Source organism: Curtobacterium sp. MCLR17_032, assembly GCF_003234795.2.
In the GTDB taxonomy this organism is placed as follows: Bacteria; Actinomycetota; Actinomycetes; order Actinomycetales; family Microbacteriaceae; genus Curtobacterium.
Map to the genome: position 1 here is coordinate 2,742,179 of NZ_CP126268.1, position 225,699 is coordinate 2,967,877.

Sequence of the window (225,699 nt, forward strand, 5' to 3'; positions counted from 1 at the left end):
CCGACCGGCCGACCGACGGGCCCGCCGGACAGCCGTCACCGACCAGCACAGGGACCACCGCGGACACCACCACCGGCCCCCGCCGCGGCGTCCGCATCGGCCCCGTCGGTCTCGCCTGGCGTCCCCGCGTCCTCACCACCTCGGTCGTCGCGGTCGTCGCCGCCCTGCTGCTCGTCGTCCTCGGCGTCGCGATCGGCTCGACGTTCATCGCCCCGGGCACCGTCGTCCGTGCCCTGCTCGGCCTGGAGTCCGGGCCGGACCAGTTCATCGTGACGACCCTGCGCCTGCCCCGTGTCCTGACCGGCGCGCTGGTCGGCGTGACGCTCGCGGTCGCCGGCGCCCTGACCCAGACCTTCACCCGCAACCCGCTCGGCACGCCGGACATCATCGGCGTGACCTCCGGCGCGAGCGTCGGCGCGGTGGCGGCGGTCGTCCTCGGCGGCGGTGGCTCCTCGGTGAGCGCGCTGGTCCTCGGCGGCGGCATCCCGGTCGCCGCGACGATCGGCGCCCTGGTCGCGGCGACGATCGTCTACGGGCTCGGTTGGCGCGGCGGCGTGCAGAGCCACCGCCTGATCCTGGTCGGCATCGGGGTCAGCGCGACCCTCGACGCCGTCACGAGCTACCTGCTCGTCCGCGCGAAGATCACCCAGGCGACCGCCGCGTCGCAGTGGCTCGTCGGCAGCCTGTCGAGCACCTCATGGACGACGGTGTGGCCGCTGCTCGTCATCGCCGCCGTCGGCGTGCCGCTCGCCCTCGCCACCTCGGGCGCGCTCGGCATCGGTCAGCTCGGCGACGAGGTCGCCACCGGCGTCGGCCTGGGTGTCCAGCGGCACCGGCTGCTCGTGATCGGCCTGGCGGTCGTCCTGACCGCCGCCGCGGTCGCCGCCGCCGGCCCGGTCGGCTTCGTCGCGTTCGTGGTGCCGCAGATCGCACTGCGGATCGCGGGGACGAACCGGCCACCGCTGCTGCTGTCGGCAGCGCTCGGCGCGGTGCTGGTCCTCGGCGCGGACCTGCTCGCCCGCTCGGTCTTCCCCTGGCAGGTGCCGGTCGGCATCGTCACCACCGTGATCGGCGCCCCGTACCTGATCTGGCTCCTCATCCGTCACCGCAAGGAGATGTCCCGATGACCACGACGACCCACCCGGTCCCGACCGAGACGCCGGCCGCCGCCCGCGAGCACACCGTGCCCGTCCTGGAGGCCCGTGGCCTGTCCGTCGGGTACGACCGGACCCCGGTCATCCGCGACCTCGACCTGACGATCGAGCACGGCACCGTGACGACGTTCCTCGGCGCGAACGGCTGCGGCAAGTCGACGCTCCTCAAGGCGCTCGGCCGGGTGCTCAAGCCGCAGGCCGGCGAGGTGCTGCTGGACGGCAGGCCGATCCGGAAGGAACCGAACCGGGCGGTCGCGCGGCAGCTCGCGATCCTGCCGCAGTCGCCGCTCGCCCCGGCCGGCACGAGCGTGCTCGACCTGGTGATGCGCGGCCGGAACCCGCACCAGTCCTGGGCCCGCCCGTGGACGGCGGAGGACGCGGCCGTCGCCGAGGACGCCATCGCGGCGACCGGCCTGACCGAGGTCGCCCACCGTGACGTCGCGAGCCTGTCCGGTGGGCAGCGTCAGCGCGCCTGGATCGCCCTGGTCCTGGCGCAGCGGGCGGACACGCTCCTGCTCGACGAACCGACGACCTACCTGGACCTGGCGCACCAGCTCGACGTCCTCCGGCTCGTCCGGCGGATCAACCGCGAGCAGGGCTCGACCGTCGTGATGGTGCTGCACGACCTGACCCTGGCCGCGCGGTACTCGGACCGACTCGTGGTGCTGCACGACGGTGGGGTGGTGGCCGACGGGACGCCCGCCCAGGTCCTCACCCCGGCCGTCCTCGCGCAGGCGTTCGGTCTGCACGCCCGTGTCGTGCCGGACCCGGTGACCGGGGCGCCCATGGTGGTCCCGGAGGCCGACGAGCACGACCTCTGACGCGCCTCCCGACCTGGGATCCGCCACGGAACTGGTGCATCCAATCGGGTTAGGTTAGGCTCACCTAACGTGAACACTCTCCGCCGCGGCACGGTCCGTGCCGCCCTCCTGACCGCCGTCACCGCGACGGCCCTCATCCTGACCGGCTGCTCGAGCACCGGCGGATCCGACGACGCCGGTGACGGCACGAGCGCGTCCTCCCGCGCGTGGTCGTACGAGGACGCCACCGGAGCGACCGTCAAGGTCGACCACACCCCGAAGCGCGTCGTGGTCCTCAACGACATCGCGATCTCGTTCATCGAGTACGGCCTGCGCCCGGTCGGCACCTTCGGGCAGCTGACCATGGCGAAGGACCAGCGCTTCACGGATCTCGACAAGGACGGCATCACGCAGCTCGGCAACGGCTACGGCGACATCGACCTCGAGAAGCTCGCGGCACTGAAGCCCGACCTCGTCGTCACCTCCGTCTACCCGACGGACGCCAAGGGGACGCTCGACGCCACCCAGCCGGCCTACGGCTTCAAGGACAAGGAACAGCAGCAGCAGGTCGCGGCCATCGCACCGATCGCCCAGGTCAAGTGGGGCGGCGAGGGCGAGGACGTCATCGAGCACATCGCCGACCTCGCCGAGTCCCTCGGGGCGAAGGAGAACCGGGTCGAGGCCGCCGAGAAGGACTTCGACACCGCCAAGGACGCGCTGCAGAAGGCCGTGAAGGGCAAGGACCTGTCCATCGTCTCGATGTACGCGGACGGCGACGGCGCCTACGTCACCCGCCCGTCCGACGAGCCGACGCTGCAGATGTACACCGACTTCGGCGTCGACTTCGTCGTCCCGAAGCCCAAGGGCTGGTACTGGGGCATCTACAGCTGGGAGAACGCGGGCCAGATCACCGGTGACGTGATCCTGCTCTCGCAGCAGGGGTACCAGGTCGCGGACCTCGAGAAGCAGCCGACGTTCGCCGACAACGCCGCCCTCGAGGCCGGCCAGGTCCACAGCTGGACCTTCCCCGCCCTCGACTACGCCTCGCAGGCCGACTACATGACGAAGCTCGCGGGCTGGATCGACGAGAGCAAGCCGGTCTCCTGACACGACCGCCAGACCGGCGGAACGGCACGGCCGGCGCAACGGCACGACGGCACGACGGCACGACGGACGGGAGGCTCCCCACCAGCTGGTGGGGAGCCTCCCGTTCCGTCGTCTGCCTGCGCCGGTCAGCCCGGCAGGGCGGCCACGGTCACCTTCGTCGCCGCCGCGACGAGCGCGTCGACCGGCTTCGCGTCCGCCCGCGACCGACTGGTCATCACGACGAGGACGATCGGCGCCCGGCCCGGCGGCGTGACGATCCCGACGTCGTTCCGCACCCCGTAGGAGCCGGTGCCGGTCTTGTCGGCGACCGACCAGCCCGTCGGGACACCGGCGCGGATGGTCGCCGCACCCTTGGTGGTGCCGGCCATCGTCTCGACGAGCATCTTCCGGTCCTCCGGCCGCAGCGCGTCGCCGAGCAGGACGGTCCGCAGGTCCGCCGCGAACTGGGCCGGTGTGGTCGTGTCGCGCTCGTCACCCGGGGTGGCCTCGTTGAGGTCCGGTTCGACCCGGACGACCTGGGTGACCTGGTCACCGATCCCCCGGAGCCACTGCTGCACGACCGACGGACCGCCGACCCGTGCGACGAGCAGGTTCGCCGCCGTGTTGTCGCTCGACCGCAGCATCGCGTCGAGCAGCGCCCGGACGGTCATGCCCGAGCCGACGTGCTGCGACGTCACCGGGGCGTACGACAGCAGGTCGCGCTGCTCGATCGGCACGACGGCGTCGAGGTCGCCCGACCGGGCGTCGTCCAGGACGGTCGCGGCGATGAACACCTTCGCAGCGGACGCGAACGCGAACCGCTCCCCGGCCCGGTGTGTGACGGTCGCCCCGCTGCCGGTGTCGATCGCGACGAGGCCCAGGCGGGCGTCGTCGCGGCGCTCGAGCGCGTCGAGCGCGCGGGTGGTGGCGGCGCTCGTCGTGCTCGCCGGGGTCGGTGCCGCAGGGGTCGGCGCGCCCGCGTCCCGGCCCGTCCCCGCGCTGGGTGCGCTGCTCGGGAGCCCGACCGGCGCGGTCACCGACTGGCAGCCGGACAGCGCGATGGTGGCCGCGACGAGGAGCACGGTCGCGATGATCACCCTCGTCCGGTCCGGCATCGTCACACGATAGTGCGGCGATCCTGCCTGTCCCCGAGTGCGCCTGCGGGCTCCCCCAGGTCCGCTCCCGCTGGCCGGGGGACGAACCTGGGGATCATCTCCAGGAAGGTGCACCGAGTGCATCGATGCACTTAGTGTCTTCTGCGTGACCCTCTCACCCGACCGCCGTGCTGCCCTCAAGGCACGGCACCGGGCAGCGATCCTGCAGGCCGCCCGCGACCTGATCGACGAGCGCGGCGGCGAGTTCAGCGTCGACGAGCTCGCCGCCCGCGCCGACGTCGCCCGACGCACGGTCTTCAACCACTTCGCGTCGCTCGACGAGATCCGCCTGTCGGTGTGCGAAGAGGTGCTGTCGGTGATCATCGACCAGTTCCTCGCCGAGATCGCGAACACCCCGGTCGGCGACGGCAGCCGCGCCGCGATGTTCGACGAGCTCGAGTCCGCCGCCCGTGGCACCGACCTGCCCGGCGCCATCGTCCAGCTGTACGGCATCCTCGGCGAGCCCGAAGACGACGACCCGAAGGCAGCCGCCCTCACGCAGACCGCGTTCGCCCGCGTGACCGGGCGTCTCCGCAGCGAGGTCGCCCGTCGGCACCACGCAGCTGATGCCCTGGACACCGCTCTGCTGGTGGACTCGCTGATGAGCGGCATCGTCGTCATCGCCGACCACTGGATCTCGACCACCGGCCCTCGCCTGGACGACGAGGCCCGGGACGACTGGGACGCCCTGCTCGGACGGCTCGTGCACAGCGTCCGCAGCGGGTACCTGCCCGAACACTGACCACTCGACGTCCTCCCAGGGGTCCACCGGCGCACCCCGTTCGACAGCACCACCCACGACGAAAGGAACGGAGCCCAGCATGGCCGGCCTCCTCTACCGCCTCGGTCGCTTCGCGGCCCGCCGACACTGGACGGTGATCATCGCCTGGATCGTCCTCATGGCGATCGCCGGTGTCACCTTCAGCCTGTTCGCGGGCACCATCTCGTCCTCGATCACGATCCCCGGCACGAAGACCAGCCAGGTGCAGGACGAGCTGGCCGACAAGTTCCCGAGCGCGAACGGCGGCAACGGCACGCTGGTCTTCCAGACGACCGACGGCAAGGCCTTCTCGGACAGCCAGAAGGACGGGGTGAAGTCGTTCCTGACCGACCTCGAGGACCTGCCCGGCGTCAAGGGCACCACCGACGGCTTCGCCACCCAGCAGCAGCTCGACGACCAGCGGCAGAAGATCGTCGACGGCCGCAAGGCGATCTCCGACGGCCGGAAGAAGCTCGAGGACGGGCAGAAGGAACTCGACGCGCAGAAGACCCAGCTCGAGTCCGGCCAGCAGCAGATCACGGACGCCCAGGCGCAGCTCGACGCTCAGAAGGCCCAGGCACAGGCGCAGGCCCAGGCCGCCGGGGCCGCCGCGGCCGCCAGCGCCGCCGCACAGGCCCAGGCGCAGGCCGGCCAGCAGCAGCTCGCCCAGGCGCAGGCACAGATCGACGCCCAGAAGCAGCAGCTGACCGCGGGTGAGCAGAAGATCGCCGACGCGCAGAAGACGATCGACGCGAACACGGAGAAGCTCGCGGACAACGAGAAGGACCTCGAGCAGGGCTCCGACCTGCTCGACCTGTCGAAGGACATCCGCTTCGTGTCCTCGAACGACTCCGCCGCCATCGGCACGGTGCAGTTCACGAAGTCGACCTACGAGGTCCCGCAGACCACGAAGCAGGAGATCTCCGACCGTGCCGACGCGGCGAAGATCAGCGGCGTCGACGTCTTCGTGTCGAACGACATCGCCCAGGGCGTGCCGTCGATCCTCGGACCGGGCGAGATCATCGGCGTCATCATCGCCGCCCTCGTGCTGTTCCTCATGCTCCGCACGGTGATCGGTGCCGCGATCCCGCTGCTCAGCGCCGTGCTCGGTGTCGGCGTCGCGACCCTCGCCTCACTGTCCTTCTCCGGCCTGGTCGAGTTCATCTCGGTCACGCCCGTGCTCGGGGTGATGCTCGGGTTGGCGGTCGGCATCGACTACTCGCTGTTCATCCTCAACCGCCACCGGACCCAGCTGAAGCAGGGCATGGGCGTGCACGAGTCGATCGGGCTCGCGAACGGCACCTCCGGCAACGCGGTGGTCTTCGCGGGCACGACGGTCATCGTCGCGCTGCTCGCGCTGAACATCACCGGCATCCCGTTCCTCGGCCTGATGGGCACGGTCGGTGCGGTCGCGGTCCTGTTCGCGATCCTCATCGCCACGTCCTTCACCCCGGCCCTGCTGTCGCTGCTCGGCCTGCGGATCCTCCGGAAGAAGGAGCGCCAGCAGATCGGGAACACCGGCTCGGTGCAGGTGCCGAACAAGCCGATGTCGACCTGGCGTGCCGTGATCACCCTCGTCGCGGGCGTCGCCGTCCTCGGCACGATCGCACTCCCCGCCACGCAGATGCGCCTGGGCCTGCCCTCCGGCTCGTCCGAAGCGGTCGAGTCCAGCCAGTACAAGGCGTACAAGACGCTCGAGAAGGAGTTCGGTGCCGGCCAGAACGGCCCGCTGCTCGTCGTCGCGACGTTGCCGAAGGCCGTCAGCAAGGACGACGTCACCGGCACCGAGGTCACGATCGGTCAGGCGCTGTCGAAGAACGACGACGTCGACGCCGTCCTGCCGATCGGTGCATCGAAGGACCGCTCGATCATCGCGTTCCAAGTGAAGCCGAACGGCGGCCCGGACAGCGTCTCCACCGAGACGCTCGTCAAGGACCTCCGCTCGCAGAGCGTCTCGACCGACGACGGCAAGGTGGAGCTCGGCGTCGCCGGCAACGCCAGCGCCAACATCGACGTCTCCGAGAAGCTCGCGAACGTCCTGCCGCTCTACCTGGCGGTCGTGGTCGGTCTGTCGCTGATCATCCTGATCATCGTGTTCCGGTCGTTCCTGGTGCCGATCACGGCGACGGCTGGCTTCATCCTGTCGGTGCTCGCGTCCTTCGGTGGTCTGACCGCGATCTACCAGTTCGGCTGGCTCGGCAGCGTGTTCGGCGTGCACGACCCGGCACCGATCCTGAGCTTCCTGCCGATCATCGAGATCGGGATCCTGTTCGGGCTCGCGATGGACTACCAGCTCTTCCTGGTCTCCGGCATGCGCGAGGCGTACGCCCACGGCGCCAGCGCGAAGGTCGCGGTCCAGCGTGGTCTGCACGCCGGTCGCGCGGTGGTCACGGCAGCCGCGATCATCATGATCTCGGTGTTCGCCGGGTTCATCTTCTCGGACTCGTCGACCATCAAGCCGATCGGGTTCGGGCTGGCGTTCGGCGTCCTGCTCGACGCGTTCGTGGTCCGCATGCTGCTGATCCCGGCCGTGATGCACCTGCTCGGCAAGAGCGCCTGGTGGATCCCGAAGTGGCTCGACCGGATCCTGCCGGACGTCGACGTCGAGGGCGCCAAGCTCGAGCGCATGCAGCCGGCGACGCAGCACGCGTCCTCCGGTGCAGTGGGCGAGGGCAACGGCGACGGCAACGCGCACCACGGCTCGCACGCCGCTCCGGCGGAGCCGGACGCGCCGACCCACGACTCGGGTCACTCGCCCTCGCACCGCGCGTAGGCACCAGCGTCACCGACAGGAGGCCCGGTGCCGGTCCACGAGACCGGCACCGGGCCTCCCGTCCGTCATCCACCCCGCGCCACCCCGGCGGAACACCGCTGCTTCGTGCACGAAGGGTACGGTGGGCACATGCTCCACACCGAGACCGACCCGCTCTCCCTCGACCGGCAGCTCTGCTTCGCCCTCGCCGCCACGAGTCGGAGTGTGGTCGGGCTCTACCGCGAGCACCTGGAGCCGATGGGCCTGACGCACCCGCAGTACCTCGTGATGCTCGCGCTCTGGGAGCGCGATCCCCGCTCGGTGCGCGAGATCGCGGGCGAACTCCGCCTGGAGTCGGCGACGCTCAGTCCGCTGCTCAAGCGACTCGAAGCGTCCGGCTACGTCCGCCGCGGCCGCAGCACCGAGGACGAACGACAGCTCGCGGTGTCCCTGACGACAGCCGGTCGGGCCCTCCGCGACCGCGCCGAGGCCGTCCCCGTCGCGGTCGCGGCCCAGCTCGGGTGGCCGGTGGCCCGACTCGAGGCGCTGAAGGACGAGTTGACGGCACTCCTCGAGGTCGTCGACCACGCCTGACCCGCGCAACGCACCAGACAGCGCGTACACTAACGATCAGGGCACGAATGGAAGGGTGACCATGGGACGCTTCGCGCAGTGGTACGAGCGCTGGAACACCACGCTGATCAACAAGATGGGGCCGTCCCAGATCGGTGCCGGTCACCCCGAGGGCCTCGACGACCGCACGGTCGACCGCGGCTGCCCGATCTGCCACCAGCCACTGTCGCTGCACACCGTGATCCGCCCCGAGGGCCAGGTCCGCTCCTCCACCCTGGTGTGCCCGCGACCCTGAGCGCGAGAACCGGACAGCGTGACCGAGTTGGAATAGGCAACATGGTGTCGGCGTTCCCGCTCGGCGTGAAGCTCTACGAACCCACCGCCCTCGGCGCACTCCGACTCAGCAACCGCATCGTCATGGCCCCGCTCACGCGCACCCGCGCCGGTGAGCAAGGGATCCCGAACGACCTGCTCGTCGAGCACTACGCGCAGCGCGCGAGCCTCGGCATGATCATCACCGAGGGCACCTGGCCCGTGCAGGAGGGCCGCTCCTACCCCGGCCAGCCCGGCATCGAGACCGACGAGCAGATCGCCGGCTGGCGCCGCGTCGCCGACGCCGTCCACGAGCGCGGCGGCACGATCGTCATGCAGCTCATGCACGGTGGCCGCGTCTCGCACCCCGACATCTCGCAGACCCCGCGCATCGTCGGCCCGAGCGCCGTCGCCGCCCCGGGTCAGACGCACCTGGCCGACGGCTCGAAGGCCGACATGCCGGTCCCCCACGAGCTGACCACCGACGAGGTCGCCGAGGCCGTCCAGGGCTTCGTCCAGGCCGCCCGCAACGCGATCGCCGCCGGCATCGACGGTGTCGAGGTGCACGGCGCCAACGGCTACCTGGTGCACGAGTTCATGTCGAGCCACTCGAACACCCGCACGGACCAGTACGGCGGCTCGGCCGAGAACCGTGCCCGCTTCGCCGTCGAGGTCGTCACGGCCGTCGCCGAGGCCGTCGGCGCGGACCGCACCGGCATCCGCCTGTCGCCGGAGCACGGCATCCAGGGCGTCATCGAGGACGACGCCGCCGACGTGCGCGCCGTCTACTCCGCGATCGCCGAGGGCCTGGCGCCGCTCGACCTCGCCTTCATCGACGTCCTGCACGCCGAGCCGGCCGGTGACCTCGTGCAGCACATCCGCCGCACCGCGGGCGCCCCGTTCGTCGTCAACTCGGGCTTCAGCGCGATGACCACGCGCGACGAGGCGATCGCCGTCATCGACGATGACGTCGCCGACGCCATCGCCGTCGGTCGTCCCGCGATCGCGAACCCGGACCTCGCCGAGCGCTGGGAGCAGGACGCGGAGCTCAACGAGCCCCGTCCCGAGCTCTTCTACGGCGCGACCGCCGAGGGCTACACCGACTACCCGACCCTCGCCGAGGTGCGCACGTCGGTCGCGTAGTCCGCACCACCTGACGGGAGGGCCGGCCCCGGCCCCGGCCCCGGCGCAAGCCGGACCCGCACAACAGGAACCCGCTCGAACCATGGTCTCCCGTGGTTCGAGCGGGTTTCTGTTGTGCGCAGCCGATCGGCGCCAGCCGTCCGGCGCGCGGCGCGCGGCGCGCGGCGCGCGGCGCTGGTGCGACAGGGCGTCGAGCAGCAGGGCCGCCATCGCGACGGGAGGCCCGGTGCCAGCTGGCACCGGGCCTCCCGTCGTGTCCGGGTCAGGTCGCACCCGGCTCAGGCCGCACCCGACCGTGCCCGACACGACGGGGCCCGACCCGACAGGGGCCGGTCCTGGTCGGCGCCGTCCCAGAGGTCGCCGCACTCGACCGGCTGCGCCCCCGCCGACCGGAGCCAGGGACCGGCACCCCGGTCTGCGTCCACCACCGTTCCGGGATCGAGCGCAGCCCGGAGCGATGCCCGGAGCGATGCGCCGAGCGCGCGCCAGTGGTCGCGCCCGAGGAGCACCGGGTGTCCGGGTCGGCCGTCGTGGACCGCCCGGCGGAGTGACCCGCGGTCGGGCGCCGTCCGTCCGCCGTCGTCGAGCACCCGCCGGACCGCCGCGTGGGGCAGCCCGGGCAGGTCCACGAGCGTGACGAGCGCCGCGGTGACGTCCGGGTCCTCCGCTGCCGCCGTCAGGCCGGTCAGCAGCGAGGCGGACGGCCCGCGTTCCCAGTCGTCCGCGACCACACTGCGGACCGCCGGCCGGTCGGGGACCAGGGCACGGGCCTCCCGGCTGGCGGCACCGAGGACGACGACGACCGCGTCGCACCCGCCGTCGAGCAGCGCGGTGGCCGCCAGGTCGACCCAGGGTCGGCCGTCAGGTCGACGGACCAGTGCCTTCGGGCGGCCCATCCGGGTGCCGGCGCCGGCCGCGAGGACGACGCCGACCACCCGGCCGGGCCCCGCGTCGACGGCCGTCATGTCGGACCGTCAGACGAACCCGGGCACCGCGAGCCAGGCGGCGGGGGCCTCCTCGACGCCGTCCCGGACCACCGTGCCCGAGATGAGCCCGTAGGGGCGGTCCGCGGCGAAGAAGACCTCGCCCGGGTTGTCGAGCCCGAACGGTGCCAGGTCGACCAGGAAGTGGTGCTTGTTCGGCATCGAGAAGCGCACCTCGGCGATCTCGGGGAACGCCTCGATCGCGGTGCGCCCCATCGCGAACAGGGTCTGCTGCAGCGCGAGCGAGTGCAGGTCCGCGAAGGTCTCGAGCATCCGGGCGAGGACCCCGGCGTGGACCACGTCGAAGTCGATGCCGGCGGCGACCGCGTCGGGCAGGTACCGCCAGCGGGCCGTCACCGAGGTCGCCAGGATCCGGTCGTCGGTCTCGGCGAGCGTCGTGTAGCCGTCGCGGGGGAAGCCGTGGAACTCGCTGCCGGTCGACTTCAGCACGGTCAGGTCGGTGACGCCCGCGATCACGTGCACGTCGTCGCCGTCGACCTGCACGACCGCGGTGCGGGTGCCGGCTCCGGCGCGGACGAAGGCGTGGTCGTGCTCGCGGCCGGCGACCGTGATGCGCTCCCAGGTGTGCTGCTCGGCCGACAGGGTCGCGCCGTCGTACCAGTCGAACGCGGTGGTGAAGTGGCGGCCCAGGCGGAGCAGGAACTCCTCCGGGCTGTGCACGCCGTGCTCGCGAGCGAAGGCGTAGACGGTGTTCTTCTGCGAGTCCGTCGCCAGGACCTTCGCGTTGTCGCCGTCGGTGTACGAGTCGGCGAGCGCCGTGCCCCGCAGCTGGGTCGTGACGGTGAGGTCCTCGATCTCGTGGCGGTCGGTGTCGCGGGTGACCCGGACCAGGCGGACCTCGGCCTTGCCGTACTGGTTGGCGCCGAGGTGGACGGTCGAGGGCACGCCCGTGGCGCTGGCGGTGTCGGCGTCGCGGGCGGTGCTGGTGTCGGTCAAGGGGGTCAGCTCCCTCGGTAGGTGGAGTAGGCGAACGGACTGAGCAGGAGAGGGACGTGCAGGTGCGGCGCGGGCTCGTCCGGTGTCGGCCCGTCCGGCTGCTCGGACACGGTGATCGTCACGGTCACCCGCGGGTGGAACGTCCCGGTGTCGAGCGCCGCCCAGTACGCGCCGGTGGCGAAGGACAGGGTCCACTCCCCCGGCGCGAGCCGGTCCGGTCCGAAGCTGCTGATCCGGCCGTCGGCGTCGGTGCGACCGGAGGCGACGAGCACCCCGTCGGCGTCGGTCAGCGAGACGGCGACCCCGGCGGCGGGCCACCCCTTCGTGGTGTCGAGCACGTGGGTGCTGAGGTGGCTCACCGGACGCTCCGCTCGAGTCGGAGGAGGGCGATCTCCCGCAGCTGGTCGGCGACCTCGACGCGCTCGGTGGCGTCGTCGTTCGCCATCCGTCGGCGGAGCTCGGCGAGCACCTGGTCGGCGCTGCGGCCGGCGGCGCGGACGAGGAACACCCGGTCGAAGCGGGCCTCGTAGGCGGCGTTGCCGGCCCGGAGTGCGGCCGCGGTGTCGACGTCGGCATCGGCGGATGCGGCCTGTTCCAGCCGGGAGGCTGCTGCCGCGGCTCCGTCACCCACCGGCCGGTCCCCGATCCGCGGGTGCTCGGCGAGCGCGGCGTCGACCTCGTCGTCGGTCCAGGTCCGGGCGAGCCGGTCGGCTGCGGCGGCGAGGGCGTCCGCCGATCCGTACGGGCGGCCGGCGAGGACGGCGTCGGCCCACCGCGGTACGGCGGCCCAGGACGCGACGAGTGCCCGGGCAGCGTCGTCGTCGAGCCGGTCGAACGCGAGGGCGCTGCCGGTGGTCGGGGACGCCTGCGTGCCGGCGTCGGACGGTGGAACGGTCATGTCCCGGAGGATGGCACCCCCGTGTTTCGGGGAGAGGTCGAGCAGGTCACGGGTCCGCTGCACCGCCCGACCACGGCTGTTCCTTCCCCGAAACGACGCTGAAACACCGGTTCCCTAGCGTGGCCGACATGGCATGGAACCGGGGCATGATCGCGCACGGCCGACGAGTCGGTGCGCTCGTCGACCCCTGCCGCCCTGCCCTGATCGGACCCGTCCATGGACCTCGTCTCCGTCCGCACCGTGCGGACACCGTCGCACCGCGACGACCTCGCCTTCGCACCCGGTGACCGCCCGCTCGGTGGCGGCACCTGGCTCTTCTCGGAGGAGCAACCCGGCCTGACCGGGCTCGTCGACCTGACGACCCTCGGGTGGCCCGACGTCGAGCGGACGCCGGGCACGCTGACGATCGCGGCGACGTGCACGATCGCCGCGCTGCTCCGGGTGCACCCGGACCCCGACTGGGCCGCCTGGCCGCTGGTGGACCGGTGCGCGAACGCACTGCTCGCCTCGTTCAAGGTGTGGAACGCGGCGACCGTCGGCGGGAACGTGGCGGTCGGGCTGCCGGCCGGGGCGATGACGGCGCTGCTCGTCACACTCGACGCGACCGCGGTGGTGTGGACGCCGGACGGCGGGGAGCGCCGCGTGCCCGTCGAGCAGCTCGTGCTCGGCGTGCAGACGCTGGACCTCCGGCACGGTGAGGTGATCCGGGCGTTCGACCTGCCGGAGGAAGCGCTGCGCGCGACGACCGGGTTCCGCCGGGTGTCGCTCAGCCCGCACGGCCGGTCGGGCTCGCTCGTCACCGCACGGTGGTCGGCGGCGGGCTTCGTGCTCGTCGTCACGGCGGCGACCCCGCGGCCGGTGGTGTTCCGGTGGTCGTCGGTGCCGTCGGCCGACGAGGTGGACGCCGCCCTCGACGCCGTCCTGGGCTCGGACGAGGACTGGTACGACGACCCGCACGGATCACCCCGGTGGCGACGTGCGGTGAGCAGCGTGTTCGCCCACGAGCTCCGCGACGAAGCCGCCGAGGCAGCGGGCGCACCGGGAACGACCGCAGCGACGGCGGGCACTCGATGAGGCTCGAGGTGGACGGCACCCCGCTCGAGGTCTCGCCGCAGCCCGGTCAGGTCCTCCGCACGCTGCTGCGCGAGCACGGCGTGACCTCGGTGAAGAAGGGCTGCGACGCCGGTGACTGCGGTGCCTGCACGGTCCTCGTCGACCAGGTGCCGGTGCACTCCTGCATCACGCCCGCCCACCGGCTCGAGGGCCGCACGGTCACCACGGCCGCCGGTCTCGGCACCCCGGAGGACCCGCACCCCGTCCAGCGTGCGTTCGCCGAGGCACCCGGGTTCCAGTGCGGCTTCTGCACGGCGGGCTTCGTCGTCACCGCCTCGACGCTGACCGAGGACGACCTGGCCGACCGGCACCGGAAGCTCAAGGGCAACCTCTGCCGCTGCACCGGGTACCGGGCGATCGAGGACGCACTCGACGGCGTCGCGAACACGACCTGTGCGGCACCGGGCGCGGCGATCGGCACCTCGGTCACGGCCCCCGCGGCCCGACGCATCGTCACCGGCCGCGAGGAGTACACGCTGGACGTCCCGAGCGACGGGCTCCGGCGCACCGAGGCGCTCCTGCACCTCGCCGTCCTCGGCAGCCCGCACCCGCACGCCCGCATCACCGCGATCGACACCACCGAAGCCGCGGCCCTACCCGGCGTCCGCGCCGTGCTGACCCACCACGACGACCCCGGCGTGCTGTTCTCCACCGGCCGCCACGAGTCACGGCTGGACGACCCCGACGACACCCGCGTGCTCGACCCGGTGCTGCGGTTCCGCGGCCAGCGCGTCGCCGCGGTCGTCGCCGACAGCGTCCGGATCGCCGAGCAGGCGTGCGCCCTGGTCCGGGTCGAGTACGAGGTCCTCGACAGCGTCCACGACCCGGATGCGGCACGTCGGCCGGGTGCCCCGCTCCTGCACGGTGACAAGACGACGGCCGAGCACCGGATCGCCGAGCCGGCGCGGAACGTCGTGGCGAGCCTCCACGGCGGTACCGGCGACGTCGAGGCCGCACTGTCCGCGTCGGCCGCGACCGTCGACGGGGTCTGGACCACCGGCCGCGTCTCGCACGCGGCCCTCGAGACACACGCCACCCGCGGGTGGGTGGACCCGGACGGGAGGCTCGTGCTCCGGACCGCCACGCAGGTCCCGTTCCTGGTGCGGGACGAGATCGCCCGCGTCTTCGCGCTCGACCCGGCCCGGGTGCGCGTCGTCGCGAAGCGGGTGGGCGGCGGGTTCGGCGGCAAGCAGGAGCTGCTCACCGAGGACCTCGTCACCCTGGCGGTGCTGCGGACCGGCCGTACCGTGCAGTTCGAGTTCAGCCGCCGGGACGAGTTCACGGTCGCACCCACCCGGCACCCGATGCGTGTCCGGGTCCGGCTCGGTGCCGATGTCGACGGCACGCTCACGGCGCTGCACGTCGACCAGACGATGGACACCGGGGCGTACGGCAACCACGGCATCGGCGTCATGTTCCACTCGGTCAGCGAGTCCGTCGCGGTGTACCGGTGCCCGGTCAAGCGCGTCGACGCCGAGTCGGTGTACACGAACAACCTGCCGTCGGGGGCGTTCCGCGGCTACGGACTCGGGCAGGTGGTGTTCGCGATCGAGTCGGCGATGGACGACCTGGCCCGCGAGCTCGGCCTCGACCCGGTCGAGTTCCGCCGGCGGAACGTCGTGGTGCCGGGTGACCCGCTCGTCGTCACGGACCCGCACGAGCAGAGCGACCTGCAGTGGGAGGGCAGCTACGGGCTCGACCAGTGCCTGGACCTCGTCGAGGACGCCCTGGCCGGACCGCTGCCCGAGGTACCGCGGATGGACGGGCCGGTGCTCGACGGTCCAGGGCTCGACGGTCCGGGGCTGGACCGTTCTGCCCACTGGGCGTTCGGCACCGGTGTCGCCCTCGCGGCCATCGCCACCATGCCGCCTCGGGGCCACCACGCCCACACCTCGGTCGAACTGCTGCCCGGCGGGCGGTACCGGATCGGCGTCGGCACGGCGGAGTTCGGGAACGGCACCACCACCGTGCACACGCAGCTCGTCGCCACCGCACTCGGCACCACACCCGACCGGGTCGACGTGCACCAGTCCGACACCGACGCCGCGCGCCACGACACCGGGGCCTTCGGGTCCGCCGGGGTCGTCGTCGCCGGCCGTGCCCTGTACGCGGCAGCGCAGGCGCTCCGCGACGACCTGACCGCCCGGGCCCTGGCACTCGTCGCAGCCCGCACGCCGCGGACCGCCTCCGGCGTGCTCGGTCCGGCGGTCACCGTCGAGCCCGAGGGCGTCCGCGTCGGTGACGAACTCGTCGGGCACGCGGAACTGCTCGCCGAGGGGCCGCTCGTCGCCCACGCCAGCCACGACGGCACCCCTCGGTCCCTCGCCTTCACGGTGCACGGAGCCCGGGTCGCGGTGCACCGACCGACCGGCGAGGTCCGCATCCTGCAGAGTGTGCAGGCCGTCGACGCCGGCACCGTCCTCAACCCGGAACAGCTCCGCGGCCAGGTCGAGGGCGGCGCGGCCCAGGCGATCGGCTCGACGCTCTACGAGGAGGTCGTGCTCGACGCCACCGGCCGGGTCACCACCGATGCCTTCCGCTCCTACCGGGTGCCGAAGATCTCCGACGTGCCGCGGACCCAGGTGCTGTTCGCCGAGACCTCCGACCCACTCGGCCCCCTCGGTGCGAAGTCGATGAGCGAGGCGCCCTACAACCCCGTCGCCCCGGCCGTCGCGAACGCCGTCCGGGACGCGATCGGCATCCGGCCGTACCGCCTGCCGATGACCCGCGACCGGGTGTGGGCGCTGCTGGCGGACGCGACCGACGCCGGGGGTGCCTGATGTTCGAACTGGCACCGCGCCTCCTGGCCGTGCTCGACGGCGGCGAGCCGATCGTCGTCGCGACCGCCGTCGACGTGCAGGGCAGCGCGCCGAGCGGCACCGGCACCTCGATGGCCGTGCTGCCCGGCGGTGAGGTCGTCGGGACGATCTCCGGCGGATGCGTCGAGGGGGCGCTCTACGACAGCGCCGAACAGGTCCTGGCGACCGGCGTCCCGGTCCTGGAACGGTTCGGGTTCGAGGACCCCTCCGACCCCCTGGCCGACTGGGCACCGGGCCTCCGCTGCGGAGGCCGGGTCGAGGTCCTCGTCCACCGTGTCCTGCCGACCGACACCGTCGTGGTCGACGCACTCCGCGCCGCCGCTGTCGGGACGCCGACGTCGCTCGGCCTGTCGCTCGACGCGGCTTCGCTCGGCACGGTCGTGACGGCGTTCGACGGCTGCCGGACCCGCGTCTTCACCGAGTACGCCGGCGGACGGGCGCGGTGCATCGTGGTCGGCGCGGTCGAGTTCGCCGTCGACGTGACGAACACCGCGGCGATGCTCGGCTACGCGGTGACCGTCGTCGACCCGCGGCCGGTGTTCCTCACCGCCCAGCGGTTCCCGGCGGCGCAGGAGCGGATCGTCGGGTGGCCGCCGCGGGTCCTGGCCGACACCGCGATCGGACCGGACACCGTCGTCATCGTTTTCACCCACGACGACCGATTCGACGCCGAGGTGCTCGACCTGGCGCTCCGCCGTGGTGCCGGGTACGTCGGGGCGATGGGGTCACGGGCGACGCACGAGCGACGGCTGTCGGTGCTGCGGGACCTCGGCACGCCGGACGCCGGGCGGCTGCGGTCCCCGATCGGCCTCGACATCGGCGCTGAGACCCCGGCCGAGATGGCGCTGTCGATCATGGCGGAGGTGGTGGCGGTCCGGCGAGGTGCTTCGGGCGGCGCGCTCGTCGGCGGCAGCGGGCCGGTGCACCGACGGTCGGTCGAGGACGCCGTGTCCCGGTGAGTCAGTGGGCAGACGCCACGAGCCGCCGGAAGAGCGGGTACCAGTGCCGCTCGGCCAGCACCGACCCTGCACTGCCTGCGATCCACTCGCCCGGGACGACGGGTACAGCGTCGGTCGTCCAGACGGCGAACACCGCGACCGGGGTCGGCCACTCGTACTCCGGTGTCGGCACCGTGACCGTGTTACGGACGGCTCCGACGTACCGGAGTGGCACGGGACCACCGACCACCTGACGGGCGAGACCGGCGATCGCGACCGCGCCGTCGTGGTCCTCCGCACCGACGCGCGCCGTCGGCAGGTCGAGCTTGCCCGACCCGTCGCGGCGCGTGCAGAAGACGCGGTCCTCGTCGGTCAGCAGCAGGCGGACCAGCCCGGTCGGACGGAGCACAGGGCCGCCGAGGACGACGTCTGCGACACCGCCCGGCGGCAGCCACGGGGCGTCGACGGTCGACGCGATGACCTCCGGGGCGTCGTCCTGCACCGGACGAGGGTACCCAGCGGACGGGTATCTCGCGACCACAGCACGCGACGGGACCTCAGCCGACGGGGGTGAGCCGCGCCTCCCGGCCGTGGTCCGGTACCGGAGCGCCCGCGCCGGACACCGGCAGGGTGAGCACGAACGCCGCGCCGTCCAGGACGATCGGGTCGGCCGCGACCAGCTCGCCGCCGGACGCCCGGGCGATCCCGCGCGCGATCGGCAGGCCGAGGCCGGCGCCGCCGCTCCGGTCCTCGCGTCCGTCGTTCAGGCGGACGAGTCGGTCGAAGACCCGCTCGCGGTCGGCAGTCGGGATGCCGACGCCGTCGTCCTCGAGTCGGACCACCGCGGTGTCCGCACCGTCGGCAGCCAGGAGCGTGAGGAGCAGGTGACCGTCTCCGCCGGTCGCCCGGGCGGCGTTGTCGGCGAGGTTGCCGAGCACCTGGGCGATCCGGTCCGCGTCGAGCAGCGCCGGCACCGGATGGTCCGGCACCCGGACGTCGAGGTGCACGGACGGCAGCCGCAGGACCAGCCGCTCCGCCTCGGCCATCAGGAACGCGGCCAGGTCCACCGGGCGGCGGTCGAGGTCGATCCCACGGTCCAACCGCGCCATCGTGAGCATGTCGTCGACGAGCCGGGAGGCGCGCCCCGCCTGCCGCACGACGTGCACCGCGAGCTGCTCCTGCTGCTCCCCCTGCACGCCCGCGCGGATCAGCGTCTCCGCGGCCGCCCGGACACCGGCGACCGGGGTGCGGAGTTCGTGAGCGGCATCGGACAGGAACGCCCGGAGGCGCAGCTCGGCCTGGACAGCCTGGTCCTCCGCCCCCTCGACCGCGTCGAGCATGGTGTCGAGCGCGGTCGCGACCCGGCCGATCTCGGTGTCGTCCCGGTGCGGTCGGAGGCGCCGGCCACGGTCACCGCCGGCGATCGACATCGCGGTCGACGTCACGACGTCGAGCGGTCGGAGCGCCCGTCGGACGACGAGGGTGACACCGACGACGGCGACGACGAGGAACCCGGCGGAGGCAGCGCCCATCACCCAGCCGAGCGTCGCCAGAGTGGACTGGACGTCGCGCGTGCCGGTCGTCAGCGTCAGGACCGTGCCGTCGTCGAGCCGTGACCTGAGGGTCAGGACGCCGTCGTCCTCGGAGGTCGTCGAGGACACCACGGACGCGCCGTCCGCGCTGCCGGTCGTGGTGCGGCCGGCGCCGGTGCCCGTGCCGGTGTTCCCGGCAGCGGCGCCCGGGCCTGATCCCGGCGCGGGCAGGTCCCCCGGGTCGGGCGGTCCGGTGCGGAGCTGCTCGGGCGACGGGCCGGCCTGCACCTCGGCACCGTCGGGCTGCACGATGCGCACTGACAGGCCCTGCATCGAAAGACGGTCGGCGAGGTCGTCGGCATCGACGGTCCCGACGAGGGCCGCCGCCGCCGACGCCCGGTCGCGCAGCCGGTCGACGGTCTGGGCGCGGAGCTGATCGCCGAGCAGGACCTGCACCGCGATGCACAGCCCGCCGAGCAGGACGGCCAGGAGGAGCACGATCGCCACGACGGTCCGCAGGCGGAGGGACGTGGTGCGGAGCGCGGGCGGCGCGGCTGTCGCGGGCGGTTGCGTGGTGTCGCCGACCACGACGCGTCGGCGGTTCACGCGGCGACCCGCTCAGCGCTCATCCGGTAGCCCAGCCCGCGGATCGTGTGGATGAGGCGCGGGCCGTTCGCCTCCATCTTCCGCCGCAGTGCGCTGAGGTGCACCTCGACGATGTTGGGGTCGATGTCGTCGTACCCCCACACCTGCGTCAGGATCTGCGCCTTCGACAGGGTTCGGCCACGGCCCTCGGCCAGGAAGCAGAGCAATCGGAACTCGGTCGCGGTCAGGTCGAGCAGCGCACCACCACGGCGGGCGGTCGCACCGTCCGGATCGACGACGAGATCGCCGATCTCGACCACGGACGGGATCCGCCCGCGCCGCCGCAGGACCGCGGTGACCCGGGCCACGAGCTCCGCCATCGCGAACGGCTTCACCACGTAGTCGTCGGCCCCTTCGGCGAACCCCCGCAGCCGGTCGTCGAGCTCGTCGCGCGCGGTCATCATCACCACGGCCGCGTCCGACACCGACCGCACCCGGGCAGCCAGCACGATGCCGCTCGCCCCGGGCAGCATCCAGTCGAGCACCACCAGGTCGGGGCGGCCCGAGGCCAGGTCGTCGACCAGGGTGTCGCCGTCACCGGCGGTGCGCACGGCGAACCCCTCGGCTCGGAGGCTCGAGGCGACGGCGGTGCGGATGGACTCATCGTCGTCGATGACGAGGACGCGGGCGGGGAGGGTCACGCCGGGAACCGTAGGCGTCCACTGCGAGCAAGGAGCATGGAACGACCTGGGCAACGCCTGTGCTTCAGTTCTGCTTCAGACACGACTTCCAGCGTGGTCCACAGCGAGCCGGACGGGTTCGTCACGACCACGAGGAGCACCCCGATGCACCAGAGCAACCAGCACAACGACCACGACGACCGCAACCAGAACGACCAGCCCACGGAGCAGTACCCGGTGGACCACTTCGCCGCAGCGCCCACCACGGCCCCCGCAGCTGACCGCGCCGCCGGCCGACGACGCTTCGCCCGCCGCGCGGGCATCGGTGCCGCGGTCGCCGCCACCCTCGTCCTCGGCGGGGTCGGCGTCACCGCGGCGATGGCTGCCGGTCCGGGTGACGGTGGGAACAACAGCGTCACCGCGCCGACGGGGGCGCCGAGCGGAGCACCGTCCGGGGCACCCACCGGTGCGCCGACGGGAGCGCCGAGCGGTGCACCCGCAGGTCCGGGCGCAGCCGGTGGTGCCGCCGGCGGCCCGGCAGGTGGTCCCGCCGGTGGTCCGGCAGCCGGGCCGGGAGCCGGCCCCGGAGCCGGTCCGGCCGGCGGAGCCGCCACGTGCGGTCCCGACGGAGCAGCACCGAAGGCCGACGGCAAGGCGCCCACACCGCCGAAGGCCGACGGCAATGCGCCGACTCCCCCGGCGACGGACGGCTCGGCGCCGACCCCACCCACCCCGGGTGACGCGCCCACCGGTGCCCCGACCGACGCACCGACGTCCGGTTCCTGACGTGACCCGGCCGGGAGGCGCGGTGCGGGTCCGACCCGCACCGCGCCTCCCGGCCGCTCAGGACGCCTCGCGGTCGTGGATCGTCTCCCTGACGACGGATTCCGTCATCGAAGCGGCAAGCGGAGCAGGAGCGAATCGCCGTGCACAGCGTCCCGTTCCCGCTCGCCGGTGGAGACGAACCCGAGTTCGTCGAGCACGTTGAGCGATACCGTCATCCACTCGCGAACCGTCGCGGCCAAGTGATCGTGGCCGACCACCACGGCGCGACCGACGATCACTCGTGATGCTTCGGTCGCGAACCCTTGACCCCAGAACTGTTGCAGGAGCTCGAAAGCCAGCTCGGGTTCGCAGGTGTCCCGCTTCCGCCTGCCCAGGAGCCGATCAACTGTTCGGAGCCAGAGCCGGGAGCTAACGACGCTGACGGTGCAGGCCTCGGAGCGCGACCTTGAGCCAGCGTCGGCAGACGTAGATCACGCCGAGGAGGCCGACAGCGGCGGGGATGAAGATCGGCCAGGCAGTCGTGAAACCGAGCACGAGGGCCAGGGCCTCGAATCCGATCAAGGACGCTGCTCCGACGTACAGCGTCGCCGCAGCATCGTTGAGTCGCCACCACAGTGCTGCCGCTCGAGCTCGGACCGCTCCGATGCGAGGCGACTTCTCCTGAGGCGAGGGCACCCCGTCAGGATCGCAGCCTGGTGAGCTCAGGGCCAGCCCTCTCCCGATCGAGTGGGCTGTCTGCCTGTCTGCTTTGTCTGCATGTCTCGCCGCAACGGTGGCGATCGAGCGCGTCGGTCTTCCGGTGTCAATCGTCCCGAACGTCAGGGGCCCTGCCAGTACGGGACACATGCACCAGCAGAGCAGGCACGGCCGCCAGCACCGCGCCGATCACCCACAGCAGCGGCGACGGTGACAAGCCGCCGTCGGGGGAATCGCTCGGTCCGGCTCGCATGAAGAGGACGGCGTCGACGACGAGTACCGCGGGGACCACGAGAAGCGCCGTGGTTCCGAGCCAAGCGAACTTCCGCGCACCCGTACCGAGGACCGCGCACACAGCGAGGGCGCCTCCGGTCACCACCGTGACCATCACGAGCACCACCAAGCCCGGCAAGCCCGTCAGCAGAACGGCGACGGCACCGCCGTGGGTGAACTGGGCGGCGACGGCGCCGACTGCAGCTGCCAGCAGCACATGCGGCCACGGTCCCGCCCCGGTGCGTCCGCTTCCGTCGGTGTCCCCACGAGTCACGGCCTGATCCTCGCATGGACAGGCAAGGCCAGTTCGATCGCGAGTGGATCGCCGCCGGAGCCGTCCGAGGACCGATGACCGATGACCGATGACCTCAGCCGAGGACACCGGTGTGCTCGAGGACGACCTGCACTCCGATGAGGATGAGCACCACACCGCCGGCGATCTCGGCCGGCTTTCCGAAGCGGGCGCCGACCCGGCGGCCGACGGCGACGCCGACGAAGCTCAGGACCGCGGTCGTGATGCCGATGAGCAGGACCGCCCACCCGATCGACACCGGCAGGAACGCCAGCGTGACGCCGACCGCGAGGGCGTCGATGCTCGTCGCGATGGCCAGCACCAGCAGCTCACGGATGCGCAGCCGGTCGGTGTCCTCGTCGGTGTCCTCGTGCCCGCGGAACGCCTCCCACAGCATCTTGCCGCCCACGAGCGCGAGCAGCCCGAACGCCACCCAGTGGTCGTAGGCGGCGATCGACCGGGCGAACGTCGTGCCGAGCAGCCAGCCGAGCAACGGCATCAGCGCCTGGAACAGACCGAAGACAATCGAGATCACCACGGCCTGCCGGACGTTGAACCGCTTCATGTGCAGGCCCTTGCCGAGCGCGACGGCGAAGGCGTCGGCGGAGACGCCGAGCGCGATGAGGAAGAGGGCCCAGAACGACATGGGGTGGCGCCTTTCGAGATGACAGCGGAGACACCGTCGTCTCGGAACTCGTCGATCCTGCCATGTCGCGAACGTCGTCCGGAGCGAAAAAGGCCTGATCAGAGGGATTCGGGACGACGAATTCGAGCGTTCGACGGCCCGCCCCGAGAACCCGGTGTGTCACAGAACGGTAACGAGGACAAACCGACCCAAACCGGTTCGCGACCGGCCCCGAATCACTGTCACAAGCCGGGAAACACCCGCAAGCGCTCACCAGCAGCTCACCGCTGGTTCTCCACCCCCACCGCCGGGGTGTGTTCGGCGCGCTGTCACCAACCGCGCCGAGCGCGTTCAAGCAAAGGAATGAAGACATGCGCAAGTCCCTGAAGAACACGATCACCCTCGCCACCGCCGGCGCGATCGTCCTGGGCGGTGCCGGCTTCGGCATCACCGCCGCCAACGCCTCCACCCCGACCGTGCACACCGTCTCCTCCAGCTCCGCGTCGAAGATCCCCGCACCGGTCGCCTCGGTCCCCGAGGTCCTCGGCGGCAACACCTCCGTCGCCCTCGACAAGGGCTTCACCGACGCCCTCACCTCGCTGAAGCTGACCCCGGGTGTCTCCGGCAACGCCAAGCTCGCCGACGGCGCCGTGTCGTTCCCGATCACCTCCGGCTCGGTCACCTACTGGAGCCCGGACGGCAAGTACCGCCCCTACGTGCAGGGCCTGCTGAACCACGACGACTCCGGCCTGACCCTCAAGGCCGGCGACACCACCGTCACGCTCGAGAACTTCGTCGTGAACCCGGGCTCCTCGAAGCTCTCCGGTGACGTCCTCGTCAACGGCAAGGTCGCCGTCGCCAACGCCTACCTCTTCTCCCTCCACGGCGGGACGCTGAAGCCGCTCCAGCTCGAGGGCGACAACGCGATCCTCACCGGCACCACCGTCCACATCTCCGACGACGCCGCGAAGCTGCTCAACAGCACCTTCAAGACCGACGCCGTCAAGGGCGGCCTGCTCGTCGGCACCGCCACCATCACCGCCCAGATCAAGTAACACCCGGCGCGTCACCGAACGCACCAGCAACACCACGAGAACGCCGCCCCGGCACACACCGGAGCGGCGTTCTTGCGTCCCCGCCGCCATGCCGGGAGGCGCTGGCCGGCACCACGACACCGCTACACTCCGCAACGGGGCGCGACCGCGTGCTCCGGGGAAGGTGGGGACGTGTTCCAGGACACTCTCGGCGGCGGGCACATCGCCGTCCTGCTCGTGATCGTGCTGCTCGAGGTCGGCGCACTGGTGGTGCTCTGGCGTGACCGGACCCGCTCGCAGCTGGCGAAGGTCGTCTGGACCGTGGTCGTCATCGCGCTGCCGGTCCTCGGCGCGCTGGGCTTCCTGCTCAACTGGGCGCTCGGACGTCTCGCCGACCGGCTGAACCGGGCGCGCTGACCGGCGCGTCCTGACCCGGGCGCGCCGACCGCCGTTCAGGGACGGTAGTCGGGCCGCTGTTCGTAGAGCTTCCGCTGTCCGTCCAGGTCGTGCGTGTGCGCTCCGGACATCGCGCCGATCGTCTTCGCCACCGACTCGATCGCGAAGAGCAACCCGCGAACCACGTTCCCCAGGATCCGCATGACGGTCCTCCCTCGTTCTGCGAACCGTACCCCGGCGACCGAGCCCGCGTCGAGACACGCCCGTCAGTGGTCGACGCCCTCCCGATCCCGAGACACCGCGGAACCCGGCGGCGTCTCAGCACAAGGGCGGCGTCTCACGGAGACGGGGGCGTCTCGGCACAAGGACGGCGTCTCGCGGAGCCAGCCGCGTCTCACGGACGCGCGCGCCCCCGCGCCAGCCGCTCCCGCAGCCGGGCCGCCAGCTCGCCCTCATCAGCCGTGACGAGCCTCCCGTCCCGCACCACCGCGCGCCCACCGACGACGACGTGCTTCGGCCGCCGCCCCGGCGACGCCCAGAGCAGTCCGGCGACCGGGTCCGCGACTCCGGCGTCCGCGACACCGGACACGTCCCAGACGCAGAGGTCGCCCGCCGAACCGGCCCCGAGGTGACCGAGTTCCGGCCGCCCGAGCCCGATCGCGGACCCCTCGGTCGCCATGCCGAGCACCTGACGTGCCGGTAGCTGCGGTCCGACCAACGCAGAGACCTGCATCGCGAGCCGCGCGTCGGCGAGCAGGTGTCCGGCGTCGTTGCTGCCGCCCCCGCTGGTGCCGAGGCCGACCGGCACGCCCGCGGCGGCGAGCCGGGCGACGGGCGCGATCCCCCAGCCCATCGGCACGTCGCAGCCCGGTGCGTGGGTTGCGGTGACCCCGGCGGCAGCGAGGCGCCCGATCTCGTCGTCGGTGACGTCGCAGAGGTGCGCGACGGTCACGTCCGGTGCGAGCCAGCCCCACTCCTCGAGCAGGTCGAGCGGCCGACGCCCGTACCGCTCCAGCGCGATGGCGGTGTCGACCTGCTCGTTCGCCTGGGTCCGCCGACGGAGGCCGTGCTCCGCGGCGACATCGCCGAGCGCCCGGAACGTCGCCTCACCGTCGGAGTGCACACCCGCGGGCCCGACGGCGATCTGCAGCCGGCCGTCCGGGTCGGTGCCGCCGACCGCCTCTTCGTGCAGCAGTGCCCGGACGATCGCGTCGGCCGACGCCGCCGCCCGCGACGGGTCGTCGCGCGCGCTCCCCCGGACGAAGACGAGCCGGCCGCCGAGCCCGCGGACAGCGTCGACGGTCGCCGCGGCGAGCGCGACGGTCTCGTCGGGGTTCGCCCCGGTCGGCCAGTTCAGGTGGTGGTCGGAGATGGTCGTGACGCCGGACAGGAGGCCCTCCGCGGCTCCGACCGCCGCCGACGCCCCGTACAGCTCGGGGTCGTGACTCGCTGCTCCGTACGCCTGCGCCATCGTGGGGAGCCAGTCCGCCATCGGCACCCCGCGCGTGCCGGGGAGCGTGCGGAACGCGGTCTGCAGCAGGTGGTGGTGGGCGTTGACGAGTCCGGCGGTGACGACACAGCCCGAGGCGTCGAGGGTGGACGCGACACTGCTGCCGTCGTCGACGACCACGTCGCCGTCGCGTTCGGTGCGGGGGTCGACGAGGACGCGGAGGGCACCGGTGACGGTCAGCATGGGGAGTTTGTAGCAGGGCGCTGTTTCGGGCGCGTGACGCCGGACGTTCCGGGAGGGACGCCCCGCGTTCGCGGGAAACCGGCCGGGAACACCCGCGAAACACGGGGTCCCTAGGGTCCCGGACATGACCCAGACCCTGATCCGCGGCGGGTGGGTACTGACCGCCGCCCCCGACGCCTCCACCACCCCGTCCGCGATCCGGGACGGCGCGGTGCTGCTCGACGGCGACCGGGTCGCCGCGGTCGGGTCGTTCGCCGAGCTGTCGGCAGCGAACCCGGACGCGACGGTCCGCGGTGGGGCGAACGACATCGTCACCCCGGGCTTCGTGAACACGCACGGGCACTTCAGCGAGGGCCTCATCACGGGCATCGGCTCGCAGTACACGCTGTGGGAGTGGCTGAACGCCCTGATCTCGCACGTCAACCCGGTGATGACGCGGGACAAGGCGTACGCGGGCACGATGCTGCAGGGCATCCAGATGCTCCGGAGCGGGGTGACGACGGCGAACGACATGTTCTGCTCGGACCCGATCGCCGACGAGCCGGCGACGCCGGGTGTCGTCCAGGCGCTCGAGGAGCTCGGGCTCCGCGGCGTCGTGTCGTTCGGCTCCGGGGACGTCGACCGCGGATTCGGTCCGGCGCCGATCCTGGAGGAGTTCGACGCCCTGCGCGAGGCCGCCGACGCCAGCCGGTACAGCACGTTCCGGGTCGGGATGTCCTCGATCGGCCGGTACTCGGACGCCGCGTGGCAGGAGCACATCGACTACGCGGTCGACGGCGGCCACGGCATCCACGTGCACGTGCACGAGGTCCGCGAAGAGGTCACTGCCGCACGCCAGCGCACCGGCAGGACCGTCGTCGGGCACGCCGAGGCGACGGGCATGTTCCGCGTGCCGGTGATCGCCGCGCACAGCGTCTGGATGGACCGTCAGGACCGCGAGACCTACGCGGCGAACAGTGTCGGCGTCGCGCACAACCCGGTGGCGAACGGCATCCTGGCGAGCGGCATCGCACCGGTCGCGGAGCTGCGGGCCCTCGGGATCCCGGTCGGCATCGGGGTGGACGGCCCGGCGTCGAACGACTCGCAGGACTTCCTGCAGGCGATGAAGACCGCGGCGATCCTGGCCCGCATCCGCGACCTGCAGGCGACCGCGATGAGCGCCCGGGAGGCGTTCGAGATGGGTACGATCGGCGGCGCCCGAGCACTGCGGATGGAGGCGGAGATCGGATCGCTGGAGCCCGGCAAGCGCGCCGATCTGGTGGTGTTCGACGGTGAGAGCCCGACGCTCGCGAACGTCCACGACCCGTTCCAGGCGGTCGTGTTCGTGGCCGGCAGCCGCGAGGTGAAGGACGTCTGGGTCGACGGCGAGCTGAGCCTGGCCGACTTCGAGGTCACCCGCGTCGACGTCCGGGAGGCGGTGGCTCGCGCCCGTCCGTTGGCTCGCCAGCTCGTCGAGCAGGCTGGGCTCGAGCGCCTGTCGGCGCTGACCGGCGGGCCGCTCGACGACACCGAACGGCCGTAGGCCCGGCGACGCCAGGTCAGAGCTCGAGCACCAACCGGGGGCAGCCGGCCGCCGCGCGGGAGACGCAGACCATCATGGTGCGGTCGTCGGCCTGCTCGGCGGGGCTGAGCACGGTGTCCCGGTGGTCGACCGCGCCCTCGAGGACGGGGGTCTCGCACGTGCCGCAGGTGCCCTCGCGGCAGGACGACAGGACGAAGGCCCCGGCGTCCTCCGCGACCTCGAGCAGGGACCGGTCGGCAGGGACCGTGACGGTCGTGCCGGTCAGGGTGAGCTCGACCTCGAAGGACTCCCCCGGGGCGTCCACGTCGGCGGCCGGTTCGAAGCGCTCGACGCGGACGCTGCCGGCCGGCCAGTGCGCGGCGGCGGCTTCGACGGCGTCCATGAGACCCCGCGGACCGCAGCAGTAGACGACGGCGTCCCGCGGTTCGGCGAGCAGCCCGACCACGTTCAACCGGGGCGCCTGGTCGGCCGCGGCGAGGACGACCCGGTCGGGGTGCGCGGCCAGGAGCTCGTCGGCGAACGCCATCCGGTCGCGGGAGCGCCCGGCGTAGTGCAGCTCCCACGGCGTCCCGGCCTGCTCGGCGGCGGCGATCATCGCGCGGATCGGGGTGATCCCGATGCCGCCGGCGACGAAGACAGCGGGCCGGTCGGGGTCGAAGCCGAAGTGGTTGCGCGGGCCGCCGACCAGGACCTCGTCGCCGATCCGCAGGGTGTCATGCACGGCGACGGACCCGCCCCGACCACCGGCTTCGCGGAGGACCGCCACCCGCCAGTGCCCGTCCGGGGTGGTGGTGACGAGCGAGTACTGGCGTTCGGTGCCGGGCACGACCTCGAGGTCCACGTGGGCGCCGGGCTCCCAGTCAGGCAGGGCACCACCGTCGACGGGGGCGAGGTCGAGCGTGACGACGTCCTCGGCCACCCGCTGCCGGTCGGCGATGCGCATCCGGTGCCGGGCCTCCGCACCGTTCGTTGTGCCAGCGCGGTTCGTGAACCCGATGCCGTTCGAGATGCCGGGCCCGCTCATGATGCCGCTCCGGCCCGCGGGGTCTCCTTGACGACGATCATGTGGAACGCGCTGCCGTCGGCACTGCACCAGCGGTGCCCGGTGCCACCGCGGTAGTACGCCGAGTCGCCGGGCCCGAGCCGGACGACGTCCTGGCCGCGGAGGTCGAGCAGGACGTCCCCGGCGAGCACGGTGAGGAACTCGTCCTCGCGGTGCTCGAAGTACTCCCCCGGTTCGGTGTTGTCGCCCTTCCACTCGAGCGGCTCGAAGGCGTGCGGGCCGGCGTGCACGAGCAGCCGGGCCTCGCCGCTGGAGAACGGCCCGCGGGCACCCTCGCCGGAACGGAGCACCTCGGGGCGCCGGTCGTCGGGCTCGTCGCGGACCGGGGCCCCGGCGGCGAGGAGGGCGACCTGCGTGGTGTCGAGCGCGGCGGCGATCTTCTCGAGCGAGACCATGCTCGCCCGCGAGTGTCCGCGCTCCACCTGGCTGAGGAACGGGTGCGACAGCCCGGTCCGTTCGGCGAGCTGCACGAGCGTCAGACGCGACGAACGGCGCAGCGCCCGGATGTGCTCGCCGACGAGACGGGCCTGCTCGTCGACGACCCGGTCGGCGACGGGCAGGTCGCGCTCGGGCAGGAGTTCGGTGTGCATCGCGCTCCGATCGTGGTCCGGACGGGCCGGGCGTTCCGTGTGGTCCATCTCGTCACAGCCGGCAACCGGAGCGAAACGGGTGGGAAACACGGCCCACCTAGCATCGTGGATGTTGATGCGATCAACATTCTCACACACGATCGAGAGGGCCCCATGGACTCGTCGCTGCCCCGCCCGATCACCCTCCTGCGGTCCGCGCTCCTGGCCGACGGCCGTCTGGTCGACGTCGCGGTCACCGGCGACACCGTCACCGAGGTCGCCCCCGCCGGCACACTCCGGGCACCGTCCGCGAGCACCCTCGAGCTCGACGGCCGCCTGCTCCTCGCCGCCCCGGCCGAACCCCACGCCCACCTCGACAAGGCCCTCAGCGCCGACCGGATCGACCCGCCGCTCGGCGACCTCGGCTCGGCCATCGCCGCCTGGGCCGCGTACGCCACGACGATGTCCGTCGACGAGATCGCCGACCGCGCCCGGACCGCGGCCCTCGCCCTGCTGTCCGCCGGCACCACCGCGGTCCGCACCCACGTCGACATCCTCAGCCACGGCGGGACCGGCACCGTCGCCGAGGCCGTCCGCGGCGCCCAGGCCCTCGTGCAGGTCCGGGACGAGCTGGCCCACCTGATGGACATCGAACTCGTCGCCCTCGCCGGCCCCCTCGCTCCCGACGAGCACGTCGAGGCGGTCCTGGACCTCGGCGTGGACCTGGTCGGCGGCGCCCCGCACCTCGCCGAGGACCCCCTGGCCGACGTCGACCGGCTGCTCGCGATCGCCCGGCGCCGCGGCCTCGGGGTCGACCTGCACGCCGACGAGAGCCTGGACGGACCGGTCACCCTCGACCACTACGCCCGGGCCGTCCGGGACTGGCCGCGCGACCGTCAGTACTCCGCCGGGCACTGCGTCCGCCTCGGCACGATGGACGCGGACCGCCTGGCCCAGGTGGTGGCCGACGTCGTCGCGGCGGACATCGGCGTCATCACCCTGCCGATCACGAACCTGTACCTGCAGGGCTGGCAGCACCCGGTGTCGACCCCGCGGGGCCTCACCGCGATCCAGGCACTCCTCGACGCCGGCGTCCGGGTGGCGGCCGGCGCCGACAACGTCCGCGACCCGTTCAACCCCGTCGGCCGGAGCGACGCCCTCGAGACCGCGTCGCTGCTCGTGACCGCGGGGCACCTGACGCCGGACCAGGCGTACGCGATGGTGAGCGACACCGCCCGGAGCGTGATGGGCCTCCCGGCCGCCGGTCCCGTCGTCGGGGCGCGCGCCGACCTGCTCGCGATCGCCGCGACCAGCGTCACCGACGCCGTGGCGAACGCCCCCGCCGACCGCATCGTCCTGTCCCGCGGGCGACTCGTCGCCCGCACCGAGATGCACCGCACCGTCGCCGCCCCGGCCCGAGACGCACCGGCTCGCCCCTGCGCCCGGGTCACTGTGCCCGAGCCCGCAACCGTCCCCGTTCCCTGACCGCGCACGACCATGCACGAGAACACGAGGTAGCCGTGACCACCACCGCACCAGCCCCCGTCACCGCGACGGACACGCTGCTCGACTTCCGGAACGTCGAGATGACGTTCCCGAACGGCACCATCGCCCTGCAGGGCGTCGACCTGACCGTGGACCGCGGCCAGTTCGTCTCGGTCGTCGGACCGTCCGGCTGCGGCAAGTCGACGCTGCTCCGGATCGCCTCCGGGCTCGAGACCGCGTCCGACGGCACCGCCGGGGTCGCCGCCGACCGGATCGGCTACGTCTTCCAGGACGCCACGCTCCTGCCGTGGCGGAGCGTGCAGGGGAACGTCGAACTGCTCGCCGAACTCGGGCACGTGCCCAAGGCCGAACGGGCCGCGAAGGCGAAGCACGCGATCGACCTGGTCGGTCTGAACGGCTTCGAGGCGAACCTGCCGAAGCAGCTGTCCGGCGGCATGCGGATGCGCGTCTCGCTCGCCCGGTCGCTGACCCTCGACCCGGAGCTGTTCCTGTTCGACGAGCCGTTCGGCGCCCTGGACGAGATCACCCGCGAACGCCTCAACGACGAACTGCTGCGGCTGTTCGTGGAGCAGCAGTTCGCCGGCCTGTTCATCACCCACTCGGTGTCTGAGGCCGTCTACCTGTCCACCGAGGTCATCGTCATGTCGGGCCGACCGGGCAGCATCGTCGGCCGGTTCGACGTGCCCTTCCCGATGCCACGCGACCCGGACATCCGCTTCACCCCCGAGTTCGCCGAACTGGTCGGCGAGGTCTCGCACGCACTCCGGGAAGGACACCGCTGATGGTCACGCTGCAGGAGGTCGCCGAGGCCCGTACCGCGCGCACCGCCGCCCGCCGGTCCTCGACCCGCACCCGCCGCTCGGTCACCTGGTGGCAGCCCGTCGTCGTCCTCGCCGTGCTCGTCGCCGTCTGGTACGCCGCCGCGTACTACTACGACCACGTCCGGAGCCTGGCGTTCCTCGTGCCGTACCCGCACCTGGTGCTCACGGCGATCGTCGCCCCGACCGGGATGAACGGCGCCCCCTCGACCTTCGGCCACGATCTGTGGACGGCACTCGGACGGACCACCGTCGTGTCGCTGACCGGGCTGGCGTTCGCGATCGTCATCGGGGTCCTCTGGGCGATGGCGATGGCGCAGGCGAAGTGGCTCGAGAACTCGCTCTACCCCTACGCGGTGGTGCTGCAGTGCGTGCCGATCCTGGCGCTCGTGCCGCTGATCGGTGCCCTGTTCGGCTACGAGTTCACCAGCCGGGTCATCGTCACGGTGATGATCGCCCTGTTCCCGATGGTGTCGAACACGCTGTTCGGGCTGCAGTCCGCCGACCGGGCGCAGCACGAGCTCTTCCGGCTGCAGCGCTCCAGCCGCCTCGCCCGACTGGTGAAGCTGCAGGTCCCCGCGGCGCTGCCGTCGATCTTCGTCGGCCTGCGGACCTCGGCCGGTCTGTCGGTGATCGGCGCGATCGTCGGCGACCAGTTCTTCCAGCGTGGCAACCCGGGCCTGGGCGTCCTCATCCAGGTCACCGCGTCCCGACTGATGGGACCCGAGCTCTACGCGACCATCATCATCGCCTCGCTCTACGGCGTCGTGGTGTTCCTGGTCTTCGGCCTGCTCGGCCGCCTGGCCGTCGGCCGCTGGCACGACTTCGGCTGACGCCGGCACCGCGGCCAGACGCCGGCGCCCGGTCGCCGCGGAACGCACCGCGACCCCGCTCCTCCCTTCCCACAGCACCCACCCCCAGCACCACGAGACCCGCACCACGAACGGAGCCTCCATGCGCACCACCACCCGAATCGGCGCTGTCACCGCCGCCCTCACCGTCACCGCGATCGCCCTCACCGGCTGCGCGAGCGGCTCGGCGAGCGGCAGCAGCACCACGGCCGCCAGCGCCGCCACGGCGACCGGCCCGAAGGTCGACCTGTCCGGCACCTGCCCCGCGACCGTGGTCGTCCAGACCGACTGGAACCCGGAGGGCGAGCACGGCCACCTGTACCAGATGCTCGGCCCGAACCCGACGATCGACGCCTCCGGCAAGACCGTCACCGGCGACCTGTACGCGAACGGCAAGCCGACCGGGGTGAAGCTCGAGATCCGTGCCGGCGGCCCGGCCATCGGCTACTCGAAGGTCAGCTCGCAGATGTACCAGGACAAGTCGATCACCCTCGGCTACGTCTCCACCGACGAGGCCGTGCAGTTCTCCGGCAAGCTGCCCACCACCGCGGTGTTCGCCGAGAACGACCAGTCCCCGTTCGTGATCATGTACGACCCGTCGAAGTACAAGGACGTCGACAGCATCAAGGACCTCGGCAAGGAGCTCGAGAAGAAGAAGGGCGTCGTCCGGTACTTCAACGGCGCCTCGTACATGTCGTACCTGGAGTCGGCGGGCATCCTGCCGAAGAGCATCCTCGACGGCAGCTACGACGGCACCCCGGCGAAGTTCGTCTCCGCGGGCGGCAAGGACGCGCAGCAGGGCTTCGCCACCGCCGAGCCGTACATCTACCAGAACCAGGTCGCCGCCTGGGGCAAGAAGGTCGCGTACAAGCTCGTCTCGAGCACCGGCTGGAACCCGTACCCCGAGACGATGTCGGTCCGCACCGGTGAACTGTCCAAGCTGTCGCCGTGCCTGAAGCAGCTCGTGCCCGTGATGCAGCAGGCGGACGTCGACTACCTGAAGTCCCCCGGCGCCACCAACGACCTGATCACGCAGCTCGTGCAGCAGTACAACAACGGCTGGACGTACGACTCGAAGGTCGGCGCGTTCGCCGCGAAGCAGATGAAGTCGCTCGGCATCGCGACCGACGGCGACAACGGCTACGTCGGGGACCTCGACGAGAAGCGCGTCACCGACTTCATCGAGAAGGCCACCCCGGTCTTCGCCGGCGACGGCGGGGACGTGAAGTCCGGGCTGCAGGCCGCCGACCTGTACACGAACGAGTTCCTGGACAAGAAGGTCTCGCTCGGCTTCTGAGCGCGCCGGTCGGCCCGGCCGACCACCCACCGGACGGGAGGCGCGGTGCACGACCGCCCCTGGGCCCACACCGCCGGTTCCGGCGGGTCGCGCCAGCGACCCGCCGGCCGTGCCGGTGGGGAGCCTCCCGTCCGCCGTCTCCCCACCTCCCACGCAGCAGGAGCCCGCATGACCACCGTCACCCCCACCGCCGTGCCCACCACCCCGGTCCCGCCCGCCGCACTCGAGGCCCTCCGCGCCGAACTCGTCGACCTGCTCGGCGAGCGCGGGGTCAGCACGGACCAGCGCACCCGCGAGCGCGCCTCGGTCGACGAGGCCACGATGAGCCCGATCCTCAGCGAACAGCTGCCGCTCGGACTTGCCGACCTCGTCGCCTCCCCCGCGTCCGCCGACGAGATCGCGGCGACCCTGCACGCGGCCGTCCGACACGGCGTCCCCGTCACCACCCGCGGCAAGGGCACCGGCAACTACGGCCAGGGCATCCCGCTGCACGGCGGGCTGGTCCTCGACACCTCCCGGGCCCGCGCGGTCGTCGAGGTCGGCGACGGCTGGATCACCGCCGAGTCCGGCACCTCGATGGTCGCCCTCGAGCAGGCGGCAGCAGCAGCCGGCCAGCAGCTCTGGATGTACCCGTCCACCGCGCAGTCGACGATCGGCGGGTTCCTGTCCGGCGGCTCCGGCGGCACCGGGTCGATCGCGCACGGGTCGAACTGGCAGGGCTTCGTGACCGCGCTCGACATCGCGCTGCCCGGCGAGCCCGGCCTGCACCACGTCGAGGGCGACGCCGCCCAGCCCTTCGTGCACACCTACGGCACCGCCGGCGTCATCGCCCGCGCGACCGTCCGGCTCGAACCGCTACAGGACTGGCGAGCCGTGTACGCGTCGTTCCCGAGCTTCGAGCAGGCCCTCGCGGCCGTCCGCACCCTGCGCGGCCTGGACCCGGTGCCGCGCCTGGTCAGCGCCGACCGGGCGGAGGTCGCCGCCACCCTGCCGACCGATGCCGCCATCGTCGCGGGCCGGGCGAGCCTCCGCGGCATCATCGACGCCGTCACGCTCGACGAGGCCCGCGACCTGATCGGCCTGGCCGGCGGCACGGTCGAGGACGTCCGCGAGGGGCTGCAGCAGACCACGAAGGTGTCGATGCTGTCCTACAACCACCCGATCTGGTGGCTGAAGCGGAACACCCCCGACACCGAGTACTTCCACGTCGAGGTCGGCGGCGAGGCGCTGATCGACCGGATCGCCGAGGTCGAGGCCGTCTACCCGGGCGGGATGCTGCACATCGAGGCGGCACACGTCGGCCCGATCGGCATGCTCACCGCGCCCTACACCGGGGCGGAGGACGTCTACGCCGGCTACCCCGCGCTCCGCGACCTGGGCGTCCGGGTGCACAGCCCGCACCAGTACTACGTCGACCACGGGGTAGAGGAACTGCTCGCCCTGAAGCAGCAGACCGACCCGGACGGGCTGCTCAACCCGGGGCACGTCATCGACCCGGCGTTGGTGCAGTCCGGCGGGTCCACGGCGTCCGCGCAGCCCGCCGTCCCCGGGTTCGGCAAGTGAGCGCGGGCACGACCGGCGCGCGGACCGGCACCCGCAAGCTCGCCGAGCTCTCCGGCCCGGCCGTCGCCGCAGGGTTCACCGCCGACACGATCGTCGTCCAGCCCACCGGCGCGATCGAACACCACGGCCCGCACCTGCCGCTGCTGACCGACTTCCTGCTCGCCGACCACATCGGCGGCGCCGCGGTCGAGCAGGCCGCAGCCGAGGGGCTCGACGTCTGGCAACTGCCCACCCTGGCGTTCACCAAGTCCGACGAGCACAGCTGGGCACCCGGCACCGTGTGGCTCGACGCCGACACGATGTTCGACACCGTGGTGCAGATCGGCCGGGCCGTCGCCCTGACCGGTGCCGGCACGCTCGTGTTCGCGAACGGGCACGGCGGCAACGTGGCGCTGCTGCAGGTCGCGCTGCGCGAGATCCGGAAGCAGACCGGGCTGAAGACGTTCCTCATGCCGACCCTGGCCCGCGTACCCGGTCCGGACGGCGAAGACGCCGACGAACGCGGCTTCGGCATCCACGGAGGGGCCGCCGAGACGTCGATGATCCTGCACCTGCGGCCGGACCTGGTCGACATGCGCCTCGCGGAGCGGTGGGTGCCGGACCACCTGGCGGAGTTCGAGAAGATCGCCTTCAACGGCGGACCGGTGTCCTTCGGCTGGTTGTCCAACGACTTCGGGCCGGCCGGCGTCGTCGGGGACGCGAGTCGCGCCTCCCGCTCGTACGGGGCCGCGCTGTGGCAGCACTCGCTCGCCGAGGCGGTGGCCTCCCTGCACGAGGTCGCCCGGTTCGACCCCGCCGGACCGCGGTGACGGGCGCGGGTTCGGGCGCGGTGTCGGGCCCATCCGACCCGCTCGCGCTGGCCGCCTCGTGGCTGCTGGCGACCTGGTCGGGCGTCACCCCGACGATGACGCTCGCCACCATCGGCCTCGACGGCTACCCGTCGACCCGGACCGTCCTGCTGTCCGCGTTCGACGGGCAGCGGCTGCACTTCCACACCGACACCCGCAGCCGGAAGGCAGCCGAACTGGCGGCCGTGCCCCGGGCCTCCGTCACGATCCACTGGCCGGACGCGGCCCGGCAGCTGACCGTCACCGGGGACGTCGCCCCGGTCACCGACCAGGAGGCCCGGATCGCCTACGACGCGCGCTCCCGCTACCTGCAGGTGCTCGCCTGGATCAACGACACCGACCTGGCGGTCGCGCCCGAGGCGGACCGGCGGGTCCGGTGGGCGGCGTTCGAGCGGGAGCACGGTGACGCTCCGCTGTCGCCACCGCCGACCTGGGGCGGGTTCGCCCTGACGCCGCTGCGGATGCTGTTCTGGAGTGGGGCGGCGGACGGGCCGAGCAACCGGCTGGCGTACGAGCGGGACGCCGGCGTGGGCTGGCGGAGCGAGGTGTGGCCAGGCTGAACCCGGGACCGGACCGCCGTGGCCTCGGGTCGCTCGGCCCCGGGCCGCTCGGCCTCGCGTGAGTGCCGCGTCAGTGACGCGTGAGCGGCGCGGGACACGATGATGTCCTCGACCGCAGGAGGAACCATGTCCAGTCTCACCACCCTCAGCCTCGGCGGCGCGCAGGGGCTCCGATGAACGTCCTGCTCGTCGTCCAACTCGTGCTCGTGGGCCTGCTCGCCGGTGAGGAGTTCGTCGTGCGATGGGGTGTCCAACCCGCGATGGCGACGCTGCCCGACGAGGTCCATCTCCGCACGCGGATCGCGTTGGTGAAGTCCCTCAAGGTCGTCGTCCCGATCCTGATGGTGCCGGCCGTCCTGGCGTCCGTCGCCGTCCTCGTGCTGAGCGGAGCCGACGACGGCCTCGGTTGGCGGATCGCCGCGATGGTGGCCCTGGTGGTGTTCGTCCTGGCGTCGTTCCTCGGCACCGTGCCGATCAACATCCGCGTGAACGACTGGGATCCGGAACACCCGCCGGCCGACTGGAAGCGCGTCGTGCTGCGGTGGGAACGCATCGACGTCCTGCGATCCACAGCTGCCGGCGTCGCGTTCGTGCTCTTCGTCGTCGCGCTCGTGCAGCTGGTGGGCTGAAGCGAAGCACGTCCGCGGTCCGGGTCGACGGCCGACCGACGTGGCCCGTCGTCGCGTGGGACATCGGGGTGGAACGACGAAAGCCCCGGAGATGATCTCCGGGGCTTCCGCCATGCTGTGCGCTCGAAGGGACTCGAACCCCCAACCTTCTGATCCGTAGTCAGATGCTCTATCCATTGAGCTACGAGCGCAGTGGCCCTTGCGAGCCGTGGAAGACTCTACAACAGCTCCCCGCGCAGCGCCAATCGAGCGCCCCAGCGTGCCGTGCTCGGCGTGTCGTCGAGCACGGCACGCGGTGCTCAGGCGACCGTCGGCTCCTGGTCGAACACCTCGGCGAGGAACACCTGCAGCGCCTGCCACGAGCGACGGTCGGCTCGCTCCTGGTACTGCGCGCCGTGGTCCGGTGCGTCGGTGCCCGGGACGGCGAAGGCGTGCATGGCGTCCGCGTAGGTGACGACCTGCCAGTCGACGTGCGACACCCCACGCATCTCGTCCTGCCACGCGTGCACGGCCTCGTCCGGCACGACCGGGTCGGCGCCGCCGGTGAGGACCAGGAGCTTCGCGCGGATCTGGTCCGCGTCCGAGGGGTCGTGCGCGATGAGGCCACCGTGGAACGAGACCGCTCCGACCAGGTCGGCACCGGTGCGGGCGAGCTCGAGCGCACCCGAGCCGCCGAAGCAGTAGCCCATCACGACGACCTTCGACGCGTCGACGTCGGGGTCGGCGAGCAGGCGGTCGAGTCCGGCGCGCAGGCGGGTGCGGAAGAGGGCGTTGTCGCCGTAGAAGCGACCGGCCACCTCGGCTGCGGTGTCGTCACCCGGGCGGATGCCAGCACCGTAGACGTCGGCGCCGAAGGCCACGTAGCCCAGGCGCGCGAGCATCGTCACGCGTGCCTCGACGTGCTCGTTCACCCCGTGCCAGTCGTGGATGACGAGGACGGCGGGGCGCGGACCGGCGACGGCTGCGTCCTTCGCCAGGACCCCTTCGAGGTCGGTGCCCTCGGAGTCGTAGTGGACGGTCTCGACACGGATGTCGGCACCGGCGGGTTCGGGAACGGTCTGCAGGACGTCGTCTGTGGTGGTCACATCTCCGAACGCTACGCCTGCGCCGCTACGGGACACCGCGACGAGGCGGTGTCACGAGACACCGCGACGAGACACCGCGACGAGGCAGCGTCACGAGTCGACGTTGTCCCAGTCCTCCGGCCCACCCGACCCGGCCGCGTACTCGTCGAGCGGGGCCTCGCCGGAACGCCAGAGCTGCAGGAACGGCTCGACGACCTTCCACCCCTGCACGGCGCTGTCGCCACGGACGGACAGGGTCGCGTCGCCCTCGAGCACCCCGGCGAGCACCTCACCGTAGGCACTGAGCCGGCCGGGGTTGAACGTCACCTCGAGCGCCGTGTGGTCGATCGTGTACGGGTCGCCCGGGCCGTTGACGTTGAGCTCGAGCTGCATCTCGTCCGGTGCGATCCAGATGCACAGACGGTCCGGCTTGTGCGCCCCGGTCAGGCCGTCGGGCACGTGCGGCGAGTCCTTGAACGTGATGAGGATCTCGCGGCGCTGCTTGCCGAGCGCCTTGCCGGAGCGCAGGGTGAACGGCACGCCGGCCCAGCGCCAGTTGGCGACCTCGAGCTTCAGCTGCGCCAGGGTCTCGGTGCCGAGCGACGGGTCCACCCCGTCCTCGTCGACGTACGACGGCATCGAGCGGTCCCCCACCGTGCCGGCCGTGTAGCGGGCGCGCTTGCCCGCCGTCAGCGGGTCCCCGCCCCACGGGCGGACGGCACGGAGGACGAGCTCCTTCTGGGTCCGCAGGTCCTCGGCGTCGATCGACGCGGGCGCCTCCATGGCGACGACCGCCATCACCTGCAGCAGGTGGCTCTGGATCATGTCGACCAGGGCGCCGGCCTTGTCGTAGTAGCGGGCACGTCCCTCCAGTCCGAGGGTCTCGTCGTAGACGATGTCGACGCGCTCGACGTGCTGGGAGGACAGCAGGGGTTCGATGATGCGGTTCGCGAAGCGCAGGCCGAGCAGGTTGAGCACCGTGGAGCGTCCGAGGAAGTGGTCGACGCGGTGGATGCGCGACTCCGGCAGGAACGAGTGCAGCAGGTCGTTGAGGTGCTCAGCGCTCGCGGCGTCGGTGCCGAACGGCTTCTCGAGGGCCAGGCGCGTGTGCGCGGGGAGGTCCGTCTTCGCCAGCTGCTCGCAGCTCTTCTCGGTCACCGCGGGCGGCAGGGCGAAGTAGATGGCCGGGTCGAAGTGGCAGTCGCCGAGCAACGTCTTCAGGTCGTCCGGGGACGTGACGTCGGCCTTGCGGTACGACGATCCGTCGACCACGGCCTGGAGGCGCGGGGACAGCGCCGTCTCGCCGGTTGCGCCCTCGTCCTCCTCGTTCTTCGACGCCTGTGCGTTCTCGAACGCCTCGTGCACGAGCTGCTTCCAGTCGGCGTCCGAGAGGTCCTCGACACCGGCGCCGACGAGCTGGATCTCCCAGTCCTCCTTGACGTCGAGGAGCGTCGCGAGGCCGGGCAGCAACAGCCGCTTGGACAGGTCGCCGCTGGCTCCGAGGATGAGCAGTGTGGTCTGGAGGCTCGCCATGCCCCAGACCGTACTCACCGGATCCCGAACGGGGCCGGTCCTCGGCGCTACGGTGGTGGCGGTGTCGACGCGCGGGAGCGTCGACACGGCGCGAGGGAGCACCATGACGACAGAGGGCAACGTCCACGCACCCGGTGTGGGGCAGCAGCTGGCCGGTCCACCACGGGCGACGACACCGCGGGGTGCACGACTCCGCGTCGCCGTCGTCGGCACGGGCATGATCGCCGCCGTGCACGTCCGGGCTGCGCGGGCCGCCGGTGCCGACGTGGTGGGGGTCCTCGGCCGGAACCGGGAGCGCTCCGAGCAGGTCGCCGAGCAGCTGGGCCTCGAGCACGGGTACGCCGACCTGGACGCGGTGCTCGCCGACCGCCCGGACGTCGTGCACATCTGCACGCCCAACGACCAGCACCACCCGCAGGCCCTCGCGGTGATCCACGCCGGCATCAACGTCGTGTGCGAGAAGCCCCTCGCGGTGTCCGCGGAGCAGGCCGACGAGCTCGAACGGGCCGCCGCCGAGGCCGGTGTCGTCGCGACCGTGCCCTTCGTCTACCGGTACCACCCGATGGTCCGCGAGATCCGCTCCCGCATCGCCGACGGGCAGCTCGGCCGGGTGCTCGCCGTGCACGGCCACTACCTGCAGGACTGGATGCTCGACTCCGACGCGTCCTCGTGGCGGGTCGACTCCGGCGCGGGCGGGCAGTCGCGGGCCTTCGCGGACATCGGCTCGCACTGGTGCGACCTGGTCGAGTTCGTCACCGGCGAGCAGTTCGACTCGGTCAGCGCCGTCACCGACATCGTGTACCCGACCCGTCCGGCAGCGTCGGGCCCCTCGTTCTCCGGCACCCCCGACCCGGACCCGATCGCCGACGCCGGCGAGCGCGCCGAGGTCACCACCGAGGACACCGCGGTCGCGACCTTCCGCACCGGCAGCGGCCGGATCGGCAACGTCGTCATCTCGCAGGTCTCCGCCGGCCGGAAGAACCGCCTGTGGTTCGAGGTGGACGGCATGCTCGGCTCCGCGGCCTTCGACCAGGAGCAGCCGGAGTCCGCCTGGTTCGGCAACGAGACCGGAGCGCAGATCGTCGTCCGCGACCCGTCCCAGGGTTCCCCCGACCAACGGCGTCTGGCGGTCGTGCCGTCCGGTCATCCGCAGGGCTACGTCGACGCGTTCGCCGCGTTCGTCGCCGACACCTACACGGCCGTCACGACCGGCAGCGCGCCGGAGGGTCTGCCGACCTTCGCGGACGGCGCCCGGTCGGCACGCATCATCGACAGCGTGGTCGCCAGTGCCGGCGACCGCGCCTGGAGGGAGATCCGATGAAGCTCGGCATGTTGACGGCCTGTCTGCCGGGGTGGGACCTCGGCCGCATCGCGGACTTCGCGAGCGGTCAGGGCTACGAGCGGCTCGAGGTCGCCGTCTGGCCCGGCACCGGTGGCCGCGACTTCGAGGCGGCGCACCTGCCCGTGGCGACCCTCACCGACGAGGACGTCCAGGCGACGCGGGAGCTGCTCGACCGCACCGGGCTCGAGATCTCCGCGCTGGCGTACTACGAGAACAACCTGCACCAGGACCCAACCCGCCGGAACGAGGTCCACACGCACCTCAAGCACGCGGTCGACGCCGCGCAGCGCCTCGGGGTCCCCTACGTCGGCACGTTCATCGGCCGCGACAACACCAAGAGCGTCCGCGAGAACATGGTCGAGGGCGACCGGGTCCTGCCCGAGCTGCTCGACTACGCCGGCGAGCGCGGGGTCCGCCTGATCATCGAGAACTGCGTGATGGAGGGGTGGCACCCGGACGGGTACCCGGGCAACATCGCGTACTCGCCGGAGCTCTGGGAGTGGGTCACCGGGCTCGGCTTCGGCCTGAACTGGGACCCGTCGCACCTGACGTGGATCGGCATCGACCCGGTCGAGACGATCCTGCCGTTCGCCGAGCACATCGTGCACGCGCAAGCGAAGGACCTCGAGCTGTTCCCGGAGCAGCGCAACCGGTACGGCTTCTTCGGCAAGGTCGACAAGGGCGACGACCCGTGGGACATGGGCTGGTGGCGGTTCCGCGTGCCCGGACGCGGGGTGGTCGACTGGCCGCACGTGGTCGACCGGCTGTACGAGGCCGGCTTCGACGGCACGCTGAGCGTCGAGCACGAGGACCCGCTCTGGGGCGGGGAGGACGACAAGGTGCTGGAGGGCCTCCGCATCGCGCACCGGACGCTCCGGCCACTCATCGCGGTCGAGTGAGTCCGGACCCCGCGGTGCTGGGAATCCTGAGGAGGCTCCGGAGCACCCTGGAGGCATGAGCCAGAACGTCAGCGAATTCGTCCTCGACCGCATCAAGGCATGGGGCGTCACGCGCGTCTACGGCTACCCGGGTGACGGCATCGGCGAGTTCGACGGCGCCCTCGGCAAGGCCGACCGTGCCGGCGAGGGCGTCGAGTACATCCGCCCGACGCACGAGGAGATCGCGGCGCTGATGGCGACCGCGCACGCGAAGTTCACCGGCGAGGTCGGCGTCTGCATCGCCACGTCGAGCCCCGGCGCCTTCCACATGCTCAACGGGCTCTACGACGCGCAGATGGACAACCAGCCGGTCGTCGCGATCGTCGGGCAGCAGGGTCTGGCAGCCGTCGGCACGTTCACGCAGCAGGAGTCGAACCTGGAGCGGGTCTTCGCCGACGTCGCCTGCTACGTGCAGACCATCACGACGCCGGACGCCGCCGGGGTCGTCCTCGACACGGCGTTCCGCACCGCGATGCTCCGGAAGCAGCCGGCGGTGGTCGTCCTCCCCCACGACGTGCAGGCCATGCCCTGGTCCGAGCCCGGCGCGGAGCACTGGGTCTCCCGCTCGAGCGACGTCCCGGCCTCGACCCGGATCACGCCGCCGGCCGAGGACATCCGCAAGATGGCGGACATCATCAACGCCGGCGAGAAGGTCACCTTCCTGGTCGGCGCCGGAGCACGCGGTGCCACCGACCAGGTGCTCGCAGCGGCGGGGAAGGCCGGCGCCGGGATCATCACCGCGCTGCGCGGCAAGGACGTCGTGCCCTCGGACGTGCCGTTCCACACGCAGCAGGTCGGGCTGCTCGGGTCGCGCCCGAGCCTGACCCAGATCAAGGAGTGCGACACGATCGTGCTCCTGGGCACGAACTACCCGTACGGCGAGTACCTGCCGAAGGTCGGGCAGGCCCGCGGCATCCAGGTCGACATCAAGCCCGAGCAGCTGGGCCTGCGGTACCCGAACGAACTCAACATGTGGGGTGACGTCGGTGCCACACTCGACGCCCTGCTGCCGCTGCTCGAGCAGAAGGACGACCTCGGCTGGCAGGAGAAGCTCGCTGACGAGATGCGCGAGTGGGAGGCCGAGATGGGCCGCCAGGCGGAGGTCGCGTACAGCGACGGGGTCAACCCGCGCCGGGTCGTCCGCGCGGTGAACGACCGGCTGCCCGCGGGCGTCACCGTCACTTGCGACGCCGGCACCACGGCGGACTGGTACGGCCACCACATCCGGCTGCGCCGCGGCATGCACGGCGACATGTCCGGCCGGCTGGCGACGATGCTCGCGGCGATGCCGTACGCCGTCACCGCCAAGTTCGCGTTCCCGGACCGCCCGGCGGTGTGCACGATCGGCGACGGCGCCTTCCAGATGCTCGGCATGAACGAGCTCATCACCGTGAAGAAGTACATGGACCGCTGGCAGGACAAGCAGCTGGTCATCGTCGTCATGCACAACGACGACCTGGGACAGGTCTCGTGGGAGATGCGCACCGAGGACGGCAACCCGATGTGGCGCGGCTCGCAGGACGTCGAGACGATGGACTACGCCGGGTACGCCGAACTGCTCGGCTTCCAGGGCATCGCGGTGCACAGCGACGACGAGGTGGACGCCGCCGTCGAGCGTGCCTTCGCGCACCAGGGCGTCACGCTCATCGACGCCTACGTCAGCCGGAGCGTCCCGCCGCTGCCGCCGCACATCACCGCCGAGTACGCGATGAACACCGCGAAGAGCCTGCTCAAGGGCGACCCGGTGGAGTTCGACGTCGTGAAGGACTCCGCGAAGGCGATGGCCGCCGAGGTCGTCGAGCGGGCGAAGGGTGCGTTCGGCCGCGACTGACCGGCCCCGTGGGGCGGCGGTGTCACGGCCAGTTGAACATCATGTGACGCCGTCGCCCGGACTCTGGCGTGTCGCCTGTACATCCTCGTAGGTTCGGCAGGTCGCGTCCCCCGTCCGGGGGCGGAACCACCACACCAGGAGTCCTCACACCGATGAGCCCGTCCCACACCCCCGAGACCACCAGGCGGAGGCGCGGCATCGTCGCCGGCACCGCCCTCGCCACCGCCGGGGTCCTCGTCGCCCTCGCCGCCCCGACCGCCGCCTCCGCCGCCGAGACGCCGGCCACCACCACGCCGGCCGCCACCGCACCCGCCACGGCCGCAGCGGCAGCCGGTGACACGACGATCGACCTGTACGACGTCAACGACTTCCACGGTCGGATCACACGGTCCATCTCGCAGACCGCGGGGAAGCCGACCCCCCGCGACGGTGACGCCGCCGGTGCGGCCACCCTCGCCGGTGCCCTCGACCAGCTCCGCGGACCGGACCCCTCGACGTCCGCCTTCGTCAGCTCGGGTGACAACATCGGCGGCTCGACGTTCGAGTCCTTCATCCAGCAGGACCAGCCCACGATCGACGTCCTCAACCAGATGGACCTCAGCGTCAGCGCGATCGGCAACCACGAGCTCGACAAGGGCCAGGACGACCTCCGGGACCGTGTGATCGGGCCGGACGGCGCCCGCAACGCCAAGTGGGACTACATCTCGGCCAACATCCTGGACAGCGCCACCGGCGAGCCTGCCTTCGACCCGTACTCGATCCAGGAGATCAGCGGGAAGCGCGTCGGGTTCATCGGTGCCACGGTCGACCTCGTCGAGCAGGGGCTCGTCAGCCCGGACGGCATCGCCGGACTCGAGATGGGCGACATCACCACCGAGGTCAACAGCGTCGCCGACGACCTGACCGACGGAGACGACACGAACGGCGAAGCAGACGTGCTCGTGCTCCTCGTGCACGACGGAGCGGAGTCCTCGGCTGCCGCCGACCTCGACAACGGCTCCGACTTCGCCCGAGCCGTGCACGGTGTCACGCCGAAGGTCGCGGCGATCCTGTCCGCGCACACCCACCAGACCTACGTGCACTCGGTCGTCCCCGACGGCGGCACGATCCCGCGTCCGGTGATCCAGACCGGCTCCTACGGGTTCAACCTCGGACACGTGCAGCTCACGGTCGCTGCCGACGGCACGGTCACCCCGAGCGTCGCCGAGAACGTCCGCCTCGTCGACGGCACCTTCACGCCGGACGCCGGCGTCCAGCAGACCGTCGACGCAGCGGTCGCCGAAGCGGACGTGCAGGGGGCGGTCGAACTCGGCTCCATCGACCGCGACATGCGGCGCGCCGTCCAGAGCGACGGCTCGGAGAACCGGGGTGGCGAGTCCACGCTCGGCAACTTCGTCGCCGAGGTCCAGCGGGAAGCGACCGATCGACAGGGTTCGCAGATCGCGTTCATGAACTCGGGCGGACTCCGCGCGGACATGGCGGCAGGCCCGGTGACCTACAAGGAGGCGGCGGCGGTCCAGTCGTTCGCGAACACCCTTGTCGTCCTCGACCTCACGGGTGACCAGATCCGGCAGGCGCTCGAACAGCAGTGGCAGCCGTCGACCGCGTCCCGTCCGTTCCTCAAGCTCGGCGCCTCGGACGGCTTCGCGTACACGTACGACCCCCAGGCCGCCGCCGGCTCCCGCATCACGTCGATGACGCTGGACGGCGAGGCGATCGGCGCGACGACCACCTACAAGGTGACCGTCAACTCGTTCCTCGCGGGCGGGGGCGACAACTTCGCGGCGTTCAAGCAGGCCGCCACGAAGCAGGACAGCGGCAAGGTCGACCTCGAGGCACAGGTCGAGTACTTCCGTGCCCACCCCGAGGTGACGGTGCCGATGGACCAGCGCGCGGTCGGTGTCACCACCACGCCGGTACCCGAGGGCGGCTTCCAGCCCGGTGACGAGGTGACGGTCGACCTGTCCTCGCTGGTGTTCAGCAACGCCGGTGACCAGAGCGGTGACGTCTCGGTCTCCGCCGGGGGCCAGGTGCTCGCCACCAGCCCGGTCGACACCACGGTGGTCGACAAGACCGACGAGCAGGGTCGCGCCTCGCTGACCTTCACGGTCCCCGAGTCGGGCGCCGCCCAGCCGGCAACGCCGTCGACCGCGTCGCGCCTGGCCGCCACGGCGGTCGAGACCTCGGACGAGCCGCTCGTCGTGGAACTGCCGAACGGGCAGCAGATCACGCTGGCGGTGACCATCCCCCTCGCGGTCGTCCCGGACCCCGGTACGGACCCGGGTACCGGTCCGGGTGACCCCACCGACGGCTCCGACCCGACGCCGACCCCCGTTCCCGGCGGTGCTGACGGCGGCTCCGGCGACGAGGGCTCCGGTGACTCCGGCCTCGGTGGCACCGGCAGCGGTGTCGTGCCGATCAGCGGTGGCGGGATCGACACCGCCGACGGCGGGGACCTCGCCTACACGGGTGCCGAGCTCGCGGCACCGGCCCTCACGGCCGGGCTGCTGCTCCTCGCCGGGCTGACCGCACTGCTGGTGGTCCGCCGGAAGCGTGCCGCGCACGACGTGAGCGAGCGCGCGGAGGGCTGACGCGCCTCCCGGCCTCGCCGAGCACGACGGGCCCGTCCACCGACCGGTGGGCGGGCCCGTCCGCGTGTCCGAGCGGTGACGCTCGACGCCGTCGGCCGGGAGGCCCGCCCTGCGAGATCGGGGAGCCGCTGTCGGACAGCACGGTCGGTCCGCGCATGTCACCGCGGTACGCTGCACTCGTCGCCATGCGCGATGCGTCGCGCCGGGTCGCCGGACGGTGGTTCCGCCCGATCGGACCCCGCGACGCGGGTGTCCTCCGCCTCCAGGGAAACGGCGGAGGACACCCCTCTCACACCCGTCGATCGGCCGGTGTCAGCGGAAGAGCTGCTCGCCGATGTAGGAACCCTTGCGGGGTGCCGGCGGGACCGCGAAGACCGCCGACCCGATGTGCGCGATGTACTCGTTGAGCCGGTCCGACGCGCCGAGCTTCCGCTGCAGCCGCGTGAAGTGGTCCGGGTCGTTCATGTACGCCACGAACAGCAACCCGGCGTCGAGCTGCCCGTACTGGTTGAGGCCGTCCGTGTAGTTGTAACCGCGGCGCAGGATCTTCACGCCACCGTTCGCCTCGTGTGCCGCGAGGGCGACGTGCGAGCGGGGGTCGATCGCGGGCTGGCCGTGGGCGGTCGCGTGGAAGTCCGGCGTGGTGTGTTCCTGCCCGCCGGAGAGCGGCGCGCCGCTGACCTTCGTCCGCCCGAACACCCGCTGCTGGTCACTGACGACGTCGGCGTCCCAGATCTCCAGGTTCATCCGGATCTTCCGGACGACCTGGTAGGTGCCGCCGGCCATCCAGTCGGCGTCGTCGTCGAGCCACACGAAGCGGTCGTGCTCGGCGTCGGTGGTGATGTTGCGGGTGCCGTCCTTGAAGCCCATCAGGTTCCGCGGGGTCGCCTGGGTCGGCCCGGCCGAGGCCCGACCGAAGCCCAGGACGGTCCACTTGACGGTCGCGCTCCCCCGGGCCATCCGGGCCAGGTCGCGGACCGCGTGGTACGCCACCTGCGGGTCGTCGGCGCAGGCCTGCAGGGACAGGTCCCCGCCGGACAGGCCGGACTCGAAGCGGTCGCTCGGCAGGGACGGCAGCTCAGTGAGGTCCGCCGGACGCTTGCCGGCCAGGCCGAAGCGCTCGTCGAACACCCCGGGGCCGAGGCCGACCGTGACGGTGAGGGACGCGGGCCCGAGGTCGAGCGCCTCGCCGGTGTCCGCACCGACGCCGTCACCGTGGGCGGGTTCGACGCTGCCGATCGTCTGGCCGGCCTGCAGCTGCGCGATCGCGGCCGACCAGCGGGCGAGCAGCACCTGCAGCTCGGTCGCGGTGCCGAGCGTCAGGTCGAACGTCATGAACACGCAGTGCCGCTGCGGATCGGTCCGGATACCACCCTGGGGTGCACCGGCCGTCGTCGCGTAGAACGGGTGGCTGCGCGACATGTCGACCGACTCGTCGCCGTTCGCCGCCGCGGTGAACGGGTCGACCCCGCTCGCCACGGCGGACCCGGCGATGCCCGCGGCCGCGCCGACTCCGGCTCCGGCGACGGCCAGACCCGCGCCGAGCAGCCCCCGGCGGGAGACCCCGCGGGTGTCGTCCTCGGCGGTGTCCCGGTCGTTGCGGCCGCTCACGCCGTGGCGACCTTCTCGGCCAGGCGGGACAGCGGGTCCTGCAGCGCCTGCACCTGCTGCGAGATCGCGTTCGCGTGCGCCGCCTTGGCACTGGCGTCCCAGCTGTCGAAGCCGCCCAGGTCGTCGGCGTTCCGGAAGCCGTCCATGAGCGTGTTCGTGGCGTCGAACTGCTGGGCGATCTGCTTCGTCAGCGCCGGGTCGACCTTGGTCAGTCCGGGCTTGAGGTACGCGAAGGCCTGCCGGGAGCCCTCGACGTTGGCGGCGAGGTCGACGAGGTCGATGTGGCTGTAGGCCTCCTCCTCGCCGGTGATCTTGTTCGACTGGACCTCTTCGAGCAGTCCGGCGGCCCCGTTCGCCAGGTCCTCGGGCTTGTAGTCGAGCGTCGGCACGAGCTTCGCGAGCAGGTGCACGTTCGTGGCCAGGTCGTCGGCGTACCGCTTCGTGTCGGCGGTGATCGCACCGTTCGCGAACAGGTCGCGTTCGACGGCGTGGAAGCCGCTCCAGCCGACGGCCGGGTCGGCGTTCGAGGCCCGCATGTCGATGAGGTAGTCGAGGTTGCCGGCGTTGTCCGTCGCCTTGTGGCCCTTCTTCACGAAGCCGTCGACGTCGCTCTCGACGTGCTCGTAGTACGGGCGGGCGTTCGCGTAGTCGGTCTTCGCCCCTGCCAGGTCGCCGGCGTCGACGTCGGTCTTGAGCTTGTCGACCGCGGTCACCATGTCGGTGACCTGGCCGTCGACGTACTCGGCGTAGCCCTTCGTGCCGTCCTGCAGCAGGCTCGCGGCACTGCTGTTCGCGGTCGACTTGACGGACCCGGTGACGGTCAGGCCGGTGAGCTCGTGCTCCGCACCGGGGCAGTACACCTGGTACTTCCCGCCGGTCAGCGTCGCGGTGAACGAGACGGGGTCGAGTCCCGGAGCCAGGTTCTCCTTCTCGCCGAGGATCCGCTGGTCCTGCAAGAGCTCGACCTCGGTGATGGCAGTCGACGACTCGTTCTTCACGGTGAAGGTCACGGGGCCGGCGCCGACCGTGCTGCTGCTCACGGCGCAGCGGTCGGAACCGTCGTTCGTCAGGGTGACCGTGACGCGGGCCACCTTGCCGGAGGTCTCGGTGGCGTCGCCCGAGGCGGTCCCGTTGCTCGCGCAGCCGGTGAGGGCGAGTGCCGCGACGGCGCCCAGCGCGCCGAGGGTGACCAGGCGTCCCCGCGTGGTCAGGGGTCGGACGGTGGTCGCTCTACCGAACGGCATCGGTGCTCCTTGCGGTCGCCGTGACGGGAGGGCCACGGGTGGGGGTGGTCGAGGGGACGGTCGAGTCGGGCAGGCCGAGGCGACGGCGGTCCCGGAGGGCGAGCAGCACCTGTGCGGCGGCGGCGATGCCGAGCGCGAGGGGCAGCCAGCGGGTCCAGAGGGCGAGTTCCGCGGTGTGGGTCCGGTCCGCCGCCAGGGCGGCGGTCGTCCGGTCGACGGTGGCGCGCGGCACGGCCCAGACGGTGCGGTCGAGCGTGCTGGTCCGGGCGGTCGGGAGGCCCCCACCGGTCAGCGTGAGCACCGAGCGTTCCGCACGGCTCGCGTCCACCACGCCGCCGTCGACGCTCCACAGCGTCACGGTGTCGCGGGTCGCCCAGGAGGCCCGGTACGGCCCCGGCGCGCTGCTCGGTGAGATGCCGACCGGGATCCGGCCGAACAGCTGGACGAGGTCGTCGAGCGTCAGAGAGGCGGGCTGGTCGGCTGCCGATCCGTCCGAGGTGACGCGCCACCGGTCGGTCGCGGTGCCGGCGCGGGTGACACGGCGGTGGGCCGATGCGGGGAGGGTGATCCGGGCCTCCCGGCCGGTGCTGCCGGAGCTGCTGCCGGCGACGCGGAGGGTGGCGGCGGACCCGGAGACCGTTGCGCTGACGGAACGGGCGTCGCCGGTGAGGCGGGTGGTCGCCGGGACGTCGGTGTGCCCGGTCGGCACGGCGACGGCGAGGGCGAGGGCAGCGACCGCGAGGCCGGACGCGACCGCGATGCGGACGGCGGGGACGCGGACGGCCGACGGCTTCCACCGGCGGGGCCAGAGCGACAGGGCCAGGACGGGGACGACGTAGAGGACCCAGCCGAGCACCTCGATGACGCGCGGGTCCGGCGGGATGCCGAGCACGCCGGTGACGAGGGCGCCCTGCACGGACCCGTTCGGGGCGAGCCAGCTGAGGTCGACGGTGCGCTGCTGGCCGATCACGACCCAGCCGGCCTCGTGCGCGCGGCGGAGCACGGTCAGGACCAGGCCGCCGGCGACGAAGACCAGGAAGACGCCGGTGCCGGTGAAGAACTTCCCCAGGTCGAGCCGCACGCCTCCGGTGTAGATGCCGTAGCCGACGACGACCGCGCCGGCGATGCCGATCACCGCGCCGAGGGCGGCGAGACCGGTGTCGCTCGACGCCTGGAACGTGGCGAGGAGGAAGACCGACGTCTCGAAGCCCTCCTTGAGGACGGCGAGGAAGGCCATGCCGGCCAGCGCCCAGGCGGTGCCGCGGCCGAGGGCGGCGGATGCACTGGCCTCGAGCTCGCGGCTGAGGTGGCGGGCGTGGATCCGCATCCAGACGATCATCCCGGTGACGAAGACCACGGCGACGATGCCGATGAGGGCCTCCATCGCCTCCTGCTGCGCCTGCGGGAGCGCCTGCTCGACCGCCTGCAGCCCGAGCCCGACGGCGATGCTGAGGAGCACGGCGACGCCGACCCCGGTCCACATCGGGGCGAGGGGGACGCGGTTCCGTCGGAGGAACGCGGCGATGATCCCGACGATCAGGGTGGCTTCGAGGCCTTCGCGGAGACCGATGACGAGTGTGGCGAGCATGACGAAGGTGAGGCTAACCTAACCGGCGCGCGAACCGCCAGCCGGGGAGCCGTGCGCTTTGATGGTCTTCATGAACCTGCTGACCGTGGACGGCCTCGCCGCCGTGACGAACGTGCTCGACCTCGCCGGGGTCTTCGCGTCCGCACTGCTCGGTGGCGCGGTCGCCCGGTCGATGGACTTCGACCTGTTCGGCTTCCTGGTGGTGGGGTTCGTCTCGGGGCTCGGCGGCGGGATGCTCCGCGACGTCCTGCTGCAGAACGGTCCGCCCGTCGCCCTCACCGACCCGCTGTACGTGCCGGTCGCGGTGGCCGGGGCGCTGGTCGCGTTCTTCGTGTCGTTCTCCGAGCGCGGGTGGGACCGGTTGTTCACGTTCCTCGACGCCGCCGTCATCGGGTTCTGGGCGGTGGTCGGGGTCCAGCGAACCTTCGACGCCGGGCTCGAGTGGCCCGCCGCGATCATCATGGGCACCATCACCGCAGTCGGCGGCGGGGTCGGGCGGGACCTGCTGCTGCGACGCGTGCCGGCCGTGTTCGGCGGCAACGCCCTCTACGCCTCGGTCGCCGTCGCCGCGTCGGCCGTGATGGTCGGCGCCTCGGCCCTGGGGTCCCCGACGATCGGCATCGTCGCCGCCGTCGTGCTCTCGCTGCTGCTCCGCTGGGGCGCCGTCCGCTGGGGCTGGGGCCTGCCGAACGGCCGCAACTGGCAGCCGCAGTCCCAGCTCGCCTCGCTGCTCCGACGCGGCCGCGGGCGTGGGCGCACGCCGCGGCCGGTCCGTCCGGGTGCCGCGCGGTTGCTCCGTCCGGGTGCCACCGGGCTCCTCCGCCGGCCCGGGCAGGACGCCGGTGCCGGCGGTCTGCACACCGGCAGCATCCGCCTCGACGGTCTGCACACCGGCGCGCTGCACCTCGACCAGGACGCACCGGATCGCGCGGACAACCGCGAGGACTGACCGTCACGCTGTCCCCGGTGACCCCCAGCCCGTACACTCGAGACCGCCGGGTATCGACCCGGTTGCACTCCCCCGGACGACGGACCGACGTGACCCGAAGACGGCGGTCCAGCCGCGGGCGTGCAGGCACCATCCGTGCCGGCACGAGGGGCCACCGCTCCGCGCGTGATCAGACACGCGGTGCGGTCCCCCGGGCCTGCCGACGGGAGCACCGGTCACCACCCGACGAGCACCGCCGCAGCACCAGCTCCACCCGCACCAGCAGAGTCCCGGAACAGGATCCTCCGATGACCGACGCAAGCGACCCGGCAGACCCGGGCACACCGGAGGACCGCACCACGCCGGTCCCCCGCACCCCACGATCCGAGGTCCGGGAGCGTCTGCTCGCCGCCGGCTCGCGGGTCTTCGCCGAACAGGGCGTGCACGAAGCCCGACTCGACGCCGTCGCCGCCGCCGCCGGCTTCAGCAAGGGCGCGGTCTACTCGAACTTCTCGTCGAAGGAGGACCTGCTCGCACAGGTCATGCAGCGCGCGACGAACCGGGTGCTGCAGTCGCTGCAGGAGCTCATCCGCATCGACATCAGCGCCGCAGACGTCGGCGACGTGGTCCGGGCAGCGTTCGGACGACACGACCAGAGCGCCGAGTTCGCCCTGCTCTCCGAACTGCGGGCGTACGCGATCCGGCACCCGGAGTTCATGCCCGAGTTCATCCGCCAGCGGCGCACCCTGCAGGACGGCGTCCGCGAACTCGTGCACACCTGGTTCGCCGCGCACCCCGAGGTCGACCCCGGCATGCCGCTCGACACATTCGCGACGATCCTGATCGCCACGAACTCCGGGATGGTGTTCGACGCACCCGCCCTGGACGGGATGAACCCGGGCGACGCCGTCGCGACGATGGTGGAGGCGGTGCTCCGGCCGCGCTGACCGGCGACAGCACCAGCGTGGTCGGGCCAGCGTGATCCGGAACGGCGGGCCGCGTCAGCCGCCCGGGCCAGCCGCCAGACCAGCGGCCCGGGTCAGCCCGCCGCGGGTCAGCAAGGTCCGGGCCAGCCGCCCGGGTCAGCCCGCCGCGGGTGCCGGTCGTCGGTCGGTCGGACGCCCGGAGGGCAGCAGACTCGGCGGGAGCAGTCGGGACCGGACCACGCGGCCACGGGAGACGGCGGCGTCCAACGCGGTGCGGGCCTCCTGGACGGACCGGAGGAGTGCCTGCGTGTCGGACCGGCCGTCGGCGGCGAACCGCTCGTGGTCGACGGCGTCCACGACGGACCCGAGGTGCGGCAGCACCGATGCCGGCACGACCGTCCGGAGCCGGCCGAGATCGGCGCGAGCGGTCCGGGCGACCGCAGCCGCGTCGCCGGGCGGAGCCGCCCCCGGCGTGAAGCCGTGGTCGGCGAGGTCGTCGAGCAGTTCCCGCCAGGCGGTGACGGCTGGCCGGCGTCCGGCGGCGACCGCCCCCAGTCGACGGTGTCGACGTGCTGCACGGACCGAACCGGGCGCCACCAGGACCGCGAGGGCGACGAGCACACCGACCAGCACACCCCACGGGATGCTGCCGCCACCCGTGCTGCTGCCAGCCGCGGCCGCCGAGGTCGGCGTCGGAGTGGGCGTCGCCGAGGCCGACGCCGGCGCGGTCTCCCCCGGGGCCGGCAGCGGAGTCGCGGTCGGGACGGGTGCCGGCGTGGCGGACGCGGAGGGCTGCGGCTGCGCGGCCTGGTCGGAGTCCGGCGTCGGCTCGAACGACACCCAGCCGGCACCCCGGATGTACAGCTCCGGCCACGAGTGCAGCTGGCGGTTCGACACCGTGTACTGGCCGTCCTCGCGGCTCGCACCCGCGCGGTAGCCGACGGCGATGCGGGACGGGATGCCGAGCGTCCGGGCCATCACGGCCATCGCGGACGCGAAGTGCACGCAGTACCCGGAACGCTCCTGCAGGAACCGGGCGATGACGTCCATGCTGTCGCCGTCGTAGCCCTGCTCGACCGGGGCTGTCTCGGAGTAGGTGAACAGGCCGCTGCGGAACCACTGCTCGAGCGCCCGGGCCTGCGCGTAGTCGGTGGTCGCACCGGCGTCGACGCGGGCCGCGGTGGTGCGGATCACCGCCGGCAGGTCCTTCGGCAGCTCGGTGTCGGTGCGGAGCTGCGCCGGCGACGGGGCGACGAAGCCACGACCGTCGGCCTGGGACAGCCGGCCCGAGGCGGCGATGGCGTCGAGGTAGGCGTTCGCCGAGACCGAGGCGCCGTACGCCTCGTAGGTGGCACCGCGGCGGGTCGCCGGACCGGCGGAGCGCACGGTGTTGGCGTCGCCGGACCATCGCCACTGGGTGAGGTCGAGGTTCGTCGACTTCGACTCGACCGACATCGCCCCGGCGGGCAGCGGCAGGTAGTTGCTCGACAGCCCGGTGATCTGCACGGTGACGTCGCCGCGGTCCGCCAACCGCGGGTTCACGCCGTCGACCCGGCGGGACTGGTCCGCGGTGTCCGCGGTGGAGGCGTCGGTGACGGTCGGCACCCAGTCACCGGTCCCGAACTCGTCGAGGTCCGCGAGCTTGAGGTACTCGGGCTGCCCGTCGGAGGACCGGTAGCGGAACACCTCGAGCTCGTTCGGTCGGCGGAGGTCCTGGCCGAGTTCGAGCAGGGTCCCCGGGCGTCCCGGTTGGATCGGCGACTGGACCGCCCCGGTCACACCGGAGAGCCAGCCGGCGTTGATCGGCACCAGGACCGGCAGCCCGATCGCCACGACGAGCCCGATCGCACCGACCACGGCGGCCGGGAACACCCGTTGCACCGGCCGGACCGACGTCCAGAGCAGTGCGAGGAAGGCCAGCGCGGTGAACACGACCAGCCAGGCGGACGGGGCCTCGCCGGTGATGATGCCCGGCACCAGGAGGATCACGAGCGCGGGTGCGGCGGCGAGCGCGGCGGTCGGGGCCACGGCCGCCAGGAACAGCGAAGCGCCGGCGACCCAGGCGATCGCGACGGTCACGATCAGCCGGATCGAGTCCGTCTGCGGCAGCGGCGCCGGGTTGAGGCGGATCGCCGCGAGCGTCTGCCCGAGAGCGCCGTTCCGGTCGAGCCACCCGAGCGGTGCGGTGTCGTTGAGGAGCGCGGCGGCGCAGGAGCCGAGCACGAGCGTCGCGACGAGCGCCACGAACCGGACGCCCCGCGGGCGGGTCCGGACGGCCAGCAGGACCGCGACGAGCACGGCTGCGAAGACCGCGCCGGACAGCCACCACGAGATGCCCTGGACGAGTGGGCGCATCGCGAGCGCGGCGACGAGGACGGGGAGCGGGGCGAGGGCGACGACCCAGGCGCCGGGGGTGTCCGGGCTGCGGTCGTCGCGGTCGAGCACCTGGCGGACGTCGACGTGCTCGCGCTGCCGAGCCGGGCTGGTGGCGGTCATCGGGTGTGTCCGCTCGGGCTGGTGGCCGTCATCGGCTGTGTCCGCTCATGGTCGTGCCGGGCACCGGGACCACGAGCACGCGCCACCCGGCACGGCCCATGATCCCGCGCACGACGGGGTCCGGGGCGACGACGGTGACGAGCACACCGCGGCTCGACCCGTTCGTCGTCGAGACGAGTTCGGCGGCCTCCTCGGGGCTGCAGTGCCCGGTGACGACGGCGGTCATGCCGTGCACGTCCCGGCCGCGGACGCCGTGCAGGACGTCGGTCAGTTCCCGGGCGTCGGACCGCGCCTGGACGTCGGCGAGACCCACGAGCACCTCGGACAGCCCGCCGGCGTCCCCGCTGTGCCGGACGTCGCCGCCGGGTCCGTCGCTGACGAGCGCGACCCGGGAGGTCCGTGCCGACAGTGCCCGGGCGACGCTCGCCGCCACCACGACCGCGTGCTCGAAGGCCTGGTCGCCGCCGAGGTCGGACAGTTCGGACAGGTCGTCGCGGCCGAGCTGCTGGTAGGACGAGCGGCGGACGTCCAGGGCGACCACGGCCTCCGGCGGCTGCGCCTGCGTGGTCTGGCGGACGTGCAGGACGCCGCGTTTCGCGCTCTGCCCCCAGTGCACGCGCCGGATGGGGTCGCCCGGCCGGTAGGGGCGGAGCTCGCTGTCGTCGGCGGATCCGCCCTGACCGACCCGGCCCTCGTCGGCGGAGACCGCGCCGGCGAGCGCCCCGGTGTCGAGTGCGGAGAGCGGGGTCGTGCCGGGGACCACGACGACCTCCTCGGCCGGCACGACCGGTCGGTCGATGCGGAGCAGCCCGAACGGGTCCTCGACGCGGACGGTGACCGGGCCGACGAACGCCCGCCCACGCTGGATCGCGAGTGCCTCGACGTCGAGCACCGCCGGCGGGGTGCCGGGTCCGATTGTGACGAGCGACGCGGCCTCGTTGGTGCTCACGAAGAGGTCGTCGAGCTGCTCGCGGACGAGCAGCGTCGAGCGCGGTGCGAACCGCACCTCCGACCCGCGGATCGTGACCCGTTCCCGGTAGACCTCGCCCACCTGCACCATCGCGCGCGGTGCCGACCGGGAGGCGCGGAGCGGCGCCGCCACGGCCAGTGCGGTGACGACGCCGGAGACGACGAGCACCAGGAGCAGCAGCCCCGCGGACACGGCGACGCTCATCGAGGCGACCAGGCCGCCGCCGACGAGGCCGAGACCGACCGCCAGGACGGTCCAGCCGCGGAGCGTCGGCCGGGGGAACGGGGTCCGGCGCAGCATGCCGAGCCCGCGGCGTCCGACCCGGGACAGCACCGAGCCGGCCGCGCCCGCGCGCAGCGCGAACGGACGGGCGGCGGGGCGCTGGTCGACCATCAGGAGCGGACGGGGGTCGCGGTGAACGGCACCGCGGTGTCGGAGACGATCCGGACGACGATCTCGCGGGCGGTGTCCTCCGCCGATCCGCCGAGGCCCCGGGCCACCGGGACGAGTCGGTGGGCCAACACGACCGGGGACAGGACCGCGACGTCGTCCGGCGTGACGAACGGCCGGCCGAGCAGCGCCGCGTGCGCCCGGGCAGCCTGCGCCAGGTGCAGGGTCGCGCGCGGGCTGGCGCCGAGGAGCAGGTCGGGGTGCATCCGTGTCGCGCGGACGATCTCGACGATGTACGCCTCGACGTCCGGGGCGATGTGCACCGTGCGGACGGACGCGATCATGGCGCGGAGCGTGTCGACGTCGACGACCGGACGCAGGTCGGCGAGCGGGTCGTGGCCGCCGCGGGCCGCGAGCATCCGGCGCTCGGCACCGGGGCTCGGGTAGCCCATCGTGATGCGCGCCATGAACCGGTCGCGCTGCGCCTCCGGCAGGGGGTAGGTGCCCTCCATGTCGACGGGGTTCTGCGTCGCGACGATCATGAACGGCGACTCGAGGGGCCGGGTGACGCCGTCGACGGTGACCTGCGACTCCGCCATCGCCTCGAGCAGCGCCGACTGGGTCTTCGGACTGGTGCGGTTGATCTCGTCGCCGATCACGACGTTCGCGAACACCGGCCCGGGTGAGAACCGGAAGGTGCCGGACGACTGGTCGTAGATGTTCACGCCGGTGACGTCCGAGGGCAGCATGTCCGACGTGAACTGGATGCGGCTCACGGACCCGCCGACGGAGGCACCGAGGGCCTTCGCGAGCACCGTCTTGCCGACGCCGGGGACGTCCTCGACGAGCAGGTGCCCCTCCGCCAGCATCACGGTGAGGGCCGTGCGGATGGCGTCGGACTTGCCGTCCACCACGGTCGCGACCGACGCCATGACGGCCGCCCCCGCGTCCTGGATCCGGTCGATCGGGACGGTGTGGTGGGTCAGCTCCGGCACGCAGTTCTCCTCGCCGCTGGGTCGATGTCCGGCGATGCTACAACGGCCGAGTGAGCACAACCGGAGGATGCGTCACCGAACGCGTCGTCCGGACGGGAGGCGCGGTGCCGCCTCCCGCTCAGCGGTCGGGCAGTGTCGACAGGTTGAGGGACCACATCGCGACACCGTGCACGCCGAGGTCGCGAGCCAGGTCGCGACGGGCGGCGTACGAGCGGTCGTCCGACCAGTGCAGCTGCCGCCCGTCCACGAGCGTCGCCGACCACTCCCCCGTCCGGTCCGACCACTCCGCCCGGTCGCCCGCCAGGTGCGCGGCCCGGGCTGCCGGGATCGGTGCGGCATCCGCGCCGGGGCCCCAGGCGTAGCCGTAGCCGGCGACGCCGACGTCGATACGGTCCGCCGGCAGTCCCCCGTCGATCGCGGTCCGGATCGCCTTCCATGCCCACGGCAGCGACCCGATCGTCCCGGCGTCGCTCCACGGACCGTGTTGGTCGTAGGTCATCAGCACGGTCCGGTCCAGGTGCGGGGCGAGCCCGGCCAGGTCGTAGCCCCGCTCGCGGTACTCGGCCGGGTCGGTGGACGACATCATCGCGATGGAGACCTCGGCATCGTTCCCGAGCCGCTCGCGGACCGCCGTGCGGAGCGCCCGGGTGAAGGTGACCAGGTCGGCCTGGTCCTGGGAGCGCATCGACTCGAGGTCGATCTGCACGCCGTCGGTCCCCAGTCGTGCCGCCAGGTCGACGAGCTGCCCGACGACCCGGGCACGGTTGGTCGACGACGACAACAGGGCCGTCGCACCCTCGGGCGAGAAGTCCCCGATGGTCGAGGAGTAGTTGCTGAAGAGCACCTCGGTCCGGGCTCCAGCCTTCGCAGCCACGCCGACCAGCTCCCCGACGTCACCGGAGGTCGGCAGCAGGTGTGTGCCGTCGTCCGAGAGTGCAGCGCCGTCGACGCCGATGACGTCCGCGCCGCGGTCGATCGCTGTCCGGACGCGATCGGCAGCGCCACCACCGGGTTCGACGTAGCCCTCGATGCCGCTGCCGTCGGCGCGTGTGCTGCCCGTGCTGCAGCCGGCGAGCAGCAGGGCGGCGACCGCCACGGTCGCCGCGGCTGTCGTCATCCGTCGCATCACCCGATGACCGTAGCCGGTGCGCCGATCCCGGGCCTGGCCCGACCTCGTCGAAGCACCGCACGGCGGAACGACGAAACCCCGGCTCGCATGGCGCGAGACCGGGGTTTCGTGGAGTGCGGAGACGGAGGGATTTGAACCCTCGGTCCCCTAGAGGGGACTCCACCTTAGCAGGGTGGTGCACTCGGCCTGACTATGCGACGTCTCCAGGTGTTCGACCAAGAGCATACAGGAGGTCGGGCGGACTCTCGACCCGACTGGGGCACCGGGATCGGAGCCGCCGGTCCGCCCGGTCGAGGGGCGGCACCGACGGAGATCGACCGGTCCCCCGAAGTGGGGACGATGGGGGGTTGCCGTTGTGTACCCCGATGCATAGTCTCATCGTGACGTGGCATCACATTCCGAGGCGTCACACCCTCGTCGCCGCGACACAGCACCCAGCAAGTGCAGCAGACACAGCACCCAGCAAGAGCACCCAGACGTCGCTCCCCGTGGCCTGGGCCTGACGCCCCCGATCGTCAGCGCCCGCCCGGGGAGCGACTTCGTTCCGCGCCCCGCGCGAGGCCGCCCCCGGGTCATGCCGTCTCGACGGTCCGCAACCGTTCGGCGCTCCGGAACCGCTCCGGCAGCGCGATGAGCAGCTCGGACAGCTCGATCAGCCGAACGGCACACAGGTCGACGTCGTCGGCGAGCGCTGCCGTCCGCGCGGCCTTGAGCACCTGCATCCGCTTGGTCCAGTCGGCGGCGATGTCGATGCCGTTCGCACGGGCGATGTCGTCCGTGTGGAACACGTCGAGCACCGGCTGCTGCGACCGCAGCCAGTCCGCGCTGACGGGAGCCCCGGAGCGTCGGAGCACCCAGACCGCGAGCTCCACGAACGCGCCGGCTTCGGACAGGCAGTCGCGCAGGACAGCGGGGTCGAAGGGCTCGTCCGACCGCGCGCAGCTGGTCGGTGGGTCGACGAGCATCGACTGCGCGATCCGGGTGCGCTCGACCATCTGGCCGATCGTCCACGGGGCGATCACGACCCCGACGTAGCGCTGGACGATGACCAGCCGCAGGGCCTCGAGCGGCACGAGGGCTTCGCGCACCGGCGTCCGCGACACCCGCATGTCGTCGGCCAGGGCGTCGAGTCGCAGGCGCTGTCCGCGGCGGTACTCACCGCAGAGGATGCTGCGCAGCATCCTCTCGAAGACCGCGTCGCGGAGCAGGTTCCGCGGCACCCCGAGCGGGTCGCTGGCGCTGGTCGTGTCGCTGTCGGCACGCAGGAGTCCGGTCATCAGGTCACCGTCGTGCACGGCGGCTCCGATGACGGGATCCGTCGGCGGCTCGGTGGACAACCGTGTCGGACTGTCGTCTGTGCAGGACAGCCTGCTGTCCTGTCGGGCGGGATGCCGCCGGTGGGGTGGTGTCGTGCATCGGATCCTCCGTGACCACGGCCCCGGGCGGGGCCGTGGTCACGAGGGTCACAGGACGCGACAGCCGCCGCTAAACATGTTGCATCAGGAGTTTCGCCCGGCGTCCGGTGCGCGTCCGGCGGTGGACGGGCCTCCCGTTCCGGAGCCGGGTCCGGAGTCCGCGCTGTCCTTGCCGGTCAGCACCGACAGGGGCTGCGTGATGTCCTCGAGCCCCTTCCGGGCGGCATCGACCCCGAAGACCAACGCGACCACCCCGCCGATGATCATCACCGCCGACCCCAGCAGGTACCCCCAGAAGAGCGGTTCACGGTCCGAGCCGTCGCCGATGAAGGCGCCGTAGATGAGCGGGGCGATGGCACCGAAGACCTGGGCCAGCGCGAAGAAGTACGAGATCGCCTGCGACCGCAGCTCGAGCGGGAAGATCTCGCTGACGGTCAGGTAGGCACTCGAGGCTCCGGCCGACGCGAAGAAGAACGAGATGCACCAGAACACGACCTGGACACCGGCGCTGATCGCGTCCGCCCGGAACAGGAACGCCGACGTCGCGAGCACGAGCCCGGACACCAGGTACGTCAGGAAGATCATCTGCCGCCGACCCCAGGTGTCGAAGAAACGACCGAGGATGATCGGGCCGAGCAGGTTGCCGATCGCGAACGGGAAGAAGTAGACCGACGTCTCGGCGGTCTTCAGCCCGAAGAAGTTCGTCAGCACCAGCGCGTAGGTGAAGAAGATCGCGTTGTAGAGGAACGCCTGCGTGATCATCATCGTCGCGCCGACCAGGGTACGGGTCGGGTACTGCTTGAGCAGCACGCGGGCGATGGTCAGGAACCCGACGTTGTCCATCGGGGTGACCGTCAGCGCCTTCGACTGCGGCACGGTCTCGAGCTTCCTGCCGGACTCCCTCTCGACCTCCGCCTCGATCCGGGCGACGGTGTCCTCGGCGTCCTGCTCCTTGCCGTGCGTCATCAGCCACCGCGGACTCTCCGGGATGTGCCGCCGCAGGAAGATGATCGCGATGCCGAGCACCGGGCCGAGGAAGAACCCGATCCGCCATCCGATGCTCTCGGAGAAGTTCGCCGTGTCGAGCAGGTAGATGTTCGCCGCGGCACCGAGGGCCGCACCGCCCCAGTAGGTGCCGTTGATCGCGATGTCGACGTGACCGCGGTACTTGGCCGGGATGAGTTCGTCGATCGCGGAGTTGATCGCCGCGTACTCACCGCCGATGCCGAGACCGGCGACGAAACGGAACACCGCCAGGAACCAGAAGTCCTGCGCGAGGCCGGCGACACCCGAGCCGATCAGGTAGATCGCGAGCGTCAGGATGAACAGCTTGCGACGACCGAGCTTGTCGGACAGCCGCCCGAAGACCAGGGCGCCGACGACCTGACCGACCAGGTAGATGCTGCCGAGGGACGCCACGTCCTGGTTGCTCAGGCCCAGGTCCGCCTTGAACCCGGCGTTGGACACGATCTGGATCTCGAGGCCGTCGAGGATCCAGGACACCCCCAGGCCGACCACGACGCTCCAGTGGAACCGGGTCCACGGCAGTCGGTCCATCCTCGCCGGGACCAGGCTCGTCACCGATCCGTCTCTCGTTCCGCTGGCGCTCGTCATGCGCATGCTCCTCCCGCGGCCTGCCCCTTCGGCTGCCGCAGAATCGGAACGTACGCCTCAGCCGCCGCTCAGGTCCACGGTCCGCGAGAACCGGCCCCGGAACCGGGGTGTGACGGACTGGAGGCGCGGGACCGGCCCGCCACGGGCCTCCAGTCAGTAGCGTGGTCGCGTGCCGCTGCAGAACTCGACCGACCGCATCCTCACGACCCACACGGGGTCCCTCCCCCGGACGCCGGAGCTGAGCGCGCTCCTGGTCGCCCGTGACCAGGGCAAGCCCTTCGACGAGCAGGCGCTCCGCGAGGAGACCGCCGCGGTCCTCGCGCGCACCGTCGACGCGCAGCTCGACGCCGGCATCGACGTCGTCAACGACGGCGAGGTCCCCCGCGTCGGCTTCTCGACGTACATCCGCGAGCGTCTGTCCGGGTTCGGCGGGACGGGGCACCGCAAGCCGACGCTCGACTCGGTGAAGTTCCCCGAGTACGCCGCGTTCCAGGCCCGTCAGATCGACGAGGGTGCCGAGTTCGCCCGCGTCTGGGACACCCCGGTCGCCCAGGGGCTGCTGCAGTACGACGAGGAGCGCGCCGGCATCCGCGAGGACCTCGACGGCTTCGCCCGCGAACTCGACCGGAACGCCGCTGCCGGACGTACCCCGGCCGGGACGTTCCTCTCGGCGGCGACGCCCGGGATCGTCGCGACCACGCTGCTGCTCGACGACGCGAACCCGCACTACGCCGACCACCGCGAGTACGTCTTCGCCCTCGCCGAGCAGCTCCGCGTCGAGTACGAGGAGATCGTCGCCCGCGGGCACGTCCTGCAGCTCGACGCCCCGGACCTGGCGATGGAACGGGTGATCCACTTCGGCGACGCCTCGCTCGACGAGTTCCTGGCGGCCGTCGACCTGCACGTCGACGCGCTCAACCACGCGCTGCGGAACATCCCGAAGGAGCAGACCCGGCTGCACGTCTGCTACGGCAACTGGCAGGGGCCGCACCAGGACGACGTCCCCGTCGACGTGCTGCTCCCGCACCTGTACCGGGCCGAGGTCGGGTCCTTCAGCATCCCGTTCGGCAACCCGCGGCACGCGCACGAGTTCCCGGCGTTCCGCGACCTGCCGCTGCCCGACGGCGCGGTCCTGGTGCCCGGGGTCATCGACGTGACGACGAACTACCTGGAGCACCCGCAGCTCGTCGCGAACCGCATCGTCGAGGCGGCCGAGGCCGTGGGCGACCCGACCCGCATCGTCGCCGGCACCGACTGCGGGCTCGCCACGTTCGCGAGCTACGAGTTCGTGGCGTCCGACGTCGCGTGGGCGAAGCTCGGCGCACTCGTCGAGGGCGCCGAGATCGCGTCCCGCCGTTTGTTCGGCTGACGGGGTGCCGAGACGGGGGCGTCTGTTCGAGGCGCCTCCGACCCGCCGAGACACCGCCACATCCGGCGGCGTCTCGGCGCTGACGCGGCGTCGACCGGAGACGGGGGCGTCTCCGCGCGGGCGTGCCGGACGGGAGGCGCGGGGCGGCGCCGCCACGCGCCTCCCGTTCCGTTGCCGCCGTCGGTGGGCGGGCGTACCGTGGCGCCCGTGAACCGACCTGCAACCTCCACGGTCGGCGAGCTCCGCGCTGCTGGGCACGTCCAGAAGTCGGTCCGCGCCGAGATCCGCGACAACCTGCTCACCGCCCTCCGTGAGGGCCGCGACCCCTGGCCCGGCCTGCACGGCTTCCAGACCACCGTCATCCCGCAGCTCGAGCGCGCCCTGATCGCCGGGCACGACGTCGTCCTGCTCGGTGAGCGCGGCCAGGGCAAGACCCGACTGCTCCGCACCCTGAACGGCCTGATGGACGAGTGGACACCGGTCATCACCGGCTCCGAACTCGGCGAGCACCCCTACGAACCGATCACGACGGCGAGCATCCGCCGGGCGCAGGAGCTCGGCGACGCCCTGCCGATCTCGTGGGTGCACCGCGACGACCGCTACGTCGAGAAGCTCGCGACGCCGGACACCTCCGTCGCGGACCTGATCGGCGACGTCGACCCGATGAAGGTCGCCGAGGGCCGCAGCCTGGGCGACCCGGAGACCATCCACTTCGGCCTGATCCCCCGCGGCCACCGGGGCATCGTCGCGATCAACGAGCTGCCCGACCTGGCCGAGCGCATCCAGGTCGCGATGCTCAACGTGATGGAGGAGCGCGACGTCCAGATCCGCGGGTACGTCCTGCGCCTGCCGCTCGACGTGCTCGTCGTCGCGAGTGCGAACCCGGAGGACTACACGAACCGCGGCCGGATCATCACCCCGCTGAAGGACCGCTTCGGCGCCGAGATCCGCACGCACTACCCGATCGAGCTCACGGACGAGATCGCCGTCATCCGGCAAGAGGCGCAGCTGACGGCCGAGGTCCCGGACGCCCTCATCGAGATCCTCGCCCGGTTCACCCGGGCCCTCCGCGAGTCGAGCGCCGTCGACCAGCGCAGTGGTGTCAGCGCCCGCTTCTCGATCGCCGGTGCCGAGACGGTGTCCGCGGCCGCGGTCCACCGCGCCGCACGGCAGGGTGAGTCCGACGCCGTCGCCCGCCCGATCGACCTCGAGACCGCCGTCGACGTCCTGGGCGGCAAGATCGAGTTCGAGTCCGGTGAAGAAGACCGTGCCGACGAGGTCCTCGAGCACCTGCTCCGCACCGCGACGGCCGAGACCGTCCGCTCGCGCTTCCGCGGACTGGACTTCGGGGTGCTCGTCGACGCGCTCGAGGGCGGCACCATGGTCACCACCGGCGAACAGGTCAGCGCGCGGGACTTCCTCGCCGGGCTGCCCTCCCTGGGCGAGTCCGACCTCTACGACCAGGTCTGCCAGCGCCTCGACGCGACGTCCGACGGCGAGCGTGCGGGCGCGATCGAACTCGCACTCGAGGGGCTGTTCCTCGCCCGCCGCATCAGCAAGGAGTCCGGCGGGGGCGAAGCAGCGTATGGGATGTGACCCGGTGCACACCGACACCGACAGCGGTACCGACGGGGTGACCCGTGGTTAGCCGCCCGAACCGTCGGCTGAGCCGCGACAGCCGGTACGGCAAGTACGACGGCGGCCCGGACCCCCTGGCGCCGCCCGCCGACCTGTCCGAGGCGCTCGACGCCATCGGGCAGGACGTGATGGCCGGCACCTCGCCCGAGCGTGCGATGCGGGAGTTCCTCCGACGCGGTGGACGGTCGCAGCGCGGGCTCGACGACCTCGCCCGACTCGTCGCCGAGAAGCGCCGCGAGCTCACCAGCAAGAACAACCTCGACGGCACCCTGCAGGAGATCAAGCAGCTCCTCGACCAGGCTGTCCTGGCCGAACGCGGACAGCTCGCCCGCGACACGGCGATGGACGACGGCGACCGGGCACTGGCCGAACTGCAGCTCGACAGCCTGCCCGCCTCGCCCGCAGCCGCGGTCAGCGAACTGAGCGGCTACGACTGGAAGAGCCCGGCGGCCCGACAGAAGTACGAGCAGATCAAGGACCTGCTCGGCCGCGAGATGCTCGACCAGCGGTTCGCGGGCATGAAGCAGGCGCTCGAGAACGCCACCGACGACGACCGGGCCGCGGTCGCGCAGATGATGCAGGACCTCAACGAGCTGCTCGACGCCCACCGTCGGGGCGAGGACAGCCAGGAGCAGTTCGACGAGTTCATGGCGAAGCACGGCGACCAGTTCCCGTCGAACCCGCAGAACGTCGACGAACTGCTCGACGACCTGGCGTCCCGTGCCGCCGCCGCCCAGCGGATGCGGAACTCGATGACGCAGGAGCAGCGGGATGAACTCGATGCGCTGGCCGAGCAGGCGTTCGGCTCCCCCGCGCTGATGGGGGCGCTGTCCCAGCTCGACGAGAACCTCCGCGCCCTGCGACCCGGCGAGGACTGGGGCGGCTCCGAGGGCATGGACGGCGAGCAGGGACTCGGCCTGGGCGACGGCACCGGGGTGTTCCAGGACATCGCCGACCTCGACGCCCTGGCCGACCAGCTCGCCCAGGTCGGCCCCGGATCCGAGCTCGACGACCTGGACCTCGACGCCCTCGCACAGCAGCTCGGCGACCAGGCAGCCGTCGACGCCCGGACCCTGCAGCAGCTCGAGAAGGCGCTGCGGAACTCGGGCGCGATGCAACGCGGCAGCGACGGCCAGCTCCGGCTGACCCCGAAGGCGATGCGGCAGCTCGGCAAGAGCCTGCTCAAGGACGTCGCCGAGCGGATGTCGGGTCGGCAGGGTGCGCGGGACCTCCGCCGTGCCGGTGCTGCCGGGGACCGCTCCGGGTCGACCCGTCCGTGGGAGTTCGGCGACACCGAGCCCTGGGACGTCACCCGCTCGATCACGAACGCGCTCACCCGGACCGCCGGGGACGGACCCCGGACCGGCGCCGGTGTGCGGCTGCAGATCGAGGACGTCGAGGTGCAGGAGACCGAGGCCCGCACCCAGGCCGCCGTCGCCCTGCTCGTCGACACGTCGTTCTCGATGGCGATGGAGGACCGCTGGGTCCCGATGAAGCGCACCGCCCTCGCGCTGCACACGCTCATCTCGACCCGGTTCCGTGGCGACGACCTGCAGCTCATCGCGTTCGGTCGCGAAGCCGAGGTCATGGACGTCGAACAGCTCGTCGGCTTGGACGCGATGTGGGACAAGGGCACGAACCTGCACCACGCCCTGCTGCTGGCGAACCGGCACTTCCGGAAGCACCCGAACGCCCAGCCGGTGCTGCTCATCGTCACGGACGGCGAGCCGACGTCGCACCTCGAGCCGAACGGGCAGGTGTACTTCAGCTACCCGCCGGACCCGGTGACGATCGCGCTGAGTGTCCGCGAGCTCGAGAACGCCCACCGCCTGGGCGCGAAGACGACGTTCTTCCGGCTCGGCGACGACCCGGGGCTCGCCCGGTTCGTGGACGGCATGGCCCGCCGCGTCGAGGGCACGGTCACGGCGCCGGAGAACGACGACCTCGGCGTCGCGGTGGTCGGCTCCTACCTCGGCGCCCGGCGCGGCTCCGGCTCCGCCTTCGGCGGGTTCGGCGGCGGCGGCCCCGGCGACGACGGCCTGTGGGGCAGCCCCTTCACCCGTTTCGGCTGACCGGTCACCTGACGGACGGGAGGCGCGTACCGGGCCCGGTACGCGCCTCCAGTCCGTCACGCAGGGTGGGTCAGCAGGCGGGCGGGGTCAGAAGACCGGCCACGGCACGGCCGGCCCGTAGCCGTCCGGCGGCGGGAACATCGCGACGGCGGCCAGCGCGGCGCACCGTCCGCGGAGGGCCGACAGCTCGTCGTCGGTGAGGTGCTCGCGCAGGGTCTCGCCGAGCGGCCCGCGGAGCGCCTCGGACAGCCGCTGCAGCCCCGCCAGCTCGTCCTCGTCGAGCGGTTCGCCGATCCAGCCCCAGAGCACCGTCCGGAGCTTGTGCTCGACGTGGAAGGTCAGGCCGTGGTCGACGCCGTACCGGTGCCCGTCGGCCATCGCCAGGACGTGGCCGCCCTTGCGGTCCGCGTTGTTCGTGACGACGTCGAAGACCGCCATGCGCCGGAGGGCGACCGAGTCCTCGTGCACCAGGGTCACGGCCTGGTCGTTCTCGTCCACGGCGTCGAGCACCTCGCGCACGGTGCCCTCGGCGACCGCGATGGCGGCGTCCTCGGCGGGGACCAGGTCCACGGCGTCCTGCTCGGGGTCGATGTCCTGCCACCGCTGCACCATGCCGGGGCCGAAGGGGCCGTCGCCGATCCAGGTCTCGGGCACGACGTCCCAGCCGAGCGCCTCGGACACCAGGTAGGCGGAGACCTCACGCCCGGCGAGCGTGCCGTCCGGGAAGTCCCACAGCGGCTTCTCGCCCTCGATCGGCTTGTAGACGACGTTCTCGCCGTCGAGCCGGGCGAGGAAGGTGGCGTTCGAGGCCTCGCGGATGCGTCCGGTGATCCGGAGCTCACCCGGCGCGCTGGGGACCGCGGCGCCGGCGGCATCAGGACCGAACGTCATCCGAGCTCGGGGAAGTCGGGCGGGCTCGGTCGTCCGGCGGCGATGACCTCGCGTGTGCGCTCGACGAAGGCGCGGGCGCTGCCGACCGGGATCTTCACCTGCAGCAGTTCGCTCGGCTCTGACAGCTCGACGACCGCCTCGACCTCGTCGCCGTCGCCGGTCGGCTCGGTGAACACCTCGACGTCGTCCTCGATCGGGTACGCCTCGATGACGACCTGCGCGGTGGCGGGGTCGAAGCCCAGGCTCAGGGCACCGGCGCGGAACTCGGGCTCGACGGGCTGGTCGAGCGGCTCGCCGTCGCGGAGTTCGGTGGGTGCGGCGTCCGGGACGCTGAAGCGGTTGTCCTCGACCGTGGCGACCTCGTCGAGGAGTTCGTCGATCTTGTCGGCCAGCACGGCCGACTGTTCCTTCTCGATGGCGACGCTGACGACACGGCGGCCGTCACGGGCCTGGATGTAGAACGACCGCTCGCCCGGGCGTCCGATCGTGCCGACGACGAGTCTGTCCGGCCAGTCGAAGCCGTGGACGATGGGGGGCATACCCGCATTGTAGGAGCGTGCGGCTCCGACCGTTCAGGGAGAGGTCGGGTCCGGACGCTCGGCGGACGATGACGGCTCCTCGTGCCCGGCCCCACCGCCGACGACCGCATCCGCGCTCGGCGCCGCGGCCCGGGCGAGCCACGACAGGTCCCCCGACTCGGTGTTCGTCGCGACGACGTCCGGCCGGGCCTCGCCGTAGCGGACGATCGACACCGACGCCGGTCCGACCGAGATGCGCTGGAACAGGTCCAGGTGCATGCCGAGGGCGTCGGCCAGGACGGACTTGATGATGTCGCCGTGGCTCACCGCGACCCACACCGCGGCCGCGCCGTGCTCGGCCTCGATCTGCGCGTCCATCCGGCGGATCGCGGCGACCGCGCGGGACTGCATGGTCTGCATGGACTCGCCGCCGGGGAACACGACCGCGCTCGGGTTCGACTGCACCACCCGCCACAGGGGTTCGGTGGCGAGTTCGCTGATCTTGCGGTTCTGCCAGTCGCCGTAGTCCGCCTCGATGATGCCGCGCTCGACGAACTGCTGCGGGTCGCCCGGCTGGAAGGCCGTGATCGCCCGTGCGGTCTGTCGGCAGCGCTCGAGCGGACTCGACACGACGGCAGCGAGGGGCACGGCGGCGATGCGCTCCGCGGTGGCGGCGGCCTGCCGCTTGCCGACGGAGTCGAGCGCGATCCCGGCGGTCCGGCCAGCGAGGAGTCCGGTCGCGTTCGCGGTGGTGCGTCCGTGCCGGACGAGGAGGACGGTCGCCATGAGGACGATCCTAGGCGTGCGTCCGGGTGCAGATTCCGGACACGATTGTGCCGACCCGGACGCGCGAGCGAAGATGCCCTGGTGCTGGTCTCCATCGTCTACATGAGCGTCGCGACGCACGAGTTCGGCGAGGACGAGCTCATGGAGATGCTCGCGGGTGCACGGCTGCGGAACGAGGCGCTCGGCGTCTCCGGCCTGCTCGTCGTCAAGGGCGGCCGGTTCATGCAGTTGCTCGAGGGTCCGGCGTGGAGCGTCGACGACCGGTTCGCCGCGATCGAGCGGGACCCCCGCCACCACACCGTCAAGTCGTTGATCCGTGAGGACATCGACCGCCGCCGGTTCGACGGCTGGTCGATGGCGTACCGGGGCCTCGACGACTCCGACATCGCGTCCGTCGAGGGCTTCAGCCCGTTCCTGTCCGGCACCCTCGACTTCCCGCGGTCGTTCGACCGGACGAGCGCCGCCTGGCTGCTCAAGTGGTTCCGGGACCGCGACCTCGTCGAGGACTGAGCGCACCGAACCCCGGCGCACCCACCTGTGCGTCTGTACCGTCGGCGTCATGCCGTTCTTCCGCTCCTCCGCCGCTGCCCCACCGACGACGCCACCGACCGAGCCGGTGACCGGGGTGCGCGCTGCCTGGTCGGACTCGTTCGGGCGCCTGGCGACCCGCTGCCTGCAGCTGATCATCCTGATCGTCATCGCCGCGGGCATCGTCTACGCCAGTCAGGTGCTCGGCGTCGTGACGATCCCGGTGCTCCTGGCGCTCATCATCGCCTCGGCCATGCACCCGGTCGTCTCGTGGCTGCGCCGGCACGGGTTCCCGTCGGTGTTCGCGACCCTGACGGTCCTGCTCGGTGTCCTGGTCGTCCTCGGCCTGCTCGGCTACCTCATCGTCGTCGCGGTCGAGAACCAGTGGTCGAGCCTGCAGAAGTCCGCCGTCGAGGGCTTCCAGCAGCTGCAGGACTTCAGCAAGACCCTGCCGTTCGCCATCTCCGACTCGCAGGTCGACGACGCGGTGAAGACCGCCACCGACTTCGTCACGAGCGCCAAGTTCGGCTCCGGTGCCCTGGCCGGCGCATCCGCCACGGCGAACTTCCTCACCGGCCTGGTGCTGATGATCGTCGTGCTGTTCTTCTTCCTCAAGGACGGGCCCCGCATCTGGGAGTTCCTGCTCCGCCCCTTCACCGGCGCCTCGTACGACCGCGCCCGTCGTGTCGGTGACCGCGTCGTCTCCACCCTCGGCGGCTACGTCCGTGGCACCGCGACCGTCGCCGCGGTCGACGCGATCGGCATCGGCGTCGGCATCGCCATCGTCGGCGTCCCCCTCGCCCTGCCGCTCGCGGTCATCGTCTTCATCACCGCGTTCATCCCGATCGTCGGCGCCACCGCAGCCGGCATCCTCGCCGCGCTGGTCGCCCTCGTCGCCCTCGGCCCGGTGCCGGCGCTGATCGTCGTCGGCATCGTCGTGGTCGTCAACCAGCTCGAGGGCAACCTCCTGCAGCCGGTGCTGATGGGCAAGACCCTGCGCCTGCACGGCCTGGTCATCCTGGTCGGCCTGACCGCGGGCACCGTCCTCGCCGGCATCACCGGCGCGATCATCTCGGTGCCGCTGCTCGCCGCCGCCTGGGGTGCCATCAAGGTCTGGGACGGCCCGGACCTGGCCGCCGAGCCGTGGCGGCAGAAGCGTTCCGAGGACGTCGAGCACCACGAGCGCGAGAACAAGCGGGCGAAGCGTCGCGAGAAGGCGCAGAAGGCCCGCGACAAGCGTCGCGAGGAGCAGGTCAAGGAACGCGCCAAGCGGGTCGCGAAGACCGACTGACGTCGACGACACGACCGGACTGGAGGCCCGGACCAGCCCACCGGGGCCGGTCCGGGCCTCCCGTCATGCGTCCGGCACCACGCTGGCGCGAGAGGTCCGTCCGATGACTGGAGGTCAGGCTTGCGGCGACAGGTCAGGCGAAGGCGCGGTCGACGACCGCCAGCAACCGGTCGCGGTGCGCCGGGACCACGCAGGCGTGGGCGAGGACGCGCCACATCGTCGCGACGGACGGCAGCAGGTCGACCCGCGCGGCACGGACGTCGGACACCAGCTGCACACCGGTGAACCACGGGACGACGGTGGCGCCGAGCGCTTCCGGAGTGACCGTCGGGCCGACCTCGCCGGCGGCGACCGCCAGGCGGAAGACGTCGACCACGCTGGCGATCCACTGGTCGTAGAAGGACGACGTCGCACCGGCGAAGACCCGGTTCTCGAGCGACAGGCGGATGCCGGCGCGGACGACCGGGTCGTCGAGCAGCAGGCCCGCGATCGTCCGCGACGCCTCGACCAGCCCGCCCAGCGGCGACGGCCCGTCGTAGGTGACCGCCTCGAACGTGCGGGCGTTCTGCTCGTCGATCACCGCGAGGGCGATGGCCTGCTTGGTGCGGAAGTGGAAGTGGATGGCGCCCTGACTGACCTCGGCGGCCTTGGCGATGCCGGAGATGCTCGCGGCGCCGAAGCCCTGGCGGTCGAACTCGACGGCGGCGGCCTCGAGGATCGCGGTGCGGCGGTCCGGTCCGCGGCCGGGGACCGACGTCGGCGTGGTCATGGTCGTGCTTCCCCCGTGGTCCGTCCTGCAGGCCGTGCACAGAACGACCCGTACACTCCGCCGACAACCGTACCGTGGTCGGGGAGCCGCCTCATGCCCCCGATCTGGTGGCGTGGGTGAGCGACGCGAGCATGCCCAGCCGCTCGGCGCTCGCGCTGCCCGGGTCGGCGTAGTAGAGCACGAGGAGCAGCCCGTCGACGGGCAGTTTGTCCCGGTGCAGATGCAGCTCCCCCACGACCGGGTGGTCGACGGTCATCGAATCGCCTTCGAGCACCCGGACGTCCTGCCGTGCCCAGAGCTGCCGGAAGCGCCCGCTGGCCAGCGACAACTCCCCCACGAGTTCGACGACCCGCTGGTCATGGACCTCGTCGGCCACCGAGTGCCGGAAGGCTCCGACGAAGCTCGCGACGGTCCCCTCCCAGTCGCGGTGGAACACCCGCTCTTCCGGGTCGAGCAGTAGGGAGCGCAACCGGTTCTCACCGACCCGGAGCCGGGGCGAGAACGCGGTCGCCAGGTCGTTCGCCGCGAGGACGTCGAACGCCCGCCCCTCGATGAACGCCGGGACATCGAGTGCGGCCAGCAGTGCGTGCAGACGGGCTGGAACCCTCTCGGCCGTGCGACGGGGACGTGCACGTCGGACGGGTTCGGCGAGGTGCGAGAGGTGCGCGCGTTCGACGTCGTCCAGCATGAGCACCCGGGCGAGCGCGTCGAGGACCTGGGGTGACGGGTGGGTGTCCCGCCCTCGCTCCAGACGGAGGTAGTAGTCGGTGCTGACGCCGGCGAGCATCGCGACCTCCTCACGGCGGAGGCCCGGTACGCGCCGGACCCCACCGGCGGGGAGCCCGACCTGCTCCGGTGTGACGAGTCCACGCCGTGCCTGGAGGTACGCGCCGAGCGGGTTCGTCGGCGTCGCGGTCGGGTCCCCGTCGCGTGTCACGCCGCTGAGCCCGACCGTCCGGGCAGCGTCGCCAGAGCCCGGGAGCGCTGAGTGACCAGGTCGTCGTACGTGCCGTCACGTTCTGCCCACCGGTGCATGAGGACACCCTGCACCAAGAGCTCGTGCGGGGTGGGGTCCTGTGCCAGGAGCGCCATCACCTCGGCACCGAAGTCGCCGAGGTCCAGCGCGTTCGGGTTGCTGGCGCCCATCGTGGTGTTCACGGCCGGGGGCACGAGTTCGGCGACGTCGATCCCGGTTCCGGCGAGCTGCGCTCGGAGCGCCTCGCTGTAGGCGTGCACCGCCGCCTTGGTGGCGGCGTACGTCGCCATCAACGGGAACGGCAGGAAGCCGATGCCCGAGCTCACGGTGACGATCGTGCCGCTGCCCTGTCGGAGCAGGTGCGGCGTGAAGGCGTCGACGACCCGGATCGTGCCGAGCAGGTTGACGTCGACCATCCGGGCGTCGTCGATGAAGTGCGCCGGGTCGCGGAGGTCCTCGGCGACGCCGATGCCCGACATCGTGATGACCGTGTCCAGGTCGGGCAGCAGTTCGAGCAGGGTGTCGCGGGCGGTGGTGACGGAGTCGTCGTCGGTGACGTCGATCGAGACGGTACCGAAGCCCTCGGCAGCGAGCTGGTCGAGCACGTCGGTTCGACGGCCGCCGATGACGACCCGGCTGCCCGCATCGCGGAAACGCCGTGCGAGTTCGAGGCCGATGCCGGAGGTGCCGCCGATGACGGCGACGGAGCGTGTGGTGATGTCCATGCCCTCGACGCTAGGTCGGCGCAGTGCCCTCACCCGTGGCCCTGCGGGGACCCCTCATCGGTCACGACCGGAACGCTGGAGCGGAGGGTGTGGGATTCGAACCCACACCCGTGGCGTCTTGCGGGCAACTTAGGCGTCCTTTCGGGTGACCACTGGCCTAAACGGTCACGCTCCCGTTCGTAGCGTGTGGCATCGTGCCACAGCATGCCACGCAAAAACAGCCCCTCCCGCTTGGGGGGGGGGGCGATCACCGTACTTGTAATACGGGGGTTGCGGGTTCAAGTCCCGCTGCCGGCCCAGGATCAGGGCTTTCGGTGTAGCCGAAGGTGTAGCCGACGCTCAAAGTACCCCACAACGAGGGGCGTATGTGAACGTCCGTCTGGCGTCTGACACTCGATGTGGGCGTGTGAATGTCGGCCACCCTGCGTCATACTCAGTTTCATGGGGCGTCTTCGTACTTACAGCCTGACTGTGCTGTCGGCTGCCGTGTTGCTGTCTGTGCTTGCTGGTTGCGCGTCGTCGCCGGCTGTTGCTCCGACGCCGCGGTTCAAGGCGGCGACCGAGAAGTGTCATGTTGCGTCGGGTCATGATGGCCTCGAGTACGCGGACAAGGGTGCTTCGTTGATCTTGTCGACTGAGTCTGACCCTGACCCGTTGTCGACGCACGTGAACATCGCGAACGTCATCTGCGTCCTCGACAAGTTGCATGTGTCGGCGGCGACGAAGGACCGCATGTTCAACACGCGTGCGCTGGACGGGATGCAGGACGCACGGTGGAAGGGTATTGACGCGTCATGGACGTACCACCCGGATGACGGGTTCAACTTGTCGCTGGAAGACAAGCGGCTCGAAGCTGCCCGGTAGTTCATGCCGCAGTACGAGTGGTCGCCGCCGCAGCACCCGGACCCGCCTGAGGATCAGCCGTTCGGCGTCGAAGGAGTGCAGTGGTCAGAGTGGGTTGACCACCGGCCGGTGTGGGTGCGCGTCGAGTTCAGCCGCACAGGGTGGCAGCGTCTCCCGGGCTTCGTGGACGCGATGACGGACGACCTCGTGCTGGTGCAGTTGGTTCACATGGGGCATGCTCACCGGTTGTGGTTGACCCGCGATCGGGTGACGCATCGGCAGTTGAAGGTGCGGCGCTAACCACGAAAACAGCAACAGCGCCCCGCCACCCTCGAAAGAGGGGGCGGGGCAACTGTTGAGCAGCACTTACGATTGGGCATTATGGGGAACTTCACCACCTGGTTCGCACGCTCGTACCGGGCCATCATCATCGTGCTCGTCGCGATCATGGCCGTCATGCTCGTCATCCTTGCGATGCAGCACGTCAGCTCCGCCCGAGTCAGCGCGAACGCCGTCGCCGGACCGATCCCGACGTTCAGCAGCGCCCCCATCGCCTCGAAAAAGCAGCCCGCAGATGCGCTCACACTGCTTGAGCAGAACGACCGACCCTTCACCATCTCCGTCATCGGCGACTCCACCGGCGCGATCGACGACAACTGGGTCGGACAGACCGCGCAGTGGATGTCCGACAAGTACGACCGACCAGTCGAACTGCACCAGTGGTCCGTCCGCGTCGAGCCGAACGCGTACCAGCCCGTGCAGACCATCGGTGCCGGCGCGAACGCGCCCATCGTCATCTGGAACGGGTCAGCCGAGGGCAAAGACATCACCTACTCCCTCACCAACTGGGACAAGCTCGTCCCCGTCGACGGAGCCGCGTTTGACCTCGCGTTCATCAACCACGGCCACAACGTCGCCGCGGGCAAGCTCGCCACCGCCGGAGATGACCTCCTGAAGAAGATCACCGGCACGATGAGCACGGCGGCCGTCATCGTCATCGGGCAGAACCCTCAGGAGGACGAGGGTGGCACCCTCGGGCCGGCGCAGGAAACGAACGTCCGCGCGTGGATGTCCTCGGCGAAGCGTCAGGGCTACGCAGTCGTCGATGTGCTCGACGTGTTCCTTGACCAGGACGACTACTCAAAGCTGCTTCTCGGTGCCGTGCACCCGAACCGGGACGGCTTCACCCTGTGGGCGCAGGCCGTCGAGAAGGTCCTCTCCGCGTAGCCCGCGAACGCCGAAAGGCCCCCTCGAACTCCGATGAGTTCGAGGGGGCCTTCTCAGTTCAGTCGGCGGTTTTCACCGTTGTAAGGGGCAGGTCCGCCCGGAGGACGAAGTAGCCGACGTGGTTGTTCAGCAGCCGCGGGTCAACACTCACAACCCCGGGGCCATCAACGTTCACTCGCATCGCATACGTGAAGTCCATAGTCCCCGAAGACAGACGGCATCCGGCCGGTGCCATCAGGTATTCGCCGATCGGGATGTACGACGTCGGGATCTGCAGGATCGGCTGATAGGCGGTTGTTGCAACGGAAGCAAGTGCGTCCATGCCGCCGATCGACACGTTCATACGGAGCATCGAGCCATCCACAATTGTGCCATCTGTGGACAGTGTGGGTGTCCCAGAGACACCCTGCGCTGACATGAGCGCCGCAGCGTTTGAATGCAGAGCAGTGGGCACCCTGAAGTACGGTCGCGGCGCTTCCCCTGAAAGGAACCCAGCTAGCCGAGCGGCCACAGCAGTGAAGCCCGCAGCAGTTGGGTGCCGTGACGAGTCCGTGGAGGACGCCGGGTCCCACCAAGCCGCGGAGTCACGGATAGCAGACCACGTCCACATCGGTGACCACTCGGCAACGGCGTAGCCGGCAAGGCTTGCACCTTCAAAGAATCGGTTGTACCACCGCCACGGGTCGTTGTCGCCCGCGTTGTTGATCGCCTTCTTCGCATCAGTAGCGAACCACAGGCGTGCGTTGGGGTACAGCGCTGCTATACCCTGGAAGTGACCACGTGCCTGGTCAACAGTCGGCAGGTAGCCGCCAATGTTGTTCACGCCCGCCAGGACGATCACGTCGGTGATCTTCGCCTTGTTGTACGACGTGTCGTTCTGAGCCGTGATGACCTGAGCGTCAGTTGCGTTGCCGCTGTTCTGAGTTGTCGGCCCGATGATCGCGCCTGCTACGGCGTAGTTCTTCACCAGGTTCGCACCGAGGCGGGCAATCGCCATGTTCGGAAGCGGGTCAGTTCCCTGGTACAGCTGGGTGCCCCAGGAGTCACCGAAGTACACGAACTGCCGAGCCGGGTTGAAGCTCACACCGGCGAGCAGAGCCGCCATTGCGGTGCCTTCGGGTGTGCCGGGGTCCTTGAGGTTGTTTGCCACGCGCGCTCGCACCGCGTCGGGGAGCTGCTTGGTGTCCGAGTCAACGGACGGAATCTGTGGGGTACCCATGGTGGCCTTTCAAGTCATGCGGTGCGCACCGCAGAAGGTGAGTCAGTGTGCGGGTCGGGGCCGCGTCGCTTCGAGGGCGGAGGGGATCACGTCGGCGAGCGTCACAGCGTCTTCGCCTTCCGGGTACGGCATCTCCGGTTCCACACCCCACGCGTTCATGATGTGACCCACCCAACGAGCGAGCGCGGTACGGAACTTGCGGTCCTCACGCTTGAACGCGCCGAGCTCTTCACGGAGCGCCTGCACTTCATCGCGGTAGCTCTTCACTTCCGCCTGCATCTGCCGGTTCGACTCGAGCACATCCTTGACGAACTGGCCCGGGTCAGCAGACCAACGAGCGACCGCTTCCTGCTCTTCATCAGTGACCTCATCACGCCGCTTCTCCCGTGCACGACGCACACCGAACACGGCGAACGGGGACGCAACAATCGCGACGAGAACAGACCCAGCCGTGACGATCAGGGTGCGTGTGGTTTCCGGGTCACTCATCCGTTCCCCTTCCGCTGCACTCGACGACTGGCGCTTGCATCCGCCTCCTTGCGGCCGATCTCACCGACGATGTCGATGACGCGAACCAGCAGGAACGCATCAGCGAGCACAACAAGGGTGATCGACAGCCCCGAAGATGCTGACCCGTCGTCCACGTTCACACCCAGCAGATACGCGTACGTGGACAGGCCGATGATGAGCATGCCCTTGCCGATCAGTTCCACCCAGTCGAGGCAGAAGATCAGCCCCATGCTGGCGAGGATTGCACCAAGCGCGATCTCACCCGCCCAAGCACGTGGGAACCAGTGCAGGGTGAAGTCTTCGACGACCCGCGACCCGACGAACAGGGCGATCATCGCGAACGCCAGCAAGCACGCGTTCACGATGGGGAGGAACACAGTGAAGATGGGGCGGAACCGTTTCGGCACCAGCGGCAGGGCATCCTTCGACCAAACAGTGTGCACGCGCTCCCCCTTACGGTCAGTCAACTGACCTGGTCGGAGCCGTCAACGATCTGCGGCGGCGACACTTCACCGACCTGCTTCGCAGTCGCCTGACGAACCGCTGCCGCCTTCGGAACCGACCCCAGGCCGATCGTCGTCAGCCACTGGTTCACCGCCGGGATCGCCATCACCCGGGACAGGCCACCAGCAACCGCCGTCACAACAGCTGCTGCAGAGACCAGCCACAGGTACACCTTCCCGTCGACCGGCAGACCAGCCGCCGAGATGATCGTCGGCAGCACACCGGCGAACGCGATGAACGCGGGGATGCCAACCTGTACGACGGTGCGGAGGACCCGCTGCGTCTGGAACCAGATGGGTTCGACGGCGATTGCCTGCTTCTCGTGGTCACCCATCAGGCAGCACCCTTCCCACTGACACGTTCGAAGCTGGACACGATGGCCGGCGACTGGCCGTCGCGCTGCTCCTGCAGCCCACGGGCCTTCCAGAACGACGTCTGGGTCTCGTTCAGCTGCATGCAGCGCATGGTCTCGGGGTTGACAAGGAACGGGACCTTCTTGGATCCCAGGCGGACAATGAACGTGTTCACGATGTCTCCTACAGGTGTGGTGGTTGCCGGCTTCGGGGTCGGCTTCGGTTTCGGCTCCGGGGCCGGCACCGGCGAGATGCCCAGCGCATTGCTGACGGTGATCCCGGGGTACGGCGGGAAGTGCTCAGCGCGAGTTGCGCCTTCGATGTGCCACGGCTCGCCGAAGTTGCGTCCGGTCCACGTGAAGCCGCGGAGCTCGGCCCGCTGCTGCGCCCAGGCAAACTCCGCGGCCGTCAGTGCACGGTTCCTGCCGGCTGCGTCGGTGACGCCCATGTCGATCGCGTTGCCGTGCAACACCTCGTCATGGCGTGACGTGAACGGATACGCGGCCTTGGGGTAGCCGTTGCGGAGGTACGCGTTGTACAGCAGCGACTGTCGGCTGCGGCTGCGGCGTGCTTCGTTCGGGCTGAGTCGGTAGCCGAACCGTGCCCAGAAGTCACGGACCAACGACAACCACTGCTGCGCAATCCGCTCCGAGTTGACGTACTGCATCTGTCCGCGGAGGTCGCCGTACGACGACTCCCCGATCGGGTACCAGGCCATTCCGGCCCTCCTTCAACGACGAAGAGCCGCCCCAGTAGGGACGGCTCGAGAGAGTGAGTGGGTCAGATGTGGATCGCTTCGACGACGAGCGTCTGACCGGCCAGCAGCGTCACGCCGGACGTCACCTGCACCGTGCAGCCCGTCGCCGTGCGTGCTGATGGCAGGCAGGACGCGGACACGCCAGTCAGCGGGATGCCAGCCGACGAGTACACCGATGCGGTCACCAGGTAGTCGGCATCCACGAACGTTGCATCCCAGACGATCGGGTACGCCTTCGTGCCGCCCAGCGCGAGAGCGGTCATGTTCGTGACCGTCTTCACCTGATGTGACTGGTTGCTGATCCGCTTCAACGTGGACGCTCGAGACTGCACGTACGCCGACCACAAGCCGACGATCAGCATGTCCGTGCGAACACCCTGGATGGATCCGTCGATCGGGCTGTAGATCACGAACTCACGCAGACCGGCCGCGTCGAGGTCGTCCGCGATCGGACCCATCCCGACCGACGATGGGTTGTCCTTGTACGCCCAGTTCTTCAGCGTGATGTTGAGGAACTTCGTCATGTCGACGGCGTAGTCCGACCCGATGTTCTTCTTCGCACGAGTTGACGCGGCGATGCCGAAGTTTCCGTCAGCGTCCACGTACATCTGCACTGGCACGTTCGTGAGGATGTTCTGCCGCACCCCCGGCGACTGCACGCTGTCAGTGAAGGTCCCCGACCGTCCAGTGATACCTAGCACAGCACGAACGAACAGGCCACTCACTCCGGCGTACGCAGCAACGTACGCCCCAGTGACGTTTCCGCCAGCTGACACATCCCCCGTCGCGAACAGGCCACCGACGTTCAACCGAAGCCGGACCGCCTTCTCCAAGTTGCGGATACGCCGCTGCACGTCCCGGATCGGGCCGAGAATGCCAGTCCCGCTCTTCGTTGGGTCACCCACACGGGCCTCCTAGTTCGTCAACGCGTACAACTCGCCAGTTGTCACCGACACCCACCGGCCGTCCTGGTCACCCGACAGGTTCGTGATCCGCCGCCGGTACACGCCATCAGCAACGAACAAGTCGCCGCGCAGCTTCACCAGGCAGTAGTCACCCTTGTTGAACTCGCCGATACGTGGCGACTGATCAGCCTGCACTTGGAAGTCCCAGAACTCGACCGGCTTCGACCCCGTACGGGCGCTTTCCCGCACGTAGCCGTCCAACTGGTACTGCTCGTCCACGTTGCGGGATGCGTCCACGAGCTCGAGTAGCGGAAACCCTTGCGTGAGCAGGTTCGTGTTCGTGTACGTGGAGAACATGGTCGCGTCGGATGCGGATCCGCCCTGACCCCATGCACGGCCCTGCAGCTTCGACCCGTCGACCTTCACGTTGAGGCCGCGGATCGTCGTCTGACCGACCCCGTAATCCCACACATGCGTCGACAGGCCGGACAGTTGCGGCTGCGATGGGGTGCCGACCCGCATCACCCACTCAACGAACCGAGGGTCGGTCTTAAATCGCGGCAGGAAGTCGATCTCGGGTCCGCCATCCACTGACGTCAGATCGCCGAGTGCATCACCGACGAGCGCCAAGTCAGCGCCCTGGTACTCGCGCGTTTCTGTACCCGACACTTCAGCTGGCAACACGACGGGGACGTTGCCGTTCGTGTGCTGCTGAGCCTGTGCCACGAGTCGCCGAGCGACCGTCGTCAGCGACACGTTCTCGTAGTACGTCTCCACATCGAACGGCGTCTGCCCGGCCGCCAGGACCGGGATCAGCACGCGGTGGTCGAAGTAGGACCACATGCCCGACGCGTTCAACGTCAGCGTGCCTACATCCTTCGAGTAGTCCTGCACCCACACCGGACCCGCGTTCAGGATCACACCGTTCTCAGCGACACCGAGGAACGACTTCCCCACCGTCGCCACGTTCCGCAGGTTCAGGCGACGGATGTCCGGATCGGTGAGAGGCACCGTGATGCTGATACTGCCGGCACTGTTGATCCCCACATCCCAAGAGCCCTTGCTGACCTGTAGATGCGTGGAGATGCGGCCGGTCAGCAGGTCGCCGATGAACCAATCAGTCATCGGAACCCCGTCAAGTCAGCGCGACGAGCTTGACGCTCAGCCGCATGGCGTAAGCCAACGTGGAACCGCTGTTCTGCCAGCCTCGAAGGTTCACCACGTCGCCTGCATTGCACTGGATGAGCCCGGACAATGTGGCGTCACCCGATGCTCCGGCCGTTGAACCGACTGCGCGCCGATCTGTGACCCGGACAGGGCTGACGGAGGTGAGGTTCGTCGTGATTTCCACAAAGCGTTCACCTGTGGTGTTAGCGCCCCAGTTTATAGCAGCACCCACGTCGTACCAGCCTGCATAGGTGCACGTGAATGAGGCCCCGCTACCACTGACGACAAGCAGGCCCGAGTCCGACGTGAACGAAGTGCCAGCGGTGGCCGGGAAAGTGGAATTGCTCGTGCCGGATGCAAGAGAACCGGAGCCGGTGAGTACGCCGAAGGTTTGCGCGTCATCCCGCACCCAGATGCCGTTCCGCATCCAGTACAAACCGCCACTCTTGATGTACCCCTGCGTACCGTCGATCACATTAGCGGCGTCGGAACGCATTTCGGCGACAGATCGGTACCGAATCGGACTGCCAAACAGGGCAGTCCCAAGAATCGTGTTCGACACGACCACGCCGGAAGCGTTCGTCGCGGTCACGCCAGCCGGGACTAGGACAGTTCCGATGACAAGCGCACCAGACGGAGCGTCCGGCACAACCGGTGACGCTGCAGCCGTACCAGTCACAACGCCGAACACGGGTGAGCTGTTCGCATCACCCTTCTCCGTGTCGTTGTGCTTCACGTACACCGTGTCGTAGCGCGAATTCGCGGAAGGTGCAGTCGCGAGCGCTACAGTCGCCGCGCCAACGTTCGTGATGATCACCACGCCGTCGTTGTTGGCACGCGACAGAACGAACACTGATTGCTCGAAGATGCTGACGCTCATGGTCGCCGTCGCCACCATCGGGTTCACCGCCCCGTAGAGCAGACCCGTGCGCGGTGCATCGTTCAGGTTCTTGACGATGAGGCCTTGTTCGAAGAGCCGCGCATCGAGAGCGGTAGTTCCAGCAGTGGTCACAAACCCGTTGGTCAACGCCATGCGCGTCTCCTATCCAAGATCAAACGAAAGCGGGAGCCGTCGAAACCGTTAGCGTCGGGCTCCCAGAGACAGCACCAATAGGCAGGAACTGGACCTCGCCAGCACGTTTCGGCGGGACCGTCCACCAGTCCGACGCCGTCAAGAAACCAGTCACATCGGAACCGGATATCGTCACCCGGCCCGTACGCGGGTTCAACCGCACCGTCTCCGACGCAGCAACCGGACGCTCGAACCGGACACGCTGACCAGTCGGCACCCACACCAGCTCAAACCCGCCGGCAAGACCGCCAGTGACGTCAAGCATCGACACGGTCTCCGCCGTGCCAGGGTTCGCCGCAGCAGCACGCCCCGTCGAACCAGGCGTACCCCAGTCGAAGAACTTCCCAGTCGGCTGCACTGCCTGCGGCTGGTACGTGCCATCACCGTTGCCTGTCAGGCCAGTCGTCAGGTAAAACCCTGGGTTGTTCGGGTCGCGCACGTAGTACGTCGCCGGGTACAAACCCTGCGACGGTGCAGTACCCGACACCACACCCAGCGGCCACACCAGACCGGACGACGGCACAGCAACACCAGTCGACGCGAGCACCCGTGTTCCGTAACGGAACGGGTCCGCGGAGATCACATCGAACGAGAACTTGAAATACGGCTGGTACAGGCCGTCATCCATCTTCGGCGACGTCGACACGCCAACGTTCACCCACCGGGTGTCGATCGGGTCGGTGACGGTGAACACCGCCTCCTGCCCGTCCGCCATCAGCCCCGCCAACGTGTCCCGAGCCGCGTACGCCTCAGCCAACGTGTCGCCCGACCAGGAACCCTCCACCGAAACCACACGAGGGTCCCGGTAGATGGTCCCCGGCCGGAACGACCCGTTAGCCTGCGGCCGGGCGTCCGCCTCATACCGTGTCGGAGCAGCGTCATACCATCCGACAAGCTTCGCCAACGCGAAACCCTTCACCGCCTGATCGTCGAACGTCACCCCACTGAACGTGACCGTCGTCATGACACCATCCCTGCGAGCTCGCGAGCGGCCTCCCGCCCAAGGACGGTCAGCATCGTGTTCGGGTCAACGTGCTGCATCGGCTTCACGTCCAACATCTGCGTGAACTGCGGGGCAGCAGCAGGCTGCGCGGCCGGCCGGTACGACTCCATGTAGCGGACAGAGCCGCCACGGTTCATCGCATCCAACGCAGCCCGGTTCCGTGCAGTCGCAGCAGCGTTCATCACGAACTCACGCCCGTGCACCACACCAGCGACCTCGTCAGTGCCGAAATCACCCGTGTATCCACCAGACGCATACCCGGGCACCCGCAGGTACTTGCCGAGCATCTTCTGCAACGCCTTCGACTGCCGGTCAATGGACTTCGCGATCGTCGCCGCGTTCTTGTTCGCCGCCGACAACGACTTCTCAGCCGTGTCGATCAGCTTGCCGAAGTTCGCGTCCGCAACCTGGTTGCCGATCTTCGTCGAAGTGGACTGCACCGCCTGGTACTGCTTGTTCACAGCAGCCAGGCCGGCCTTGTTCATCGACGCGAGACTGCGCGCCAACGGCAGCCCCTGATCCACACCAAGCGACGCGATCTCGTTCAGCAGAGCAGGAGCAAGCCCCTTTTTCTGCAACGAAGCCAGCAGCGCCTGGAACTGCTTCAGCTTCCCCGCACGCTGCGTCAACCCACGCAGCAGCGACGAACCAGACCGGTAGTCGCCGTACGAAACGTCCGACAGTTTGCCCTTCACCGCCGACGCCATCGACGTTGACGAATCACGCAACCCATCCAGACGGTCCGACGCCTTCTTCACCGCGTCAGCAGCCTTCGTCGACTGCTTCTCGAGACCGATGAACGCACGCTCGTTCTTGTCCGCAGCACGCAGGAACGACCGCCGCTGAGCAGCCGAATACTTCGACGAGTCCTGCCCCATCTGGAACAGGCTCTGCGTACCCGACTGCACATCGAACTCACCGTTACGGACCGACGTGCGGAACGACAAACGGTCGCCGAGATCCGCACCAGTCGGAGCCGCCTTCGCACGAGCCAACGCAGCATCAGCACGCTGCGTGGCAGCCTTCGCCGCACGCGTCTCCGCCTGCGCCTGCAACAGCCGCTGACGGTTCGCAGCCGTCTTCGACTTGTTGAACTCGCTCTGAGCCCGACGCTGCGCAACCTGCGCCGCCTTGAACCGGTTCTTCGCCCGCTTCGCATCCGTCGTCTGGTTAGAGATGAAACCACCCGAAGCGAACATGCCCGCGTTGAGACGGTCGAACGTGTGCCGGCCGTACTTCTGCACCGACGCCGCACGGATCACATACTCACCGTTTGACAGGTACGCCGGAATCGAATCCGACGTCGCAGTCCCCGCGCCGTACACAGGACCACCAGCCGCCTTGTACGCAGCACCAGCAGCACCACGAGACGCGCCCGCCTTCACGGACTCTTCAACCTTCCGGTTGACGGTGGTGATCGTCAGGGTCTTCGACTGCAGTGACTGCAGGGTGCGCAGCACCGCGTAGAGATTCGCCTGAGCAGCAGCCACCTCAGCACGCACCTCAGTGCGCTTCGACGGCGGCACCGAAGCCAGCTTCTGCTTCGTCGCTTCCAGCTTCTGCAGCGCATCCTGAACCTCGCCCTGCACCTTCAGAATGCGCTTCTTCGTCGCAAGCTCAGCAGCACGCTCAACAGCCTTCGCCGAGTCAACAACCCCCGACGCGCCTTCCTGACTGAACAGGGTCTTCACGTTCGCCGGCACTAGCTTCAACTGGTCAGCCATCTTCGCCGCTTCCTCACCGGAAACACCGAACGCCTGAGCGGCCTGAATGTACGCATCCCGAGTGGTCTGCATCTTCGCCGCAGCATCCGCCTGCGTGCCGCCGTTCTCCGCGATGGCAGCCGTGGCCGCGATACCGTCCTGGGCGATCTGACGGAGAGCAGCAGCGTTCGCGCGACCCTTGTCGGAGTTCAGGTCCAGCGTGCGACCGTTCTCCTTCAGCGAGCCAGTTGCGTCGTCGATAGCAGCCTGGAAGTCAGACTCCGTCTGCTCCACCGAAAGCTGCGTCGAACCGAAACTACGGATCGCGTCAGCCAGATCGCTGATGCTCTGGTTCGCCTCAGAAGCCGCACCCGTCAGATCAGCAAGCTGTTCCTTCTGCTGCTGCGTGGACGTCGCGGCGAGCACGGTAGCCAGCTGCCCCTTACCCTGCGCCAGATTCAGCAGTTCCTGACCGTCAACTGTCTTCCCCTGCGCCGCAGCAAGCGCCTGTAGCTCATCCTTGTACGGCTTCATCTTGTTGAGCAGGTCCCGGGCGGTGTCGCTACCGCCGCCCATCTGCTTCAGCAGCTGGTTGAATCCCTTCGCCGCGGACGTGACATCCGTCGAAGCAGTACCAGCAAGGGTTTCGCCCATCTGCTTGAACTGCGCCTCGAACCGGGTCGCAGTGTCAGACACATGCGTCATCCCGAACGTCAGACCGTCGAAGAACTTGCCAAACCCAACCGAGCGTTCGTTGCCTGCACCCGAGATAGCATCAAGGGCTTTCTTCGCGGACGTCGCCTTGTCGTTGATGATGTCGAAAGCGCCACCGCCACCAGTAAATTGCTGGTTGAGAGCCTTGCCGTTGTTCGCCGTCATAGCAGCGTTCAGACGGTTGATCTCACCCTCAGTGAGCGATGCTTCCTTGCCGATACCCGAGAAGCCGGAGATGACCGCAGCGATACCGACAGCAATGCCGGCACCCTTACCGAAGCCCTTCGCGACACGGCCAACCGTGAGGTTCATCTGCTGCATCGCCGCTCGAGCAGCCTGCACCTTCGGGACCATCGTCAGGAACCCGCCACCAGCCAGAGCGGTAGCGGCAACAACGGCGGTCAGGCCAAGCGTCAGGCCCTGCACGGCACCGGGAGCGTTGGAGTACGCCGACACGAGACCCGTGACGGACTGCACCATTTCGCGCAGCACACTGTTCGACGCCGAACCGGTCTTGATCAGACCCGACTCGAACGCCGCACCAAGCTTCTTGACGTCACCGTTCAGGTTGTCCGTCTTGCCCGCAGCCTGCTGAGCAGCGAACCCAGCCTCGTTGACCGAGTTCACCCACTCACGGTTACCCTTCGCACCATCCTTGTACAGGATGTTCGCGGCACGGATCGCGTCGGAGCCGAATATGATGCCCAACGCCGAGTCGCGAGACGCTGAGTCGACACCCTTGAATCCGGCGGCAAGCTGACCTGCGAGACCGGTGATGCCGACGAAGTTGCCCTGCGCGTCGTACGCCTCAATGTTATACTGCTTCATCGCCGCAGCGGCCTGCTTTGACGGAGTAGCCAACTGCAGCAGCATCGACTTGAAGCTCGTACCAGCGTCAGAGCCGAGCAGACCGTTCGACGCGAACTCGGCCAGCGTTCCGACAGTCTCATCGATCGACAGGCCGAACTGGTTCGCGACCAGACCGGACTGCTGCAGAGCCTGCCCCAGTTCCTCCACACCACCGAGCGACTTGTCCGCCGCAGCAGCAAGCAGGTCAGCAACGTGCGGCACATCCTTACCGGACAGACCGAACTGTGTCAGAGCAGCAGACGCGATCTCCGTAGCCCGAGCCACATCAATCTGACCAGCCGCGGCAAGGTTCAGCGCACCCTTCAGCCCGCCGCCCAGGATGTCCTTCACGGACACACCAGCCTTGACGAGCTCCGTTTCCGCCTGCGCCACCTCAGTGGCCGAGAACCCGATGCTCTGACCCATCGTCAGCGCAGCGTTCCGCAGCAGGTCCATGTCGCCCGCCGTAGCGTGCGACAGGGACTGCACCTGCGACATCTGCGCATCGAAGTCAGCGAACGACTTCACCGCAAGAGCGACACCAGCAGCAGCCGCAGCACCGATACCAAGCAGGCCGTTACCGACCTTCTCGAACGCTGCACCCTGCGCCTGCAGGTTCTGCGCTTCAGAGTTCGCCTGCTGCGTCGCCTGCTGAATCTGGTTCATCCCCTGCAGGTACTGCTGCACCTGCGCTCGGATGGTGACGGAAACAACATGATCGGCCAAAACGCGGCTCCCGTCTTCCAGTGTTTACATATCAGCTACTGCCGTGTGACTTTCTCCACCGGCCACATGAACCCATGCGGGTTCGCGTTCTCGCCAGCAGCCTTCCGCCACAAATCCTCGGCGTCCTTCGTGGCTTTCTCCGCGAAGTCAACAATCGGGAGACGCACGAAAGCGCCCTCCGGTGTCACCGTCAACTTGCCGGCCTCATACTTATGCGACCCACGCGGGTTCGACGGGTCCGCATCAGGAGACGTTGCCTCATCCATCGGCTGACCATGCGGGCCAAGCATCTGCTCAAACCCCGTCACACCAAGCACCAACGCCACCTGATCAGGCGTCCACTCCGGCTCACGTTCAACATGAACCGCAGTCACACGTCCGTCATCGTCATACACGGGGGTATGCACTTCCAGGGGCTCCCACCCACGCAAACGCTTCGGGGACACACCAACCTTTACTGCGAGTCGGACTTCATCTCGGAGACGAGGGTTGACGCGCGCAGCGCTTTTCCCAGTTCCACCGCCCGGTTGCTCTCCCCCTCATTGAGCGCATACACCACGTCTGCGATCTGCTGATGGTCGCCACCCGAAAGCAGCTGGAACAGGTCATCCCATTCCTCTTCCGTGAGCTCGCGTTCCTGGCCGTCCTCAATGACGACACCGGACTGCAGAGCCGCGGCACGCGTCACCGCGTGGAAGTTGTACCCAAACACCACCTTGTCGGGCAGTGAATCGGGGCGGGGGCTGTTGACCAGAGTCAGGTCAGTCCAATCCGAACCCAGCATCCGCGTGAACTTCAGGTCGACGAGAGTGCCGGCGTAATCCGCCTTCACCGCCTCGATCTCCTGCAGGATCTCAGCAAGCCGCGACGTCTTCGCCAGACGGTCATCCTGCGGCTTGCCCTTCTCAACCTCACGCTCAGCCTCGAGGTCATACAGACGCCCCGACACATCAGCATCCAGAGACACAGTGACCACCCGAGACGGACGGCCCTTCTCCTTCGCAGCAGCAAGCTTCTCGTTGAAACCCATAAGTCTGTTCCTCACTCGTCCTCACTCAAAGAAGATGACCCGTGCGGGCGGGAGTGAGACCGCCCGCACGGGAGTTATCAAGCCGCCGGCGTGACGTCGCGCAGGACCGGAGCCAGCGGACGAATCGTCTGCGTCTTCGTGAACACCGAGTTCGCCGCAGCCTGATCGCGCTGCTTCACACCCGCCTCAGTCATCCACAGGTCGAACTTGCTCGTCGAAGTGATGTCCGCATCGTGGTCGGTTGCCCAACGCACCGCGAAGACATACTTCTGACCCTTCACCAGCAGCGGGTCAGCAACGTTCGTCGTGTCGCCGTACACGTACTGAACAGCCAGCGTGTTCGACTCCTTGCCACCACGAGAGAACGTCTGCGTCGCCGTGAGACGGTCATCAGTGATGTCCTCCTGCGACGTCGCCTCAGCCCAACCCGACCCAGCAGTCAGGTCGTAAGTGATGTCCACGAACGCAGCAGAGTTAAGCTGCGTCACCGTGATGTCCTTCAGGGTCTTCCCTGCAGTGATGATGGATGCCGGAGCAGCCATAACCAGCAGGTTGCCCTCAGTGCCAACAGACAGCGACTGCTGCCCCTTAGTGATCGCCAATTTGGTCTCCTTCGGATAAACGCGGCCCCGGACTTCCCGAAGGACCGATTAACGCCCCCGTGGGGACAGATGAGAGGGCTACTTGCCCGTACCGGTATCAGCCGGCTTCGACTTGCCCACCAGCGGGAACTGCGCCGGCAGAGCGTCCTGAATTGACTTCAGGATGTCCATGTGCAGACCGTTCGGTCCGCTGACAGTGACATATTCGTCAGACATGACATGCTCCTTGGAATGCGAAAACCCCGCCGAAGCGGGGTCAGATTGGATCGGAACGGAAGCTGTACTCAGCTATCTGCGTGAAACCAGGCGGAGACGTATCATCGTCAATCTCCATCACGTCGAGAATGTCGCGACGGATCGGCTGACAACGGCGACCAGCGATAGTCGGCGTCTTACCGCGACCCTTCGGCCGCAACGCCGCATCAACATGCTCGACAACCCAAGCGCACTGCTCAGGGTCAGCACCAACACACATCACCGACCACGACGGCGTAAACGTTGACGCCCCACCCGACAACCGCTCCTGACGGTCCGTGCTCAAACCAGGACGGACAATCACGTACGGGTAGGCGCTGAGGTCCGGAGCCAACATGACAAACACGTTGTCAGCTAAGGCAGGATCGGACTCGAGCAGCCCCACCAACGCGTTCGTATGCGCCCGCGTCATAGGCCAGCCGCCGCAAGACCATCCGCAACAGCCTTCCGGATGCCCGTCTGGAAGTCCTCTTCGTTGTCGACAAGCGCCTTCGGAATGCGGTTCTTACCCGGCGCGTTCCGAGTACCCTTATCAACAATGCCAACCACAGCACCCTGCGAACGGCCCAGATCATTACCGATCTCAGCAGAAATACCGCCCAGCACCTGACCCGTTGTCCCATGCAAGTCGTACGAAATCGCACCACGCGCATGAGGCAGCCCACGTGACCCGCTGTAATCGTTACTGATCTGATCCTTGATGTTCCGAGCAGTCACCTCGATCGCAGCACGCAGAAACCGTGCCGTCTCCCGAGGCGCTTCCTCAATCGTATGCGCAAGCTCATTCAGACCATTATCCGAAGCCACGACGCCTCCTAAGTCAACAAAGTGATCGGAAACCGCCGAGCAGTCGCATACGACGACGCAAACGGCGCATCAACACGAGCACGACGACCCACCAACGACGCATCAGTCAACGAACCCGTGATCTCCACCACATGGCCCTTCGTCACCGCACCAGACGTCCCCAACGGCAACGACAACGTCGCAGCCTGAGACACCAACAGCTGCCCCGCCTGCTCAGCATCAGCAGCCTGCACAGCAGACGCCTTGAACCGGCACGCGCCCTCATACACAGGCTGGATCACGGTCTCCCGCTTCCCCGTCGCCTCGTTGATCGGGCCAGGTACTTCCTTACCCACACGGCACGTGTCCGTCATGATCGACTCAGCGATCCAACGTCCCGACCGTGCGGCAGACTCAGCGGTCACAGCGCCGCCGACCCAACCGTGTGGAACGTCGACGGCTGCTTACCACCCCTGACGCCTCCGGGGACAATCGTGTACGCGCCCGACGTCGCACCTGACCCGTCACCGAGCAGTGCGAGTTCAGCGTCAGACAGGTACAGCGCCCCAGTGGAACGCGCCTTGTCCAACGTGTACTGGTAGTCGTCGATCGTCTCCGAGTACTTCCCGTCAGGGTTCGCCAGGAGACGTAGCACAGCAGCGCACAGGATCTGCACCACCACAGCCCGGAACGACGGCACCTCCCCCACCTTCGACTCCGCGAACGGCTTCTGCATCAGCAGAATGTTCCACGCGTCATCCAGCAGGACAGCACCAACCGTCCGGTCCGTGTCAGTGAGGGGCCGCAACGACCGCTTCGTCAGGTCATCAACCGTTGCCGGGTTAGCCATCACAGCCCCTCACCTTCACTTACTTATCGTCCGACTTCGGAGGACGCCCACGCCGCTTCGGCTCAGGCGACTCTTCAGCAGCAGCCAGAACCCACCCGTTGGCGAGGTAGCTGGCATGCGCTGAACTGTCAGGCACATCCACCGTCACGTCCCCGAAAGGGCTCCGGAACTCAGCCATCAGGCAGACGGCGTCGCGCCGGTCAGACGGGCGAACTTGTTGACGTCGCGCACGCGGAAGCCAACCTCGATCTCAGCCCGAACAGCGAACATGTTGCGCTGCCACAGGTTGATCTGCGTGCCACCACGGTTGATCGTCGCCTCCGTCGAAATGGAGATGTCGATCGCCTGCACCTGACCCCACGCCGCAGTCGTCCAGTCGCCAGCGAAGCCGACAGTGGACGGGGTGCCGGGAGTGCCAGCAGTACCCGCCTTGTTGACTGCCTTCGTCTTGTAGACGGGGCGACCAAGCAGCGAGCCAACCTGACCCTCGAGTGCAGCGTTACCGATGAAGATCGGACGGCCGAGAGTGTCAACCGAACCGAGAGCGATGAGCTCACCGGTCGGAGACAGCGCCCAACCGGACACGTCGCCACCGTTCGCAGCAACCGAACCCATCGCGCCGAGCAGGCCCGAGTAGGTGTTCGTGTTGATGGAGACAGCCGGCGCGTTCTTCAGCGTGTCGAAGTCGGACCCCGGAGCGTCGCCGAAGAACACCGTGTTGTCGAACCTCGCCGACAGCACGCCCGGAAGACGCCCGACGAGAGCGTTGTACAGCGCACCCTTGTCGCGACGGAACTGGTTCGAGAACGGCTCGATGACAGCGAGGGTGTACCCACGCATCACCTTCGACGCCACAGTCGGGTCAGAGACCGGCTTCTCTTCCGTCTCCGCCGTCCACGCGGCAGTCGGGTCACCAGTGATGATGTCGACCGTCACGCCAGCGCCCGGAAGCGGAATGTTGGGGGTCAGCGAGGCGACCGCGGAGGTCTCCTGGAAGCCCTGCCAGATTTCGGTGGAGACCGCCGTGGGCAGGTTAACGCCCGAGGTCCCCCTGTTCGTTGCCTGAGCAACCATGTGATCTCTCCTTAGAGGTCAGGGAAGGCGTCAGCAAACTGCTGAGCCGTAGAGGGTGTCCCCGTTTCCTTCGCACCCTGCGACGGGTCCGGACGAGGGGACGACTTGGCGTCTGCCGGCACGAACTCAAGCAACGAGTCAGCGTCTGCAAGCAGCGCGTCCTCGTCGTCTCCCTGCAAGCGTGCGATGAGCGACTTCGGAAGGCCCTTATCGATACCCACGTTGAGGCGGGTGATCGTCGCGTCCTTCGCTCCGAGATCGTTCGTCAGCGCGTCACGTTCACCGGTGAGATCCGCGATCTGCGACTCAAAGCCGCCGATGCTTGCTTCCAGTTCACGCACACGCCGCTCCGCAGCATCCGCACGAGTGCGTTCCGCTGCGATAGCTCGCTTGCCTGCTTCACCGAGCTCAGGGTCGCCCTGCGTCTCGGTGGTGGTCGTCGTGTCTTCAGACATGGGGTACCTCGAATCGCTCGATGGTGAAACCTGCAGGCATCGCGCAAGCAGGAAGAATGGGGAAAATCAGCCGAGACGAATGCCCAGCGACCGGTAGAACTCAGTGGCGACCGCGCGGTCCTCCGCAGCAGCCATCAGACGGCGCGGGTCGGACGTCGCCATGTTCACTCGCATGTAGCCGGCATCGCGCAGCAACGTCTGCCGCAGGGCGACATCGTCAGTGAGGCCGATGATCGTCTCCGGCATCAGGCGCGTGTACTTCGTGGACGTGTACCGGGCACCCTTACGACGCTGCTCAGCAGCACCAAGGTTCCGGTTCACCTTCCCGAACTCACCACGCCGCGTGTTGCCCTCCGTGGTGACGTACCCGAAGATCGGCGAACCGTCCGCGTTCCGGCCGATCTGCGACTGCAGCATCCGTCGGCCACTATTCGCCCGCGTCTCACGGCCGATGCCGTTGCCGTACTGGATACCAGTAGCACCACGACGAGCCGTCACCAGCTGGGAAATATCAGCGCCCTCACGGATTGCCTGAGCGCCAGCCTTCGTGAACACACGGTCCTGCTCAGCCTCTGACAGGGAGTTGAAGTACGACTCCGGACTGTCATGGAACCCAGCCGGCACCTGCTCGTCATCATCCGGAGCGGGAACACTCGAGCACTTGCACGCCGGATGACGCTTGAACGCCGTCTTAGCCGACCAAACACCAGCCAGGACAGCACACCTGGAACACGCGCCCGGCTGCACCACACGCACGTACTTCGTGTACTTGTGCGCCGTCATCGCCGTCAGATCAGCCGACCGAGACGTGTCATGCAGCGCCGTCTTCATCATCGCCGCCAGGTACATCTGACCGCCGACAAACGCCTGCTGCACTGTCTTCCCGGAACCGATGAACTGCTTCGTCGTCGTCACCGCACCAAACAGCAGCCCGCCGAGCTCACGACCCGAAGCGTCGACACCCGCAAACGACGACGAGTTCACTGACATCGTCGCCCGCGGGTCCCCATACGCCCGAGCCGCCTGGTTCATGTACCGGTCAGCGTCCGCAGCGTTCAAGTTCTGCGCCGCCACTGCAACCGCCGTCACCGCCGGCTCGACCGCCTGCCATGAACGGTCCAGGTTCGCCATGTCGATCGCAGTCCAAGCCGCAACCGCACGCGCAACCGCACGATCCGACCGCTTGATGATCCGCCGCTGATGCCGCTGCGCAACCTCAAGCAGATCCGCCACGACGACTCCTACTGGTTATCGAAGATATCCTGCGTGTTCGTCACCACGCGGCTGGCCTGCTGCGCTGCGAAGTTCTCGTCCTCAGCGCGGCGAGTCTTCATCCGGGCAATCGTTTCCGGCGAACGGCCCAGGTTCTCCTGCGCCGTCTCCCAGTCCGTCAGCCCGGCCTGGTACTCCTTCACGACCGCATCAGTGACCATGCCCTGAGTAGGCGTCCCAGCATCCCGCCACAGCGTTTCCATGCGGCGAGCATCCTGCGACCACTCACCAGTCCGGAAACGAATGACAAGCCGCATCACGGCTTCCCACGAGTTCCCGAACGACAACTGCTTCCGTTCCGCCTTCTTGATCAGCCGAGTCTCACCAGCACGCTGCCCCTCAGCGGACGGAGCGTTCTGCGTGTTCAGGCCGAAATACTCGATCGGCAGCGACGTCACACCAGACGCCAACCGGGAGTACATCGCGACCATGGTGTCGAAGTTCGACAAGTCTGATGCGTCCAGCTGCTGGACCTTCACGTCCTTGTTCTCGTGCGCCCACACCGAACCGAAGTACGCCTGCCAGACCGGAAGCGGCTGCCCGTCCTGCCCCACGAAGTCACCCTTGGACATGCCAAGAACCTGCTTCTGCGGAACAGCGACCGTCTCCTGCGCCAACTGCGCGTTCGTCAGCGCACGAGACGCCGAATCAGCGATCGGGATGACATCTTCCATCTCCGACACGCCCTCAAGCGACGAACCAGTCACACGAGTCGCACGGTTCCGGTTCACGAACGGCACCACCGGCACAGTGCCCAGATTGTGGACGTCCGGGTCGAACTCGTCCACCCATTCGCCATCCTTGTACAGCAGCCAGTAGGTGACGTTCGGGAAGTACAGCGTCGCCCGAGTGTCCTTGCCACCCTCGGGGCTGTACGACCGCAGAGCAGCCGTCACACGATGAGTCCGAGGATCACGAACCGCGACCATCTCTTCCGGCGACTCAACCGTCACAATCGGGTACTCAGGGTCCTCAGCATTCGACCCCACGCACACGTACGACCGCTTCAAAGCCAGCGCGTCAACGTGAGCGAAGCCGGACCGCTCATCGAGGTTGTTGTACTGGTAGACATCCCACAGAGCAGCATCCGCAGACTGCGCACCCGGCATCCGGAACCCAGTGACATCCAGCCGCTGCTCAATCGCATCAACCGTCACCCGCGGCCAGTTCACCACAACCGTGAACCGCTTCAGTTCCTCCGGAATAGCCAAGCCCAGCTGCTCAAGCTGATGCAGACCCTCGTAATAGTCGTTGTACAGCCGCGTCTCAGTGCGCGTCGTCTCAATCAGACGCAGCAACCGGTCGAAGGTGTCCTGATCATCCTTGGAAAGCGCCAAGACCGCCTCCAATCATCAGAACACAAACATGCGACTATCATTCGGCTTCTCAGAACCCGTAGAGCGAGCAAACGCATACGTCGCCAACGTCGCAGCAACAAGCGGGGTGATATCAGTCGTGTCACGACGATGCCAACCCCACGCACCAGAATCACCAAGAGGACGCTTACGTGCAGCCTCAAGAGCCGCCGTGAGACCCGACTGGTCTTTATGCCGCAGCTGGTCGTTATCGACCATCGACTTGAACCCCTGACATGCCTGCCCATACTGAGCCATCGACACGACGTCAACCTCGACGTTGCGCTCAGCAAACCACGGCAGCAACGCACCAGCAGGACCAATAGCATCCAACGTCACCGAAACAGGCGACCACTTCTGCACCAGCTCTTCAACCCGGTCCACAATCCAACCAGTGCCACGCTCCCGCTGCACAACTTCAGTGTGAATCTTTCCGTCAGCGCGGCGACCAGCAATAGCGATCGACGCGAACGACGAATCCGGGTTCACATCCAGGGCAAACGCCACCGGATCAAGCGGCGACGACAATTTGTCGCCACACTCAGCCCACGTGAACATGTCGACAACCGCGGAGCCCTTAACCTCGTCCAGGATTCCCATACGCTCACGCGCGAACGCAACCTCGGACATGCCGGCACGTTCCTTTTCCATGTACTCAAGCGATGGAACGCCACGAGCAGACATAGACCCAGGATTCGCACGAACCCGTTCCGCCTCATCATCAAGGTCAGCTTTCGGATCGGCAGAGAACTCGTTGTAGCAAAGATGCTTATCCTTCGCAGGCACATCATCGCCCGGATGCTCCGGCTCCTGACGGCCACGACGCATCACACGCCGCAGAACAAGCCCGTACTGGTCACTACGCGGCGCTGACGACGCGTAAATGACACTCGGGTTAGGTCGGGCCGACAGAGCAGGCAACGACGCTGCCACAGTTTCTTCCGGAAGGTTGTACGCCTCGTCGTAACCGAGGCGGTCGCAGCTGAAACCACGACCAGAGCCGTTCGTCCGAGCCAAGAAACGCTGCCGTGCCCCGTTCAGAAGTTCGATGCCCTCTTCGCCATGCGCAGTCGCAACGCGCTTGACCTTCTTACGAAGCCAGTCGGTGTTCTCTACCCAGAACAGCAGACGACGAAACGCTTCCTGCGCAGTCTTCATCTCATGCGCAGTATGGATCGCGAGGAAATCGCGCTGCGAAAACGAGAACAGAAACAGATCCGCCAGCTGGACGATCTCGAAGACCGTCCCCTTCCCGTTCTGACGGGGAACGATCAGCGCCGACTCAAACGACGCCCACTTGCCCTGCTCGTCCTCGCCAAGAATGTCACTGACAACAGCAGCCTGCCAGTCATCAGCAACAAGCCCCACAGACTCGGCAAGTTCCAACGCCTCGACACCAGACGTAAACGAATACTCCGGTACCGACCTAACTCGCGGCGCTACGACGTGCGGCACGCTTAGCGGCGAGATCGTCACTGACATCGCCCTTCTGCTCCGTGGCAGCAACGCCAAGCTCATCCATCAACGCCCGCAACTCACGCGACATCGACGCGTTCGCCTTCTCATCAAGCTCAGCAGCCATGCCCTCAGCAAGATCCCGCTGCCACTGCATCCCAGGCTCGCCACTCAGGGCATCACGCACAGAATCAAGCAGTGACATTTCAATTCCAAGGGTCGGATGTTTGATGGGGAGAGAAGAGCGCCCGCCCCGGAGGTCCGGAGGCCTGCCGTTTTAGGGCCATCCCCCACCCCGTCAGGCCCGTTTTCACCATGTTCTGGACGTCGGAAACTGCCCTCGTGTGGTGTTCCCGCGGCTTACGTTGCAGATGTGGGTAGTGCGACGGCCTGAAGTTGGTCCGTCGCACAGCATCACCGCCGAGTGAGGTTGGTTCGGCGTGGTCGAGGTTGAACAGGAGCGGCTGTTTGGTACCTCGGACGTACTTGGATGTGTAGTCAATGGGTCCGCGGCTGTTGTTGCAGAGCCAGCATGGGGCGTTGGTTGCGGCGCATTCTGCTTTGAACAGTCGCCGTTCCCTGTCGTATCCGCTGCTGTACTTGGTCATGTCAACCCCACCAGCGTTCGTCGTCCCATGGTCGGGGTTTGTCGGTGCAGCACCGGTCGGCTGCGAGTGGTGATGGGTAGTTGGCACCACAGTTGTCGCAGCTGTTCATGTCAGTGGGTGACTGAGACGTACACCGCAGCCCATACGAGAACGGCAATGAGGATGCCGCCTGCAAGGGTTGCTCGACTAGCGTCTAGTCCAGTCATGGGCTTGCGTTCCTTGCCTACCTGTCGGACTCCGTTGACGATGCCAGTGAAGAACCACAGCGCCATCAGGCTCAGCGAGATGGTGAGTGCGATTTGCATTGTCTTTGTCCTGTCGGTTATGCGGGCTAGGTGCGGTCCTCGAGTGCGTCGTATACGGCTTCGACTGCGGCGATGAGTGGCGCTGGTGCAGGCAGTTGCCAGCTATACAGTGGCGCGCCGTGTGTGTCGTAGGCGACGGGTTCGGACCAACGGTTGCAGCGGGTGCGGTGTGCGCTGATGTCGTCAGGCTGCGGTGCCTGCATGGTTCTGTTGCACTGGGTTGGGTTGAAACCCGAGCCGTACGTCAGTCTCTTCGTCTTGGTAGGAGCGTTCGACGAGTGACTGTGATCCTTGCGGTTCGGGTTCTGGCTGGTCCGCTATCTCGTGCCGGTGTTGAGTCCGCCATTGAACGAGGCGACGGTATGACCGTGTCTTGAAGGATGCGTTGCAGGTGCACCATTCCTGCATGCGTTGCCTCCTGCGTGAGCCTCGAAAGGGGTTCTCCGACTCTGCGCCGTGTGTGTTGTGCTTGCGGCCGGCGTTCGCGCTGTGGTTCTGTGCGCGTTGGTGGCGGCGTTGCGGTTGTGTGTTTGACCGGCGGGTCGGAGAAGTTTGTTGATGGTGCAGGTGGGTAGAGGCTTGGTTGAGGCATGTGGCTCGAACTATTTGAGCGTGCCCACCTGCACGGTGGTGTCGCAGAGGTGACAGGATTCGAACCTGCAGCCGGCGGTTTTGGAGACCGCTGCTCTACCAGTTGAGCTACACCCCATCGCAGTGCTCATCCTCGTGGTGGATGCTTGCGCCCGGTCCGCTCCCCGGGGCACTGTGTTGTCCCTGCGCCTGCATATGCGTGGGCCAACGAGAAACGGCCAGCAACCCGTAGGTGACCGACCGTGTGTTTGCGTGCTGTAGACAGAGTTCGTCTACGCGCGTTCAGCATAGCGCATGTCAGGCGTTGTCGGTAGGCGTTTCCTGCTGCGACACGCGGGTGACCTTTCGCCACTGGAACAGCAAACCATCAGGCTTGTCTTCGGATCGAATCTGGAATCCGTTGCTGATCGCAAATTCGAGTGCCGCCTTCTCGAACGCACGCAGTCCGCCGATTGGCATGCTGGCGATTTGCTTGTCACTGATCAGATATTCGCCACGATCGGATTGCCGAAGTGCGATGGCTAGTCCGGTCCGTTCGAGCTCGCTCATGCGCTCATCCTCTCATATTCCGTCAACTCTTCCCCAAGCTCTTCGATGGCGGCCACCGAGTCCCACCCGGTCCGGCATCTTTGGCACACGACGCGTTCCTCAGACGTCCTTCCGTCCTCGTCTTTGCGGTAGCTGAGGATGAGGCGTGCTGGCTGTCTGGCTCCGTCCTGGTCGATCCATTCGGCGGTCTTGCAGAGTGGGCAGAGGTGGCCGGTCTCGAGCTGCTTGACGGTGCGGTCGAGCTTGTTGAGGATGATGCGTTCCCACCGTCGGAGTTCGCGGACGACCCACTCAATCCAATCGGGGTTTGTGTCGGGGTGCGACACATTGGCGTGGACGTACCAGCGGCGGAGTGAGCCGGGTAGGTCTTTCCGGTCGAACGCAGCGAGATTGTAGCGCATCCAGTCGCGTAGCTCGGCCTGAATCTTCGTCAGCTCCCACAGCGCGTCGGAGTCGATGACGTTGCGTTCCCGAGCACTGGCTGACTTGGAGCCGCCATCGTGGCCGGCGGATGGCACCACAGCATCCGCCAACTGTTGCAGTAGTGCGGGGTGTTCGACGGGGACGGTGCGGATGTAGGTGCCGTCGTCTGCTGTCTGTTTCACATGGTCGACGGTCGGTTTGGTGAGTGCGTCGACCGCGTCGAGCAAACGGTTGTCATTCATCGTCTTCCTCGTATCCGATGTCGTGTGTGGGCCAGTAGGGGTACCGCCATACGGGAGACGGGCTAGGAACCTGAGTCCCTAACCCGTCGATACCTGATGCTTCGTCGTGCATCGCTTTGCGTAGTGCGTGTTCATCCATGCGTGTCGTCTGTTCCGTTGAGGATGTTCCCGACCGCGCGGGCGAGCTCGTGCAGGTCGTGGGTGGCCTGGAACTCTGCGTAGGAGGCGTGCAGTGCGGTCAGCTGCCACCCCTGCGCTTCGAGCGCGCGCTGCTCGGGTGTCTCGACGTCGATCGCCTGCTCAGCCACGGTCGCCCTCCCCCGGTGTCGCGGGCGGCGGCGTCACGTCGCGGATCGTGGACGGGTCGGCTTCTGCAGTAACGACCTGCCACGGGCCACGCTTCACGGTGCGCTGCAGCACGTCGACCCAGAACTCTTCCGCGTTGTATCGGGCCGAGCCCAGGTCGTCGATGTCCTCGCCGGTCGAAACGATGACGTCCGGTGCATCGAGAGCGCCGTAGGCATACTCGGTCGTCGTGACCCACGGGTCGTCGCCCGGCTCGGCGATACTCACCGGCTCGGCAGGCACGGGCTGTTGGGCCGAGGGGATTCGCTGTTCATCGAGAATGCGGAGTGTCCGCTCGCTGAACTGATCTTGGCGCACCAGTTCTTCCTGCGCCCTGTCGATCGCAGCGTTCCACACGTCCGGGTACGAGAACGGCTCGGCGCTCGGGGTCGGCTGCGGGAACCGGGCGAGCACGGCGTCGGCGCTTCGGTGGTACTCAGCGCGGATCTCGGCGTAGTCGCCCTCGCCACGGTCTGCGCGCTCGGTGAGGTACTGCCACGTCCACACCGGTTCGTCGCCTTCCTGCCGCGCGCTCTCCCACAGCGCTTCCGCGATCTGCTCGCGCGTCGGCGGCTGCATGGGCGCACGCACCTCATCGTCGTGTGCCTGCACCCACCGTTCGAACTCTTCGTAGTGTTCGCCGGCTGATGCGATGAATGTGTCGCGCATGCCGCGTACGTATGCGTTGCGGACTTGTTCTGTGGTTGGTGTGTAGTCAGTCATTTTCGTTCGGCTCCAATCCGAATTCGCGTAGGCCGCAGAGATCACCGCATGTTGGGCACGCGTCGGCAGTCATGGCTTCACCGTGATCGTCTCGATATGGTCGCTGTGCGTGGTGGGATATGGCCGGCATGTGAAACCGCGGTCATTACGCCAGCCATCTGCCCAGTCCAGCTTCACGCGCTCCTTGCAGCCGGGGCAGTTAATCGTGTCGCCGATGCTGGCCACAACTAGTTCACGCGCAGCTGCGGGGTCGGTCATGCTTCCACCTCGTTCATGTCGTAGCTGTCCAATACCCGTTCCGCGGCGAGGACAAGCGCTCGGTCTGGCATGGGGCACGAGAAGTCAAACGGTGTTTCTGAGCGCCATCCCGGTCGTGTCTCATCTAGGTAATCGAGCCACCCCACAGAAATCGTTTCAGCAAGCCACTTGCGCGTGTCAAACACCGCCCGGGCACCCCGGGCTTCCATCTGCGCCATCAGAACGGCGTTTCGTCGTTGTATCCGCCAGCAGGTGCATCCCACGCGCTCTGTGCGCCTGTCTGCGGGGCGTTTGCGGTCGGGGTGGGCGCGGATGCCTGCGGGGTGGTGTTCGTCCGTCCTGAGCCTGCCGGTGATCGGGTGACCTGTGCGGTTGCGTATCGCAGCGAGGGGCCGATCTCGTCAACCTCGAGCTCAATGCTGGTTCGCTTGTTGCCTTCCCGGTCGTCGTAGGAACGCTGCTTGAGCCGTCCCTGCACGATGACGCGTGCGCCCTTCGTCAGTGAGCCGGCGACGTGTTCCGCGAACTCGCGCCACACGGACGCGCGGAGGAACAGGGCGTCCCCATCGACATACTCGTTCTTCTGCTTGTCGAAGGTGCGTGGCGTTGAGGCGATCGTGAAGCCTGCGACAGCCAGCCCATTCTGCGTGTACCTAAGTTCGGGATCGGCGGTCAGGTTGCCGATGACAGTGATGACGGTGTCGTTCATGCTGCGGTCTTCTTTCTTGCCGCTCGTGCGGCATCCCAGTTGGTGAGTTGAATCTCGACGCCGTTGCCGACGTGGTATCTGTCTTCGAGGCTTGGTTCTTCGACAACGCGGCGAGCGATTTGCGCTGCGGCTTCTGGCGTGAACCCGATGCCGATAAGCCGCACCATCTCGGCTGCGATGAACGGAGCGTCTGCGGACCAGTGCCGCGACGTACCGGAGCCTTGTGAGTGGTTTGGTAGATAGCCCTTACGCGCCCAGTGGTCCAGCTGCCGGTAGGTAATCCCTGTCATGCGGACTATCGCCACGCCGACGTCGCCGGGGTTGTTACGTTGGAACATCACCTGAGTCAGATGCTTGTTTTGCCACTGCACCCGCCGGTGGTACGAAAGTGGCTTGTCGGAACGGGCTCCGCATTTACACACTGCTGTGATGAGCGACGTGATATGGCGGTTCTTAAGTGCGTGGCCGTCGATATGAGGGCGACCCTTCATCCAGTTCGCGTACCGGCGGAAGCGTTGCGTGCTCGTCATGATTGTTTCCTTCCTCGTCGCGCTTGCAGCATCATGCGTGCTCGACGGTAACGGAATGGTTCGACCGCTAGGTCCTCAGCGAGCTGTGTCAGTGATCGTGGATAGCGCAAGGGCGCATCGACCATCCGATAAAGGCGACGTAGTTCGCCTCGAAATTGTTCATCGTTCATGTGCATGCTCCCGGTAGTAGGTGACCCATTTGGCGACGTCCGCTTCGTGTGCAGCCCGGTCGAGTGTTATCTCTGCTGGGGTGAGTGCTGCTTGCCGTTGCGTTTCGATGCGGGCAGCACGGTCGTGTGCGTCTTGGACACGTTTCGATGCGGCGTGCACATGTCCGGGCTTCAAATACTCGGTTGATTCCTTGAAGTGCAGGACGACGGCTTGCTGTGCAACGTTCAACGACAGGTGGCCGAGTGCTTGCTGCCAGACGACGACTGTTTCGCGGGTCACGTTGCGGTTGTCGTACGCGGCGATGACGGTGAGCAGTTTCGCGGTTTCGTCTAGGTCCATCCGTCTGCCTCCAATGCGGGCTGCTCGGTGCCGAACGTGCCGACCAACTGGGCGGCGCGCTGTGCGGCGTTCTGCGGGCCGTTCTTCCTGCCCGTGGACTCCTTAGCCACCCGACGCATCCAATTGCGCCACGTGGCATCCCAGTCCGTCTTGACGCCCTTCTGCCCCGGCTGAGCGATCCAGTAGTCAACGAACGACGGGTGCTCGGCCTGGAAGTCGATCCCTGGTGCCTCGAGCTGCATTTTCTCGACCGTCGATCGGTCAGGAACCCAGTCCGATTCGAGCCGTGATCCACGCTTGCGTGGACGGTCTTCTTCTACCTCGTTAGAGGTAGAAGTGGGATGGGTTGGGATGGGTTGGGATGGGGTAACCGCGGCGTCGGCCGACGTCCGCCCGTCCGTCCCGCTCTTGTCACGCCGTGACTTCTCCCGTGACCGCCGCTTCCGATCCGCAGCAGCATCACGATCAGCCTCAACCTGTTCACGTGTCGGCTGGTACCGATTCCAGTCATGGAATCGGTACGCGTCTTCGTCCGAAAACCACAGCGAAACTGACACGAGTTCGTTCACAAACCGTGGCTTTGCGCGCAGAAGTGGGAGCGCATATGCGGGAATCACTCCGTCAGTGAGGTGATGCATCGACCATGAGCCGGCACGCATCCACAACGCTTGCGCCCCGTCAGAGAGCTGCAGCGTCTTCGGGTGGGACCAGAATCCATCGTCCACTCTGAACCACGGCATCGTCTCTCCTTCCTGTTGTCGTCATGCGGCTGCCTCCTGGTTGATGTGGGCGAGCAGTTGCCGGCCGATGTGGAGTGCGTATGCCGGCGGTATGGCCTCTCGGAGCCCGTCACGGCTTGCCCATGGCATTTGCATGACTTCACGCGCCTTGTCGACGCCGGTGAAATTTCCGACGACGTGCATGAACTCGCCATCCTTCACAGGGCGGCCCATTTTGGTGGTGGGTACCGAGTGGGCCTGGTGAGTCGACGCGCTTAGTGGGATGTTCGACTCAAAGAGTCGGTGCCGGTACGTCTCGAGCTCAAACATTGGACCGCATAGCATCACCGGATTGGTCAGCGGCGCTCCGGGTACGTTCTCGATCACCCACGGCTTACCAATGAGCTCGAACAGCGCACGTGTTGCCGGGATGAAGTCGGGGTGGTCGTTGCCTTGGATCCGCTGCGCGTTCGTGTGCGCCTGGCATGGCGGTGAGGCATGGAACGCATCGAACTCGCGATGGTGTTCGAGGGTGAACTTCAACGCGTCCGCCTGGTGGAACACGAACGGGTACCGAGGTTGCGGGTCGATATCAACGCCGGTGACGTCGAACCCAGCTTCCCGGTACCCGACAGATGCGCCGCCCTGGCAGCAGAACAGGTCGAGTAGGCGTGGTTTGCTCATGCGCTGTCGTCCGCTCGTTCGAACCTGTCTCGCAGGTAGGCGATGGTGGTGTGCTGTTGGGTGCCGTCGAGTAGGTGCAGGAGGACGCCGCCGTTGGTGGTGATGTCAGCAACGTTGACGAGTTCCCAACGGTCGGTGACACGTCGGAGCCATGTGCCGGGGCGGAGACGTGGGGTGGGTGCGCTCATGTGTCGTCTCCCCAGATGGCTGCGTGTACGAGGCGTTGGACGTCGTCGATGCGCAACGTGATGGTGGTTGCGACGAACGGCGGGACGACGGTGTCTTGGCGTTTTTCGAGAGCCAGGTCGACACGGTCAATGACCTTTTGCAGCGGTTCGAACGTCACGTCCATACCTCTTCCACGAGCAGTTGCAGCCCGGACTGCTGTCCGGGCCGGTAGACGATGACGGGCATGAGTTTCTGCATCAGATCCGGCGTGTCATCGTGGACAACTCCGGCGTCCACGAGTCCGTCGCACAACGCTTTGAGCGTCGGCACGACATTGTCGGCATCGCGACGTGTCGTTGTGCGGACGAACCATGTGAGGGTCACGCGCACCCTTTCGCAGCGGAGAACCCCGGCTGACTTCGCGGCGTAAAACGAAGCGGCCCTGACCTGTTTGGTCAGAGCCGCTTTCTTCGCCCAGTGCAGACGTTGGTTCGCGTTAAGCGGTGGACGCTCGTACGGGAGGTCAAGAGTCCACTGCATCGGTGCTCGCTTTCGTCGGGTCGTCCCAGATCAGCAGCACGCACCCGAACGGCGGGCGGTCACCCTTTGGACCGATCGTGATATCGCGGCGCTCGAAACGCATACGCCCCGGCAGGAACTCCACGTGCAGCGGGGAGCCATTGCGGTCGCGGCGAGGCTCGACGAGCTCCTGCCACCACTTCTGCTCCGGACGATTGGCAGGCAAAAGCATGACGATCCCGCGAGTGTCCGGCCACTCGTCCCACGCCTTGCTCACCCAGTCGAAGAGGTTCGAGTAGGGGGGGTTGCACCAGACGCGTTCGCCTGCCCAAGACTGCTCGAGGCCGTCGTCCTGTCGGGTGAAGTAGCGCTCGCACTTTGCGTTGTGCGGAGCGGCGGCGACGTCGAGAGTGAAGCCGCCAAAGCGCTCGTTCCACGGATCGAAGTACTCGCGGTGAGTGCCGCGGTCATCAACTTCATCGAGAGCGCCTCGAGTACCGGTCTGCTGCGGATGGTTCTGCGCCTTGAAACCTGCGAGCATCAGCTTGCCTCCTTTGCCGCAACCAACGCCGCCCGGATCTGCCCGAGCACGTCTTCGCCTGCGCCTGCGTTCTTGGCTGCGTGTCCGAGCGCGTTGAGGGCGGCGGGGTCGTTGCCGGCGGTTGTGAGCTCGGCCAGCCAGTCGACGGGTGTGGCTGCGGGCACGTCAGGCAGTGGCTGCACGGTGAACAGTGCGCTCTTGCCACGCTTGACGAGTAGGGGCACGGACAGCTTCTTCTCGATGCCGCTCATGTGGCTGATGCGCGTGCCGCCGGTGACGTCATTGCCGAACCGGACTGTCTCATCGCAGTAGAGGGTGACTCTCTTGCCGATGTAGTTCTCGGCGTTCGGCCCCCACGCCTTGACGATGACGCGCCGCATGGAGAGCCCGGGACGCCACACGCGGGGGAACTCGCGAAGGTGGAAGTTGAACGGCTGCTCCGCGTTGTTCGCGGTCACGCGTTCGATGGTGAACGTGCGTGGCCCACCTAGGAGGTCCTGAGCATCGAGCTGGTCCGACTTCGGGGCGATGCTTTCGGTGAGGTCGATGGTCATGTCAGCTGATCTCCATGTCTGCGAAGTGGTCGACGCGTTCTGCAACGGGCTTACCTGCGGCGGCGATGGTGTAGGCGGCGATGGTGTCGGCTGCGGTCTGTTCGTAGGTCTGCAGCGCGGCACAGATTGTGTCGTCCCACTTCTCGTCGCGGTGGATGCGCTTGACGTAGAGCGGCCATCCGCCGGCGTAAGACACGTAGTCCCACCATTCGCGGTCGAGGACGAACATGCAGGTGTGGATCTGCGCCAGGTTCTCGGCGGGCACTGTGTCTGTGAGGAAGGTACGCAGCTGCGTTTTCGGGGCACGGGACTTGATCTCTATGCCACCGTCCACGTCAACGAGCCCGTCCGGTGATGCGCCGAGCAAGTGCCCGTCGACGTTGAGAGTCGCGAATCCGATCTCCGTGACGGGCGCGTGGTGCTGCTCGTACAGTTCCCGTGCGTAGGGCTCATCCAACGTTCCGCGTTGCATGTCGAATGAGGGGTGCGTGTACTCGACGTGGCCGCTGATCCGTTCGGCGATGAGGGTCTGCATGACGCCGCGGGAGGTGTCGTTGTCGGCGACTCGGCCGGTTGGGGTGATGAGCTTGCGGATAGTTGAGGCGGTGAGGATGCCGCATCGCAGCTGCAACCACTGGTCGCTGCCCTGCTCGACGTCCATGTGGATGGTGAGGTTGCTCATGACGCCACCTGCAGGTGTTCGTCTTCACATTCTTGGGCGGCGCTGTATGACGTGTATGGGGTGCCGCATCTGTCGCAGATGTATTCGTGTATTTCGGTTGGCATGTGCTGCCTCCTGGGTATGCGTGTTGGTGCGCTGGTGAGGCGTGTGCGAGGTGTGGTGCTGAGGGTCGGCCCGTTGCTGTGGGCCGGCCCTCGTGTTGCTACTGCGTTGCCGCATCAAGTCCGAGCGCTCGAATACGCAGGTCGCTAGCGATGGCGATCAGTGCTTGGTCGTACTTCCGTACGCGCGTGCGCTCGGCCTCGATCCGGCCAAGAGCATCCGTGGCCGTAACTGGGCCCCAACTGGCGATATGTTCATCCAGCTGCCCGGCAAGTTGGCTCTCAAGTAGCCGCTCACCAACGCCATCGAGGATGCTTTGATCGATCCGGCCCTGCTCTTGGTTAGTCATCTTCTTCTCCTGTCGTAGTGCAAGTGCGTGGTGCTTTGGTTGCGTGTTAGTCGCAGTCGTAGAAACATTCGGCTGCCCGGGCGATGGCTTTCCCGTCGCGGTCATCGTCGAGACCGTCGAGGGTCCAGCAGACAGAGCAGCCGCAGAGGGGACCGTGGGTGGGTCTGAGCGGGCTCATCATCGAGTGGTTCCCGTGCATACGGCAAGGTGGGCCGCAAAGAGCTCGAAGCCGCCGGACTGGTTGCGAGCGGCACCGATGACTTCCCAGCACAACTCGCATGTGCAGCCGATCCAGGTGCTCACGCCGTCGCTCCCGTCAGTTCGGCGTACAGCTCACGGGTGATGCAGCCGGCCCCGGTCGGTCCGGTGAACTCGATGACGGACGGGAGGACGCGGGTGATCGTGCACGAGTAGGACAGCCCGAGGACGGTCGGGATCTCCTTCACGTCACCCGGCTGCCACAGTTCCGGGTCGTCGACGGGCGTCAGGGTTGCGGCGCTCACGACGTCATCCGCTTGTCGGCGGCGATGATCGCGGCGGCGATGCGCTTGATGAACGTCGGCACGGAGCGCTCAGGCATCGTGCCGTACTGACGCAACCCCTCGTCTAGTGCCTCGAGAAGGTCGGGGTTGCCCGCGGTGCCGACGATCAGGCGGGCGTCGGCATAGCCGAGTGGTGCGACCGGACCGCAATCGAGGTCCTGATGGTCCATCGCGACCATCTCGTGTTCGGCCTCGATCTGGCTGCCGTCGTACGTGCCGCCTTCGTCTGAGTAGACGCCGTCGATGACGGCCCACGGACCCTGGGTAGCCCGCTCCCGCCACTTCTCGAGCGCGTCGCGGGCCTGCTGAATGTTGGTGCTCATCGTTCTTCCTTCCGTTCGTCGTACCGAATGCAGATGACCGTCATCCCCCACAGCGCACAGACGGCGGCGAGCAGTGTGGCTCCGTTGACTGCGGCGGGTAGGAGCAGTTGGGTGATGAACACTGCGGCGGCAACGGCAAGCAGGATCAGGGGGGCTCTCATGGGGCGTCCTGGGGTGTGGTGTCTGCAGTGAGGGCGATGCGCAGGTCGCGGAGGTGCTGTTCCACGCCATCAGGCCACTTCTCATTACGGCCGAAGAAGCCGACGCACCAGGGAGCAAAATCCTCGTACGCTTCCTGCACCGCTTCGAGTTGGTCGGCGGCGGTGCGGAGAGCGGTCTCAGCCTCTGCGATTACCTCGCTGCGGAAGCGACCACTGTTTCCTCGTTGGAGGTCATCTGCCACTACCCGCATCTCCTTCGAGGTGAGGGCGGTCATGACCACACCTGCTTGCGGCCCTCAGCGACACGCGACCAAAGCTGGCCTGGCGCTGTGTAAGCGATACCGCGCTGTGCGTCGGCGTCACACACTCGGGCAATGAGACAGTCAGAATCAGCCCAATCCCCGGGCCAGTTCACGCGAAGTTTGTGGGTTACAACGGTTGCGGTCATGATTCCCCTCCAATACCAAGTACAACGAAGATGAGGGCACCGCAGACGAGGAGTCCGGCGACCCATGTGGCGGCGACTAATGCGACCGCGTCGATACGTTTCATGCGGTCACCTGCAGTCCCAGCAGCATCGGTACGAGGTCGGCGCATCCACGACTGTCAGCGAGTGCAACAACTGCTGCGATCTGCTCATCGGTGGGGTCGAAGGTGAGTTCGTACGCTTCGCCGGGGAACACTTTGCTGTACAGGTCACCGGCAGGTTGGTTGCGTCCGAACGCACCCATCAGGACACCTCCGTGAAACCGAAGACGCCGACCGTTTTGCCGTAACTCGATACGGTGGTCGCAACTTTCTGGATGCGTCGGTCACGTCGGCGCGCATCGGAGCACCTTTTACGCACAGATTCGGCTGCACAGTTCGGCCAGGTGGGGTGCGCATCCATGTGGTCCGTGTACCGGTTCACCATCGCCTCATCCGACGCGGGACCAAGCGTGTACAACCAACAAACTGCTTCGAGGACGATGCGTGCCTCAGCCGCATCGAACGCAGCAGACGACTCGACCGGGTCGGCGAGTCTCGCGTGGGCGGACATCACGACGCCGCCTTGTGTCGGCCGGCACCAGGCGTCGCCAAGCCGGTGAGCACGAAACGCAGGTGCTCGAGGTCTTCGGCTTCACGCGCCGACGTGATGTAACCACGGTGCCTGCCCGCGGTGGAGGTCATGGTTTCCATGTGCTTCCCCTTCGATTGCATGTGGATGTGGTTGAGCGGCCGGCTAAGGCTTCGGGTGAACTAGCCGGCCGCCTAGTTGCGCTGCCGGGGCGCGGTTGAGGGTGAGTGCGGGTCATCGGTGCCAGCCCCGGGTGTCGGTCACTTGCCTGTCGGCCGCCGATCCACGCTTACTGATTCCCTCACCCCAACGCACCAGCAGACGTGTTAACGGTTTGGGGTGCCGAGGCTGAGGTCGACGTGCGCGAAGAGTGCTTTGAGGTCTGCGTGGGCGAGCGTGTCGATGTCAACCCAGCAGGAGCACATACGGTTGGTGGCGATGTGGTTGATACCGCCGCAGACGCCGCACACCTCGGGCGGGCAACTGCCACAGTGGGCCGGGCGGGGCTGCTCAGCGCTTTCCCCTGCGGGTGCGCCGCATCCGTCGCAGGTTTGCGCTGTCATGCGTCGGCCTGCTTCTCGATGTAGTCGAGCGCCGAACGAGCGATCAGGAGCCACTTGCCCTGGACAGCTTCAAGTACGTGCTCGGCAGGTTCATCTCGAAGCGCCTCCCAAGGCAACGCATCAGCGGGTGTCGCTGCCTCGTACATTGCACGAGCCATCCGGTCCAGTTCGATACTGAATCCGCCGTACTGCTCCTTGCCTGCCGCATAACCGGCACGCCACGCGGCATGTGCTGCAATGCTGGATGTCCACGCAAGAAGTCGCCAATCGATCTGGGCCTCGGCGGTGTTTCTGCTTTGATCGACGTTTTCCATGTTGTTCTCATTCATGTGCCCCTACCGCAACTAACATCAATACGAACGACCGGGTTTGGTTACCGGTTATAGGGGCTGCCTCAGTTCGGTACCCGGAGCCAGCGGCCCTCGTCTGATACCCCGTCGAGGCAAAGTTTGTGTCTGCCAGCCGGGATATACCGGCTGGACTTCACGCCGCAACGCTCGTTCCTGGCAGGGCTCCTACGCCGGTTGCTGTCCCGGTTCGCTCCCTCGTGCCGTACTACAGCCGGCAAGACCGCCGGCTACGTCCCGCACCCTGCAAAAACGGGTGGGGCAAATATCTGCATCGCTGCGCTGTGTTCGGTTGTGAAGATACGTGCGCGTCCCGGTACTGGCATTCCTGCGGTTCCGGGCGCTACAAACAGCGCTGTCCGTGCAGCGCGTTTGCGGAGGAGGCGGTTAGCCCTGGCGGAGTCGCCTGAGAGAGCTATCGCTGACGCCCCACGGGTTGGTTGTGGGGAGCGGGGCGATGGTGTGTTCGGTCTTCCAGAGTTCGATTGCGTCTCGGGGGAAGATGTAGTTGCGGCCTGCTCGGATGTGGCCGATCTCTTTTGATCGGGCCATGCGTTTGAGCCTGTCGGGTGTGAGCCGTAGGTATTCGGCGGCTTCGTCGGCGGTGTTCATGTCCTGGAGGTCGCTCATCCCGTTGCCTCGAGTGAGGGGATGGGGAGCCAGTTGGCGTAGTTCTCGTTGAGGACTTTGCCGATGGCGATGAGTTCGAGCATCCGGAATCCGGGTCCTCGGCCGGCTAGGGACCGGGTGAGGGTTGTTCGGGCGATTCCGGTAGCGTTGGCGAGCTGCATCTTGTTGATGCCTGCTTGCTCCATCGAGGACGTGACGCGTTTGCCGATCTCTTCGTTGATCCACGTCGCGGTGTCCATACGGCAACTCTAGTGACCGTTTGGTCACTTTGCAACACGGCTTGTCCGCATTTTGGGGTACAAAAAGGTGGACAGAAAGACCCGTCTGTTCACTTGCGCGTTGTCCAGTATGGGCCATATAGTGTCCATCGTGACCAACGAGACCCCTGCTGAGATCGACCCCTACACCGCCGCGTTCGCTGCCGAGCTGCGCGCCGAGCGTGGACGCAAGCAGATCGGGTTCGACGAGATCGCCGCGAAGACCGGCATCAACAAGCGCACCCTGTTCCGCCTCTTCGACGGCGAGCGGGACCTGCGGGCCAAGCACCTGATCCTCATCGCAGACGCGCTCGGCATCGACGCGCAGGAGATCATCACCCGGGTTGAGGCGACGGTCGGCGAGTAGCGCCCTCCCCCAACGAAAGAAGCCCCCCGGCTGGTTAGGCCGGGGGGCTTCTTCGTGTGGCTCAGCAGCTGACTGCGGTGTCCACTGCGTCGAACAGGGTGCACATGCTGACTCCGAGTCGCCGTGCTTCCCATGCGAGTTCCGTGACGCTTGGGTTGTCGTGGTCACTCAGTGTCATGCCGGCGCGTTCGGCTGCGATGCCGATGATGACGCCTTGGTCGTGTGCTTGGTCCAGGGTCCCCACTTGCTGATCCTCTCTCGAGTCCTTGTGATGCGTTCGAACATACGTTCGACTACCGACAGTGGCAACCCCCTTCGCGTGGGTGGATAGTCACGACTCGATCTCGGGCAGCGCACCAGCCATCGCCACCTGCACCGCCAGCGCCGCGGCTGTCAGGTTGTCGGGCGACAGGTGGCCGTAGCGGTCGACAGTGGTGGTGATCGACTCGTGGCCGAGCCGCCGCTGGATGACCGGCAGGGGTGTGCCACCGTTGATCAACCATGATGCATGCGTGTGCCGGAGGTCGTGGATGCGGGGCTCCTTATGGATCCGGTCCCCCACCGAGGCGGGCTCCTGATGCCACTCGTGACCGCCCCGGTTCGGGACCCAGTGCGGCTTGTGGTCCTTCACGATGTCGAATGCCGGCCGTCCGTTGGCGAGGTTCCGTGCGGGTGCCCAAACCTCCTTGTGGAACGTCTGCTGCAGGATGGCGTTGCCGTGCCGGTTGGTGAACACGAGCTCCCCGCGCTGCTCGACGAGCGGCCGCAGGAGGGTGATCAGTCCGGGTGGCAGGGAGATCGTGCGCTTGGACCGGCTGGTCTTCGGTGCGCCCAGGTAGCGGCCCTTCGCGATGCTGTCCTTCCATGCTCGGGACACGCGGACGACGCCTGCCTCGAGGTCGAAGTCGCCGGGGCGTAGCGCGGTCGCTTCGGACCAGCGCATGCCGGTGCCGGCGAGGGTCTGCACGAGCGGCTGCCAGTACGGCGGGATGAAGGACAGCAGCCGGGTGTACTCGTCGCCGGACAGGAACGTCATCTCCCGCGACTCGGACGCGGGCATGTTGGTGCCCTCGCAGGGGTTCCGGTCGACGACACCACGCTGCACGGCGTGCTGGAACATGGCGTAGAGGAACCCGTGGCGGTTCTTGATCGTCTTCGCGCCGAGCGGTCGGGGCAGCTTCCCGTCGACCTCACGGGTCGGCGCGGCCTGTTCGTTGATCCACCCCGCGATGACTTCCGGGGTCACCATGTTCAGCGGCAGGTGACCCATCCACGGGCCGATCGACCGTCGCATGAACATCCGGTAGTGGTCGAGCGTCTTCCCTTCCACACCCGACTTCGACGCGATGTACGTGTCCGCGTACTCGGCCACGGTCGGCGTCGTCGGCCCGACGTCGCGCTTCACCCACGTCAGGGCGAACTCAGGGCCGTGCTGACGGACCAGACCGGCCCACTCACGGGCACGCGCCTCATCGCCGAATGCGAGGGTCTTAGACGCCCCGTCGAGTCGGTAGCGGACGTCGTAGGAGACGCCCTTGCTGGTCGGGCGGATGCGGAGACTAGCGGCGTGGGTCATCAGTCCCCTCTCCGGTCGCACGACGGGCAGTCACACTCGAGAGCACCGCATGTGATGTAGTGCAGCCACTCGAACTCTCCTGGGTACGTCGGACGCCTTGCGCAGATCACCTTTCGTCAGCCTTCCATCGTTCGAGCCGTGCTCGCGCTTCATCCCGGCGCTGCTTGGCTCGTGCCGCTTCGATCCAGCCGCGACGCCATGCCAAGTGGGCGCGAGACAGCCAGCGACGAACCACTACTCCCGCTTCCAGTCGCCGTGCGCATCGAGCATCCGCTCCGGCCCGTACTTCTGGGTGTTAACGCCGCGGCTGAACGCAATGCGGATCAGTGTCTCAATCGACGTCCAATCACCTTGAGAACTCCGAGGAAGCCGGGTGTGCATCGCTGCAGCGTCCCGCAGGGCAGCATCTTCAGCAGCACCCAGCCACGAGTGCTTCGGCTGGAAGTCATTGTCATCATTCATGTCACTACCTTGACTCACAGCGCGTCCGCTTTCCAGCAGGTGCAGCCCACGTCGCTGGTACCGCCGCTGATCGCCCACACTTCGCAGAGATCATCGTGGGGGCGTGCGGCGATCACGGAACGCAGGCGGTCTCGCTGGACAAGCGCATCTTTCAGGCGCGCCATCTCCGCGTGGAACCAAACGCGCGGCACTGTTTCCTTCCGCAGTCGGTCCAACTCGTCAGCGGCAGCACGGAGAGCAGACGCCGCCTCTTCGAACTCCTCGTCGAGCGGCGAGACCCCGACCACTGCGGTCGCCAGCGCACGCATCTGCTCCGGGGTGGGGGCGGTCATACGTCAGCCTCGTCTTCCGTGAGGTTGCGCCCCATCACTTCACGCTTGGCCCGGAGCAGTTCTGCCTCAGCGCGGTAGTTCGCGGCACGGTGCTTGTACCTTGCACGATCTGCCCAAGACCGAAAAATCACCCCGATGACGTAGGCGGTGGCGATGACCGCCAAGGTCCAGATGAATGCTGCGTCCGCGGGCGCTAGTGTCACGCTCAACGCTCCAACGCTCCCTCGCGGTATGGGTTGACGAAACGGGGGCCGTCTTCGCCTTCAGCTTCGCGTCGGAGGCCATCCGCGTACCCCTCCTCATAGGCAGATGCTCGTGCTTCACGGTCGGGCATTCGGAGGCGAGAGAACCACTCGTCGAAGTCAGCCGGCGCGACCTTCGCGTCGTACTCAGTGGCGGAACTGCGGACAGCCTTCGTGCGCAGCTGACGAGGGTTGTGAGTATCGGTCATAGTGACATAGTACGACCAAACGGTCACTTTCGCGACCGTCCGCTGCCACGCTGCCACACGTGCGTTCGGCGGACATCTGCGTCCTGGTGGCAGAAAGCCGTGGCATCCAGTGTGGTTGATCCCACTAACCACCTGCTGATCAGGGGTTCCTACGCGGAGGGTGTGGGATTCGAACCCACGAGACATCTCTGCCCACCTGTTTTCAAGACAGGCTCCATCGGCCACTCGGACAACCCTCCGTGACCCGACCACGTGGCGAGACGTGACCGGGTCCCGAGCAGTCTACCGAGCCTCCCGGCCCGCGCGCAGCCAGCGCCCGTCAGCCGGAACAGCCGTCAGCGCGGCAACGTGTCCAGTGCCGCCGCGAGCCCGTCGTCCGTGACGCCGCCCGTCAGCTCGTTGCCCGCGTCCACGACGTCGTCGGGCGCCTGCCCCATGACGACCCCGCGACCCGAGGTAGAGGCCCACCGCAGCATGTCGATGTCGTTGCGTCCGTCACCGGCCGCGAAGACGCGGGAGCGCGGGATGTCGAGCCACTCACGGACGCGCTCCATGGCCGTCGCCTTGGTGACCCCTTCGGGTGCGATGTCGAGCCACGCGGTCCAACCGACCGTGTACGAGACCTTGTGCAGCCCCATCTTGTCGACGATGTCCAGGAACTCCTCGAGGCCGTGCTCCGGGGAGATCACGACGACACGGGTGGCCTGGACACCGAGCAGGCGCTCGAACTCGACGTGGTCGCCGGACGCCGTCATCGTGTCGTCGGGGAAGTCGCCGGAGAGCAGGTAGTGCCCGGTCTCGTCCTCGACCCCGTAGGCCCCGTTCTCGAGGGCGCCGCGGATCGTCTGCAAGACCTCGGTCGGGTCGAACGTCTCGACGTGCACCCGCTCGTACGCGCCGGACTCGGTGCGCTTCAGGGTCAGTGCACCGTTGGCGCAGACCAGGTACTTCGGCTGGATGCCGAGCCGTTCGAGCAGCGGGACGGTCATGCCCTCGCTGCGACCGGTGGAGAGCATGACCTCGTGCCCGGCGGCTTCGGTGTCGAGGAGCGCCTGGATGACGGTGTCGGTGACGACCCCGTCCTCGCGCATGGTGGTGCCGTCGATGTCGAGGGCGACGAGCCAGCGCTTGACGCGCGCGGGCACCGCGGCTTCGGCCGACCCCGAAGCCGCAGCGAGGCCCGAGCCCGACGCCTCGGAACCGTCGACGAATCCGCGTGAGGAGCTCATCGGGGCTCGATCACCTCGACGCCGCCGAGGTACGGACGGAGCACCTCGGGGATGACGACGGAGCCGTCCTCCTGCTGGTGGGTCTCGAGGATCGCGACGAGCCAGCGGGTGGTGGCGAGGGTGCCGTTGAGCGTGGCGACCGGGGCGGTCTTGCCGCTCTCGGTGCGGTACCGGATGTCGAGGCGACGGGCCTGGAAGGTCGTGCAGTTCGACGTCGAGGTGAGCTCGCGGTAGGTGCCCTGCGTCGGCACCCATGCTTCGAGGTCGTACTTGCGCGCAGCGCTCGTGCCGAGGTCGCCGGCCGCGGTCTCGATGACGCGGTAGTGCAGCCCGAGGTCCTGCAGCATCGACTCCTGGTAGGACATCAGCCGCTGGTGCTCGGCGTCGGCCTGGTCCGGGTGGACGTAGGCGAACATCTCGAGCTTGTTGAACTGGTGCACGCGGAGGATGCCGCGGTTGTCGCGACCCGCGGACCCGGCTTCGCGGCGGTAGCAGGTGGACCAGCCGGCGTAGCGGAGGGCCTGGTCGTCGCCGTCCGGGAACTGCAGGATCTCGTCGGCGTGGTACCCGGCGAGGGCGACCTCGCTGGTGCCGGTCAGGTACAGGTCGTCGGCTTCGAGGCGGTAGACCTCGGCCGCGTGCTCGCCGAGGAAGCCGGTGCCGGCCATCGTCTCGGGGCGCACGAGCGTCGGCGTGATGAGCGGCTCGAACCCGTGCGCGACGGCACGGTCGAGGCCGAGCGACATCAGCGCGATCTCGAGTCGGGCACCCATCCCGCGCAGGAAGTAGAAGCGCGAGCCGGAGACCTTGACACCGCGGGCGATGTCGATGATGCCCAGGGACTCACCGAGGTCGGCGTGGTCCTTCGGCTCGAACGAGAACTCCGGCTTGGTGCCGACGGTGCGGAGGGTGACGAAGTCGTCCTCGCCCCCGGCGGGCACGTCGGGCATGACGACGTTCGGGATCGAGCGGACGACGGTGTTGAAGGTGTCCTCGGCCGCGGTGACGGTGGCCTGCGCCTCCTTCACCTTCGCGGAGAGCGCCTGGGCCTGCTGCACGAGAGCGGCCTTCTCGTCCTTCGGCGCCTTGGCGACGGTCTTGCCGAACGCGTTCTGCTCGGCGCGGAGCGCCTCGAACGCGGTGATGGCCGCCCGTCGGGCGGAGTCGGCTGCGACGGCCTGGTCGACGACGTCGACGGAGGCGCCGCGCGCCGCCTGCGAGGCCTTGATGAGGTCCGGTTCGTCGCGCAACAGCTGGGGGTCGATCACCGGCCCAGCTTACCCAGCCACGGATGACCAGCCGGTGAACCACCGGACGGGAGGCCCGTGGCACGGCCGATCCGCGCCTCCCGTCCGTCTCGTGGCCGCGTTCCGGACCGCGCAGCACCTGTTCGGTAGCGTTGATCGCATGTCGACGCCCTCGGATGCCACCGCTGTGCCGGAGGACGCCCCCGCAACGGAGCAGCGCACCGCCGCAGTCATCTACAACCCCGTCAAGGTCCACCTGCCGACGCTGAAGCGCACCGTGAACCGGTACCAGCGCGAAGCCGGCTGGGCCGAGACCAAGTGGTACGCCACGAGCGAGGAAGACCCAGGCGGCGGCATGGCCCGCGAGGCCCTCGACGCCGGCGTCGACGTGATCGCCGCTGCGGGCGGCGACGGCACGGTCCGTGCGGTCGCCGAGGTCGTGCACGGCTCCGACGCGGCCCTCGCGCTGCTGCCGAGCGGCACCGGCAACCTGCTCGCCCGCAACATCCCGGCGCCCATCGACGACCTGGGTGCGAGCGCGCACACGATCTTCCACGGCGAGGACCGACCGATCGACTTCGGCACCGTCGGGGTCGAGCGGGAGGACGGTTCGCGCGAGCAGTTCGGCTTCCTCGTGATGGCCGGCCTGGGCCTCGACGCCCGGATGCTCGCGAACACGAACGACGACCTGAAGAAGAAGGTCGGCTGGCTCGCCTACGTCGACTCGCTGGTCCGCTCGCTGCGGGACGCCAGCGCGTTCGAGTTCCGGTACCGCCTGGACGGTGAGTCCAACCGGTCGGTCCGCGCGCACTCCCTGATCGTCGGCAACTGCGGCATGCTGCAGGCCGGCGCGACGCTGCTGCCCGATGCCGAGATCGACGACGGCGTGTTCGACATCGTCGTGATGCGTCCCCGGGGCTTCTTCGGCTGGGTCCGGATCGCCGCCCGGATGCTGTGGGAGAACGCGATCCTCCGCTCCGTCCGCCGCTCGGCGCTCGGCAACACCGAGATCGGCAAGCGCATCGTCACGAAGGCGCGTGAGGAGCGTCCGTTGCGCTACCTGCGCGGCGAGGAGTTCACGGCCCGCCTGGAGCGTCCGGACGAGTTCGAGATCGACGGCGACCCCGTGGGCGAGGTCGTGGCGTTCCGTGCGCGCATCGACCCGGGCGGGTTGACCGTCCGTGTCGCGGGCCCGGAAGACCAGACGCGGGCGACCCGCCGCCGCTGACGACGCGCCGGACCGCGGACTGTTCCGTTCCGGCGGAACGGGCCGGGAGGCTCAGCTCGCGTCCGGCTCGCCGCTCACGATCGCGCGCAGCCAGTCACGCGCCTCGACGAACGCCTGGTCGGAGTAGCGCGGCGACACCTCGGAGCGGACACCGTCCGCCCGGGGGTACGACCCGAGGAACGTCACACGCGGGCTGAAGCGCCGCAGTCCGAGCAGCGCGTCCGCGACCCGTTCGTCCCGCACGTGGCCGTCGAGGTCGATGACGAACCGGTACCGACCGAGTTCGTCACCGATCGGCCGCGACGACAGCAGGCCCATGTTGATGCCCCGGGTGGCGAACTGCTCGAGCATGTCGACCAGGGCGCCGGGGTGTTCGTTCGGCAGTTCGACGACGACGCTGGTCTTGTCCGCACCCGTGCGCTCCGGCAGCGCGAGCGTCTTCGAAACGAGCACGAACCGGGTCACGGCGCTGGCGTTCTCGCCGATGGAGTCCGCGAGCACCGCCAGGTCGTAGTGGTCGGTGATGCCGGGCGGGGCGACGGCCGCGTCTGCGACCGAGTGCTCCGCGAGCAGTTCCGCGGCCGCGGCGACGTTCGACGAGGCCGGGATGTGCCCGTGCCCGGGGACGTTCGCCTCGAGCCACCGGTGCGTCTGCGCGTAGGCGACGGGGTGGGCGTTGACGGTGCGGACGTCGGCGAGCGCGGTGCCGGGTCGGGCGACGAGGACGAAGTCGACGGGGACCAGGTACTCCCCCACGATCCGCACGCCGGGGATCCGGGCCAGGGCGTCCTGCGTGGCGCTGACCCCGCCGTCGACGCTGTTCTCGATCGCGATGACCGCGCCGACCGAGCGTCCGGTGACGACGTCGTCGAGTGCTTCGCCGACGTTGTTGACGCTCCGCCAGGGCTTGCCGACGGCGGCCTCGACGAGCTTGAGGGCCGCCTCGGTGAAGGTGCCGGCCGGTCCGAGGTAGCTGTAGGTCTCGGCGGGCTGGTCGGCGGCATGGCTCATACCGGGGAGCCTAGCGGCGGTCAGTACAGCAGCTGCAGGGTGTCGGAGTCGCCGTTGCGCCCGACCGTGCGGAAGCCTACGCGTTCGTAGAGGATCCGGGCACCGGTGTTGCCGTCCTCGACGCTCAGGCTGATCCCCGGCCAGCCCGCGCTCCGGCCGGCGGCGACGAGCCGGGCGAGCAGGGCCGAGCCGACACCACGGCCGCGCGCTCGGGCGTCGACGGCGAGGGTGAGCTCGGGGACGTCCTCGGCGACGAAGCCGTAGCCCGGGTCGCTCGCGGGCAGGTGCACGGCCCAGGCGACGCCGAGCGGCCCGTCGGGGTCGGAGGCCACGACGCCCAGGTCGGCGGGGCGACGGTCGGTCGGGTCGTCCGCGCTCCGGTCCGGTTCGTCCGTGGTCCGGTCCGGGTCGAAGGCGACGAAGTAGTGCGCGAACTCGGGCCGGTCGAGGTCGGCGTCGGTGAACCGCTCGGCCGACCAGTTCATCGCGTCGAGGCTCGCACGGCGCAGCAGGGGCAGGTCCTCCCGGGTGGCCGGCCGGTAGGTCACGCCGTCGACCACGTCCGGGAAGGCGTCGTCGGCGGTGCCGGTCAGCCGGGCCTCGCACACCGTCGGCTCGTCGTCGGGGATGTTCGCCACCGCGGCGAAGCGGCCCTCGGGGTCGACGCGGCTGAGGAGCACGCGGGAGATCCCGTCGAGTTCCGCGACCTGCTCGTCCGACAGCGCGTCGATGACCAGGCGCCGGGCGGTCCGGACGTGGCCGGGCGCCGCGGCGACGATGTGGTCGAAGCCGGCGTCGGTGAGCCGGACGTCAGTGGCACGGCGGTCCTCGGTCGAGGGGCACCGGGCGACGAGCCCGCGCTTCTCGAGCCGGGACACGACGTGCGACAACCGAGGCAACGAGGCGTTCGTCGCCGAGGCCAGGACCGACATCCGGAGCGTGTGGAGCTCGGTCTCGGACAGCATCGCGATGACCATGTAGTCGAACATCGTCAGGTCGGCGTCGCGCTGCAGCTGGTGGTCGAGCGCTGCCGGCAGGAGTTCCATGACGGCGACGAACCCCATCCACGCCCGGAGCTGCTCACGGGAGAGCCAGGGGGTGTCGTCGGTCATGCCCTCATCCTAGGGAGAGGTTGTCCCTGCAACCACAGGTTGGTCCGACCGACGCCGAGCCGTGACCGCGCCCACCGCCAGGGCGATCACCACGACGGCCACCAGGACCCCCTCGACCACGAGCAACCGCGTCGTGTAGTCGAACGGCAACACGGTGTCGTTCTTCGTGCCGTGTGCCTTCGCCGCGATCTCCGGCAGCACCACCAGGGCCAGGACGCTACCGAGGACGACGGCCGCCTGCACCACGACGAGCACCCACGTGCGGAGGGCCCGGCCGGCCCGCCGGAGCCCCATGCCGACGGCCAGGACGAACGGGGACAGGATCGCGTCGTGCAGCACGACGGCGCCGAGGAGCCAGGTCGCCAGCCCACCGATCCGGTTCGGCCGGACGGTGGTCACGAGGACCCAGGCGCCGAACGCCAGGACCAGCACGCCCAGGACGACCAGCACGATGCGGGCCGTGCGGACCCGGTTGTCGACGACGACGGCGCTCATGCGATGACCTCGATCCGTTCGATCCACTTCGTCTGCAGCACACCCGGACGGCCGGGCGCGATGATCCGGGCTGGGAACCCGTGTTCCAGGTCGAGCTTCTCGCCGTTGAGCTCGAGGGCGATCAGGGTCGTCGGGTCGGCGGTGTACTCCGGCCCCATCTCCATGATCCGGTAGCCGCCGTGCCGCTCCAGGCTCGTCACCCGGACGTGCACGTCCGGGTCGACCTGCACCGCGGCGAGCAGGTCGCGCATCCGGACCCCCTTCCACGTGGCCATCTGGCTCCAGCCCTCGACGCAGGAGATCGGCAGCCGCGCCTCGGTCTGGCCGAGGGCGATCAGCTCGGCACGTGAGAACGTCCGGCTGACCGAGGGGCCGGCGACCGTGAGCGCCCAGTCGGCGGCGGTCGCGGTGGCGAGGACACCGGCGGCGCGGGCGGTGCGGTTCACCGGCAGTCCGTTCTGGCCGAGGTGCCGCTTGCGGGGACCGAAGACGTTGAACGGTTCGCCGACAGCCGAGGACTGTCCGACCGTCAGGGCGACGACGCCCGCGGTGGCCGCGGTGACGCCGGCGATGAACCCGCGGCGGGCGACGCGCTGACGGCGGCCGTCGGCGGACGCCGCGATCCGCGTCACCGGGACGGTGTCGGTCGCCGGTGCGACCGGACCGGGGGCGGGAGTGCCGTCGATCCAGCGGTGGAGGCGACCGACGAACCCGCCGGAGGGCGAGGCGGAGCCGGGACGGGCCTCCTGTCCGGCCGGGTCGTTCGGATCGTGCTGGTTCGGATCCGGCAACTCGCTGCCCACCGTCGGGTTGGCGACGAAGCGGCCCTGCGCGTCGAAGGAGTCGCGCTTCCGCCAGTACCGCGCGATGATCTGCAGCTTCGTGCCGATGTGGATGAGCAGCGACCCGATCAGCACGTACGCCAGCGCGTTGTGCACCTGCTTGAACGGGAACGGCCACGGGTACCACTGGTAGGTGTTGAGCAGACCGGTGACGACCTGCACGAGTGCCGACGCCACGAACACCGCGATCGACGCACGCTCGAGCAGGTGCAGGACGCTCCGGACCGGCGGGGTCTGCACCAGCGCCGGCATCACGACGTTGAGCTTCGCGAGCAGCAGCGGGATGATCGCGATGCCCGCCGTGATGTGCAGGCCCTGTGTGAACTGGTAGAGCTGCACGGGCCGGGTCGGGAAGCGCATCCAGCCGAGGGGCTCCTGCAGCAGGTGGCTGTAGACGCCGGTCAGGAAGCAGACCAGGAACGCGATGCCGAGCAGGCGGCCGGTGACCACGGCGCTGCGGGCGGTGCGGTTCGGCGAGGCCATCGCGTCACGGGTGTGGCGCATCAGGCGCTGCACCCCCGCTACTGTCGTCGGACCATGAGCGAACGACTGCGTCCGACCCGTCTCGACCGACGAGCGCTCGCCTCGAGCGTGCTCGTCCCGACCGCGCTCGCCGTCGTGGGCGTGCTGGTGCTCGGCATCGTCATCGCGGTGGGTGTCACGCATCTGGGGTTCCTCCGGGAGGGTCATCGCTCTCCATTCGTTGCGTGGACCCTCATCGCTTGGACGGTCTTCGCAGGCGCCGTGCTGGCGCTCAGGTTCGTGCCCCCGCACCTGGTGACGCGGATCGTCCTCGGTGGAGCGGTGATCGTCGGCATCGCGGCCCTGATCGGACCACCGAACACCAGCACCGACTCCGCACGCTACGCCTGGGACGGCATCGTGCAGCACGCGGGCATCTCGCCGTACCTGCACACCCCCCAGTCGGACGTGCTGCAGCACCTCCGCCCGGACTGGTTGTTCCCCGACAAGGTCAACGGCACGTGTGACGACATCAAGCCCCGGTTCCGCGGTCTGGGCGACGGCCGGCTCGGCCACTGCACGGCGATCAACCGTCCCGACGTCCCGACGATCTACCCGCCGATGGCCGAGCTGTGGTTCGCGCTGGTGCGGGCGTTCGTCCCCGCCACCGCGCAGTACCTGCCGTTCCAGTTCGCCGGGCTCGTCGTCTCGCTCGGCGTCACCGTCGGGCTGCTCGTCGTCCTCCGCCGCCTCGGCCGCCCGACCTGGTGGGCCGCACTCTGGGCCTGGTCGCCGCTCGTCGCCGCCGAGGCCGTCACGAACTCGCACGTCGACGTGGTCGGCGCGGCCCTGGCCACCGCGGGCGCCGTGCTCGTCGCGTTCGGTCGGCCGATCTGGGGCGGCATCGCGCTCGGCGCCGCGACCGCGACGAAGCTCATCCCGGCGATCGTGTACCCGGCGCTGCTCGGGCGGTGGCGCAGCTGGTGGTCGATCCCGGTCGGCATCGCCACGTTCGGGCTGCTCTACGTGCCCTACGTGCTGACGACGGGCCCGAAGGTCCTCGGCTACCTGCCCGGCTACCTGTCGGAAGAGGGGTACGAGGACGGCTCTCGGTTCGCCCTGGTGGCGAAGGTCCTGCCCGGGGACGCCGCGACGATCGTGGTGGGGCTCGTCGTGCTCGTCGCCGCGGTGCTGGCCTGGCGGCTGTCCGACCCGGCGAACCCCTGGTCCGGCCAGGTGTTCATGATCGGCGTGACCTTCCTCGCCGTGACCCCGCGCTACCCCTGGTACGCGTTGCTGCTCATCCCGTTCGTGGTGCTCTCCGGCCGGTGGGAGTGGCTGTCCCTGACGCTGGCGATCGCCCTGCGCGGGGTGTGGCCCTCGGTCGTCGCCTACCGGTGGTGGCTGCTCGCGGCGATCGCCGTCGTGCTCGTCGTCACCCTCGTCCGCACCCGCCGCGAGGACTGGCTGCGCTGGCGTGACCGGCTGCTCGGCCGAGACGCGGTGCGCCACGACACGGTCCACCCGGATCGCAGCGACGGCACCGTATCCTGAGGCGATGCCGGCCCAGATGCTGCCCTCGACGGGCCAGCTCCTCCCCTCGTCGGACCTGATGCGTCGGGTCCACCCCGAGGCGCCGGTGCCCGGACCCCTGGACCGCACCGACCTGCCGCCGCGTCCCGCCGGTGACCCCGGCCTGGTGGACCGCTTCGGCCGGTACGCGGTGGACCTCCGGGTCTCACTGACGGAGCGCTGCAACCTCCGCTGCACGTACTGCATGCCGGCCGAGGGGCTGCCCTTCGCGCCCGACGCCGCGCTGATGTCGGCGGACGAGATCGCCCGGCTGGTGGGCCTCGGCGCGGAGCATCTCGGCATCCGCAAGGTCCGCTTCACCGGCGGCGAACCGCTGCTCCGCAAGGACCTGGTCGACGTGATCGCCCGGAGCGCAGCCGCCCACCCGGACCTCGAACTCTCACTCACCACGAACGCCATCGGACTCGCCGGACGCGCCGCCGCCCTCCGCGCCGCCGGACTGCACCGGCTCAACGTCTCGCTCGACACCGTCGACCCGGACGTCTTCGCCGAGGTCACCCGTCGGCCGTTCCTCGACCGGGTCCTCGAGGGCATCGCGGCCGCCGCCGACGCCGGACTCGGGGTGAAGGTCAACGCGGTCCTGATGCGCGGGGTCAACGACCACCTGGCCTCCGAGCTGCTGGCCTGGTGCCTCGAGCGCGGCCACGAACTGCGCTTCATCGAGCAGATGCCGCTGGACCCGGGCCACGCCTGGGACGCGTCGACGATGATCACCGCCGTGCAGATCCGCGAGATCCTCAGCGTCGACTACGAGCTCACTCCCGACGAGGCCCCGCGGAACGGTGCCCCGGCCGAGCGCTACCGCGTGCGATCGCGTGCGGACGGACAGGACCTCGGCACGGTCGGCATCATCGCGAGCATCACCGAGTCGTTCTGCGCCGACTGCACCCGCACCCGCCTGACCGCCGACGGCCACGTCCGCAGCTGCCTGTTCTCGGACGACGAGGTCGATCTGCTCGGACCGCTGCGCGCCGGTGCCGCCGACGACGTGGTCCTCGACCGCTGGCGTCGGGCGATGTGGGCGAAGCCGCGCGACCACGGCGACGACAGCGACGGCTTCGTGCACCCCACCCGGGGCATGAGCGCGATCGGAGGATGACGGACATGACCACGCTGCGCTTCTTCGCCGCCGCCCGTGCCGCGGTCGGGCTCGACGAGACGACCGTCACGGCGGACTCCCTCGCCGACGCCCTCCGGCAGGTCCCGGCCACCGACGTCGAGCGCTGGACCGCACTGCAGGAGCGCTGCTCCTACCTGGTCGACGGGGTGACCACCCGTGACCGCTCGACGTCCCTCGTCGGGGTCGACGTCGTGGACGTCATGCCGCCCTTCGCCGGCGGCTGAGACGGCCGGTCCCGACGGCTGAGACGGCCGGTTCCAGCGGCTGAGACGGCCGGTTCCAGCGGCTGGGACGGCCGGTCCCGGCGGCTCGGACCGGGCCGCGGCCCGGCACCACGACGGCAGGCTCCTCAGCGCTCCCACACCGTGAGCTCGGCGGGCGGCACCCGCACCCGCACGGGCGTCCCCGGCGTCAGTCCGAGCGCCGCGACCGCGGCGAGCGTCAGGTCCGCCGTGAGCTCCCCGGCCCGCACCCGGACCAGTCCGTCGCGGGGCTCCAGCTCGGTGACGGTCCGGAGCAGCCCGCCCCGGTCGTCCTGGTCCGCGCGGGTGACGACGGCCGCAGTGGGGTGGTGCGCGGCCGAGACGGCACGGCCGGGAGGCACGCCGTGCGTCCTCGACACCAGCCTGCCCCCGCCGTCGGGCCGGCTCCCGGCACCGGGAACGGCACCGTCCAGCACGAGACCGTCCGCCGTCGCCGTGCCGTGCAGGACCACGAGGCCCGAGAACGTCGCCGCGAAGGCACTCCGGGGTCGGGCGAGGACGTCGGCGGGACGCCCCTCCTCGACCACGCGGCCGTCCTCGAGCACGACGACACGATCCGCGAGGGCCATCACCTCGACCGGGTCGTGCGTCACGAGCAGGCTCGGGCGGCCGGCGACGGCGGTGCGCAGGGCAGCGCGGACCTCCTGCCGGGCGCCGACGTCGAGCGCCGAGGTCGGTTCGTCGAGCAGGACCACCGACGGGTCCGCCGCCAGGGCCCGGGCGATCGCGACGCGCTGGGCCTGACCACCCGAGAGGGTCCCGGGGGCGCGGTCTGCCAGGTCGGCCACCCCGACGGCGGCCAGGGCCTGGCGGGCGGCGTGGCGGGCCTCCCGGCCGGAGCGTCCGGCAGCCCGCGGACCGAAGGCGACGTTCGCCAGGACGCTCCGGTGCGGGAACAGGTCGGGGCGCTGGGCGACCAGGCCGACGCGGCGGCGGTGGGCCGGGACGCTGCGGCCCGGGCCGGCGAGCAGCCGACCGGCGGAGCGGACCTCGCCGTCGTCGAGGGCGAGGAGGCCCGCGACGGCGTCGACGACGGTGGACTTGCCGGCACCGTTCGGGCCGATCAGGGCGACGCACTCGGCCGGTCCGACCGTCAGGGCGACGTCGACGCCGCGGTCGTGCCGGACGACGTGGGCGACCAGGCCGGCTGGGTCGGCTGGGTCGGCGAGGCCGGCCGGGTCGACCAGGCCGGCCGGGTCGGCGGTCACAGCGCGCCTCCGCGGGTCCGGACCGAGGCCAGCCCGATCACCAGGACCGCGACGACGACGAGCACCAGCGCGAGTGCGACCGCGGTGTCCGGGTCGATCTCGCGCTGCAGGTACACCTCGAGCGGGAGAGTCCGGGTGACGCCCTGCAGGCTGCCCGCGAACGTGAGGGTCGCGCCGAACTCCCCGAGTGCCCGGGCGAAGCAGAGGACCAGGCCGGCCGTGATGCCGGGCAGCACCCGGGGCGTGGTGACCGTCAGGAACGTGCGGGTCGGACCGGCGCCGAGCGTGGCGGCGACCCGCTCGTACCGGTCGCCCTCGACGCGGAGCGCCCCCTCGATCGACGACACCAGGAACGGCATCGCCACGAACGTCTGCGCGATCACGACCGCCGCCGTGGTGAACGCGATCCGCAACCCGTGCTCGTCGAGGAACGCGCCGACGACCCCGAGCCGACCGAACGCGGCGAGCAGGGCCAACCCGCCGACCACGGGTGGCAGGACCAGCGGCAGCAGCACCACGGCCCGCGCCACCCCGGTCCAGCGTGAGCGTGACCGGGCGAACAGGACCGCCAGCGGGTACCCGAGGACGAACGCGATGCCGGTCGCCGCGGTCGCCGTGCCGAGGCTCAGCCCGAGTGCGGTCAGCGACGCGGGCGAGGTCACCAGCGCGACGAAGGACCCCCACTGGACCCGACCGACCATCGCGAGCACCGGGACGACGACGAACAGGCCGCCGAGCACCGCGGGGACCGGCAGCCACCACGGGACCGGGCCGCGGACCGCCGGGCGGCTGCGGCGGCTGCGGCGGCCGTCCCGGTGGCCACTGGGCTGTGCGTCCGGCACGGGGCTCAGGGCCTGCCGAAGCCGGCGTTGCCCAGGGTCCGCTGGCCGGCGGACGACAGGACGTACGACGTGAAGGCCCGGGCGAGCGCGGGGTTCGCCGCGTCGCGCAGGACGCTGATCGGGTAGGTGTTCACCGCGTCGGCCGCGGCCGCGAACGGCACCCCGTCGACGTCCGCACCAGCACCCTGCACGTCGGTGCGGTAGACGATGCCGGCATCGGCCTGGCCGGAGCGCACCTTGCCGAGGACGTCGGTGACGGACTGCTCCTCGCTGACCGGGTGCAGGTCGACGCCGCTCGAGCGTTCCACCGCGGCCGTCGCAGCGCCGCACGGCACCGGGGCGGCACAGGTCACGAGCTGCACACCGGAGTCGTCCAGGTCCGCCAGGTCCCGGATGTGGTGCGGGTTGCCCGGGGCCACGGCGATCTCGAGCGTGTTCGTCGCGAAGTCCTGCGGTGAACCGCTGGCCAGGCTCTGCTTGCCGAGCTTCGCCGTCGTGGCCTGGTCGGCCGAGGCGATGACGTCGGCGGGGGCGCCGTTCTGGATCTGGGAGACCAGGTCGCTCGACCCGGCGAACGAGAACGTGACGGTGGTGCCCGGGTGCGCCTGCTCGAAGTCGTGTCCCAGCGCGGTGAAGGTCTTCTGGAGCGACGCCGCGGCGAAGACCGTGATCGAGCCCGTGGGTACGGCGTTCGACGATGTGCCCGACGACGGGCCCGGCGTCGTGCTGGCACCCCCTGCTGCTGTCGTGCTCGCGCAACCACCGAGCGTCAGCGCCAGCAGCACGCCGGTCGTCAGAGCGGTCGTCAACTGCGTTCGCTGTCGCATCGGGGGGCCTTCCCACGGACCTACATGGTCCGCAGGTGCGGGCCGGTGTGGAGATCCTACCCGCAGGAGCGGATCAGTTCAGTGCGAGGGGCAGCCCCTCGCGCCGCCAGGCGTCGACACCGCCGTCGAGGACGGTGACGGGCCTCCCGACGGTCCGCGCCCACGCGTCGGCCCGCGGCCCGCGCGCGCAGGTGACGACGACGTCCCCGTCCGGCAGGGCGGCGTCCCCGTGGACCGACCCGGCGATCACGCCGGTGGCCCACTCCTCGGCGGTGCGGACGTCGACGAGGGTCAGGGTGTCGGCCGGGTCGGCCAGGCGGGCGGCGAGTGCCGCGGGCGAGATGCGTGGGGCGGCAGCGGCCGCGGCCGCTGCGGCCTGGAGGCCCGTGGGACGTCGCGACGTCGGCCCGCGTCGGATCGGGCTCTCGGTCCACCGCCAGCGCCGGGCGTCGACCGTCAGGAGTCGGCCGAGCAACGGTTCGCCGAGGCCGGCGACGAGGGCCGTCACCTGCGCGGCCATCACCGACCCGACCGCCCCGCAGAGCGCCGGCAGCACACCGTCGATCGCGCACGAGCCCTCGTCGGGCAGGACCTCGGGGTGCAGGTCGTGGAAGTCGACGCAGTCGTCCCCCGCGTCGCGGAAGACCGAGACCTGGCCGTCGTAGGACAGCACGGTGCCCCAGACGAACGGGATCCCGAGCGGTGCACAGGCGTCCGAGATCGCCCGCGTGACGTCCACCGCGTCGGCGGCGTCGACCACGACATCGTGCCCGGCGACGTGCTCGGGCCGGAAGCGACCGACGACCGCGACCACGTCGAGCTCGGGGTCGACCGCGCGGGCCCGGGCCGCAGCGACCTCGGCCTTCGCGGCGCCGACGTCCGCGGTGGTGAAGAGCGTCTGTCGGGACAGGTTCGAGCCGTCCACGACGTCGTCGTCCACGATCGTCAGGCGTCCGAGCCCACTGCCCGCCAGGTAGGAGACCACCGGCGCGCCGAGCCCACCGGCACCGACGACCAGGACCCGCGCCCGACCGAGACGCTCGAGCACGTCCTGGCCGGAGCCCGCGAGCGCCGCCGTCCGCGAGCCGAGTCGGCGGCGTGCGGTACTGACGGTCATGCGTCCTCCTCAGGACCCGGTGTCTCGACCGTGACCATCGTGGCCTTGACCGAGGCGACGGCGACCGACCCGATCTCGAGTCCGAGGTCGCGGACGGCCTCGGAGCTCATCAGCGAGACCACCCGGTGCGGGCCGCACTGCAGCTCGACCTGGGCCATCACGGTGTCGACGACGAGCCCGGTGACGATGCCGACGAAGCGGTTCCGTGCCGAGCTCCGGACGCCCGACGGGTCGGCGAGCTGGTCGCCCCGCGAACGGGCGTACTCCGCGAGCTCCCGACCGTCGACGACCGCCCGTCCGACGGCGTCCGTCGCGCGGCTGAAGGTGCCACCCTCGACCAGGCGGCGCACGGTGTCGTCGCTGACCCCGAGGTACGTCGCGGCGTCACGGATCCGGAGCTGCGTCATGACGACGACCCTAACTGTGGAACGCCGACCATCGGCTTGTGGACACTCACCGGCTCGGGGGGCACTATGTGCGGTTCCCGTCCAGCGGCGCTCGGTACCGTCTCCGGCGTGAGTTCTCCCCGTACCGGCAGCATCGGCGTCCCGCACGCGGTCCGCCACGTGCCGGTCCGTGCCGGTCTCCGCGGCGCCGTCTCGGCCGCCGCGACCACCGCTGTCCGTACCCCGGAGCTCACCATCGGTGCACTCGGCGTCGTCATCGCGGCGGCCTTCTCGTGGGTCCCGTCAGTCTGGTACGACGAGGCCGCGACCGTCACCAGCGCGCAGCGTTCCTGGCCCCAGCTGTGGGCCGAGCTGCATACCGTCGACGCGGTGCACGGTCTCTACTACGCACTCATCCACACCTGGTTCTGGCTGGTCGGCTACACGCCGTTCACGCTGCGACTGCCGAGCGCGCTGGCCATCGGCGTCGCCGCCGCACTCGTGGTCGCCCTCGGTCGTCGGATCGGCGGCAAGCGCCTCGGGATCACCGCGGGCATAGTGTTCCTGCTCCTGCCCCGGGTGCAGTGGGCCGGCACCGAGGGCCGCCCCTACGCCACCATCACGACCCTCTCCGTCTGCCTGACGCTCGTCGGACTGACCGCGCTCCGTCGCAGCCGACGGGGCCGGGCGACCGGCTGGTGGGTGGCGTACGGCGTGCTCGCCGTCGTCGCGGTCGCGTTCAACGTGTACCTCTCGCTCGCGGTCGTCGCACACGCCGTGGCCCTCGCCTGGACGCTGCTCGCCGAGCGGCACGCCCTCCGCCGGGCCACCGTCTCGCGCACCGGCCGGATGCCCGGCGCCCCGCTCGTCACCCGTCGCGTCCTGGTCCGGTGGGTCGCAGCAGCAGCGACCGCCGCGGTCGTCGTCGCGCCGTTCGTCCTCGTGGTGTCGTCCCAGGCGAAGCAGATCGGCTGGATCAAGGGCATCGGCACCGGCACGTTCCGGCAGGTCTTCTCGACGGCGTGGTTCGGCGCCTCCGGCCCGTACGCCGCGATGGCGTGGACGCTCATGGCGATCGGCGTCGCCACCGCCCTGGTGCACGCGCGTCGTCAGGCTCCGTCCGCCCGGGCCGTCGTCCGGGCGCAGGCCGTCCGTGTGGCGCTCCCGCTCGTCGTCGTCCCGACCACGATCCTCCTGCTCGCGACCGCACTGGGCGAGCGTCTCTACTCCCCGAAGTACGCGTCACTGAGCCTGCCGTTCGTCGCGGTCCTCATCGCCCTGGCGCTGACGTTGATCCGGCCGAAGGCGCTGCTCGCGGTCGCCGTCGCCGCGCTCGTCGTCCTGTCGGTCCCCGCCGCCGTCGTCGTGAAGGGGCCGGAGGCCAAGTCCGACTCGACCTGGGCCCAGGCCGCGTCGATCATCAGCACCGAGCGCGCCGCCCGCCCGAGCGCGAACGAGGGCGTCGTGTTCGGCAGTGTCTACCGCCACCCGACCACGACGGCGGAGATCATCAAGGTCTCCTACCCGGAGGCGTTCGCCGGGCTCACCGACCTGGCCGTCGGCGCGAACGGTGCCGACCAGGGCGTGCTGTGGAACCGGAACGCGGACCTCGCCTCGACGGTCCCCGCCCGTCTCGGCGACATCGACACCGTCTGGTACGTCGGCGGCACGTCGCGCACGATCCGGCCCGAACTGAAGGCCGTGCTCGCGGAACAGGGGTTCCGTCCGGTGCACAACTGGCAGACCGGCAAGGTCATCATGACGGAGTTCGTCCGCTCCTGACGGTCGCCCCGATCGACGGCCGCCGCTGATGACAGTCGCGCCGATCCACGGCCGTCGTCAGTGCAGGACGCGGGCGCCGTGCACCGGGCCGTTCGCCCGCAGTGCCACGAAGCCGGACGCACTGAGCGCGACCTGCACCTCGAGCGCGGCGTCGCGGTCCGGCACGAGGAACGCCACCGTCGGCCCGCTGCCGGACACCAGTCCGGCGAGGGCACCGGAGCGCTCCCCCAGCTCCAGCGTCTCCGCCAAGGCCGGCTGCAGCCGCATGGCGGGGGCCTGCAGGTCGTTGTGCAGGTTCTCGGCCAGGAGCTCGGCGTCACCGGCTCGGAGGGCCTGCAGCACCTGCGCCTCGACGACGGGGGTGCGCGGTGCGGGCGAGATGTCGGCCCGGTAGCGCTCCCGGTGCTCGTCGAGCGCGCGGTACACCGCCGGGGTCGAGAGACCGGTCTCGCTGAGCGCGAGGACCCAGTGGAACTCGCCCTTCGCCAGCGCCGGGCTGAGTTCGTCACCACGACCGGTGCCGACGGCGGTGCCCCCGGCGAAGGCGAACGGCACGTCGGCGCCGAGTTCGGCCGCCAGGCGCAGCAGTTCGTCCCGCCCGAGGCCGGTGCCCCACAGGGTGTCGACGGCCAGGAGGGTCGCGGCGGCGTCCGCCGAGCCTCCGCCCATGCCACCGGCGACCGGCACCTGCTTGTCGATCGTCAGGTGCACGCCGCCGCGGTGGCCCGCGGTCCGGGCGACCAGACGGGCGGCGCGGATCGCCAGGTTCGTGTCGTCCGTCGGCACGGACGAGGTGTCGATCGGCCCGGTGAACCGTACCGAGAAGTCGTCGGCGCGCTCGGCGGTGACGTCCTCGTACAGGGACACGGCCTGGTAGGCGGTGGCGATGTCGTGGTAGCCGTCGTCCTGCAGCGCCCCGACGGACAGGTGGACGTTGATCTTGCCCGGTGCGCGCGTCCGCACCCGATCCGGAGCGGGCGTCGACGTCATGCGACCAACCTATCCCCGTCCGGGTCGGGCTCCGGTCGCGTCGGCCGCTGCGGCGAACCCGCGCCGCAGGTCCGCGATGACGTCGTCGACGTGTTCCAGGCCGATCGACAGCCGGATCAGCCCCTCGCCGACACCGGCGGCGGCGCGCTCGGACGGGGTCATCTGCACGTGGGTGGTCGACGCCGGGTGCACCACCAGGGACCGGACGTCCCCGATGTTCGAGACGTGGTCGAAGAGCTCGAGCGCGGCGACGAACCGGCGCCCGGCCGCGACCCCGCCGATCAGGTCGAACGCCAGGACGCTCGACGGCCCCTTCGGCACGTAGCGCTGCTGCAGGTGGTGCCAGGGCGAGCTCGGCAGGCCGGCGTAGTGCACGTGCTCGACCTGCTCGTGCCCGTCCAGCCAGGACGCCACCGTCGCCGCGTTCGACACGTGCCGGTCCATCCGGAGCGACAGGGTCTGGATGCCCTGCAGCACCAGGAACGCGTTGAACGGGGCGATCGCCGGACCGAGGTCCGCCGACAGCTTCGACCGGGTGCGCTGGATGAAGGCGCGGCGCCCGAACTTCTCAGCGAAGTTCGTGCCCGAGAACCCCGAGTGCTCGGTCGTCGTCAGCTGCGGGTACTTCTCCGGGTACGCGGCCCAGTCGAACGAGCCGGCGTCGACGATGAGCCCGGCGATCGCACTGCCGTGTCCGGCGAGGTACTTCGTCGCCGAGTGCACGACGATGTCCGCGCCGTGCTCGATCGGACGGACCAGGTACGGCGTCGCGATGGTGTTGTCGACGATCAGCGGGACCCCGGCGTCGTGGGCGACCCCGGCCACCCCGGCGAAGTCCAGGACGTCGCCGCGCGGGTTCGGGATCGACTCCCCGAAGAACGCCCGGGTCTCGGGGCGCAAGGCGGCGGCCCACTCGTCCAGGTCGGTCGGGTCCTGCACGAAGGTGAACGCGATCCCCAGGTCCTTCAGGGTCGACGCGAAGAGCGTGTAGGTCGCGCCGTACAGCGACGCGCTCGAGACGACGTGGTCCCCGGCTCGGGCGAGGCCCAGCACCGCCAACGACGTCGCCGCCTGCCCGGACGCCAGCGCCAGGGCGGCGACCCCGCCCTCGAGGTCGGCGATCCGACGCTCGAGCGCCGCCGCCGAGGGGTTGTTCACGCGGGAGTACGTGTGCCCGGGCGCGTTCAGTAGGAACCGGTCGGCCGCGTCCTCGCCGGACGGGTACACGAACGCAGCGGTCTGCGCGATCGGGGGCACGTTCCCGCCGAAGCCCGGGTCGGCTTTGAAGCCAGCCCGGATCTGCCGGGTCTCGAAGGCCCAGTCGTCCTCGGCGGCCATCAGGACACCGCCTCGGCTTCGGCTTCGGCCTCCGCGTCTGCCGGCACCGACGCGCGGACGAGCGGGATGACCTGCTCGCCGAAGCGCTCCATCTCCTCGAGCTGCGGCGAGAACTGCAGCAGCAGCGTGTCGACCCCGGCGTCCTCGTACTCGCGGATCCGCGCGGCGACCTGCTCCGGCGTGCCGACGAACTGCGGACGGAGGCCCCGGTTCGACACCGAGTAGTCCTCGAGCGAGGGGACGTGCTCGAGCTGCGACTTCGAGATGAAGTCCTGGTACGACTCGTACGCCTTGCCGTGCTGCACGTCGGTGATGCGGGCCAGCTCGGCCTGCGCTTCCTCCTCGGTTTCGCGGACGATCGCGTAGGCCGCCATCCCGAACGCCTCGAACGGCGGCAGCCCGGCGTCCTCGCGACGCTGACGCATCTCGGCGATCTTCGTCCGGAGTTCCTCGACCGTGCCACCGTGGGTCAGGTAGGCGTCGGCGTAGTGGGTGATGCTCGCCTTGCCGACCTCGCTCTCGCCGCCGGCGTAGATGCGCGGGGTGACGCGGGGCTTCGGCTCGAGGTGGGCGTTCTCGACGTCGTAGTACTCGCCGTGGAAGCTGTACGGGGTGTCCCGCCACAGGCCCTTCAGGATCTCGACGAACTCGGCGGTGCGCTTGTAGCGGTCGTCGTGCTCGGAGAAGATGCCGCCGTACTGCCGTGCTTCTTCCGCCCACCAGGCGCTCACCACGTTGAAGGTGAACCGGCCGCCGGAGATGTCGTCGATCGTCGCCGCCTGCTTCGCGGTCACCGCCGGCAGGTGGTACCCGGGACGCATCGCCGCCATGATCTCGAGGCGCTCGGTGGTCGCCGCGATCGCCGCCGCCAGGGCCCACGCCTCGAGACTCGGCGCCGCGACGCCCTTGATGTCGTTGAGGTTCAGCTCCGGCACGAGCGTCAGGTCGAACCCGATCCGCTCGGCGCGCTGCGCCAGGAGCTTCACGTAGTCGAACGTGACCGGCATCTGCTCGTCGTCGACGTTGCGCAGCCAGCCGCCGAAGAGCGGGGTCCAGTATCCGAATCGCACGGGAGAGGTTCCTTGGGTGGTGAGGAGGGACGGACGGGAGGCTCGTCCCGGGTGGTGGGGCGGGCCTCCCGTCCGGTGGATGGTCAGGACGGTGCGGCGGGGGCCGCGCGGGCTGCTGGCCGCGTCGGGTCAGGCGTGCGCTGCGGCGGCCGCGTACTCCGCGTCGAGCAGGCCGCCGAGGAAGCGGGCGATCGAGCGCGGCCCGGAGGCGGGCGCGACCGCCTCGACGGCGGGGTTGTAGTTCGTGTTCGTGTTGATGTCGTACACGACGGTGCGGCCGTCGGCGGTCTCCATGAACTCGACGCCGGCGATCTGGATGCGCTGGTCGGCGAGGAAGCCGCGCAGCTGCTGGACCAGCGGGTGGTCCGCGGTGACCTCGGTGCGGACCGAGAACGTCTCGGTGGCACCGCCGTCGGTACCCGGGACGTCGCACACCGCACCCGCGATGGTCTGCGGGACCTCGCACGCGTCCGCCGGGCAGAGCTCGAAGCTGCCGGCGCTCGTGTCGACGCGGACCGCGTAGACGAACTCGCCACCGACGAACTCGGCCCGGGTGATGAACGGCTCGCGCGCCGTCAGGTACTCCTGCAGCAGCGTGATGCCGTCGACCGGCGCCTCGAACTCGGGGCTGTCCACGTACCCGTCGAACTCGGCCAGCGAGTCGAAGCGGCGGACGCCGAGGCCCTTGCCGCCCTGGTTGTGCTTCGTGATGAACGGGACGTCCTGGCCGTTCGTGAAGGTGGCCGCGGACTGCTTGAGCGTCGTCGTGCCGAACACCGCGGTCGTCCGGGGCACGTCGAAGCCCGCGGCGCGGAGCAGTCCGTGCTGGGCGACCTTCGACACCTCGAGCTCGAGGACGTGGCTGCCGCCGACGACCTGTCGCCCGGCGCGCTCGAGCCAGCCGAGCAGCGCCCGGGTGTACTCCTTGCTGTGCTCGTGCCCGCGGGTGTGGCTGCTGGCCGACATGCGGCTCCAGTAGACGCCCGGCTCCGGCTCGGCAGCCAGGTCGATCTGCCCCTCGGTCAGGAGGATCTCCTGCACCGGGACGCCCTCGGCCTCGAAGGCGGCGGCGAGCGGCGGGAACCACTCGGGGTTCTCGTGGATGACGTACACGCGCGGAGTGCTCACCGCACCACCCTAGGCACGGTGTCGTCGCACCTGCCAGGTGTGTGACGTGGTGTTGCAGGCACACCACACTGCTGCCCCCACGACACAACGCCCCGCACTCGGCGGGGCGTTGGCTGGGTGCGGGAGGCCCGGAGGCGTCCTGCACCCCCAGGATACCAGTTCAGTGGGGCGCAGCCGAAGCGTCGAAGGACTGCTGGCCGACGACTCCGAGCAGCTCGAGCTTCTGCGCGTCCTCGCTGCCCGCGGGAGCGGTGAACAGCAGGAGCGCCTGCGCCTGGTCGTCCGTGTGCAGGACCTGGCAGTCGACGGTGATCCGGCCGAGTTCGGGCTGCACGATGGTCTTGTTGTCCGACCAGCGACTCGCGACCTCGTGCAGGGCCCAGAGCTCGGCGAACTCGGGGCTCCGCCGTTCGAGTTCCGCGATGAGTTCGCTCACCCGTCGGTCCCCCGGGCCGGCCAGCCCGACCGCGGCCCGGAGCGACGCCACCACGACCCGGCCCAGGTGTTCGTGCTGCTCGGCCGCGTACTTCGCCCGTTCGGTGCCGCTCACGAACCACCGCCACGCCTGGTACCGCTCGTTGCCGGCCAGACCCACGGACGTGCCGAGGAGCGCCGCCGCCATCGGGTTCTCGACGAGAGTTTCCCCCAGGTGGTTCACGACGATCGCCGGGGTGTCCGCCAGCCGGTCCAGCACGCGGAGGATCGCGGGGTCGACGTGGTCGGCGCGGTGCATCCGGACGGGCGCGTTCTGCCCGGTCAGGTGGAACAGGTGGTCGCGTTCGTCGAGCGAGCACCGGAGGGCACGGGCGATCGCGGCGACCATCTGCTCCGACGGCTGCGGGCCGCGCTGCTGTTCGAGCCGCGTGTAGTAGTCGACGGACATGCCGGCGAGGGCCGCCACCTCTTCACGACGGAGGCCCGGGGTGCGCCGCCGAGCGCCGGCCCCGATCCCGACGTCCTCCGGGCGGAGCAGCTCCCGTCGGCGGCGGAGGAAGTCGGCGAGGGCTGCACGGTCCATGCCCCCAGTTTGCTGCGTCCGTCACGCCGGAGCCAGGGAGCGCCGGTCCCCCGATGACCGCGCTCTGGTTGCCCCGACCCGCACGGCGCATCGTGGTGGTCATGGACATCACGAACAGCACCGTCTTCATGCCCGGCGCGACCTCGGGCATCGGCCTGGCCCTCGCGCTCCGCCTGCAGCAGGCCGGCAGCACCGTCGTCGTCGGCGGCCGTCGCCAGGCCCTCCTCGACTCGATCGCCGCCGAGCACGGCCTGGACACCGTGCAGGTCGACGTCGCCGACGCGGAGTCGATCCAGCAGGCGGCCGAGACCGTCCTCGCCGCCCACCCCGCACTCGACACCCTGGTGACGATGTCGGGCATCATGCGCAACGAGGACCTCCGCGACCCGGCGCACATCTCGGACGCCGTCGAGATCGTCGAGACGAACCTGGTCGGCACGATCCGGCTGATCGACGCGTTCCTGCCGCACCTGCTCGGCCGCCCGAGCGCGACGGTGATGACGGTGTCGTCGGGTCTGGCGTTCGTACCGCTGACCGCCACCCCGACCTACAGCGCGACCAAGGCCGGCGTGCACGCGTACACGCAGGCGCTCCGGCAGCAGCTCGTCGGCTCGTCGGTCGAGGTCCTCGAGCTCGCGCCGCCGGCCGTCGCCACCGACCTGATGGGTGGGCAGGACTTCGGCGGGATGCCGCTCGAGGTGTTCATCGACGAGGTCGTCGGCCTGATCGAGTCCGGTGCGGCTCCGGAGATCCTGGTGCAGAACGTCCAGCCGCTGCGGTGGGCCGAGCGCGACGGCAACCACCAGCAGATCCTCGAGATGATGGCTTCGCGCGAGCACTGACCCACTCCACCCGTCCTGACATGTAGCACATCATGCTGCTCCGGCATGTCAGGATGGGTGGATGCGACGAGCACCGTACGAGGAAGCCCTGCCGTCCGGACGCCTGATGCCCGTGGTCGGCATCGCCGTGATCGCCATCGCGGTCGCCGCGGTCGCACTCCCGCTCGTCCTGCCGCCGTCACCCGGTCGCGGCCTCGATCCGGGAGACGTCGCGGTCCTCCTCGGGACACTCGTCGTCACGGTCGTCCTCGGCATCGGCGTCGTCCGGATGCGACAGACGATCCGTATCGACGACGTGCTGGAGGTCCGCGTCAGCCCGTTCTGGTACCGACGCCGCATCCCGCTCGACCGGATCGCGTCGGTGACGCCGATGGAGATGAACGGCCTGAACTCGGGCGGCTGGGGCATCCGACTGATCCCGAGCGGGACCGCGATCCTGCTCGACAACGGGCCGGGCGTGCACGTCACCGTCCGCGGCAAGCGTGCACTGCGGTTCCGCTGCGACGATCCGGACGCGCTCGTCGCCGCTCTGGAGGCACGGGGCGCGTCCGTCCGCTGAGTCGCGTCCGTCGGGCGGGCTCGGTCAGTCGCTCGTGCCGGCGGCTGCGAGGACGGTCCTGCCGAGACGCACGAAGTCGTCGACGCCGAGCTCCTCGCCGCGGGCGGTCGGCGCGATGCCGGCGGCTTCGAGGACCTCCGACGCGTGCGCGCTGCCGCCCAGGACACCGGAGAGCGCCTGGCGGAGCATCTTCCGACGCTGCTGGAACGCCGCGTCGACCAGGGTGAACACCCGCGATCGCAGCTGTTCGTCGCCCGGGGGCTCGTGCCGGTCGAAGCCGACCAGGACACTGTCGACGTTCGGCACCGGCCAGAACACCTGCCGGCTGACCTGTCCGGCGATCCGCCACGACCCGTACCAGGCGGCCTTGACGCTCGGTGAGCCGTAGACCTTGCTGCCCGGGTCGGCGGCCAGGCGGTAGCCGACCTCGGCCTGCACCATGACGAGCGACCGGACCAGGGACGGGAAGGTCGCGAGCAGGTGCAGGAGCACCGGCACGGACACGTTGTAGGGCAGGTTCGCCACGAGGTGCGTCGGCGCGACGGGCAGGTCCTCTGCCGAGACCTGCATGGCGTCCTGGTGGACGACGGTCAGGCGGGCGTCGGGCTGCATCGCGGAGACGGTCGTCGGCAGGTGCGCGGCGAGCCGGGCGTCGATCTCGACAGCCGTCACAGCAGCGCCGGTCTCGGTCAGGCCGAGGGTCAGCGACCCGAGCCCGGGCCCGACCTCGAGCACCGCCGACTCGGGCGTGACGCCGGCGATCGACACGATGCGTCGGACGGTGTTGGCGTCGTGCACGAAGTTCTGGCCGAGCTTCTTGGTGGGCGTGACGTCGAGCGTCGCCGCGAGTTCCCGGATCTCCGCCGGGCCGAGGAGCGCACCCACGGCTACTGCACCACCGTGACGGGTTCGGCGTCCCACATGCCGTAGACGAGTTCGGTGTTCGAGGTGATCTGCGCCGCGAGCATCGACACGTCGGTCCCCAGCGTCTCGGCCATCGACCGCAGCGTGTGCGGGATCAGGTACGGCGCGTTCGGCCGACCGCGGAACGGCGTCGGGGTGAGGAACGGTGCGTCCGTCTCGACCATGATCAGGTGGCGCGGTGCGACGTGCAGGGCGTCGCGCAGGTTCTGCGCGTTCTTGAACGTCACGGTGCCGGCGAACGACATGTACCAGCCGCGCTCGGCACACAGGCGTGCGAGCTCGGGGCCGCCCGAGAAGCAGTGGAAGACCGTGCGCTCCGGGGCCCCGACACGCTCGAGGACCTCGACCACGGCGTCGTGGGCGTCCCGGTCGTGGATCGTCAGCGCCAGGTCGTGGTCCTTCGCGATGCGGATGTGCTCCTCGAAGGAGCGGATCTGCGCCGCCCGGCCGTCGTCACCCGTGCGGAAGAAGTCGAGCCCGGTCTCCCCGATCGCCCGGACCCGGGGCAGGGCCGCGAGCTCGGCGATGCCGGCCAGGTGTTCGTCGAGCAGGCCCTGTTCGTCGAGGACGGGGGCTTCGTTCGGGTGCAGGGCGACCGCGGCGAGGACCCGGGGTTCCCGTGCCGCGATCGACGCCGACCACTGCGAGGTGGCCAGGTCCGTGCCGACCTGCACGACACCGCGGACGCCGACGCTCGAGGCACGGTCGAGGTGCTCCCGGTAGTCGAGCGGACCGTCGCCACCGTCCCCGACACCGTCGGCGATCTCCATGTGCGTGTGGTTGTCGTACACCGGCACGGTGAGGGCCTGCGGCAACGGCGGGTACGTCAGGTCCCGCTTCTGCCCGCCACCGTCGCCGCCGCGAGCGCGGACGTGCGCGTCGGTCACGCGGCGCCCTGCTCCGGCTGCTCGATGCGCGGGAACAGCCCGGCCGCGAGGGGCGTCACCGTCTCCGAGCCCTGCCACTCCCAGGCGCGGTCGATGCGCTGCTCGGCGATGGTCCCGCCCGCACCGATCGAGGCCCAGAGCTTCTCGGTCGCCTTCGGCATCACCGGGGACACGAGCACGGCCACCGTGCCGAGGCCCCGGAGTGCGGTGACGAGCACGGTCGCCAGTCGCTCGCGCTGGGCGTCGTCCTTCGCCAGGGCCCAGGGCTCCTGCTCGGTGATGTAGCCGTTCAGGACGTCGACGAGTTCCCAGACCGTGGTGATCGCGTCGTGCGGGGCGAACGCGGCGATCGACGCGTCGGCCCGCTCGGTGACGGCCTGCGCGAGGGCGTCGACGGCCGCGTCAGACTCGGTCAGTTCGCCACGCTCCGGGACGGCACCGTCGAAGTACCGGTTCAGCATCGCGACGATGCGGGAGGCCAGGTTGCCGAAGCCGTTCGCCAGTTCGGCCTGGTACCGCGCCGAGATGTCTTCCCAGCTGAAGTTGCCGTCCTGCCCGAAGGTGATCGCGCGGAGGAAGTAGTAGCGGAAGGCGTCGGAGCCGAACGTGTCGGTGATCTCGCTGGGGGCGATGCCGGTCAGCTTCGACTTGGACATCTTCTCGCCGCCGACGAGCAGCCAGCCGTGGCCGAACACGCGCTCCGGCACCGGGAGCCCCGCGGCCATGAGCATCGCGGGCCAGATCACGGCGTGGAAGCGGGCGATGTCCTTGCCCACGATGTGCACGCTGGGCCAGAGGCGCTGGAAGGCCTCGTCGTCGTCGGTGCCGTAGCCGAGCGCGGTGATGTAGTTCAGCAGCGCGTCGAACCAGACGTAGAGGACGTGGTCGGAGTCCCACGGGATCTGGATGCCCCAGTCGAAGCTCGACCGCGAGATCGACAGGTCACGCAGGCCCTGCTTGACGAAGGAGACGATCTCGTTGCGGACGCTCTCCGGCTGGATGAACTGCGGGTTCGACTCGTACAGGTCGAGCAGGCGCTGCTCGAAGTCGGACATCCGGAAGAAGTAGTTGCGCTCGGCCAGGACCTCCACCGGGATGGAGTGGATCGCACAGACCTGCTGGCCCTCGTACGGACCGGTGCCGGGCACCAGGTCACTCGGCTGCTTGTACTCCTCGCACCCCACGCAGTAGAAGCCCTCGAACTCGCCGGCGTAGATGTAGCCGTCGTCGTACAGCTTCTGCAGGAACGCGGTCACGCCACGCTCGTGACGCTCGTCGGTCGTGCGGATGAAGTCGTCGTTCGCGACGTCGACGGTGTCGAGCAGCGGCTTCCACGCGTCGGTGACCAGGCGGTCCGCCCACTCCTTCGGGGTCACGTCGTTCGCCGAGGCGGTGCGCAGGATCTTCTGCCCGTGCTCGTCGGTGCCCGTGAGCAGCCAGGTGTCGTCGCCGCGCTGGCGGTGCCAGCGCGCGAGGACGTCCGCGGCGACCTCCGTGTACGCGTGCCCGATGTGGGGCACGTCGTTGACGTAGAAGATCGGCGTGGTGATCGAGAACGAGCTGCCGTCGGCCATGCGGACCATCCTAGAGGCGAGCCCGAGCCCCGTGACGCGCGGTCACCCGGCCTGTGGACAACCGGACGGGAGGCCCGTGGCGGCGCCGCCACGGGCCTCCCGTCCGACAGGTGTCGGGTCCGGTCAGCGTGCGGCGAGCGCACCCTCGTAGAGGTCCCGCTTGGACAACCCGGTCGCGTCGGCGACCGCTGCGGCGGCCTCCTTCATGCGTGCGCCGGCGGCCACGCGCTCGAGGACCAGGCGCACGCCGTCCTCGATCGTGGCGTCCTCACCCGACCCCGTCGAGCCCGCGACGACGATGCAGATCTCGCCGCGGACGCCGTCGGCCGCCCACTCGGTCAGCTCGGCGAGGGTACCGCGTCGGATCTCCTCGTGCAGCTTCGTGAGCTCCCGGCAGACGGCGGCGCGCCGGTCGGCTCCGAACCCGGCGGCCATGTCGCCGAGCGTGTCGGCGATCCGGTGCGGCGACTCGAAGAAGACCATGGTCCGCTGCTCCCCCGCCAGCGCGGCGAAGACACGACGACGCTCGCCGCCCTTGCGGGTCGGGAAGCCCTCGAACGTGAACCGGTCCGTCGGCAGCCCCGACAGCGCGAGGGCGGTGAGGACGGCACTCGGGCCGGGGATCGCGGTGACGGTGACGCCCGCGGCGGCGGCGGCCTCCACCAACGGGAAGCCGGGGTCGCTGATGGCGGGCATGCCCGCGTCGGTCAGCACGACGACGTCGTCCTCCCGCGCCAGTTCGACGACCTCGGCCGCACGCTCCCGCTCGTTGTGCTCGTGCAGCGCGATGAGCCGCGGCCGGTTCTCGATGCCGAGTGCGCGCATGAGGTGGATCGCGGTCCGGGTGTCCTCGGCGGCCACGACGGAGGCGTTCGACAGCGTCTCCACGAGTCGACGGGAGGCATCACCGAGGTTGCCGATGGGGGTTGCTGCGAGGACGATCACGACCCCATTGTGGTCGTCGTGCCCGTGCCCTGTGGACGAGGCGGGCCAGCGGCGAGGTCGCGTCCGTAGGATGCTGCGAATGACCACGGACCTGGCCGACCTGCAGAAGACCGTGCCGGACGTCCCGCGCGGCTCGCGGCTCGACGACTGGTGGGGCCGCGTGCTGTCCGTCGGCTGGCGGGTCGCCGCCTGGCGCTGGGGCGGTCCGATCGCGGTGACCGTGCTGGCGGCGCTGCTCCGACTGGTCGACCTGGGCCGGCCGCACACGCTCGTGTTCGACGAGACGTACTACGTCAAGGACAGCTGGTCCCTGGTGCACCTCGGGTACGAGGGCACGTGGCCGGCGAACCCGACCGGCGACGGCGCGGTGACGACCGACCAACGGTTCGCCGACGGGCAGACCGACATCTACTCGCGCGCCGCGGAGTTCATCGCGCACCCGCCGCTCGGCAAGTACCTCATCGGCCTCGGCATGCTGCTCTTCGGGCCGGACAACGCCTTCGGCTGGCGGTTCACGGTCGCGGTCCTCGGCATCGCCACCGTCTTCCTCACCGCGGTGATCGCCCGCTCGCTGTTCCGCTCGACCTTCATCGGCACGCTGGCCGGCGGCTTCCTGGCGGTGGACGGGCAGGCGATCGTGATGTCGCGGGTGTCGCTGCTCGACGGCATCGTCACGTTCTTCGTCGTGCTCGGCTTCGGCGCGCTCCTGCTCGACCGGCGGTCGTCGGCCCGACAGCTCGACCGGTGGATCGACCGGAAGGCCGCGGCCGGCCGGCCGACGCTCTGGGGTCCGGTGCTGTGGCGGCGGCCCTGGCTGGTCGCGATGGGCTTCTCGCTCGGGCTCGCGACGGCGACGAAGTGGACCGGGCTGTACTTCCTGGCGTTCTTCGCCGTGTACTCGGTGGTCAGCGACATGCTGCTGCGCCGGCGGGCCGGTGTGGCGTTCTGGTCGTCGAGTGCCGCGCTGCAGCAGGCCCCGGTGACGTTCCTGCTCACCGTGCCGATCGCGGCCGTCACCTACGTGGCGTCGTGGACCGGGTGGTTCGTGACCCGCGGCGGCTGGGACCGGAACTGGATCGGGACCGGTGGTCAGCGCTGGACCGGCGTGCTCGCCTGGGTGCCCGACAGCCTGCAGAACTGGTGGCACTACCAGGCAGAGATCTACGGCTTCAACATCGGCCTGCACACGCCGCACTCGTACCAGGCGAACCCGCTGCTCTGGCTCTTCATGCAGCGGCCGACCTCGATGTACTACGTCGGGGTCGACGCGGGCCAGGACGGCTGCGCGGCCGACCGCTGCGGAGCGGCGATCACCGGCATCGCGAACCCGTTCGTCTGGTACGCCTCGGTGATCGCGGCCGTGGTGCTGCTCGTACTGCTCGTCACCCGGCGGCGGTGGGAGTACGGCATCGTGCTGATGGGCATCGCCGCGGGGTACCTGCCGTGGCTGATGTACCTCGACCGCACGGTCTTCCAGTTCTACACGATCGCCTTCGAGCCCTTCCTCGTGATGGCGCTGGCTGCCGTGATCGGGCACCTGCTCGGGTCACGGGAGGACCCACGGCCACGGCGGACCCGGGCGCTGATCTGGCTCGGGGTCTACCTGGTGGTCGTGGTGCTCGCGTCGGCCTACTGGTACCCCCTGTGGTCGGCGATCCAGGCGCCGTGGGACTTCATCCGGTCCCACTACTGGCTGCCCAGCTGGTTGTAGGCGGGCACGCGCTCGTCGCGCGGGCGATCGGGTCCGGACCACCGGACGGGAGGCTCGCTGCCAGGCCGCCACGGGCCTCCCGTCCGACACGGCCCGCCGCCGGCACGGCCCGCCGCCGGCACGGCGGTCCGGAACTTGGCCGGTCGGCGGACGTGAACGGTGGGTCCTGACCAGCCGGGAGCCCGGTGGCGGTGGGCGCCGGCGGACCTGAGCGGTGTGTCGTGACCGGTCAGGACTGGGCGTGCAGGGCGCGTTCGATGGTCTCGCGGTCGAGGGGGTCGCCGAGCATGCCGTCCGGGTCGGCCGGCGGCAGGACGCCGTCGATGACGACCTTGGCGTACCGACGCCAGGCGTCCGGGTCGTGGGCGCGGGTCGCGTCGGCGACGGCGCCGATCATCGTGGTCAGCATCGGCAGGTCGCGGTAGTCGAAGCCGTCGCGGACGACCCCGGCGTCATGCGCGCGGCCGATGATCGTGGAGACCTGGCGTTCGAGCCGGTCGCGCTCGTGCACGATGGACGGCCGGGCCTTGCCGGCTCGGACGATCGCGTCGGCGAGGGCGCGGTCGCGCGCCCGGAACTCGAACACGCCCATCAGGTAGAGGCGGAGCGACTCGCGCGGGTCGATCTCGGCGGCGGCACGTTCGGCCGCGGCGTTCATGGCCTCGAACTTCGTCGCGAGCAGGGCCTCGATCAGGGAGTCCTTGTCGGCGAAGCGCCGGTAGACCGTGCCGACGCCGACTCCGGCTTCGTGCGCGATGTCGTTCAGCGTCACGGACAGTCCGCGCTCGGCGAAGCACTTGCGTGCGGTCTGGAGGATCAGCTCGCGGTTGCGTGCCGCGTCAGCTCGGAGAGGCCGTTCGAGGTCGGCGTGCTGATCGGTGGTGCTCACGGTGACGACCGTAGTTGAACTTTCTGGGAACAAGCGGATGCACCTGCTCCGTTTTGGTCTACAGTGGTCCGAAGCGGATGCCTGGCATCCGGTTCCACCACACCATTACAGTGCCCGACGGCGCGCGCTGCGAACACCCTCCACCCCTTCTCGAAGGAGGTCTGTCGTGACGGCAGAACAGACAGCGCCCGCACCCACCGGTTCGGCGCCCACGACATCCGATGCGACCGCATCCGGTGGCACTGCATCCGGTGCCACCGCACCGCGCAAGGACCACCGCTGGATCACCCTGGCGGTCATCGCCCTCGCGCAGCTCATGGTCGTGCTCGACGCGACCATCGTGAACATCGCGCTGCCCTCGGCGCAGCAAGACCTCGGGTTCGGGACCGACCAGCGACAGTGGGTCGTCACGGCCTACTCGCTGGCGTTCGGCTCCCTGCTGCTGCTCGGCGGCCGGCTGGGTGACCTCTTCGGCCGCAAGAACACCTTCATCATCGGACTCGTCGGGTTCGCCCTGGCCTCGGTGCTCGGTGGCCTGGCCGACTCGTTCGGTCTACTCGTCGCCGCCCGTGCGCTGCAGGGTGCCTTCGGCGCGCTGCTCGCCCCGTCCGCGCTCGGCATGCTGACGACGACCTTCCGGGACCCGAAGGAACGCGGTCGCGCGTTCGGCATCTTCGGCTCGATCGCCGGTTCCGGTGCGGCCATCGGCCTGCTGCTCGGTGGCGTCCTGACCGAGTACACCTCGTGGCGCTGGTGCCTCTACGTCAACGTCGTCTTCGCCGTGCTCGGGGTCATCGGTGCGCTGGTCTTCATGGTGAAGCCCCCGAAGGCCGACCGCCCCCGCATCGACGTCCTCGGCGTCCTCACGATCACCCTCGGTCTGGTCGGCGTCGTCTACGGCTTCTCGAACGCCGAGACCAACGGCTGGGACGACCCCGTCACGATCGCGATGCTCGCCGTCGGTGTCGTGCTGATCGCGGCCTTCGTGTTCATCGAGACCCGCGTCGCACACCCGCTGCTGCCCCTGCGCGTCGTGCTCGACCGTGACCGCGGTGGCTCGTTCGTCGCGATCGGCCTCGTGGCGATCGGCATGTTCGGGATCTTCCTGTTCCTGACCTACTACCTCGAGCAGACCCTCGGCTTCTCGGCGCTGCAGACCGGCCTGGCGTTCCTGCCGATGCCGCTGTCGATCATGATCTCGGCCACGCAGATCGGCGGCCGCCTGCTGCCCCGCGTCGGCCCGAAGATCCTGATCTTCGCCGGTGGCCTCGTCGCCGCGACCGGGCTCCTGCTGCTGCTCCGCACCGATCTCGACAGCTCCTACGCGGGGACCGTCCTGCCGGCGCTGATCGTCATCGGGCTCGGCATGGGCACGATCTTCTCGTCCGCGATGAACACCGCGACGACCGGTGTGGCTCGCTCCGACGCCGGTGTGGCCTCCGCGACCGTGAACACCATGCAGCAGATCGGTGGCTCGATCGGGACGGCGCTGCTGTCGACGATCTTCGCCGACGTGGTGAAGAACAGCCTCTCCGGGCTGAACGCAGCGCCCACGAAGCTGCAGCAGGCGCAGGCCACGCTCGACGGCTACCACGCAGCCTTCGGCATCTCGGCCGGCGTGCTCGTGCTCGTCGCGATCGCCAGCGGGTTGCTCATCAACCGGCAGTCGGTCCGTCTGGCCCGCCTCGCGCGTGCCGGCTCGGACACGACCGGCAGCGTCCCGGTCGCCGCGCACTGACCCGGCCCCACCACAGCAGCACGTCGAACGCCGACCGGCCCCGCAGCAACATGCGGAGCGGGTCGGCGTTCGTCATGTCGCAAGCCACCGTGCTGTCGCAGGCCACATCGCGCGGACGCCCAGAGTCCTGTCCGTGCCCTGTTCCGAACTGTTGCTGAATCTCTGTCATCAGTCGGAGGTCTCGATTAGCGTTTGGCTCATGGCACCCGTCCTGACCTCGCCGCTCGTGTCGACGCAGTGGCTCGCCGACCACCTGGGTGCGGACGACCTCCTCGTCCTCGACGCCTCGGTGCACACGGACGGCATCGGCTTCGACATGTCGTGGCACTCCGCCCGCGACGCCCACGAGCGTCGCGGACACGTCCCGGGTGCCGTCTACGCCGACCTCATCGATGAGTTCTCGGCTACCGAGGCTGACCTGCCACTCACCCGTCCCGGGGTCGACCGCTTCGAGTCCGCAGCCCGCGCGCTCGGGGTGAGCCGGGCCTCCACGGTCGTGGTCTACGACGACGGCATCGGTGAGTGGAGCGCTCGCCTGTGGTGGATCTTCCGGTCCTTCGGCTTCGACGCCGTCGCCGTGCTCGACGGCGGCTTCCCGAAGTGGCGCGACGAAGGTCGCCCGGTCCGCGTCGGCGCGCTGTCCCGCACGCCCCGACCGTCCGTGGACGCGTTCGTCGCGGGAGAAGAGCGTCCGCTCTGGGCCGACCGCGCGCGGGTCCTCCGTGCGGTCGACGGGTCCGAACCTGCTGCGCTCGTCATGGCTGCCGACCCGGCCGTCCTGGGCGACGACCACCCGCCGATCGTCCCGGGCAGCACCACCATCGGTGTCCGTGCGCTGCTCGACGGGTCGAACGCGCTCCTCCGGCAGCCCGAGCTGAAGCGGGCCCTCGCACCGGTCCTCTCGGCGGACGAGGTCGTGACCTACTGCGGTGTCGGCAGCGCTTCGTGCGTGGACGCCCTGGCCCTCACGGTGCTGGGCCACAAGAAGGTCCGGGTCTACGACGGGTCGCTCGCCGAGTGGTGGCGGGAGCCGATCGCTTCCTGACCGGCCGACGCCCCCTGCTCGGCTGGCGCTGCCCGTCCCCCCGCGGCGGGCTCGCGCTGCCCGTCCCCCTGCTCGGCTGGCGCTGCCGGTCCCCCGCGGCGGGCTAGCGTTGCCCGCATGAGCAGCAGACGCGCGGTCGTCCTCGGCGGTACCGGCGGCATCGGGTCCCAGGTCGCCCGCGAACTCCTCGACGTGTCCGGCCGGGGCGGCGACGACTGGGAGGTCGAAGTCGTCTCCCGCACCGGTGGGCCGGTCGCCGACGAACTGCTGGCCCGCGGTGCGGTCGGCCGTCCGGGAGACCGACGCGACACCGCGTTCCTGCGCGAACTGCTGCGTCCCGGCGCAGACCTGCTCGTCGACACGGTCGGCGTGACCCGCGACGATGCCCTGCAGCTGGCCCCGTTCCTCGACGACGTCGGATCGACCGTCTTCGTCTCGTCCAAGGCGGTCTACGCCGACGAGCAGGGGCGGCACGCGAACTCGGTCGACAAGCCGGTGTTCGGCGGCGCGGTCACCGAACTCCAGCCCACGGTGGCCCCGGGCGACGCCGACCCGACGAGCCGCGACGGGTACGGCGCCGCGAAGGTCGCCGCCGAACAGGTCCTGCTCGACCACGGTGCCCCCGTCACGGTCCTGCGTCCCTCGAAGGTGTACGGCGTCGGCATCGGCCGGCCCCGCGAGTGGTTCGTCGTCCGCCGGGTGCTCGACGGCCGCGAGCGCATCCTGCTCGCTGACGAGGGCCGCGGCGTCGACCACACCACGGCGGCGTCGGGCATCGCATCCCTGGTCCGACTCGTCGCCGACGCACCCGACCGCCGGATCCTCAACGTCGCCGACGACACGGCGCCCAGCGTCCTCGAGATCGTCCGCACCGTCGGCGGCCACCTCGGTCACACGTTCGACGAGGTCCTGCTCGGCGAGGACGCCCCCGCGTTCGTCGGCCTCACGCCGTGGTCCGTGCCGTCGCCGTTCGTGCTCGACACCACCGCAGCCCGGTCCCTCGGCTGGGTGCCGCCGCGCTTCGCGGACGCGGTCGTGCCGGAGATCGACTGGCTGGTCGAGACCGCGCACCGTACGCCGGCCGACGGTGACGTCCCGTGGGCCGCGGACCCGTTCTGGGACCGGATGTTCGACTACGGGCCGGAGGACGCGGCGCTGGTGCTGCTGTCGCTCGGGCTCGACTGACGTCGGACCTGGCAGGGGCGCGCTGCGCTGTGGACAGCGGCCACTCGTCCACAGATCGGCCTGGAGGCCCGCCCACACAGGGCGCGCGGGGCACGCTGGGTGCATGAACGACAACCGGCTCGGGGCCGCCGTCAGCCCCTACCTCCGCCAGCACGCCGCCAACCCGGTGGACTGGCGTGAGTGGGGAGCGGACGCCTTCGTCGAGGCGCGGGAGCGTGACGTGCCCGTCCTGGTGTCGATCGGCTACGCCACGTGCCACTGGTGTCACGTCATGGCGCGCGAGAGTTTCTCCGACCCGGAGATCGGCGCGATGCTCCGACAGGACTTCGTCGCCGTGAAGGTGGACCGTGAAGAGCGGCCCGACGTCGACTCGAGCGCGATGGCCGCGGCGAGCGCCTTCACGGAACAGCTCGGGTGGCCGTTGACGGTCTTCATGACGCCGGACGCGCAGGTGTTCTACGCCGGCACCTACTACCCGCCGCAGCCGGTCGGCGACCACCCGTCGTTCCGGCAGGTCACGGCGGCGGTGCTCGATGCGTGGCAGGACCGCCGGCACGAGGTCGATGCGAACGCGACGGCCGTCGCCCGGGCGATCCGGCAGGGTGCCGAGGCGGACGCGGCGGCCGCGCAGGCCGGGCGGCCTGGCGGGGGTGGGGCGGGCCTCCCGTCAGCGGATGCGATCCACGGCGTCGTCGCGGACCTCGAGCGCGCAGAAGACGCGACGTACGGCGGGTTCGGTGGAGCGCCGAAGTTCCCGAACGCCCCGTTGCTGGAGTTCCTCGGCGACGCGGCCGCGGACGGCGACGCCGCTGCCGGCGCCCTTCTCTCGCGTGCGCTGGACGCGATCGCCGGGTCGGAGCTGACCGACCCCGACGGCGGGGTCTTCCGGTACGCGACCCGTCGTGACTGGTCCGTCCCGCACTACGAGCGGATGCTCTACGACAACGCCGGGCTGCTCGCGGTGGCCGACGCGGACCGGGCCCGGGGCATCGCGGACTTCCTCCGGGACACCCTGCGCCGACCGGACGGCGCGTTCGTGGCGGCACAGGACAGCGAGTCGACGATCGACGGCCGTCGGGTGGAGGGCGAGTGGTACCGGCTGCCCCGCGATGAACGCGCCCGGCTCGATCCGCCGCCGCTGGACGACCAGGTGCTCACCGGCTGGAACGGACTCGCGATCCGGGGGCTGGTGCTGGCGGGCATTCGCGCGGGCGACGACGAGATGATCACCCTCGCAGGTGCCGCGGCCGACGCCGTGATCGACCGGCACCTCGGCGACGGCCACGTCGTCGTCCGGTCGAGCACGCCGCGCGGTGTCTCGTCCGCGCCGGCGACCGTGGAGGACCTCGGGTTGTTCGCGGAGGGGCTGCTCGAACTCGCCCTCGCGACCGGTGAACTGCGGTACGCGACGATCGCCCGGACCCTGGTGGACGACGGACTCTCCGGTGCGCTCGAGGTCGACCCCGTCCTGGCTGCCGCGGGCACCGCGACCGGCGAACAGCCGCAGACGGCCCTGCGATCGGGGACGGTGGCGCTGGCCGGTGCTGCGGCGACACTGTCCGCCCTCACTGGTGACGACGAGCTCCGTCACGCTGCCGAGCGGCTCGTCGCCGAGCGCGCCCGGACGGGTGTCGAGCGGCCGCTCGGGCACGCCGACGCCCTGGGTCTGGCGCTGGCGCTGCAGCGGCCCTCACGAGAGGTCGTCCTGGTGGCGGACCAGCGGTCAGACCCCACGGTCGCGGGCATGCTCGACGCCGTCCGGACCGCCCGACGTCCAGGAACACTCGTCGCCGTGCTCACGCGAGCGCAGGCGGCAGAGTGGGCCGCGGCGGGCTTCTCGCTGTTCGACGGCCGAGACGGACTCGACGGCGTGACCTACGTGTGCCACGACCGGGTGTGTGCGCTGCCGGTACGGAACACGGACGACCTGCTGGGCCAGCTCGCTGTCCGGCACGGCTGAGCACGGCGCGCCCGGACGGTATCCTGGAATGCTCATGTCGAATCCCCCCGTCATCACGTACCCGCCCGAGTTGCCCGTCTCGCAGCGGCGGGACGACATCGCCGCTGCGATCCGCGACAACCAGGTCGTCATCGTCGCCGGTGCCACCGGGTCGGGCAAGACGACGCAGCTGCCGAAGATCTGCCTCGAACTCGGGCGCGAGAGCATCGGCCACACCCAGCCCCGACGCATCGCGGCGCGCACGATCGCGGAACGGGTGTCGGAAGAACTCGGCGGCGAGCTCGGCGACCTCGTCGGGTACCAGGTGCGCTTCACCGACAAGGTCAGTGCCGCCACCCGGATCAAGGTGATGACCGACGGCATCCTGCTCAACGAGATCCACTTCGACCGCGACCTGAAGCGGTACGACACGATCATCATCGACGAGGCGCACGAGCGGTCCCTGACGATCGACTTCCTGCTCGGTTACCTCAAGCGGCTCCTCACACGGCGCCCCGACCTCAAGCTCATCATCACGAGTGCCACGATCGACCCGGGGTCCTTCTCCAGGCACTTCGACGACGCCCCGATCATCGAGGTCTCCGGCCGCACGTACCCGGTGGAGATCCGGTACCGGCCGCTCGTGGCCGAGGACACCGGCGACGACTCCGACGACGACGAGTCCGACTCCCGCACCGGCGACAGCGGCAGCAACGCCGACGACCGCGACACCCTGCAGGGCATCACCGACGCACTCGACGAACTCGCGCGGGAAGACCCGGGCGACGTCCTGGTGTTCCTGTCCGGCGAGAACGAGATCCGCGACGCGCAGGACGCCATCGAGGGCAAGCACTACCCGGGCACCGAGGTCCTCCCCCTCTACGGACGACTGTCCGCAGCGGACCAGCACCGGGTGTTCCAGCGGTCGAACACCCCGGGCCTCCGCCGACGTGTCGTGCTCGCCACGAACGTCGCCGAGACCTCGCTGACCGTCCCCGGCATCAAGTACGTCGTCGACACCGGCACCGCCCGCATCTCGCGGTACTCCCCGCGGGCGAAGGTGCAGCGGCTGCCGATCGAGGCGATCTCGCAGGCGTCCGCCAACCAGCGCTCTGGCCGTGCCGGTCGCACGAGTGCGGGCATCGCGATCCGGCTCTACTCGGAAGACGACTTCGACCGCCGTCCGGAGTACACCGACCCGGAGATCCTCCGCACGAACCTGGCAGCCGTCATCCTGCAGATGATCTCGCTCGGGTTCGGGGACATCGAGTCGTTCCCGTTCCTGCAGCCGCCGGACTCCCGTGGTGTGAAGGACGGTCTGGACCTGCTCCGTGAGCTCCGTGCCGTCGACACCGAGGGCGCGATCACGAAGACCGGCAAGCAGCTCACCCGCCTGCCGATCGACCCGCGGCTCGGCCGGATGGTGCTCGAGGCGAGCCGGCAGGGTGTCGGGCGTGAGGTCATCGCGATCGTCTCGGCGCTGAGCATCCAGGACCCCCGCGAGCGTCCGCTCGAGAAGCGTGCCCAGGCCGATCAGCTGCACAGCCGCTTCGCCGACCCGACCAGTGACTTCCTGACGCTGCTCGGCCTCTGGAACTACCTGGAAGAGAAGCAGGACGAACTGTCGTCGAGCGCGTTCCGCCGGATGTGCAAGGCCGAGTTCCTCAACCACCTGCGGATCCGCGAGTGGCAGGACCTGTACCGCCAGCTGTCCCGCGCGGCCAAGCAGGTCGGCATCCACGTCGGCACGGAACGCAAGGACGACCCGGACTCGGTCCACCGCGCCCTGCTCGCGGGACTCCTCAGCCAGATCGGGCTCCGCGACCGCGAGAAGCGCGACTACCTCGGTTCGCGCAACACCCGGTTCGTGGTCTTCCCCGGCAGCGTCCTGGCGAAGAAGCAGCCGGACGCCGTGATGGCCGCCGAGCTCGTCGAGACCAGTCGACTGTTCGCCCGGACCGTCGGCCGCATCGACACCGCCTGGGTCGAACCGCTGGCCGGTGACCTGCTCAAGCGCACATACGGCGAACCACACTGGGAGAAGAAGCAGGGCGCCGTCGTCGCCTTCGAACGGGTGACCCTGTTCGGCGTCCCGATCGTGCAGCGTCGACGCGTGCAGTACAACCGGATCGACCCGGTGCACTCGCGTGAGCTGTTCATCCGGCACGCCCTGGTCGAGGGCGAGTGGGAATCACAGCAGGCGTTCGACCGGTCGAACCGGAAGCTCCGCCGCGAACTCGAACAGCTCGAGGAGCGCACGCGCCGCCGCGACATCCTGCTCGACGACGAGACGGTCGTCGAGTTCTACGACGCGCGGATCCCGGCCGAGATCGCCACCACCCGGGACTTCGAGGGCTGGTGGCGTCGGACCCGGCGTGACCAGCCGGACCTCCTCACCATGCGGCGCGAGGACCTGCTCGACGAGTCCGCTGCTTCGGCCGCCGAGGACGACGCCGAGTACCCGACCCAGTGGCGGAGCGGCGACCAGCGCCTCGCCGTCCGGTACCGGTTCGAGCCGGGCGCCGAGGACGACGGCGTCAGCGTGCAGGTGCCACTCGCCGTCCTGCCGCGGATGCGCGAAGAGGGCTTCGACTGGCAGGTGCGCGGCCTCCGCAAGGAGCTGGTGACCGCGCTCATCAAGGCCCTGCCGAAGCAGATCCGGAAGAACGTCGTCCCGGCTGCCGACTGGGCCGAGAAGATCGTCACCGAACTCCCCGACGACGCCCCGACGACGCCGACCGAGAGCTTCCGCGCCACCCTGGCGAAGACGATCCAACGGCTCGTGCACGTGCCCGTGTCGGAGACGGACTTCGACATGTCCCGGGTGCCGTCGCACCTGCTGCCCACCTACGCGGTCGTCGACGAACGCGGGCGCCGGGTCGAGGCCGGCAAGGACCTGTCCGCCCTGCAGACGAAGCTGAAGGACCGGACCCAGCAGAGCGTCGCCGCCGCCACGCAGCGGACGGGAGGCTCATCCCGCGTCGCCGACGCCGGTTCCGGCCGCCGCATCGAACGCTCCGGCCTCACCGCGTGGCCGGACCAGGACCTGCCCGAGGTCCTCGACACGAAGCAGGCGGGCGGCGTCATCCGCGCGTACCCGGCCCTGGTCGAGGAGGGCTCCGGCCCGAAGGCGACGGTCGGCGTGCAGCTCCTCGCGACGCCGGGCGACCGCGCCGTGCAGATGCCCGCCGGGGTCCGGCGCCTCGTGATGCTCGCCGTGCCCTCCCCGGTGTCGTACATCCAGCAGCACCTCACTGCGCAGGAGAAGCTCGCCCTGGCCGCGAGCCCGTACCCGTCGACGAACGCACTGTTCGACGACGTCCTGGCCGCCGTCGTCGACGCCGGGATCCGCCGGACGCACCCCGACGGGATGGTGTTCACACGGGTGGCGTTCGACCAGGTGCGCGACACCGTGTCGTCGACGGTCGTCGACACGATGTTCACCGCCGTGTCCGAGGTCGCCGCCGTCCTGAGCGCGCAGCGGAACGCCGAACGGGCGATGAAGCAGGCGACGAACATGGCGCTGCTGCCCGCGCTGTCGGACATGCGGCAGCAGATGGAGCGCCTGGTGTTCGCCGGGTTCGTCTCGGTGGCCGGACTCGACCGGCTCCGACGCATCCGGGTGTACCTGCAAGGCATCGAGGCCCGCGTGACGAAGCTGCTGCAGAACCCGGGCCGTGATGCCTCGTGGATGCGCGAGGTCACCGGGGCCACCGACCGCTACATCGAGGCGGGTGGGGCCTTCCCGCCGTCGGTCGGCTCGCACCCGGAGCTCGTGCACGCGCGGTGGATGCTCGAGGAGTTCCGCCTCAGTCTCTTCGCGCAGGAGCTCGGCACGGCGGAGACCGTGTCACTGCAGCGGATCACGAAGGCGCTGACCGCCGCCAGCCGCTGACCCGCGCCGTCCCGCTCTCCGTCGGTGGCCGCGACGCGGTGGGGCGGCGGCGCGGCGAGGCTCACCCAGGCTCGACCAGGCACTCGGTGCTGATGAACACCTCGCCAGAGGTCGTGGCGACGGCACGGACGGTCCACGGCGACGAGCCGTTCAGCTCCCCCGGATGCTCAGCACTCGGCGGATCCTGGCTGATGCCCGCACCCGACCAGAGCGCGGCCACGGCGTCGAACCGGGTCCGCTCCTCGGCTGTCGGTGCCGTCGGTGCCGTCGGTGCCGCCGTCGAACCCTCATCGGGGCGGCGGAGGTCGTAGATGAAGGACGTGCCCGGCTGGTCGTTGCGGAGCTGGCACTCCTGCCTGGTCACCTCGGCGCCCGCGGGGTCCAGGTCCGCAGCGGTGCGGGCACCCAGCTTCCGAAGCTCCCCGGAAGCGTCTCGGTCACCGAAGTGGCGTTCCGCCGCGGTGGCCGGCTGGGCGCGTCGCTGGGCGTCCTGGGCGGTGGTGCCGACCGTGCTGAGCAGCGCCGTTCCGGGTGAAGATGGGCCGTTGCTGAACGACCACCCCGTTGACCCTCGGCTGACCTGCAGGTGTCGTGCAAGAAATTTGCTGGCCCTTGTGGAAAGATTTAGTGTCCGCCTGAGGGCGGCGAGGCTGACGGAGCATGATGACATCTCGATCCCAAGAGGCTCTCCCGCGGAGACGATTCACGCGTCCGGGTAAGGCCCGCGGAAGTGTATCGATCGTCCTGACGGCGATATCAGTGTTACTGCTGCTTGTTGGCGTCTTGGCTCCGCACACCGGTGGCGGCAAGTTACCCGTGCTGTACCTGCTAGTAGCGTTCCATTCGCTTTTCATGGTGGGTGTCACCGCCTTTACACTTTTGGCCGTCATTGTCGTTGCGGCGCTCCGCTGGCGATGGGTGACCATAGTCATCGCACTCATAGCTCTTGTGGCGAGCGTGAGCGTTATGGTTCCGAGCTTGAACCGTTCGCCAAGAGTGGAGCCGGCTCGCGTCGCTTCATCGGGTGCCGGAACACTCCGGGTGCTTGAATGGAACACTGGCGAGCAGGACGTCGACACTACGGTTCTGCAGACGCTAATCAAGCAGACCGATCCAAACATCATTGTGCTCCCGGAGTATTTTACGCAGCTCGCGAAAGGAACGTTGGCTGATGTCGCAAAGCAGCGAGATATGCAGATCCTTGGCTGGAACGGTTCATCGGCGACGGCGTTGATCTCGCGATCGCTTGGCAACTACCGGGTCGACCACTCCGGGACCCCGCCTTGGGCTGGATTCGTCGCGGTACCTGCGAACCCTCAATCGCCGCGCTTAGTGATCACTCACCTGCAGCGCCCCAGCCTGACGAGCACGTCGCTGTGGCGTGAACACGTCGAGTGGGCTGCCGCTCAGTGCCAGCAAGGCACTATCGCAGTTGGGGATTTCAACGCGACAGCGCCGAATATCAATCCGTCGACGAAGCTTGGCAAGTGCTCCGACAGCGCGGCAGCACTTGGCGAGAGCCCTCAGGGCACCTGGCCTACAGCGTTGCCTGGCTCGCTTGGTGCGACAATTGACCATGTGTTCGTCGGCCCCGGCTGGAAGGCGGCAGCGTTCTCTGTTCTCGATGGCCTCGACGAAGCCGGGTCGGACCATCGACCGACGTTTGCCGTGGTCACCCCTGCCCGCCGAACATAGAAAGGGCGGTCGGCGTGTGCCGACCGCCCTTTCTGTGAGGAGGTCAGTAGTTGACCGCGACCTTGCTTGCGTTGAGGAACGTGTTTCGGTTAGAACCGGAAGTGTTCCCGTTGATTGCGGTGATGACGAACTGGTAGGTGCCCGAACCCGGGTTCCCGAAGGAGTACGTGCCACAAGCGTGCGTGGCGCTACCGTCGGCGCGTCCGTTCCGGTACAGGGTGACCTTGACGCTCGACAGCTTCGTCGAGCCCGGCGTCTTGCCGGCCGCGTTCACCTCGCAGCTGGAAAGCGTCACAGTGGTTGTCGCGTTGTCCGATCCGTTGTCGATCCACTGACGGCTCGAGAACGTCGGCTGAACCTGGTTCAGAGAGCTCGTGAAGCTCCCCTCCGCGAACGCCGAGCCCGTCAGGCCGCCTACTGCGAGTGCCGGAGCGCCGACCGCGATGACCCCGCCTGCGATCAGCTTCATCCTGAGACTAAGCCCCTTTGCCTTGCTCTTTACTACCATGAGAATCCCCATTCTTCTAGGTGAGGCCCGCCTACGAGCGGCGCCAACCTGACAGTATGGGCAAGACTCGTCGCAGCACAAGAGAGGTGCTCAGAATGACGAGGCCGCCTGCACGCACGTACAGAAAATGCCATGGACCGGGAGAGCGACGTGGACACCTCCAAGTCAGGCCAAACCAGCCGAGCGCGTGTTCTCCGCGACATCGTCGTACTGCTGCTCGTAGCGGTGATCGTGCTGATGGGCCTGAGAACGTACGTGGTCCGTGCGCTCGTAGTCCCCTCTCAGTCGATGCAACCGACGCTTTTGGAGGGCAGCCGTATTTATGTCAACCAGCTGAGCCCGCGCCTTGCCGCTGTGCACCGCGGTGACATCGTCGTGTTTCGCGACCCGGGAGGATGGCTCCCGGAGCACCCGAACTCACATCTGAGCGATGGGAGTGTCCTTGGAAATATATGGTCTTCATTCACTCAATTCATCGGTTTTCAGCCTCGGGCGAATGACGCGCAGATTGTTAAGCGGGTGATCGGAATACCCGGAGACACTGTTTCCTGCTGCACGGATGATGGGCTCCTCAAAGTGAACGGCAAGGCAATCGATGAGCCTTATCTTGCCAGCGCTGCATCAGCTCGGCTGCCGGCGAGCACGCCATTTGCGGTGAAAGTGCCCGCCGGGAAGCTATGGGTTCTTGGCGACAATCGTGTTCACTCTCAAGATTCTCGTAGCCATGTCCTCGCTTCTGATCAAGGGTTCGTCCCCGAGAAAAACGTGACTGGATTGGTTGTCGCAACTACTTCAGGGGGTTTCCGATGGCTTGACTAGGTGAATACTGATTAGGGAAGTATTCGTATCGCCGCGCTTCGTAGCCAGCCAGCCAGCTTCCTGCATTCCTTATTGCTGGGTTGTGCGCCGCGCTCGGGTCGCTGCTCGCTATCGTTTCGGATCCGTCAAATGAGGCGCGAATGAACTCGGAAGAACGTTCCTCCCCGAGGTGCTCAACAGTTCGCACGCCTCACTGTGTCGGCCCACACGATACTGGCGTGACCGCTTGCCGCCGGAGCTTCGCACCGACGTTTCAGACCAACAACTCATGGCGCAGGCGTTCCCGACGGCTCTCCCCGAGCCAGGCAAGCCCCGTCTCCTGCGTCCAGGCGAAGACACCGACCTCACAGGGTCGGTTAGCCACCCGAACACGTCTGTGATCATCCAACGCGCCGGCGATGCAGAGGACGACGATCGCCGCGATCATCGCTGCCGACGACCGGCTTCGGTCCTTCCGGCGTTCGCGGACCTCGACGACGAGCACGGCTGCCGGGATCCCGACGGCGATGGCGACGCCCAACAGGACGGCCAGCGTGGTGCCCGGGGTCGGCTCTCCGGACCCGAAGGTCTGCTGCAGGCTCGCCCGGAGTTGGAACGCGAAGCCCACGACGAGTGCAACGGGCATCAGCAACGCCACGACGACGCTCGACGACCGGTTGGTCACCTGTGTGGATTGGGCGGGCGGCGCCGGGGTCGTCCGCCCCGGGACGGCGGCGTCGAGCCCGTAGGGACCTGGTGAGCCCCGGTCCTCGTCCGGCTGCGACTCGGGTCCGTCGTCCGGTCCGCGGGCGTGATCGCGTGCATCGTTCATGTTCCCCCCGAGACCCATCTTGCCGGACCAGGACTACGGTGACCGCCATGATCGGCTCACTCGACGTCGTCGTCCTGGACTGCCCGGACACCCGCGCCCTCGCTCGCTTCTACGCCGAAGTCCTCGGCGGGGAGATCGTCGCCTACGACGAGGACTGGGCCGAGGTGGTCCTGCCCTTCGCCGGACACCGACCGTTGCTCGCCCTGCAGCGGGTCGACGACTACCGGGCTCCGGACTGGCCGGGGCAGGACGTCCCGCAGCAGCTCCACCTCGACGTGAAGGTGGACGACCTCGACATCGGAGAACAGGCCGTGCTGGCGATCGGCGCGCGGGCGACGGGCGAGGGCACCGACACCTTCCGGGTCTACCTCGACCCGGCGGGGCACCCGTTCTGCCTGGTCCGCCCCCAGGACTGACCCGCGCCGGTCAGGCCGACGTCGCCGGCTCGGCCGGCCCGGTCGGCGAGGCAGGCGAGGCGGGCGACGCGGGCGAGCCGGGCTCGACCGCCAGCCCCTCGACCACCTCGACCCGCGGCAGTTCCGCGAGCAGCGCACCCGGCAGGAACAGCTTTGCCCCGCGGACGCCCGCCCCGATGACGACCTCGGGCGCCTCGAGCACCCGGGAGTCGACGTACACCGCCCAGTCCGCGGGCAGCCCGATCGGCGTGATCCCGCCGTACTCCATCCGGGTGCGCTCGACCGCGTCGTCCATCGGTGCGAAGCTGACCTTCCGGGCGCCGAGCAGCCCCTTGACGGTCCGGTTGACGTCGAGCTTCGTGGACGCGAGCACGACGCACGCCGCGTAGGTCACGGTGTCGCCGCGCTTGCCCGCGACGACGATGCAGTTCGCACCACCGGACACCGGGAACCCGTAGGCCTCGGAGAACGCTGCCGTGTCCGCCAGGTCCGGGTCGATCGGCGACGCCTCGATCCGCTGCAGCACGGCGGAGGGCAGGGCGACCAGGGCCTCCGCGACGGGGATGGCGATCGAGCCGGTGGCGAGCAGGACGGGCATGCGGTTCAACGTCGGCATCGCTCCACCCTAGGGACGCCCACCACGACGACGTGTCAGCCGGAACGCGGACGAAGCGACCCGACCCGACCCTCACCGCGAGCCGACCACCCGCCGCCGGTCCCGCGCCGATGCCCAGACCTGCACGACCAGCCCGAGCGCGATGAACCCCGCCATCATCCCGCCCATCGCCGTCGCGGTGCCGCCGAGCGCCCCGGCGAGCGGCGTCGCCAACCCACCGAGCCCGAACGTCAGCCCACCAGCCAGCGCCGAGGCGGTCCCGGGGTGCCGGTGGCCGAGTGCCTGCGTCAGCGTGATCGACCCGGGGATCACCCAGCCCCACGCGGCGGTGACGAGTGCCAGCGCCGGCCAGACCACGGCCGCGCCGGCACCGCTGACCGCGCCGAGCAGGACGAACACCGACCCGACGGTGCCGACGGCGAGGCCGATCGTGTAGAGCCGGTCCTCGGCGACGCGGCCGACGAGCTGCCGGAACACCAGTGTCGACACGATCATGCACGACGCGTTCGAGGCGAAGACGAGCGTGTAGAGCCCCTCGCCGAAGCCGTACTGCTGCTGGAACACGAACGACGACGTGGCGATGTACGAGAAGAACCCGATGGTCCCGCAGCACCCGGTGACGAGGTACCAGCGGAACCGCGGGATGCGCAGCAGCTCGGCCATCCGTTCGAGCACGGCGCGGGGCGACCGGCCGCCCGGGGTCGGCTCGACGAGGGTCTCCGGCAGGGACCGTGCGGCCGCGATGGTGAGGACGGCGCCGAGGACCGCGAGCACGACGAACGCCCCGCGCCAGGTCGAGAACGACAGCACGACCCCGCCCGCGAGCGGTGCGACGACCGGCCCGACCGAGTTCACGACCGCGAGCGTCGAGTACAGCCGGCTGCGCTCGGTCCCGGTGGCCGCGTCACCGACCATCGCCCGACCCGCCACCGCGGCGGCGGCTCCACCGAGGCCCTGCACGACCCGGGCGACGACCAGGGTCACGATGTCCGGGGCGATCGCGCAGACCAGTCCGGCGACGGCGAACAGCGCCGTCCCGCCGAGCATGATCCGGCGCCGTCCGACCCCGTCGCTGATCGGTCCGACGACGATCTGCCCGACCGCGAAGGCGACGAGGAACGCGGTCAGCGTGAGCTGGACGGCGGCGGTCGAGACGTCGAGGTCACGGGCGATGGCCGGCAGCCCCGGGATGTACATGTCGGTCGCGAAGGGCGACACCCCGACGATCAGGCTGAGGGTCAGCAACGGTCCCCGGCGCCCGGTCCAGGACGTGCGGGCCGGATCGGCAACGCTGCTCATCGCCGCCACCCTAGCCCGCGCACACCCCGTGGCGACAGGGCCGACCACGGCCGGCACGGGTCCGGATCGGCACCCGGCCGCATGACGGACGGGAGGCCCGTGACCAGCTGGTCACGGGCCTCCCGTCCGACGGCCCCGCGCTCCCCCGCGGCGGCCGTCACCGGCCGGTTCCCCGTCAGCCGACGACCTCCCACGTGACGAGTCGCGCGTCACGGGTGGTGACCTCGTGCACGGGTCCCTCGACCGCGAGGAGCGCTCGCGGTGTCGCGGTGCCGGGCAGGACCCGGGCGGCGGTGGCGCGCTCGTTGACGATGACGCCACCGGTCGCGGTGTCGGCGTCCGCCACTGAGGCCGAGGCCGCCGCGTGCGAGCCGACCCAGACCTCCACGTCGCCGGGTTCCACGATCCGGACCATGCGCCGGTCGCTGAACGCCAGGCGGGTGGTGGGGACGGTGAAGGCGAGCCGCACGGACGCGCCGGCGTCGAGGTCGACGCGGGCGTAGCCGAGCAGCTGCACGACCGGACGGGTGACCGATCCGGCGACGTCGTGCCCGAACAGCTGCACAACGTGGGCGCCGGCGACCGAGCCGGTGTTCGTCACCGTGACGCTGGCACTGAACGCTGACCCGGCACGGACCGACTCGTCGACGACCAGGTCGGCGTACTCGAAGGACGCGTACGACAGGCCGAAGCCGAACGGCCGCACTGGGGTGGAGTCGGTCGCGGTGACGTCCGACGGACCACCGAGGGCCGGGTGCAGGTACGAGTACGGCTGCGCGCCGGCGGAGCGGGGCAAGGACACCGGCAGTCGACCGGAGGGGTTCACCCGACCGGTGACGACGTCGGCGATCGCGAGCCCGCCGCCCTCACCGGGGAAGAACGCCTGCAGGACGGCGGCGGGCCGCGGCCCCTCGCCGTCGAGCGCCCAGCTGACGGCGTACGGCCGCCCGGTGAGGAGCACCAGGACGACCGGCGTACCGGTGGCGACCACGGCCTCCACCAGGTCGCGCTGCACGCCGGGCAGGTCGAGCGACTCGGAGTCGTTGCCCTCGCCGACGGTGCCACGGCCGAACAGGCCGGCCTGGTCGCCGACGACGACGACGGCGAGCTCGGCCTCCGTCGCGGCGGCGACGGCGTCCGCGATGCCGGTGCGGTCCTCCCCCTCGACCGTGCAGCCCTCGACGACCCGGACCGACGCGCCGGCGAACGCGTCGGTCAGCGCCTCGGCGACGGTCGGGATCGAGAACCCGAGCGGCAGTCCGGGGTGGGCGGCCAGGACGTGGTTCGCGAACGAGTAGCAGCCCTGCAGCGCCTCGGCCCGGTCGGCGTTGGGGCCGATGACGGCGACGGTGCCGGGGGTCTGCCGGACCGGCAGGACCCCGTCGTTGCCGAGCAGCACGATCGACTCCTCGGCGAGACGTCGGGCGAGCGCCTGGTGCCGGGGCGAGTCGAGGTCGACGCCGGTGGGCGGTTCGTCCTCGTACGCCTCGGGGTCGAGCAGGCCCAGGGCCTCCTTCTGCGCGAGGGCACGGAGGACCGCGCGGTCGACGTACGCCTCGTCGAGCTGGCCGGACCGGACGCGCTCCAGCAGGGGCTGCAGGTACGCGTCGCCGGTGGGCAGCTCGACGTCGATGCCGGCCTCGAGGGCGAGCGCCGCCGCTTCCCCACGGTCGGCGGCGACGGCGTGCATGACCTCGAGGAAGGCGATCGCGAAGTAGTCCGCGACGACGGTGCCGTCGAAGCCGAGCTGTTCGCGGAGCACGCCCGTCAGGTACTCGGGGTTGGCGGCCATCGGGACGCCGTCGGTCTCGGTGTACGAGTTCATCACCGAGCGGGCACCGCCGTCGAGCAGCGCCATCTCGAACGGCGGCAGGAACACGTCGCGGATCTCGCGCGGCCCGGCGGAGACGGGCGCGTGGTTGCGTCCGGCGCGGGACGCCGAGTAGCCGAGGAAGTGCTTCAGGGTGGCGTGCACGCCGGCGTCCTGCAGGCCGCGGACGTAGGCGGTGCCGACCGTGCCGACCAGGTACGGGTCCTCACCGATGCACTCGTCGACGCGGCCCCAGCGGGGGTCGCGGACGACGTCGAGCACCGGGGCGAGCCCCTGGTGGATGCCGAGCTCACGCATCGAGTCGCCGATCGCACGGCCGACCTGTTCGACGAGTTCCGGGTCGAACGAGGCACCCCACGCGAGCGGGGTCGGGAAGGTCGCGGCCTTCCAGGCGGCCAGTCCGGTGAGGCACTCCTCGTGCACGAGGGCGGGGATGCCGAGCCGCGTCTCCCGCTTCAGGCGGCGCTGCTCCTGCCAGAGCCACGCGGCTCGCTCCTCGGCGTCGACCGGGCGGGTTCCGTAGACGCGGGTGTAGTGCCCGATGCCGTCACGGGTGACGTCGGGCAGCGTGGCCCGGTCGTCCTGCGCGGCCGCCATCTCGCCCTGCATGGGTGCGACGACGCCGTTCTGATCGAGCCAGTAGCCGACGATCTGCGCCGTCTTCTCCTCGAGCGTCATCCGGGCGAGCAGGTCGCGGACACGGTCGCTCACCTCGGGGACGGCCGGGAGGCCCGTGGCCGGGTCCGACAGTTCGGTGCGGACCGTGTCGACCTGTCGGGGTTCGTTGGTGATCGTCATCCCTTGACCGCCCCGGTGAGACCGCCGACGATCCGGCGCTGGAAGATCGTGAAGAAGACCAGCGCGGGGATCATCGACATGGACGTGAACGCCAGCACCTTCGCCGTGTCGACGGAGTACTGCGACGAGAACGCCTGCACACCGAGCGGCAGCGTGTAGCTGCCCTCGTTGTTGAGGATGAACAGCGGCAGGATGTAGCTGTTCCAGCTGGCGATGAACGCCAGGATCCCGACGGTGACGACGCCCGGCAGGGACAGCGGCACGATCATCCGGAAGAAGAACCCGAGGCGGCTGGCACCGTCGATGGACGCCGCTTCCTCGAGCTCGTCGGGGATCGCCCGGAGGAACGGCACCAGGATGATGACGGTCGTCGGCAGGGCGAAGGCGATCTGCGGCAGGATCACACCGGCCAGGCTGTCCGTCAGACCGAGGTCCTTGATGAGCAGGTACAGCGGGGTGATCGCGACGGTGATCGGGAACATCAGGCCGGCGGCGAACAGCGCGTACAGGGCACCGCGGCCGGCGAACCGGTAGCGGGCCAGGATGTAGCTGACCATCAGGCCGAGCACGACGACACCGACGGTCGTCGCGATCGCGCTGATCGCCGAGTTGCTGAGCTCCCGCCAGAAGATCGAGCTGCCGAGGACCGAGCCGTAGTTGCCCAGTTCGAACGGAGCCGGCAGACCGGCGGGGCTGGTGGTGATCTGCGAGTTCGTCCGGAAGCCGCCCAGCACGATGTACAGCACCGGGGCGAGGTTCGCGGCGACGAACAGGATCGCCACGACGTAGGTGAGCGGGTTGGCGCGACCGATGGCCGCGCTCGACCGGCGGTCACGCGTCGCCCGGCGCCCGGGGGCGACGATGCTCGTGGTGGCCATCACTTCTTCCCTTCGGTGATCGCACCGGCGGTGTCCCGGCGGAGCACGAATCGTTGGTAGATGAGCGCGACGGCCAGGGAGATGATGAACATCACGACGGCGACGGCGCTGCCGAACCCGTAGTTCCCGGAAGTACGGCCGTTCGCCACCATGTAGGTCGCCATGGTCGACGTGCCTGCGGTGGAGGCGATGTACTGCCCCCAGATGATGTAGACGAGGTCGAACAGCTGCAGCGACCCGATGATCGACAGGAACGCCCAGATGCGGATGGTCGGTCCGAGCAGCGGCAGGGTGATGCGCCGCTGGATCTGCCAGTAGCCGGCGCCGTCGATCGCAGCGGCCTCGAAGAGCTCCTCGGGGATGCTCTGCAGGCCGGCGAGGAACAGGATCACCGCGAAGCCGATGTACTTCCACGAGATGATCACGAGCAGCGTCCAGATGGCGATGTCCGGGTTGGACAACCAGTCCGCGCGGAGACCACCGAGGCCGATGCCCTGGAGCAGGTCGTTCACGGCGCCGTTCGACTGGAGCAGCAGGCTCCAGCCGGTGCCGACGATGACCTCGGAGATCACGTACGGCACGAAGACCAGGACGCGGATGAGACCGCGGCCGTGCATCTTCTGGTTGAGCAGGAGCGCGAGGACGATGGCGATCGGCCCCTGCAGCACCAGCGACAGGACGACGATGAAGCCGTTGTGCATGAGGACCGACCGGAAGGCCTGGTCCTGGAAGATGATGACGTAGTTCTGCAGGCCGACGAAGTCGGTGGGCGGGCCGTAGCCCTGCCACTTGAAGAACCCGTAGTACGCGGCCATGGCCACGGGCAGGATCACGAACGTGACGAAGACGATCACGGCGGGTCCGGCGAGGACGGCGATCTCCGCGCGCTGCCGCCAGTCCGCGAGCCGCTTGGCGGGCCGACGCCCGGCGGGGCGCGGTGCCGTGGAGGCACCGCGCCCTGCCTGCGTGGACCCCGCGCCGCGGTCCGACCCGGTGGCCGGGTCCGTGCCGAGCGAGGTGTCGAGGGTCATGGTCAGCCCTTGGCCGCAGCCTGGTTGGTGGTGGTGACGATGTCCTTGGCGTTGCCCTTGCCGGCGAGGACGTCCACGACGCTGGTGTTCAGCGCGTTGCCGACGTTCTGGCCGTAGAGGGTGTCGAGGTACTGCGACACGAAGGGGGCGTCCTTGTACGCGGCGAGCGCCGTCTTCAGGTACGACTCCGACACGACGGACTGGGCGTCCTGGTTGACGGGGATCGCCTGGAAGGCCTTGTAGTAGCCCTCCTGGTTGTCCTTCTGCACGATGAAGTTGAGGAAGTCGGTGCAGGCCTTCTTCGGGGCCTTCGCGGTGCAGGAGTAGCCGTCGACGCCACCCATCATCGACTTGGGGTCACCCTTGCCGCCGGACACGGCGGGGAACGGGAACCAGCCGAGGTCCGGCAGCGGCTTGGCGTCCGGGGTCAGGGAGGAGATCACGCCCGGGTCCCACGCGCCCATGAGTTCCATGGCCGCCTTGTGGTTGGCGAGGAGACCGGCGGAGCTGCCGGCGCCCTGCTGTGCGGCGGTGGTGAGGAAGCCGTCGTTGAACGGCTTGGTGTCGTTGAAGGCCTCGAGGTCCTTGCCGGCCTTGGTCCAGCACGCGTTGTCGAACTTCAGCGACTCGGCGGCACCGGTCAGGGTCTTCTCGCTGCAGGCGCGGAGGGCGAAGTTGTAGTACCAGTGCGCGGCGGGCCAGGCGTCCTTCGCACCGACGGCGACCGGGTCGACGCCGGAGTCCTTGAGCTTGGCGATGTCGTCGTTGAGCTCGTCCATCGTGGTGGGCGTGCCCGTGATGCCGGCCTTCTCGAACAGGTCCTTCGAGTACCAGATGCCCTCGGGGAGCACGGCGACGGGCATGGCGTAGGTGCCGTCCTTCGCGTCGTAGCCCGAGAACGTGCCGGCGCTGATCGACTTCTTGGCGTCGGCGCTGATCGAGTCCTTGATGTCGAGCAGCTGTCCGGCGTTGATCATGGCGTTGAGCTTGCCGCCACCGCGCTGCAGGAAGACGTCGGGGCCGTCGCCGGAGTTCAGCGCGGTCTGGAGCTTGCCGTCCAGGTCCTCGTTCTGGATCGCCTGGATCTTGATCGTGACGTTCGGGTTCTTCTTCTCGAACGCCTTGACCGTGTCGGCCCAGTAGGCCTTGCCCGGACCGGTGGTGGAGTTGTGCCAGAAGGTCATCGTGACCTTGCCGTTGCCGCTGCCGTCGTCGGCGGCTCCGCCGCTCGAGCAGCCCGTGGCGAGCAGTGCGGTGCCGGCTGCGATGGCGATGGCCGCCGCGAACCTGTTCTTCCTCGTCATTGTGGAGTCCCTCGGTAGTCGTCGTTGACATGCGACCGCGAGGCCGCACGGAGAGCATGCCTGGCGCTCATTCGGCTTGTCAATCGATTTCGATAACGATTTCGGTCCGTGGCGGTCCGCGGCTGAGGACCCCTCGGCGGGGTACGGTGTCGACGTGGATGCCATCGCCCGTCCGGCTCCCCTGCGGGGGCGGACCACCATCAGCGATGTCGCGCGGGCTGCCGGGGTCTCCGTCCCGACCGTGTCGAAGGTCATCAACGGACGCGACGGTGTCGCCGCCGCCACCTCGCAACGCGTGCTCGCGGTGATCGAGTCGCTCGGGTACGAGAGCTCCCTGGTCGCCCGCAGTCTCCGCCGCAGCCGCACGGACGTGATCGGCATCCTGGTCACCGAGTTCGAGCCGTTCTCGACCGAGTTGCTCAAGGGCATCTCGTCCGCCGCCGACGGCACCGGGTACGAGCTGCTCGCCTACGCCGGACTGGTCAGCGGCGAGGCACGCCCCGGCTGGGAGCGCCGCTCACTCTCCCGGCTCGCCGGCACCCTGATCGACGGCGCGATCGTCGTCACCCCCACCACCCTCATGGCGAGCACCCCGATCCCCGTCGTGTCGATCGACCCGCACACCGGACCCGAGGGCCACGCCGCGATCGACTCCGACAACGTCGGCGGGGCGCGTGCCGCGACCGAGCACCTCATCGCCCTCGGACACCGCCGGATCGCGCACATCCGCGGACGTGCCGACCTGGCCTCGGCCGAACTGCGCGAACTCGGGTACCGCCAGTCCCTCGAGGCCGCCGGCATCCCCTTCGACCCCGACCTGGTGTGCGTCGGCGACTACCAGACCGCCGCCACCGCCGAGGTCGCCCGCGAGCTGCTCTCCCGCCACGACCGGCCGACCGCGGTGTTCGCGGCCAACGACAGCTCGGCGATCGGGGTCCTGCAGGTCGCCGGCGAACTCGGGCTCCGCGTACCGCAGGACCTGTCCGTCGTGGGCTTCGACGACGTCCCCCAGGCCGCGAACGCCACTCCACCGCTGACGACGGTCGCGCAGCCGCTGCACGACCTCGGTGCCGAGGCGCTCCGCATGCTGCTGGAACTGCTCGGCGGCCGCGACGTGCCGGCGCACGTGCAGCTGCCGGCGTCGCTCGTGGTCCGCGCGAGCACGGCGCCGCCCCCGCCCGGTTCCTGAGGGCCCGGGCGCGGGACGCCGGCGTCTTCGCGAGACGCCGCGGACGTCGCGAGACGCCGCCACATTCCGCGGCGTCGCCGACACTCGGCGGCGTCACCCACGGACGGGGCGACGGACGGGAGGCGCGCAGCCCGCTCGCCCCGCGCCTCCCGTCCGCACCGCGAAACGCCCGCGTCTGCGCGAGACACCGCGATCCTCCCGAGACGCCGCCACATTCCGCGGCGTCTCCCGCACCCGGCGGCGTCCCTCACAGACGACGGGCAGTCGGTCGCTTCGCGGGCCCATGGCACTCGGTCGAACCCATGGAACGTCTCGTCGGCCGGTCGCCCGTCGAGACAGTGCTCGGCCGGACTTGGTCGTGTCCGGCCGAGCTCCGTCTCACGCGATCCCCGCCGAACGGTCGATGCGTCGGGTCGTCTGGGCCCGTACGGTCGGAAGATGCTCCAGCGAACCGCCGCAGTCACCGCAGCCCTCGTGATCACGCTCGTCTCGGTCACGGGGTGCGCAGCCGGGCCGGGAGGCGCGGCCTCCTCCGCCACGACGGCGGAGGTCCCGCAGCTGGACCCGCAGGTCGCGTCCACGCTCGACGACGCACTCCGCACCGTGCAGGCGAGCCCCGGCGTCGCGAGCGCGACGAACCGGATCGAGCTGCACCAGCGCTACACGGCCGCCGACGGAACGGACGTCACGCCCCCCGGCCTCGACGCATGGGACAACCGCGACGCCGGCCCGGCTGCACCGCCGCCCATCGGCGGTGTCTCCCCGGACGATCCCGTGCTCCCGCCGGTGCCCACGCCCTCAGCTCGTCCCACACCCCCGGTCGGTGCGACCGAGACGCACTCGTTCTCGAGCGCCTTCGTGGTCACGATGGACCCAGACGCAACCCCTTCGGAAGCGACGGCGGTCCCGGTCGCGATGGCGGAGCGGATCGCCTGGACCGGTGTCACCCTCACGCTGCAGGTGCCGGCCGGGCCGGGACACGTCCTCTCCACCGTCACCTACTCGGGCACGTTCGACCAGCAGATCCCTGACGAAACGGCCCTCGGTGTCGCGTCCGGACTGGCGACGCTCGCCGCCACGCCAGGCGTGACCGGACTCGAGGCGAGCATTCCGCAGACGATGCGCATCGACTACGGCTCGCTGACGATCGGGGTCTCCCCGGCGGACGACGCCACGCTCGCGCGGGTACACGGGGTGATCGACGGGACCGCGTTCGCCGGGACGACGCTGCACGGGTCGTTCGGGAACGGGGCGAAGCCCTAGTCGGAGGCACGACTGCTGCTCGGCGCGCTCGTCGCTCTGGTGCTCCTGCAGGGCGGGGTCGCCTCGGTTGTGGCGGCGACAGTGGGTACCGCGATCCAACGCTCGCTGGCACCAGTCCAGGTCGCCGGCGGCAGCACATGCAAATCGGTGAGCGACGACTGAATGCGTCTCTCTCGGTCGGCTGTCGAGGAGAAAACCGGCACGGTGCTCCCGCGAGGCGCCCACCTCGTCGCCTCTGGCACCCGGCATACGCTCAAGTCATTCGAAGCGTGGGCTGTGGCGTGTGTCCCCGATGCACCGCGCTTGTTCGCGGAGGCGAGACGCAGCGGGTTCGTCGACGCAGATTCGGCGTTCTCGCCCTCACGCAACGACTGGTCAGGCAAGGGACCGGTGTCGCTTGAGCTCTGCAGGACCACGCAGTCAGACGGCGATCAGTAGATCGATCTCGAGGGACGCTGCGACCAAGGCTCGTACGTCCATCTCGGGTACTTCCTCGACAAGTGAGGACGCTCTGGTCTCACTCAACCATCCGCCACCGCGACGGTTCTCTCACTCCTTCGACGGATCCCCCACTGGTGTCGGTTGCGCCAGGCTCGATGCGTGAGTCAGATTCGACGTGCGCGGGTGTTCGCGTGGGGCATGCCTTCCATCGCCCTCGTCCTCATCGCCGGCCAAACGTTGGCGTGCGTCCTGGCGTACTTGCACACCGCTCCGATCGATGCTGCGTACCGAGCCACCGACGAGAGCGGCCGCGGGATCCTTCGTGCGCCGCCCGCCGACGTCATGGCTGCTGATCGGGCCCAGGGCATCACTTGGATGGCCTCGTTCCCGGTGGCTGTCGTGGCGACGCTCCTGGCAGCCCGGGCACTGGAGCGAGCTCGAGTTGCGGGTGACGCGTTGGTGTTCGCGTACCTCGTGACGGTCGTCGGCATCTTCGGATGCGTCGCGGGTCTCGGCGTCGCCGCATTCGGAGTCCTCGAGATCCTGTGACGCGGACTTCTCCAGACTGCAGCGAACGGGTTCACGACGCACTCGTGAGCGGTGACCGCAGCGGCGTCCCCCGAGCCGATCGTCGACCGGGCACTGCTGTCGGAACTGACCGGGACGACCTCGTCCTCGCCGCGACCGGTGGACCGGCGTTCGGTGTCAGGGGCATCCTGTTCGCCATGCAACTCATCACCTCCAGGCGGAAGAAAGCGAAACGCGCATGACCGAGCCGACGGCAACGACGAAGCCGTGGTTCCGAGACAGGTACACCTGGAAGTTCCTCGGCGGCGCAGCACTGTTCCTCGCCGGGTTCATCGTCGCCCCGGTCTTCGGTGTCGTGTCCGTCTTCGGCTGCGTGTTCGGTCTCGTCGCGGACAACCACGCCATGCACGCTGACTCGCACCTGCGCAGCATCAGCGAGGTCACCACGGGGACCGTCATCGACATCGACGTCCGGCACTACTCCGGCGCAGGCAAGACCGGAGGCCACACCGAATGCATCCCCATCGTGAAAGGTGAGGCCAACGGTTCACCCCACAGGTGGGAGCTGACGAACCACCCCGCCTGCAACGACTACTACACGGTCGGTGAACGGCTGCAGGTGATGTACGACCCGACTGACGTCGACCACGCTGGCGTCCGCTCGGACAAGATCCTCGCCACCTACCGGCACAACCTCGGCGTTGAGGTGCAGATCGGACTCATCGGCCTCGGGCTCAGCGCTGTTGGCGCTGCCTGCTGGACATGGCTCCTCCGCCGAGAGAAGCGGAAGAAGAGAGGTGCCCAGCTCCGGCAGAGCTGACGAGGTGGAGACCGCCGATGCACCTAGCCCGACATCGTCATGCCCGACATGGAGGGACACGGTCGATTCCACCACCCCGACCTGATAAGTTCCCGCTCACAACAAATGCGGGAGGCCGTCGATGGAGACGCAGCACGACACAGCACACCGGTCCGGCGAGCTCATCGTCACCGTGACCGACGCCGACGGCACACCCCGGGCAGGCACCGAGGTCGTCGTGGAACAGCGGCGTCACGAGTTCGGGTTCGGCAACATCGGGTTCGACTTCATCGGCCTCGCGAACGGCGAGCACGACCCCGACGACGTCGGCACCCCCGAGCTCGCCGACCTCTGGCTCGACGTCTTCAACACCGCCACCCTGCCGTTCTACTGGGGCCGCTTCGAACCCGAGCGCGGCCGCCCCGACACCGAGCGGCTCCAGCGGACGGCCGCGTGGTTCCGTGACCGCGGCGTCGCGACGAAGGGCCACCCGCTGGTCTGGCACACCGTGCAGCCGGACTGGTTGCTCGGGCTGGACACCGACGAGGTCGAGCGGCTGCAGCGCGAACGGATCCGCCGCGAGGTGCGGGACTTCACCGGCCTCGTGGACACCTGGGACGCGATCAACGAGGTCGTGATCATGCCGCACTTCGCGAACGGCGACAACGGGATCACGCCCCTCGCCCTGGCCCGCGGCCGCCTGGCGATGATCCGGATGGCGGTCGACGAGGCCCGCGCCACGAACCCGTCCGTCACGCTGCTGCTCAACGACTTCGACCTGTCGGACGCGTACGAGTGCCTGATCGAAGGCGTCCTGGAAGCCGGGATCGGCATCGACGCCATCGGCCTGCAGACCCACATGCACCAGGGCTACTGGGGCGAGGACACCATGCTCGCGATGGTGGACCGCTTCGCCCGGTACGGCCGGCCGCTGCACCTGACCGAGACCTCGCTGGTGTCCGGCGACCTGATGCCCGCACACATCGTCGACCTCAACGACCACCAGGTGGACTCGTGGCCCTCGACGCCCGAGGGCGAGGCACGCCAGGCCGACGAGCTGGAACGGCACTACCGCAGCCTGGTCGGGCACCCCGCGGTCGAGGCGATCACCTACTGGGGCATCACCGACCGGGGCGCCTGGCTGAACGCGCCGATCGGCCTGGTGCGAGCAGACGGCACGCCGAAGCCGTCCTACGACGCCCTCCGTCGCCTGGTGAAGGACGATTGGTGGACGGGGCCGACGACCCTCCGCACGGACGACTCCGGGCGCGCACGGCTGCGCGGGTTCCGGGGCGAGTACGCGGTGCGCGCCGGCAGCGCGGAGTCCACGGTCACGATCGGGCGGGACGCGCCGACGGCGGTCCGGCTGACCGCGGACTGACGGCCGACGACGGACTGCCGGTGCGGGATGCCGACGCGACCGCCGTCGGACGGGAGGCGCGGGACCGGTCGTGACGCGCCTCCCGTCCGACACGGACCCGGTTCCCCCGCGCGGCGACCCGCCGAGCGGCTGCCGCCACCGCGCTACGGTGCTCTCATGCGCGCCACCGTGCGGGACGTGGCCGCCCTCGCAGGGGTGTCCCCGAAGACCGTCTCCAACGTCGTCAACGGCGGTGTCGTCGTGCGCCCGGAGACCCGCGCCCGCGTCGAGGCGGCGGTCGTCGAACTCGGGTACGTGCCGAACCTGTCCGCCCGGGGGCTGCGGAACGGCCGGACCGGCGCGATCGCAGTGACGTTGCCGGAGCTCGCGAGTGCGTACTCGGCCGACCTCGCCCGCTGGTTCGTGGTCCTCGCGCACGACCGCGGCCTGGTCGTGCAGCTCGAACAGACCGCGACCGACCCGGAGCGGGAGCGTGACCTGGTCTCCCGGGCGCGGGCGCACCTGGTCGACGGGCTGGTCCTCAACCCGGTGTCGCTCGATGCCAGCACCCTCGCGAACACCGCCGGACTGCCGCCCACCGTCGTGATCGGCGAGGTCGAACCGGAGCACGTCGACCAGGTGCACGTCGACAGCCGGGCGGCGGCGCGCGAGGTCACGACGATGCTGCTCGACCGCGGGCACCGACGGATCGCGATCGTCGGTGCCGAGCAGGACGACGCGGTCACCGCAACCGCCCGCCTGCGGCAGCTCGGCCACGAGGACGCGCTCGCCGCACAGCTGGTCCCCGTCGACCCGGCCCTGCGGGTCCCGCTGCCGGAGTGGACGACCTCGGCCGCAGCGAGGACGTTCGGCGAGTGGCTCGACCGGAACCCGCTGCCCGACGCGGTGTTCGCGTTCACCGATTCGATCGCGTTCGGCGTGCTGCACGTCCTGGCCAGCCGGGGCGTCCGTGTGCCGGAGCAGGTGAGCGTCGTCGGGTTCGACGACGTCGACCAAGCGGCGTTCGCGGTGCCCGCGCTGACGACGGTGTCGTTCGACCGGCGGGACTTCGCGGCGGCGGCCCTCGACCTGCTCGAGCGGCGCATCGAGGACCGGGAGGCGCCGGTCCGGACCGTCGTCGTGCCGCACCGGATCGTCGAGCGCGCGAGCGTCGCGGGGCACTGAGGACGCTCGGGGTGACGGGTCCGGGGGCGTCCTCAGCCCCGAGGTCGCATGAACTGCTGCCACCGGGTACCCGCGACGGCAGATTGTGCGACCTCAGCTCGGGGCGGCCGGCATGTCGTGCGACCACGGCAGGAGCGTCGCCGTCGTGAGTGACCTGGAGGAGGACATCGCGACCGGCCACATCCCGTCCCGGCGCGCGGCGGTCGACGGCGTCCTCGACATCTGACCCGGACGGCTACGTCCGCGCCTCGGTCCGCCGCGGCTTCAACCGCTCGGGGGCGTCCGTCGCCGGCACCCATTCGCAGGTGAACGACCCGCGGTAGCCGAAGAGGAACCCGAACAGCCGGTTGCGGACCTCGAGGTCGACGTGGAACGACTCGTCCTCGTCCGACCACCACTCGTGCAGGGTCGCCCGCCCGCTGAACAGCATCGGGAACCGGAACGACAGCGGTCCCTCGTGGAACCGCTGCGCGTCCGAGGTCAGGACGAGTCCACCGCGCTCGTCGACGGCCAGGTCGAGGTCGACCGCCAGGTGCTGGTGCGAGCCCAGGTAGTCGAGCACCCGACCGTCGACGAGCACCATCGTCGCGTCGAACCGTGCCGTGCGGCCGGAGCGGACGGAGTACGTCCGCACGAAGGTCACCGTCTCGCGGCCGAGGGCATCGCGGTACGGGTAGTTCTCGATCGTGAACGGGACGTCGTCACCGACGTCGGGGACCAAGATGTTCCGGAGCCGGCCGATCTGCAGGAACGGCACCGTCCACCAGGGCCCGCGGCGGATCGACTGCATGACACCGCGTCCGACGCACGCCTCGGCGGCGTCGAGTCCGACGCCGAACCGGCGCTGCATCATCGGGTGCAGCCGGTCGAAGTCGGCACCGAGCGCCTCCTGGAACACCGAGGTCATGCCGTTCCTCCGGGTCGGGACGTCGCACTGGGTCGGGCGAGGGACGCCAGGCTCGCCGGGGCGTCCCGCAGGTGGTCGGCTCGGCGCGTCCCGCCGGCGGGTGCGCGGAGCGTCCGGGAGGCCCGTGGCCGGTCCCGCCGCCAGACCGCCAGCACGCTGCCGAGCGGCCACGCCTCCGGCGCGGCTCCGCCCTCGAGCCAGATGCGGAGCCGGTCGAAGCTCCAGGCGGTCGCCCACCCGAGCAGCGGCCGGACGACGAGGTCGAGCGGCCCCCATCCGGATTCGTAGTCGTAGCCGGTGATGAACCGCGTCCGGCCGTCGTCGGTGGGCATGTACCGCCAGTAGCCGCGGCCGGTCCGGATCGGGGACAGCCGGTCCTCGGTGGCGAAGCGGAGAGCCGAGGTGCGCGTCCCGTCGTCGCGACGCCGCTCCCCGATCGAGATGCCGGTGCCGTGCACGTCGTGGACGGCGGACCGACGGACGTAGGTGAACCGAGCCGATCCGTCCGGTTCGGCTGGCTCGGGGAGGATCTCGGAGAACCGGATGTCCCAGCGCACGTGCTGCCGCGGGTCCTGCGTGGCGGCCCAGACCGCGTCGACTTCGGCGTCGATCACCGTCTCGACGTAGATGCTCCGGCTGGCCACGGGGCTGAGCGTAGTGCCGGCCCGAGCGCCACCACCAGCGACACCGACGCCGTCAGTCCCCGTCCGCCGCCCGCAAGACGGCAGCCGCCGTGCGCCGATCGCCGAGGATCCGGAAGTGCCCGCCGAGGTCGAGCCGCACGTTCTCGGCACCCGTCAGCTCGCTGCCGCCCGGGATCAGGGTGTCGAACACCGCGTAGACCGAGGTGATCCGGGCGTTCGCGTCGAGCTCCCGAGCAAGGCCCGCCAGCACCGGGTCGGCGGCACGGAACACCCGGAGGTGCCGGACGGGTGCCAGGACGGCGTACTTCGAGCCGGCGAACGGCGTCGACACCGCCACCATCCGGTCGATGCGGCCGTGCGGATCGAGCCGGGTCATCGCGTACTTGCCGATGAGGCCGCCCTTGCTGTGCGCCAGGACGAGCGCTCCGTGCAGGTCGTGCTCGTCGAGGTACGCCATCACCTCCTCCGCGGACAGCGGCACCGGTTTGACGTTGTGCCGGAGGACGGTGAGCACGTGCACCGGGTGGCCGCGGTCGTGCAGCACGTCCATCAGCGGGCGCATGAAGTGCCAGGTCTCGTACACGCCCGGGATCACGACGACGGGCTGGCGGTCGCCGGTCCGGTAGTCGTCGGCGGTGGTCGGTCCCCCGCTGCGGACCTGCCAGACGACGGCGTAGACCCAGTCCAGCAGCGCCCACCGTGCGCGTCGCACGAGTCCGACACGGACAGGAGGCACGGCTCCCGTCGTCCGTGTCTCCCCGCCCCCGCCGGTGGTCGCGTCGGTCACTGCGGCACCTCGTCACGACTGGCCTCGAGGGTCTGCACCCGGCGGAACTCCTCGATGAGCCGGGCGACGGCGACCGGCTGGCGCTCCTGCACGTGGTGGCCGCCCGGTAGCTCGACGAGCGCCCCGCGGGAGGCGGCGCCGACGACCCGCTGCCCCCAGTCGTGCTTCGCGATCGGGTCCTGTTCGCCGCGGAGGACGAGCACCGGCACGGTGAGTGCTCGGACCCGGTCGAGCATCCGGTAGTCGCGCATCGGTCGGAGCTCGCGGAGGTACTGGGCTGCGCTCCGGAGGTAGTCGGTGAGGACGACGGCGTTCATGCGGACGCCCTCGAACGTGCAGTCGACGGCGAGCGCGGTGGCGAGCCGGACCAGCGAGCGTCGGTGGTCGTCGACGACGGGGCCGATGAGCACGACGGAGGACACGACGTCGGTGTGCCGGAGGCCCGCTTCGACGGCGACCTGGGTGCCCATCGACTGGCCGACGACGACGAGGTCCCCGGCGCCGCGCTCGGTGACCGCCCGGACGACGAGGTCGGCGTACTCGTGGGCCTCGAAGCGACGGCCGGAGTACGGCAGCCCGCCGAAGCCGGGCAGGTCGACGGCGACGGTGCGGTGGCTGCGCGAGAGCGCGGCCTGCAGTCGGCGGAAGGAGCGGTGCGACATGCCGATGCCGTGCACCAGGACGACGGTGGGGGCGAACGCGTCGTGCAGGCGGCCGGCGGGCGCCACCGTCCGGAGTCGGACGCGGTGTCCGTCGACCCGGACCGTCTCCACCAGCGCGCGCATCCCCCGAGACTATGCCGGGGGCCGACCGCCACCTGGGAGAGCTGCGCAGCCCGTGATCCGCAGCGCGGGGACAGCCTGGTCTTCGACTCCTGCAAGGTCCGCGGGGTGCACTACGGCCATGACCGACACGACCCCTCCGGAACGACGACCCGACGAACGGCACGGCGAACGCCACGACCAGCGCCCTGACGCCTGGGCCGCTGCTCCGGCCGCAGCGCCGACCGCCACCCTCTCGCCGCCCCCACCGTCCTGGTACGGCACGCCGACCCCGGCCCCGACCCCTGCCACTGGCCCGGGCACCGCACCCGCGGGTCGGAGCACCCCGCACCCGCCGTGGTTCTGGCCGGTCATCGCGGCGGCGATCGGCCTCGGCGCCCTGCTGGTCGGCGGTGGCGTCGGCTTCGCGGTCGGGCACGCGGTCGCGAGCCACAACGTCTCCTCGTTCACCGGCCCGGGCACCGGCCAGTACGGCCCGCGCGGGCAGTCCGGGAGCGGGCAGTCCGGAACCGGCGGGAACGGGACCGACGGGAGCGGCAGCACGAGCAACGGCAGCACGCAGGAGCTGCCGGGCGGCGCCGCCGTCAGCCCCCAGGGGAGCTGAGCCGACCGGGGTGCGGGACGCTGCCGGCGGACCCGACCCGCGCCTCCCGGCTGGATGCAGACCGGAGGTCGGCAGAGGTGGACCGCGGGGACGCCTGACCGGCGTACCCTTCTGGGTGGCCCAGACCGCACGACAACCGGAGCTCACCATGCCGCAGGACACCCGCCCGCACGTCGTCATCGTCGGCGGTGGATTCGCCGGGATCGCCGCCATGCGTGAGCTGAAGGACGCTCCGGTGCGGGTCACCCTCGTCGACCGCCACGTCTACAACATGTTCCAGCCGCTCATGTACCAGGTGGCGACCGGCGGCCTGAACGCCGGCGACGTGACCTACTTCCTCCGCAGCCTGCGCGCCCGCCAGTCGAACGCCGACTTCCGCCACGGCCTGCTCACCGGCATCCGGCACGACGAGCGGATCGCCGAGATGTCCGACGGCGAACACCTGCAGTACGACTACCTGATCCTCGCGAACGGCGTGAACACCAGCTACTTCGGGACGCCCGGCGCCTACGAGTACGCGTACTCGATGTACTCCCGCTCGCAGGCGCTCCGCATCCGCGACGAGCTCTTCACCCGCCTGGAGCAGGCCGCGGCGAAGCAGGGCCCGGACGAGATCCGCGTCGTCATCGTCGGCGGCGGTGCGACCGGCGTCGAGATGGCCGGCGCGCTCGCCGAACTCCGTGACCAGGCGCTGGTCGGCGCGTACCCGGAGATCGAACGCGGCAACATCTCGATCACGCTCGTGCACCGCAGCGGCGAGCTCCTCAAGCCGTTCGCTCCGCGCCTGCGCCGGTACGCGGCGAAGATCCTGCGGAAGCGCGGTGTCGTGCTGCGCCTGAACGCCGGCGTCGAAGAGGTCATGCCCGACGGCGTCCGGATCGCCGGCGGCGAGGTCATCCCGGCCTCCCAGGTGATCTGGGCGACCGGTGTGTCGGCACACAAGGAGGTCGGCAACTGGGGTCTGCCGCAGACCCACGGTGGCCGCATCCAGGTGAACGACGACCTGAGCGTCAAGGGCGTCGAGCGCGTGTTCTCCGCCGGTGACATCGCCGCGCAGGACAGCGCGCTGGCGCAGCTCGCGCAGCCGGCACTGCAGGGCGGCAAGCACGCGGCCGAGCAGATCAAGCGGCTCCTGGCCGGCAAGCCGACCGAGCGGTTCAAGTACTTCGACAAGGGCACGATGGCGACGATCGGCACGAACGCCGCGGTCGCCCAGCTCCGTGGCGGGATCACCATGGTCGGGCCGGTCGCGTGGGCGGCGTGGGTGTTCGTCCACATCACCAGCCTGCTCGGCAACGGCAACCGGATGTCGACGCTGACCCACTTCTTCGTCCGCTACGTGTGGTTCATGCGGAAGCGCTCGATCCCGATCGTCGGCGACGTGCGCCCGGTCCGTCCGAACGGCGACCGCGAGCCGGAGCCCTGGCAGCTGCAGAAGGCGGAGTAGCCGCCACCGCACGACAGCCGTCACCACGTGACGGACGGGAGGCTCCCCACCGGTCCGGTGGGGAGCCTCCCGTCCGTCGTGTGGTCCATCGTTCAGCCGGGACCGGACAGCACTGAGCCGGTTCATGGACTGCCGGAGCACACTGGCCGGATGACCCGGACCGCAGCCCCGGCGCCATCCCCGACGACCGTCCACCGGACGGGGACCGCAGCCGTCAGTACACAATCGAGCGCGCCCGCACCCCTCGCCTCCCGCGCCCTGGCCCTCGACGGCCTGCGCACCGTCGCGATCGTCATGGTGATCCTGTACCACCTGCACGTGCCGCAGTTCGAGGGCGGGTGGATCGGCGTCACCGTGTTCTTCGTGCTCTCCGGCTACCTGATCACCACGCTGCTGCTCCGCGAACGCCGGAAGACCGGCACCGTGCGACTCGGCACGTTCTGGTGGAAGCGCCTGCTGCGGCTCTACCCGGCGCTGGTCGCCCTCGTCGTCGCCGGACTGCTGCTCTGGAACTGGGTCGGCGACTACAAGGGCGCCTCGTTCTCGGCGGGCGAGGCCGCGTTCATCGCCCTCACCTACACGGGCAACCTCTACCGCTCGTTCTGGGACACCACGCAGGGCGTGTTCGCGCACACGTGGAGCCTGTCGATGGAGGAGCAGTTCTACCTGGTCTGGCCGCCGGTGCTCGTGGTCCTGCTCGCTCTCGGACGCCGTCGTCGCGCACTCGTCATCGGGCTGTCCGCGGTGATCGTCGCCGCCTCCGCCGCGACCTGGCTGAGCTACCGCACCCCCTCCGGCGGGTCCACGCCGGACGTGTACTTCTCCCCCGTGCTCGGTGTCGTGCCGCTCGCCACCGGGTGCCTGCTCGCCCTGCTGCTCGACGACGACCGGTTCCGGGCGTTCGCCGCGGGGCTCGCCGGACACGTCGGCACCTGGATCGGTGCGGCCGTGGTGCTCGGGGTGCAGTTCTGGATCGGCGACGACTGGACCGAGCACGCCTGGACCTTCGGCCTGCTCATGCCGGTGACCGGGCTCTTCGCCGCGGTGCTGATCGGCGGACTCGTCTCGGTGCGGACTCCGGTGTCCCGGGCGCTGTCCTGGAGCCCGATCGCCTGGTTCGGCCGCCGGGTGTCGTACTCCGCGTACCTCTGGCACCCGCTGGTCATCGCGCTGCTCGGCACGTTCGCGATCGGCTGGTTCGGCAACGTCTGGCTCTTCGCTGCCGCTGTCGTGGTGTCGATCGGGGCTGCCTACGCGGTCGAGGTGCCGGTCGAGAAGCTCCGCGCCCGCGCCCGGGAGGCCCGCCGACTGGTCGCCGAGGACCGCGCCGCGCGCAGCGCCGCTACGAGCTGACGGCCCCGGTCAGCGGCGGCGGCTGGCCTGCCGTCTGGTGAGGTGGTGTGGTGTCGGGTGGTGTGGTGTCGGGCGTGACCGCACGCGGGACCGGAGCCTGCGGGATCAGGCGAGTCGTGCCTCCAGGACCGTCACCCGCCGGACGCTCGGCGTCACCGCGGCCGCCACGGTGGCGACGACGATGAGCACCGCGCACCCGAGCAGGGTCGGCGTGGTGCCGACCGTGTGTGCGAGCGGGCCGACGAGTGCCTCGCCGAACGGCACGGCGACGACCGACCCGACGGCGTCGTACGAGTAGACGCGGGCCAGGACGTCCCGTGGCACGTTCGTCTGCAGGGACTGGTCCCACGCGATCGAGAAGACCTCGATGGCGGCTCCGGCGACCGCGAACGACACGATCAGCGCCGGCACGGAGGGGCGGATCGCCAGGGTGAGGACCGGCACCGCGGCCACGACCATGAGCGCCACCCCGATGCCGAGCGCGTGGCGGGGGTGCCAGCGGAGCGCGACCACCGCGCCGACCGCGAGTCCGACCGACAGCGCGGCGACGACGAGGCCCCACGCCGCCCTGCCGAACGACGCGTCGGCGACGACGGGCCCGAGCACCGCCGTCGCTCCGACGAAGGCGGCGTTGAGCACGGCGAACTGCAGCACCACGATCCAGACCCAGCGGCGGCCGACGAACTCGCGCCAGCCCTCCCGGAGGTCCGCGACGACCGAGGTGCGCTCCGTCCGGCCGGCGTCGGCGGCCCCGCGCGGCAGTCGCATCCGCCCGAACAGGACCCCGGCCACGGCGAAGCCCGCCGCGTCGACGGCGAGCCCCCACCCGGGTCCGACCACCGCGACCAGTCCGGCGCCGGCCGAGGCGCCGAGGATGCTCCCGCCGTTGAGGCCGAGGCGGAGCAGGGCGTTCGCCGGCCGGAGCTGCGTCTCGGGGACGGTGTCGGGCACGAGTGCTCCCGCGGCGGGCAGGCTGACGGCGGCGACCGCTCCGTTCAGGACGCTCAGCACCACGAGCGACGAGATGCTCGCCGACCCGGTGATGACGAGCACTGCCACGGCGCCCTGCGTGACGGCGGCCGCGAACGACGTCCCGACCAGGACCACGTCCCGCGGCAGCCGGTCCGCGATCACCCCGCCGAACAGCAGGACGGCGACGTTCGCGACCGAGCGGGACGCCACGACGAGGCCCAGGTCCGCCGCGGACCCGGTCAGGTCGAGCACTGCGAACGCCAGGGCGATCGGGACGACGGCGTTGCCGAGGATGCTCGTCGTCCGCGCTGCCAGCAGCCACCGGAAGGGCGCAGACCGGAGCGGACCGAACCGGTCGACCGTGGCGCTCACGAGCGGCGCAGGGGGCAGAGGGCGGCCGTGACGGACTCCGGACGCGTGCCGGGCGTCCGCGGGGGCCGGGCGGCTGCGTGCAGGATCGCGGACGCCTGTCCGATGTGCTGCACCACCCGACGCCAGGTCTCCGGGTCGACCCAGAGTTCGGCGTCCGTGGTGACCCCGGGGCCGTCAGCCTGCGCGTGGGCGGTCGCGCGGAGCTCGTCGACGGTGGACATGAGGGCATCGTGGCAGCCGGGCCACACGACCGTCAAAGGGCTCTTTGGGGGTCCGGCCATCGTTCACGATCCGCACCCCGACCGCCCGCACGCCCGGCCCTGCGTAGGCTCGCCCCGTGACCACGGACACCACGGACGTCCTCGTCGTCGGCGGCGGACCGGTCGGCCTGTTCCTCGGCGCGCTCCTCGCAGCACGCGGCACCGCGGTCCAGGTGTGGGAACGCCGGACCACCGAACCGGTCGGCTCCCGCGCCATCGGCATCCACCCGCCGTCGCTCGACGCGTTCGCCGAGGTCGGCCTGGCCGGTCCGGTGCTCGAGGAGGCCGTGCTCGTCCGCACCGGTGTCGCCCGCAGCCGCGGCCGGGTGCTCGGCGCGCTGTCGTTCGACCGGGCCTCTGACACCCACCCGTACGTGGCGACGCTCGACCAGCACCGCACCGAGACCCTGCTGCGCGAGCGGTTGGTCGCCGCCGCGCCCGAGGCCCTCCGGACCGGCACCGCACTCGTCGATCTCGCCCGCCACACCGGCCACGTCGACGCGACCGGTACCGACCGGGACGGCCGGACGGTCAGCGTCCGGGCCTCGTTCGTGATCGGTGCCGACGGCGCCCGCAGCGTCGTCCGGGACCTGCTCGGCATCGGCACGACCGGCCGCGACTACCCCGACCGCTACGTGATGGGCGACTTCGCGGACCCCGAGGACGCCGATGCCCGGGCGACCGCACTCGTCGACGTCGGATCGGCCGGGGTCGTCGAGTCCTTCCCCCTCCCGCGCGGCCGCCGCCGCTACGTCGCGCTCCTCCCGGACGACGACCCGCTCGTCGACGAGTCCGCCCCGACCACCGCAGCCGACGCACCGGAGGCGGGTCGGGCCTCCCGGCTGGCCGCGATCGTCCGCGACCGCACCGGCGTCGCACCCGACCCGGCCACCTGCTCGATGCTCAGCGGGTTCCGTGTCCGCCGGCGGACCGCCGACCGCATCGGCGTGGGACGCGTCGTCCTGGTCGGCGACGCGGCCCACGAGATCAGCCCGATCGGCGGGCAGGGCATGAACCTCGGTTGGCTGGACGCGGCGGACCTCGCGCCCCTGCTCAGCGACGCGGTGCGCACCGGTGCGGCCGGACCGTGGCCGTCCTACGCACGGCGCCGACAGGCCGCCGCCCGTCGAGCGGGTCGGCAGGCCGAGGCGAACATGGCCCTCGGACGTGCCGTCCCGGACGCGGTCGGTGTCGGCCGGGAGGCGCTGCTCCGGTCCGTCCTGGCCCTCCCGACCTCGGGTGCGCTCGCCCGGCTCTACGCGATGGCGTGGGCGTAGTCGGTCCGGTCGGACAGACGGACGGACGGGCGGCTCATCGAGACGGGCCCGACTGTGCAGGACGCCGCCGAGCGCCCAGGACGCCGCAGGATTCGGCGGCGTCTCGGGCCGACCGACGTGTCTCGGCCAGACGCCGTTCCGGTCGCCTCGTCAGGCGGTGACCGCGTGCGGGTACTCGGTCGCACGACCCTGGAACGCCAGGATCGCGTCGTTGCGGACCTGCCCGTCCTCGATCTCGATCGCCCGGCGGATCGTGTCGGACTCGGCCCAGGCCGACGGCCCCGACATCACGGTCCGGAGGAACGGCATCAGCGCCTCGCTGATCTCCCACGTCGACGAGTTCCAGAGCAGTGACGGGCTGTGGTCGACGGCGTAGTAGTTCGTCGAGTCGCCGACCGTGACCATCGGTTCGGCGAAGGACGTCGAGCGTGCCCAGTCGAAGCCCATGCCCTCGTCGATCGACACGTCCACGATGAGGCTGCCGGGACGGAAGGCGTCGAGGTCCTCGGTCCGCAGGTAGGTCAGCGGCGCGTTCGGGTCCTGCAGCGTGCAGTTCACGACGATGTCGTTCTCGGCCAGGTAGGGCGCCAGCGGCACCGGGCCGTCGGGCGTCCGGACCGTGCTCGCGAAGGGCTCGTGGTCGTCGTGCTCGAACTGCAGGATGTCGACCGACGGGATCGGCGACCCGACCGCCGCGATGTCCCGGTTCGTCAGGACGCGGACGTCGTGGACCCCGTGCGCGTTCAACGCCGTGACGGCCCCACGAGCCGTGGCACCGAAGCCGATCACGACGGCGGTCAGGCGACGGCCGTAGTCCCCCGTCGAGCCGCAGAGCTGCAGGCCGTGCAGCACCGAGCAGTACCCGGCGAGCTCGTTGTTCTTGTGGAACACGTGCAGGCTGAAGCCGCCGTCCTCGCGCCAGTGGTTCATGGCCTCCCAGGCGATCAGGGTGAGCCGCTTGTCGATCGCGAGCTGCGTCAGCTCCTGGTCCTGCACGCAGTGCGGCCACCCCCAGAGCACCTGCCCGTCGCGGAGGTCGGCGAGGTCGGCGGCGAGCGGCTTCGGCAGGAGCACCACGTCGGCGGTGGCGATGATCTCGTCGCGCGTGGCCATGCCGGCGACGAGCGGCTCGAGGTCGGCGTCGGGCACACCGAACCGGTCCCCGTACCCACGTTCCAGGACCATCTGCGCTCGGAGGTCCGGGTCGATGCGCCCGAGGTGGGCGGGGTGGATCGGCAGGCGACGTTCGTCGGCCTTCCGGGAGACGGCCAACACCCCGAGCCGGAGCAGGAGGGAGGTGGGCGTGGTTTCGGTCATGGTGCACTGTAGCGGCGCACCCGAGCGGGACTCAGGCCACGAGGGCTGCTCCGGCGAACCCGAGCTCGACGACGAGCACGAGCGACGACGCGATGACGAGCCGGAACAGCGTGCGCGTCGGCGGGCCGGTGAGCACGAGCCGGACCCCGACCACCGCGAGGACGACCACCACGACGGCACCGAGGACCGCGAGCACCGCCCCGACACCACGGACCGGGTCGTCGCCACCGATCTGCCCGACGAGCACCAGGACGGCAGCGACGACGAGCGAGCCGAACGCCACGATCCCGGAGGCGTGCAGTCCGAGGCGGTGCGGGAAGCCCCGGACCCCGGTGGCCGCGTCGTCGACCAGGTCGGGCAGGACGTTGGTGCAGTGGATCGCGATGCCGAACACCGCTCCGGTGGCGATCGCCCACGTCGCCGGCCACCCACCGTCGGGGCCTGCGGCGACCGCGACGACCGGCAGCAGTCCGAACGCCACGACGAACGGCACGACCGAGGCGACGGACCGCTTCAGTCCGGCGTCGTAGGCCCAGCCGGCCGCGACGAGGACGACGTGGGCGACGGCGGCGACCGGGCCGAGGAACAGCGAGAGGACGACGGCGACCCCGGCGGTCACGAACGCGGCGGTCCGGACGGTGCCGACGGCGATCAGGCCACGGGCGACCGGCTTGTCGCTCCGCCCCACCGCACGGTCACGGTCGGCGTCGATCCAGTCGTTCGCGAGCCCGATCGACAGCTGACCGGCGACCACGGCGAGCGCCACGAGCAGCACGACCCAGAACGGGTGCCCGACCGCGGTGGCGATGACCGCGGCGAGGACGGTGACGGTGACGGTCGGGCCGGGGTGCGAGGACGCGAAGAGCAGGCGGACCGTCGAGGTGGTCGGGGCGTCGGGCACCCGGCCAGCGTACGGGCCGGGCGGTGCCGCCGGTCACACCGTCGAGGCCGCGACCCGTCGCCGCCGCGCCCCGAGCAGCCCGGAGGCCAAGGCGATCCCGGCGAGCACGACCAGCCCGCCCACGGGCTCGTTCCACCGCAGCGGCTCACCGAGCACGAGGACGCCGAGCGCGACCCCGACGACCGGCGTCAGGTAGGTCACCGTGGAGGCCCGGCCCGCGCCCCACGCACCGACCAGCCGGGTGTTCCACGCGTAGGCCAGCCCCGTGCCCACGGCACCCAGCGCGACCATGGCGCCCACGATCCTCCAGTCCAGCTGCACCGGACCGGTGGCGACGACGGGCGCGACCACCAGCATCAGCCCGGCCGCCAGGGTGAGCTGCACCGTCGCGACGGTGGTCGGGTCGTACCCGCCGCCGACGCCGAAGCGGCGGAGCCACGCGAGGCCGATGCCGTACGAGGCGGTCATGCCGAGCAGCGCGACCTGGCCGGGGACGCTCGCCAGGACCTCCGGGTCGCCGAGGACGTCCCACGGCCCGACCAGGACCAGCACCCCGACGATGCCGAGGACGATCCCGGCCACCTGCCGACGGCTCAGCCGTTCGGTGGGGACCAGCACGGCCAACGCGAGCAGCGTCATGATCGGCGTCGTCGCGTTGTAGATGCTCGCGAGGCCCGACGGCACGGTCTGCTCCGCCCACGCCATCAGCGACGACGGGACGGCGTTGAGGAACACCGCGACGACGAGCAGGTGCCCCCAGACCCGCTTCTCCCGCGGCCAGCGACGCCGCGTGACGACGAGCACCACGACGAGCGTCAGCGCACCGAGCACGGTGCGGACGGTGGCGACCTGCTGGGGGGCCAGGCCGTCGAGCCCGATCTTCGCGAAGAAGAAGCTCGATCCCCAGGTCAGGGCGACGAGCACGTAGAGGACGGCGTTCATGTGGCCTAGTCTCGGCACACCACGCACATGCGGCAAACGCATGGACCTCATGCCGACATGAAGGAGACGCATGACCGTCTCGCTCCCCCAGCTCCGCGCCTTCGTCGCGACCGTCGACGCCGGCTCGTTCACCACGGCGGCCGTCGCCCTCGGGGTCGGCCAGTCCGCCGTCTCGCACGCCGTCGCCGGACTCGAGCGCGAGGTCGGCGGCCCCGTCGTCCGCCGCGGCTCCGCGACCGTCCCGACCCCGCTGGGCGAGCGGCTGCTGGCCCACGCCCGCAGCGTGCTCGCCTCCGTCGACGCCCTGGAGGCCGTGGTCCGGCCCGCCACGGCCCGCGGCACCGTGCGCCTCGCCGCGGTGCCGACCGTGTGCCAGGGACTGCTCCCGCGCCTCCGGGAACTCTGGTCGGTGACGCTGCCGGACGTCGACGTGCAGGTCTACGAGGGCGACGACGACGAGATGCCGGAGTGGCTCGAGGTCGGGACGGTCGACGCCGCGGTGCTCGTCGACCCGGTCACGGTGCCGGACGGCGGGGTCGTCGTGGCGAGGGACGAGATGGCCGCCGTGGTGCGACGCGACCACCCGCTCGCCGATGCCGAGGCGTTGACGCTCGACGACCTGCACGACGACGGCCTGGTCGCCGGCGGCGGGGGCTGCGAGCACCAGATCCAGCGGATGCACGAGCTCGCGGGGCAGCCCTTCCGGTACGCCCATCGGGTGCGGGAGATGAGCACGATGTTCGGCATGATCGAGCGTGGCGAAGGGGTGTCGATCGTGCCGACCCTCGGCCGCGTGATGCTGCCCGCGGGGCTCGTGATGCTGCCGGTGGCGCCGCGGTACGAGCGGACCCTGGTGCTGTCGGGGCCGTCGTCGCGGGCGTGGCACCCGTTGGCGCGGGCGCTGGTCGACGCGGTGTGAGGCGTGCGCGGTGAGCGCGGTGAGCGCTCGTCGGGCGTGCGCGGGCAGGATGGGGTGATGTCGGAGACCTACGTCAAGACCTTCACCAGCCCGGACGAGGCCGCTGCCGAGGCGGCCGGACTGGAGTGGCTCGCCGAGGCCGAGGACGCCGGCGGCACCCGCATCGCCCGGGTCGTGGCGCGCCCACGTCCGACGGTGTTCGAGCTCGAGTTCATCTCCGACGCAGCACCGTCGGCGGCACAGGCGGAGCGCTTCGGTCGTTCGCTCGCCCACACCCACGCTGCCGGGGCGTCGCACTGGGGAGCGCCGTCGCCCGGGTTCCCCGCGAACGGGCCGCTGCGGATGGGGCGCTCGCGGACGCCGTTCGTGCCCGCTGCCGAGGCGCCCGACAGCTGGGGCGAGTTCTTCGCCGAGTACCGGATCCGCGACTACGTGCAGCGCATCGTCGACGCGGGCGGCTACGACGGGTCCGAGGCCGCCGTGTTCGAGCGCGTCTGCGACCGGCTGGAGGACGGCACGCTCGGCTCCCCGCAGCCCGCACTGGTCGGTGACGGCCCGGCCCGACTGCACGGGGACCTCTGGGCCGGCAACGTGCTGTGGCCCAGGGACCGGTCCGAGCCGACCGGAGCGGTGCTCATCGACGCGAACCCGCACGGTGGGCACGCCGAGACGGACCTGGCGCTGCTCGCACTGTTCGGGCTGCCCCGGCTCGAGACCGTCCTGGCCGCGTACGACGCCGAGTCGCGCCTGGCGGCCGGGTGGCAGGAGCGCGTCGAGCTGCACCAGCTGGCACCGCTGCTGTTGCACGTGCTGCTGTTCGGCGGCTCGTACACGGATGCGGCCCTGCGCGCAGCCCGCCGCTACGCCTGACCCCTCCCGCAACCCGCAACGTCGGCGGCATCTCGCAGCGGTGTCCCGTTGCGGAGCGTCGCCGACGTTGCGTCTCGCGGAGGGGTCAGGGGGAGCGCCTAGCCTGGGCCGATGACGGTCGAGCAGGCGGGTACCCCGGTCCTCGCGTTCTTCGACGTGGACAACACCCTGATCCACGGCGCGAGCGCGTTCCACCTGGTGCGCGGACTCCGTGCCGCCGGGCTCATCACCACGCGGGACATCCTCAGTGCAGGGTGGAAGCACGCCCGGTTCAAGGTGCGGGGCGAGAACGACCGGCACCTTGCCTCTGCCCAGACCCGCGGGCTCGAGGTCATCACCGGCATCACCGTCGCCGACATGGCGAAGCTCTCCGACGACGTCTACGTCCGCCACACCGCCGCGACCGTGTGGCCGGAGACCGCCGCCCTGGCACAGGAGCACCTGGCGAAGGGCCACCAGGTGTGGCTCGTCACCGCGACGCCGACCTTCCTGGCCGAGGTCATCGCCCGCAGCCTCGGCCTCACCGGCGCGCTCGGCAGCGTCTTCGAGACCAGCGACGGCGCCTACACGGGCCGGCTCGAGGGCGCGTTCCTGCACGGCGAGCACAAGGCCGTGGCCGCGCGTCGCCTGCTCAGCGAGACCGGTGCCGACCCGGCCGTGTGCTGGGCGTACTCCGACTCACGCCACGACATCCCGCTGCTCTCGCTCGTCGGGAACCCGGTGGTGGTCAACCCGGACCAGGGACTCGCGGCGCACGCACGTGCGGCGGGCTGGCCCTCGATGCGGATGCAGCGTTCGAGCCTCCGGGAGGCCCGTCGCCGGGTCCGACGGGACGCCGCGACCGCGGGCGGCACGCCCACCGCCTGACCGCCGGTCTTAGGCGGTCCACAGCAGACCCATCGGCCGGGTCGACCCCCGACCGCGATGCTCGCTGCCATGACCACCTACCCGGTACCCGTGACCGATCGTCGCGACCGCGCGCGCAGTGACGCGCCGGTCCGGCGTCGCCCGCCCCTCACTCGCCTGTTCCTCGGCGAGCGCGAGGACGCCCGCTGGCTCCGGCCGGCGTTCTGGGCACTCCTCGCCCTGACCGCCGTGCTGTACCTCTGGGACCTCAGCGTCTCCGGCTACGCCAACAGCTTCTACGCCGCCGCCGTGCAGGCCGGCACGAAGTCGTGGACGGCGTTCTTCTTCGGCTCGCTCGACCCGTCGAACTTCATCACGGTCGACAAGCCCCCGGCGTCGCTGTGGGTGATGGTGCTGTCCGCGCGGCTGTTCGGCTTCTCGAGCACCAGCCTGCTGCTCCCCCAGGCGCTGATGGCCGTCGGGACCGTCGCACTGGTCTGGGGCACGGTCCGCCGGACCCTGGCGCGGCTGGGATCGACCACGGCGGGGGTCGGCGGGCTGCTCGCGGGCCTCGTCGTCGCAGCCACCCCGGCGGCGGCGCTGATGTTCCGCTTCGACAACCCGGACGCCCTGCTCGTGTTCCTCATGACCGCCGGGGCGTACGCGACCGTGCGTGCCCTGCCGCGGGGCAGCTGGCGGTGGCTCGCCCTGGCCGGGGTCGCGCTCGGGTTCGCGTTCCTGACGAAGATGCTGCAGGGGCTGCTCGTGCTGCCGGCGTTCGGCCTGGTGTACCTCGTCGCTGCCCGGACCTCGTGGCCGCGACGCATCGTCGGGCTGCTCATCGCCGCGGTCTCGCTCGTCGTCGCGGCCGGCTGGTGGGTCCTCGCCGTCGCACTGTGGCCGGCGGACGCCCGACCGTACATCGGCGGGTCGACGAACGACACGGTGCTCGACCTGGTCTTCGGGTACAACGGGCTCGGCCGGATCTTCGGCGGCTCGGGCAACGGCGGAGGCGGCGGCGCGACCGGCGGCACCGCGGGGTCGTCCTTCGGCGGCGCGACCGGACTCGACCGGCTGTTCTCGTCCGAGATGGGCCTCGAGATCTCGTGGCTCCTGCCGGCCGCACTCATCGCCCTCGTGCTCGGCCTGGTCGTCGTCGGCCGGCGCCGCCTCGCCGACCCGGCCCGCGCCGGACTCGTCCTCTGGGGCGGCTGGCTGCTCGTCACCGGGCTGGTCTTCTCGTACATGTCCGGCACGATCCACCCGTACTACACGGTCGCGCTCACCCCGGCGATCGCCGGACTGGTCGGGACCGGTGGTGCCCTGCTCTGGCACGCCCGACACCGCACGACCGGGCGCCTGGGCCTCGCCGCGATGACCGGTGCGACCGCGGCCTGGAGCTGGTGCCTGCTCAACGAGAACCCGGACTGGCTGCCCTGGCTGCGGTGGCTGGTGCTCGCCGGCGGCCTGCTCTCGGCCGCGCTCATCGTGATCGGCAGCGTCCCGCAACTGCGTCGCCTCGTCGCCGTCGGCGTCCTCGTCGGTACGCTCTGCGGCCTCACCGGCACCACCGCCTACGCGGTCGTCACCACCACGGTCGGGCACTCCGGTTCGATCCCGAGCGTCGGTCCGGCCGGCACCTCGGGTGGCATGGGCGGCATGCCGGGAGGCACGAACGGCCCCGGCGGATCGGCCGCCGGCACCGGGGACGACAGCTCCGACAGCGGCGACTCCGGCACACAGGGCGGTCCCGGCGGGACACCGCCGTCCGGCGCCGACGGCGGCCAGCCGCCGGCGATGCCGGGTGGGACCACGGAAGACGGGACCACCGGGGACGGGACCAACGCGTCGGGGTCGGGGACGAGCCTCCCGTCCGACAGCAGCGACGGCGGCTCCCGGACCGGTGGCGGCATGGGCGGCGGCGCCTCGACGTCCTCGGCGCTCGAGGAGCTGCTCCGATCGACCGACACCACCTGGTCCGCCGCGGTCGGCGGCTCGCAGTCCGCCGCACAGCTCGAACTCGACACCGACACCGCCGTGATGGCGATCGGCGGCTGGTCGAGCGACCCCACCCCGACCCTGGCGGAGTTCCAGGCGGACGTGGCGGCGGGCAGGATCGGCTACTACATCGCCTCGGGAACCGGCGGCGGCACCGGCGGCGGCATGGGCGGCGGCTCGTCCACCGCGAGCGCCATCGCGGAGTGGGTCGCGGCGAACTACGACGCGACGACCGTCGGCGGGCAGACCGTCTACGACCTCGGCGCTGGAGGGTAGACGCACGTGCACGACGACCAGGACGCGGACGGGACCGTGGGTAGGCTCGCCCCCGTGGCAGGCACCCCGCTCGCACGGACCGACGGCACCCCCGTCCGTGTCCTCGTCGTCGACGACGAACACGCCCTGGCCGAGGCGGTCGGGCTGGCGTTCGCCGCCGACGGGTGGGCCGTGCAGACCGTCCACCGCGGACGGGACGTGCTCTTCGCCGCCCGCGCGGGCCAGCCCGACGTCATCGTCCTCGACGTGATGCTGCCGGACATCGACGGCTTCGCCGTGCTCGACCGACTCCGGGATGCCCGCGACGACGTCCGGGTGCTGTTCCTCACCGCCCGGGACGCCGCCGAGGACCGGCTCGCGGGACTCACCCGCGGCGGGGACGACTACCTGACGAAGCCGTTCGGGATCGACGAACTCGTCGCCCGGGCTCGGATCCTCGCCCGGACCTCGGCCCGGGTCGCGGCGAGCACGGCGGCGGACACCGGCGTCGTGGTCGGTGACCTCCGGCTCGACGAGGAGACCCGCACCGTCAGCCGCGGGGACGACCCGATCGACCTCACCCCCACCGAGTACGAACTGCTGCGGCACCTGGCCCGGAACGCCAACCGGGTGTTGTCGCGCGAACACCTGCTGGCACACGTGTGGGGCATGGACTTCGGGTCGTCGTCGAACCTCGTGGACATGTACGTGTCGTACCTGCGGAAGAAGGTCGACGCCGGACGCGAGCCGCTGATCCACACCGTCCGCGGAGCCGGGTACGTGCTCCGGCCGTCCCCGTGAGCCGTCGGAGCGGGCGGGTGCCGTCGCTGCGGTGGCGGATCGTCGCCGCCGTCGCCCTGTTGCTCGTCGCGACGAACGTCGTCGTCGGGGCGGTGACCGTCGTCGCGTACCGCGGGTACCTGGTCGGGCGGCTCGACGCCGAGCTCGCGACGGCCGCGAGCCGGGTGGTCGGTGGGCCGCCCGGTGGGATGCCGACCGGTTCGCCGTCCGGGTCGTCGTCGGGATCGTCGTCGTCTGGGTCCTCGTCTTCGTCGGGCTCGTCGTCGGCTGCGCCCGATCCCGACAACACGTTCATCGGCGCTCCCGGGCAGTCCGCGGGCACGGTGATCGCGATCTACCGGGACGGCGACGTGGTCCTCGGTGGCTACACCGACGCGCGAGGACGCCAGCACACCCTGACCGCGGCGCAGCAGCGGACCCTCGCCGCGTTGGACCCAACCGGACAACCGGTCACGACCGGTCTCGGCAGCCTCGGGGCCTTCCGCGCGCAGGCCGTCGGCTCGGACGGGGACGTCTTCGTCACGGCGCTGCCGCTCGATGACCTCGACGCGTCGATCGGTCGTCTGCTGCTCGTCATCGCGGCGGTCACCCTCGTCGGACTGCTCGTCGCCTGCTGGGCCGGCGCACTGCTCGTCCGCCGGTCCCTGCGGCCGCTCGAGCACGTCGCCGCGGTGGCGTCGAGCGTCACCACCCTCGACCTCGACCGGGGCGAACCAGACATCCCCGCCCGGGTCGCGGACGCCGACCTCGCCGCCAGTCGCGAGGTCGGCCAGGTCGGCACCGCACTCAACCGGCTGCTCGGCCACGTCGCCCGTGCCCTGACCGTCCGCCGCGACGCCGAGGCCGGCATGCGGACCTTCGTCGCCGACGCCTCCCACGAGCTCCGCACCCCGATCGCCACCGTCCGCGCCTACGCCGAGCTGACCGGGCGCACCGACGACCCCGCCGAGGTCCGGCGGAACGTCGACCGGATCGGCACCGAAGCCCGCCGGATGGGCGACCTGGTCGAGGAGCTCCTGCTGCTGGCCCGGCTCGACGCCGCTGCGGTCGCGGCAGGCCCGACCACTGCCGGCTCGACCACGTCCAGGACCGCCGAACCGGTGGACCTGACGTCGATCGTCGTCGAGGCGACGATGGACGCCCGCACCACCGCCCCCGGCCACCGCTGGACGCTGCAGGTCGACGACGACCCCGTCGTGATCGACGGTGATGCCGGGGCACTCCGCCGTGTGGTCACGAACCTGCTGACGAACGCCCGGACCCACACGCCCGCCGGGACCGCGGTCGTGGTGTCCCTCCGCCGAGCCGCGGGCGCGGTGCACTTCGTCGTCGCCAACGACGGCCCGCCGATCCCCGCCGAGGCGCTGCCGACGCTGTTCGACCGGTTCACCCGCGGGGCGGCATCACGCTCTCGGGAGCACGGCACGAGCGGGCTGGGCCTGGCGATCGTCCGCGCCGTCGTGGAGGCCGAGGGCGGCACGGTCCGCGTCGTCTCGGACGAAGCGCGGACCGCCTTCACGGTCACCCTGCCCCTCCGCTGAGGCGCCATCCACCCGTTCTTACCCGCACCACAGCGCCCTGCTCCGGCCCCCACTGTCCCGCTGCCGAGCATGATCCGCATGACGGAGACGAACCCCACCCTCGACATCGACATCGTCGTCCCGTGCCACGACGAGCAGGACACCCTCGCCGCGCACGTCCGACGGCTGCACGCCTTCTGCACGACGTCACTGCACCACTCGTGGCGCATCACGATCGCCGACAACGCCTCGACCGACGACACCGCCCGCATCGCCGACGACCTGGCCGCGATGCTGCCCGGGGTCCACGCCGTGCACCTGCCGCTGAAGGGCCGCGGCCGCGCGCTGAAGGCCGTGTGGGGAGCGTCGCCGGCCCGCGTGCTCGTGTACGTCGACGAGGACCTGTCCACCGACCTCGCCGCGCTCGAGCCCCTGGTCGCCCCGCTGCTGTCCGGCCACTCGGACCTGGCGATCGGGACCCGGCTGGCCGGCACCTCCCGCGTGGTCCGGGGCAGCAAGCGCGAGTTCATCTCGCGCTCGTACAACGCACTGCTCCGGACGACGATGGGGGTGGCCTTCTCGGACGCGCAGTGCGGGTTCAAGGCCGTCACCGCCGAGGCCGCCCACCACCTGCTGCCGCTCTGCGAGGACGACGCGTGGTTCTTCGACACCGAGATGCTCGTCCTGGCCGAGCACGCCGGCCTGCGCATCCACGAGGTCCCGGTCGACTGGGTCGACGACGTCAACTCCTCCGTGCACATCGCCTCGACCGCGACCGAGGACCTCCGGGGCATGTGGCGGGTCTCGCGTGGTCTGGCCTCGGGACGCGTGCCGATCGCGCCGGTGTACGAGGCGATCGGCCGCCGCCCCTTCACCCCGGCGCACGTCGGGCTCGGTGGCCAGGTGCTCCGGTTCGGTGCCGTGGGTGTGCTGTCGACGGTCGCGTTCGCCGTGCTGTACGCCCTGTTCCGTCCGGCGATCGGCGCGCAGTCCGCGGACTTCCTCGCGCTGCTGCTCACCGCGGTCGGCAACACGGCGCTGAACCGCCGGTTCACCTTCGGGGTGCGCGGCCGAGCCGGTTCGGGACGGCACCAGGTCCAGGGGCTCGTGGTGTTCGCGATCGCCTGGGCGATGACCTCCGGCTCACTCGTGGTGCTGCACGCCGTCGCCCCGGGCTCGACGCACACGGCGGAGATCGCGGTGCTGACCGGCGCGAACCTCGTGGCCACGGTCGTCCGGTTCGTCCTGTTCAAGGCGTGGGTGTTCCGGTCTGGTCGTCGTCACCCGGTCCGGACCGGCACGACGCCCGCGACCGAGGCGGGCACCGCCTCCGAACCGACCCCGGTCACGATCCCGGGACGGGCGGTCCGCTGACGGTCACGCCGGCACTGCGGACGGGAGGCACGCCCCGCGCACCGCGGGTCGCCGCACGTCCGGCGCCGGCCCGGCCTGGTCTCGCCTGGCCTGGCTCGGCCCGACCAGACCCGCGTCCGCGCGGACCGACGACGGTCAGCCCAGCCCGGTGACCGTCAGCTCCGCGATCCGCTCCCGCCCGCGCGCCCCCGCGCTGGCGAACGGCGCACCGCGGACGACCTGCGTGTGCACGACGTCGACGGCGTTGCAAGCCGGGTCGCGGAACGGTGGCAGCCACTGCTGCTCCCGGTGGTTCCGCGTGGTCGCCGGCGCCAGGCCGGGATGGGTCTCGTGCCGGGTCATGATGCCGCTCCGGCTCGCGGTGTCCGTCGTGCGTCCATGACGCCTCCCTGGTCCTCGCGGCACTGCTCCCTGGTGCGGTGCCGCTCGTCCCTCGACGCTACGTCCGGATCCGTCCCCCGACCAGGGGGTACCGGTCATCCGCGGATCACGTACACGGAGTACCGCGCACGCCGGATGAGCGCACGGCCACACGGCCCGACGAGCGGACTGGCGGACGGTGGCCGGTCTCGGGAGGCCGATCACGGGCCTCCCGGGACCGCGGTTCAGACGCCGGTGGCCTCGTAGTGCCGCGCGCCGCCGGACACCCCGGCGAACCGGAACGGTGCCGACGTGACGCGGGGACGGTCGACGTCCTCGCTGGTGGCCGCGCCGGCGGCGTGCAGTTCGCGGTAGGCCTCGACCGACAGCGGCACGCGCGCGGCGAGCAGCTCGCGCACCCGGCCGGTGCGGCGGTGCTGCTGGTACTCGGGGCGGACGATGCCCGTCATGAGTTCGCCGACGCTGCCCGAGCCGTAGCTGAACATGCCGATGCGGGCGCCGGCCAGGTCGTCGTCCAGGTCGAGCAGCGCACCGAGGGCGATCCACAGCGACGCCGTGTAGGTGTTGCCGGTCTGCCGGTTGTACGTGAAGCCGATCGCGAGTTCGGTCTCCTCGAACGGCACGCCCACGTGCTGGGCGAGCTTCCGGTGCGCCTTGATCGCCATCTTCGTGAACGGCTGGTGGTGGACGAAGCGGTCGATCGTCTCGATGCCGGGGCCGCCGCGTGCTGCGAGGTCGTCCCAGGCGCCGAGGAACGAGTCGACGTAGGCGGTGACCGACAGCCGGCCGTCGACGAGGGCGGTGGAGCGGTCGTTCGGCCGCCAGAAGTCGTCGACGTCCGCGGTGAACAGGCCGGACCGGGGCTCGAGCTCGATCAGGTCGGGGTCGGCGGCTATGAGCATCGCGACCGCACCGGCACCCTGGGTCGGCTCGGCAGCGGTCTCGACGTCGTAGCGGGCGACGTCGGCGGCGATGACGAGCACGCGTTCGCTCGGGTCGCGGGCGATGATGCCGAGGGCCATCTGCACCGCCGCGGTCCCGCCGTAGCAGGCCTGCTTCAGCTCGACGACGCGGACGTTGCGCGGCAGGCCGAGCAGCCCGTGGACGTACACGCCCGCGGCCTTCGACTGGTCGACACCGGACTCGGTGGCGAACAGCACCGTGCGGATGCCGTCGACGCCGTGGCGGTCGAGCACCTGCTTCGCGGCGGCGGCGCCCATGGTGACGATGTCCTCGTCGGGGGCGGGGACACTGAAGGCGTCCTGGCCGATGCCGACGTGGTACTTCGCCGGGTCGACGCCGTTCGCGGCGGCCAGGTCGTCGAGGTCGAGCACGTGGTGCCCCGTCGCGATGGCGAGGTCGTGGATGCCCAGTGCGAGTGGGTGCTGGGCGGTCATGCCGAGGCTCCTTCGGGTCGGTGGCCGCGGCGTTCCATCGCGACGTGGGCTGCCATCAGCTCGCCCGGGTTCGTCTGGGCGGCGAGCAGCGAGAGTTCCCCGCACAGCACGGTGGCGGCACAGAGCGCGGCCAGGCGGCGGGCGTTGGCGCCGGGCTCGCGGTCCTCCCGGCAGCCGAGGCGCACCAGGGCGTCCTCGACGACGGGCAGGTCGTTGCCCTTGCCGTTGCCGACGGTGCCGACGATCAGGTGCGGCAGCGAGCACGAGAAGTACAGGTCGTCGCCGCGGGCCTGCGCGAGCGTGATGCCCTGCGAGCCCTCGACGATGTTCGCGGCGTCCTGCCCGGTGGCCAGGTAGAAGCCGAGCAGCATGTTGGCGTAGTGCGCGTTCGCCGAGCGCAGGGCTCCGGCGATCGTCGACCCGACCAGGTTCTTCGCGGTGTTGAGCTCGACGATCCGCTCGGTGGAGGACCGCAGGCGCTTCTCGACGACCTCGCCCGGGATCACGATCTCGGCGATGGTGTTCCGCCCGCGCCCGCGGATGCCGTTCACCGCGGTGGCCTTCTTGTCGGAGCAGAAGTTGCCGGAGATCGACACGTAGCGGAGCTCGGGCTCCCAGGCCAGGATCGCCGGCAGCAGGGTGTCCGCCGCCTGGGTCACCATGTTGTGGCCGGAGGCGTCGCCCGTGGTGAACGCGAAGCGCAGGAACAGCAGGTCCCCGACGATCTCCGGGTGCACCTCGATGAGCTTCGCGAACCGGCTCTGCCCGGCGACGATCGTCTCGAGTTCGCTCTGGCGGGCCAGGATCCGGCCGGCGGAGATGTGGGCGGCGGCCGCACTGGCGGCACGGACCACGACGGAGCGGGTCATCCGCTCGTCGACGACGGTCGAGACGATGCCGCCCTCGATCATCCGCGAGATCCGCGCGCCACGGCCGACGGAGGGCCAGAGCGGCGACTCGTAGGTAGCGAGGGGCACCTCGTGCTCGCCCTCGACGGCGTTGCCGCTGACGCGGATCGGTCCGACCCACTTCGTGGGGATCGGGGTCTGCAGCTCGCTCATCGCGTGCTCCCTTCCTCGGGTTGCACCGCGACGCTGAGGTGCCTGATGTCGTGCGCCTCCCAGGCGCGGAAGATGTCGGCGGCGTCGCTGTCCACGGGGACGAGCGCGATGCCGCAGTCGCCGCCGCCGGCACCGGAGGGCTTCGCGGCCCCGCCGGCGGCCTCGACGACGTCGCACAGGGTCGCGAGCCGGGGGGTCTCGATCTGCGAGCCGACGGACGTGCCGAGGCCCTGGAGCAGACCGCGGGCACGGCGGAGCGCGGCGAGCGTGCGCTCGGCGTCGCCGGTGCGGAGGCCCTCGGTCAGGTCGTCGACGCAGGCCCGGCTGGCGTCGAGGAACGCCGCGTAGTCACCGTCACGGTGTCGGCGGACGACGCCGACGAGCTTGGTGGTGGACGCCGGCGAACCGGTCCACCCGACCAGGAGGCGGAGGTCCGCCGGTGCGGGCAGGTGTTCGACGTCGAAGCCGGCCCAGGCCTGGTCGTCGTCGAGGATCGCGGAGACCGAGCGCTCGTCGAGCAGGCCGGCCAGGGCCTCCCGGTCGGGCGCGCTGTACCGGAGCCAGCCGCCGAACGTGCTGGCCGCGAGGTCGCCGCCGGACGCACGCGGGGCGACCCGGATCGTGGCGAGCAGCGCCACCATGAAGCGCCGGCGCTGCGAGAGGCCGAGCCCGTAGAACCGGTCGAGGGCGCCGACGGTCGCGACGGTCACCGCGGCCGAGGACCCGAGTCCGAACTTCCGGCCGCTGGCGTCGTCGAGCTGGCTCTCGATGCGCAGGTCGTGGAAGCGCGGTGCGATGCCGAGCTCAGCGCGGAGCTTCTCGACCAGGTCGATCGTCGCCATCACGTAGTCGTAGGGGTGGTGCTCGCGGTCGAGCGCCAGGCCGTCCTCGGCACGGGTCCAGGTCAGCGGGAGGTTGCCGTACTCCTCCGAGTGCACGCTGCCGGCGCCGTGCCCCTCGGTCACCCGGGCGGTGATGGCCCGGTCGAGGGCGATGAGCACCGACGGCTGTCCGGGCTCGACGACGGCGTACTCGCCGGCCACGAACAGCTTGCCGTGGGCTCGGAACTCGATCATCTGGTGCGCTCCTCTGCCTCGGGGGTCTCCCCCGTGCCTTCGGAGCGGAGCAGGCGGGCGGCTGGTCCGGTGCCGGACTCGATGACCGCGCCGTACCCGTCGAGCGCGGTCGCCACCCGGGCCCGGTCCGCCGGACGGCAGAGCACGACGACGTTCGGGCCGGCGTCCGCCGTGGCGTACGCCTCGAGTCCGTCGGCCCGCATCGCGGCGACGGCGTCGAACACGGCGACGCTGCGGCTGTTCAGGTAGCGGATGGGCGGGAAGGCGCCCTCGATCGTGGCGTGCATGCGGAGCGCGTTGCTCTCGGTGAGCTCGCCGATCCGGGTGAAGTCGCCCGCGGCGCACGCGGCGAGCATGTCGTCCACGGTGACGGTCGTCGAGGTGACCCACGCCGGGTAGAACGGCGACGTCGCGATGGTGCGACGCATCGCCTCGCGCGAGCCGATCTCCTTCGGGCCGTCGTTGATCGTGACGACCACCATGGCCATCGGCGGCGCGGGGACGGTCTCGGCGAACGAGGCCTGGTCGTCGCCGGCATGCCAGACGGACACCCCGCCGGGGATCGACCGCGTGGCCGAACCGGAACCGCGACGGGCGAGTCGGGAGAGGTCCCGCGCCGACAGGTCGAGCCCGTACGCGTCGGCGGCGGCGACCGCGAGGGCGGCGAAGCCCGACGCGCTCGAGGCCAGGCCGGCGCCGGTGGGCACGGTGTTCTCCGAGACGACGGCGGCACGGGCGTCCGAGCCGGCGAGCTGGCGGACCAGGTCGAGGAAGCGTTCGACCCGCACCAGGGCACCGTCGTCGACGACGCGGCCGTTGAGCGTGAAGGCGTCCGGCTCACCCTGGTCGAGCAGGGTGACGGAGGTCGTGGTGGGGAAGACGTCGAGGCCCATCGAGACGCTGCCGGTGGCGGGCAGCGCGAGGTCGGCGTCCGCCTTGCCCCAGTACTTCACGAGCGCGATGTTGGGGTGCGCGACGGCGGTGGAGGTCATCAGGCGCGGGCTCCGATCGAGGTGGTCCAGGTGGCGGTCGCCCCGGCGGTGCGCAGTGCGGTCGCGATGCGGGCGGCGTGTTCGTCGTCGGCGGCGAGGGCCAGGACGCATCCGCCGCGGCCGCCGCCGGTGAGCTTCGCGCCGAGGGCGTCCGCGCTGCGTGCGGCACCGACGAGCCGGTCGAGGTCCGCACTCGACACGTCGAGGGTGGTGAGCAGTTCGTGCGCGGCGTCCATGGTGACACCGAGGCCCTGGGCATCGCCGTCCACGAGTGTCCCCCGCGCGGCCCGGGCGAGTCCACCGATGCGCTCGACGACGGCGTCGACCATCTCGGGGGCACGGTCGTGGCGTTCCCGGACGGCGGCGACGGCTTCGCGGGTGTGGCCCGGCACGCCGGTGTCGGCGACCACGAAGACGAAGCGGCCGGTGACCTGCACGGGCTCGATGACCCCGGCGGCGAACCAGACGGGCTCGGAGGCGACGACCCCGCGGGCGTCGAGTCCGGAGGGGCGGCCGTGCGCGACGCGCTCGCACTGCTGGATGAGTTCGTGGTGGGTGTCGGTGTCGAGCGCGACGCCGAACACGTCGGCGACGGCGGCGGTCACGGCAGCGGCGACGGCGGCGCTCGAGCCCATACCCCGGGCGGTGGGCACCTGGCTGTCGACCAGGACGTGCAGCGGCGTGGCCTCGGCCTCCGGGTGGCCGGTCTGCGCCAGGTGGCGGAGCGTGGCCGTGACGGCGGTGACGGTGGGCAGGACCGCGGCGGGCGCGCTGCCGAGCGGCCCGGTGTGGACCGTCGACTCCAGCGTCGGCTCGGCGCCGGCCGACAGCGGGGTCGCGGTGGCGGTCACACGGACGTCGGTCACCGGCAGGACGAGGGCGGGTGCGCCGTAGACCACGGCGTGTTCGCCGATGAGGATCGTCTTGCCGTGGGACGCCGAGGAGCCGACTCGCGGGATCGCTGTGGTCGTCGTCGGTGCGGAGGCTGGGTGGTTGCTGGTCATCGTCGGTCCGGCCAGCCTAACCGGCTCCGACGACACCCGTCCCGACGTGCGCTGCCAGCACACCGCCGTCGTGCAGCCCGGACGCTGTGCAGCCGAACCCCGGGCATCCGGACCCTGGGCATCCGGTGAACTGAGTTGTGCGCAATCCGGTCGCGTGCAACAGTGGTGGACATGTCCGTGACCGACGAGATGGTGTGCTTCTCCCTCTACGCAGCGACCCGGGCGACCACCCAGGCGTACCGCACCCTGCTCGACCCCTGGGGCCTCACCTACCCGCAGTACCTGGTCCTCGTGACCCTGTGGGTGGAGGGCGACCAGACCGTCTCGAGCCTCGGCGAACACCTGCAGCTCGACTCCGGCACGCTCTCCCCGCTGCTCAAGCGCATGGAGCAGGCCGACCTGGTCCGCCGCGAACGCCGCAGCACCGACGAGCGCGTCGTCACCGTCACGACCGGCGACCGCGGGCTCGCACTCCGCACCGAACTCGCCCACGTCCCGGCACGCATCGCCGCGGGCACCGGGCTCACCGACGAGCAGTCGGCCCTCGAACTCATCGCGACCCTGCAGCACCTCACCGAGGCGATGCACCGAGCGGCGGCCGCTCCCCCCACTTCGGGCTGAGCGACACCGCTCGCCCCGATCGGCCCGAGTCCTGTCGCCCAGCGCGGAACCCGGCGCCGTACGCACACCACACAGACCCCACGAAGGAAGGAACCCCACATGGACGTCCTCTACACCGCAGAAGCCCTGTCCACCGGCGAAGGCCGCAACGGCAAGGTCCAGACCAGCGACGGCACGTTCGAGCTGGACATGGCCATCCCCAAGGAGATGGGCGGCTCCGGCGCCGGCGCCAACCCCGAGCAGCTCTTCGCCGCCGGCTACGCCGCGTGCTTCCACTCCGCTCTGCAGGGCGTCGCCCGCTCGCAGAAGGTCAAGGTCGCCGACTCCTCCGTCGGCGGTCGCGTCCAGATCGGCCCGAACGGCCAGGGCGGCTTCCAGCTCGCCGTCATGCTCGAGGTCGTCATCCCGGGCATGGACCACGACCAGGCCCAGGCCCTCGCGGACGCCGCCCACCAGGTGTGCCCGTACTCGAACGCGACGCGCGGCAACATCGACGTCACGATCACCGTCTCGGAGGACTAGACCATGGCAGACCAGAACACGATGCGCGCCGTCGTCCACCCGCAGTTCGGCGAGCCCGCCGACGTCCTGACCGTCGAGCAGCGCCCCGTCCCCACCCCGGGCGCCGGCCAGGTCCTCGTCCGGACCGTGCTCTCCCCGATCCACAACCACGACCTGTGGACCATCCGCGGCACCTACGGCTTCAAGCCCGAGCTGCCCGCCCAGTCCGGCACCGAGGCACTCGGCGTCGTCGAGTCCCTGGGCGAGGGCGTCACGAACCTCACCGTCGGCCAGCGCGTCGCCGGTGGCACGTTCGGCGTCTGGGCCGAGTACTACGTCGCCGACGCGGCCGGCCTGATCCCCGTGCCGGACGCGATGCCCGACGAGGCCGCCGCCCAGCTCGTCTCGATGCCGTTCAGCGCGATCAGCCTGCTGCACTCGCTCGACCTGCACGAGGGCGACTGGCTCATCCAGAACGCCGCCAACGGCGCGGTCGGCCGCATGGTCGCCCAGCTCGGCGCCGCCCGCGGCATCAACGTCATCGGTCTGGTGCGTCGCGCCGCCGGTGTCGAGGAACTGCGCGAGCAGGGCATCGAGCGCGTCGTCGCCACCGACGCGGACGACTGGCAGGACCAGGTCACCGCGATCACCGGCGGCGCCCCGATCATCGCCGGCGTCGAGTCCGTCGGCGGCAAGGCCGCGGGCGACATCGCCTCGGTTCTCGGTGAGGACGCCACGCTCGTCGTCTTCGGCGCGATGGCCTCCCCCACGCTCGAGATCCCGTCCGGCAAGGTCATCTTCGGCCAGCTGACCGTCAAGGGCTTCTGGGGCAGCGTCGTCAGCCGCACGATGCCGGCCGAGACGAAGCAGCAGCTCTTCGGCGAGCTCATCACGCGCGTGCTCGACGGGTCGCTCACGCTGCCCGTCTCCGAGACGTTCGCGTTCGAGGACGCCCGTGACGCCGCTCGCGCGAGCGACACCGCGGGTCGCGTCGGCAAGGTGCTCCTGCGCCCGTAGGACGCACGCACATGACGGACGGGAGGCCCGGTACCAGCTGGTACCGGGCCTCCCGTCCGTCGTGTGGTCGCGACGACCGCGATGGCGACCGCCGCGGGACCGCGTCAGTGCGTGCGGCGACCCGCCTTGTCGACGGTGAAGATGTTGCCGGTCGTGACGCCCTCTTCGACCTCTTCGAGGGTGCGGCCGCGGCTCTCCGGCACGAACTTCCAGATGAAGAACAGCGCCAGCAGACCGACGATGCCGAAGCCGAAGAACGTGCCGGTGATGCCGGTCGCGGCGACGATCGTCGGGAAGTACAGCCCCAGGAAGGCGTTCGCGATCCAGAGGCAGAACACCGAGATGCCCATGCCGAGCGCGCGGATCTGCGTCGGGAAGATCTCAGACAGGACGACCCAGACGGCGATGTTGAGGAAGGTCTGCATCGACCCGACGAACGCGACGACGAGGAACAGGATCACCCAGGGGCGGGCCGGGTTGCCATCGGGCAGGGCGACCGAGGCGATGCCGATGAGGAAGTGGCAGACCGTCGTCAGCGAGAACCCGATGATCAGGGTGGTCCGGCGGTTGATGCGTTCCATGTTCATGATCGCGATGACGCCACCGATGACGGCGATGACCCCGGGCGCGATGTTGGCGATGAGGGCGGCCGAGGCCTGGAAGCCGGACTCGATGAGGACCGTCTGGCCGTAGTACATGATCGAGTTGATGCCGGTGAGCTGCTGCGCGACGCCGAGGCCGGCACCGATGAGCACGATCCGGATCAGCCACTTGTTGCCGAGCAGGGTGCGCCAGCCGCTCTCGTGCTGGATCTGCGCCTCGAGCTCGTTGCTGCGCTTGATGTCCTCGATCTCGGCCTCGGCACGGTCGTCGGAGCGGATCTGGCGCAGGACGTCGAGCGCCTCGGCGTTGCGGCCCTTCGAGGCGAGCCACCGGGGCGACTCCGGCACCCGCAGCATGCCGACGAAGAGCGCGATCGCGGGCAGGGCGCAGACGGCGAGCATGACGCGCCAGACGCCGTTGCCCTCACCCCACAGGCTGCCGATGACCGCGTTCACCAGGAAGGCGGCGAGCTGGCCGATGACGATCATCAGTTCGTTGCGGCCGGACAGCGACCCGCGGATCTCGTACGGGGCCAGTTCGGCCAGGAACACCGGGACGACCGTCGACGCCCCGCCGACCGCCAGCCCGAGGAGCACACGGCCGACGACGATCACGCCGAAGGTCGGGGCGAACACGCACGCCAGGGTGCCGACGAAGAACGTCACCGCCAGCACCAGGATCGTCTTGCGTCGGCCCCAGCCGTCGGCGATGCGGCCGCCGAGCATGGCACCGATGGCGGCACCGAAGAGCAGGGAGCTGGTGACGACCCCCTCGGTGAAGTTCGTCAGGCCGAGCTCGATGGTCATCGGCCGCAGGGCGCCGTTGATCACCCCGGTGTCGTAGCCGAAGAGCAGCCCGCCGAAGGTGGCGACCAGCGCCAGCATCCCGAGGCGTCGCTGGTGGGGACCGGCGCCGTTCGGGGGCAGGGCGACAGTCGGTCCTGCCGGTTTGATGTCGACCATGTCGGTGACTCCTTCGTCCGTGATCGCGCGTCATCGCGTGGGAGTGATCGTGACCCAGAAACTTTGTCCTGTCAACCGGACAACAAGTCGTATTGCGACTTGGACCGGTCCATGAAAGCCCTGGTCAGCATCGGAGCGGTCCACTGCGCGTTCGGAGGTGTTCCCGCTCGCGGAGTGGACCGTCTCTGATCTTCCCACCGGGCCGCTGACGTCGACGCCGGTAGGCTCTCCGGGTCAGAAGTCGACGATCCGTCAGCCAGGGGTCGCGCGGCACGAACACAGGGGGACCATGCAGCACGGCGACGGACACCAGGGGAACAGCCGACGACGGACGGCGGCACTCGCGCTCGCCGTCCTGGTCACGACCGCCACGGCCGGGTGCTCGCTGCTGCGTGGGCCGGACGAGTTCCCCGCGCCACAGCGGACCACCGCCAGCACCGCCCCGGCCACGCCCGAGGCCGACCCGAGCGCCAGCGCCGAGGCCCGCCGGATCGCCGAGTCCGCCTCGCCCCGCACGCCGACAGCGGTCCCCACGGAGGCCGCTGCCCCGGACCCCACCGTCTCGCCGATCCCGGTCGGCAGCGTCCTCAGCGAAGCCGACGTCGTCACACCGAAGGGCAGCGTCCGGTTCCACTACCGCGTCGTCGTCGGCGCGGACGGCACCCCGACCGCGCAGTGGTCGAGCTTCGCCTCCACCCTGCCCGTCCCCGTCGCGACCACGTTCCTCGAGACGCCACCCTCGGTCGGCGACGGCATCACCTGGCACGGCGTCGGCGACACCACGCTCGGCGGTGGCCCCGGGGCAGCGGCAGCGCCCGCGTCGACGGCGCTCGACCCCGGCCGCGCGGACCCGTCCTGGCTCGGCGCGATCGTCGTCTACTCGGCGGCTGCCTCGGCCGGCCCGGACCTGCCGGTCGAGATCGGCCCCGGCAAGGTGCTCGCCGTGCAGCCGGTCCGGTGGTCGGTGCCGGCCCGCACGACGAACGTGCACCCGGTCGACGGCGGTGCCCGGCAGAACGCCACCGGGAAGTCCAGCAGCGACGGATCGACCGACGGCGCCCCGACCGCGTACCGGATCGCGTCCGAGGACCTCATCGGCTCGGTCGCGGCTCGCTTCGGGCTGTCGGTGAAGGACCTGGTCTGGCTGAACCCGGACGTCACGGTCTACGGGGACCAGCAGTACCTCTACGAGGACACGGTCCTCAACCTGGACCCCTACCGGCGGTAGCGCGGACGGACGTCAGCGCTCGGTGTCGTCCGGCAGGTCCCGCTCGTCCGGCAGGTCCAGCTCGACCGGCTCGGCACGCTCGACCGGCCCGGCGTCGAGGACGTCGCCGATCGCCGACATGCCGGCACCGTGATCCGTGTACCGACGGACCGTCCGTCGTGCGGCCGCCCGGGCCGCCCCGGTCAGCCGTTCGTTGCGGCGCGCGGCGTCGGCGACCCGGCCGGCGTGCCCCGCGGTGGAGAGCAGCACGTTCGCGAAGGCCCGGGCGTCCCCCTGCTCCGGGATCCCGGTGACCGTCCACGCACTCCGCACCTGCGCGTCCGGCGTCACCCCGCGACGGGTGCCCATCCGGCGCCAGTCCGACAGCGCACCCTCGGTGCGGTCGGCAGCCCGGCCGGACTCCGCGGCGCGTTCGGCGTCCGCGGACCGACGGCGCTCCGGTGCGGGCGCGGCCGAGGCGGCCTCGGCACGGTCGCGTGCGGCGGTGTCGTCACCGCCCGCGGCGGCGATGCGGGCGGCGTGGGCCGCTGCTGCGGCCGCGAGGATCTCGGAACGGTCCATGCGACGACGGTACCCCGGACGACCGACCGTGCCGAGCCTCCCGGCCGGTGCGACGCCCTGCCGGACGCGAGACGTCACGCTGCCGTCGAGACGCCGCCCGGTCGCCGAGACGCCACGCTGCCGTCGAGACGCCACGCGGCCGTCGAAACGCCGCCCTGTCGTCGAGACGCCGCCACATCCGGCGGTGTCTCGAGCACTCGGCACCGTCTCGGCGGCGCGAAGGCGTCCCAGCGCGCCCGAGGGTGCCCTCCGGGTCAGACCCCGACGTGCGCCGCCAACACGTCCCGCACCGACGTCCACCCGTGCGGGCCGTAGCGGTCGTTGCGCACGTGCCGCAGCTCGGCCTCGCCGCTGAACATGCTCACGAAGTACTGCATCCCCTGCCAGGCCGGGAAGGTCTCGTCCTCGGTCGACGACAGCCGCCGCCCGGTCCGTGCCATCGCGGACAGGAGGCCCGTGGTGCCGGCCCACTGCAGCCGGAACGTCCGCCCCGTGATCCGGGACATCGTGGCCGCCAGTTCCCGCGAGGTCACCCGGTCCCCCGCCACCTCAACGACCCGCGGGGCGTCGGCGTCGAGCGCCACGTGCGCGGTGACCCAGGCGACGTCGTCCTTCGTCGTGAAGTCGAGCACCTGGTCCGGCGATGACCAGAACAGCACGCGCTGCCGGTCGAACAGCACCAGCGGCGCCTGCCCGGTGAGCATGTCGGCGAAGGCGCCGTTGAGCACCGAGGTCGCCCGGATCGAGGCGGCGTCGACGTCGGCGGCGAACTCGCGGCGGAGCTCGAAGTTCCGGTTCGTCCCGGGCGTGACCGAGCGGTAGTCGGCGGCGTAGTCGGACGGCACGAAGCGCTGCACGCCGGCGTCCACGGCGGCGGCGAGCAGTGCCCGCTGCGCGTCGACGATGACCGAGCGGGTGCCGCTGACGGCCGAGACGACGACCTCGACGCCCTCGAGCGCCCGGAGCAGTGCGGCCCGGTCGGTGTAGTCGGCGACGACGACCTCGACCCGGTCCTGCCCGGCGAACTGCTCGGCGGCACGGCTCGAGGCCCCGCGGGTGAGGACGCGCACGTGCGTGTCGTGGAGCAGGAGTTCGCGGACGATGCGCGAACCGAGGTCGCCGGTGGCACCGGCGACGAGGACAGAGGTGGTCATGTCCACCACGCTACGGACGGCGGATGTGCCCGTCCGCATCGGCTGCGGCGGCGAGTGCGCGCAGTCCCTGGTCGATCGAGACGGACGGCGTCCAGTCGAGGTCCGACCGGGTGCGGCGCTGGTCGAACCAGTGCGAGGTGGAGAGCTGTTCGGCGAGGAACCGGGTCATCGGCGGTTCGTCGGTGCCGGGGCGGACACGCCAGACGGCCTCGATCGCAGACCCGGCGACGCGGGCCAGCGCGGCCGGCAGGTGCCACCGCGGCGCGGCGACGCCGGAGGCCGTGCAGATGCCGGCGAGGAGCTCCCCGACCGGACGCGGTTCCCCGTTCGTCACGACGTACGCCTGGCCGTGGACGGCCTCGGCACGGTGCAGCGCGGCGACCATCGCGGTGGCGGCGTTGTCGACGTAGCAGGTGTCGATCAGGGCCGCGCCGGAGTCCAGGACCGGCAGGCGTCCGCTCCGGGCCCGGTCGACGATGCGGCCGACGAGTTGCTCGTCGCCCGGCCCCCACACCAGGTGCGGGCGGACGGCGACGACCGCGAAGCCGGGGGCGTCGGCGGCCAGCGCCAGGCGTTCGGCGGCGGCCTTGGTCCGGGCGTAGTCGCCGCGGGCGGTCTCCGGGGACGCCGGGGTGGCGTCGTCGCCGGCGATCGACGCCCCGGTGTGGGCGACGGAGGGCGACGAGACGAACACGAAGCTGGCCGCTCCTCCGGCACGGGCGGCGGCGAGCAGGTCGCGCGTCCCGTCGACGTTGACCCGCTCGAAGTCGGCGGGGTCCCCGGCGAGGGACACCTTGGCGGCCAGGTGCACGACCGCCTCGACCCCGTCGACCGCGGAACGGACCGCTGCCGGGTCGGTCATCGTGCCGAGCACGTCGATGACGCCGTCGACACCGGAGGGCCGACGCTGGAACGTCCGGACCTCGTGCCCGGCGTCCCGGACGGCAGCGGCGACCGCGCGGCCGAGGAAGCCGCTCGCGCCGGTGACCAGCACCCTCACGGGCGGGTCATCCGTCCCCCGGCGAGCACCGACGACGACCAGCGGGAGAGCCGCGCCCGGTCGACCTTGGAGTTGTGCCGGATGTCGGTCGGCAGCACGGGCACGACGAGGACCGCGGCGACCGGTACCCCGGCGGCAGCACGGACCGCGTCGGCGAGTGCGGGCGCAGCCGGGCCGGGGCGTCGTGCGGCCGGGACGGTCTCGACGACGGCGACGACCTGCTGCGTGCCGGCCGGACCGATGCCCGCGATGCCGACACGGCCGATGCCGGAGACCCGTTCGATGCGCTGTTCGGGGCCGACCGGTGTGACGACGCCGTCCGGGGTGGTCACCACGTGCTGCATGCGGCCCTCGACCCAGAGCTGGCCGGAGGCGTCGAGGTGCCCGACGTCGCCGGTGCGGTGGCCGCGCGGGTCGCTGACGCCGAGGCGCGAGGCCCGGTCGGTCCGCCAGAGCCGGTCGTAGTGGTCGCGCACGTGCGGGGCGACGACGACGATCTCGCCGGTGACGTCGGGCGCCTCGGTCAGTGCTCCGGTCGCGCGGCCGTCGGCGTCGAGCGGGGCGATCCGCACCCGCACCGACGCAGCCGGCCGGCCGACGCAGATGCCCTCGGCCCCGGACGCCCCGGCAGCGCGGACACCGTCCAGGTCGACGTCCGTCATGAGCAGCCCCTCGGTCATGCCGTAGGGGGTGTGCGCGCTGGCGTTGGGCATCAGCTCGGTCGCCGCGGTGAGCAGCGCAGCGGACACCGGGGCGCCGGCGGACAGGAACAGCCGGACCCGGCCGAGGGCGCGCCGGTCGTCGTCGGTCAGGGCGTAGGCCGTCGCGACCACGTTCGCCAGGGCCGCCGGCGAGAGGAACACCACGGTGGCGTCGGCCGCCCCGACGGCGTCCGCGACCGCACGGGCGGTCAGGGTCCGGGGTGCGGTGACGTCCATGTCGGGAGCGACCGAGCGGGCGCCGAGGGCGGGGCCGAGCAGCGCGAACGGTGCGAAGCCCGCCACCAGGCCGGTGCCGACACCGACGTCGTACTGGCCGGCGAGGGCGTCCCGCACCGCGCCGAGCTGCCCGTGCGTGTACACGACGCCCTTCGCGGGGCCGGTCGACCCGGAGGTGAACAGGACCGCGGCCGGGGCGTCGGCAGCGGGAGCTTCCGGCAGCGCGGAACCGGCGGCCAGGCGTGCGGCACCGCGACGGGCGACGGCGGCGAGGGTGTGCTCGACCCGCAGCGCCCGACGAGCGGGGGCGGGCAGGGCCACGGTCGCGATCCGGCGTCCGGGCCAGCCGAGGGCCCGCGCCGCGGCGAGTCCGGGCAGGGCACCGATGATCCAGTCGGGACGGGCCCCACGGACGGCGCGGGTCAGACCGCCGAGTCCGAGTCCGGCGTCCGCGACCACGACGACCGCGCCGATCCGGATGCAGGCGTAGAGGGCGGCGGTCAGGTCAGCACCGGGGGTCACCAGGAGCGAGACCCGGTCGCCGTGTCGGACGCCGAGGTCGAGCAGTCCGGCGGCGACCTCGTCGATGCGTCGGGCCAGCAGCCGCCAGGTGATCGTGCGGGTCCCGCCGGGTGCGGCCATCTCGACCAGGGCCGGCTCGTCGCTGTCGCGGAGCTCGGTCAGGTGCGTCCAGAGCGGGCGGTGGGTGCTGTCGGCGTCGGACTCGCGGTCGGGCGCGTCCGTGTCGGCGCCGGCGCCGGTGTCGGCATCGGCGTCGGCCGGGAGGCCCGGGTCGGCCGGGGTGGGCGCGGTGCCGTCCGGCAGGTGGTCGCCGAGCCAGTCGAAGACCGTCCCGGCGACGTCGGCGTCGTCCGGCAGCAGGTGTCCGGCACCCTCGAAGCGGTGCACGTCGGCCTGCGGCAGCCGGGCGGCGAGGTCGTCGAGGTAGCGCTCGAGGAACACCGGGTCGCGCGGCCCCCAGAGGAGCAGGGCGGGGACCTGCAGCGCAGCGACCCCGGCAGCGATGCGGTCGAGTTCGACCGCGCTCGGGTGGGACGCGTCGACGGGGATGTCCGCGACGAACCCACCGACCGCACCCCGTCGGGCAGCACCGCGGTAGGGCGCCCGGTAGGCGTCGGCGGTGGCCCGGTCGAGCTTCGGGTGCGCGATCGCCAGGGTGGTCTCGATGAACGCCGGGGTGATGACCGTGGCTCGCCCGAGCAGCTGCGGGCGGAGCGCCAGACGGAGCGGAGCCGGGATCGGGGCGTCCGCGCTCTGGTGCACGGCGGTGTTGCAGGTCGTCACCGCGACGACGAGGTCCGGGTGGTCGACGGCCCAGCCGAGGGAGACGACACCGCCCCAGTCGTGGCCGAGCGTGACGACGGGGCCCGCGAGCCCGAGCTCGTCGGTCAGCGCGCCGAGGTCGGCGACCCGGTCGGCCAGGCGGTGGTCGACGCCGGTGCGCTCCGAGAAGCCCATGCCGAGCTGGTCGACGGCGACGACGCGCCAGGCCGGGCCGCCGGCAGCGGCGACCGCGAGCGACTTCGCGACGACGGATCGCCACAGGTAGGACCAGGTCGGGTTGCCGTGCACGCAGAGCAGCGTGCCGACGGGCTCGACGCCGAGTGCGGTCAGGGACGCGGCCGTGTCGAGGAGGTGCCAGGTGCGCGCGGGGCGAGCCGGGCCTCCCGGACGATCCGACGGCGATGCCGGGACCGTGACCAGGCGGGACCAGGCCGGGTCGAGTCCGGGCAGGGGCGGCGGGAGCGTCGCCGGAGCCGTGCTCGTGGCGACGCGGGGCAACCGCGGTGTCACCAGCGCAGTTCCATCATCGCCGTGTTGATGCCGGAGCCGACACCGCCGAGGAACACGCGGTCGCCGGGGCGGATCGAGCCGCGGGCGACCTCGTCCGCCAGGGTGATCGGGATCGACGCCGGGCCGACGTTGCCGAAGCGTTCGTACGTGGTGGGGACCTTGTCGCGCGGGACGCCGATCGCGGCGACGAACGCGTTCGTGTGCACGTCGGAGACCTGGTGCAGCACGTACCGGTCCATGTCGGTCCAGTCGAAGTGGGCGCGCGCTTCGTTCCAGGCGGCGACGACGAGCTCCATGCCGCCCTTGAGCAGCATCTTGGCGTCCGTGAACATGCCGTCGACGCTGCCGACGCACAGGTCGTACCACTGGGTCGCCGCACGGGTGACACCACCGACGATGCGGTGGCCGGTCGGGTGCAGGTCCGCCGGGCCGAGCACGGCCGCGGCGGCACCGGAGCCGAGCGTCAGGCTGGCGAACTCGCTCATGAAGTCCTTGCGGTTCCGGCCGCCCTGGTTCAGGCGGTCGATGGTGTTGAGCTGCACCTGGTCGGCGTCCTCGCCGTCGACGACGAGGGCGTACTTGATCTGGCCGGAGTCGATCATGCCGGCGGCGACGCTCATGGCGTTGACGAAGCCCAGGCAGGCGTTCGCGATGTCGAAGTTGATCGCCGACGTCGGCAGGCCCAGACCGTGGTGCAGTCGCACGGCCACCGAGGGCTCGAGGTGCGGACGCGTCACCGAGGTGTTGATGAGCAGGCCGACGTCCTCGGGCTTGATGCCCGCGGCGGCCATGGCACGACGTCCGGCGTCGATCGCGGCGTCCTGGAAGGACTGGTTCTCACCCCAGTTGCGGCGCTCCCGCACGCCGGCGACGCGCTCGAGCAGACCCATCGGCAGGCGGAGACGACGGAGCACGCCGCCGAGCTTCTCCTCGATGTCCGCGGAGGTGGTCACGCGGTCCGCGACGGTGGTCTCGACGGCCAGGACAGCGGCGTTGCGGAAGCGGACGGTCGCGTTGCCGGGTCGCTCCGTCTCGGCGCTCGGGGTGTCCTGCTGAGGCCGCTCGGTCATGATCGTCACTTGCACATACTTCCGTATCGATGCTGGGTCTCCGTTGCGACTGCGCCGGACGGACCCCGGGAACGTCGTCGCCGTTGCCGATCCGGCAATCGTACTGGCCGTCCCCGAGCACCGGTGGGATGCTGCGCGGATGACCGCAGAACCCACTCCCGGCACGGATGCCGAGGCCTACTGGACCGACCGCTACGGGGACGCCCCGATCTGGTCGGGGGCGCCGAACGCGTCACTCGTCGAGACGGTGGGACGACTCGCGCCCGACGGCGACCCGGCGGCAGCTGGCGTGGCATCTGGCGGCGCTGCTCGTGCGCGCCGGGCGCTCGACCTCGGCAGCGGTGAGGGCGGCGACGCGCTCTGGATGGCCGCGCAGGGGTGGCAGGTCACCGCGGTGGACATCGCGGCGAACGCCCTCGCCCGCGGACGCGCCGAGGCCGAGCGCGTCGGACTCGGTGACCGGGTGACCTGGGTGCAGGCCGACCTGGCGACCTGGGACACCGACGACCGGTTCGACCTGGTCACGGCGTCGTTCCTGCACTCGTCGGTGTCGTTCCCCCGGGCCGCGGTGCTCCGTCGGGCGACGACACTCGTGGCACCCGGCGGGCACCTGGTCGTCGTCGGGCACGCCGGGTCCCCGTCCTGGGCGTCGCATGCCGAGCACGCGCACGCCGAACCCCTGGTCGGTCCGGCGGAGCAGGTCTCACAGCTCGCACTCGACGACGGTTGGGACGTCGAGGTTGCGGAGCTCCGCACCCGGCAGGTCACTGCACCGGACGGCAGCCCGGCGACGCTGGAGGACTCGGTGGTCCTGGTCCGGCGGCGCTGATGGCGGTCTCGGACCGCGGTCTGCGGCCCGTGACGCACGAGAGGCCCGTCGCCGGAGCGACGGGCCTCTCGTGTGCGGCGTCGGATCAGCCGCGCAGCTCGAGGTACTTGGCGATGAGCGCCTTCGTCGACGAGTCCTGCGCGTCGAGGGCGTCCTGGTCGCCGTCGACCGCCGGGGCGACCTGCAGCGCGAGCTGCTTGCCGAGCTCGACACCCCACTGGTCGAACGAGTCGATGCCCCAGATGGTGCCCTCGGTGAACACGATGTGCTCGTAGAGGGCGATCAGCTGGCCGAGGACGCTCGGGGTGAGCTCCGGCGCGAGGATCGACGTGCTCGGCTTGTTGCCGGTGAAGGTGCGGGCCGCGACGATCATCTCGTCGGTGGTGCCCTCGGCACGGACCTCGTCGGCGGTCTTGCCGAACGCCAGCGCCTTCGACTGCGCGAAGAAGTTCGCCAGGAACAGCGAGTGGACGTCCTGGCCGGGCTGCACGGCCTTGCCGTCGCCGGTCTGGTCGGCGAGGGCGTGGGCGGGCTTCGCGACCGTGATGAAGTCGGCCGGGATCAGGCGCGTGCCCTGGTGGATGAGCTGGTAGAACGCGTGCTGGCCGTTCGTACCGGGCTCGCCCCAGAAGACCTCGCCCGTGTCGGTGACGACGTCCGAGCCGTCCCAGCGGACGCGCTTGCCGTTCGACTCCATGGTGAGCTGCTGCAGGTAGGCCGGGAAGCGGTGCAGGTACTGCGTGTACGGCAGGACCGCGTGGCTCTGGGCGCCGAGGAAGTTCGTGTACCAGACGTTGAGCAGGCCCATCAGGACGGGGACGTTCTGCTCGAGCGGGGCGGTGCGCATGTGCTCGTCGATGGCGTGGAAGCCGGCGAGGAACTGCTCCCAGTTCTCCTGGCCGATCGCGATGACGACGCTGGTGCCGATGGCCGAGTCGACCGAGTAGCGGCCGCCGACCCAGTCCCAGAAGCCGAAGGCGTTCTCCGGGTCGATGCCGAACGCGGCGACCTTGTCGAGGGCGGTGGAGACGGCGACGAAGTGCTTCGCGACGGCGTCCTTCTTCTCGTCGTCACCGGCGTCGGCGAGGCCCAGGCCCGCCCAGAGCCACTGGCGCGCCAGACGGGCGTTCGTCAGGGTCTCGAGGGTGCCGAAGGTCTTCGACGCGACGATGAACAGCGTGGTCTCGGGGTCGAGGCCGACGGTCTTCTCGTGGATGTCGGCGGGGTCGATGTTCGAGACGAACCGGACCTCGAGCCCCTGCTGCACGTACGGCTTGAGGGCTTCGTAGACCATGACCGGGCCGAGGTCGGAGCCGCCGATGCCGATGTTGACGACGGTCTCGATGCGCTTGCCGGTGACACCGGTCCAGGCGCCGGAACGGACCTGCTCGGCGAAGCCGTAGACCTTGTCGAGCGTGGCGTGCACGTCGGCGTCGACGTCCTGGCCGTCGACGGTCAGGGGTGCGGCGGGGACCAGGCCCTCGGTCGCCTTGGGTCGGCGGAGCGCGGTGTGCAGGACGGCACGGTCCTCGGTGACGTTGATGCGTTCACCGGAGATCATCGCCTGGTAGCGCTCGGCGACGCCGGTGTCCTCCGCGACCTGCAGCAGTGCCTGCAGGACCTCTTCGGTCACCAGGCCCTTCGACAGGTCGACGGTCAGGTCCGCGGCCTGGAAGGTGTACTTCTCGGCACGACCGGGGTCGGCGTCGAACCACCCCCGGAGGTCCGGGGAGAAGCCGGCGGCGATGCCGTCGAGCTGCTTCCATCCTGCGGTCGATGTGGGGTCGACGGGTGCGGAATCGGTCACTTCGGTCCTCCTGGACGCCAGAGCTGGACGGCCCGCAGACCTGGCGCAGCATCGCGTCGCGGGCCGGGTCCGAGCGTAGTGCCGTTCCACCGACCTCGCGCACAGGACCGCATCGCCTGTGGAGAACACGGACACGCCGGACACGACTTCGTCAGGATCGTCGATCCGCGGACATTGCTGTAGTGAAGGAGGCACCGTGGACACCGAGACCGACACCGACGCAGACGTCGCCCTCACCCGACGACTGGCGGGCGGGGACCGCGCTGCGCTGGCGGACGCGTTCGACCGGTTCGCGCCGACGCTCACCCGCTACGCGTGGGCGCTGGCCGGCAGCCGGCAGGACGTCGAGGAACTCGTGCAGGACACGTTCCTGACGCTCTGGCAGAAGGCCGACACCCTGCAGCTGTCGACGCGTGCGCTCCTCCCGTGGTTGCTGGTGGTCTGCCGGAACCACGCACGCAACCAGGCCCGGGCGGTCGCGGGACGGGCCGCCGACGAGCTGCCCGCCGAACTCGCGGTGCCGGAGGCCGACCAGGAGGCCCGTGAGCGCCTCCGGTGGGTCCGTGACGAGATCGACGCACTCCCGCCGCTCGACCGGCGGATCTGCGAACTCTGCCTGATCGAGGGCCACTCGTACACCGAGGCGGCCGCGATGCTCGGGCTGAGCGTCGGCGCCGTCACCCAGCGGGTCTCCCGCTCCCGAGCACGACTGAAGAAGGCGGTGACGCACGATGAACACTGAGCCCCCCACCGGAGACGACCTGCAGCGGATGCTCGTCTCGATGAAGCAGAACGTCCTCGAGCACGCCGAGGAACGTCACCCGAAGCCCAAGCGCCACCGCAGCCGCATCGTCATCGCCACCATCGCCCTCCTCGCCCTCGGCACCGCCGGTGGCGCCGTCGCCCTCGCCGTCGTCCCGCAGGTCCAGCAGGCCGCGCCGGCACCGAGCCCGACGACCGAGCCGTCGGTGCCGGCGAGCACGCCGGCGTCCGCGCCGGTCGTCGACACCCCGGCTCCGAAGCCGTCCGCATCGAGCGCCGCCGCGCCGTCGCGGTACCCGTCCGACTGCCGAGCGCTGTACTCCGACGCGGACCGGGAGCGGCTCTTCGGCAGGACGCCCCTCACCCAGAGCCCCGCGCACCCGGACGGCACGACCGTGCCCGCACCGTCGACGATGCCGTACGCCGGCGGCACCTGGACCGCTTCCGAGTGGCTCGACTGCGTCTGGGCGGATCCCCGCGCCGACGTCAGCGGCATCCACGTGACCATCGGCAGCGCCTCGGCCGCGGCGCTGTCGGGTCGCGAGGACGGGTTGCGCGCGGCCGGTGCCGACTGCGCTCCGGGCGACGGCGGGACGGTCTGCTCGCGCAGGTTCCGAGCTGACCCGTCCCCGGAGGACGGCACCGAGACCTCGTGGTGGGACGGCGACGGTCGCTGGATCACGATCAGCCAGGTCAACGCACCCACCTCGGGCCTGCTGTCGGCGACCATCGCCGGGCTCTCGTCCGACCGCGTCGGACCGGGCTCCTGGGTCGTGAGCGGCGCGGGCGTCGGACCGATCACCATCGGCAGCGCCTACCAGGACGTGGTGGCGGCGGTCGGACCGGTGGTGCCGCAGGCGAACGGCTCCTGCCCGAACCCGAACGTCGGGATCTTCGACTCCGGTGACCTGCACCTCGTCGTCCAGCAGGCGGACGGCAAGGTCATCGGCGTCGAGGCCGGCGGACTGACCACCGCGGCCGGGATGGGCCGGGGCAACAGCCTCGACCAGCTCCGGGCGGCCTACCCGGACCTCACCCGCACGCCGGGCTACGGCGACGACTCGTCTCCCTCGTTCGCCTACTGGAGCGTCCGTGACGGCGACCGGTCGGTGACGTTCGAGATGGACGACGCCGGCACGTCGGTGATCGGCGTGTGGGTCGGCGTGGATCCGCGGCCGCCGTACGAGTACTGCGGCTGAGTCCCCGCGGCGGACGGGCTGCGGCCTTCCCGGGGCTGCACCCTTCCCGGGTCTGCACCCTTCCCGGGCAATCGGTACGACGACAGTCGTACTGTGGACGAGCCCACGAACCGAACAACCGGGAAGGACCCGCGTGACCCACGCACTCTTCGACCCCATCACCCTCCGCGGACTCGAGATCCGGAACCGCGTCTGGATCCCGCCGATGTGCCAGTACATGGTCGAGGCGCAGGACGGCGTCCCCACGCCCTGGCACCTCGTGCACCTGGGCGGTCTGGCCCGCGGCGGTGCCGGCGCAGTGGTCGTCGAGGCCACCGGCGTCGTCCCCGAGGGCCGCATCAGCCCGCAGGACCTCGGCCTCTGGAACGACGAGCAGCGCGACGCGTTCCGGCCGATCACCGACTTCATCCACAGCCAGGGGGCCGTCGCCGGCATCCAGCTCGCCCACGCCGGCCGCAAGGCCTCCACCAGCCGCGAGTGGGGTCCCACCGCGGGCGGCGGCAACGTCGCGCCGGAGCAGGGCGGGTGGCAGCCGGTCGGCCCGTCGCCGGTCGCGTTCCCCGGCCTGCACGTCCCCACCGAGCTGACCGTCGAGGGCATCGCCGACGTGGTCCGGGCCTTCGCGGTCGCCGCACGCCGCGCCGTCGACGCCGGCTTCGACCTGCTGGAACTGCACGGAGCCCACGGGTACCTGCTGCACGAGTTCCTGTCGCCCCTGTCGAACGAGCGCACCGACCAGTACGGCGGCTCGCTCGAGAACCGCGCCCGTGCCCTCCTCGAGACGGTCGACGCCGTCCGGGCCGAGGTCGGCGAGGACGTCCCGCTCGTGGTCCGTCTGTCCGCGACCGACTGGGTCGAGGGCGGCTGGGACCTCTCCGAGTCCGAGCAGCTGTCCGCCTGGCTCGGCGAGCACGGGGTCGACCTCGTGTCGGTGTCGACCGGCGGCAACGTCCAGAACGCCCCGATCCCGGTCGGCCCCGGCTACCAGCTGCCGTTCGCGACCGCGATCCGGCAGGCCACGGGCGTGCCGGTCGCGGCCGTCGGGATGATCGACGACCCGTTCCAGGCGGAGCAGATCGTCGCCCTCGGGCAGGCCGACGTGGTGCTCATCGGGCGGGGCGCGCTGCGCGACCCGAACTTCCCGATCCGTGCCGCGCAGGCGCTCCGGGTGGACCTGCCGTACAAGCCGGCACCGTACGAGCGCGCCTACCGCTGATGCGCGCGAGGTGACGGACGGGAGGCCCGCACCACGGCCTCCCGTCCGTCGCCCTCCACAGGTGGCCGGGTCCCGACCACCGTCCACAGGTCGGTGTCGCCGCGGCGGCCCTGCCGACATGAGCCGCTACCGTGGTCCCCATGACGGGCACGGGGGTGACCGCCGGGGACGGACCGGCGCGCAGCGAGGAGTGGTCGCGGCTACCGGTGGGGCGGCGCGAACACCGGCAGGACGCGGTCCTGGCGCTCGTGCTCGCCGCCGCGCTCACGGTGTCGATGACCCTCTACGGCGCGATCGGCCTGTACGACGACCCGGCTCCGTGGTGGGTGTCCGCGCTGATGGTCGTCGCGAACGCCGGACCCCTGGCCTTCCGCCGGCGTTTCCCGATGTCGGTCGCCGTCGTCACGGCGCTGGCCTTCGCCGCGACCCAGCTCCTGCACGTGCCAGAGGGGCTGTTCCTCAACTTCACGCTGTTCATCGCCCTGTACACGGTCGGTGCCTGGTGCTCCGACCGGACCCGCGCCGAACTGGTGCGCTGGGTCCTCATCCTCGGCATGTTCGCGTGGGTGTTCCTGGCGATCGTGTTCCGGTGGTCGGTGCCGAGCGCGCTGCCCGACGACGGTGACTCGGCGATCCCGCCGTACGTGGCGAACTCCCTGCTGGCGATCGTCATCAACCTCGTGTACTTCGGCGCGGCCTGGTACTCCGGCAACCGTGCCTGGACGGCCGCGGTCGCCAAGCACGACCTCGACGAGCGCACCGTCGAGCTGGCCGCCGAGCGGGAACGGTCCGCGGCGCAGGCGGTCGCGCTCGAACGGGTCCGGATCGCCCGCGAACTCCACGACGTCGTCGCCCACCACGTGTCGCTGATGGGCGTGCAGGCCGGTGCCGCCCGACGGGTGCTCGAGCGCGATGCGGAGCAGGCCGCCGCGTCCCTCGCCGTCGTCGAGGACAGCGCCCGGACCGCGGTCGAGGAACTCCGCCGGATGCTCGGCACCCTCCGCCAGACCGACGCCGACGGGCACACGCTGCCCGCGGACGCGCCGAGCACCGAGGGGCTCGCGCGCCTGCCGGAGCTCGCGGCCGCCGCGACGACCGCCGGGCACGCGACCGGCTTCAGCGTCGTCGGCGACGAACGCGCCGTCCCGCCGACCGTCGCCTCGGTCACCTACCGGATCGCCCAAGAGGCGGTGACGAACGTCCTCAAGCACGCCGGCCCGGACGCCCGCGCCGACCTGCGGCTGCGCTACCTGCCGGACGCCCTCGAGCTCGAGGTGACCGACACGGGTGCCGGGGCACGGGCCTCCCGGTCGACCGCGGGCAGCGGACTCGGCCACGTCGGGATGCGCGAGCGCGTCGACGCGGTCGGCGGACGGATCGAGATCGGGCCCCGAGCCCGCGGCGGCTACCTGGTGCGGGCATGGCTGCCGACGGCGTGATCCGGGTGGTCCTGGCCGACGACCAGGACCTGGTGCGGGCGGGCTTCCGGGTGATCCTCGAGTCCGAACCCGGCGTGCGGGTCGTGGCCGAGGCCCGCGACGGTGCGGCAGCGGTCGCGGCCGTCGCCGAGCACCGCCCGGACGTGGTGTGCCTCGACGTGCAGATGCCCGGCGTCGACGGGCTCGAGGCGGCACGGCGGATCACCGCGACGGACGACCCGCCGGCGGTGCTCGTGCTGACCACGTTCGACACCGACGAGTACCTGTTCGACGCCCTCGCGGCCGGTGCCAGCGGGTTCCTGCTGAAGAACGCCTCCCCCGAGAAGCTCATCGAGGCGGTGCGGACCGTCGCCGCCGGGGACGCCCTGCTCGCCCCCGACGTGACCCGGCGGGTGATCAGCCGCGCGACGACGGCGAGCGTGCCCGTGGTGACGCCGGCTGCCGAGCCGCCGACCGTCAGCCCCGAACCCTGCGCGGCTCCGGTGCCCGGCCTGACCGAGCGTGAGACCGAGGTGCTCCGGCTGCTCGGACGGGGACTCAGCAACGCCGAGATCGCCCGGCTGCTCTTCGTCGGGGACGCCACCGTGAAGACCCACGTGTCGAACGTGCTGCAGAAGCTCGGCCTGCGCGACCGGATCCAGGCCGTCGTGTGGGCGTACGAGAACGGCGTGGTCCGCTCCGGCGACTGACCTGGCCTCCCCCGCGCGGCGGAGACGACGCCGGCGCGATCCCCGTCGCGTGTGGGAGGCACCGAACCGCCCGCTCTCGTAGCGTCGGAGGCGCAGCGACGGCCGCTGCGGAAGGGACCCGCCATGCTCAGCATCGAGGGAGTGACCAAGCACTTCGGCGAGCGCCAGGTGCTCGATGACGTCGGCTTCACCGTCGGCCGCGGACGGTTGACCGGGTTCGTCGGCGGCAACGGCGCCGGCAAGACCACCACCATGCGCATCATGCTCGGCGTGCTCGACGCCGACAGCGGCACGGTCGCGATCGACGGCGTCCCGATCGGCCCCGCCGACCGACGTCGGTTCGGGTACATGCCCGAGGAGCGCGGCCTCTACCCCAAGATGCCGGTCGCCGAGCAGGTCACCTACCTGGCGCGGCTGCACGGCGTCGACCGCCGGACCGCGGCCGCCCGGACGACCGAGCTGCTCGAGCGGCTCGAACTCGGCGCGCACGCCACGGACCCGGTGGAGAAGCTCTCGCTCGGCAACCAGCAGCGGGTGCAGGTCGCCGCGGCCCTGGCGCACCGACCCGAGGTCCTGGTGCTCGACGAGCCGTTCTCCGGGCTCGACCCGATGGCCGTCGACACGGTCCTCGGCGTCCTCCGCGAGACGGCGGCGGACGGGGTGCCGGTGCTGTTCTCCAGCCACCAGCTCGACGTCGTCGAACGGCTCTGCGACGACGTCGTCGTGATCGCCGGCGGTCGGATCCGGGCCGCCGGGCCGCAGGACGAGCTCCGTCGCAACGCCGGTCCCGCCGCGTGGGAGATCCTGGTGGCGGACGACGTCGCCTGGCTCCGCGACGAACCCGGGGTCACCATCCGGGCCTTCGACGGCGGGTACGCCCTGTTCGAGGCGGACGAGTCCGTCGCCCAGACCGTCCTGCAGCGCGCGGTCGCCCGTGGCGGAGTGGCGTCGTTCGGCGCGCGGGTTCCCCGGCTCAGCGAGGTCTTCACGGAGGTCGTCCGATGAGCGCCGTCCAGCGCGGCATCCTGCAGCGCAGCACCGTCGACGCCGTCCGGCTCGTCACCGTGCGGGAGATCCAGGCCCGGCTCCGCAGCAAGGCATTCGTCGTCTCCGCGGTGATCCTGCTCGTGATGGTCGTGGCGGGCATCGTCGTCGCGGGCATCGTCGGGAAGTCGACGGCGAACGCGACGACCCCGGTCGCCGTGGTCAGCGGGGTGACCCTGCCGAGCTCGGACGGGCTCGACGTGACCAGGACGTCCGACCGTGCCGCGGCCGAGCAGCTCGTCCGTGACGGCGAGGTGGACGCCGCGATCGTCCCCGACGGCGGGCAGCTCGGCTTCCGTGTCGTCGGCCTCGACAGCGCCCCGACCGACGTCGTCCAGGCGCTCAGTGTCTCGCCCGAGGTCGACCTGCTCGACCCCGGCGCCCTGCCGCCCGGTCTGGTGTCCCTGGTGGGCATCGCGTTCGGTGTGGTGTTCTTCGCCTCGGCCGTCACCTTCGGCCAGTCGATCGCGCAGAGCGTCGTGGAGGAGAAGTCCACCCGGGTCGTGGAGATCCTGATGGCGGCGATCCCGGCTCGGGCGCTGCTGGCGGGCAAGGTGATCGGCAACAGCGTGATGGCGCTCGGCCAGATCGTGGCGATCGCGGTCGCGGCCGCCGTGGCCCTGGCGGTGACCGGGCAGGACAACCTCTTCACGCTGCTCGGCCCGAGCGCGCTCTGGTTCGTCGGGTTCTTCGCGGTCGGGTTCGTCCTCATCGCGGCGCTGTTCGCGGCCTCGGCAGCACTGGTGTCCCGGCAGGAGGACGTCGGCAGCGTGACCACCCCGGTGATGATGCTGCTGATGATCCCGTACTTCCTCATCGTGTTCGCCGCGGACGACCCGACGATCCTCGGGATCATGTCGTACGTGCCGTTCAGCGCTCCGATCGGCATGCCGGTCCGGATCTTCCTGGGAACGGCCGAGTGGTGGGAGCCCCTGCTGTCGCTGGTCGTCGTCGCGGTGTCCGCCCTGGTCGTCGTGCTCCTCGGTGCGCGGGTCTACGAGAACGCCCTGCTCCGCACCGGTGGCCGGGTGAAGCTGGCCGAGGCGATCCGCGGCTGACCCGCGGTGATGCGGTGACGCGGTGATGGTCCGCAGGACGCGGCCGGTCGGTCCCCCGTGGCGGTTCCCGGACACCGGGCTGCCACGGGGGACGGCCGTCGTGGGATGCTTCGCCTGATGCCGATCGACGACGCGATGCCGGTGCGTCTCGACGTGACGGGGACGGACCTCGGAGAGGCCGCGAGCTTCATCGCGGACCTCTACGGTGCCGACCTGCACGTCGGGCCCGTCACGACGCCGTTCTCGTTCCGGTACGTCGCCCTCGGCGACAGCACGATGTCGCTGCACACGTCGCAGTTCGCCGGTCACGTCGACGGGGACCTGCCGCCCTCCGACGCCGTCATCGTGCAGTGGCTGCAGTCCGGGTCCTCGCGGCTCGACACCGGGGGCACGGTGCTCGAGATGGAGCCCGGCATCCCCGTGCCCCTGCTCCCCGACCGCACGTTCTCGTTCGCGATGGACGACTACGAACAGCGACTCGTGCACCTGTCCCGCGAGGCCGTCGAACGCGTCGCGGCCGAGCAGGGCGCCGACCTGTCCGCCGGGCTGCGCTTCGACCACCTGACCGCACCCTCCGAGCAGTCCGTGCGGACCTGGCACAACACGGTGTCCCTCATCTCGCACACCCTCCGCGACGGGACGCCCGGGCGGCTGCTGCACGCCGAGATGGCCCGGCTGGCGGCGGCGTCCCTGCTGGAGATGTACCCGCAGCAACGTCCGGTGCGTCGGCGCCCCGAGGGCACCGCGCTGTCGGTGCACGTCCGCGCGGCCGTCGAGTACATCCAGGACCACGCCCGGATGCCGATCACGACGAGTTCCCTGGCGCGCCACCTCGACGTCAGTCTGCGCGCGCTGCAGGAGGCCTTCCAGCGGGACCTGCAGACCACGCCGAACGCCTACATCCGGCAGGTCCGCCTGGACCGGGTGCGCCAGGAGTTGCTCGTCTCCGACCCGACCGCCGTCTCGGTGCGCGAGGTCGCCGCGGCCTGGGGGTTCGCTCACCTCGGACGCTTCGCGCAGCAGTACGCGGCGGAGTTCGGCGAGAGCCCGAGGGACACGCTCGAACGGTCGGACGAGCTTCGGCCTAGATGAAGTCGGTGTGCGCGCTGGGCGCGTAGGCCGTCATGAGGGTGGCCGCCGCGAGCCGGGCGGATCGCGCCGGGCGGGTGGTGCGGTGGATCGCCGACTCGACCTTGGCGCCCTCGACCAGCAGGGAGAGCGCATCGGCCACGTGCACGGGCAGACCGGCGCGACCGGCGAGGGCGTGCAGGTGCGCCTCGATGCCGCGCAGGTGTTCGTGGGCCAGCGCGGCGACGCGGGACTCGGAGCGGCCGAGTTCGCCGTAGCCGTTGATGAACGCGCAACCGGTCCAGGTCGGGTCACGGAAGCAGGCCTCGAGGTGCGCGAACACGGTGAGGATCTCGTCCCGGGCATCTGCGGCTCCGAGGGCGGCCTCGGCGAGCCCGTCGTTCCACTGCGCGTGCCGGTGTTCCAGCACGGCGACGACGACGTCGATCGGGTCCGGGAAGTACGCCCGGACCGTGTCCGGGTCCGTCCCGGCGAGCGTCGCGACGGTGGCGTGGTCGAGGCCGGCGGCACCCTCGGCGGTGAAGACCCGGTCGGCGGCGTCGACGACGCGAGCACGGTCCCAGCGGTGCGGTTCGTGCTCGACGTCGACGCCCACGTCAGATGGTCGTCGTCGTCGTGGTGCGGAGCGCGGTGCTCCGGGCGGTGCGCTCGGCACAGAGTGCCTCGAGGCGTCCGAGGCGGGCCCAGACGACCCGGTGGTCGGCACTCAGCCCGGACGAGTCGGCCGTCACGCGGACCGGTCCCTGCTCGAAGGCGATCACGCGGCGGCCTGGAAGAAGTCGGCGTACGTCGGGTCGGTGCTGACACCGATGCCGAGCCGGCTGATCACGATCCGGTCGATCTCGAGGGGCGAGGACATGCCTCGACGGTGCCACTCCAGCGGGTCGGAGCGGAGTTCCTGCATCAGGGTGGAGTCACGCACGGAGGGCCTCCTGTTCGCGCATCAGCGCGGTCATGTCGATGGGTTCGGTCAGCGCGACGACGTCGTACGGCGCTGGTGCTGCGGTGATCACGAGGCGACCACCAGGGCGATCACGGCGAGCGTGAACGTGCTGACGGCGGCGAGGCCGACGACGAGCGCGCTCGCGGTCAGGATGCGACCGCGGGTGGCTTCTCGGACCTCGGTGAAGGCCTCGGTGCGCGTCGGCCGGCGGAGGGCCGGGCCGCCGGCGAGGGGTGTCGGGATGGCGGTGATGGTGGCGGGCATGAGCGTCGCCTCCTCTGCAGGGACCTCGTTCGGTCCCACGTCGACCGGGGCGACCGCTGCGGCCAGGCCACCGCGGATCGCGGGGGATGTCGGGGCACGCGGGATGGTGTTCGTCCTGGTGTCTCCGACGCTACGACACCCGCTCGAGCGGACACGAACGCGTCCGCGGATCCGCGAATCGCGACGGATCCGGGCCGCGCATCCCGACCGGGGGCCACGCCCCGACCCGCGCAACGCAGCGCAGCGCGTTCAGCGGAGCGCGCGCCGGTACCGCCAGCGGACGACGACCTGCGCGGCACGGAGCACCGGGAACACCAGTGCCCAGGCGCGGGTGGTCGACGGCCGGGTCAGGGACCGCAGCGTCAACCAGACGGTGTCGCCGTCGCGGCTGACGATGAACGACTCCTCGCCGTCGACGGGGTGGCCGGGCAGGGTCCGGTAGGCGAACCCGACCCGGTCGTCGGTGCGCACCACCGCGACGACCTCGACCGGCTCCCGCACGACGACCGGGCCGATCCGGAAGCGCACCTCGAGCCGCCGGCCCGGCTGCACCTCGACGTCGTCCGGCACCGAGAAGCCGCTGCGGGTCTTCACACCCCAGCGGAGCACCGACCGGGAGGCCCGCTCCCACGCCGCCTCGCCGGTCCCGACCGCGGACCGCCGCTCGTACCGCCGGTGGGTCGGCGCGGTGGGTCCCCAGACGGCGGACGCGGGATCCGTCCGCGCCGTCCCCTCGTCGCTGCCCATGCCGGCCATCCTGCCCGAGTGCCGTGCCCGAGGACGCGGGACGACCCTCCCGGCGGGTCGCCGACCACCCCGTCATCAGGGCCCGCGCGTACCGTCCACGTCATGAGCAACGCCATCATCCTCGGCGGCCACGGCCGCGTCGCCCTCCTCACCGCGCAGCTCCTGACGGGCCGCGGCGACACCGTCTCGTCGGTCATCCGGAAGGCCGAGCAGCAGGACGACGTCCGCGCCACCGGTGCGGAGCCCGTCGTCGCCGACATCGAGCAGCTCGACATCGCCGGCCTCACCGACCTGGTCCGCGGCCACGACGCGATCGTCTGGGCAGCCGGCGCCGGCGGGGGTTCCGCCGAGCGCACCTGGGCCGTCGACCGGGACGCCGCGATCCGCTCGATGCACGCCGCCCTCGAGGCCGAGGTCCAGCGCTTCGTCCTCGTCTCCTGGTCGGACGCGGGCCTCGGCCACGGTGTCCCCGAGGACGACGACTTCTTCGCCTACGCCGAGGCGAAGACCGTCGCCGACGCGGTCCTCCGCGACTCGGCGCTCGACTGGACGATCGTCGCCCCGAGCACCCTGACCGACGACGACGCGACCGGCTCCGTCGAGACCGCCGACCCGTCCTCGAGCATCGCCCGCGCGGACGTCGCCGCGCTGGTCGCCGCGTCCCTGCACGACGACGCGTCGGTCGGCAAGACCTTCCGCGTCAACACCGGCGACGTCGCGATCGAGCAGTTCGTCCGCGACTGAGCCCCAGCGTCTCCGTTCCTTGCGAGACGCCTCCGACCTGCCGAGACGCCGCCGGATCCGGCGGCGTCTCGCGCATTCGGCGGCGTCTCACGGAGACGGGCCCGCCTCAGGGCAGCAGCGCCGTGGCCACCGCCCGCGCGGTCGCGGTGTCGTCGGCGTCGCCCCGGAGGCGCATCGCCAGCGCCCCGGAGACCACGAGGAGCAACCGGTCCGCCAAGCCGTCCGCCTCCCCCACCCCGACCAGGGGCACCGTGGCGTCGTGCAGCCGTGACCGCAGCGTGGCCGTCTCGTGGTGCAGCACCACGGTGATCTCGTCCGGAGCGTCGGCGTACTCCGACGCCGTCCCGAGGAACGCGCACCACCGCGACCCGGAGGGCGTCGAGCGGAAGGCGTCGAGCGCGTCGAAGACCGCGAGCGCCCGGCCACGGTCATCGGACGCGCGGGCGAGCGCCTCGTCCCACACCCGCAACCACTCGTCGTGCCGTCGCTCGAGGGCGGCGGCGACCAGCGCCTCCTTGCTGGCGTACCCGCGGTAGAGCGTGGCGGCGGAGACCCCGGCACGTTCGAGGACGGCGTCGATCGGGGTCGCGGCGATGCCCCGTGTGAAGAACAGCTCCTCCGCGGCGTCGAGGAGCTTCCGCTCGGTTCCTGGACGCATCGTCATGCCTGCACCCTAGGCTCTGAAAAGAGAAACGTACGTTTTCGTTCTTCGCCACGCCCGCCGTGCTCATCGGCAGCGGCACGGCCCTCGTCGCGGCGACCTACGGTCTCGTCCGGCTGGCCTACGGGCTGTTCCTGCCCGACGTGCAGGACTCGATCGGCCTCGGCGACGGAC

General features: G+C 70.4%; 230 protein-coding genes and 5 tRNA genes (2 of these 235 only partly in view). 87 read left to right on the plus strand and 148 right to left on the minus strand.

What is annotated here, in order from left to right:
* The 3 genes from DEI97_RS12945 to DEI97_RS12955 all read left to right on the plus strand — a co-directional run.
* Window positions 1-1,127, plus strand: the 3' portion of a protein-coding gene (locus tag DEI97_RS12945) for a FecCD family ABC transporter permease (RefSeq protein ID WP_220039195.1). It extends 25 nt beyond the left edge of the window; only the last 1,127 of its 1,152 coding nucleotides appear in the window; its start codon lies off the left edge, out of view; its stop codon occupies window positions 1,125-1,127.
* Window positions 1,124-1,975 carry an ABC transporter ATP-binding protein gene (locus DEI97_RS12950; RefSeq protein ID WP_111074792.1) on the plus strand — a complete coding sequence of 284 codons (852 nt, stop codon included), beginning with the start codon at window positions 1,124-1,126 and terminating at the stop codon, window positions 1,973-1,975. Before DEI97_RS12945 ends, DEI97_RS12950 begins: the two co-directional genes overlap by 4 nt.
* 69 nt (window positions 1,976-2,044) lie before the next feature.
* A complete protein-coding gene (locus tag DEI97_RS12955; RefSeq protein ID WP_111074793.1) occupies window positions 2,045-3,061 on the plus strand; it encodes an ABC transporter substrate-binding protein in 1,017 nt (338 codons plus the stop codon).
* Window positions 3,062-3,186: 125 nt separating this feature from the next.
* On the opposite strand, the gene bla is transcribed toward DEI97_RS12955, so the two are convergent.
* Window positions 3,187-4,155, minus strand: a complete 969-nt coding sequence (gene bla, locus DEI97_RS12960) for a class A beta-lactamase (RefSeq protein ID WP_111074826.1) — start codon at window positions 4,153-4,155, stop codon at window positions 3,187-3,189.
* A 145-nt stretch (window positions 4,156-4,300) separates the two neighbouring features.
* Between bla and DEI97_RS12965 the strand changes: the two genes are divergently transcribed.
* The 5 genes from DEI97_RS12965 to DEI97_RS12985 all read left to right on the plus strand — a co-directional run bounded on the left by DEI97_RS12965 (window position 4,301) and on the right by DEI97_RS12985 (window position 9,734).
* Complete coding sequence (locus DEI97_RS12965) at window positions 4,301-4,936, plus strand: TetR/AcrR family transcriptional regulator (protein ID WP_181439228.1); 636 nt, start codon at window positions 4,301-4,303, stop codon at window positions 4,934-4,936.
* 79 nt (window positions 4,937-5,015) lie between these two features.
* Window positions 5,016-7,727, plus strand: coding sequence for an MMPL family transporter (locus tag DEI97_RS12970; protein WP_111074795.1), 2,712 nt, complete (start codon window positions 5,016-5,018; stop codon window positions 7,725-7,727).
* A 129-nt stretch (window positions 7,728-7,856) separates the two neighbouring features.
* Window positions 7,857-8,300, plus strand: coding sequence for a MarR family winged helix-turn-helix transcriptional regulator (locus DEI97_RS12975; protein WP_111074796.1), 444 nt, complete (start codon window positions 7,857-7,859; stop codon window positions 8,298-8,300).
* Between the two features lie 61 nt (window positions 8,301-8,361).
* Window positions 8,362-8,574, plus strand: a complete 213-nt coding sequence (locus DEI97_RS12980; protein ID WP_111074797.1) for a hypothetical protein — start codon at window positions 8,362-8,364, stop codon at window positions 8,572-8,574.
* Window positions 8,575-8,615: 41 nt separating this feature from the next.
* Complete coding sequence (locus DEI97_RS12985; protein ID WP_111074798.1) at window positions 8,616-9,734, plus strand: alkene reductase; 1,119 nt, start codon at window positions 8,616-8,618, stop codon at window positions 9,732-9,734.
* Window positions 9,735-10,012: 278 nt separating this feature from the next.
* Here DEI97_RS12985 and DEI97_RS12990 read toward each other — a convergent pair whose 3' ends face one another.
* Genes DEI97_RS12990 through uraD form a run of 4 tightly spaced genes read right to left on the minus strand, consistent with a single transcriptional unit; the run spans window position 10,013 to window position 12,572 of the window.
* Complete coding sequence (locus tag DEI97_RS12990) at window positions 10,013-10,699, minus strand: nucleotidyltransferase family protein (RefSeq protein ID WP_111074799.1); 687 nt, start codon at window positions 10,697-10,699, stop codon at window positions 10,013-10,015.
* Window positions 10,700-10,708: 9 nt separating this feature from the next.
* Entirely contained in the window at window positions 10,709-11,623 is a 915-nt protein-coding gene (gene pucL / locus DEI97_RS12995; protein WP_111074827.1) for a factor-independent urate hydroxylase, read from the minus strand.
* 56 nt (window positions 11,624-11,679) lie between these two features.
* Window positions 11,680-12,033: a hydroxyisourate hydrolase gene (gene uraH / locus DEI97_RS13000; RefSeq protein ID WP_111074800.1), complete on the minus strand. Its 354-nt coding sequence runs from the start codon at window positions 12,031-12,033 to the stop codon at window positions 11,680-11,682.
* On the minus strand, window positions 12,030-12,572 hold the full coding sequence (gene uraD, locus DEI97_RS13005; RefSeq protein ID WP_111074828.1) for a 2-oxo-4-hydroxy-4-carboxy-5-ureidoimidazoline decarboxylase: 543 nt from the start codon (window positions 12,570-12,572) through the stop codon (window positions 12,030-12,032). The genes uraH and uraD overlap by 4 nt, the downstream gene beginning before the upstream one ends.
* Window positions 12,573-12,788: 216 nt before the next feature.
* Between uraD and DEI97_RS13010 the strand changes: the two genes are divergently transcribed.
* Genes DEI97_RS13010 through DEI97_RS13020 form a run of 3 tightly spaced genes read left to right on the plus strand, consistent with a single transcriptional unit; the run spans window position 12,789 to window position 17,463 of the window.
* Window positions 12,789-13,646: an FAD binding domain-containing protein gene (locus tag DEI97_RS13010; RefSeq protein WP_111074801.1), complete on the plus strand. Its 858-nt coding sequence runs from the start codon at window positions 12,789-12,791 to the stop codon at window positions 13,644-13,646.
* Window positions 13,643-16,465, plus strand: coding sequence for a molybdopterin-dependent oxidoreductase (locus DEI97_RS13015; RefSeq protein ID WP_111074802.1), 2,823 nt, complete (start codon window positions 13,643-13,645; stop codon window positions 16,463-16,465). Before DEI97_RS13010 ends, DEI97_RS13015 begins: the two co-directional genes overlap by 4 nt.
* Window positions 16,465-17,463 (plus strand): XdhC family protein, encoded by a 999-nt coding sequence (locus DEI97_RS13020; protein ID WP_111074803.1) that lies wholly within the window; start codon window positions 16,465-16,467, stop codon window positions 17,461-17,463. The genes DEI97_RS13015 and DEI97_RS13020 overlap by 1 nt, the downstream gene beginning before the upstream one ends.
* Before the next feature lies 1 nt (window position 17,464).
* On the opposite strand, the gene DEI97_RS13025 is transcribed toward DEI97_RS13020, so the two are convergent.
* The 3 genes from DEI97_RS13025 to DEI97_RS13035 are packed head-to-tail and all read right to left on the minus strand — an operon-like array spanning window position 17,465 to window position 20,260.
* Window positions 17,465-17,944: an NUDIX hydrolase gene (locus DEI97_RS13025; protein WP_111074804.1), complete on the minus strand. Its 480-nt coding sequence runs from the start codon at window positions 17,942-17,944 to the stop codon at window positions 17,465-17,467.
* A gap of 55 nt (window positions 17,945-17,999) precedes the next feature.
* On the minus strand, window positions 18,000-19,580 hold the full coding sequence (locus tag DEI97_RS13030; protein ID WP_258376696.1) for a sensor histidine kinase: 1,581 nt from the start codon (window positions 19,578-19,580) through the stop codon (window positions 18,000-18,002).
* On the minus strand, window positions 19,577-20,260 hold the full coding sequence (locus DEI97_RS13035; RefSeq protein ID WP_111074805.1) for a response regulator transcription factor: 684 nt from the start codon (window positions 20,258-20,260) through the stop codon (window positions 19,577-19,579). The genes DEI97_RS13030 and DEI97_RS13035 overlap by 4 nt, the downstream gene beginning before the upstream one ends.
* A gap of 144 nt (window positions 20,261-20,404) precedes the next feature.
* Here DEI97_RS13035 and DEI97_RS13040 point away from each other — a divergent pair, with 144 nt between their 5' ends.
* Window positions 20,405-21,025: a hypothetical protein gene (locus tag DEI97_RS13040; protein WP_181439229.1), complete on the plus strand. Its 621-nt coding sequence runs from the start codon at window positions 20,405-20,407 to the stop codon at window positions 21,023-21,025.
* Window positions 21,026-21,129: 104 nt separating this feature from the next.
* On the opposite strand, the gene DEI97_RS17740 is transcribed toward DEI97_RS13040, so the two are convergent.
* From DEI97_RS17740 to DEI97_RS13060, 4 genes are all read right to left on the minus strand, one after another.
* Window positions 21,130-21,399, minus strand: a complete 270-nt coding sequence (locus tag DEI97_RS17740) for a GNAT family N-acetyltransferase (RefSeq protein ID WP_349814972.1) — start codon at window positions 21,397-21,399, stop codon at window positions 21,130-21,132.
* A 34-nt stretch (window positions 21,400-21,433) separates the two neighbouring features.
* Complete coding sequence (locus DEI97_RS13050) at window positions 21,434-21,700, minus strand: hypothetical protein (RefSeq protein ID WP_284158275.1); 267 nt, start codon at window positions 21,698-21,700, stop codon at window positions 21,434-21,436.
* Between the two features lie 127 nt (window positions 21,701-21,827).
* Window positions 21,828-22,268, minus strand: a complete 441-nt coding sequence (locus tag DEI97_RS13055) for a hypothetical protein (RefSeq protein WP_146248133.1) — start codon at window positions 22,266-22,268, stop codon at window positions 21,828-21,830.
* A gap of 94 nt (window positions 22,269-22,362) precedes the next feature.
* Entirely contained in the window at window positions 22,363-22,932 is a 570-nt protein-coding gene (locus DEI97_RS13060; protein WP_111074807.1) for a manganese efflux pump MntP, read from the minus strand.
* 350 nt (window positions 22,933-23,282) lie between these two features.
* On the opposite strand from DEI97_RS13060, the gene DEI97_RS13065 reads away from it, so the two are divergent.
* Together DEI97_RS13065 and DEI97_RS13070 are read left to right on the plus strand one after the other, a co-directional pair.
* A complete protein-coding gene (locus DEI97_RS13065; RefSeq protein ID WP_111076503.1) occupies window positions 23,283-23,966 on the plus strand; it encodes a hypothetical protein in 684 nt (227 codons plus the stop codon).
* A gap of 171 nt (window positions 23,967-24,137) precedes the next feature.
* Window positions 24,138-24,362 (plus strand): PLDc N-terminal domain-containing protein, encoded by a 225-nt coding sequence (locus DEI97_RS13070; RefSeq protein ID WP_181439216.1) that lies wholly within the window; start codon window positions 24,138-24,140, stop codon window positions 24,360-24,362.
* A gap of 35 nt (window positions 24,363-24,397) precedes the next feature.
* Here DEI97_RS13070 and DEI97_RS13075 read toward each other — a convergent pair whose 3' ends face one another.
* Complete coding sequence (locus DEI97_RS13075; protein WP_181439215.1) at window positions 24,398-24,544, minus strand: hypothetical protein; 147 nt, start codon at window positions 24,542-24,544, stop codon at window positions 24,398-24,400.
* 191 nt (window positions 24,545-24,735) lie between these two features.
* Entirely contained in the window at window positions 24,736-26,034 is a 1,299-nt protein-coding gene (locus DEI97_RS13080; protein ID WP_111074615.1) for an amidohydrolase family protein, read from the minus strand.
* A gap of 124 nt (window positions 26,035-26,158) precedes the next feature.
* Between DEI97_RS13080 and DEI97_RS13085 the strand changes: the two genes are divergently transcribed.
* Window positions 26,159-27,556: an amidohydrolase family protein gene (locus DEI97_RS13085; RefSeq protein WP_111074614.1), complete on the plus strand. Its 1,398-nt coding sequence runs from the start codon at window positions 26,159-26,161 to the stop codon at window positions 27,554-27,556.
* A gap of 16 nt (window positions 27,557-27,572) precedes the next feature.
* On the opposite strand, the gene DEI97_RS13090 is transcribed toward DEI97_RS13085, so the two are convergent.
* Together DEI97_RS13090 and DEI97_RS13095 are read right to left on the minus strand one after the other, a co-directional pair.
* Window positions 27,573-28,580: a PDR/VanB family oxidoreductase gene (locus DEI97_RS13090; protein ID WP_258376681.1), complete on the minus strand. Its 1,008-nt coding sequence runs from the start codon at window positions 28,578-28,580 to the stop codon at window positions 27,573-27,575.
* Window positions 28,577-29,209, minus strand: coding sequence for a helix-turn-helix domain-containing protein (locus tag DEI97_RS13095; protein ID WP_111074648.1), 633 nt, complete (start codon window positions 29,207-29,209; stop codon window positions 28,577-28,579). Before DEI97_RS13095 ends, DEI97_RS13090 begins: the two co-directional genes overlap by 4 nt.
* A gap of 153 nt (window positions 29,210-29,362) precedes the next feature.
* Here DEI97_RS13095 and DEI97_RS13100 point away from each other — a divergent pair, with 153 nt between their 5' ends.
* The 8 genes from DEI97_RS13100 (at window position 29,363) to DEI97_RS13135 (ending at window position 37,260) form a co-directional block, all read left to right on the plus strand.
* Entirely contained in the window at window positions 29,363-30,673 is a 1,311-nt protein-coding gene (locus DEI97_RS13100; protein ID WP_111074613.1) for an amidohydrolase family protein, read from the plus strand.
* 35 nt (window positions 30,674-30,708) lie between these two features.
* Window positions 30,709-31,476 (plus strand): ABC transporter ATP-binding protein, encoded by a 768-nt coding sequence (locus DEI97_RS13105; protein WP_258376680.1) that lies wholly within the window; start codon window positions 30,709-30,711, stop codon window positions 31,474-31,476.
* Window positions 31,476-32,345, plus strand: a complete 870-nt coding sequence (locus DEI97_RS13110; protein WP_111074612.1) for an ABC transporter permease — start codon at window positions 31,476-31,478, stop codon at window positions 32,343-32,345. The genes DEI97_RS13105 and DEI97_RS13110 overlap by 1 nt, the downstream gene beginning before the upstream one ends.
* A 121-nt stretch (window positions 32,346-32,466) precedes the next feature.
* The gene (locus DEI97_RS13115; protein ID WP_111074611.1) at window positions 32,467-33,660 is read left to right on the plus strand and encodes a substrate-binding domain-containing protein; all 1,194 of its coding nucleotides are present in this window, start codon (window positions 32,467-32,469) and stop codon (window positions 33,658-33,660) included.
* Window positions 33,661-33,828: 168 nt separating this feature from the next.
* Window positions 33,829-35,223 (plus strand): FAD-binding oxidoreductase, encoded by a 1,395-nt coding sequence (locus DEI97_RS13120; protein WP_111074610.1) that lies wholly within the window; start codon window positions 33,829-33,831, stop codon window positions 35,221-35,223.
* A complete protein-coding gene (locus DEI97_RS13125; protein WP_111074609.1) occupies window positions 35,220-36,032 on the plus strand; it encodes a creatininase family protein in 813 nt (270 codons plus the stop codon). The genes DEI97_RS13120 and DEI97_RS13125 overlap by 4 nt, the downstream gene beginning before the upstream one ends.
* A gap of 20 nt (window positions 36,033-36,052) precedes the next feature.
* On the plus strand, window positions 36,053-36,631 hold the full coding sequence (locus tag DEI97_RS13130) for a pyridoxine/pyridoxamine 5'-phosphate oxidase (RefSeq protein WP_146248125.1): 579 nt from the start codon (window positions 36,053-36,055) through the stop codon (window positions 36,629-36,631).
* 173 nt (window positions 36,632-36,804) lie between these two features.
* Window positions 36,805-37,260 carry an anthrone oxygenase family protein gene (locus DEI97_RS13135; protein WP_111074607.1) on the plus strand — a complete coding sequence of 152 codons (456 nt, stop codon included), beginning with the start codon at window positions 36,805-36,807 and terminating at the stop codon, window positions 37,258-37,260.
* A 118-nt stretch (window positions 37,261-37,378) separates the two neighbouring features.
* Here the strand turns inward: DEI97_RS13135 and DEI97_RS13140 are convergent.
* The 3 genes from DEI97_RS13140 to DEI97_RS13150 all read right to left on the minus strand — a co-directional run bounded on the left by DEI97_RS13140 (window position 37,379) and on the right by DEI97_RS13150 (window position 39,857).
* Window positions 37,379-37,451, minus strand: a tRNA-Arg gene (locus tag DEI97_RS13140).
* A 108-nt stretch (window positions 37,452-37,559) separates the two neighbouring features.
* Window positions 37,560-38,345, minus strand: a complete 786-nt coding sequence (locus DEI97_RS13145; RefSeq protein WP_111074606.1) for a dienelactone hydrolase family protein — start codon at window positions 38,343-38,345, stop codon at window positions 37,560-37,562.
* A gap of 90 nt (window positions 38,346-38,435) precedes the next feature.
* Complete coding sequence (locus DEI97_RS13150) at window positions 38,436-39,857, minus strand: glucose-6-phosphate dehydrogenase (protein ID WP_111074605.1); 1,422 nt, start codon at window positions 39,855-39,857, stop codon at window positions 38,436-38,438.
* 103 nt (window positions 39,858-39,960) lie between these two features.
* Between DEI97_RS13150 and DEI97_RS13155 the strand changes: the two genes are divergently transcribed.
* From DEI97_RS13155 to DEI97_RS13170, 4 genes are all read left to right on the plus strand, one after another.
* The gene (locus DEI97_RS13155) at window positions 39,961-41,178 is read left to right on the plus strand and encodes a Gfo/Idh/MocA family protein (protein ID WP_111074646.1); all 1,218 of its coding nucleotides are present in this window, start codon (window positions 39,961-39,963) and stop codon (window positions 41,176-41,178) included.
* Window positions 41,175-42,098 carry a sugar phosphate isomerase/epimerase family protein gene (locus DEI97_RS13160; protein WP_111074604.1) on the plus strand — a complete coding sequence of 308 codons (924 nt, stop codon included), beginning with the start codon at window positions 41,175-41,177 and terminating at the stop codon, window positions 42,096-42,098. The genes DEI97_RS13155 and DEI97_RS13160 overlap by 4 nt, the downstream gene beginning before the upstream one ends.
* Window positions 42,099-42,153: 55 nt before the next feature.
* A complete protein-coding gene (locus tag DEI97_RS13165; protein ID WP_111074603.1) occupies window positions 42,154-43,968 on the plus strand; it encodes a thiamine pyrophosphate-requiring protein in 1,815 nt (604 codons plus the stop codon).
* Window positions 43,969-44,120: 152 nt separating this feature from the next.
* A complete protein-coding gene (locus tag DEI97_RS13170; RefSeq protein ID WP_111074602.1) occupies window positions 44,121-46,559 on the plus strand; it encodes a bifunctional metallophosphatase/5'-nucleotidase in 2,439 nt (812 codons plus the stop codon).
* A 312-nt stretch (window positions 46,560-46,871) separates the two neighbouring features.
* Here DEI97_RS13170 and DEI97_RS13175 read toward each other — a convergent pair whose 3' ends face one another.
* Genes DEI97_RS13175 through efeU form a run of 3 tightly spaced genes read right to left on the minus strand, consistent with a single transcriptional unit; the run spans window position 46,872 to window position 51,002 of the window.
* Entirely contained in the window at window positions 46,872-48,170 is a 1,299-nt protein-coding gene (locus DEI97_RS13175; protein WP_111074601.1) for a Dyp-type peroxidase, read from the minus strand.
* Window positions 48,167-49,414 (minus strand): iron uptake system protein EfeO, encoded by a 1,248-nt coding sequence (gene efeO / locus DEI97_RS13180; protein WP_111074600.1) that lies wholly within the window; start codon window positions 49,412-49,414, stop codon window positions 48,167-48,169. Before efeO ends, DEI97_RS13175 begins: the two co-directional genes overlap by 4 nt.
* Window positions 49,401-51,002, minus strand: a complete 1,602-nt coding sequence (gene efeU / locus DEI97_RS13185; RefSeq protein WP_111074599.1) for an iron uptake transporter permease EfeU — start codon at window positions 51,000-51,002, stop codon at window positions 49,401-49,403. Before efeU ends, efeO begins: the two co-directional genes overlap by 14 nt.
* A 70-nt stretch (window positions 51,003-51,072) precedes the next feature.
* On the opposite strand from efeU, the gene DEI97_RS13190 reads away from it, so the two are divergent.
* Complete coding sequence (locus DEI97_RS13190; protein ID WP_111074645.1) at window positions 51,073-51,951, plus strand: trimeric intracellular cation channel family protein; 879 nt, start codon at window positions 51,073-51,075, stop codon at window positions 51,949-51,951.
* Between the two features lie 287 nt (window positions 51,952-52,238).
* On the plus strand, window positions 52,239-52,877 hold the full coding sequence (locus DEI97_RS13195; protein WP_111074598.1) for a TetR/AcrR family transcriptional regulator: 639 nt from the start codon (window positions 52,239-52,241) through the stop codon (window positions 52,875-52,877).
* 135 nt (window positions 52,878-53,012) lie between these two features.
* On the opposite strand, the gene DEI97_RS13200 is transcribed toward DEI97_RS13195, so the two are convergent.
* The 7 genes from DEI97_RS13200 to DEI97_RS13230 all read right to left on the minus strand — a co-directional run bounded on the left by DEI97_RS13200 (window position 53,013) and on the right by DEI97_RS13230 (window position 61,865).
* Entirely contained in the window at window positions 53,013-55,352 is a 2,340-nt protein-coding gene (locus DEI97_RS13200) for a transglutaminase TgpA family protein (RefSeq protein ID WP_111074597.1), read from the minus strand.
* Between the two features lie 28 nt (window positions 55,353-55,380).
* Entirely contained in the window at window positions 55,381-56,715 is a 1,335-nt protein-coding gene (locus tag DEI97_RS13205) for a DUF58 domain-containing protein (RefSeq protein ID WP_111074596.1), read from the minus strand.
* Window positions 56,715-57,644, minus strand: a complete 930-nt coding sequence (locus DEI97_RS13210) for an AAA family ATPase (RefSeq protein WP_111074644.1) — start codon at window positions 57,642-57,644, stop codon at window positions 56,715-56,717. Before DEI97_RS13210 ends, DEI97_RS13205 begins: the two co-directional genes overlap by 1 nt.
* Window positions 57,645-57,825: 181 nt before the next feature.
* Window positions 57,826-58,824, minus strand: a complete 999-nt coding sequence (locus DEI97_RS13215; RefSeq protein ID WP_111074595.1) for a glycosyl hydrolase family 18 protein — start codon at window positions 58,822-58,824, stop codon at window positions 57,826-57,828.
* Between the two features lie 128 nt (window positions 58,825-58,952).
* Window positions 58,953-59,041: transfer RNA gene (locus DEI97_RS13220), tRNA-Ser, on the minus strand.
* Between the two features lie 367 nt (window positions 59,042-59,408).
* On the minus strand, window positions 59,409-60,113 hold the full coding sequence (locus DEI97_RS13225) for a GntR family transcriptional regulator (RefSeq protein ID WP_111074643.1): 705 nt from the start codon (window positions 60,111-60,113) through the stop codon (window positions 59,409-59,411).
* 222 nt (window positions 60,114-60,335) lie between these two features.
* Window positions 60,336-61,865 carry an MFS transporter gene (locus DEI97_RS13230; protein ID WP_253464284.1) on the minus strand — a complete coding sequence of 510 codons (1,530 nt, stop codon included), beginning with the start codon at window positions 61,863-61,865 and terminating at the stop codon, window positions 60,336-60,338.
* A 169-nt stretch (window positions 61,866-62,034) separates the two neighbouring features.
* Here DEI97_RS13230 and DEI97_RS13235 point away from each other — a divergent pair, with 169 nt between their 5' ends.
* The 3 genes from DEI97_RS13235 to DEI97_RS13245 all read left to right on the plus strand — a co-directional run bounded on the left by DEI97_RS13235 (window position 62,035) and on the right by DEI97_RS13245 (window position 66,944).
* The gene (locus DEI97_RS13235; protein WP_258376679.1) at window positions 62,035-63,234 is read left to right on the plus strand and encodes a cobalamin-independent methionine synthase II family protein; all 1,200 of its coding nucleotides are present in this window, start codon (window positions 62,035-62,037) and stop codon (window positions 63,232-63,234) included.
* Between the two features lie 207 nt (window positions 63,235-63,441).
* Window positions 63,442-64,830, plus strand: coding sequence for a MoxR family ATPase (locus tag DEI97_RS13240; protein WP_181439214.1), 1,389 nt, complete (start codon window positions 63,442-63,444; stop codon window positions 64,828-64,830).
* 44 nt (window positions 64,831-64,874) lie between these two features.
* Entirely contained in the window at window positions 64,875-66,944 is a 2,070-nt protein-coding gene (locus tag DEI97_RS13245; protein WP_258376678.1) for a vWA domain-containing protein, read from the plus strand.
* A gap of 87 nt (window positions 66,945-67,031) precedes the next feature.
* Here DEI97_RS13245 and DEI97_RS13250 read toward each other — a convergent pair whose 3' ends face one another.
* Genes DEI97_RS13250 through DEI97_RS13260 form a run of 3 tightly spaced genes read right to left on the minus strand, consistent with a single transcriptional unit; the run spans window position 67,032 to window position 69,139 of the window.
* A complete protein-coding gene (locus DEI97_RS13250; protein ID WP_111074593.1) occupies window positions 67,032-67,835 on the minus strand; it encodes an SCO1664 family protein in 804 nt (267 codons plus the stop codon).
* On the minus strand, window positions 67,832-68,374 hold the full coding sequence (locus tag DEI97_RS13255; RefSeq protein WP_111074592.1) for a DUF3090 domain-containing protein: 543 nt from the start codon (window positions 68,372-68,374) through the stop codon (window positions 67,832-67,834). Before DEI97_RS13255 ends, DEI97_RS13250 begins: the two co-directional genes overlap by 4 nt.
* A 33-nt stretch (window positions 68,375-68,407) precedes the next feature.
* Window positions 68,408-69,139 (minus strand): MSMEG_4193 family putative phosphomutase, encoded by a 732-nt coding sequence (locus tag DEI97_RS13260; protein ID WP_111074591.1) that lies wholly within the window; start codon window positions 69,137-69,139, stop codon window positions 68,408-68,410.
* Between the two features lie 81 nt (window positions 69,140-69,220).
* Between DEI97_RS13260 and DEI97_RS13265 the strand changes: the two genes are divergently transcribed.
* Window positions 69,221-69,649: a BLUF domain-containing protein gene (locus DEI97_RS13265; protein WP_111074590.1), complete on the plus strand. Its 429-nt coding sequence runs from the start codon at window positions 69,221-69,223 to the stop codon at window positions 69,647-69,649.
* A gap of 49 nt (window positions 69,650-69,698) precedes the next feature.
* Complete coding sequence (locus tag DEI97_RS13270) at window positions 69,699-70,958, plus strand: AI-2E family transporter (RefSeq protein ID WP_111074589.1); 1,260 nt, start codon at window positions 69,699-69,701, stop codon at window positions 70,956-70,958.
* 133 nt (window positions 70,959-71,091) lie between these two features.
* Here DEI97_RS13270 and DEI97_RS13275 read toward each other — a convergent pair whose 3' ends face one another.
* The 3 genes from DEI97_RS13275 to DEI97_RS13285 form a co-directional block, all read right to left on the minus strand.
* The gene (locus DEI97_RS13275) at window positions 71,092-71,727 is read right to left on the minus strand and encodes a ScbR family autoregulator-binding transcription factor (protein WP_111074588.1); all 636 of its coding nucleotides are present in this window, start codon (window positions 71,725-71,727) and stop codon (window positions 71,092-71,094) included.
* Window positions 71,728-71,818: 91 nt separating this feature from the next.
* Window positions 71,819-72,664, minus strand: a complete 846-nt coding sequence (locus DEI97_RS13280) for a helix-turn-helix transcriptional regulator (RefSeq protein WP_111074587.1) — start codon at window positions 72,662-72,664, stop codon at window positions 71,819-71,821.
* Entirely contained in the window at window positions 72,661-73,428 is a 768-nt protein-coding gene (locus tag DEI97_RS13285) for an SDR family oxidoreductase (protein WP_111074586.1), read from the minus strand. Before DEI97_RS13285 ends, DEI97_RS13280 begins: the two co-directional genes overlap by 4 nt.
* Window positions 73,429-73,661: 233 nt before the next feature.
* Between DEI97_RS13285 and DEI97_RS13290 the strand changes: the two genes are divergently transcribed.
* The 4 genes from DEI97_RS13290 to DEI97_RS13305 all read left to right on the plus strand — a co-directional run bounded on the left by DEI97_RS13290 (window position 73,662) and on the right by DEI97_RS13305 (window position 75,498).
* Window positions 73,662-73,727 (plus strand) — tRNA-Thr (locus tag DEI97_RS13290).
* A 142-nt stretch (window positions 73,728-73,869) separates the two neighbouring features.
* Window positions 73,870-74,292 (plus strand): hypothetical protein, encoded by a 423-nt coding sequence (locus DEI97_RS13295; protein ID WP_146248124.1) that lies wholly within the window; start codon window positions 73,870-73,872, stop codon window positions 74,290-74,292.
* Window positions 74,293-74,295: 3 nt separating this feature from the next.
* Entirely contained in the window at window positions 74,296-74,571 is a 276-nt protein-coding gene (locus DEI97_RS13300) for a hypothetical protein (protein WP_111074584.1), read from the plus strand.
* Between the two features lie 81 nt (window positions 74,572-74,652).
* A complete protein-coding gene (locus DEI97_RS13305) occupies window positions 74,653-75,498 on the plus strand; it encodes an SGNH/GDSL hydrolase family protein (protein WP_111074583.1) in 846 nt (281 codons plus the stop codon).
* A gap of 58 nt (window positions 75,499-75,556) precedes the next feature.
* Here DEI97_RS13305 and DEI97_RS13310 read toward each other — a convergent pair whose 3' ends face one another.
* The 50 genes from DEI97_RS13310 to DEI97_RS13550 all read right to left on the minus strand — a co-directional run bounded on the left by DEI97_RS13310 (window position 75,557) and on the right by DEI97_RS13550 (window position 110,087).
* Window positions 75,557-76,648 carry an SGNH/GDSL hydrolase family protein gene (locus DEI97_RS13310; protein ID WP_146248123.1) on the minus strand — a complete coding sequence of 364 codons (1,092 nt, stop codon included), beginning with the start codon at window positions 76,646-76,648 and terminating at the stop codon, window positions 75,557-75,559.
* Between the two features lie 111 nt (window positions 76,649-76,759).
* Window positions 76,760-77,206, minus strand: coding sequence for a hypothetical protein (locus tag DEI97_RS13315; RefSeq protein WP_146248122.1), 447 nt, complete (start codon window positions 77,204-77,206; stop codon window positions 76,760-76,762).
* Window positions 77,203-77,670 (minus strand): hypothetical protein, encoded by a 468-nt coding sequence (locus DEI97_RS13320; protein WP_146248121.1) that lies wholly within the window; start codon window positions 77,668-77,670, stop codon window positions 77,203-77,205. The genes DEI97_RS13315 and DEI97_RS13320 overlap by 4 nt, the downstream gene beginning before the upstream one ends.
* A gap of 20 nt (window positions 77,671-77,690) precedes the next feature.
* Entirely contained in the window at window positions 77,691-78,065 is a 375-nt protein-coding gene (locus tag DEI97_RS13325; protein ID WP_181439213.1) for a hypothetical protein, read from the minus strand.
* A complete protein-coding gene (locus tag DEI97_RS13330; RefSeq protein WP_111074579.1) occupies window positions 78,065-78,802 on the minus strand; it encodes a M15 family metallopeptidase domain-containing protein in 738 nt (245 codons plus the stop codon). The genes DEI97_RS13325 and DEI97_RS13330 overlap by 1 nt, the downstream gene beginning before the upstream one ends.
* A 62-nt stretch (window positions 78,803-78,864) precedes the next feature.
* Complete coding sequence (locus tag DEI97_RS13335; RefSeq protein WP_146248120.1) at window positions 78,865-79,746, minus strand: hypothetical protein; 882 nt, start codon at window positions 79,744-79,746, stop codon at window positions 78,865-78,867.
* Between the two features lie 9 nt (window positions 79,747-79,755).
* Window positions 79,756-80,871, minus strand: coding sequence for a hypothetical protein (locus DEI97_RS13340; RefSeq protein WP_111074577.1), 1,116 nt, complete (start codon window positions 80,869-80,871; stop codon window positions 79,756-79,758).
* 10 nt (window positions 80,872-80,881) lie between these two features.
* On the minus strand, window positions 80,882-81,946 hold the full coding sequence (locus tag DEI97_RS13345) for a hypothetical protein (RefSeq protein ID WP_146248119.1): 1,065 nt from the start codon (window positions 81,944-81,946) through the stop codon (window positions 80,882-80,884).
* Between the two features lie 19 nt (window positions 81,947-81,965).
* Window positions 81,966-82,949 (minus strand): phage tail family protein, encoded by a 984-nt coding sequence (locus DEI97_RS13350; protein ID WP_111074576.1) that lies wholly within the window; start codon window positions 82,947-82,949, stop codon window positions 81,966-81,968.
* On the minus strand, window positions 82,946-86,941 hold the full coding sequence (locus DEI97_RS13355; RefSeq protein ID WP_111074575.1) for a phage tail tape measure protein: 3,996 nt from the start codon (window positions 86,939-86,941) through the stop codon (window positions 82,946-82,948). The genes DEI97_RS13350 and DEI97_RS13355 overlap by 4 nt, the downstream gene beginning before the upstream one ends.
* A gap of 74 nt (window positions 86,942-87,015) precedes the next feature.
* The gene (locus DEI97_RS13360; protein ID WP_146248118.1) at window positions 87,016-87,375 is read right to left on the minus strand and encodes a hypothetical protein; all 360 of its coding nucleotides are present in this window, start codon (window positions 87,373-87,375) and stop codon (window positions 87,016-87,018) included.
* A 59-nt stretch (window positions 87,376-87,434) separates the two neighbouring features.
* Complete coding sequence (locus tag DEI97_RS13365) at window positions 87,435-88,010, minus strand: hypothetical protein (RefSeq protein ID WP_146248117.1); 576 nt, start codon at window positions 88,008-88,010, stop codon at window positions 87,435-87,437.
* 77 nt (window positions 88,011-88,087) lie between these two features.
* Window positions 88,088-88,612 carry a phage tail tube protein gene (locus DEI97_RS13370; protein ID WP_111074572.1) on the minus strand — a complete coding sequence of 175 codons (525 nt, stop codon included), beginning with the start codon at window positions 88,610-88,612 and terminating at the stop codon, window positions 88,088-88,090.
* A gap of 78 nt (window positions 88,613-88,690) precedes the next feature.
* A complete protein-coding gene (locus DEI97_RS13375; RefSeq protein WP_181439212.1) occupies window positions 88,691-88,828 on the minus strand; it encodes a hypothetical protein in 138 nt (45 codons plus the stop codon).
* Between the two features lie 40 nt (window positions 88,829-88,868).
* The gene (locus DEI97_RS13380) at window positions 88,869-89,252 is read right to left on the minus strand and encodes a hypothetical protein (protein WP_146248116.1); all 384 of its coding nucleotides are present in this window, start codon (window positions 89,250-89,252) and stop codon (window positions 88,869-88,871) included.
* Between the two features lie 23 nt (window positions 89,253-89,275).
* Window positions 89,276-89,674, minus strand: coding sequence for a hypothetical protein (locus DEI97_RS13385; RefSeq protein ID WP_146248115.1), 399 nt, complete (start codon window positions 89,672-89,674; stop codon window positions 89,276-89,278).
* A gap of 8 nt (window positions 89,675-89,682) precedes the next feature.
* Window positions 89,683-90,078, minus strand: coding sequence for a DUF6093 family protein (locus DEI97_RS17745; protein WP_349814959.1), 396 nt, complete (start codon window positions 90,076-90,078; stop codon window positions 89,683-89,685).
* Window positions 90,075-90,503 (minus strand): Gp19/Gp15/Gp42 family protein, encoded by a 429-nt coding sequence (locus DEI97_RS13390; protein WP_111074571.1) that lies wholly within the window; start codon window positions 90,501-90,503, stop codon window positions 90,075-90,077. The genes DEI97_RS17745 and DEI97_RS13390 overlap by 4 nt, the downstream gene beginning before the upstream one ends.
* 177 nt (window positions 90,504-90,680) lie before the next feature.
* Window positions 90,681-91,577, minus strand: a complete 897-nt coding sequence (locus tag DEI97_RS13395) for a phage major capsid protein (protein ID WP_111074570.1) — start codon at window positions 91,575-91,577, stop codon at window positions 90,681-90,683.
* An 11-nt stretch (window positions 91,578-91,588) separates the two neighbouring features.
* Window positions 91,589-92,032 carry a hypothetical protein gene (locus tag DEI97_RS13400; protein ID WP_146248114.1) on the minus strand — a complete coding sequence of 148 codons (444 nt, stop codon included), beginning with the start codon at window positions 92,030-92,032 and terminating at the stop codon, window positions 91,589-91,591.
* A gap of 66 nt (window positions 92,033-92,098) precedes the next feature.
* Window positions 92,099-93,265, minus strand: a complete 1,167-nt coding sequence (locus tag DEI97_RS13405) for a VG15 protein (protein ID WP_111074568.1) — start codon at window positions 93,263-93,265, stop codon at window positions 92,099-92,101.
* Window positions 93,266-93,273: 8 nt separating this feature from the next.
* On the minus strand, window positions 93,274-94,641 hold the full coding sequence (locus DEI97_RS13410; protein WP_181439211.1) for a phage portal protein: 1,368 nt from the start codon (window positions 94,639-94,641) through the stop codon (window positions 93,274-93,276).
* A gap of 15 nt (window positions 94,642-94,656) precedes the next feature.
* A complete protein-coding gene (locus DEI97_RS13415) occupies window positions 94,657-96,141 on the minus strand; it encodes a terminase large subunit domain-containing protein (RefSeq protein ID WP_146248113.1) in 1,485 nt (494 codons plus the stop codon).
* Between the two features lie 691 nt (window positions 96,142-96,832).
* A complete protein-coding gene (locus tag DEI97_RS13420) occupies window positions 96,833-97,027 on the minus strand; it encodes a hypothetical protein (RefSeq protein WP_146248112.1) in 195 nt (64 codons plus the stop codon).
* 636 nt (window positions 97,028-97,663) lie between these two features.
* Window positions 97,664-97,735: transfer RNA gene (locus tag DEI97_RS13425), tRNA-Trp, on the minus strand.
* A 180-nt stretch (window positions 97,736-97,915) separates the two neighbouring features.
* On the minus strand, window positions 97,916-98,167 hold the full coding sequence (locus DEI97_RS13430; protein ID WP_111074565.1) for a hypothetical protein: 252 nt from the start codon (window positions 98,165-98,167) through the stop codon (window positions 97,916-97,918).
* Complete coding sequence (locus DEI97_RS13435) at window positions 98,164-98,832, minus strand: DUF7341 domain-containing protein (protein WP_111074564.1); 669 nt, start codon at window positions 98,830-98,832, stop codon at window positions 98,164-98,166. The genes DEI97_RS13430 and DEI97_RS13435 overlap by 4 nt, the downstream gene beginning before the upstream one ends.
* A 131-nt stretch (window positions 98,833-98,963) precedes the next feature.
* The gene (locus DEI97_RS13440; RefSeq protein WP_181439209.1) at window positions 98,964-99,140 is read right to left on the minus strand and encodes a hypothetical protein; all 177 of its coding nucleotides are present in this window, start codon (window positions 99,138-99,140) and stop codon (window positions 98,964-98,966) included.
* Window positions 99,133-99,846: a hypothetical protein gene (locus DEI97_RS13445; RefSeq protein ID WP_111074563.1), complete on the minus strand. Its 714-nt coding sequence runs from the start codon at window positions 99,844-99,846 to the stop codon at window positions 99,133-99,135. Before DEI97_RS13445 ends, DEI97_RS13440 begins: the two co-directional genes overlap by 8 nt.
* A gap of 123 nt (window positions 99,847-99,969) precedes the next feature.
* The gene (locus DEI97_RS13450; protein ID WP_146248111.1) at window positions 99,970-100,158 is read right to left on the minus strand and encodes a hypothetical protein; all 189 of its coding nucleotides are present in this window, start codon (window positions 100,156-100,158) and stop codon (window positions 99,970-99,972) included.
* Window positions 100,159-100,375: 217 nt separating this feature from the next.
* Window positions 100,376-100,867 (minus strand): single-stranded DNA-binding protein, encoded by a 492-nt coding sequence (locus DEI97_RS13455; protein ID WP_111074562.1) that lies wholly within the window; start codon window positions 100,865-100,867, stop codon window positions 100,376-100,378.
* Entirely contained in the window at window positions 100,864-101,397 is a 534-nt protein-coding gene (locus DEI97_RS13460; protein WP_146248110.1) for a MerR family transcriptional regulator, read from the minus strand. The genes DEI97_RS13455 and DEI97_RS13460 overlap by 4 nt, the downstream gene beginning before the upstream one ends.
* A gap of 159 nt (window positions 101,398-101,556) precedes the next feature.
* On the minus strand, window positions 101,557-101,907 hold the full coding sequence (locus tag DEI97_RS13465; protein ID WP_146248109.1) for a replicative helicase loader/inhibitor: 351 nt from the start codon (window positions 101,905-101,907) through the stop codon (window positions 101,557-101,559).
* The gene (locus tag DEI97_RS13470) at window positions 101,898-102,149 is read right to left on the minus strand and encodes a hypothetical protein (RefSeq protein ID WP_111074561.1); all 252 of its coding nucleotides are present in this window, start codon (window positions 102,147-102,149) and stop codon (window positions 101,898-101,900) included. The genes DEI97_RS13465 and DEI97_RS13470 overlap by 10 nt, the downstream gene beginning before the upstream one ends.
* A 519-nt stretch (window positions 102,150-102,668) precedes the next feature.
* Window positions 102,669-103,310 carry a DNA cytosine methyltransferase gene (locus tag DEI97_RS13475; RefSeq protein ID WP_111074560.1) on the minus strand — a complete coding sequence of 214 codons (642 nt, stop codon included), beginning with the start codon at window positions 103,308-103,310 and terminating at the stop codon, window positions 102,669-102,671.
* Window positions 103,307-103,498, minus strand: a complete 192-nt coding sequence (locus DEI97_RS13480) for a hypothetical protein (protein ID WP_111074559.1) — start codon at window positions 103,496-103,498, stop codon at window positions 103,307-103,309. Before DEI97_RS13480 ends, DEI97_RS13475 begins: the two co-directional genes overlap by 4 nt.
* Window positions 103,495-103,656 (minus strand): hypothetical protein, encoded by a 162-nt coding sequence (locus tag DEI97_RS13485; RefSeq protein WP_181439208.1) that lies wholly within the window; start codon window positions 103,654-103,656, stop codon window positions 103,495-103,497. Before DEI97_RS13485 ends, DEI97_RS13480 begins: the two co-directional genes overlap by 4 nt.
* Window positions 103,653-103,862, minus strand: a complete 210-nt coding sequence (locus tag DEI97_RS13490; RefSeq protein ID WP_220039189.1) for a RusA family crossover junction endodeoxyribonuclease — start codon at window positions 103,860-103,862, stop codon at window positions 103,653-103,655. Before DEI97_RS13490 ends, DEI97_RS13485 begins: the two co-directional genes overlap by 4 nt.
* Window positions 103,863-104,001: 139 nt before the next feature.
* On the minus strand, window positions 104,002-104,538 hold the full coding sequence (locus DEI97_RS13495) for a DNA N-6-adenine-methyltransferase (RefSeq protein ID WP_111074557.1): 537 nt from the start codon (window positions 104,536-104,538) through the stop codon (window positions 104,002-104,004).
* Window positions 104,538-105,092 (minus strand): hypothetical protein, encoded by a 555-nt coding sequence (locus DEI97_RS13500; protein ID WP_111074556.1) that lies wholly within the window; start codon window positions 105,090-105,092, stop codon window positions 104,538-104,540. The genes DEI97_RS13495 and DEI97_RS13500 overlap by 1 nt, the downstream gene beginning before the upstream one ends.
* 1 nt (window position 105,093) lies before the next feature.
* Entirely contained in the window at window positions 105,094-105,774 is a 681-nt protein-coding gene (locus DEI97_RS13505; RefSeq protein WP_111074555.1) for a lambda exonuclease family protein, read from the minus strand.
* Between the two features lie 202 nt (window positions 105,775-105,976).
* Complete coding sequence (locus DEI97_RS13510) at window positions 105,977-106,225, minus strand: hypothetical protein (protein ID WP_111074554.1); 249 nt, start codon at window positions 106,223-106,225, stop codon at window positions 105,977-105,979.
* Window positions 106,226-106,524: 299 nt separating this feature from the next.
* Window positions 106,525-106,728 carry a hypothetical protein gene (locus tag DEI97_RS13515; RefSeq protein ID WP_111074553.1) on the minus strand — a complete coding sequence of 68 codons (204 nt, stop codon included), beginning with the start codon at window positions 106,726-106,728 and terminating at the stop codon, window positions 106,525-106,527.
* Entirely contained in the window at window positions 106,725-107,090 is a 366-nt protein-coding gene (locus DEI97_RS13520) for a hypothetical protein (RefSeq protein WP_111074552.1), read from the minus strand. Before DEI97_RS13520 ends, DEI97_RS13515 begins: the two co-directional genes overlap by 4 nt.
* Window positions 107,091-107,247: 157 nt before the next feature.
* Window positions 107,248-107,526, minus strand: a complete 279-nt coding sequence (locus DEI97_RS13525) for a hypothetical protein (RefSeq protein WP_111074551.1) — start codon at window positions 107,524-107,526, stop codon at window positions 107,248-107,250.
* A 273-nt stretch (window positions 107,527-107,799) separates the two neighbouring features.
* A complete protein-coding gene (locus tag DEI97_RS13530) occupies window positions 107,800-107,982 on the minus strand; it encodes a hypothetical protein (protein WP_111074550.1) in 183 nt (60 codons plus the stop codon).
* Between the two features lie 307 nt (window positions 107,983-108,289).
* Window positions 108,290-108,430 carry a hypothetical protein gene (locus tag DEI97_RS13535; protein ID WP_181439207.1) on the minus strand — a complete coding sequence of 47 codons (141 nt, stop codon included), beginning with the start codon at window positions 108,428-108,430 and terminating at the stop codon, window positions 108,290-108,292.
* A gap of 437 nt (window positions 108,431-108,867) precedes the next feature.
* On the minus strand, window positions 108,868-109,200 hold the full coding sequence (locus DEI97_RS13540) for an alkaline phosphatase family protein (RefSeq protein WP_146248108.1): 333 nt from the start codon (window positions 109,198-109,200) through the stop codon (window positions 108,868-108,870).
* Between the two features lie 405 nt (window positions 109,201-109,605).
* On the minus strand, window positions 109,606-109,848 hold the full coding sequence (locus DEI97_RS13545; RefSeq protein WP_181439206.1) for a helix-turn-helix domain-containing protein: 243 nt from the start codon (window positions 109,846-109,848) through the stop codon (window positions 109,606-109,608).
* On the minus strand, window positions 109,845-110,087 hold the full coding sequence (locus tag DEI97_RS13550) for a helix-turn-helix domain-containing protein (protein ID WP_181439205.1): 243 nt from the start codon (window positions 110,085-110,087) through the stop codon (window positions 109,845-109,847). Before DEI97_RS13550 ends, DEI97_RS13545 begins: the two co-directional genes overlap by 4 nt.
* Window positions 110,088-110,217: 130 nt before the next feature.
* On the opposite strand from DEI97_RS13550, the gene DEI97_RS13555 reads away from it, so the two are divergent.
* On the plus strand, window positions 110,218-110,472 hold the full coding sequence (locus DEI97_RS13555) for a helix-turn-helix domain-containing protein (RefSeq protein WP_181439204.1): 255 nt from the start codon (window positions 110,218-110,220) through the stop codon (window positions 110,470-110,472).
* Window positions 110,473-110,533: 61 nt separating this feature from the next.
* Here the strand turns inward: DEI97_RS13555 and DEI97_RS13560 are convergent, their stop codons facing one another.
* The 7 genes from DEI97_RS13560 to serS form a co-directional block, all read right to left on the minus strand.
* Window positions 110,534-110,716, minus strand: a complete 183-nt coding sequence (locus DEI97_RS13560; protein WP_111074548.1) for a hypothetical protein — start codon at window positions 110,714-110,716, stop codon at window positions 110,534-110,536.
* Between the two features lie 87 nt (window positions 110,717-110,803).
* Window positions 110,804-112,048 (minus strand): tyrosine-type recombinase/integrase, encoded by a 1,245-nt coding sequence (locus DEI97_RS13565; RefSeq protein WP_146248106.1) that lies wholly within the window; start codon window positions 112,046-112,048, stop codon window positions 110,804-110,806.
* 234 nt (window positions 112,049-112,282) lie between these two features.
* Window positions 112,283-112,510, minus strand: a complete 228-nt coding sequence (locus DEI97_RS13570; protein ID WP_111074547.1) for a hypothetical protein — start codon at window positions 112,508-112,510, stop codon at window positions 112,283-112,285.
* A 14-nt stretch (window positions 112,511-112,524) separates the two neighbouring features.
* Complete coding sequence (locus DEI97_RS13575; protein WP_111074546.1) at window positions 112,525-112,842, minus strand: hypothetical protein; 318 nt, start codon at window positions 112,840-112,842, stop codon at window positions 112,525-112,527.
* 605 nt (window positions 112,843-113,447) lie between these two features.
* A tRNA-Ser gene (locus DEI97_RS13580) sits at window positions 113,448-113,532 on the minus strand.
* Between the two features lie 96 nt (window positions 113,533-113,628).
* Window positions 113,629-114,522 carry an HAD family hydrolase gene (locus DEI97_RS13585; RefSeq protein WP_111074545.1) on the minus strand — a complete coding sequence of 298 codons (894 nt, stop codon included), beginning with the start codon at window positions 114,520-114,522 and terminating at the stop codon, window positions 113,629-113,631.
* Window positions 114,519-115,790: a serine--tRNA ligase gene (serS, locus tag DEI97_RS13590; RefSeq protein WP_111074544.1), complete on the minus strand. Its 1,272-nt coding sequence runs from the start codon at window positions 115,788-115,790 to the stop codon at window positions 114,519-114,521. Before serS ends, DEI97_RS13585 begins: the two co-directional genes overlap by 4 nt.
* A 139-nt stretch (window positions 115,791-115,929) precedes the next feature.
* On the opposite strand from serS, the gene DEI97_RS13595 reads away from it, so the two are divergent.
* Complete coding sequence (locus DEI97_RS13595) at window positions 115,930-116,997, plus strand: diacylglycerol/lipid kinase family protein (protein ID WP_111074638.1); 1,068 nt, start codon at window positions 115,930-115,932, stop codon at window positions 116,995-116,997.
* Window positions 116,998-117,048: 51 nt separating this feature from the next.
* Here the strand turns inward: DEI97_RS13595 and pheA are convergent, their stop codons facing one another.
* The 4 genes from pheA to DEI97_RS13620 are packed head-to-tail and all read right to left on the minus strand — an operon-like array spanning window position 117,049 to window position 120,973.
* Window positions 117,049-118,008: a prephenate dehydratase gene (pheA, locus tag DEI97_RS13600; protein ID WP_111074543.1), complete on the minus strand. Its 960-nt coding sequence runs from the start codon at window positions 118,006-118,008 to the stop codon at window positions 117,049-117,051.
* A 20-nt stretch (window positions 118,009-118,028) separates the two neighbouring features.
* Window positions 118,029-119,120, minus strand: a complete 1,092-nt coding sequence (locus DEI97_RS17750) for a GNAT family N-acetyltransferase (protein WP_349814960.1) — start codon at window positions 119,118-119,120, stop codon at window positions 118,029-118,031.
* A 9-nt stretch (window positions 119,121-119,129) separates the two neighbouring features.
* On the minus strand, window positions 119,130-119,615 hold the full coding sequence (locus tag DEI97_RS13615; protein ID WP_111074542.1) for a hypothetical protein: 486 nt from the start codon (window positions 119,613-119,615) through the stop codon (window positions 119,130-119,132).
* Window positions 119,612-120,973: a molybdopterin-dependent oxidoreductase gene (locus DEI97_RS13620; protein ID WP_258376677.1), complete on the minus strand. Its 1,362-nt coding sequence runs from the start codon at window positions 120,971-120,973 to the stop codon at window positions 119,612-119,614. Before DEI97_RS13620 ends, DEI97_RS13615 begins: the two co-directional genes overlap by 4 nt.
* 21 nt (window positions 120,974-120,994) lie before the next feature.
* Between DEI97_RS13620 and DEI97_RS13625 the strand changes: the two genes are divergently transcribed.
* The 3 genes from DEI97_RS13625 to DEI97_RS13635 are packed head-to-tail and all read left to right on the plus strand — an operon-like array spanning window position 120,995 to window position 123,856.
* Complete coding sequence (locus DEI97_RS13625; RefSeq protein ID WP_111074541.1) at window positions 120,995-122,473, plus strand: glycosyltransferase 87 family protein; 1,479 nt, start codon at window positions 120,995-120,997, stop codon at window positions 122,471-122,473.
* A 58-nt stretch (window positions 122,474-122,531) separates the two neighbouring features.
* Window positions 122,532-123,611 (plus strand): GTP 3',8-cyclase MoaA, encoded by a 1,080-nt coding sequence (gene moaA, locus DEI97_RS13630; protein WP_111074635.1) that lies wholly within the window; start codon window positions 122,532-122,534, stop codon window positions 123,609-123,611.
* Between the two features lie 5 nt (window positions 123,612-123,616).
* On the plus strand, window positions 123,617-123,856 hold the full coding sequence (locus DEI97_RS13635; protein WP_258376675.1) for a MoaD/ThiS family protein: 240 nt from the start codon (window positions 123,617-123,619) through the stop codon (window positions 123,854-123,856).
* A 125-nt stretch (window positions 123,857-123,981) separates the two neighbouring features.
* On the opposite strand, the gene DEI97_RS13640 is transcribed toward DEI97_RS13635, so the two are convergent.
* From DEI97_RS13640 to DEI97_RS13660, 5 genes are all read right to left on the minus strand, one after another.
* On the minus strand, window positions 123,982-125,103 hold the full coding sequence (locus DEI97_RS13640) for an ABC transporter ATP-binding protein (protein ID WP_258376674.1): 1,122 nt from the start codon (window positions 125,101-125,103) through the stop codon (window positions 123,982-123,984).
* Window positions 125,100-125,858 (minus strand): ABC transporter permease, encoded by a 759-nt coding sequence (locus DEI97_RS13645; protein ID WP_111074633.1) that lies wholly within the window; start codon window positions 125,856-125,858, stop codon window positions 125,100-125,102. The genes DEI97_RS13640 and DEI97_RS13645 overlap by 4 nt, the downstream gene beginning before the upstream one ends.
* Window positions 125,859-125,950: 92 nt before the next feature.
* A complete protein-coding gene (gene modA / locus DEI97_RS13650) occupies window positions 125,951-126,772 on the minus strand; it encodes a molybdate ABC transporter substrate-binding protein (RefSeq protein WP_111074539.1) in 822 nt (273 codons plus the stop codon).
* Between the two features lie 73 nt (window positions 126,773-126,845).
* On the minus strand, window positions 126,846-127,889 hold the full coding sequence (locus tag DEI97_RS13655; protein ID WP_111074538.1) for a ThiF family adenylyltransferase: 1,044 nt from the start codon (window positions 127,887-127,889) through the stop codon (window positions 126,846-126,848).
* Entirely contained in the window at window positions 127,886-128,296 is a 411-nt protein-coding gene (locus tag DEI97_RS13660; RefSeq protein WP_111074537.1) for a TOBE domain-containing protein, read from the minus strand. The genes DEI97_RS13655 and DEI97_RS13660 overlap by 4 nt, the downstream gene beginning before the upstream one ends.
* A gap of 108 nt (window positions 128,297-128,404) precedes the next feature.
* Between DEI97_RS13660 and DEI97_RS13665 the strand changes: the two genes are divergently transcribed.
* Window positions 128,405-130,057: a glycosyltransferase family 39 protein gene (locus DEI97_RS13665; protein ID WP_181439203.1), complete on the plus strand. Its 1,653-nt coding sequence runs from the start codon at window positions 128,405-128,407 to the stop codon at window positions 130,055-130,057.
* A gap of 57 nt (window positions 130,058-130,114) precedes the next feature.
* Here DEI97_RS13665 and DEI97_RS13670 read toward each other — a convergent pair whose 3' ends face one another.
* The 5 genes from DEI97_RS13670 to DEI97_RS13690 form a co-directional block, all read right to left on the minus strand.
* Complete coding sequence (locus tag DEI97_RS13670; RefSeq protein WP_111074535.1) at window positions 130,115-131,047, minus strand: 4-(cytidine 5'-diphospho)-2-C-methyl-D-erythritol kinase; 933 nt, start codon at window positions 131,045-131,047, stop codon at window positions 130,115-130,117.
* A gap of 9 nt (window positions 131,048-131,056) precedes the next feature.
* Entirely contained in the window at window positions 131,057-132,385 is a 1,329-nt protein-coding gene (locus DEI97_RS13675; protein ID WP_111074534.1) for an O-acetylhomoserine aminocarboxypropyltransferase/cysteine synthase family protein, read from the minus strand.
* Window positions 132,385-133,455 (minus strand): LLM class flavin-dependent oxidoreductase, encoded by a 1,071-nt coding sequence (locus DEI97_RS13680; RefSeq protein WP_111074533.1) that lies wholly within the window; start codon window positions 133,453-133,455, stop codon window positions 132,385-132,387. Before DEI97_RS13680 ends, DEI97_RS13675 begins: the two co-directional genes overlap by 1 nt.
* 129 nt (window positions 133,456-133,584) lie before the next feature.
* Window positions 133,585-134,583, minus strand: coding sequence for an ATP-grasp domain-containing protein (locus tag DEI97_RS13685; RefSeq protein ID WP_111074532.1), 999 nt, complete (start codon window positions 134,581-134,583; stop codon window positions 133,585-133,587).
* A 160-nt stretch (window positions 134,584-134,743) separates the two neighbouring features.
* The gene (locus DEI97_RS13690; RefSeq protein ID WP_111074531.1) at window positions 134,744-135,601 is read right to left on the minus strand and encodes a helix-turn-helix transcriptional regulator; all 858 of its coding nucleotides are present in this window, start codon (window positions 135,599-135,601) and stop codon (window positions 134,744-134,746) included.
* Between the two features lie 101 nt (window positions 135,602-135,702).
* Between DEI97_RS13690 and DEI97_RS13695 the strand changes: the two genes are divergently transcribed.
* On the plus strand, window positions 135,703-136,443 hold the full coding sequence (locus DEI97_RS13695; protein ID WP_111074632.1) for an SDR family oxidoreductase: 741 nt from the start codon (window positions 135,703-135,705) through the stop codon (window positions 136,441-136,443).
* 61 nt (window positions 136,444-136,504) lie between these two features.
* Complete coding sequence (locus DEI97_RS13700; protein ID WP_111074530.1) at window positions 136,505-137,002, plus strand: hypothetical protein; 498 nt, start codon at window positions 136,505-136,507, stop codon at window positions 137,000-137,002.
* A 24-nt stretch (window positions 137,003-137,026) separates the two neighbouring features.
* Here the strand turns inward: DEI97_RS13700 and rsmA are convergent, their stop codons facing one another.
* The 4 genes from rsmA to rsmI all read right to left on the minus strand — a co-directional run bounded on the left by rsmA (window position 137,027) and on the right by rsmI (window position 141,332).
* Complete coding sequence (gene rsmA, locus DEI97_RS13705; RefSeq protein ID WP_111074529.1) at window positions 137,027-137,887, minus strand: 16S rRNA (adenine(1518)-N(6)/adenine(1519)-N(6))-dimethyltransferase RsmA; 861 nt, start codon at window positions 137,885-137,887, stop codon at window positions 137,027-137,029.
* 2 nt (window positions 137,888-137,889) lie between these two features.
* Window positions 137,890-138,813: a TatD family hydrolase gene (locus DEI97_RS13710; RefSeq protein WP_111074528.1), complete on the minus strand. Its 924-nt coding sequence runs from the start codon at window positions 138,811-138,813 to the stop codon at window positions 137,890-137,892.
* A complete protein-coding gene (gene metG / locus DEI97_RS13715) occupies window positions 138,810-140,387 on the minus strand; it encodes a methionine--tRNA ligase (protein ID WP_111074527.1) in 1,578 nt (525 codons plus the stop codon). Before metG ends, DEI97_RS13710 begins: the two co-directional genes overlap by 4 nt.
* Window positions 140,388-140,510: 123 nt before the next feature.
* On the minus strand, window positions 140,511-141,332 hold the full coding sequence (rsmI, locus tag DEI97_RS13720) for a 16S rRNA (cytidine(1402)-2'-O)-methyltransferase (RefSeq protein ID WP_111074526.1): 822 nt from the start codon (window positions 141,330-141,332) through the stop codon (window positions 140,511-140,513).
* Between the two features lie 79 nt (window positions 141,333-141,411).
* On the opposite strand from rsmI, the gene DEI97_RS13725 reads away from it, so the two are divergent.
* A complete protein-coding gene (locus DEI97_RS13725; RefSeq protein ID WP_111074525.1) occupies window positions 141,412-143,043 on the plus strand; it encodes a dolichyl-phosphate-mannose--protein mannosyltransferase in 1,632 nt (543 codons plus the stop codon).
* A gap of 229 nt (window positions 143,044-143,272) precedes the next feature.
* On the opposite strand, the gene DEI97_RS13730 is transcribed toward DEI97_RS13725, so the two are convergent.
* A complete protein-coding gene (locus DEI97_RS13730) occupies window positions 143,273-143,932 on the minus strand; it encodes a TetR/AcrR family transcriptional regulator (RefSeq protein WP_146248105.1) in 660 nt (219 codons plus the stop codon).
* Window positions 143,933-144,098: 166 nt separating this feature from the next.
* Here DEI97_RS13730 and DEI97_RS13735 point away from each other — a divergent pair, with 166 nt between their 5' ends.
* The 5 genes from DEI97_RS13735 (at window position 144,099) to hrpA (ending at window position 153,734) form a co-directional block, all read left to right on the plus strand.
* Window positions 144,099-145,670 carry an MFS transporter gene (locus tag DEI97_RS13735; RefSeq protein ID WP_111074523.1) on the plus strand — a complete coding sequence of 524 codons (1,572 nt, stop codon included), beginning with the start codon at window positions 144,099-144,101 and terminating at the stop codon, window positions 145,668-145,670.
* A 199-nt stretch (window positions 145,671-145,869) separates the two neighbouring features.
* The gene (locus DEI97_RS13740; protein ID WP_111074522.1) at window positions 145,870-146,715 is read left to right on the plus strand and encodes a sulfurtransferase; all 846 of its coding nucleotides are present in this window, start codon (window positions 145,870-145,872) and stop codon (window positions 146,713-146,715) included.
* A 117-nt stretch (window positions 146,716-146,832) separates the two neighbouring features.
* Window positions 146,833-147,900, plus strand: a complete 1,068-nt coding sequence (locus DEI97_RS13745; RefSeq protein WP_111074521.1) for an NAD-dependent epimerase/dehydratase family protein — start codon at window positions 146,833-146,835, stop codon at window positions 147,898-147,900.
* Between the two features lie 103 nt (window positions 147,901-148,003).
* Window positions 148,004-149,860, plus strand: coding sequence for a thioredoxin domain-containing protein (locus tag DEI97_RS13750; protein WP_111074520.1), 1,857 nt, complete (start codon window positions 148,004-148,006; stop codon window positions 149,858-149,860).
* Between the two features lie 34 nt (window positions 149,861-149,894).
* Entirely contained in the window at window positions 149,895-153,734 is a 3,840-nt protein-coding gene (hrpA, locus tag DEI97_RS13755; protein WP_111074631.1) for an ATP-dependent RNA helicase HrpA, read from the plus strand.
* Window positions 153,735-153,795: 61 nt separating this feature from the next.
* On the opposite strand, the gene DEI97_RS13760 is transcribed toward hrpA, so the two are convergent.
* Window positions 153,796-154,098: a hypothetical protein gene (locus DEI97_RS13760; protein WP_111074519.1), complete on the minus strand. Its 303-nt coding sequence runs from the start codon at window positions 154,096-154,098 to the stop codon at window positions 153,796-153,798.
* A gap of 395 nt (window positions 154,099-154,493) precedes the next feature.
* On the opposite strand from DEI97_RS13760, the gene DEI97_RS13765 reads away from it, so the two are divergent.
* The gene (locus DEI97_RS13765; RefSeq protein WP_181439202.1) at window positions 154,494-155,429 is read left to right on the plus strand and encodes an endonuclease/exonuclease/phosphatase family protein; all 936 of its coding nucleotides are present in this window, start codon (window positions 154,494-154,496) and stop codon (window positions 155,427-155,429) included.
* 43 nt (window positions 155,430-155,472) lie between these two features.
* Here DEI97_RS13765 and DEI97_RS13770 read toward each other — a convergent pair whose 3' ends face one another.
* On the minus strand, window positions 155,473-155,898 hold the full coding sequence (locus DEI97_RS13770; RefSeq protein ID WP_111074517.1) for a hypothetical protein: 426 nt from the start codon (window positions 155,896-155,898) through the stop codon (window positions 155,473-155,475).
* A gap of 171 nt (window positions 155,899-156,069) precedes the next feature.
* On the opposite strand from DEI97_RS13770, the gene lepB reads away from it, so the two are divergent.
* Window positions 156,070-156,756 (plus strand): signal peptidase I, encoded by a 687-nt coding sequence (lepB, locus tag DEI97_RS13775; RefSeq protein ID WP_111074516.1) that lies wholly within the window; start codon window positions 156,070-156,072, stop codon window positions 156,754-156,756.
* A 253-nt stretch (window positions 156,757-157,009) separates the two neighbouring features.
* Here the strand turns inward: lepB and DEI97_RS13780 are convergent, their stop codons facing one another.
* Window positions 157,010-157,567 carry a hypothetical protein gene (locus DEI97_RS13780; protein ID WP_146248104.1) on the minus strand — a complete coding sequence of 186 codons (558 nt, stop codon included), beginning with the start codon at window positions 157,565-157,567 and terminating at the stop codon, window positions 157,010-157,012.
* A 47-nt stretch (window positions 157,568-157,614) separates the two neighbouring features.
* Here DEI97_RS13780 and DEI97_RS13785 point away from each other — a divergent pair, with 47 nt between their 5' ends.
* Complete coding sequence (locus DEI97_RS13785) at window positions 157,615-157,983, plus strand: VOC family protein (protein WP_181439201.1); 369 nt, start codon at window positions 157,615-157,617, stop codon at window positions 157,981-157,983.
* Between the two features lie 10 nt (window positions 157,984-157,993).
* Here the strand turns inward: DEI97_RS13785 and DEI97_RS13790 are convergent, their stop codons facing one another.
* The 6 genes from DEI97_RS13790 to DEI97_RS13815 form a co-directional block, all read right to left on the minus strand.
* Window positions 157,994-158,599 (minus strand): YbaK/EbsC family protein, encoded by a 606-nt coding sequence (locus tag DEI97_RS13790; protein WP_111074513.1) that lies wholly within the window; start codon window positions 158,597-158,599, stop codon window positions 157,994-157,996.
* A 72-nt stretch (window positions 158,600-158,671) separates the two neighbouring features.
* Window positions 158,672-159,898 carry a multidrug effflux MFS transporter gene (locus DEI97_RS13795; RefSeq protein ID WP_111074512.1) on the minus strand — a complete coding sequence of 409 codons (1,227 nt, stop codon included), beginning with the start codon at window positions 159,896-159,898 and terminating at the stop codon, window positions 158,672-158,674.
* A 175-nt stretch (window positions 159,899-160,073) separates the two neighbouring features.
* On the minus strand, window positions 160,074-162,527 hold the full coding sequence (locus tag DEI97_RS13800; RefSeq protein WP_111074511.1) for a beta-xylosidase/alpha-l-arabinosidase: 2,454 nt from the start codon (window positions 162,525-162,527) through the stop codon (window positions 160,074-160,076).
* Complete coding sequence (locus tag DEI97_RS13805) at window positions 162,524-163,405, minus strand: carbohydrate ABC transporter permease (RefSeq protein ID WP_111074510.1); 882 nt, start codon at window positions 163,403-163,405, stop codon at window positions 162,524-162,526. The genes DEI97_RS13800 and DEI97_RS13805 overlap by 4 nt, the downstream gene beginning before the upstream one ends.
* Window positions 163,405-164,436 carry a carbohydrate ABC transporter permease gene (locus tag DEI97_RS13810; protein WP_111074509.1) on the minus strand — a complete coding sequence of 344 codons (1,032 nt, stop codon included), beginning with the start codon at window positions 164,434-164,436 and terminating at the stop codon, window positions 163,405-163,407. The genes DEI97_RS13805 and DEI97_RS13810 overlap by 1 nt, the downstream gene beginning before the upstream one ends.
* A 2-nt stretch (window positions 164,437-164,438) precedes the next feature.
* Window positions 164,439-165,740 carry an ABC transporter substrate-binding protein gene (locus DEI97_RS13815; protein ID WP_111074508.1) on the minus strand — a complete coding sequence of 434 codons (1,302 nt, stop codon included), beginning with the start codon at window positions 165,738-165,740 and terminating at the stop codon, window positions 164,439-164,441.
* A gap of 154 nt (window positions 165,741-165,894) precedes the next feature.
* On the opposite strand from DEI97_RS13815, the gene DEI97_RS13820 reads away from it, so the two are divergent.
* The 6 genes from DEI97_RS13820 to DEI97_RS13845 all read left to right on the plus strand — a co-directional run bounded on the left by DEI97_RS13820 (window position 165,895) and on the right by DEI97_RS13845 (window position 172,505).
* Window positions 165,895-166,929, plus strand: a complete 1,035-nt coding sequence (locus DEI97_RS13820) for a LacI family DNA-binding transcriptional regulator (RefSeq protein ID WP_253464395.1) — start codon at window positions 165,895-165,897, stop codon at window positions 166,927-166,929.
* 438 nt (window positions 166,930-167,367) lie between these two features.
* Window positions 167,368-168,192, plus strand: coding sequence for a hypothetical protein (locus tag DEI97_RS13825; RefSeq protein ID WP_111074507.1), 825 nt, complete (start codon window positions 167,368-167,370; stop codon window positions 168,190-168,192).
* Between the two features lie 600 nt (window positions 168,193-168,792).
* On the plus strand, window positions 168,793-169,182 hold the full coding sequence (locus DEI97_RS13830) for a hypothetical protein (RefSeq protein WP_146248103.1): 390 nt from the start codon (window positions 168,793-168,795) through the stop codon (window positions 169,180-169,182).
* 217 nt (window positions 169,183-169,399) lie between these two features.
* On the plus strand, window positions 169,400-169,981 hold the full coding sequence (locus DEI97_RS13835; RefSeq protein WP_111074505.1) for a hypothetical protein: 582 nt from the start codon (window positions 169,400-169,402) through the stop codon (window positions 169,979-169,981).
* Between the two features lie 121 nt (window positions 169,982-170,102).
* Window positions 170,103-171,341: an endo-1,4-beta-xylanase gene (locus DEI97_RS13840; protein ID WP_111074504.1), complete on the plus strand. Its 1,239-nt coding sequence runs from the start codon at window positions 170,103-170,105 to the stop codon at window positions 171,339-171,341.
* A gap of 156 nt (window positions 171,342-171,497) precedes the next feature.
* The gene (locus DEI97_RS13845) at window positions 171,498-172,505 is read left to right on the plus strand and encodes a LacI family DNA-binding transcriptional regulator (RefSeq protein ID WP_111074503.1); all 1,008 of its coding nucleotides are present in this window, start codon (window positions 171,498-171,500) and stop codon (window positions 172,503-172,505) included.
* A gap of 235 nt (window positions 172,506-172,740) precedes the next feature.
* On the opposite strand, the gene DEI97_RS13850 is transcribed toward DEI97_RS13845, so the two are convergent.
* Genes DEI97_RS13850 through DEI97_RS13865 form a run of 4 tightly spaced genes read right to left on the minus strand, consistent with a single transcriptional unit; the run spans window position 172,741 to window position 175,628 of the window.
* Window positions 172,741-173,412 (minus strand): DUF4166 domain-containing protein, encoded by a 672-nt coding sequence (locus DEI97_RS13850; RefSeq protein ID WP_111074502.1) that lies wholly within the window; start codon window positions 173,410-173,412, stop codon window positions 172,741-172,743.
* The gene (locus tag DEI97_RS13855; RefSeq protein ID WP_111074501.1) at window positions 173,409-174,056 is read right to left on the minus strand and encodes an SRPBCC family protein; all 648 of its coding nucleotides are present in this window, start codon (window positions 174,054-174,056) and stop codon (window positions 173,409-173,411) included. The genes DEI97_RS13850 and DEI97_RS13855 overlap by 4 nt, the downstream gene beginning before the upstream one ends.
* A gap of 52 nt (window positions 174,057-174,108) precedes the next feature.
* Window positions 174,109-174,792, minus strand: coding sequence for an esterase/lipase family protein (locus DEI97_RS13860; protein WP_258376673.1), 684 nt, complete (start codon window positions 174,790-174,792; stop codon window positions 174,109-174,111).
* A gap of 47 nt (window positions 174,793-174,839) precedes the next feature.
* Window positions 174,840-175,628, minus strand: a complete 789-nt coding sequence (locus tag DEI97_RS13865; RefSeq protein ID WP_111074500.1) for an alpha/beta fold hydrolase — start codon at window positions 175,626-175,628, stop codon at window positions 174,840-174,842.
* Window positions 175,629-175,746: 118 nt separating this feature from the next.
* On the opposite strand from DEI97_RS13865, the gene DEI97_RS13870 reads away from it, so the two are divergent.
* From DEI97_RS13870 to DEI97_RS13880, 3 genes are all read left to right on the plus strand, one after another.
* The gene (locus DEI97_RS13870) at window positions 175,747-176,229 is read left to right on the plus strand and encodes a hypothetical protein (RefSeq protein WP_111074499.1); all 483 of its coding nucleotides are present in this window, start codon (window positions 175,747-175,749) and stop codon (window positions 176,227-176,229) included.
* 115 nt (window positions 176,230-176,344) lie between these two features.
* Entirely contained in the window at window positions 176,345-177,676 is a 1,332-nt protein-coding gene (locus tag DEI97_RS13875) for an NAD(P)/FAD-dependent oxidoreductase (RefSeq protein ID WP_253464423.1), read from the plus strand.
* Between the two features lie 150 nt (window positions 177,677-177,826).
* Entirely contained in the window at window positions 177,827-179,029 is a 1,203-nt protein-coding gene (locus DEI97_RS13880) for an acyltransferase family protein (protein WP_111074497.1), read from the plus strand.
* Between the two features lie 105 nt (window positions 179,030-179,134).
* Here DEI97_RS13880 and DEI97_RS13885 read toward each other — a convergent pair whose 3' ends face one another.
* The gene (locus DEI97_RS13885; RefSeq protein ID WP_111074496.1) at window positions 179,135-180,373 is read right to left on the minus strand and encodes an MFS transporter; all 1,239 of its coding nucleotides are present in this window, start codon (window positions 180,371-180,373) and stop codon (window positions 179,135-179,137) included.
* The gene (locus DEI97_RS13890) at window positions 180,370-180,594 is read right to left on the minus strand and encodes a hypothetical protein (RefSeq protein ID WP_181439200.1); all 225 of its coding nucleotides are present in this window, start codon (window positions 180,592-180,594) and stop codon (window positions 180,370-180,372) included. Before DEI97_RS13890 ends, DEI97_RS13885 begins: the two co-directional genes overlap by 4 nt.
* 116 nt (window positions 180,595-180,710) lie before the next feature.
* Here DEI97_RS13890 and DEI97_RS13895 point away from each other — a divergent pair, with 116 nt between their 5' ends.
* Window positions 180,711-181,910 carry an FAD-dependent oxidoreductase gene (locus DEI97_RS13895; protein ID WP_111074495.1) on the plus strand — a complete coding sequence of 400 codons (1,200 nt, stop codon included), beginning with the start codon at window positions 180,711-180,713 and terminating at the stop codon, window positions 181,908-181,910.
* Window positions 181,911-182,060: 150 nt separating this feature from the next.
* Here DEI97_RS13895 and DEI97_RS13900 read toward each other — a convergent pair whose 3' ends face one another.
* Genes DEI97_RS13900 through DEI97_RS13910 form a run of 3 tightly spaced genes read right to left on the minus strand, consistent with a single transcriptional unit; the run spans window position 182,061 to window position 185,070 of the window.
* Window positions 182,061-183,227, minus strand: a complete 1,167-nt coding sequence (locus DEI97_RS13900) for a N(5)-(carboxyethyl)ornithine synthase (RefSeq protein ID WP_111074494.1) — start codon at window positions 183,225-183,227, stop codon at window positions 182,061-182,063.
* A gap of 31 nt (window positions 183,228-183,258) precedes the next feature.
* Window positions 183,259-184,128, minus strand: coding sequence for a UbiA family prenyltransferase (locus DEI97_RS13905; protein WP_111074493.1), 870 nt, complete (start codon window positions 184,126-184,128; stop codon window positions 183,259-183,261).
* Between the two features lie 33 nt (window positions 184,129-184,161).
* Window positions 184,162-185,070 carry a DMT family transporter gene (locus DEI97_RS13910; RefSeq protein WP_111074492.1) on the minus strand — a complete coding sequence of 303 codons (909 nt, stop codon included), beginning with the start codon at window positions 185,068-185,070 and terminating at the stop codon, window positions 184,162-184,164.
* Window positions 185,071-185,140: 70 nt separating this feature from the next.
* Between DEI97_RS13910 and DEI97_RS13915 the strand changes: the two genes are divergently transcribed.
* The 7 genes from DEI97_RS13915 to DEI97_RS13945 all read left to right on the plus strand — a co-directional run bounded on the left by DEI97_RS13915 (window position 185,141) and on the right by DEI97_RS13945 (window position 193,653).
* A complete protein-coding gene (locus DEI97_RS13915) occupies window positions 185,141-185,989 on the plus strand; it encodes a LysR family transcriptional regulator (RefSeq protein WP_111074491.1) in 849 nt (282 codons plus the stop codon).
* Between the two features lie 57 nt (window positions 185,990-186,046).
* Window positions 186,047-186,859, plus strand: coding sequence for a fructosamine kinase family protein (locus DEI97_RS13920; RefSeq protein ID WP_111074490.1), 813 nt, complete (start codon window positions 186,047-186,049; stop codon window positions 186,857-186,859).
* A gap of 111 nt (window positions 186,860-186,970) precedes the next feature.
* On the plus strand, window positions 186,971-187,726 hold the full coding sequence (locus DEI97_RS13925; protein ID WP_111074489.1) for an HAD family hydrolase: 756 nt from the start codon (window positions 186,971-186,973) through the stop codon (window positions 187,724-187,726).
* 69 nt (window positions 187,727-187,795) lie between these two features.
* The gene (locus DEI97_RS13930; RefSeq protein ID WP_258376672.1) at window positions 187,796-189,979 is read left to right on the plus strand and encodes a glycosyltransferase family 39 protein; all 2,184 of its coding nucleotides are present in this window, start codon (window positions 187,796-187,798) and stop codon (window positions 189,977-189,979) included.
* Window positions 189,980-190,033: 54 nt separating this feature from the next.
* Window positions 190,034-190,759 (plus strand): response regulator transcription factor, encoded by a 726-nt coding sequence (locus DEI97_RS13935; protein ID WP_111074628.1) that lies wholly within the window; start codon window positions 190,034-190,036, stop codon window positions 190,757-190,759.
* A complete protein-coding gene (locus tag DEI97_RS13940) occupies window positions 190,756-192,300 on the plus strand; it encodes a sensor histidine kinase (RefSeq protein ID WP_284158276.1) in 1,545 nt (514 codons plus the stop codon). Before DEI97_RS13935 ends, DEI97_RS13940 begins: the two co-directional genes overlap by 4 nt.
* A gap of 78 nt (window positions 192,301-192,378) precedes the next feature.
* Window positions 192,379-193,653 (plus strand): glycosyltransferase, encoded by a 1,275-nt coding sequence (locus tag DEI97_RS13945; protein WP_253464460.1) that lies wholly within the window; start codon window positions 192,379-192,381, stop codon window positions 193,651-193,653.
* Window positions 193,654-193,788: 135 nt separating this feature from the next.
* Here DEI97_RS13945 and DEI97_RS13950 read toward each other — a convergent pair whose 3' ends face one another.
* The 6 genes from DEI97_RS13950 to mvk all read right to left on the minus strand — a co-directional run bounded on the left by DEI97_RS13950 (window position 193,789) and on the right by mvk (window position 199,564).
* The gene (locus tag DEI97_RS13950) at window positions 193,789-193,995 is read right to left on the minus strand and encodes a hypothetical protein (RefSeq protein WP_111074485.1); all 207 of its coding nucleotides are present in this window, start codon (window positions 193,993-193,995) and stop codon (window positions 193,789-193,791) included.
* Window positions 193,996-194,258: 263 nt separating this feature from the next.
* A complete protein-coding gene (locus tag DEI97_RS13955) occupies window positions 194,259-195,431 on the minus strand; it encodes a hydroxymethylglutaryl-CoA synthase (protein WP_111074484.1) in 1,173 nt (390 codons plus the stop codon).
* Complete coding sequence (locus tag DEI97_RS13960; protein WP_111074483.1) at window positions 195,428-196,492, minus strand: hydroxymethylglutaryl-coenzyme A reductase family protein; 1,065 nt, start codon at window positions 196,490-196,492, stop codon at window positions 195,428-195,430. Before DEI97_RS13960 ends, DEI97_RS13955 begins: the two co-directional genes overlap by 4 nt.
* Window positions 196,489-197,568, minus strand: a complete 1,080-nt coding sequence (locus tag DEI97_RS13965; protein ID WP_111074482.1) for a phosphomevalonate kinase — start codon at window positions 197,566-197,568, stop codon at window positions 196,489-196,491. The genes DEI97_RS13960 and DEI97_RS13965 overlap by 4 nt, the downstream gene beginning before the upstream one ends.
* Window positions 197,565-198,560, minus strand: coding sequence for a diphosphomevalonate decarboxylase (mvaD, locus tag DEI97_RS13970; protein WP_258376671.1), 996 nt, complete (start codon window positions 198,558-198,560; stop codon window positions 197,565-197,567). Before mvaD ends, DEI97_RS13965 begins: the two co-directional genes overlap by 4 nt.
* On the minus strand, window positions 198,560-199,564 hold the full coding sequence (gene mvk / locus DEI97_RS13975; protein WP_111074481.1) for a mevalonate kinase: 1,005 nt from the start codon (window positions 199,562-199,564) through the stop codon (window positions 198,560-198,562). The genes mvaD and mvk overlap by 1 nt, the downstream gene beginning before the upstream one ends.
* Before the next feature lie 171 nt (window positions 199,565-199,735).
* Here mvk and DEI97_RS13980 point away from each other — a divergent pair, with 171 nt between their 5' ends.
* From DEI97_RS13980 to DEI97_RS13990, 3 genes are all read left to right on the plus strand, one after another.
* The gene (locus DEI97_RS13980) at window positions 199,736-200,185 is read left to right on the plus strand and encodes a MarR family winged helix-turn-helix transcriptional regulator (protein ID WP_181439199.1); all 450 of its coding nucleotides are present in this window, start codon (window positions 199,736-199,738) and stop codon (window positions 200,183-200,185) included.
* Between the two features lie 99 nt (window positions 200,186-200,284).
* Complete coding sequence (locus DEI97_RS13985) at window positions 200,285-200,707, plus strand: organic hydroperoxide resistance protein (RefSeq protein ID WP_111074480.1); 423 nt, start codon at window positions 200,285-200,287, stop codon at window positions 200,705-200,707.
* 21 nt (window positions 200,708-200,728) lie between these two features.
* Window positions 200,729-201,703 (plus strand): zinc-binding dehydrogenase, encoded by a 975-nt coding sequence (locus DEI97_RS13990; protein WP_111074625.1) that lies wholly within the window; start codon window positions 200,729-200,731, stop codon window positions 201,701-201,703.
* Between the two features lie 104 nt (window positions 201,704-201,807).
* Here the strand turns inward: DEI97_RS13990 and DEI97_RS13995 are convergent, their stop codons facing one another.
* A complete protein-coding gene (locus tag DEI97_RS13995; RefSeq protein ID WP_111074479.1) occupies window positions 201,808-203,268 on the minus strand; it encodes a sugar porter family MFS transporter in 1,461 nt (486 codons plus the stop codon).
* Window positions 203,269-203,557: 289 nt separating this feature from the next.
* On the opposite strand from DEI97_RS13995, the gene DEI97_RS14000 reads away from it, so the two are divergent.
* The gene (locus DEI97_RS14000; protein ID WP_111074478.1) at window positions 203,558-204,496 is read left to right on the plus strand and encodes a LysM domain-containing protein; all 939 of its coding nucleotides are present in this window, start codon (window positions 203,558-203,560) and stop codon (window positions 204,494-204,496) included.
* Window positions 204,497-204,508: 12 nt separating this feature from the next.
* Here DEI97_RS14000 and DEI97_RS14005 read toward each other — a convergent pair whose 3' ends face one another.
* The 5 genes from DEI97_RS14005 to DEI97_RS14025 form a co-directional block, all read right to left on the minus strand.
* Complete coding sequence (locus DEI97_RS14005) at window positions 204,509-205,057, minus strand: hypothetical protein (protein ID WP_146248102.1); 549 nt, start codon at window positions 205,055-205,057, stop codon at window positions 204,509-204,511.
* A 254-nt stretch (window positions 205,058-205,311) separates the two neighbouring features.
* Window positions 205,312-206,211 carry an NmrA family NAD(P)-binding protein gene (locus DEI97_RS14010; protein WP_111074624.1) on the minus strand — a complete coding sequence of 300 codons (900 nt, stop codon included), beginning with the start codon at window positions 206,209-206,211 and terminating at the stop codon, window positions 205,312-205,314.
* Window positions 206,212-206,221: 10 nt separating this feature from the next.
* A complete protein-coding gene (locus DEI97_RS14015) occupies window positions 206,222-207,211 on the minus strand; it encodes an NAD-dependent epimerase/dehydratase family protein (protein ID WP_111074476.1) in 990 nt (329 codons plus the stop codon).
* A complete protein-coding gene (locus DEI97_RS14020; RefSeq protein WP_258376670.1) occupies window positions 207,208-209,964 on the minus strand; it encodes an alpha/beta fold hydrolase in 2,757 nt (918 codons plus the stop codon). The genes DEI97_RS14015 and DEI97_RS14020 overlap by 4 nt, the downstream gene beginning before the upstream one ends.
* Window positions 209,961-211,034, minus strand: a complete 1,074-nt coding sequence (locus tag DEI97_RS14025; RefSeq protein WP_111074622.1) for a 3-oxoacyl-ACP synthase III — start codon at window positions 211,032-211,034, stop codon at window positions 209,961-209,963. Before DEI97_RS14025 ends, DEI97_RS14020 begins: the two co-directional genes overlap by 4 nt.
* Window positions 211,035-211,173: 139 nt before the next feature.
* Here DEI97_RS14025 and DEI97_RS14030 point away from each other — a divergent pair, with 139 nt between their 5' ends.
* Window positions 211,174-211,863, plus strand: coding sequence for a class I SAM-dependent methyltransferase (locus tag DEI97_RS14030; protein WP_111074475.1), 690 nt, complete (start codon window positions 211,174-211,176; stop codon window positions 211,861-211,863).
* An 85-nt stretch (window positions 211,864-211,948) separates the two neighbouring features.
* On the opposite strand, the gene pgi is transcribed toward DEI97_RS14030, so the two are convergent.
* Window positions 211,949-213,670: a glucose-6-phosphate isomerase gene (gene pgi / locus DEI97_RS14035; RefSeq protein ID WP_111074474.1), complete on the minus strand. Its 1,722-nt coding sequence runs from the start codon at window positions 213,668-213,670 to the stop codon at window positions 211,949-211,951.
* Window positions 213,671-213,866: 196 nt separating this feature from the next.
* On the opposite strand from pgi, the gene DEI97_RS14040 reads away from it, so the two are divergent.
* From DEI97_RS14040 to DEI97_RS14075, 8 genes are all read left to right on the plus strand, one after another.
* Window positions 213,867-214,412 carry an RNA polymerase sigma factor gene (locus tag DEI97_RS14040; RefSeq protein WP_111074473.1) on the plus strand — a complete coding sequence of 182 codons (546 nt, stop codon included), beginning with the start codon at window positions 213,867-213,869 and terminating at the stop codon, window positions 214,410-214,412.
* Window positions 214,402-215,631, plus strand: a complete 1,230-nt coding sequence (locus tag DEI97_RS14045; protein ID WP_111074472.1) for a hypothetical protein — start codon at window positions 214,402-214,404, stop codon at window positions 215,629-215,631. Before DEI97_RS14040 ends, DEI97_RS14045 begins: the two co-directional genes overlap by 11 nt.
* Before the next feature lie 133 nt (window positions 215,632-215,764).
* Window positions 215,765-216,847, plus strand: coding sequence for an NADH:flavin oxidoreductase/NADH oxidase (locus DEI97_RS14050; RefSeq protein WP_111074471.1), 1,083 nt, complete (start codon window positions 215,765-215,767; stop codon window positions 216,845-216,847).
* A gap of 140 nt (window positions 216,848-216,987) precedes the next feature.
* Complete coding sequence (locus DEI97_RS14055; RefSeq protein ID WP_111074470.1) at window positions 216,988-218,286, plus strand: sensor histidine kinase; 1,299 nt, start codon at window positions 216,988-216,990, stop codon at window positions 218,284-218,286.
* The gene (locus DEI97_RS14060) at window positions 218,268-218,975 is read left to right on the plus strand and encodes a response regulator (RefSeq protein ID WP_111074469.1); all 708 of its coding nucleotides are present in this window, start codon (window positions 218,268-218,270) and stop codon (window positions 218,973-218,975) included. Before DEI97_RS14055 ends, DEI97_RS14060 begins: the two co-directional genes overlap by 19 nt.
* 123 nt (window positions 218,976-219,098) lie before the next feature.
* Complete coding sequence (locus DEI97_RS14065; protein WP_111074468.1) at window positions 219,099-219,980, plus strand: ABC transporter ATP-binding protein; 882 nt, start codon at window positions 219,099-219,101, stop codon at window positions 219,978-219,980.
* Window positions 219,977-221,077 (plus strand): ABC transporter permease, encoded by a 1,101-nt coding sequence (locus DEI97_RS14070; protein ID WP_111074467.1) that lies wholly within the window; start codon window positions 219,977-219,979, stop codon window positions 221,075-221,077. Before DEI97_RS14065 ends, DEI97_RS14070 begins: the two co-directional genes overlap by 4 nt.
* 117 nt (window positions 221,078-221,194) lie before the next feature.
* Window positions 221,195-222,169, plus strand: coding sequence for an AraC family transcriptional regulator (locus DEI97_RS14075; protein WP_181439198.1), 975 nt, complete (start codon window positions 221,195-221,197; stop codon window positions 222,167-222,169).
* On the opposite strand, the gene DEI97_RS14080 is transcribed toward DEI97_RS14075, so the two are convergent.
* The 5 genes from DEI97_RS14080 to DEI97_RS14100 form a co-directional block, all read right to left on the minus strand.
* A complete protein-coding gene (locus tag DEI97_RS14080) occupies window positions 222,162-222,761 on the minus strand; it encodes a TetR/AcrR family transcriptional regulator (RefSeq protein WP_111074465.1) in 600 nt (199 codons plus the stop codon). The two genes, DEI97_RS14075 and DEI97_RS14080, sit on opposite strands and share 8 nt — an antisense overlap.
* A gap of 1 nt (window position 222,762) precedes the next feature.
* Window positions 222,763-222,927: a hypothetical protein gene (locus tag DEI97_RS14085; protein WP_181439197.1), complete on the minus strand. Its 165-nt coding sequence runs from the start codon at window positions 222,925-222,927 to the stop codon at window positions 222,763-222,765.
* The gene (locus DEI97_RS14090) at window positions 222,924-223,088 is read right to left on the minus strand and encodes a hypothetical protein (protein WP_181439196.1); all 165 of its coding nucleotides are present in this window, start codon (window positions 223,086-223,088) and stop codon (window positions 222,924-222,926) included. Before DEI97_RS14090 ends, DEI97_RS14085 begins: the two co-directional genes overlap by 4 nt.
* An 87-nt stretch (window positions 223,089-223,175) precedes the next feature.
* On the minus strand, window positions 223,176-223,373 hold the full coding sequence (locus DEI97_RS14095) for a hypothetical protein (protein WP_146248101.1): 198 nt from the start codon (window positions 223,371-223,373) through the stop codon (window positions 223,176-223,178).
* A gap of 249 nt (window positions 223,374-223,622) precedes the next feature.
* Window positions 223,623-224,120 (minus strand): DUF1990 family protein, encoded by a 498-nt coding sequence (locus tag DEI97_RS14100; protein ID WP_111074463.1) that lies wholly within the window; start codon window positions 224,118-224,120, stop codon window positions 223,623-223,625.
* Between the two features lie 102 nt (window positions 224,121-224,222).
* On the opposite strand from DEI97_RS14100, the gene DEI97_RS14105 reads away from it, so the two are divergent.
* The gene (locus tag DEI97_RS14105; RefSeq protein WP_111074462.1) at window positions 224,223-224,864 is read left to right on the plus strand and encodes an SDR family oxidoreductase; all 642 of its coding nucleotides are present in this window, start codon (window positions 224,223-224,225) and stop codon (window positions 224,862-224,864) included.
* 106 nt (window positions 224,865-224,970) lie between these two features.
* Here the strand turns inward: DEI97_RS14105 and DEI97_RS14110 are convergent, their stop codons facing one another.
* The gene (locus tag DEI97_RS14110) at window positions 224,971-225,528 is read right to left on the minus strand and encodes a TetR/AcrR family transcriptional regulator (RefSeq protein WP_111074461.1); all 558 of its coding nucleotides are present in this window, start codon (window positions 225,526-225,528) and stop codon (window positions 224,971-224,973) included.
* 59 nt (window positions 225,529-225,587) lie between these two features.
* Here DEI97_RS14110 and DEI97_RS14115 point away from each other — a divergent pair, with 59 nt between their 5' ends.
* Window positions 225,588-225,699, plus strand: partial view of an MFS transporter gene (locus tag DEI97_RS14115; RefSeq protein ID WP_111074460.1) — the start only. The gene runs 1,181 nt beyond the window's last position; the window shows 112 of its 1,293 coding nt (coding positions 1-112); its start codon is at window positions 225,588-225,590; its stop codon lies beyond the right edge, outside the window.

Coding starts and splice junctions, on each gene's coding strand:
- DEI97_RS13900 (WP_111074494.1), bottom strand. CDS start 183,227: ATGACCGAAACCACGCCCACCTCCCTCCTGCTCCGGCTCGGGGTGTTG.
- DEI97_RS13435 (WP_111074564.1), bottom strand. CDS start 98,832: ATGAATGACAACCGTTTGCTCGACGCGGTCGACGCACTCACCAAACCG.
- DEI97_RS14005 (WP_146248102.1), bottom strand. CDS start 205,057: ATGGACCGTTCCGAGATCCTCGCGGCCGCAGCAGCGGCCCACGCCGCC.
- DEI97_RS13060 (WP_111074807.1), bottom strand. CDS start 22,932: ATGTCGTTCTGGGCCCTCTTCCTCATCGCGCTCGGCGTCTCCGCCGAC.
- DEI97_RS13285 (WP_111074586.1), bottom strand. CDS start 73,428: ATGGACATCACCACACGCTCCGTCGCCGTCATCGGCGGCACCTCCGGC.
- DEI97_RS13930 (WP_258376672.1), top strand. CDS start 187,796: ATGACCACCTACCCGGTACCCGTGACCGATCGTCGCGACCGCGCGCGC.
- DEI97_RS13325 (WP_181439213.1), bottom strand. CDS start 78,065: ATGGGTGACCACGAGAAGCAGGCAATCGCCGTCGAACCCATCTGGTTC.
- DEI97_RS13910 (WP_111074492.1), bottom strand. CDS start 185,070: ATGAACGCCGTCCTCTACGTGCTCGTCGCCCTGACCTGGGGATCGAGC.
- DEI97_RS13545 (WP_181439206.1), bottom strand. CDS start 109,848: ATGAGCGACCTCCAGGACATGAACACCGCCGACGAAGCCGCCGAATAC.
- DEI97_RS13270 (WP_111074589.1), top strand. CDS start 69,699: ATGCCGTTCTTCCGCTCCTCCGCCGCTGCCCCACCGACGACGCCACCG.
- uraD (WP_111074828.1), bottom strand. CDS start 12,572: ATGACCGTTCCACCGTCCGACGCCGGCACGCAGGCGTCCCCGACCACC.
- DEI97_RS12980 (WP_111074797.1), top strand. CDS start 8,362: ATGGGACGCTTCGCGCAGTGGTACGAGCGCTGGAACACCACGCTGATC.
- DEI97_RS13455 (WP_111074562.1), bottom strand. CDS start 100,867: ATGAACGACACCGTCATCACTGTCATCGGCAACCTGACCGCCGATCCC.
- DEI97_RS14000 (WP_111074478.1), top strand. CDS start 203,558: ATGCAGCACGGCGACGGACACCAGGGGAACAGCCGACGACGGACGGCG.
- DEI97_RS14030 (WP_111074475.1), top strand. CDS start 211,174: ATGACCGCAGAACCCACTCCCGGCACGGATGCCGAGGCCTACTGGACC.
- DEI97_RS13275 (WP_111074588.1), bottom strand. CDS start 71,727: ATGACCACGCCGACGTCGGTCCCCGGCCGCGGACCGGACCGCCGCACC.
- DEI97_RS13850 (WP_111074502.1), bottom strand. CDS start 173,412: ATGACCTCGGTGTTCCAGGAGGCGCTCGGTGCCGACTTCGACCGGCTG.
- hrpA (WP_111074631.1), top strand. CDS start 149,895: ATGTCGAATCCCCCCGTCATCACGTACCCGCCCGAGTTGCCCGTCTCG.
- DEI97_RS13085 (WP_111074614.1), top strand. CDS start 26,159: ATGACCCAGACCCTGATCCGCGGCGGGTGGGTACTGACCGCCGCCCCC.
- DEI97_RS13400 (WP_146248114.1), bottom strand. CDS start 92,032: ATGTCTGAAGACACGACGACCACCACCGAGACGCAGGGCGACCCTGAG.
- DEI97_RS13095 (WP_111074648.1), bottom strand. CDS start 29,209: ATGCACACCGAACTCCTGCCCGAGCGCGACCTGCCCGTCGCCGACCGG.
- DEI97_RS17750 (WP_349814960.1), bottom strand. CDS start 119,120: ATGACCGACGACACCCCCTGGCTCTCCCGTGAGCAGCTCCGGGCGTGG.
- DEI97_RS13695 (WP_111074632.1), top strand. CDS start 135,703: ATGGACATCACGAACAGCACCGTCTTCATGCCCGGCGCGACCTCGGGC.
- DEI97_RS13345 (WP_146248119.1), bottom strand. CDS start 81,946: ATGGCGTTGACCAACGGGTTTGTGACCACTGCTGGAACTACCGCTCTC.
- DEI97_RS13530 (WP_111074550.1), bottom strand. CDS start 107,982: ATGGGTGCGTTCGGACGCAACCAACCTGCCGGTGACCTGTACAGCAAA.
- efeO (WP_111074600.1), bottom strand. CDS start 49,414: ATGCCGTTCGGTAGAGCGACCACCGTCCGACCCCTGACCACGCGGGGA.
- DEI97_RS13505 (WP_111074555.1), bottom strand. CDS start 105,774: ATGAGCAACCTCACCATCCACATGGACGTCGAGCAGGGCAGCGACCAG.
- DEI97_RS14070 (WP_111074467.1), top strand. CDS start 219,977: ATGAGCGCCGTCCAGCGCGGCATCCTGCAGCGCAGCACCGTCGACGCC.
- DEI97_RS13195 (WP_111074598.1), top strand. CDS start 52,239: ATGACCGACGCAAGCGACCCGGCAGACCCGGGCACACCGGAGGACCGC.
- DEI97_RS13315 (WP_146248122.1), bottom strand. CDS start 77,206: ATGAGTGACCCGGAAACCACACGCACCCTGATCGTCACGGCTGGGTCT.
- DEI97_RS13790 (WP_111074513.1), bottom strand. CDS start 158,599: ATGCCGACGTTGAACCGCATGCCCGTCCTGCTCGCCACCGGCTCGATC.
- DEI97_RS13480 (WP_111074559.1), bottom strand. CDS start 103,498: ATGAGCGCACCCACCCCACGTCTCCGCCCCGGCACATGGCTCCGACGT.
- DEI97_RS13950 (WP_111074485.1), bottom strand. CDS start 193,995: ATGACCCGGCACGAGACCCATCCCGGCCTGGCGCCGGCGACCACGCGG.
- DEI97_RS14100 (WP_111074463.1), bottom strand. CDS start 224,120: ATGGGCAGCGACGAGGGGACGGCGCGGACGGATCCCGCGTCCGCCGTC.
- metG (WP_111074527.1), bottom strand. CDS start 140,387: ATGGCCGACGGCAGCTCGTTCTCGATCACCACGCCGATCTTCTACGTC.
- DEI97_RS13250 (WP_111074593.1), bottom strand. CDS start 67,835: ATGACGTTCGGTCCTGATGCCGCCGGCGCCGCGGTCCCCAGCGCGCCG.
- DEI97_RS13160 (WP_111074604.1), top strand. CDS start 41,175: ATGAAGCTCGGCATGTTGACGGCCTGTCTGCCGGGGTGGGACCTCGGC.
- DEI97_RS13365 (WP_146248117.1), bottom strand. CDS start 88,010: ATGGGTTTCAACGAGAAGCTTGCTGCTGCGAAGGAGAAGGGCCGTCCG.
- DEI97_RS13210 (WP_111074644.1), bottom strand. CDS start 57,644: ATGGCGTCGGTCGCGACCGTGGTGGACGGCAAGTCCGACGCCATCCGC.
- DEI97_RS13205 (WP_111074596.1), bottom strand. CDS start 56,715: ATGGTCGACCAGCGCCCCGCCGCCCGTCCGTTCGCGCTGCGCGCGGGC.
- DEI97_RS13525 (WP_111074551.1), bottom strand. CDS start 107,526: ATGACCGCCCTCACCTCGAAGGAGATGCGGGTAGTGGCAGATGACCTC.
- DEI97_RS13100 (WP_111074613.1), top strand. CDS start 29,363: ATGGACTCGTCGCTGCCCCGCCCGATCACCCTCCTGCGGTCCGCGCTC.
- DEI97_RS13865 (WP_111074500.1), bottom strand. CDS start 175,628: ATGCGCGCGCTGGTGGAGACGGTCCGGGTCGACGGACACCGCGTCCGA.
- DEI97_RS13550 (WP_181439205.1), bottom strand. CDS start 110,087: ATGGACACCGCGACGTGGATCAACGAAGAGATCGGCAAACGCGTCACG.
- DEI97_RS13135 (WP_111074607.1), top strand. CDS start 36,805: ATGAACGTCCTGCTCGTCGTCCAACTCGTGCTCGTGGGCCTGCTCGCC.
- moaA (WP_111074635.1), top strand. CDS start 122,532: ATGCGTCGGGTCCACCCCGAGGCGCCGGTGCCCGGACCCCTGGACCGC.
- DEI97_RS13305 (WP_111074583.1), top strand. CDS start 74,653: ATGGGGAACTTCACCACCTGGTTCGCACGCTCGTACCGGGCCATCATC.
- DEI97_RS13295 (WP_146248124.1), top strand. CDS start 73,870: ATGGGGCGTCTTCGTACTTACAGCCTGACTGTGCTGTCGGCTGCCGTG.
- DEI97_RS13840 (WP_111074504.1), top strand. CDS start 170,103: ATGGAGACGCAGCACGACACAGCACACCGGTCCGGCGAGCTCATCGTC.
- DEI97_RS13215 (WP_111074595.1), bottom strand. CDS start 58,824: ATGACGACAGCCGCGGCGACCGTGGCGGTCGCCGCCCTGCTGCTCGCC.
- DEI97_RS13985 (WP_111074480.1), top strand. CDS start 200,285: ATGGACGTCCTCTACACCGCAGAAGCCCTGTCCACCGGCGAAGGCCGC.
- efeU (WP_111074599.1), bottom strand. CDS start 51,002: ATGCTCGCCACACTCGTCATCGGTCTCCGCGAAGGCCTCGAAGCCACC.
- DEI97_RS13170 (WP_111074602.1), top strand. CDS start 44,121: ATGAGCCCGTCCCACACCCCCGAGACCACCAGGCGGAGGCGCGGCATC.
- DEI97_RS14045 (WP_111074472.1), top strand. CDS start 214,402: ATGAACACTGAGCCCCCCACCGGAGACGACCTGCAGCGGATGCTCGTC.
- DEI97_RS13565 (WP_146248106.1), bottom strand. CDS start 112,048: ATGACCCACGCCGCTAGTCTCCGCATCCGCCCGACCAGCAAGGGCGTC.
- DEI97_RS13340 (WP_111074577.1), bottom strand. CDS start 80,871: ATGACTGATTGGTTCATCGGCGACCTGCTGACCGGCCGCATCTCCACG.
- DEI97_RS13960 (WP_111074483.1), bottom strand. CDS start 196,492: ATGAGCGAGCTGCAGACCCCGATCCCCACGAAGTGGGTCGGACCGATC.
- DEI97_RS13165 (WP_111074603.1), top strand. CDS start 42,154: ATGAGCCAGAACGTCAGCGAATTCGTCCTCGACCGCATCAAGGCATGG.
- DEI97_RS13890 (WP_181439200.1), bottom strand. CDS start 180,594: ATGTCCACCGTCGACGAGCTCCGCGCGACCGCCCACGCGCAGGCTGAC.
- DEI97_RS14065 (WP_111074468.1), top strand. CDS start 219,099: ATGCTCAGCATCGAGGGAGTGACCAAGCACTTCGGCGAGCGCCAGGTG.
- DEI97_RS13450 (WP_146248111.1), bottom strand. CDS start 100,158: ATGACCGACCCCGCAGCTGCGCGTGAACTAGTTGTGGCCAGCATCGGC.
- DEI97_RS13615 (WP_111074542.1), bottom strand. CDS start 119,615: ATGAGCGCCGTCGTCGTCGACAACCGGGTCCGCACGGCCCGCATCGTG.
- DEI97_RS14075 (WP_181439198.1), top strand. CDS start 221,195: ATGCCGATCGACGACGCGATGCCGGTGCGTCTCGACGTGACGGGGACG.
- DEI97_RS13690 (WP_111074531.1), bottom strand. CDS start 135,601: ATGGACCGTGCAGCCCTCGCCGACTTCCTCCGCCGCCGACGGGAGCTG.
- DEI97_RS13350 (WP_111074576.1), bottom strand. CDS start 82,949: ATGACGACGGTCACGTTCAGTGGGGTGACGTTCGACGATCAGGCGGTG.
- DEI97_RS13870 (WP_111074499.1), top strand. CDS start 175,747: ATGACCGACACGACCCCTCCGGAACGACGACCCGACGAACGGCACGGC.
- pheA (WP_111074543.1), bottom strand. CDS start 118,008: ATGAGCCATGCCGCCGACCAGCCCGCCGAGACCTACAGCTACCTCGGA.
- DEI97_RS12970 (WP_111074795.1), top strand. CDS start 5,016: ATGGCCGGCCTCCTCTACCGCCTCGGTCGCTTCGCGGCCCGCCGACAC.
- DEI97_RS13655 (WP_111074538.1), bottom strand. CDS start 127,889: ATGACCGTCAGTACCGCACGCCGCCGACTCGGCTCGCGGACGGCGGCG.
- DEI97_RS13660 (WP_111074537.1), bottom strand. CDS start 128,296: ATGACGCAGCTCCGGATCCGTGACGCCGCGACGTACCTCGGGGTCAGC.
- DEI97_RS13075 (WP_181439215.1), bottom strand. CDS start 24,544: ATGCGGATCCTGGGGAACGTGGTTCGCGGGTTGCTCTTCGCGATCGAG.
- DEI97_RS13925 (WP_111074489.1), top strand. CDS start 186,971: ATGACGGTCGAGCAGGCGGGTACCCCGGTCCTCGCGTTCTTCGACGTG.
- DEI97_RS13415 (WP_146248113.1), bottom strand. CDS start 96,141: ATGTCAGTGACGATCTCGCCGCTAAGCGTGCCGCACGTCGTAGCGCCG.
- DEI97_RS13945 (WP_253464460.1), top strand. CDS start 192,379: ATGACGGAGACGAACCCCACCCTCGACATCGACATCGTCGTCCCGTGC.
- DEI97_RS13770 (WP_111074517.1), bottom strand. CDS start 155,898: ATGAAGCTGATCGCAGGCGGGGTCATCGCGGTCGGCGCTCCGGCACTC.
- DEI97_RS13110 (WP_111074612.1), top strand. CDS start 31,476: ATGGTCACGCTGCAGGAGGTCGCCGAGGCCCGTACCGCGCGCACCGCC.
- DEI97_RS13500 (WP_111074556.1), bottom strand. CDS start 105,092: ATGACCATCGACCTCACCGAAAGCATCGCCCCGAAGTCGGACCAGCTC.
- DEI97_RS13470 (WP_111074561.1), bottom strand. CDS start 102,149: ATGCAGCTCGAGGCACCAGGGATCGACTTCCAGGCCGAGCACCCGTCG.
- DEI97_RS13810 (WP_111074509.1), bottom strand. CDS start 164,436: ATGACCCTCGACACCTCGCTCGGCACGGACCCGGCCACCGGGTCGGAC.
- mvaD (WP_258376671.1), bottom strand. CDS start 198,560: ATGACCTCCACCGCCGTCGCGCACCCCAACATCGCGCTCGTGAAGTAC.
- DEI97_RS13800 (WP_111074511.1), bottom strand. CDS start 162,527: ATGACGATCACCAACGAACCCCGACAGGTCGACACGGTCCGCACCGAA.
- mvk (WP_111074481.1), bottom strand. CDS start 199,564: ATGACCAGCAACCACCCAGCCTCCGCACCGACGACGACCACAGCGATC.
- DEI97_RS13595 (WP_111074638.1), top strand. CDS start 115,930: ATGTCGACGCCCTCGGATGCCACCGCTGTGCCGGAGGACGCCCCCGCA.
- DEI97_RS13835 (WP_111074505.1), top strand. CDS start 169,400: ATGACCGAGCCGACGGCAACGACGAAGCCGTGGTTCCGAGACAGGTAC.
- DEI97_RS13955 (WP_111074484.1), bottom strand. CDS start 195,431: ATGACCGCCCAGCACCCACTCGCACTGGGCATCCACGACCTCGCCATC.
- DEI97_RS13120 (WP_111074610.1), top strand. CDS start 33,829: ATGACCACCGTCACCCCCACCGCCGTGCCCACCACCCCGGTCCCGCCC.
- DEI97_RS13420 (WP_146248112.1), bottom strand. CDS start 97,027: ATGCAAATCGCACTCACCATCTCGCTGAGCCTGATGGCGCTGTGGTTC.
- DEI97_RS13670 (WP_111074535.1), bottom strand. CDS start 131,047: ATGACGTCGACGCCCGCTCCGGATCGGGTGCGGACGCGCGCACCGGGC.
- DEI97_RS13200 (WP_111074597.1), bottom strand. CDS start 55,352: ATGACCGCCACCAGCCCGGCTCGGCAGCGCGAGCACGTCGACGTCCGC.
- DEI97_RS14110 (WP_111074461.1), bottom strand. CDS start 225,528: ATGACGATGCGTCCAGGAACCGAGCGGAAGCTCCTCGACGCCGCGGAG.
- DEI97_RS13815 (WP_111074508.1), bottom strand. CDS start 165,740: ATGACGAGGAAGAACAGGTTCGCGGCGGCCATCGCCATCGCAGCCGGC.
- DEI97_RS13300 (WP_111074584.1), top strand. CDS start 74,296: ATGCCGCAGTACGAGTGGTCGCCGCCGCAGCACCCGGACCCGCCTGAG.
- DEI97_RS13745 (WP_111074521.1), top strand. CDS start 146,833: ATGAGCAGCAGACGCGCGGTCGTCCTCGGCGGTACCGGCGGCATCGGG.
- DEI97_RS13625 (WP_111074541.1), top strand. CDS start 120,995: ATGAGCGAACGACTGCGTCCGACCCGTCTCGACCGACGAGCGCTCGCC.
- DEI97_RS13155 (WP_111074646.1), top strand. CDS start 39,961: ATGACGACAGAGGGCAACGTCCACGCACCCGGTGTGGGGCAGCAGCTG.
- bla (WP_111074826.1), bottom strand. CDS start 4,155: ATGCCGGACCGGACGAGGGTGATCATCGCGACCGTGCTCCTCGTCGCG.
- DEI97_RS13880 (WP_111074497.1), top strand. CDS start 177,827: ATGACCCGGACCGCAGCCCCGGCGCCATCCCCGACGACCGTCCACCGG.
- DEI97_RS13780 (WP_146248104.1), bottom strand. CDS start 157,567: ATGAACGATGCACGCGATCACGCCCGCGGACCGGACGACGGACCCGAG.
- DEI97_RS13090 (WP_258376681.1), bottom strand. CDS start 28,580: ATGAGCGGGCCCGGCATCTCGAACGGCATCGGGTTCACGAACCGCGCT.
- DEI97_RS13430 (WP_111074565.1), bottom strand. CDS start 98,167: ATGAGCGAGCTCGAACGGACCGGACTAGCCATCGCACTTCGGCAATCC.
- DEI97_RS13700 (WP_111074530.1), top strand. CDS start 136,505: ATGCGACGAGCACCGTACGAGGAAGCCCTGCCGTCCGGACGCCTGATG.
- DEI97_RS13725 (WP_111074525.1), top strand. CDS start 141,412: ATGACCACGGACCTGGCCGACCTGCAGAAGACCGTGCCGGACGTCCCG.
- DEI97_RS13445 (WP_111074563.1), bottom strand. CDS start 99,846: ATGCGCGACACATTCATCGCATCAGCCGGCGAACACTACGAAGAGTTC.
- DEI97_RS13990 (WP_111074625.1), top strand. CDS start 200,729: ATGCGCGCCGTCGTCCACCCGCAGTTCGGCGAGCCCGCCGACGTCCTG.
- DEI97_RS13475 (WP_111074560.1), bottom strand. CDS start 103,310: ATGAGCAAACCACGCCTACTCGACCTGTTCTGCTGCCAGGGCGGCGCA.
- DEI97_RS13575 (WP_111074546.1), bottom strand. CDS start 112,842: ATGACCGCCCCCACCCCGGAGCAGATGCGTGCGCTGGCGACCGCAGTG.
- DEI97_RS14105 (WP_111074462.1), top strand. CDS start 224,223: ATGAGCAACGCCATCATCCTCGGCGGCCACGGCCGCGTCGCCCTCCTC.
- DEI97_RS13080 (WP_111074615.1), bottom strand. CDS start 26,034: ATGCTGACCGTCACCGGTGCCCTCCGCGTCCTCGTCGACCCCCGCACC.
- DEI97_RS13750 (WP_111074520.1), top strand. CDS start 148,004: ATGAACGACAACCGGCTCGGGGCCGCCGTCAGCCCCTACCTCCGCCAG.
- DEI97_RS12985 (WP_111074798.1), top strand. CDS start 8,616: ATGGTGTCGGCGTTCCCGCTCGGCGTGAAGCTCTACGAACCCACCGCC.
- DEI97_RS13785 (WP_181439201.1), top strand. CDS start 157,615: ATGATCGGCTCACTCGACGTCGTCGTCCTGGACTGCCCGGACACCCGC.
- DEI97_RS13805 (WP_111074510.1), bottom strand. CDS start 163,405: ATGGCCACCACGAGCATCGTCGCCCCCGGGCGCCGGGCGACGCGTGAC.
- DEI97_RS13015 (WP_111074802.1), top strand. CDS start 13,643: ATGAGGCTCGAGGTGGACGGCACCCCGCTCGAGGTCTCGCCGCAGCCC.
- DEI97_RS13465 (WP_146248109.1), bottom strand. CDS start 101,907: ATGGACCTAGACGAAACCGCGAAACTGCTCACCGTCATCGCCGCGTAC.
- DEI97_RS12990 (WP_111074799.1), bottom strand. CDS start 10,699: ATGACGGCCGTCGACGCGGGGCCCGGCCGGGTGGTCGGCGTCGTCCTC.
- DEI97_RS13375 (WP_181439212.1), bottom strand. CDS start 88,828: ATGTCTGACGAATATGTCACTGTCAGCGGACCGAACGGTCTGCACATG.
- DEI97_RS13040 (WP_181439229.1), top strand. CDS start 20,405: ATGCACCAGAGCAACCAGCACAACGACCACGACGACCGCAACCAGAAC.
- DEI97_RS12950 (WP_111074792.1), top strand. CDS start 1,124: ATGACCACGACGACCCACCCGGTCCCGACCGAGACGCCGGCCGCCGCC.
- DEI97_RS13585 (WP_111074545.1), bottom strand. CDS start 114,522: ATGAGCTCCTCACGCGGATTCGTCGACGGTTCCGAGGCGTCGGGCTCG.
- DEI97_RS13390 (WP_111074571.1), bottom strand. CDS start 90,503: ATGGCTAACCCGGCAACGGTTGATGACCTGACGAAGCGGTCGTTGCGG.
- DEI97_RS13330 (WP_111074579.1), bottom strand. CDS start 78,802: ATGGCCTGGTACCCGATCGGGGAGTCGTCGTACGGCGACCTCCGCGGA.
- DEI97_RS13520 (WP_111074552.1), bottom strand. CDS start 107,090: ATGAGCACCAACATTCAGCAGGCCCGCGACGCGCTCGAGAAGTGGCGG.
- DEI97_RS13010 (WP_111074801.1), top strand. CDS start 12,789: ATGGACCTCGTCTCCGTCCGCACCGTGCGGACACCGTCGCACCGCGAC.
- DEI97_RS13260 (WP_111074591.1), bottom strand. CDS start 69,139: ATGGCGACCGTCCTCCTCGTCCGGCACGGACGCACCACCGCGAACGCG.
- DEI97_RS13535 (WP_181439207.1), bottom strand. CDS start 108,430: ATGGAAACCATGACCTCCACCGCGGGCAGGCACCGTGGTTACATCACG.
- lepB (WP_111074516.1), top strand. CDS start 156,070: ATGGACCGGGAGAGCGACGTGGACACCTCCAAGTCAGGCCAAACCAGC.
- DEI97_RS13225 (WP_111074643.1), bottom strand. CDS start 60,113: ATGACCGGACTCCTGCGTGCCGACAGCGACACGACCAGCGCCAGCGAC.
- DEI97_RS13190 (WP_111074645.1), top strand. CDS start 51,073: ATGAACCTGCTGACCGTGGACGGCCTCGCCGCCGTGACGAACGTGCTC.
- DEI97_RS14095 (WP_146248101.1), bottom strand. CDS start 223,373: ATGCCCGCCACCATCACCGCCATCCCGACACCCCTCGCCGGCGGCCCG.
- DEI97_RS13740 (WP_111074522.1), top strand. CDS start 145,870: ATGGCACCCGTCCTGACCTCGCCGCTCGTGTCGACGCAGTGGCTCGCC.
- DEI97_RS13825 (WP_111074507.1), top strand. CDS start 167,368: ATGCTCCAGCGAACCGCCGCAGTCACCGCAGCCCTCGTGATCACGCTC.
- modA (WP_111074539.1), bottom strand. CDS start 126,772: ATGCGACAGCGAACGCAGTTGACGACCGCTCTGACGACCGGCGTGCTG.
- DEI97_RS13995 (WP_111074479.1), bottom strand. CDS start 203,268: ATGGTCGACATCAAACCGGCAGGACCGACTGTCGCCCTGCCCCCGAAC.
- DEI97_RS13980 (WP_181439199.1), top strand. CDS start 199,736: ATGTCCGTGACCGACGAGATGGTGTGCTTCTCCCTCTACGCAGCGACC.
- DEI97_RS13395 (WP_111074570.1), bottom strand. CDS start 91,577: ATGGTTGCTCAGGCAACGAACAGGGGGACCTCGGGCGTTAACCTGCCC.
- DEI97_RS14025 (WP_111074622.1), bottom strand. CDS start 211,034: ATGACCGAGCGGCCTCAGCAGGACACCCCGAGCGCCGAGACGGAGCGA.
- DEI97_RS14060 (WP_111074469.1), top strand. CDS start 218,268: ATGGCTGCCGACGGCGTGATCCGGGTGGTCCTGGCCGACGACCAGGAC.
- DEI97_RS13845 (WP_111074503.1), top strand. CDS start 171,498: ATGCGCGCCACCGTGCGGGACGTGGCCGCCCTCGCAGGGGTGTCCCCG.
- DEI97_RS13920 (WP_111074490.1), top strand. CDS start 186,047: ATGTCGGAGACCTACGTCAAGACCTTCACCAGCCCGGACGAGGCCGCT.
- DEI97_RS14055 (WP_111074470.1), top strand. CDS start 216,988: ATGACGGGCACGGGGGTGACCGCCGGGGACGGACCGGCGCGCAGCGAG.
- DEI97_RS13020 (WP_111074803.1), top strand. CDS start 16,465: ATGTTCGAACTGGCACCGCGCCTCCTGGCCGTGCTCGACGGCGGCGAG.
- DEI97_RS14010 (WP_111074624.1), bottom strand. CDS start 206,211: ATGACCACCTCTGTCCTCGTCGCCGGTGCCACCGGCGACCTCGGTTCG.
- DEI97_RS13065 (WP_111076503.1), top strand. CDS start 23,283: ATGCGCAAGTCCCTGAAGAACACGATCACCCTCGCCACCGCCGGCGCG.
- DEI97_RS13635 (WP_258376675.1), top strand. CDS start 123,617: ATGACCACGCTGCGCTTCTTCGCCGCCGCCCGTGCCGCGGTCGGGCTC.
- DEI97_RS13795 (WP_111074512.1), bottom strand. CDS start 159,898: ATGAGCAGCGTTGCCGATCCGGCCCGCACGTCCTGGACCGGGCGCCGG.
- DEI97_RS13540 (WP_146248108.1), bottom strand. CDS start 109,200: ATGAATGAGAACAACATGGAAAACGTCGATCAAAGCAGAAACACCGCC.
- DEI97_RS13230 (WP_253464284.1), bottom strand. CDS start 61,865: ATGACGAGCGCCAGCGGAACGAGAGACGGATCGGTGACGAGCCTGGTC.
- DEI97_RS13675 (WP_111074534.1), bottom strand. CDS start 132,385: ATGGCCGCCGAGGACGACTGGGCCTTCGAGACCCGGCAGATCCGGGCT.
- DEI97_RS12975 (WP_111074796.1), top strand. CDS start 7,857: ATGCTCCACACCGAGACCGACCCGCTCTCCCTCGACCGGCAGCTCTGC.
- DEI97_RS13915 (WP_111074491.1), top strand. CDS start 185,141: ATGACCGTCTCGCTCCCCCAGCTCCGCGCCTTCGTCGCGACCGTCGAC.
- DEI97_RS13965 (WP_111074482.1), bottom strand. CDS start 197,568: ATGATCGAGTTCCGAGCCCACGGCAAGCTGTTCGTGGCCGGCGAGTAC.
- DEI97_RS13460 (WP_146248110.1), bottom strand. CDS start 101,397: ATGACGAGCACGCAACGCTTCCGCCGGTACGCGAACTGGATGAAGGGT.
- DEI97_RS13115 (WP_111074611.1), top strand. CDS start 32,467: ATGCGCACCACCACCCGAATCGGCGCTGTCACCGCCGCCCTCACCGTC.
- DEI97_RS13495 (WP_111074557.1), bottom strand. CDS start 104,538: ATGCTCGCAGGTTTCAAGGCGCAGAACCATCCGCAGCAGACCGGTACT.
- DEI97_RS13570 (WP_111074547.1), bottom strand. CDS start 112,510: ATGAATGATGACAATGACTTCCAGCCGAAGCACTCGTGGCTGGGTGCT.
- DEI97_RS13255 (WP_111074592.1), bottom strand. CDS start 68,374: ATGCCCCCCATCGTCCACGGCTTCGACTGGCCGGACAGACTCGTCGTC.
- DEI97_RS13150 (WP_111074605.1), bottom strand. CDS start 39,857: ATGGCGAGCCTCCAGACCACACTGCTCATCCTCGGAGCCAGCGGCGAC.
- DEI97_RS13510 (WP_111074554.1), bottom strand. CDS start 106,225: ATGACTAACCAAGAGCAGGGCCGGATCGATCAAAGCATCCTCGATGGC.